This is a genomic window from Bartonella krasnovii, assembly GCF_003606345.3.
Taxonomy (GTDB): Bacteria; Pseudomonadota; Alphaproteobacteria; order Rhizobiales; family Rhizobiaceae; genus Bartonella; species Bartonella krasnovii.
Window position 1 is genome coordinate 1,825,685 of the sequence record NZ_CP031844.2, and the last position, 230,686, is coordinate 2,056,370.

Genomic DNA, 230,686 nt, shown 5'->3' on the forward strand with positions numbered 1-230,686 from the left:
CCTTAAATAAAGAAGCTTCTGATTTAAGAAGCCTCCGCCATGAGGCGTTTTCCTTTTTCAAGAGCTTCATCAATCGAACCAACCATATAAAAAGCAGCTTCTGGCAAATCATCATAATCGCCCGCACAAAGACCTTTAAAGCCTTTGATTGTATCTTCCAAAGGAACAAGTTTCCCCGGCGAACCCGTAAAGGCTTCTGCCACATGGAAAGGTTGAGAAAGAAAACGTTCAATTTTACGCGCCCGTCCCACCAGCAACTTATCATCTTCAGAAAGCTCATCCATTCCAAGAATAGCAATAATATCCTGAAGCGCTCTATAACGTTGTAAAATGGTTTGCACTTGACAAGCAACCGTATAATGCTCTTCTCCCACAATCAACGGATCCAACATACGCGAGAAGGAATCAAGCGGATCCACGGCCGGATAAATTCCTTTTTCCGCAATAGAGCGCGAAAGAACGGTTGTTGCATCCAAATGGGCAAAAGACGTTGCCGGCGCTGGATCTGTCAAGTCATCAGCCGGAACATAAATAGCCTGAACAGAAGTAATAGAGCCTGTTTTTGTACTGGTAATACGTTCTTGCAAAGCTCCCATATCCGTTGCCAAAGTAGGCTGATACCCCACAGCAGAAGGAATACGCCCTAAAAGAGCAGATACCTCAGCCCCTGCTTGTGTAAAACGGAAAATATTATCCACAAAGAAGAGAACATCTTGTCCTTCATCACGGAAGCTTTCTGCAATGGTCAACCCTGAAAGAGCCACACGCGCACGTGCTCCTGGTGGTTCATTCATTTGCCCGTAAACAAGCGCACATTTTGATCCTTCTGTTGAACCATTATTCTCTTTTGGATTCACATTCACGCGGCTTTCGATCATTTCGTAATAAAGATCATTTCCCTCACGTGTCCGTTCTCCCACACCAGCAAAGACGGAATAACCACCATGTGCCTTTGCAATATTGTTGATAAGCTCCATAATGAGAACGGTTTTTCCAACACCAGCACCACCAAACAAGCCAATTTTACCCCCTTTAGAATAAGGGGCTAACAAATCCACAACCTTAATACCCGTAACAAGAATCTCTGAAAAGGTTGATTGTTCAACATATTCAGGTGCCTCTTGATGAATAGAACGCGTTTTGGTTGAAGCGATTGGACCCACATTATCCACCGGTTCTCCAATCACATTCATAATACGCCCCAATGTTGCTTCTCCTACAGGAACACTAATTTGCGCTCCTGTATCCACGACCTTTTGGCCCCGCATCAGACCATCGGTCGTATCCATCGCGATGGTCCGCACAGTATTTTCACCTAAATGCTGTGCAACTTCTAACACCAAGCGATTGCCTAAATTCTCCGTTTCCAAAGCATTGAGAATATTTGGTAATGCCCCTTCAAATTGTACATCAACGACAGCACCAATAACCTGCTTGATTTCACCAACAGCGCCTTTTGCACTCTCTTCTTTTTTCATCGGCGCATCTTTAGCGGCACGACGTGCAGGCGCAGATGAAGTCTTGACATCCACTTGAGATTTCGAAGCGTCTTTTTTTACACCGGAACGAGCAGCTGGTTTCTTTTTTTCACCTTTTTCTGCTCCTTTGCTTGAGGTTACTGCTTTTGCCATCAATCCTTACCTTTTCCATTTAAAGCGCTTCAGCGCCCGCAATAATTTCGATCAATTCTGTCGTAATTTGTGCCTGACGTTGACGATTATAAGCCACCGTCAATTTATTAATCATTTCACCTGCATTACGCGATGCATTGTCCATAGCTGTCATCTTTGCGCCCATTTCACCAGCAACATTTTCGAGTAAAGCCCGAAAGATTTGCACTGAAAGATTGCGTGGCACAAGCGCCTCTAAAAGAGAAGCAGCATCAGGTTCATATTCATAAACAATTGCCTCAGAAACAATCCCTTGTGAACCTTTAGGCTCTGTTTGCTCCCCAATTTCTATTGCCTCAACAGCTGCTTTGGGAGCCCCCATTGGGATCAAGCCAAAAGCTGTTGGACGCTGATTAATTACGGAAACAAATTCAGAATAAAACAGTGTACAAACATCGAAAGCGCCTTCATTGAACAAATCAACAATGCGTTGACTAATCATCATCGCTTCTGCAAAACCAATTCGCTTTACAGCATGTAAATCGATGTGATCAATCATCAAACTTTTGTAATCACGCGATAAGATATCCGCACCTTTTTTTCCCACAGTGATAATTTTCACAATTTTACCAGTGGTCAACAGTGCTTTAATCTGCTCACGAGCACGACGAGCGATTTGCACATTAAAAGCACCACATAAACCGCGCTCAGCCGTACACACCACCAAGAGATGCACATCATCGCGCCCCGTACCCCGCATAAGAGCCGGAGCATCAACACCATCCACATCAGAAGCAACACTGGTTAAAATATCGGCCATCCTCTTCGCATAGGGACGTGCAGATTGCGCCGCCTCTTGCGCACGATGCAACCTTGCTGCCGCAACCATCTGCATAGCTTTGGTAATTTTCTGTGTTGCTTTAACCGAAGCGATACGGTCTCTAAGATCCTTTAATGAGGCCATTCAAGCATTCCATCAATTCATCACGAAAAATTTTTCGCATAAGTGTTAAGAACAGTTATCAACTTATCTTTTATCTCATCTGTTATCTGTTTTTGCTCAGCAATTGCTTTTAAGAGATCTTGATAATCACTCCGCAAAAGCACCAAAAGCCCTTGCTCAAACCGCGCTACATCAGAAACTGCTAGAGAATCAAGATAGCCATTCACCCCTGCGAAAATAACCACCACCTGTTCTTCTGTTTTGAGTGGAGAAAATTGTGGCTGTTTTAAGAGCTCTGTCAAACGCGCTCCCCGATTCAAAAGTCGCTGGGTTGATGCATCCAAATCAGAGCCAAACTGTGCAAAAGCTGCCATTTCACGATATTGCGCCAATTCACCTTTAATCGAGCCAGCAACCTGTTTCATTGCCTTAATTTGTGCAGCAGAACCAACACGCGATACGGAAAGACCAACATTTACAGCAGGACGGATACCCTGATAAAATAAGTTGGTTTCCAAGAAAATTTGCCCATCGGTAATTGAAATCACATTTGTTGGGATATAAGCTGAAACGTCATTTGCTTGCGTTTCAATCACCGGCAAGGCTGTCAATGATCCCGATCCATTTTCCGCATTCAATTTTGCCGCCCGTTCTAAAAGACGTGAATGAAGATAGAAAACATCACCAGGATAAGCTTCACGCCCCGGTGGACGACGAAGCAAAAGAGACATTTGACGATAAGCCACCGCCTGTTTTGACAGATCATCATAACCGATCAAAGCATGTTGCCCATTATCGCGGAAATATTCGCCCATCGCGCATCCCGCAAGAGGTGCAATAAATTGCAAGGGAGCAGGATCAGAAGCGGTTGCCGCAACGATAATAGAATACTCCAGTGCTCCACGTTCTTCTAAAACTTTAACGAATTGTGCAACCGTTGAACGTTTTTGACCGATAGCCACATAAATACAATAAACTTTGTCCTGCTCTCGTTCAGCCCCTTTTTCATGAAAAGGTTTCTGGTTTAAAAATGTATCGAGCAAAATCGCTGTTTTTCCTGTTTGGCGATCACCAATCACCAACTCACGCTGTCCCCTTCCAATAGGGATGAGCGCATCAATCGCTTTTAATCCGGTTGACATAGGCTCATGCACAGACTGACGCGGAATAATCCCCGGTGCCTTAACATCAACACGACGACGCTCTGTTTCCTTAATAGGTCCCTTACCATCTATAGGATTTCCAAGAGCATCGACCACACGGCCAAGCAAAGCGGGACCCACAGGAACATCCACAATAGCGCCCAATCGCTTGACACAATCCCCTTCACGAATATCGCGATCTGAGCCGAAAATGACCACACCAACATTGTCAACTTCCAAATTAAGCGCCATCCCGCGCACACCATTTGGAAAAGCGACCATTTCCCCAGCTTGAACATTATCCAAACCATAAACACGAGCAATACCATCCCCCACAGAGAGGACCCAACCAATTTCTGAAACCTCAGCCTTTTGGTCAAAGTTTTTGATTTGCTCTTTTAGAATTTTTGAAATTTCAGATGGTCTAATATCCATCAGCTGACCTCTTTTTTCAATGCAAGCTTAAGCGAAGACAATTTTGTTAGAAGAGACGTATCAATTTGAAACGCCCCGACACGAACGATTAACCCACCAAGAATTGTTGGATCCACAGTGATGTGTAGTAAAACTTTTCCCCCAACGACACCTTCTAAAGTCTCACACAACTCTTGTTTTTGTTGAGAACTTAAGGGGCGCGCAGAAATTATTTGCGCAGTAATTTGCCTACGAGCGCGTGCAACGCAACGCTGAAAGGCATGTAAAATACCAAATACGGCACCAAGCCTACGGTTTGCTGCAATAACGCGTAAGAAATTACCAACAATCTGCCCTGCTTCTTTATCAGCAAATTTAATGTTTTCACAAACAGATTGCATTATCTTAATTTGCTCTTTGACTGAAAAGAATGGACTGAGAACGAAGTGTTTTAAATCCTCATTCTGCTCTAAGACAAGCAAAAAATCCTCCACTGCCTTTTCAATCTTTTCAACGTTTCCTGCTTCTTGAACGCAATTAAAAAGCGCTTGCGCATAGCGTTGATCTACCAACGGCAGCGGTATGAGAGAAAATGAATCCGACACGAAATACCGCCTCTTTCCCTTGAGCGACTCTCTGATAGTTATCAGATGATAATGAAACAGACATTCCCAATCTTAAGAATCTTCTTCTTAAAACCTAGAACAAAAACCAGTTGGTTTCTAGCATAGACATAGCCGACTCGCAACACCACAAATCGCTGCTTTTTAAAAATTTTAAATAAAATATTCAAAATAGTTTTGAAAAGGATTTTTTTAGATCGCCAAGATGGCATCATGATTTTTTTATGCTTCTTTTTAACATACTGTAAAAAAGTTACGCTCTTTAATTTTGCTTCAAACAAAGCAAAATCAGAAAAAACGGCCCTTCCTTAAAGATCACCTCTCTTATCTTCACAAAAACTTTAACGAGAAGCTAGAAGCGACTGTAACTGCAAAAGTCTATTATTTCAAATGGATAAGCAAGATATAATAACGGACATCTCCCTTAAAATTAAGGAAAATTGATCATTTTTCTCTTAATATCCACTCTTTTTAAAACGTTCCACAAACTACTATATTACCCAAGTATATTGTTTTGTAAAAACACTTTCTATAAACACTCTCAAATATCAAGAGCTTTTAGAAGCTCAATAATGGTGTCAACTTATGGCTTTATGAAATAAAGATAGGGAAGCCTTTAAAGGCGTTTTCATTTATGCAAAGCGTTTACATTATTGACGTGCAACATCATAAAATGAATTCAAGCTTTCTTGGATAGTTTTACGCCACACGAGCGCCTCATCTTGTAACGTTCAAAAGGTAAAAAACTTAATAAATCAATGTCTTGTACGAATAAGGGCGATGCCTCTGTTCCTCCCATAACTTCCTCCCATAAGCAAGATATTTTTCTCCCGTAGTGCGGCTTGATGGAGTGCCCGCGCATAATATTGTAGCGACTTGACGCTGTTGTGCAGACACAATCAAAGAGGCAAGACGCCCATAGGAGGGAAAATAATAATGCTGACGTGCTGTAATCTCCCGTGTGTAAAAATCTTCTGGTTTGCATGAAAGTAAAGCTTTTATGAGCGGATAATCCGGTTAATAGGTTTGCAATACCTAAACTTTCCAATCCCACCCGCCCTGCTCTTCCAGCCACTTGAGAGAGAAATTTGATTTTTAAAAAAAGCTTTGCGGATCAATATCAATTTGGACCCGAACGGAACTGGGCATTTTGGGGCTATTGCTCAGCATTGCCCGAATGAACCCTTGTATATCAAAAGAGCGCTGACCTTGCAGTAAAAGCCGAAAACGATAACGCCCCCGAACCAGAGCTAAAGGCGCTTCTGCGGGTCCCATAACTGAGATATTTTTTTCCCGCGGTGCGGCTTGACGCAGGGCCCGCGCATAATGTTGTAGCGACATGACGCTGTTGTGCAGACACAATCAAAGAGGCAAGACGCCCATAAGGGGGCAAATGATACTGTTGACGTGCTGTAATCTCCCGTTTGTAAAAATCCTCTGGTTGGCATGAAAGTAAAGCTTTTATGACCGGTTGATCCGGTTGATCGGTTTGCAATAATCCTAAACTTTCCAATCCCACCCGCCCTGCTCTTCCAGCCACTTGAGAGAGAAATTTGATTTTTAAAAAAAGCTTTGCGGATCAATATCAATTTGGACCCGAACGGAACTGGGCATTTTGGGGCTATTGCTCAGCATTGCCCGAATGAACCCTTGTATATCAAAAGAGCGCTGACCTTGCAGTAAAAGCCGAAAACGATAACGCCCCCGAACCAAAGCTAAAGGTGCTTCTGCAGGTCCCATAACCGAGATATTTTTTTCCCGCGGTGCGGCTTGACGGAGTGCCCGCGCATAATGTTCCGCGGCTTGACGCTGTTGTGCAGACACAATCAAAGAGGCAAGACGCCCATAAGGGGGCAAATGATACTGTTGACGTGCTGTAATCTCCCGTGTGTAAAAATCCTCTGGTTGGCATGAAAGTAAAGCCTTTATCACCGGATGATCTGGTTGATAGGTTTGCAATAATCCTAAACTTTCCAATCCCACCCGCCCTGCTCTTCCAGTCACTTGGGAAAGCAGCTGGAAGGTACGTTCACTGGCGCGTAAATCGCCATTGGCAAGACCAAGATCAGCATCAATCACCCCCACCAGAGAGAGCTTGGGAAAATGATGTCCTTTAGCGACCAACTGTGTCCCAATAATAATATCCACATCGCCATTGGCAATGGCTTGCAATTCGCTTCGCAACTGCCCAATCCCCCCTTTGAGATCTGTTGAAAGAATCAATGAGCGCGCTTGAGGAAAAATCCCTTTTGTTTCTTCTGCAATTCTTTCCACACCTGGTCCACAAGCTACGAGATGATCTAATGTTCCACATTCAGGACAGGCTTCTGGAAGGGATTGATGATAGCCACAATGATGGCATTTCAGTTGCCCTTGCGCGCGATGTTCGACCAACCAACTTGAACAATCGCTACAATGAAAACGATGTCCACACACTCGACATAAAGTTAAAGGCGCATAACCACGGCGATTAAGAAAAAGCAGCGCCTGCTCACCTTTCTCAAGTGTTTGTTTTAAAGCCCTTTCAAGGGTAAAAGAAATAAAGCGTCCCTTTTGCACTCCTCCTTGACGCATATCAATGACCCGCAACTGTGGAAGGGAAACTTCTTTAAAACGGGAGGGTAAATGCACCTTTTGATAACGCCCTTTTAAAACATTGGCTTGGCTTTCAATCGACGGTGTTGCTGAGGATAAGATAACAGGAAAATGCTCAAAAGAGCCCCGCGCAACAGCCATATCACGCGCATGATAAAAAATGCGCTCTTCCTGTTTATAAGCGCTATCATGCTCTTCATCGACAACAATCAAGCCAAGCGCATGAAAGGGAAGGAAAAGTGCCGAACGAGCCCCCGCAACAACACGCACCCGCCCTTCTGCAACTTGCCGCCAGACACGTTCTCTACGACGTGGTGTCAAATCGGAATGCCATTCTGCTGCCGCAGCGCCAAAGCGTGCATAAAAACGATCTAAAAATTGCTGTGTTAAAGCAATTTCTGGCAATAAAATTAAAACTTGGCTACCCCCTTTGAAGGCTTGAGCAACCGCTTCAAAATAAACTTCTGTCTTTCCAGAGCCCGTCACACCATCGAGCAAAAAAACTTGAAACTGAGAAGATAAAACACCTTCCCGCAACAGTTTTGCTGCTTCACTTTGTGCCCCCTGCAACTGAGGAGGACAAAAGTCAGGATCGGGCATACCAACAAGATCAGGAGCAGGAACTTTAACATCTTCAAAAATTCCTAGTGCTTTTAAACCTTCAACAACAGAAACAGAAGTTCCAGCCGCATGTGCAAGACCAGAACGTGTCCATATCTTCTCACTGCGCACCAATTCCAAAACCCGTGACCGCGCTGGTGTGAGACGTTCCACATCCCCCCCACAATAGCGCAATCCCAGCATCTGCGCTTCCGGCTCTAAAGCAGCCGGTACAGACAAAACCAATCGTGCAACAAGACCAAAAGGCGTCATGGTATAACGGCTAACAAACCGCAAAAATGCAATCATTTCTGGCTTTAATGGGGGGCAATCAAAAACATGTAAAAGAAAGCGTAATTTTTCACGCGCTACCGAAGCAGTTCCTTGCCCATCCTTTGTTTTCTCTCCAACCTCCACAACAAAACCGCAAAGCTCACGCCCCATCACCGGAACCCGAACAAAAGAACCAATTTCCACTTTCATAGAAGACGGAACTTTATAACTATAAGCATGCGCAACAGGAAGAGGCACCAAGACAGATACGACCTTTTCCTCTATCATATTTGAATTCACCTTTTTAACCAATCTATGATCTCCCCCCTTATCTACAATCCTTTTGTCTAGATTGTCTTGTCTACGATTATCTTGAGCACCAACAGGTCCACAGCTTATCTTTAAACACTCTTATAAAATTCATTGTGAGCTTCAATCATTCTTCCCTTTCACAATAAGCTTCTCACAAGTATCCTTCTTAATACGCATTTCATCACAAAAACACCAATCTCATCCTCTTAGCAAACAAACAACGCTATTCTCCAGTGCAAATAAAACCCATCACGATTAAGCCTTCAACACAACATGATCACTGCATATCACTACACTCCTTAGCGATCCCATAATTGTAATTTCATGCCCAACATAAACACTTTTATTTTCTTTCTACCTCATATCTCAACTTATCATCAACATATTGATTTATAAAGATAAATCATTTTTACATATCGTAATAAAAACGCTCAATATGAGAATTTTTTTATTATAATAAATTCTTTAAACGTAGAAAAACTTCACGTGTAAAACGCATATCTTCTTTAATGGTACTTTACGACACAAAAATATCCATTCACTGACATGCGACAATTGAAATAAAATGTCCCATAAGATAAGGAAAGCATCTTATAAAATTCTCAAATATCAAGAGCAATCACCAATGGAAAATGAGCAAGGGGTGTGACAATGCTCGCTTATTTTCATAAATATAAAGCAATCACTATGCAAAGATGCCACTACACAAAAATGCTCATGCACAATTCCTACGTCTTATGACAAGCAACGCCATGAAATAGACATAGAAAAAACATTAAATCTTTCTTTACAGAAAGCAAATGCAGATGAACACTATGGCATCTTTTTTTATTAGCATCATGGCATTTCTATTTTTATAGAGATATTCATTCTTCCTCTTGCTTTTGCTGTCAACAATAGCGCATAACAAAAAAGCAAGGCAAGACAAGATAAAATGTGAAAAGCTAAAAGGAAGAGGTTAGAGATGAAATTTTTTGTGGACAGCGCCAATATTGAAGAAATCCGAGAATTACAGAATTTAAGCCTTGTTGATGGTGTGACCACCAATCCCTCTCTTATCCTAAAATCAGGACGCAATATTCTTGAAGTGACAAAAGAAATTTGTTCTCTCGTTAGTGGGCTTGTTTCTGTTGAAGTTGCCGCAACAGAATTTGAAAACATCATGAAAGAAGCGGCTGTTTTAGCAAAAATTGCTGATAATATTTGCATCAAACTTCCTTTAACTCTAGATGGATTAAAAGCTTGTAAAGCCCTTACAGCAGAAGGACTAAAAACAAATCTCACCCTTTGTTTTTCTGCCAATCAAGCCCTACTTGCTGCCAAAGCAGGTGCAACCTTTGTTTCGCCTTTTATTGGAAGACTCGATGATTGCGGACTCAATGGAGGTGAACTCCTTCATGAAATTCGCACAATTTATGATAACTATAACTATAAAACACAAATCTTAGCCGCTTCAATCCGTACCGTTAACCATGTCAAAGAAGCAGCCCTAAGCGGTGCTGACGTTGCAACAGTTCCACCCGCAATCTTAAAAGCCCTCGTCAAACATCCGCTTACAGATAAAGGGTTACAAATATTTCTCAACGATTGGCAAAAAACAGGACAAAATATTGCCTAAGGACGAGAAGTTTTATTGGAAAGATCTCTAGAAAGTAACAAAAAAATCTGTTCAGCCAGCTCTTCTGCCACACGCTTTTTGGCATCTTCTTCTGCTTGCATCGTTGCATATTCTTGACGAAGTCGCTCAAAAGATGCGTTCATTATTGCTGTTCCTTTTGCAACAGGCCTATTTTTCATATCCTGCAAGGTATAGGAAGCTTTGCTCATAACAGTTCCAACAGAAGGTCGCCCCTTTCTCTTTTTCTCAAAATCAACTTCTATCTGCATCGATTCTCTTGTCAAGAAGGATATCTGCAATGCCAATTGATAAGCCGGTTGAGAAGGTTTACCCCCCTTTCCATACAACAAAAACAGCAGATGATTGCGCACCATTTGTCCAAAACGATCCGAAGGCTCTTCCACAACGATAGAGCTAAGCTTTTGTGCAAGCCCCAAAGAAGCTTGTTCAGAAATAGAATTCTGATACGCATGAGACCCCTCATAAACAGCAGAATTCATTGCCCTTAAACTCTGCGACTCTTGACGATAGAGCGGTTCAATTTTGCACCCATACAACAGTGTGCAGACACCCGCTAAAACGACAAGAATAAAACTTTTAAAGAACGACATTCACAATCCTTTGTGGAACAATAATGATTTTTTTCACCGGTTTTTCGCTCAGCTGCATCTGTACGAAATCTAAAGCCAAAACCGCTTCTCTAATCATCGTCTCATTCGCAGTTGCAGAAACGGTCACCTCACCGCGTTTTTTACCATTAATTTGCACCGGCAAAGTATAGCTTTCTTCAACGATTAATGCGGGATCATAAACAGGCCAAGCAAGTTCAGACATTAAAGTTTTCTCCCCTAAAGCCGCATGGCATTCTTCCGCTAAATGGGGCATGATCGGTGCAATCATGACAAGGAAAAAATCCATAGCTTGACGTAAAGCGGCTTTCATTTCATCCTCAACATCTGCCACCTTATTTAACAAAGGGGCCATAATATTCAAGAATTCATAAAGACGTGCAATAGCCCGATTAAAGGCAAATTTTTCTAAATCATCTTCGACAGCGTGGAGCGTGCGATGTGCAACCTTTGACAGATCCAAAGCCGCTCCCTGATGCCCTGCACAAGGGGCCACATCCTTTAAAACAGAAGCACTCAACGCCACATGGCGCCAAACACGCTGGACAAAGCGATGCGCGCCTTCAACACCCGATTCTGTCCAGATGACATCTCTTTCCGGCGGTGAATCAGACAACACAAACCAGCGCACCGTATCAGCGCCATAGGAGGCAATAATATCATCAGGATCAACAACATTCTTTTTTGATTTTGACATTTTCTCAATTAAACCAATCGTCACTTCGCTTTGATCGGTCAATTTATAAGCACACCGTTTTCCATCTTTTTCAACAATCGAAATTTCTGCTGGAGAAACCCACCCTTGATCATCGCGATAGGTTTCATGCACCACCATCCCTTGCGTAAAGAGCCCCTTAAAAGGCTCATCCACACTCACATGACCAACCAATTTCATAGCACGCATAAAGAAGCGCGCATAAAGAAGATGGAGAATCGCATGCTCAATTCCACCAATATATTGTTGCACAGGTAGCCATTCAGTGGTTGCTTGTTTTTCAACAGGTTCTGCGGCAAAAGGAGCCGTAAAGCGTGCATAATACCAAGAAGAATCCACAAAAGTATCCATGGTATCGGTTTCACGTTTGGCAGGTTGACCACAGGAAGGACAAGCAACTTCCTGCCACCTTTCATGCCGCGCAAGAGGATTACCCGGTTGATCAAAAGTAACATCATCAGGCAATATAACCGGCAAATCAGCCCGTGGTACAGGCACAACCCCACACGTTTTACAATGGATCATCGGAATAGGGCATCCCCAATAACGTTGACGCGAGATTCCCCAATCACGCAATCGAAATTGCACTGTTTTTTCCCCTTGTGGTTGCCCATTGAGCACTTGCCCCTCAAGCCTTTTAGCCACTTCTTCAAAGGCTTGTTGAGGTGTCAAACCATCCAAAAAGCGAGAATTAATAATCACCCCATCACCAACATAAGGTGTTTCAGCAATGACAAAATTTTCTGCTTGCTCTCCTTTTGGCAAAACCACTGGTTTTATCGGAAGATCATATTTACGCGCAAAATCAAAATCTCTCTGATCATGGGCTGGACAGCCAAAAACAGCCCCCGTTCCATAGTCCATCAACACAAAATTAGCGATATAAACGGGAATATGCACCGCCACATCAAAAGGATGCACCGCCACAAGCGATGTGCAAAACCCTTGTTTTTCCGCTGTTTCAAGAGCTGCTGTTGTCATTCCTCCACTCCGACAACTTTCAATAAAAGCCGCCAGGGCTTTGTCTTTTTTTGCAAGAGATTGTGCAATAGGATGATCAACAGACAGAGCCAAAAAGGAAGCACCAAACAAGGTATCAGGACGCGTTGAATAACAAACAACCTCATCAAAGGACTGACAAACATCATGAGTATCTCTTACATCATCAGCTGTTGCCTTTAAAGCCCAACGAATCAGCAAACCTTGGGATTTTCCAATCCAGTTTTTTTGCATTGTGCGCACTTTTTCCGGCCATTGATCCAGTTCTTCAAGTCCTGCCAAGAGATCTTCACTAAAGTCACTAATTTTGAAAAACCACTGGGTCAATTCACGTTGTTCCACCAACGCCCCAGAACGCCATCCCCTTCCATCCACAACCTGTTCATTGGCCAAAACAGTATGGTCAACGGGATCCCAATTGACCTTAGCCACTTTACGCGCCACCAACCCCTTTTGATAAAAATCAAGGAATAGCATTTGTTGGCGGTGGTAATAGTCCACATCACACGTTGCAAATTCACGCGCCCAATCGAGTGAAAGACCTAATTGCTTTAATTGTCCACGCATGACGGCAATATTTTCATAAGTCCACGTTTTAGGATGCACTTTACTTTGCAAAGCAGCATTTTCAGCCGGCATCCCAAAAGCATCCCAGCCCATAGGATGAAGCACATTAAAACCCTTCGCGCGTTTATAGCGTGCCACCACATCTCCCATAGCATAATTGCGCACATGCCCCATATGAATACGGCCTGATGGATAAGGAAACATCTCTAAAACATAATATTTTTTACGGCAATCTTCCCCTACAGTCTGAAAAATTTTCCTTTCATCCCAAATTTCTTGCCATTTTTTTTCTCGCGCACGTGGATTATAGCGTTCACCTATCTTATAATGCTCAATTGTCATTCCCATGGTACTCTTTTAATAAAACTAAACCAAAAACTTGTTTTATTATGCTTGACCATGGATTAACCTCATCGTCAACATTTTCGTGCAATATTTCCCTAAGTATTTTATAAAAATAACCAACCTTTGAATAAAACTTGAATAAAAACGGTAAAGCACAAAAATATGGATACACAAACGCTCCCCCAAGCTTCCTCCACTAAAGCATTGCAAAACCTTCAAAAAGACATTGCGACACTATGCCAAGAGCTACAACGCCCCGTGGAAGAAGTTGAACTTATTGCTGTTTCAAAAACTGTTTCTACTGATGATATACGTCCCCTTTTGCAAGCCGGTCACTCTCAATTTGCAGAAAATCGTGTGCAAGAAGCAACACAAAAATGGCTGGAGTTACGTCAACAATTTAAAAATATTAAACTTCATCTCATCGGTCCTCTACAATCCAATAAAGCCGCTGAAGCTGTTAAAATTTTTGATGTCATTCAAACGGTTGATCGTGAAAAAATAGCCAAAATTTTGGCAGAAGAAATGCAAAAACAACAAAAACATCTTCCCTGCTATGTTCAGGTCAATATTGGCTTAGAACCGCAAAAGAGTGGTGTTGCCCCGCAAGAAGTAATCCCTTTTGTTTCTCAATGCAAAAACAACTATGGGCTTGATATCATTGGTTTGATGGCCATCCCCCCTGTCGAGGAAAATCCTGGACCCTATTTCGCCCTCCTAGCAAAACTCGCCAAACAAGCCGCTCTTCCAAAGCTTTCCATGGGCATGTCTAATGACTTTAAAACAGCCCTACAATTTGGCTCGAATGTCCTTCGCATTGGCTCTGCTTTATTTGGCAAGCGCCCTGTATGAAGCTATTTTTCTTCATATAAATTCCCCTTAAAAACTTTACAAACAAACAAAAAACAACAGACATGAAAAATATTTCTCTCAAGCTCACTAAAAGCGCAACTCTAGTAGAAAAGTTCCCGTTTCTATTTCTCCCTATAAGATGAGACAAAGGAGCAAAAAACTGCTCTTCCTAAACTTCTCATCAGCACATCCTTAACCCATAACATGACTTCCACACAGCTCTGCTTTTCTTTTATATTCCCACACCTTAGCTCTACTTCGCCCCCTTCTGATCCCACGCTACCAAAAGCATCTTTAAAAAAGAGCTCCTGAATATAAAAACAAAATAATAATAATAATAGGTGCGTTGCGCATAAATGAAAAAAACTGTCGTGGAATAAATAATCGCAAAAGAACATTCAAAACGATTATCGTAATGGTTTCCATTAAAAAACACGAATTCTCTTAATTCCCTCAACACGCGTAAACAATTTCTCCACATACCAATAACGTAAAGTAGGCCAAAAGAAGCTTAGGTCTATCAACATAGCACTTCAATTCTCTTACTAAGTCACTTGAGCACAATAAGCACCTCAAATGCCAAAGCGAACATAAAAAAACAGTGCTAAACAACATGATAGCAATCATAAAGACAACGCAATAGCGTAGAGATTTTCTCCACACTGCAAGAAGCAAGAGGCAAGGTGTGACCAACAATCGCTAAAAAAGGCATTAACCCCATTCATACAGACAAACAATAACAACGCAACGGAGTTCAATTATAAATATGTTTAAAAGAAAATACCAGGTGCATACTTTTTCTAAATTTAAACTTTAATTAAGAAAAAGTATTGATACTATTCTTTATATTTTTAAAGTATTATAAATGATATGTTTATCTATACATAATATACTTATTAATTATAAAGTATTTTTATTTTTAAAATTTAATTTTGTGATACTGTTTTTAATATAGATAATTCAAGTTGGTGCCCATTGCACAAATTTTGCATAACACCGTGGGCATCGAAAGGGGCTTTATAACAACAGTCCATTCTTATACGGAGGAGAGAATTAAAACAGGCAGTTCAAGTTTATCACATGCTTCACATGGCACAACAAGTTTCTGGGGAGAATATAATACTGGTGGTTATATCTAGAGTTCAAGCAAAGCTGCACTGTTTGGTACTGATGCAACAGCGGTAGGCGTTGGATTGGCAAAAGTTGTTTTTCCCGAAGTATCAATACCTATAAAAAGTAGCTGTAACAGCAGCCTATAGAGTTGCAGGTCTTTTCTCTACAGCCAAGAAGTGCCATAAGTAAACTCAAGAAATATTATTTTAATTTGTAGATAATAACAAAGCGAGATATCTCTGAAGTTAATAGAATGAGAAACATCTATTTAAGGAGTATAGCAAAATAAATGTCTGATAGCTATGGATAAAATAGTTTTCAGAGATATTTATTATGAATTGCATCTTATAGTTATGATTTTATTATAAAAAAACACTCTCATTCTCCCTTCTTTTTTATATGATATTTTTTTATGTCTTTAATATTTTTATAAAAAGCTCTCTACCACAATAGGCTCTGCCGCATTTGAGCATCCTAAAGAAGCATAAAATACGCTATTCAATATTATCACATCAGATTTTAAAATTGACTATTCCAATCTTTGTCATTTAATCTACCCTAAAAATGAAAAGTTTATGGGGAAGTTTTGCCTAAAGATACCATGGCTCATTTTCTCTACAATAAATAAATGAAAAGAGGGAACTTATGTCTGAAAAAATTTATCCAATATCAGATGATATAAAAAAAAATGCTCTCATCAACGAGAAAACCTATCAACAGTGGTATCAAGAAAGCATCAATGATCCAGAAAGCTTTTGGGCAAAACATGGACAATGTATTGAATGGTTTAAACCTTTTACAAAAGTAAAAAATACGTCTTTTAATGATGATGTATCAATTAAATGGTACGAGGATGGAATAACAAATGTTGCCTATAATTGCATTGATCGCCACTTAAAAGCCCATGGAGATAAAATCGCTCTGATTTGGGAAGGAGATAATCCCTATCATGATAAAAAAATAACCTATAATGAGCTTTATGAACATGTTTGTCGTTTTGCCAATCTCTTAAAGAGCCGTGGCATTAAGAAAGGCGATAAAGTAACCATTTATCTTCCCATGATTCCTGAAGCTGCCTATGCCATGCTCGCCTGTGCCCGCATTGGTGCTGTTCATTCGGTTATTTTTGCAGGCTTTTCTCCTGAGGCGATAGCAGGACGCCTTGTTGACTGTGAATCAACCTTCATTATTACCGCTGATCACGGCTTGCGTGGTGGCAAAAGGATTAACTTAAAAGACAATGTTGACCATGCCATTGAGATTGCTGCCCGTCAAAATGTGTATGTTGATCAAGTCATGGTTATACGGCGAACTTGTGGACCAATTGATTGGGTAGAAGGACGTGATTTTTGGTACCATGAAGAAATCGTTGATACCAAAACAGACTGTCCAGCAGAACCCATGAATGCTGAAGATCCGCTTTTTATTCTTTATACTTCAGGCTCCACCGGCAAGCCCAAAGGTGTTTTACATACCACAGCGGGCTATCTTATTTATGCCGCGATGACCCACAAATATGTTTTTGATTATCATCTGGGTGAAGTTTACTGGTGTACAGCCGATATTGGTTGGATTACGGGACATTCTTATTTGGTTTATGGCCCTTTATGTAATGGCGCTACCACTTTAATGTTTGAAGGCACACCAACCTTTCCTGATAAGGGAAGATTTTGGGAAATTGTCGACAAACACCAAGTTAATATATTCTACACCGCGCCAACCGCTATCCGCGCCTTAATGGGAGCAGGAAATTCGTTTGTTGAACGCTCGAAAAGAACATCTTTACGTCTCTTAGGAACCGTAGGTGAACCGATTAATCCAGAGGCATGGGAATGGTTTTATCACACAATTGGGAATGGCCGTTGTCCTATTCTTGATACATGGTGGCAAACAGAAACAGGGGGCCATATGATCACACCTTTGCCTGGTGCAATACCCCTCAAAGCAGGATCAGCCACACGTCCTTTTTTTGGTGTTCACCCCCAAATCGTTGATGCTGAAGGCAATGTTTTAGAAGGTGAAGCAGAAGGCAATCTTTGTATCAGCGATTCATGGCCTGGACAAATGCGCACGCTCTATAAGGATCACGAGCGCTTTATTCAAACGTATTTTTCTACCTATAAAGGAAAATATTTTACAGGCGATGGCTGTAGACGCGATAGCGATGGTTATTATTGGATTACAGGACGGGTTGATGACATTCTCAATGTCTCAGGGCACAGGTTAGGAACTGCGGAAATTGAATCCGCCCTTGTTTTGCACCCTGCTGTATCAGAAGCCGCTATTGTTGGTTACCCACATCCTATTAAAGGACAAGGAATTTATAGTTTTGTCACTCTCATGGAAGGCAAAACATCCAGTGACCAATTGCGGAAAGAGCTTATTCAACATGTCAGAAAGGAAATAGGCTCCATTGCCATCTTGGATAAAGTTCAGTTTGCTCCGCAACTTCCCAAAACGCGATCAGGAAAAATTATGAGACGTATTTTACGCAAAATTGCTGAAAATAATTTCGATAATTTAGGAGATACTTCAACCCTTGCCGAACCACAAGTTGTCGAAGATCTGATTGCCAATCGACAAGATTAAGGAAAGGCGACAAAATACAACATACGGTGTTTTTTGTTTTTTGCGCAAATATCTCGGCATTGTTATGAAAACCACTGATGAAAAGAAAAAATTCCAAATGGGAATATGCATTTGAATAAAAAAATGAGATAAAAAGAACAACTGAGCTTTTTAAATTGCCTTTTTAATGGCTTCATACCCACTCAATGCAAAAAAGTCTCTGGAGAAGAAGGAAAGATAGTTCTGATGTTTATACTAGAATCACTTTGAATTTCCTGCTAAAATCATAAATAAAGAGAGAAAGAGCAAGTATAAATAATAATATTTTTGAGCAAGAATATTTATCGATAACAAAAGCGCAGAAAAAACCATGAAATTTAAAATGAACAAGCTTACAGCAAAAGCCTAAGGCAATGAAAAGGAAAAAATTTTTAGAATAAATGCTACAAGATAAAATCAGGAGTAAGAACAAAAAGTGATTCATTTTGAAAATGTTGGTCTGCGCTATGGAATGGGCCCAGAGGTCCTTCGCGATATCAGCTTTCATATTCCTGCTGGCTCATTTCAATTTCTCACGGGGGCCTCTGGGGCGGGTAAAACATCATTGATGCGTTTGATGTTTTTGGCACTCAAACCAACGCGTGGTCATATTGATTTATTTGGAACAGACACAGCTTTACTCAAACGACAAGAGCTCCCAGCTCTGCGACAACGTATTGGTGTGGTTTTTCAAGATTTTCGTCTCCTTGACCATATGACCACTTATGAAAATGTCTCTTTGCCCTTACGCATTAAAGGGCAAGAAGAAGCAACCTACCGCAGTGAAGTAGAAGATCTTCTCTGTTGGGTAGGTCTTGGGGATCATATTCATGTTTTACCACCGGTTCTTTCCGGTGGGGAAAAACAAAGAGTCGCCATTGCGCGCGCGCTTATTGATCAACCTGAAATTCTTCTTGCGGATGAACCAACAGGAAATGTCGATCCGCCCTTAGCAAAACGTCTGCTACGTTTGTTTATTGAATTAAACCGTTTTGGAACGGCTGTCATCATTGCCACCCATGATATCGCCTTAATGGAACAAGTTGCAGCACGACGTATGCTTCTCCATAATGGACGGATGACGATTCATGAATAAATTGTTTTCTATTTTTACCGGCAATAAAAAAAACACAACGGCGATTATTCCCAGTAGCAACATTTCTGGGCAAGCGCTGGTTGCCGTGATTGCTATTATGACATTTCTCTCAAGCCTCACCTTAATTGGTGTTGATTTAATCCAGCGCTCTGCCAAAAATTGGAGCAATCAAATTAGCTATGAAGCCACAATACAAATACGCCCCATTGACAATGTTGATATCAACAAAGCACTTCATGATGCAGTAACATTGGTTAAAACCTTTTCTGGTGTACAAGATGCAAAAATTGTTGACCAAAACGCCACTGAAAAGTTACTCGAACCATGGCTTGGAACAGGTTTTAATTTGAACGAATTGCCCCTTCCCCGCCTTATCATTGTCACCTTAAAAGAAGATGAAACAATCAATTTTGCCGCTATTAATCATGCCATTAAAACTCAAATTCCAGGCGGTCAATTTGATGATCACCGTGTTTGGGTCCATCGTTTTGCAACCATGGCATACACCACTGTTTTCATTGGTTTTTTAATTTTAGCATTGGTTTTAGGCTCTCTTATCCTCACCATCATTTTTGCCACGCGCAATGCATTGGCAGAAAATGCCCATATTATTAATGTTTTATATTTCCTTGGTACTGAAACTCTTTTCATTGCGCGTCAATTTGACTGGCATTTTTTTAAAACTGCACTGCGCGGTGCTTTATATGGTGGTCTTACAAGTATATTTCTGTTTTCGTCCTTTTGTCTTTGGACAAATTATAACTTAGGAAGAGCAGAAGCCAGCCAAGTAACCGCTTTATTTGGACATATTTCCATAAATTCCATTCCTTATGGAAAAATTATTCTTCTTATTATTTTTGTTTCTTTTCTCACCACTTTGACAAACCGCATGACTATTTTAGCGCAGCTGAAAAAAATTGATCAATGTGAAAACGGTTTATTTTAATTTTATGACTCACAACAGCTCCAACTCATTGACTCAAAACAATTTAGAACGTCCTATTTCAAAACAGCCCCACCATAGCTGGTCTCTCCGCTACTTATTTCGCTATTTTCCACCCACAACTCTTATTCTTGCGGTCATTATTTTCATTTTTTGGGGTGGTTTTATTATTTTTTCTGAAAAAACTGAACAGCTTTTTCCCCCAACGCCTCTTCCCAAAGCCGATGCCATCATCGTGCTTACAGGCGGAGAACACCGAATAGAAACAGGACTTCATCTCTTACAAAAAGGGCTTGGTTCACGACTTCTCATCAGTGGTGTAAACACCTCAACCAATCTAAAGGGTTTTATGCATAATATGCATATTAGCCCACAGCTTATCTCCTGTTGTATTGATATTGGGCATCAAGCAATTAACACCAGAGGAAACGCCGAAGAAAGTGCCGCTTGGATTAAAAAGCACCACTATAAAACCCTTTATATCGTCACCCATGATTACCACATATGGCGCTCAATGCGTGAACTTAAATATCTCATGCCCGATATCCATTTCATTGCTTATCCTGTAAAGAGCAAAGCTGAAAATACAATACAACAGATCAAGCAAGCCCGCATTCTTATCGTCCAATATATTAAAACGCTCCAAGTCTATATCAGAACCGCCTTCTGATTTCCCTCTGATCCTTTATCCTGGAACCCTTAAACCTTACCACCTTCTAACCACTTCCTAGTGTCTTCTCCATACCCTTTCACACGGGATTCCTTCATAAAGGTTTGACAAACAAATCCTCATGCCAAGCAAACGCCCCAATACACTTATGCATTCATTACAACACATTGATTTATAATAATCATTTACCATAATTTATTTTAAATAAGAGTTTTAAATACCGTAAGATTCTCGCACTTGAAATTTATTCTCTGTTGAATCAATCAAAACTGTTTTGTTACACATCACAAGAAAAGAGAACCTGCATGGCATAAAACTGTCCCAAAACAGCATGCCTCTTATGAAAAATCTCAAGTGCCAAAGGCTTATCGCAAAATTGGGGACAGTGGATAATGGTGTCGGCTTGGATTACGCTCCCTTAAAGAAGAGTGTTTTACCACTGTCCCCTAAAGACTCTCATTTTACCGCACAATGGACAACTGAACCTTTTCAGTTTCTCGCACTTCCAATTTTGGAAGATTACGCACAATTTTCATGGTTTCTAAACTGACCGTAATAACCCGTTGAAACAATTCCAAAGGATAGGCTGGATTACCCACCGTCTCAACAGCATAACGATTAGCATCATTCACAATCCCACTCGCTTTATCCGTTTTGACAATCTGCCGCTCCATCACCCATTCAAGAGCAGGTTTACCACTCACCACATATTCATATGCTTCAAGAGGAATATTTTGCATGGTAATATTGCTATTATAAACCACGGTGCTTTTATCAATAGCACCGCGCTTACCCGCAAATTTCATCGCTTGAACACGATAAAAACTCTCCGCGTCAGAAATCACCCAAGTTTTTGGATCCCCTTGTTTATAGGTCACCGGATAGGGCTCAACCTCTTCGTAATTCATATGCAAATCACCAAGCTTTCGACCCGCTGTCACAAAAGCCCAAAAGTCTTCTACTTTTTTAACCGTTGGAATCCGTGGCAATTCTTTAGACAGATTATGCGCATAACGCTTGCGATAATCCTCAGAATGCAAAATCCCATAAACATAATAAAACAAATCATCTTTTGTAATCATTTCACCAGGATAGGCTTCTTTAAAATATGCCAACCCTTCATCGGTGAGTGCATCACGCCGCTTCCAACCAGCTTTTTTACCTTCCTCTGCAAGATTGGAAAACAAATGAGATTGGTTATCTTCTTTCTCTTTTGACATCACAGTATTTTTGTAAAAATACCGCGGAAAACATTGTCCATTATCTATTGCATAGTAATCCGGTAAACTTTTAGTCATCAAGACAGAAAAACCGCTTCTTGCTCCTACAGAAGAAATTTGTATGACTCTATTTTTAAAAACTTCTTCTATCGGAAACATATATGGTATTTGACAGACTGCCTCATTGAAAATGCGATTATAATAAAGCCATTGTCGCGTAAAGGGACGATACAAGCTTTGAGTAAGACATGTATCTTCAAACTCAAAAAAATTTCCCCTAACTAACTGTTGTTTAATTTTAAGGCTCCAACTAATTTTTTTTGCATCCGTGTTAACAAAATCGTCTACAGCACCTATACGTATTTTTCGATCAAAATGCTCATAAGTATTATTAAAACGCTCTACTTCACCGTCATAAAAAGCAATCATATTGCTCATATTGTTTGCTAAAGCTTTACGACTTGAATTATATGCCCAAGCATCACGATTAGTTTTAAGTCCACAAGAAAAGTTTTCAAAGAGCTTTTTAACAGAACCCTTCTTCTTACCTAAGGCTAGAAATTTTTCAAAATCACTGTTGCGCTGATCCAACCAATCGCCATACTCATCTGGCGAAATCATTTGCCAGCCTTGTTCGCACTTTATACCGCTAACACTGCCCAATCTCTGAATTTCATGCAGTTTCTCTTTTGTCGTGAGGTTATTGCCAATATCATGATAATAAATTTTACAAGGTCCTGTGGCATTGGGATTTTTGATAAACAGCGTCACCGCAATTCCTGTCATGCTTCCACTACCGAAAACATTTTGCCCTTCTTGAGCACGCCCTTTACTCAACATATTCTTGCGAATATCACCCCGCAAATTGAGAACATAAATGTTTGAGAATTCTTTGGCTAAAGACTTTCGTAAACCATCCATTGTTGGTTTTTCTATAAAACTCGAACCAGAAACAAAGCCAATAATACCGCAGTCTTTTATACGATCACTCGCCCAGCGAATAGCACGAATGTAACTATCATAAAGCGCTTGCATAAGACTCGCACTAGATTGAGCAGCATAAGTTTCACGGATACAAAAGTCCAATTTAGGATAGCCAATATTTTTCGCATTGTCATTTGCACTTTTTTGTCCAGAAGAATAAGGAGGGTTGCCCACGATAACACGAATATCCAGCTCCTTCTGGCGTGACCTGCGGGTGCTATTATCCTCTAGCAAATGACTGACCAGATCTTTATCTTGCTCATAAAGTTGGAATGTATCGGTCAGACAAATTCCTTCAAAGGGAACATAATCCCCCCCCATCAACCCATGATAAGTCGTCTCAATATTAATGGCTGTGATATAATAAGCCAGTAAAACAATCTCATTGGCATGAATTTCATGACAAAATTTGTGTTTCATTTCTTCTGGTTTGATCAAGCCTGATTGCAAAAGCCGTGTGATAAAAGTCCCCGTTCCGGTAAAGGGATCCATGATGTGCACCCCCGAAGAACCAAGCGTTTGGCCAAATTCTTGTTTTAACACATCATTGACAGAATGAAGGATAAAATCCACCACTTCAACGGGCGTATAAACAATGCCGAGTTTTTCGACCGTTCGTGGAAAAGCATAACGAAAAAATTTATCGTAAAGCTCTACAATTAACCTCTGCTTTGCTTGTGGATCGGTAATACCACTGGCGCGTAATTTTACACTGGCATAAAATTTCTCAAGATCTTTGGATTCCTTATCAAGATTGGCTTCATCAAGCACATCAAGCATCTGTTGCATAGCACGCGAGACAGGATTTTCACGCGTAAACTGATAGCCTTCAAACAACACCTGAAAAACAGGACGCGTAATGATATGTTGTGCCAACATCTCAATCGCATCAGCCTCTGTAATCGTATTGTTTAAATCATCACGCAGTTCTGCTAAAAACTGGTTAAAGGCTTGACGTGCCCTCGTGTCTGGTTCTGCCAGAATACCTGTTAAGCGCGTGATATGGTTTTTGGCAATCTCCGCAATATTGCTCGCCCAGTCCTCCCAATAATCACGCGTCCCACATTTTTTGACGATCTTCGCCATAATGGCACGCGAAAGCTCATCCACAGAGAAGGAAAGTTGCCCTTTGTTCTCATCTATAAAAAGCAAATCACGCTCAGGACTTCCAATGCCCGATCGTGCCGGTTGTGAGCGGACCGGAAGATTGTCGATAACAGCCGTCACAGCTTGTAACTCAGTACTCTGTGTCACCCCAATAATCTCAATCACATTGCTGATATCTTGCCCCAAGGATGCCTTATTAATCGTCGCATCAAAACGATCATCATGGGCGCGCAAAGCATTTAAAATTTGCCAAACAACCCGATATTTATCATTGTTGTTTAAAGCCTGTTCCACTGGAATATCAAAAGGAACACCAATAGGCAAAATGACATACCCCATCTTTTTGCCTTCACTGCGACGCATCACCCGCCCAACCGCTTGCACAACATCAATCTGACTCTTGCGTGGATTTAAAAACATAATCGCATCAAGAGCTGGAACATCCACCCCCTCCGACAAACAACGAGCATTGGTCAAAATACGACAAACCTCATCACCGCTCTCTTCTTTCAACCAATCAAGCAGTGCACCACGATCCTTGGCATTAAAAGTACCATCAACATGTTCAACTTCACATTGGAGAAATGGCTCAGTTTCCGCACTCCCTTGAAGACTTGTTTTTTACTCTATGGCTAAATGAAATACGAGAAGGAAAAATTAAGGGAAACGTACGTGGCAAGAATCTGGGCTGTTTATGGACCGAATTGAATAGAAGTCTTTGCTTTTTGTGAGGGAGGAAAGAAGCCAAAGGTTGTAAAAAGAAAAAGGGTATGAATTAAAGCGGAAAACCGTTTAGGAGACGGGGCGCATTTGGGGTAAGGCCAGCAGCTTCTTGAATGAAATATTTTTTTATTTTGGGCGCTTGATTGATAATTCCAAGACCGGTATCGCGAAGCATCCGTAAGAGAAGGTTATCGTTCGAAAAAAGTTTATTAAGCCAATCATTGCTTAAAGCCATACGGACAATTTCAAAACGTCTCCAGCTTTGATAGCGCTCTAAAGCGATGAGGGAGCCAATGTCAAGACCTAATCGTGCTGTTTCAATAATCACTTCAGCAAGAGCAGCGCTATCACGTAATCCTAAATTGAGTCCTTGTCCTGCGATGGGGTGGATGGTATGGGCAGCATCGCCAACGAGCGCAAAACGGGGCTTAATACATTGACGTGTTAAAGAAAGTTTTAAGGGGAAAGCTTGACGTTCGCCATTCCAAGAGAGTTTTCCTAATCGATGACCAATACGTCTTTCGAGCTCTGTTTCAAAAATAAGTGCATCAGCTTTGAGGTAATATTGTGCGGTTTTATGATCTTCATTCCATACAATGGCGGATCGGTTGCCTTTTAGAGGGAGAAGAGCGAAAGGGCCGGCCGGTAAAAAATGTTGAATTGCTTGACCATTATGTGGTTTTTCATGTTCAACTGTGCAGATGATTGCTGTTTGTTTATAGGGGTGAGCAAAGTTTTTAAGACCTGCTTTTTGGCGTAATGTCGAGTGGGCACCATTGGCTGCAATAAGCAATTTTGTTTGCCAAGCCTCTTCATTATCTAAAGTGACAGTTGTGTGTTGGTTATCTTGATGAAAATCAACGACACGTGTGTTTGTGATAACAGGAATATTGAGATCTTTGACACGTTTTTTTAAAGTATTGATCAGTTCTCGATGCTCTACCATCGTTGCAAAGGGTTCACCAGGGGTAATATCGCCTTCAAAGGTTAAAAGAGTGGGTTTAACCGGATCATTTGTGCTTGTATCTGTGATGATCATTGAGTGAATGGGTTGTGCATAGGGTTTGATAGAGTCCCAACATTGTAGTTGTTTTAACATGCGAACAGAAGCAGCAGCAAGGGCAATGGTTCGTATGTTAGAAGCAGGAATATCTCCTTGTGGAGCAGCATCAACGATTTTTATTTTCAGATCAGGAGCCGTTTGCTTGAGTGCTATTGCCAGTGTTGAACCGACAACCGCTCCCCCAGCAATGAGAAGATCACATTGTTTGATTTTATGAGATTTTATTTTCTTATGGGGTTTTATATCTTTATGGCGATTAGAATACACAATGCTTTTTCCATTATTTACGGGGCTTCTTCTATTGCTTAAAGCTTGCTTGCTGTTAAAAAGAATATTTTTCTTTTAACTTATCTACACTATTTTGATTTTTACTTTTTCCCCTATTTTACAAAGAAGAGACTTCTCTTTGAAAGAAGTATCTTTTTGGTGTCAACCTGATGATAAATCAGTGTTTTAGAGTGCTTTTGTTTTACTTGTGTGACTCACTTTACAGATTTACCGGATCAGTTTTTTTAATGTTTTCTCCAATTCCTTTTACACTTGATTGATAGAAAAGAAAACTAAAATTAGATAAAGATGAGAATGTATTTTTAAATTTGTATGAATGTCCTTTAAGAGGCTTGTTCTAAAAGGGTACATTGAGGATGATAGATAAAAATAGTGTTCATTTGTGATGGTTAAAACGGTATTAATGTTTTACTGTTAGCATGGTGTAACATAACCTTCTGTTGAAGAGGGTGGTAGAGATTGTTGTAAGCTCTATAACCCATGTAAAACTTTATACATGAGGTATTTTTGTTGTTTGTTTGATAATATTTTAGGATAGAACTGTTTTTATGCTTTATGTAAGGATTGGCCTTTCAGATGGTGGTTTATGAATGACATGAAGTGGGAAAAAGGCAGAATGCACGAGATTAAGAAGTTAGATTGTTGACAGATGATCGTTTACAGATCAGCGCTGCTGAGTGTAAGCTTCGTCCTTTTTTAGAGAAGGGGGAAGTTATAACGCTTTAAATATGACAGTTTTATATTTGGAATTGATGGATGCACCGAAGTTCTTCTCCTTATGATTCATTAGAGTCCCGAGATTCTCAAGGTTTTCGACTTGTTGAGATGTTTTTACGTCAGATTGGCGTATTTATTGGACTTGGGCTTTTGGGCTTTATTATTTTTTGTGTATTTTCTTTGGCAACGTGGAATGTTGCTGATCCCTCTTTAACCCATGCAAGTACAAATGAGGTTACAAACCTTATGGGGTGGCTGGGGGCGGTTCTTTCAGATTCTATTATGCAGTTTTTTGGCTTAGCAAGTGTTGCTATTTTGTTGCCGCCGTTATTTTGGTCTTTTCTCTTGTTGGCACAAAAAAATATCTATAATTTGACTTTGCGCTTTTTTTTATGGTTGGTATCAACAATTTGTTTTTTAATGGCTTTTTCCCTTATGACGTCTGTTGCTTCTTTTACCTATTGGCCATTGCCTATGGGCTTGGGAGGGGTTTTAGGAGATAAAGTTTTAAGTGTTGCTTCTTCAATTTTTCCTCTTTTTCTTTCTCCACTTTACAGGGGGCTCTTCAGCGTTGTTTTTATTTTTTTAGGTTTTTTCACTGCTGCTTTTGCTGGCAATGTGATATGGCGGCGTCAAGCAAAGAAAAGAAAAGAAAAAAACATTCCTAAAAACGAAATCGTTGATCCGGTTTTTGAGATGGAAGAAGATGTGGAATATAGCGCAGAGAATGATCGTGAGAAGCATGGTTTTTTTGCCACAACTTTTGGCGCTCTTTTACATCTTTTTTATTTTTTACAAGCGCGTTTTTTTCGTTTCTTCTGTTTCAAAAGGTGTTCTCAAAGTAAGAGACAAGGCAAATCATTTGATCGGATTGAACCAACTTTTTTGGGTGAAAAAGAAAAGTGTGAGGAAAATCAAAATAAAGCTCATGTTTCTTCTTCTGTTAAAAGCCGTGGTTTGAAATCTTTAACAGTTTCTTCAAAGGGTGGTTTTGTTCTTCCCCTTTTAGATTACTTATCGGTTCCACCACCGTCTGCTAGGGATGCAAAACTTTCTCCTGCTGCTTTAAAAGCAAATTCTCAAGAACTTGAAGGGGTTTTGTTAGATTTTGGGGTTAAAGGAAAAATTATAGATGCTTGTCCTGGACCCGTGGTCACTTTGTATGAATTTGAACCGGCTGCTGGCATTAAGTCTTCCCGTATCATTAGTTTAGCAGATGATATTGCGCGTTCAATGCGTGCGATTTCTGCCCGTGTTGCTGTGGTTCCTGGGCGCAATGTGATTGGAATAGAGTTACCCAATGCAAAGCGGGAGATGGTTTATTTAAGGGAGATTGTGCAAGCACAGGAATTTGTTGAAAGTAAAGCCAAATTAGGGCTTGCTTTGGGCAAGACTATCGGCGGAGAAGCTGTGATTGCGGATTTAGCAAAAATGCCGCATCTCTTGGTGGCTGGTACAACAGGATCGGGAAAGTCTGTTGCTATCAATACAATGATTTTATCATTGCTTTATCGTATGACGCCTGAACAATGCCGTCTCATTATGGTGGATCCGAAAATGCTTGAACTTTCGGTTTATGATGGCATTCCCCATTTATTAACACCGGTGGTGACAGATCCTAAAAAAGCTGTGACTGCACTTAAATGGGCTGTTCGTGAAATGGAAGAACGCTACAATAAAATGTCAAAACTTGGCGTTCGCAATATCGATGGGTTTAATGCACGTCTCAAGGAGTCAGAAGGTCAAGGAGAGACAATGGTGCGTACCATTCAAGTAGGCTTTGATCATGAGACTGGTGAGCCTCTTTATGAAACGGAAACTCTTGATTTTAGTCCTATGCCCTATATTGTTGTCATTATCGATGAAATGGCTGATTTGATGATGGTCGCTGGTAAAGATATTGAAGGCGCAGTTCAACGTTTAGCACAAATGGCACGTGCTGCCGGTATCCATGTTATTATGGCGACACAGCGTCCTTCCGTTGATGTTATTACGGGGACGATTAAAGCCAATTTTCCTACACGCATTTCTTTTTCTGTGAGTTCAAAAATCGATAGCCGAACAATTCTAGGTGAACAGGGGGCTGAGCAATTATTGGGACAAGGCGATATGCTTTTTATGATGGGAGGAGGACGTATTCAACGGGTGCATGGACCTTTTGTTGCCGATGATGAAGTGGAGCAGATTGTTGCGCATCTTAAAGCGCAAGCACGACCTGATTATTTGGAAACAATTACCCAAGAAGTTGAAGAAGATGGAGCTGATGTTTCTTCGTCTTCTCCTTCAGCAGATGATCCCTATAGTCAAGCTGTTGCTATTGTTCTTCGTGATCGTAAAGCTTCAACCTCTTATATTCAACGCCGTTTAGGTATTGGCTATAATCGTGCTGCAACATTGATTGAGAGGATGGAAGAAGAAGGTATCATTAGTCCAGCAAATCATGCAGGGAAACGAGAAATTTTAGTTCCTGCCGAAGAAGAACGCTTTTGAAAAACCTTTATAATCGTTGCTTATTGTATCGTAGAAAGCTCGCGTCATCGTACACACACAAGTTCTTAATTTACGATAACCCCTTGGTATTTAAGACTTTTCATAAGGGATATTCCTTATTTTATATCATTTTACTTGTACGTTAGATTTTCTTGTAATGTGCAAGTAAATTGAATTGATTTAATATATAGAGAGTATCTTGCAATCTTCAGCGTTATGATTTCAGTTAAAAAAATGATGATTTATCATTATAACAATATATTGATATAAAATAGTATCGTTTGAGGTGTGGTGGTATAAAGGCATTAATGGTTTGGTATTTAAGTATTTTTGCTGTTCTTGCCGTTCAATTTCACGGCAAAATTGGTTGTGTCATGTGATTTGCCTGTCTGCTTTTAGAAAAGGGCTCGTCTGTCGAGTTTTTGTTTAAGTGAATTGTATAGGGGAGAAAAGCCAAGAGGAACTTTCTAGAATCCAAAAAGCAGATTTCGATTTCGCAAAGTGTGCTTATAGGCAGGTTTTGAGCTTTTTGTGTTTCAAACTCCAAATTGTTTACACAGCGGATTGGTTGAGAATTTTTTATTCTTTATGGGTGTATGGTAAGTCAAAGGAGCATTTTTTCCATTGAGTCATTGAAATTTTTTTTCAGGCTCGCGAATAATATGTTTAGAATTTAATTTCATCCGCGTATTGACCATAATTCATGCAGCTTTAGGGATTAGGGGTGAAAAAGAAGAGATTATGCATTTAGCTAATCAGCAGAAAAGTTAAGAAATAGGGATAATTTCGAAAATTCAAAAGAAAACTTATTATTTATATAATGCATTGATTTATAATAATAATCGCATTACTCATTTTGAATAAAAGATTGCAATATCGTACGATTCTTTCACTTCAAACCTGTTTGCATTGAATCAACCAAAAACTATTCACTTGCAGGTTACGAGCGGGGAGTTCTGTGTGGATAAAAACGATTAAGAAAGAACTAAAAATGTTTGTTTTGAACCATTTCAATGGCTCAAGAACTTGTCGCAACATTTTAGGGTTGGTACACGTGTGTGATGTTCTAGCTTGGAAACGATACTGAAAGAGATTGCAAGAAATTAAAGAGGGATTTTTTGTTTTTTCTGCAATCAATAATTTCTGTTGTCGAACTGTTATTGTTGTGCTTCGTGGTGATAAAGTTTCAACTTCTTATAGTCAACGTCGTTTGGGTATTGGTTATAATTGAGCAGCGACATTGCTTGAAAAGAGGAAAGAAAGCGGCATCGTTCGTTCAGCAAATCACGAGAGAAAACGGAAAATTTTAGGCCTGTTGAGTAAGAATACTTTTAAAAATCTTTTGATAGTGTTTTCAAAAAGTATCTTTATCTTATAAAGCGGGGTATTTATTCATCATTGATGACTTAATTATAAATGATAAAGTCAATTCGATATTCTTTGGGAGCATTTTTTATGAAAACGTCTTTTGTACCGCAAAAAAAAAGGGGCTTTTGTTTTGTGGGAATTCTTGTCTTTTGGTGTTTAACTTTTCCTGCTCTTTCGCAAGCATCTAATAAGATAGCAAAAGCGCAAAATATTGCCAACCACTTTGCGGCAATCAAAACAATGACAGGTGACTTTGTTCAATTTAGTCCAAAGGGGAAAATGTCTCAAGGAACATTTTATCTTGAGCGGCCGGGGAAAATTCGCTTTATTTATAAGAAAATGCCTCTACAAATTATTGCGGATGGTCAATTTGTGGGCATTAACAATCGGGCTTTAAATACTTGGAACTTTTCACAACTTTCACAAACGCCAATGAAATTTTTGTTGGATGATAAAATTGACGTATCATCTGGTCGTTTGTTGGCATTTCGTGAAGATCCAGGGGCCGTGACGATTGTTCTGCGTGATAAAACGATTGGGGCTGGGCAAATAAGAATGGTGTTTGATTCCAAAAGCTTTGCTTTACGGCAATGGACAATTGTTGACCAACAAAACTTGGAAACGACTGTGCAGATTATGAATGTGCGGACAGGCGTTCGTTTTGTTCAGGGCATGTTTACACTTCCCTCAAAAAAATGAAACAATAGTGTTATGTCATTGGGATTAAAAACAGATGTTCTTTCGTATTGCGACTTGGAATATTAACTCTATTCGTTTGCGCCTTGCACAGGTTTTTCAATATTTGAAATTCTTTCCGGCCGATATTTTGTGTCTCCAGGAAACAAAATGTCCCGATGCTTTATTTCCAGTGGAGGCTTTTGAAGCAGCAGGATATAAGCATATCGCACTGAGCGGTCAAAAATCGTATAATGGGGTGGCGATTGTTTCTCGTTTGCCTTTTAAAAAGGTAGAAAAGCGTTTCTTTTGTCAAAATAAAGATTGTCGCTATATCTCAGTGATTGTGGAAACCCATGGTAAATTGATGCGGATTCATAATTTTTATGTCCCTGCTGGAGGCGATATCCCTGATGCTGAGGTGAATGAAAAATTTCGTTATAAGCTTGATTTTTTAGAAGAAATGTCTTTTATTCGTGCTGATCAAGAAGAAGAAATGTCTTCTCTTTTGCTGGGCGATTTGAATATTGCTCCTTTAGCAGAGGATGTTTGGTCTCATCAGCAATTGTTGAAGGTTGTAAGCCATACCCCCATTGAAACCGAGCGTTTACAAAATTTGTGTTGTCAGGGCGGATGGGTTGATCTCATGCGGTTGCATATCCCTGTTCCCACTAAACTTTATACATGGTGGAGTTATCGTGCTCGCAATTGGGCGTTGACCGATTATGGGCGCCGGCTTGATCATATTTGGTCGTCTCCAGATTTAGCGCCTTTTGTGGCGGACCTTTCGACTTTTCGTGATGCGCGCGGATGGGACCGTCCTTCCGATCATATTCCTGTGCAAACAGTATTTGATTTTTCACGTTAATTTTGAAATAACAAGGTAAATAAAGTATTAATATTACATAATGATTCTGAAAGAATGCGGGAGACTAGATGCATATCAAAAATCTCAAAAGGGGCGCTTCTCGTGGATTACTTTCTAGTATCTTACTTTGTTTTCTTTTATCAGGATGTATGGTTGGTCCGAATTATCATAAGACATTTTTCTCTGTTCCCTCTAAGTGGGGACAGCGGTCTGCGCAGATATCTCAGCATTCAATTTCCCTTGCTGGGTGGTGGCGACAGTTAAATGATCCGGTTTTAAATGCGTTAATGGATGAGGCAATTGCTGGAAATAATGATATTGCGATTGCCAAAGCTCGGGTTCGTGAAGCACGTGCGAGTTTAGGGCAAGCGGTGGGATCTTTGTTGCCAAGTGTGTCAAATACGATTTCAGGAACGCGTAGCGGCTCTGGACAATCTGATACGTTGAGCCAATATCGTAGTGGATTTGATGCAAGTTGGGAGCTCGATTTTTTTGGAGGGCATAAGCGAGGCGTTGAAGCGGCGCGTTATGGTCTTGAAGCTTCGGTAGAAGATATGCGTGCGACGATGGTCGTATTGTTAGGAGATGTAGCAACAAATTACGTTCAAATGCGTGGTTGGCAACAAAAATTATTGATTGTGCGGAAAATTGCTGCAACGCAGCGCAAAACATATGAATTGATGCAGGCAAAATTAACAGTGGGTGATGTTTCTGAGCTCGACGTTTCAAACGCAAAAGCCCAAATGTCCAATACAGAAGCCGATATCGCTCAGATGGAAGCAAGTCTGGAAATGAGTATGCATCGCCTTTCCGTCTTAACCGGTCATGTGCCTACGGCTTTGAATGACCTTTTACAAAAAAATGCCAAACACGTGAAAATTCCACAACCACAATGGCCAATACCAGCAGGAATTCCGGCTGATATTTTATTGTCACGTCCCGATTTACGGCGGGCAGAGCGCCAATATGCACAAGCAACAGCACGCATTGGTCAACGTGAGGCAGAACGTTATCCCTCACTTACATTAACGGGAAATATTTCAACAGCAGCAACAGCAATAGACCAATTATGGAAAAGTTCAACTATTGGTTGGTCTTTTGGACCTGGTCTTCGTTTTCCCTTCTTTAATGGAGGACAGATTGTTGCCTCTGTTGCGATGGCGCGGGCGCAGCGTGATCAGGCTTTTATTACTTATCGCTCTGCTGTATTAAGGGCTTTAGAAGATGTTGAAAATGCGCTCGTGAGATTAACAAAGGAACATCAGCGCCTTAACAAGCTTATCGTTGCAAATAAAGCTTTTCTGCATTCTTTACAACTGTCACAAAGTCTCTTTGAAAATGGCAACACCAGTTTTCTTGAATTATTAAATGCTGATCGTTCTTATTATTCTGCGCAAATGGCACTTAAAGATAGCCGCATTGCTTTAGCTACCCAATATATTGCTCTGATGAAAGCATTGGGGGGTGGATGGGATGGTGTCGTTGATGTGTCACGTCCGGAAATCGTTGATGGTGTTTCCCATTCATTTGCAAAGGTAGGCCAATGAAAAAAAGTTTCATCAAAAATTTCATTACAAAACGCAAAAAGCTCTCATTCTTTCTGATTTCTCTCTTCATTATTATCACTTTTTTATGGTTACGCTCTGCTTTTTTTGGAACATCTACACCAACCTATATGACAGCTGTGGTGAAGCGTGGTGATATTGAGGAAAGTGTTCTGGCTTCTGGAATTGTGCGTCCTTATCGATTGGTGGCGGTTGGGGCGCGTACTACGGGGCGGGTGGTATCTATGCGCGTTTTTCCGGGAAGTGTTGTGAAAGAGGGAGAGCTCTTGGCAGAAATTGATCCTACAGACCAAGAAAATGATCTGAAAAGAAAAAAAGCAGCCTTAGCGCATTATCATGCCAATTTAATGGAACAAGAAGCTTATCTTGCCCTTGCACAGAAAAATTTAGCGCGGCAGAAAAAAATGATCGAGTCGCGTGCAGTTTCAAAAGCTAATTTTGATGATGCCGTGACACAAGTGAAAATACGCGAAGCGCAAATTGCTCAGTTGCGTCAACAGATTGTGCAAGCTCAAATTGATGTGGAGAGTGCAGAGGTTAATCTTGGTTATACGCGAATAACTGCTCCTTCAGCGGGAACGGTTTTGGCAACAGTTGTTGAAGAAGGTCAAAATGTTAATGCTGTTCAGTCGGCACCCACAATTGTCATTTTAGGTGACTTGTCAAAGATGACAGTTAAAGCACAAATTTCGGAAGCCGATATTCTTAAAATTCGCGCCGGGCAACCTCTTTATTTTACGGTATTGGGTAATGCAGACCGTCGTTATGAGGGAACATTAGAAAGGGTTGAACCAGCTCCTGAATCCATTCGTGCTGATGTGAGTATTAACCCTGGTTTAGGCGGTAGCTCTTTCCCATCGTCGGCAATTTATTATAATGGGATTGTGCATGTTGATAATAAAGACAACTTTTTGCGAACTTATATGACTGCTCAAGTGCATATTATTTTAGGACGTGCTCAGAATGTTTTGCTGGTTCCAAGTGATGCTTTGCGTGATGAAACAAAAGAAGGAAAAGCATGGGTTTCAGTGTTGGTGAGGGAAAATAAAGTAGTGGCAAAACAGGTGACTGTAGGGCTTAATAACAAAGTGATGGCAGAGATTGCTTCAGGGCTTGATGAGGGGGATGTGGTTATTACTGGTTCGCGCGATGGTGTGATGCCAGAAATCCCAGATGAACACAGCGAAGATGAGAATTAAGTCATGAAAGCAGAAAAAGCAGAGGCTGTTTTCGTTTTAGAAAATATTGTGCGCACATTTCCTGCGGGTGAAACATCTGTTACTGTTTTAAAGGATATCAATTTGACCATTAAGCGTGGGGAAATGGTAGCAATTGTGGGGGCTTCTGGTTCTGGAAAGTCCACATTGATGAATATTTTGGGCTGTCTTGATCGACCAAGTTCTGGTCGTTATTGGATTTCAGGAAAAGAAACAGCTTCTCTTTCTGCTGATGAATTATCAGCCTTACGGCGTAATCATTTTGGATTTATTTTTCAGCGCTATCACTTATTGAATGAATTAACCGCCCTTGGCAATGTTGAAATTCCAGCGATTTATGCAGGTTGTGCACCGGATATGAGAAAAAAGCGTGCAGAAGAACTTTTAACACGCTTAGGTATGGGAGAGAGAATTAATCATCGTCCCAATCAACTTTCAGGGGGGCAACAACAACGAGTATCTATTGCGCGCGCATTGATGAATAATGCGGAGGTTATTCTTGCTGATGAACCAACCGGAGCACTGGACAAACACAGTGGGCAAGAAGTTTTGCGTATTTTGGATGAGCTTCATCAAGAAGGGCGCACCATTATTATTGTAACGCATGATATGCAGGTGGCTAAAAGAGCAGATCGTATTATTGAAATCAGTGATGGAGAAATTATTGCTGATAAGCTCTCAAAAGGTGTAAAAACAAGAGCTCAGTCCCTTCAGGAGCAAGAAAATCTAAAAGAGCAAAAAACACTGGGTTTTTTTCGTTCTTTTATTGAACGTTTTCGTGAAGCATTTGTCATGGCATTGTTGGCTATGAATGCACATCGTATGCGAACTTTTTTAACAATGCTTGGGGTGATTATCGGTATTGGGGCGATTATTGCCATGGTTGCTTTGGGAAATGGTACGCGGGAAAAAATTATGGAAAATTTTAAGAGTTTGGGCTCTAACACATTAACAATTTTGCCTGGAAAAAGCCTCTCTGATCCACAAGCAGAGAAAATAACCAGTCTGGTGGAGGCGGATGCAGAAGCTCTTTCTAAATTACCTTATATTGCTGGTGTAACACCTCAGATTTCAGCAAGTTCTATGGTTCGTTTTGGTGGGATTGAAGTTAATGCTATCATTGCTGGGGTAGGAGAACAATATTTTCAAACACAGGGACTTAAAGCTGTTCAAGGGCAGTTGTTTGATCAAAAAAGTGTGCATGAGCGGGCGGTTGATCTTGTTATCGAAAAGGAAGCACTTTCGGTGCTTTTCCCTCATAGTCATGGGAGTCCCATAGGGAAAATTGTTCATTTGGGTAATGTTCCTGCGCGCATTATTGGTGTGGTAGATCCACAACATATGGGAGGAGGGACCTCAAATACGTTGCAGGTTTATTTGCCTTATACAACCTTACAAACGCGTTTTCTTGGTACAACTCAAGTTCGGGCCATTACTGTGAAGATCGCCGATCATGTTGATTCAAATTTAGCCGAGAATATGGTGAAGCGTTTCCTTATTATGCGTCATGGTGGGGAAGATTTTTTCATTAGAAATTCTCAGCTCTTTCGTGATCGTATCACAGAAAGTACACAGATTTTAACGCTTTTGGTATCTTCTATTGCTGCTATTTCATTGATTGTAGGGGGGATTGGGGTGATGAATATCATGTTGGTCACTGTTTCGGAGAGGATCAATGAAATTGGGGTGCGTATGGCTGTTGGCGCACGTCAAAGTGATATCTTGCAGCAATTTCTCATTGAAGCAATTTTGGTTTGTGTCATTGGTGGTGGATTGGGAGTCCTCTTTGGGCTTTCTATCGGTGGTTTGTTTTTGCTCTTTAAAGCGCCTATTCACCTCGTCTATACGATGGATTCGATCATTATATCTCTTACTTTTTCCACCCTCATCGGGATATGTTTTGGCTTTTCTCCAGCGCGACAAGCTTCACGGCTTGATCCTGTTGTTGCTCTCTCACGAGATTAAGTCTTTATCAATTTAATATATGTTGATTGTTCTATCGGATGAAGTGTTTGTAAAGTAAAGCATGGATGGAAAACGTTAGTGATCTGCTATTTTTTCCTAAAAAACGCTTCATTCGTTAAAGGGAGCATGCTTTCCTTTACACTAGATATCGTTTAGCTCAAGGCATCATGAAGACTATAAAATTTATAGTACACGCCCCTTTTTAGGTTTGATCAGGAGCAAACAGGTATCATCGTACATACTTTCCTACCCCCAAATGTTGCAGCCTTTTACATGAGAAGAGTGTAGACTTGAAAATTTTCATAAGAGGCATTTTCTGTTCCTTCATGCGTGTAGCTTAGCTTTCTTTAGACTATTTGTTTAAGATATCGCTTTTTTTCTATCTCATCTCATTTCATTTTGGCGGCTGAGATAAAACAAGCTATTTGGGTTGTCTGCGATAAGGATGCTATCGGTGTTTTCTTAAGGGTGTGATTGTAAGACGCAACTTCATAAAATGCCGGTTTGATTTCATGATTTTGGTGAAGGGGATAAAAAAAGTTTGAGAGGTGAAAAGCCTCTCATTTTTTAAGCTCAATCCTAAAATTATCGCGTACTTTATTGTGTCTTTTTACAAAAGGCAAAAAAATTCAAAATCATCATACTTTTCTTTTGTTTTCATAAGGGAGGAGATATCAGTCAATTTATCATATCGTTTGGGGCATTATATCATTTGGGAGGGGAAAAGAGATTTGCTCATATTATGTCGTTAAAGATAGAAAGAACATCTTAAAATCAAGCAATTTTAAGTCTTTGGGGGAGACACAAGAGGCATTGACGAATTGGTCTAGATTCGATAATTGAGGGTATTTTTCATTGGGGAAAAAGCATGACGACGCTACAATCGCTTTTACAGACATATCGTGAGGAAGCGCGTACCGAACGGGATAAGGGCACGTATTTTGAGCGTTTTGCTCTTGCTTATCTGACCCATGACCCCCTCCAGTCTCAGTGTTATGAAAAGGTTCAAACTTTTAAAGATTGGGCACACGAAAATGGCTGGGATGGTCGTGATACCGGGATTGATCTGGTGGCAAAGCTTCGTCATGAAGATGGTTTTGCGGCAATTCAATGTAAATTTTATGATGAATCCTATCGGATTAAAAAAGCAGATATTGATAGTTTTATTTCAGCATCAGGGAAAGAACCGTTTAAGCGGCGTGTGATCATAGATAGTACACTCAATGCTTGGACTGACAATGCTGAAACAATGATACAGGGGCAAAAAATTCCTGTTACACGGATTAATCTTTCCGATTTGCAAAAAAGTCCAATCCGTTGGGAGACTTTTGCAGCCAAAGGCACCATTGCGTTGGAGGGTAAAAAGAAACTCCGTCCCCATCAGGGAGAGGCATTGCGTTTTGTGCGTGCGGGGCTTGCTCAGGCTGATCGAGGTAAGCTCATTATGGCTTGTGGAACCGGTAAGACATTTACCAGTCTTAAGATTGCTGAGGATTTAGCCGGTCAAGGCAAGTTTGTTTTGTTTCTTGTGCCCTCCTTGGCACTGATGTCACAGACGGTGCGTGAATGGACAACGGATGCTGAAATTGACTTACGTTCCTTTGCGGTTTGTTCTGATACACAAGTGGGAAAGCGTCGTAAAAATAGTGATGATGTTGCAGAAATTGATGTGTGTGACCTTGCTTTTCCAGCGACAACCGATGCAGCAAAACTGGCAGAACAGGCGGGCAAAACTGTTGCAGATGAGATGAGCGTGGTGTTTGCAACCTATCAATCCATTCAGGTGATTGCAGATGCTCAGAAAAATTATGATTTTCCCACTTTTGATCTGATCATTTGTGATGAGGCGCATCGTACAACAGGGGCAACGCTGGAGGGGGAGGATGAATCCAATTTTGTGAAGGTGCATTCCAATGATGTTATTCGGGCTAAAAAACGCCTTTATATGACAGCAACCCCCCGCATTTTTGGGAATAACGCAAAAAGTCGCGCACATGAGGCCAATGCTGTTCTCGCTTCGATGGATGATGAAAAACTTTTTGGTAAAACACTTTTTTATCGGGGGTTTTCATGGGCTGTACAGCATAACCTTTTAACAGACTATAAGGTTATTGTTTTAGCTGTAGATGAAAAACTCATCAGTTCCGCTGTTCAAAAGCGCCTTAGTGATAGCGAATCTGCGCTTATTCTTGATGATGCAACGAAAATTATTGGTTGTTATAAGGCACTGACCAAACAAGATATGCAAGCTGATGTTGGGGGTGATCGATATCCTATGCATCGTGCTTTAGCGTTTTGTAAAGATATTCGTAGTTCTAAACTGGTCCGTAAGGAATTTTCAGCAGTTGTTGAGGAATATCTTGAGAGTCATACTTTAAGAATATTAACCACACACTAAAAAACATCTCACGAAAGCGATCTTATCACTCTTCAAATGGCGCTCTTTCACAGAAAAACAAAATAAACAAAACTTTCTTTATCAGACAAAATATAACTTATAAGAAACACTTCATTGTTCTTATGTTGAATGAAAACAATGAAAATCGTAAAATGCTCTTATTTCCAATCCCTCTCCTGTTGAATCAATCAAAATCATTCTTTGCACATCACAAATAGAATTAGGATATGGATAACAAATGATTAAAGAAAGGAATCAAAGCCTCTCATGTCCCTCCCAAGTCTCAAGAGCTTTCGAAACATTGAAAGTTAGAAAAGCGTATGATGGTGCAGAATAGATAGAAACTTTTATATTCCGCGCCATAAAATAGACTTATGTCATTAGAAAATATTTTCTTGAAAAAAGCAGTAAATTAGCAACACAAGTGTATCCCCTTTGAGATATTCTGTTTCTAAAGGAAACTCTTTAATTTATATGAAAATGCCACGATTAAAAAAACTGATATATAACAAAGTGTTCCGCACTCTATACCAAGGAGTGCACAACATTGTGGCTAGCAAATACAACCATAGTGTTGGCGTACTGCTTACGCCATAAACTCTTCCGATTTAAACCCTTTTTGTAAAGAATCAATAAAACCATTTATTTGCATAGACTAAAAAAGAACAACATTAAATAAAACGATAAAAAAGAGATAAAACCCCCCTCCTCTCTCACATGCAAAAAGAAATTATAATATTTTAAGCTAGCAAGCATAATGATAATGCTAACTTATGACAAAAATATCTTTTTCATTTAGATGCATTTATCTATATTTTTTATCATTTTATTTTATATTTCAATAGATTAATATATCTATACAGTATTTTTATACAATCAAATAAGCAAAAAGCGCCTACTTCTCACATTCATATCTCTTGATATTCCCTTGCCTTATAAATATCACACATGTGTTATGCTACTTCTGTTGTTATGTTACTTCGAGTTCATCAAGTGTATACCCATTCTCCAACCACTCTTTAATCCACTTAGGTCTCCGTCCACGCCCATTCCATAATTCCCATTGGTTATTGGGATTCCTATAATGACGCTCTTTGCTCACAAGATCAGCAATATCAATTCCATGGGTATTAGCAATTTCAAGAATTTTTCGTCGTGCATTTTGCTTTTCTTTTGCTTGCCGTTTTTTCAGTTCCACATCAATTTGTGTACGCATCTCTTTTAATTCATCAAAATTCATATTTTTGAGATCATTCACCTTAATTACTCCCCTTGCAAAAAAGAATTGTCCTTTGCCATATTTTAAACACAATTATAGACAATTTTCGTCTATTTATTATCAAAATTAAAAATACGATACATATATCACTTTGACGGAGATGTGTTTTGTACCACAAAGAACTCTTTATTTGTGTCTCAACTTCCACCATTGTATCCTTTTTCAGTTTAGTTGCTGAAATTGGAAAATGCAGTGCGCAAACACCATCACACCTCCCTGACTCTCATGAATCAGTAGTCAAAAGTAAATATAAATCTCCACTCTATAAACTATGGCAATATGCAACAAAGAACAAGCCCTCTCTCTATAATGATGGTGTAGTTCATTATAACAATACGAGCTGCCCTCAAATACAAAAAGTTTTTACTTGGTATAAATGTTCTTTAAATCTCTTTTTGCAACAAAGAAATTATATAAAACAAGCAGCTTCTAGAGAGTTCCAAAAATCATTATTGATTAAAAGTCGTACTTTTTTCCTTCATTCAAATAATATCGATTGGCGTAGTCAGCTCTGTTTTATAGCATACATTGATCTTGCTTCTTGGATATTCATATATATTACGAATCTTCTTAGAAAAGAAAAAAGTCACCGCCACAAGGAATATTTTAGGCAAAATGATTTTGTTTTGCAAATTTATAAAACCAAAAGACAGCGGCAAAAAGCACTAAACAGCATTGGCATTTGTATCAATAAAACTCTTCATAATAAGGTGTATTGCTGATGATTATTCCAGATTTCGCAATGTTTGCTGCTTCATACATATCTGATACCCCTCATCCAGTATTTTCAGCTCTCATCGAACAGGAAGCGCGGGATAATGCTTATATAACAGGTAAGAATGATAAATTATTCCGTCAACTATCTCTGCTTAAAGCAAGAGTCGAAGAAACAGCAACAACTGAGCAGTTTAAACAAAATAAACATAATTTTGACGCAATTTTTGAGCAAATCGATGTTGAAAATATGAAATGGCTTTCTTTTTTTGGGGCATTTGACTTTTGCAGAAATCTTGCATCTGCGCAAAGCGCTTTGACTTACTATTATGAACAAACAACATCAAGGTGTATCTTTGAGAAAGAAGCATTGCGGTCTACTCTGAGTTTTTACAAAACAGAAAACTTAAACAGTGGTGCTGATACACAGATCGTTGCTTCATATAGCGAAGTGAAAGCTGCTGTACAAAGAAATGAAGATTTGCAAGAGCCTGTAAGGCTTAAAAAAGAAGAACCAGAACAGACAACTAAAGTAGATTCTCTTCCTCTTTCTTCAGAGGATTTAGAAGATGCGTTTTCGCATAAAGAAAGTAGCAGCCGTGATGCTTTTGCCACGGAAGATTCTTCTTCATCGGCAAAGCAGCTAGAGTGATAACTGGTATTTTTATAAATGAAAACTAGAATTTTGATAGGGTGGTATAATGAAAGCTAGATAAGAAAATATTAAAGCTCTAATTAGTAAGATTAGACAAAATCTCTTCTAATTGAGGGCAAAAAAATGAAAATGATAGAACAAAACAGCGTTGATATAGCATTTAGTCAGAGAGCAGCACGTGAAATTACAGTTGTGATGCGCTCAGAAAGGGAATGGTATTTTACGTTTGTTGCCGATGATCCAATCACCGGAAAACCTAATAAATATACATTACTTACACAAAGAGGAAAATTAAGAACTTGGGCTGACCCAAAATATCTCTTTAAGTTTCTTCATGAAAGAGGGGTCATTTGTGGGAGTTTTAATCTTAATCAGGATAAAGAACATGAAACAATTAAATATTCTTCAGAAAATAATTAGGAGTAAAACGACTAAAACATCTGCAGTTCTAACTGTATTTTTTATGACATATTCTACATGGGCCCAAGCGGCGTTAGATCCTGCAACAAAAGCCTTAACAGCTCTTCAGACAGACTTAAAGACGCTTATCCCTATTGCTGCTGCTGTTATACTTTTGTGCTTAGCAATTGGTTATGCAGGGCGCTACATCGGAAAAGATACATTTGTGCGGTGGAGTATCGGTGTTGTTATTGCAGGATCAGCAGCTGAGCTTGCTAATTTGTTGTTTAAAGTTAATTAATGAAAAAAACTTAGATTTCAGTATTTTATTTATATTCAAAAAACTATATTGAAAAAAAGAAAGTACTCATGTCAACTGTAGTATAAATTGAGATAAAAGATATGAAACAATCAAATATTTTTAAAACGATTAAGAGTAAAGTTAGTAAAGCGTCTGCAGTTTTTACTGTATTTTTTGTAACCAATCCTGTGTGTGCTCAGCCACAACATTTAACAACTGCAAATACAGCTTTAAATGCTCTCCAGACAGACTTAAAAACGATTATTCCTCTTGCTGCTGGCGTTATACTTTTGTGTTTAGCAATTGGTTATGCAGGACGCTATATCAGCAAAGATACATTTGTACGTTGGGGTATCGGTGTTGTTATCGCTGGTTCAGCTGCCGAACTTGCTAAGCTTTTATTCACGACTCCATAAATAATCATAAAATTATGTAATATGAAATATTATTTTTACTCAGAGAGAAATTTAAATTGCGAAGTCTTATGCATATCTAGAAAACTAGATCGAAAAAGAGGGATTATTATACAAATTTTAATCTAAATTAGGATAAATAATGTGAAAAAATTAAATATTCTTCAAATAATAATTCGTAATAAAACTGTTAAAATCCTTGCCGCTTTAGCTGTATTTTTTATAACATATCCTGTGTATGCTCAAGTGCAATTAAGCAATGCAAATAAAGCTTTAACGGAACTCAAGAGTGACTTAGATAAGATTATCCCTCTTGCCGCTGGCGTTGTACTTTTGTGTTTAGCAATCGGTTATGCGGGGCGCTACATCGGAAAAGATACATTCGTACGGTGGGCTATCGGTGTTGTCATTGCAGGATCAGCTGCCCAACTCGCTAATCTGTTATTCAAAGGTGCAGCTGGTTAAAATTCACTATAGCAATAATAAAAATGTCTAATAGGAAGTAAAAGATATCCATTAATTATAAATAAAGCCAATAATAGTTTCATTTATATTGAAAATATATGAAATGTTATTTAGAATTTTAAAGAGAGAAATATGAAAAAATTAATTAATTTCCAATCAAAAAATAATAACAAAATCATCATACTTTCTGCAGCATTAACTGTTTTTTCTATGTGCAGTCCTGTATATGCTAACCCGCAATTATCAAATGCAAAAAATGCTTTAGAAAGGCTCACAGAAGACTTAAAGGTAATTATCCCTCTTGCTGCTGGCGTTATACTTTTGTGTTTAGCAATTGGTTATGCAGGGCGCTACATCGGAAAAGATACATTCGTACGGTGGGCTATCGGTGTTGTCATCGCGGGATCAGCAGCCCAACTTGCTAACCTGTTATTCAAAGGTGCAGCATAAATCAGTATAATACAAAGTGTTTTTAAGGTAAAAAACTATCTAAATTATTAAAATATTATGGTAATATTTCGTTAAGGTATAATATGCAAGAATTAATTAATATTCAATCGAAAAAGGACAACAGAATTACTGTAATTTCTGTAGCTGCAGTTACGTTTTTTATGAACAGTTCTTATGCTAAAGCAGTGAATTTAACAAAGGCTCAAACGGCTTTAAATGCACTCAAGAGTGACTTAGATAAGATTATCCCTCTTGCCGCTGGCGTTATACTTTTGTGTTTAGCAATCGGTTATGCGGGGCGTTACATCGGAAAAGATACATTCGTACGGTGGGCAATAGGTGTTGTCATTGCAGGATCAGCTGCCCAACTTGCTAACCTGTTATTCAAAGGTGCAGCTAGTTAAAATTAATAACAATAGTATATAATACGAAGTAATTTATAATCTTAGTGGAGAAAATATGCAAAAATTAATTAATTTTCAGTCAAAAAGTAACAATAGAATTGTCGCATTTTCTGTAGCCGTAATTGCGTTTTTTATAACGCATCCTACGTATGCAAAATTAGATCCTGCTGAAAAAGCTTTAGGAGCTCTGAAAAAAGATCTTATTGATCACATTATCCCTCTTGCTGCTGGCGTTATACTTTTATGCTTAGCTATTGGTTATGCAGGAAGATACATTGGAAAAGATACGTTTGTACGGTGGGCTATCGGTGTTGTCATTGCAGGATCAGCTGCCCAACTTTCTAACTTGTTATTTAAAGGTACTGTATGAATCAGTATAATACAAAGTGTTTTTAAGGTAAAAAAACTATCTAAATTATTAAAATATTATGGTAATATTTCGTTAAGGTATAATATGCAAGAATTAATTAATATCCAATCGAAAAAGGACAACAGAATATTTGCATTTTCTGTTGTTGCAGCCGCCTTTTTTATAACATATCCTGCATATGCACAGGTGAAACTAGCGAATGCACAAACGGCTTTAAATGCACTCAAGGATGACTTAGAAAAGATTATCCCTCTTGCTGCTGGCGTTATACTTTTGTGTTTAGCAATTGGTTATGCAGGACGCTATATCAGCAAAGATACATTTGTACGGTGGGCAATAGGTGTTGTCATCGCTGGTTCAGCAACACAGCTTGCTACGCTGTTATTTACAGGTAAATAATGAGTTAAATATAAAATATATTTAAAGTAAAAATACTTTTGTTTACAAGTAATCCGTAAATTGGTATAATACATAATGTTTTAAATATTTATTGATTATAGGCGTGTATCAATAATAATGTCGTTTATAATGAAAAAAGGAATATTATTTATAGCAACTTTAATTAAAAGGGGATAAAAGATATGAAACAGTTAAATACACTTCGAGTAAAAATATACAATAAGATTAATGTTATTATTATCACTTCAATGATGTTACTAATAACTCGATTTGCATGTGCTCAAACGGAAACAAAAAGCTTAGATATTTTTATGAGTGTGCGGTATGGATTAAGTATACTTGTCCCTATTGCTGCTGCTATTATTCTTTTATTTCTTTTGCTTATTTATATATTTCGCATCATCGCAAGAGCTACATTTATGCGATGGGCATTTAGCGTCATTATTGCTGGTGCAGCCTTCTATATTAGCCACATATTATTTCACCTCCAATAACAAGAGCACCCCATGAAATCACAAGAAAAAAAAGAATTCCCTCTATTCAAAGGAGCAACACGTGTTCCGACAATATGGGGTGTCCCTATGATGCCATTTATTGTTATGCTTATGGGAGTTGCTGTTGTTGCTATGACAATAAGTATCTTTTTGTGGATAATGGCGCCGCCATTATGGTTCATTATGGTGCAAATTACTAAAAACGATGATAAAGCATTTCGTATCTGGTGGTTATGGATCGATACTAAATTTCGCAATCGCAACAAAGGTTTTTGGGGCGCATCAAGTTATAGTCCCTCTGATTATAGTAAAAGGAGATAAACATGATAGCTGTCGAAAGCAGCAAACGTCTCGCATCAGAGACACCTGTAAGCCTGTTCCTCCCCTATTCCCATCATATTACAGATACGATTATCTCTACTAAGAATGCAGAATATTTGTCAATTTGGAAAATTGACGGGCGTTCGCATCAAAGTGCTTCAGAAGAAGACATTTTTCAATGGACAAAAGAGCTTAACAATACTCTGCGGGGTATTGCATCAGCCAATTTATCATTTTGGACACATATCGTGCGCCGCCGTGTTTATGAATATCCAGATTCAACATTTGATCAAATGTTTTGCTATCAGCTTGATGAAAAGTATCGGCAAAGTTTTTCTGGTTATAACTTGATGGTCAATGATCTATATCTGACTGTCGTTTTCCAACCGATAGCGGATAGAATTATGTCGTTCTTTTCTAAACATGAACGCGAAACGCTAGATCAAAAAAAGATGCGACAGGATTCATGTATCAAAGAGCTTAATGACGTCAATCGTACTTTAGGACAATCTTTGAAGCGTTATGGCGCAGAACTTCTTGGTGCTTATGAAAAAAATGGGCATGTTTATTCTTCTGCACTTGAATTTCTTGGAATGCTTGTCAATGGCGAATATCGTCCTATGCCAATTTGCTATGATCGTTTTGCTGACTATATGTCCATCAATCGACCATTTTTCTCAAAATGGGGCTCTCTTGGTGAGCTGCGCACAACCAGTGGAACACGTCGATTTGGAATGTTAGAAATTAAAGAATATGACGCAACGACCAAACCAGGACAACTGAATGCTTTGCTGGAAAGTGACTTCGAGTTCATATTGACGCAGAGCTTTTCGGTGCTCTCTCGGCATGCTGCTAAAGACTATTTGCAGCGTCATCAGCGCAATCTTATTGATGCTCGTGATGTGGCAACAAGCCAAATTGCACAAATTGATGAAGCACTAAACCAGCTTATCAGTGGGCATTTTATCATGGGGGAACATCATTGTACATTAACCATCTATGGTGATACAATTCAACAAGTTCGTGACCATATGGCCAAAGCAAGTGCAGCATTATTAGACGCTGCGTTGTTACCCAAACCCGTAGATTTAGCGATAGAAGCTGGCTATTGGGCACAATTTCCTGGCAATTGGAAATGGAGACCTCGCCCTGCCCCAATTACGTCACTAAACTTTTTATCATTTTCGTCTTTTCATAATTTTATGTCAGGAAAACCCACTGGAAATCCATGGGGACCAGCTGTCACAATTCTCAAAACAACCAGTAAGACACCACTTTATTTTAATTTTCATGCCTCAAAACTTGAAGAGGATTCAACCGATAAGCGATTACTTGGTAATACCGCCCTTATCGGACAATCTGGATCTGGTAAAACTGTGTTGCTCGGCTTTTTGTTAGCACAAGCGCAAAAATTTAAGCCAACAACTGTTGTTTTTGATAAAGATCGTGGTATGGAAATTGCCATTCGAGCAATGGGAGGAAGATATCTAACATTTAAGCCAGGAAGATCAAGTGGTTTTAATCCATTTCAACTTCCCCCCACACAAGATAATCTGATTTTTTTAAAACAATTTATTAAAAAATTGGCAGAAGCTGGTGGTGAAATCACGCATCACGACGAGGAAGAAATTAATAAAGCTGTTATGTCTGTTATGAGCAGTAATATTAACCCATCGTTGCGTCGTTTGTCTTTTCTGGTTCAATTTTTACCAAATCCGCGTTTAAGTGATTATGATGCACACCCGTCTGTTCACGCTCGTTTACTCAAATGGTGCGAAGGTGGTGATTATGGATGGTTATTTGATAATCCTCATGATGCTCTTGATCTTTCAACACATCAAATTTACGGCTTTGATATCACAGAATTCTTAGATAATTTGGAAACGCGTACTCCAGTAATGATGTATCTGCTTTACCGTACAGAAGGTATGATTGGCGGACAAAGATTTATGTATATTTTTGATGAGTTTTGGAAGCCTTTGCAAGATCCTTACTTTGAAGATTTAGCGAAAAATAAGCAAAAAACTATCCGTAAACAAAATGGTATTTTTGTTTACGCAACACAAGAACCTAGTGATGCTTTGGAAAGTAATATTGCTAAAACACTCATTCAACAATGTGCGACTTACATCTTTCTAGCCAACCCCAAAGCAAATTATGAAGATTATACAAAAGGTTTTAAATTAACAGATACTGAATTTGAACTCGTTAAAGGACTTGGTGAGTTTAGTCGCCAATTCCTCATCAAGCAGGGTGATCAATCTGCACTTGCTGAACTCAATCTCGGTAAATTCCATGTAACAAGCGATGGAAAGAGCGTAGAACACGACTTTAGTGATGAGCTCTTAGTGTTATCAGGTACGCCAGATAACGCAGAGTTAGTCGAAAGAATTATCGCAGAAGTTGGTGATGATCCAGCAATATGGTTGCCAATTTTTTTACATCACGTAAAAAATGACAGGAGGGAAACATGAAAAAACAGGTCATAGCAATAGCAATAGTAATAGTGTTAGGGGCTTCAAATCCAGTAAAGGCTTTTATAGTTGGAGGAATCCCGGATCCGACCGTATTACCAAGTCTTTTTGGTTGGTCTTACCCCCCCAAAAAACCAGCTTCTCCCTCCCAAAATCCTTCACCTTCAGAACCGAAAACAAAGGCTACTAGTGGATTTATTATTGCCTTAAAAAGGCATTTTGAGCAAACAAGAAAGATACACGAATCCATAACGGGAAGTAAAAAATTCAACGCGCAAGATAAAAATATACAAACAAATAATGCTAGTTTTTTTCTCAAAAATCCAGAGAAACTCTACAATAGGAGTGCATCTTCTGCCCTATCTAGCTCCCTTGACAATATTTTAAAAGAAGAAGAAATTCCTGCCTCTCTCCCAGAAGCTCGTGATGCTATAGCTAAACGTGTTCAATATGCCTCCCTCGTTGATAAGGCTGTAAGTTTAAAGACTTTTCAAGAAGCAGACAATCGTTTTCGACAAATCGAAAAACTATTAAGCGAAATCGAAAACACACAAGATTTAAAAAGTATTACCGAATTACAAGCACATATAATTGGCATGCTCACTATGCTACAAAACGAAACGGCCAAATTACAAATGGTCGCATATTTACGCAACGCTGAGCAATCGCTGATCAAACAGCAGAAAGATAAATACAGCATAAAAATTTTGAATAGCAAAAATACAAAAATGCCTACTATAAGATTTATCCGATAAAGTTCTTTACAGCGTTTTTCCTTTTTTTATGCAAATAAAAGCTAATGTACAGAATTCAATGTTAATCCAAAAATTTAGAGAGACACAGGAATTTTGTCAAATCTACGACAATCGTAGTGAAGCTACCTAAGTAGATGTGTAGAAGTCTTTAGAATATATCTGTAATCTAAGGTGGTAAAAAATTGACTATTCGTTAAAGAGGAATGCCATGAAATTCACTATTTTCGCGCAACTTTTTACTAAAATTGATCAAGGAACAAAAACATATATCACAGATATTTCTTCAAAAACGATTGCTACAATTACACCCTTTGTGTCAATCGGGATAACAATCGCTTTTATCATCTATGGATGGCTCATCATTCGTGGCGCTATAGATATGCCTCTCTCCAGTTTTGTGAACCGTTTTGTGCGTATAAGCATTATCACTTCAATAGCTTTAACCACAGGGCTTTATCAAAGTGACATTGCAAATTTGATAACACAAATGCCCTCTGAATTATCAAAAGCACTCCTCAAAAATCCACTCACTGAACAACAATTAATGGACTTGCTTGATAAAACAGCAGGACATGGATTTAAATATGCAGGTCGCCTTTTCGAAGAAACCGTCTTCTTCGATGCCAATGGGACACTTTACGCTCTCTTAGGCATCATCATCTTGCTGGCAACAAGCCTCGTCGTAGCAATCGGGGGTGGGCTCGTGATACTAACAAAAGTCGCTATTGTACTGCTTGTGGGACTTGGGCCATTCTTCATTATTGCTCTACTCTGGCAACCAACCCATAAATTCTTCGAGCAATGGATAGCACAGATCTTGAGCTATACATTCCTCTTCATACTCTTAACAACCGTGTTTAAGCTAATGATGAATATCTTCTCAAACTATTTGAATGATATGCAGGTCGGTATCGCACAAAATATAGGCTATATGTTTGGTGGTGCTCTCATCCTGTCCATTATATCCATTATGCTGTTACTCAAACTGTCAAACATTGCCAATTCTTTAGCAAAAGGAATCACTTTCGCTCATCTATGGAGACATAGAGACTAGATAATATAAAAAGCAGTGATTCTCGTAACGGATACCCCTTAATATCCACAGGACAAAACAACCAGCTATCCAATCCTACAGTAAAAAACATTTACACTGAAATTAAGTTATTTTCATAAATTTAAAAATGAAATTAAGAAAAGCAAAATAACTACACATTATGTGCTTTACTTTATATTTAAAATGGCAATAATGACAAAAATGTTGGACTTTATTTAATTATCAAAAAGAGTAATATTAAAATGAAAAATATCATTCTTATGATTTTGATTGGAAATCTCTTATCGGCTTGTGCCTTAACACCAAAGCCAAAGTAGTCAAATGATAGAAACCGTATACCTATTAATAAAACACAATCCCTGCCGGAGTTAAGCGAGGAGACAGATGAAAAAACGGTTTGTTATAACAGGAATCATTGTCCTTTTGACAATGCTGAATCTAACCCCATCAAATGCAGAGGTGAAAGTAGAGTTCGGACCTTCACCAGCTCCATCATCTCCTTTCCCTCCCCAAATCTCATCATCTACTTTATCGCTAGACTATACAAAAATTACAGAAATTATTGACTTATTAAACAAACAAATTGAGGAAAATAAAAAACAGATCAAAAAAACGCAAGAAATCAATCAGTCTATAACAGGCAATAGAATACAAACACCAACAATAGGAGAAAAAACAAAACAGTCATTTTTCTTACATGATCCACATCTTATCTTTATCTATCCAGCACTAGAAGAACCCTCCCAGAAGATTTCTAATCCGCAATTAGTCCGTTTGTTTAGAAAGATTAATAGCGAAGAAAAGGATATTTTCCGTCGGGCAGCACACGATCTACGCGTAGAATTTAATCAGCGCCTTAAATATAATAGTATTATTGCTAAAGCCACAAGTTTGAAAACTCTTCAGGATGCAGAGAAGCGTTTTACATATATTGTCAATTTATTAAATAATATAAATAAAACAAAAGATCTGAGAGAAGCTTCCGAGCTGCAAGTACGCATCAAAAACATGTTAGCCATGCTTCAAAATGAATCTGCAAAGTTAGAAATGGTCAGAAGTCTAAACGATAATGAAATGATTTTTTCTGATATGCAAAAACAAGCAGTATATAAACGATTTTATAATTCTCAATACAACAAAATGCCTACAATATACTAACTACAAAAAAATGTTCAGAATAAAGGTTAGTCGAGGAAACTCTTTCCAACATTTGTTTTCTTTTCATGACAATCATGAAAATAAAGACGGACGTACAAGGTTCAGTACTAAGCCAATAATTGAAAGAGGCATAGAGATTTATCAAAACCATGATAATCGCGGTGAAAGTACGTAAGGAATGTATAAACGCCAATGAAGCCTTTAGCATGGTTCTATGTTTTAAGGTAATAAAAATTAACCATTCGCAAAGAGGAATGCCATGGACTTCAATATGTTCACGCAACTTTTTACTAAGATTGATCAAGGAACAAAAACATATATCATAGATATTTCTTCAAAAACGATTGCTACAATTACACCCTTTGTGTCAATCGGGGTAACAATCGCTTTTATCGTCTATGGATGGCTCATCATTCGTGGCGCTATAGATATGCCTCTCTCCAGTTTTGTGAACCGTTTCGTGCGTATAAGCATTATCACTTCAATAGCTTTAACCACAGGACTTTATCAAAGTGACATTGCAAATTTGATAACACAAATGCCCTCTGAATTATCAAAAGCACTCCTCAAAAATTCACTCACTGATCTAGAATTAATGGCCTTGCTTGATAAAACAGCAGGTATTGGACTTAAATATGCAAGCCGTCTTTTCGAAGAATCTGCTTTTTTTGACGACAACGGGACGCTTTATGCTCTTTTGGGCCTCCTTCTCTTATTAGCAACAAGCTTCGTAGTGGTAATCGGAGGTGGGCTCGTGATACTAACAAAAGTCGCTATTGTACTACTCGTGGGACTTGGGCCATTCTTCATTATTGCTCTACTCTGGCAACCAACCCATAAATTCTTCAAGCAATGGATAGCGCAGATCTTGAACTATATAATCCTCTTCATACTCTTAGCCAGCGTATTTGATCTGATGATGAATATTTTTTCAGTATACTTAGGTTATATGGGTATCGATTTCCAAGATAATGTAGCCTACACGTTTGGGGGAGTGTTCATCTTGTCTATTATAATCACTATTCTATTATTCAAAATGATAGGTATTGCCAATGCTTTAATAAAAGGCATTACATTTGATCATCTCTGGAGACATAGAAACTAAAGAAAGTATAGCAAAAAACAATTCCTTTAACAGCCACCCTTAATATTCGTATGATAAAATAATCAAAATATTTGCACTGCAATTTGATTCTTCCATAAATAAAAGAAAAAAAGCAAAATAATTATACGTTATGTGCTTTACTTTATATTTAAATGGCAATAATGAAAAATATCATTTTTATGATTTTGATTGCAAATCTCTTATCGGCTTGTGCAATAGTGCCAAAGCCAAAGTAGTCAAATGATAGAAACCCTATACCTATTAATAAAACAATCCCAGCCGAAATTAAGCGAGGAGACAGATGAAAAAGCAGTTTGTTATAACAGGAATCATTGTCCTTTGGGGAATGATGAATCTAACCCCATCAAATGCAGAGGATAGCTTACCAGCGTCTTCACCTGTAACAACTTCACCACCTCCTACACCCACGCAAACCCCATCATCTCCTTTATCACTAGACTATACAAAAATTACAGAAATTATTGACTTATTAAAAAAACAAATTGAAGAAAGTGAAAAACAGATCAAAAAAACGCAAGAGATCAATCAGTCTATAACAGGCAATAGAATACAAAAGCCAACAATAGGAGAAAAACCAGCACAAAATACGGCAGGCTCAAAAGAAGGTAAGAGTTTTTTCTTGGAAGACTCGTATTTTATCTACCCAACACCACAAAAGTACTATGCGCACATTAATCATGGGACGTTAGAAACTTCAATTCTTACTATTAATACAGAGGAGAAACGACTTGGACACTGGACAGCACCAATATTGCACAGAATAATTAGTAAGCGTCTTAAATATCATGCTATTGTCGCTAAAGCCGTGAGCTTGCAAGCTATTCAGGAGGCAGAGAAGCGCTTTACATATATTGTTGATTTAGTAAATAATATAAATAAAACAAAAGATCTGAGAGAAGTTTCCGAACTGCAAACACGCATCAGGAACATGTCAGCTATGCTTCAAAATGAATTTGCAAAATTAGAAATGGTTAAAAGTTTAAGCAATGATGAAATGGCTCTTATCGATATACAAAAACGTAAAAGGTATGGATTTATTGTTAATCATAAACATGAACGTATGGTCTCAATAAAATTTTAACAAAATTCTTTATAACACGTGCTTTCTCTTTTAATGCAAATAAAATCCAATATACAAGCTTCAGTGCTATTTAAATAATTCAACAGAGCATTATTGTAATTACACCCTTTGTGTCAATCGGGGTAACAATCGCTTTTATCGTCTATGGATGGCTCATCATTCGTGGCGCTATAGATATGCCTCTCTCCAGTTTTGTGAACCGTTTCGTGCGTATAAGCATTATCACTTCAATAGCTTTAACCACAGGACTTTATCAAAGTGACATTGCAAATTTGATAACACAAATGCCCTCTGAATTATCAAAAGCACTCCTCAAAAATTCACTCACTGATCTAGAATTAATGGCCTTGCTTGATAAAACAGCAGGTATTGGACTTAAATATGCAAGCCGTCTTTTCGAAGAATCTGCTTTTTTTGACGACAACGGGACGCTTTATGCTCTTTTGGGCCTCCTTCTCTTATTAGCAACAAGCTTCGTAGTGGTAATCGGAGGTGGGCTCGTGATACTAACAAAAGTCGCTATTGTACTGCTCGTGGGACTTGGGCCATTCTTCATTATTACTCTACTCTGGCAACCAACCCATAAATTCTTCAAGCAATGGATAGCGCAGATCTTGAACTATATAATCCTCTTCATACTCTTAGCCAGCGTATTTGATCTGATGATGAATATTTTTTCAGTATACTTAGGTTATATGGGTATCGATTTCCAAGATAATGTAGCCTACACGTTTGGGGGAGTGTTCATCTTGTCTATTATAATCACTATTCTATTATTCAAAATGATAGGTATTGCCAATGCTTTAATAAAAGGCATTACATTTGATCATCTCTGGAGACATAGAAACTAGACAAAAAAGTAATGATTCCCCTAACAGACGCCTTTAATATCCATAGGATAAAATAACCAGCTATCCAATCCTAGCGTAAAAACATTTACACTGGAATTGAGTTATTTTCATACATTTAAAAATGAAATTAAGAAAGTAAAACAATTACACATTATGTGCTTTACTTTATATTTAAAATGGCAATAATGACAAAATGTTGGAATATATCTAACAATAAGAAGAGTAATATTAAAAATGAAAAATATCATTCTTATGATTTTGATTGCAAATATCTTATCGGCTTGTGCCTTAATGCCAAAGCCAAGGTAGTCAAATGATAGAAACCGTATACCTATTAATAAAACAATCCCAGCCGAAATTAAGCGAGGAGACAGATGAAAAAGCGGTTTATTATAACAGGAATCATTGTCCTTTTGGAAATGATGAATTTGGCACATGCAGTAAATCATCGTGATATAGATGATCTAAATCCAAGATACCGGTTATTCAGATTACGTCCACAGAAAACACCTGCTCCACCTGCTGCTCCACCTGTTGTTCAACCTCCTTCTACACCTGCTGTTAAACCTACTGCTCCATCACCTTCTCTCTCTATCCCACCAGAGAAATATCTGAAAGCTATTGAGCTCTTAAAAAAGCGGCTTGCGTTAAAAAAAGAACAACTTTCAAAAACAGAAAAAGCGTATCAAACTATAACAAAGAGTCAGACAACAGGATCTACGCAAATCGATATGATTGATTTTTTTCTCGAAGAGCCAGAATCTCTCTATAAGAAAGATCAATTTTCAAGGGAATCATATAAAAAGGTGGAGGAAAGAGAAAAGATTTCTGGGAATTTTGACGCTATGGAAAAAATTCTTTTTGCACGCTCACAACTTACATCATATCAAGATAAAACTATGGCGTTGAAAAATTTTGAAAATGTAAAAAAGCGTTTTGACTACCTTAAAAATTTGTTAAATGAACTTCCAACAAAAAACAACTTGAAAGAGATTGCTGACCTTCGAACATATATCATTGGTGTGCTAGCTTTGATTCAAAATGAGTCTATAAAAATGCAAATGAGTACGCATTTAGGTAATGCTGAACATAAACTTATCAAATTCAAAAAACGTGAGATGAATTTGGAGTTTTTTAGCCATGAAAAAAAGGGAATGCCTACCATACGGTAAAAACAAAAGTCAATGTACAAGATTCAGCGCGAATCTGAAATTCAGAGAGATTAAAAAATTCTATCAAAACCATAACAATCATTCAAAGCCACAATAATCATGGTGAAACCAGCTAAGTGATATGTAAATGCAACTTTTCAATAAAATTGATCAGATAATAAAAACGTAGAAGCATAGACTAATTTTGGAGGTTAACAACAAACATGTGCCTCAAATAAAATTTTAACAAAATTCTTTATAACACGTGCTTTCTCTTTTAATGCAAATAAAATCCAATATACAAGCTTCAGTGCTATTTAAATAATTCAACAGAGCATTATTGTAATTACACCCTTTGTGTCAATCGGGGTAACAATCGCTTTTATCGTCTATGGATGGCTCATCATTCGTGGCGCTATAGATATGCCTCTCTCCAGTTTTGTGAACCATTTCGTGCGTATAAGCATTATCACTTCAATAGCTTTAACCACAGGGCTTTATCAAAGTGACATTGCAAATTTGATAACACAAATGCCCTCTGGATCATCAAAAGCACTCCTCACAAATCCACTCACTGAACAACAATTAATGGCCTTGCTTGATAAAACAGCAGGTAATAGATTTAAATATGCAGGTCGTCTTTTCGAAGAAACCGTCTTCTTCGATGCCAATGGGACACTTTACGCTCTCTTAGGCATCATCATCTTGCTGGCAACAAGCCTCGTCGTAGCAATCGGGGGTGGGCTCGTGATACTAACAAAAGTCGCTATTGTACTGCTCGTGGGACTTGGGCCATTCTTCATTATTGCTCTACTCTGGCAACCAACCCATAAATTCTTCAAGCAATGGATAGCGCAAATCTTGAACTATACATTCCTCTTCATACTCTCGAGCAACCCTTGTTGATCGCTGCGTATGCAATCAACACATTGATTAATTTATAGAATAATTTCAGAAGATTGGTAATAAGAATAGTTTTTTACTTACAAAACTTATTTTTAATGAGAGCCTACCGCCTCTCAAACTCTCCGTACACTCACCAAAATCATGACATCAGACCTGCGTTAATGAGAGGACTAACAAACCTTAGGTTTTATGGTCAAGGAAACCATGTTTAAGCTAATGATGAATATATTCTCAAACTATTTGAGTGATATGCAGGTCGATATCGCACAAAATATAGGCTATATGTTTGGTGGTGCTCTCATCCTCTCCATTATATCCATTATGCTGTTACTCAAACTGTCAAACATTGCCAATTCTTTAGCAAAAGGAATCACTTTCGCTCATCTATGGGGATTAGAAGATACAGCAAGAAGGACTTCCCGTAACAACCGCATTTAGATTCCCCCCTACGGGAAAGTGTGAGAATATCTCAATCTCACAATAAAAAATATGGGCACTGAAATTGAGTTATTTTCATACATTTAAAAATGAAATTAAGAAAATAAAACAATTATACATTATGTGCTTTACTTTATATTTAAAATGGCAATAATGACAGAAAATGTTAGAATATATCTAACAATAAGAAGAGTAATATTAAAAATGAAAAATATCATTCTTATGATTTTGATTGCAAATATCTTATCGGCTTGTGCCTTAATGCCAAAGCCAAGGTAGTCAAATGATAGAAACCGTATACCTATTAATAAAACAATCCCAGCCGAAATTAAGCGAGGAGACAGATGAAAAAGCGGTTTGTTATAACAGGAATCATTATCCTTTGGGGAATGGTGAATTTAGCATATGCAGTAAATCATCGTGATATAGATGATCTAAATCCAAGATACCGGTTATTCAGATTACGTCCACAGAAAACACCTGCTCCACCTGCTGCTCCACCTGTTGTTCAACCTCCTTCTACACCTGCTGTTAAACCTACTGCTCCATCACCTTCTCTCTCTATCCCACCAGAGAAATATCTGGAAATTATTGAGCTCTTAAAAAAGCGGCTTGCGTTAAAAAAAGAACAACTTTCAAAAACAGAAAAAGCGTATCAAACTATAACAAAGAGTCAGACAACAGGATCTACGCAAATCGATATGATTGATTTTTTTCTCGAAGAGCCAGAATCTCTCTATAAGAAAGATCAATTTTCAAGGGAATCATATAAAAAGGTGGAGGAAAGAGAAAAGATTTCTGGGAATTTTGACGCTATGGAAAAAATTCTTTTTGCACGCTCACAACTTACATCATATCAAGATAAAACTATGGCGTTGAAAAATTTTGAAAATGTAAAAAAGCGTTTTGACTACCTTAAAAATTTGTTAAATGAACTTCCAACAAAAAACAACTTGAAAGAGATTGCTGACCTTCGAACATATATCATTGGTGTGCTAGCTTTGATTCAAAATGAGTCTATAAAAATGCAAATGAGTACGCATTTAGGTAATGCTGAACATAAACTTATCAAATTCAAAAAACGTGAGATGAATTTGGAGTTTTTTAGCCATGAAAAAAAGGGAATGCCTACCATACGGTAAAAACAAAAGTCAATGTACAAGATTCAGCGCGAATCTGAAATTCAGAGAGATTAAAAAATTCTATCAAAACCATAACAATCATTCAAAGCCACAATAATCATGGTGAAACCAGCTAAGTGATATGTAAATGCAACTTTTCAATAAAATTGATCAGATAATAAAAACGTAGAAGCATAGACTAATTTTGGAGGTTAACAACAAACATGTGCCTCAAATAAAATTTTAACAAAATTCTTTATAACACGTGCTTTCTCTTTTAATGCAAATAAAATCCAATATACAAGCTTCAGTGCTATTTAAATAATTCAACAGAGCATTATTGTAATTACACCCTTTGTGTCAATCGGGGTAACAATCGCTTTTATCGTCTATGGATGGCTCATCATTCGTGGCGCTATAGATATGCCTCTCTCCAGTTTTGTGAACCATTTCGTGCGTATAAGCATTATCACTTCAATAGCTTTAACCACAGGGCTTTATCAAAGTGACATTGCAAATTTGATAACACAAATGCCCTCTGGATCATCAAAAGCACTCCTCACAAATCCACTCACTGAACAACAATTAATGGCCTTGCTTGATAAAACAGCAGGTAATAGATTTAAATATGCAGGTCGTCTTTTCGAAGAAACCGTCTTCTTCGATGCCAATGGGACACTTTACGCTCTCTTAGGCATCATCATCTTGCTGGCAACAAGCCTCGTCGTAGCAATCGGGGGTGGGCTCGTGATACTAACAAAAGTCGCTATTGTACTGCTCGTGGGACTTGGGCCATTCTTCATTATTGCTCTACTCTGGCAACCAACCCATAAATTCTTCAAGCAATGGATAGCGCAAATCTTGAACTATACATTCCTCTTCATACTCTCGAGCAACCCTTGTTGATCGCTGCGTATGCAATCAACACATTGATTAATTTATAGAATAATTTCAGAAGATTGGTAATAAGAATAGTTTTTTACTTACAAAACTTATTTTTAATGAGAGCCTACCGCCTCTCAAACTCTCCGTACACTCACCAAAATCATGACATCAGACCTGCGTTAATGAGAGGACTAACAAACCTTAGGTTTTATGGTCAAGGAAACCATGTTTAAGCTAATGATGAATATATTCTCAAACTATTTGAGTGATATGCAGGTCGATATCGCACAAAATATAGGCTATATGTTTGGTGGTGCTCTCATCCTCTCCATTATATCCATTATGCTGTTACTCAAACTGTCAAACATTGCCAATTCTTTAGCAAAAGGAATCACTTTCGCTCATCTATGGGGATTAGAAGATACAGCAAGAAGGACTTCCCGTAACAACCGCATTTAGATTCCCCCCTACGGGAAAGTGTGAGAATATCTCAATCTCACAATAAAAAATATGGGCACTGAAATTGAGTTATTTTCATACATTTAAAAATGAAATTAAGAAAATAAAACAATTATATATTATGCGCTTTACTTTATATTCAAAATGACAATAATAACAGAAAATGTTAGAATATATCTAACAATAAGAAGAGTAATATTAAAAATGAAAAATATCATTCTTATGATTTTGATTGCAAATATCTTATCGGCTTGTGCCTTAGCGCCAAAGCTCAAACAACCAAATGATAGAAACCGGGTGCCTATTAATAAAACAATCCCTGCCGAAATTAAGCGAGGAGACAGATGAAAAAGCGGTTTATTATAACAGGAATCATTGTCCTTTTGACAATGCTGAATCTAACCCCATCAAATGCAAGTGAAAATCAAACACCAAGTACACATAGCTCAGATGTACTACAAGCTCAAGCGGCAAAATATGCAGAAATTATTGAGCTATTAAAAAAACAAATTAAGTTGGAAGAAAACCAACTTTCAGAAATAGAAAAAGCTTATCAATCTATAACAAAGGATCCCAAAACAGGATCTACGCAAATGGATATGACTAGTTTTTTTCTCCAAAATCCAGAAACACTCTATAATGATAGTCAGCTTTCAAGGAGTTCATACCAGAAGGTTTTGGAGGACGAAGGAAAAGTTTCTGGAACTTTTGACTCTATGGGTAAAGCTGTTTTCGCGCGTTTGCAATATATGTCATCTATAGATAAAGCTATCACTTTGAAAAGTTTTGAAAATGTAAAAAATCGTTTTGACTACCTTAAAAATTTATTAGATGAACTTCCAACAAAAAACGACTTGAAAAGCATTGCTGATTTGCAAACACATATCGACGGTGCCTTAGCCTTGATCGAAAATGAATCTATAAAAATGCAAATGATTACACATCTGCGTAACGCTGAACGTAACCTTATCAAATTCAAAAGACGTGAAATAGATCTGAAGTTTTTTGACATTAAGGCGAAAAACATGCCTACCATACGATAAAAACAAAAGCCAATGCACAGGGTTCTGGGTTAACCTAGCAATTCAAGAGGCATAGAAATTTATCAAAACCATGATAATCGCGGTGAAAGTACTTAAGGAATGTATAAATGCCAATGAAGCCTTTAACATGGTTCTATGTTCTAAGGTGGTAAAAAATTGACTATTCATTAAAGAGGAATACCATGAACTTCGCTATGTTCACGCAACTTTTTACTAAAATTGATTACATAATAAGAACATCTATCGTGGATATTTCAAGAACGATTGCTACAATTACACCCTTTGTATCAATAGGGGTAACAATCGCTTTTATCATCTATGGATGGCTCATCATTCGTGGCGCTATAGATATGCCTCTCTCCGGTTTTGTGAACCGTTTCATGCGTATAAGCATTATCACTTCAATAGCTTTAACCACAGGGCTTTATGGAAGTCAAATTGCAAGTTTTATATTAGGAATGCCCTCTGAATTATCAAAAGCACTCCTCACAAATCCACTCACTGATCTAGAATTAATGGACTTGCTTGATAAAACAGCAGATAATGGATTTAAATATGCAGGTCGCCTTTTCGAAGAAACCGTCTTCTTCGATGCCAATGGGACACTTTACGCTCTCTTAGGCATCATCATCTTGCTGGCAACAGGCCTCGTCGTAGCAATCGGGGGTGGGCTCGTTATACTAACAAAATTCGCTATTGCACTACTCGTGGGACTTGGGCCATTCTTCATTATTGCGCTACTCTGGCAACCAACCCATAAATTCTTCGAGCAATGGATAGCGCAGATCTTGAGCTATACATTCCTCTTCATACTCTTAACAACCGTGTTTAAACTAATGATGAGTATCTTCTCAAACTATTTGAGTGATATGCAGGTCGATGCCACACAAAATATAGGCTATATGTTTGGTGGTGCTCTCATCCTCTCCATTATATCCATTATGCTGTTACTCAAACTGTCAAACATTGCCAATTCTTTAGCAAAAGGAATCACTTTCGCTCATCTATGGAGACATAGAGACTAGATAATATAAAAAGTAGTGATTCTCGTAACGGATACCCCTTAATATCCACAGGACAAAACAACCAGCTATCCAATCCTACAGTAAAAAAACATTTACACTGAAATTAAGTTATTTTCATAAATTTAAAAATGAAATTAAGAAAAGCAAAATAATTATACACTATGCACTTTACTTTATCATTAAAATTATAATAATGATAAAAAATGTTGGACTTTATTTAATTATCAAAAAGAGTAATATTAAAATGAAAAATATCATTCTTATGATTTTGATTGCAAATATCTTATCGGCTTGTGCCTTAGCGCCAAAGCTCAAACAACCAAATGATAGAAACCGGGTGCCTATTAATAAAACAATCCCTGCCGAAATTAAGCGAGGAGACAGATGAAAACAAAACAAGCAAAACCAGTGAAAGCCGAACAGCTTAGCAGTTATTATGAAGAAAGCCGCGGTCTAGAGCGGGATCTCATAAACGAATTTATAAGGTCGCGTAGAACGGCATGGCGTGTAGCAAGTGCTGTTGGTCTTTTGGGCTTATTCGGTATGATATGTGGTGTCATTGGGTTTTCTCAACCAGCGCCTACACCTTTAGTGTTACGCGTTGATAACACAACGGGTGCTGTTGATGTTATCTCAATTATGCGTGAAAACGAAGAAAGCTATGGTGAAGTTGTAGATAGATATTGGCTCAACCAATATGTACTTAACCGCGAATCTTATGACTACGATACCATTCAACTGAACTATGACACAACAGCACTTTTAAGTGCAGCAGCGGTTCAACAAGAATATTATAAAATCTATGATGGGGAGAATGCACGAGATAAAGTGCTTTCCAACAAAGCACGTATCACAGTTAAAGTACGATCAATCCAGCCTAATGGACTAGGTCAAGCAACTGTACGTTTTACAACTCAACAACATGACAGCAGCGGTGCCGCTACTGGACCAAAGCAGCACCAGATTGCAACAATTGGTTATACCTATGTTGGTGCGCCCATGAAGTCATCTGATCGATTGCTTAACCCCCTCGGTTTTCAAGTAACAAGTTACCGTTCTGACCCGGAAATACTGTTGAATGATTAAGGAATTGATTGTTATGAAAAAACTTGCATTCGTTGTTCTATTATCTTCATTTTCTTCTCTTTATACGGTACCTGTGCAGGCACTCAAAAGTCCATCAAATTCACAATATGATCACCGCATTCGCTACATAACATATAACGAAGCCGATGTGGTTCAAATTGAAACAGTTCTTGGTGTAGCAACACATATCATTCTTGAAGAAGGTGAACAGTATATCACTCATGCCTTTGGCGATTCAGAAGCCTATGCCTTTGCTCATAAAGGGCGGCATATCTTTATTAAACCAAAAGCAGAACTTGCTAATACCAATCTTATCGTTGTAACTGACAAACGCAGTTACAAATTCCGACTACAGTTTCGAAATGACCGTGCGGGCTCAACCTATGAATTGGCTTTTCATTATCCCGATTCAACCGATGAAAAATCAGAGGCAAACCTCAGACGTCTTGCAATTGAACGTGGTTTTCACCAAAGCGTAAATGGCTATAATCTCAGTTACACCATGAGCGGTCATCAAGATATTGCTCCCATCAATGCTTGGGACAATGGGCGTATTACTTACTTCAAGTTTCCTGCTAACATGGATATGCCATCGATTTATGTCGTAGATGCTGAAGGGAATGAAAGCTTAATACCACGCACCGTTATCGGTAGTTCTAATGATATTATCGCCGTCCATAAGGTTAATCCTAAATGGCTCATACGACTTGGTAAACGCGCTCTCGCTGTTTTTAATGAAGCCTATGACCCCAATGGTATACCAAACACGACAGGAACAGTATCTTCGGTGGTTTATCGCATCAATAAAGGAGGAAAATAATGTTTGACAATAAGAAAGGAGATGAAAAAGGTAGAAAACTGGATAATATAGAGCAAAAACATATTGAAGATGCCTATGGAAGTTCTGAACTAGGTTCAGAACAACGTCCGAAAGTTCCAGGTGCCCGTGCATTGTTAATCGTAGGACTTATTATCATAGTAACGATACCGATTGCTCTAACTTGGAAAGCTCTTAAAATGAGTAGTACCGTAGAAGTTGAGGAAGACAAATCTCAACAAACGGTGCAACAAGTTATACCAAGCTATACCCCGCGGATTATAGAAGAGCCAAAACCTGTAGAAGAAGTAGAAAGACCAATACAAACAGAAGAATCAAGCCTAGATATTTCACCAGCCTTGGCTAAACTTCTCCAAACGACTGTTCCCCCACATATGCTACAAGATTCTGAAGAATTAGCGCGCAAACGTATGCTCAGTTCTAGTCTTAACAGTGGTGGTAGCGAAGGATCTACAGAAACTAAAACATCTAATGATAACAGTAGTGCATTAAATCTCCAACCTGTACGTTTAGGGCAATCGCATGCGACGCAACTTCGTAACCGTGACCTCTTAATTACGCAAGGAACGCAAATAGATTGTACATTGGAAACAAAAATCATCACGTCACAGCCAGGAATGACGACATGTCATTTAACACGGGATATTTATTCTACAAGTGGTCGTGTTGTTTTGCTTGACCGTGGTTCTAAAGTCGTTGGTTTTTACCAAAGTGGCTTACAGCAAGGACAAACGCGTGTATTTGTGCAATGGTTACGCATTGAAACCCCTTCTGGAGTTATTGTCAATCTTGACTCACCCGGTACAGGTCCTCTTGGTGAAGCAGGTATCGGTGGCTGGGTTGATAGACACTTCTGGGAGCGATTTAGTGGCGCAATTATGGTGAGTATCATCGGTGATTTAGGAGAATGGGTAAGAGGTAAAATTAATAAAAGTAGCAAAGAGAATAAAGAGAACGCACAATCTCAAAGGGCTCATAATGCTGAATTAATAGTAAATGATGTTCTTCAAAATTCCATCAATATCACACCAACTCTTTATAAACACCAAGGCGAACGAGTGAATATTTTCGTTGCTCGTGATTTGGATTTCAGCGATGTCTACAGTCTCGTCACACGTTAACCCGATACAAAAAGATCAAGCAGTTTCTCAGCTTTTGCAACCGCTTGATCGTTTCTTAGAAGATCCGAAGATCACTGAATTATCGATCTGCCGCCCCTGTGAAATATGGACAAAAAGCTTCGACGGGTGGCAGGTCCATAGCGTACCTGAGCTAACAACAGGTTTTTTACAAACGCTTATTACAGCTATTATCGTGTATAACGGTATGGCTCCCAGAAGCATTAATTATGTGCTCTTGCCTGGTGGACAACGTGGTACAATTATCCAAACGCCAGCTGTCATTGATGGTGCTATTTCCTTTGTGATTCGTAAACATTCTCTTATCGTTAAGACGTTAGAAGAACTCAAAGAAGAAGGAACATTTGATGATTGTTCCGATGTAAGTTTTAACAAGCCTTCAGCAAAAGAAGCCAATAACTTGTTATCGAAGCAGGACTTCACGCGGTTAGAACCATTTGAAGTTCAGCTCTTACAACGCAAACGTGAAGGAAAAATTCTTGAATTTTTGGAAGAATGCGTTCTTCACAAACGCAACATCATCATTGCAGGCAAGACAGGATCTGGTAAAACAACATTTGCCCGCTCCCTCATTGAAAAAGTTCCTGTAGAAGAGCGTATCATCACGATTGAAGATGTTCATGAGCTTTTTCTACCCAATCATCCTAATCATGTAAATATGATTTATGGTAACAATGTGGGGCGTGTTTCAGCTGAAGAGTGCCTAGATGCTTGTATGCGTCAATCGCCTGATCGAATTTTTCTTGCTGAATTACGAGGCAATGAAGCATGGGAATATCTCAATTCACTCAACACAGGTCATCCTGGATCGATTACAACGACGCATGCCAACAGTGCTTTGCAGACATTTGAACGATGTGCCACCTTGATTAAAAGATCAGAAGTTGGCCGCCAACTCGAGATAGAAATGATAAAGATTGTTCTTTACACAACAGTTGACGTCATATTATTCTTTAAAGATAGAAAACTTTCTGAAATCTTTTACGACCCGATTTTTGCTAAATCAAAAATCGCTTAACAGAAACTACTCTTTTGATAATAGCATACAGACAAAAAAAGCCGTAACCAATTGTTACGGCTTTTTCATTGAGCACACCTTCTTCTTTTTGCCTCTTCAATGTATTTCTGCACTCTTCATGAACAACAAAAGAAAAAAGAGAACAGAAAACAAAATCGCATATGAGATTCTATCGACCATTTTCTTTATTTATCTTTTGAAAAGATATATTTGATGCAAAAAATTGATTTTCCTATTAATAAAAGCTTCGTAAAACAGATACCGATCATCACCAATAATTATCATTATCAAGACAAAAGCTTATTTTAAGTGATCAATAAATATGTTTTTACCCAAACAATCTTCAGAGACAGAGAACCCCATACAAATACACAATCATTCTGATTGAGCATTTATAAATAACGTTCTATTCAAGAATAAAACGTATAGTGGCCTATCAGTTTTCTTCCTTAAACAAAAAAGATTCTTCTTCTACATCAATTTGTAAACAATCAAATTTTTCTAAAGAAAGCTTTGTTAACCATATCAGATGGAGCTTCGTATTCCCACCCTCAAAAACAATATCCATAAACTATACATGATAAATCCTACTCAATGAATATTCCTACCCTTTTCTCAATATTTCAAAGAGCAAAAGTTCCGACAAGTAGAGATCAATAATTATACTTCTTAAAGCACCTCACATTGGATTTATAAAGAGTGTTCATCGTCTTGTAAGTTGGATAAAAGATCTTAACATTACAGGATTCTCTCATTCCAAATCTGTTTATATTGAATTAACCAAAACAGCTTGCGTACATGTTACAAGCGAAGAAGTCTGCGTGGATAAAACTATATAAGAAAGCACTAAAAATACCTATTATGAATCATCTCAAACGCTAAGGATTAACATTGGGAACAAACAAAATGTGTGAGAACACCTGCTAGCTCCTTCATAAGCACAAAGATGGTATTTTCCCATAGATTTTATTATTTTCATGGAAGCTTTATAATTATACCATTCATGGACGCCATTGCAAAACGGATGTGATGAACGTTGAGAAATATTTCTTTAAAACAAACCCGTGAATTGACAACACAAATATATACCTTTTTGGTCATTCTGTTTTGCATGAGGACCAGCCCCTCTTAAAGAACATAAGAAACAAGCAAACTTGATTTTTCATAATGATTTTTTTGCAACTGATCCTAGTCCTCTTCATATAAACTCTCTATTATAATATATAAAAGAAACGAAATTAAACGCCTGTCCCTATGGATTTCATTCTAGTTTACGGGATTGTCTAGCAGGCTTCACAAAACACTACCTCAAAGGAGAAAGCTTTTTAACCCACGCCGATCTGTAATCCATCTCCTTTCCTAGCAGACTTCACCTTTTAAACACTTTATAATCACATCTCAAATGAATGGTATTTTACAGAATAACAGCATAAACATCCAAGCAATGACGGATTATACCGTTAATACTTGGCAAACTTTCTTTCATGTTCATAAATATTTCTTATATTGAAAAATAAAAAAAGCGCTTTGATAGCTTAAACAAATCTATTTAACCATATATGCAAGCAGTAATGAAATTCAGTAACCTAAAAATAGAAGCTAAATTTAAAAATTTCTATATTTTTTATGGATAAAAACATATAAAATGAGCCCTATAAATTTCATCAAAATAAAACACCTTTTTTTGATGATTGAATTCTTTTGACTTTAAAGCAATCTACAAACATCACTTAGTTTTAAATACATGTTTCTAATATTTCAACCTTCGTTTTCTAAGCTTTTAGAAAAACTATAAATTTGATATTTTCTTAAAAGCCTTTTTAGGCTCTCTAATAAATCAAGAGCATTTGATATTATGATAGTTTTAAACTACAGCCTTCTTAATTATAGGATATCGCAATAAGAGAGTGATTTTACATTCTCTAATTTTGAGAACTATCAATTTTATTTTTAATGCGACTAACAATCGAATCTCTAAAATATAATATATTCTTTAAATACTTTTAAATATATGTGATGATGATACCAAAGGCCCAACCACTGAATATCAGCAGTGTTTTCAATATTATAATAAACGTATCGTAAGATTATAGACTATCGTCACTCATTATTACTTCATCTGAATGATTTATATACGTTATCATGTTTACATTATTCTTTTTTTTATGCTTTATTGATATAAGCTAGCCTTCTTTTATAAAAAACGATCAATAAAATCATGCATCAAAATGAGAATTTTGATACGAACTTAATGAAAACAAAAACACATGGTATAATGTTTTTACATAGAAGGCTATTTTAAGTGTTTATTTTACCCACAAAACTCATGCCTTTTTAAAACAATAATAAATAATAATTGTGTTAACCATTTTATGAAAACCCATAAAATTTTAGAAATTAAATCTCAAGAAGAACAAAAACCACTATTTGCTGTGTTTTACTTTACTTTTTATGTTTTATGAATGAATCAATTTATACAGGATAGTATTTAATCATGAGTTTTTTTCAGTCATTAGCAAGATTGCTTCTAAAAGAATAACTTAATTTTAAGATGATGACTTCGCTTTTAAAACGATTATCGTTACACAGCCTCCTCATAAGGAATTCATGCGCTTTTAGAAACTAAATCCCCAAAGGCTATACCATTCTAGCCTTAACCTTTATTTTCATGAATGAGCAATTCTTTAAAGGCGGCGTTCAACCATGAGTTTTTTAATTTCAGCAATAGCTTTTGCTGGATTTAATCCTTTTGGACAAGTTTGTGCACAATTCATAATCGTATGGCACCGATAAAGGCGAAAAGGATCTTCTAAATTATCAAGACGCTCACCACACATCTCATCGCGTGAATCAGCAATCCAACGATAAGCTTGGAGCAGGATGGCTGGCCCCAAATAACGATCACCGTTCCACCAATAACTCGGACATGATGTCTGACAACAGGCGCACAAAATACACTCATAAAGACCATCAATTTTTTGCCGGTCAGAGTGACTTTGTAACCATTCTTTAGCAGGTTCAGGTGAAACAGTTTGCAACCAAGGCTCAATCACACGATGTTGTGCATAAAAACGCTTCAGATCAGGAACTAAATCTTTCACCACCGGCATGGAAGGCAAAGGATAGACCTTAATGGGGTGTTTTACATCATCCATACCTTTGGTACAAGCCAACGTATTGAACCCATCAATATTCATGGCACAGGAACCACAGATGCCTTCACGACAAGATCGACGAAGTGTTAAAGTTGGATCAATATGGTTTTTAATAAACAAAAGTCCATCAAGAATCATAGGACCACAAGCAGAACGATCTACGTAATAGGTATCCAAATGTGGATTTTCCTCATCATCAGGCGACCAACGATAAACATGAAATTCTGTTAGTTTTGTCGCACCTTCAGGTTTAGGCCAAACCTTTCCTGGTTTTACTTGAGAATTTTTGGGAAGCTTAATTTGTACCATAATTTATTCTCCCCTTAGTAAACACGTTTTTTAGGTGCAATACGCTTTAAGTCGATACCACCATCTTCTTCAGCAGTTAATGGATCAACATGGACAGGTCGATAGGACAAAGTTACCTTACCACTTTTAGACAAATGAGAAAGCGTATGTTTTCGCCAATTTTTATCGTCTCTCTCTGGATAATCTTCACGTGCATGAGCACCCCGACTCTCTAAACGTGCTTCGGCAGAATAAACAGTGGTAATTGCATTGGCCATCAGATTTTCAAGCTCTAATGTTTCGACCAAATCAGAATTCCATATCAATGAGCGATCTGTGACCTTGAGATCCGCCAATTCATCCCAAATTTGACTTATCCGTCGACATCCTTGTTGCAAAGAATCTTCCGTACGGAAAACAGCAGCATCTTCTTGCATTGTGCGTTGCATTTTTTCGCGCAAGACAGCTGTTGGCATTGTTCCTTGAGCAAAACGCAATCGATCAAAACGCGCGATAATTTCATCACAAGCGGTCTCATTAAGAGGTGGAATTTCAGCATCTCGATCAATCACTTCACCAGCACGAATTGCAGCGGCACGACCGAACACGACAAGATCAATTAATGAATTTGATCCCAAACGATTAGCACCATGAACAGAGGCACATCCAGCCTCTCCTACCGCCATCAAACCTGGTTGAACACGATCAGGCAAATCAGCCGTTGGATTGAGAACTTCCCCATAGTAATTGGTAGGGATGCCGCCCATATTATAATGAACCGTAGGCAGGATAGGGATGGGTTCTTTTGTCACATCAACACCAGCAAAGATTCGAGCGGATTCGGAAATTCCTGGTAAACGTTCATGCAAGATAGCGGGATCAATATGATTGAGAACCAAATGGATATGATCTTTTCTTGGGCCAACGCCACGCCCTTCACGAATTTCAAGCGTGATACAACGCGAAACCAAATCGCGTGAAGCCAAATCCTTAAAGGAAGGCGCATAGCGCTCCATAAAGCGTTCACCTTCAGAGTTGATTAAATAGCCCCCTTCCCCACGAGCGCCTTCCGTAATGAGACAACCAGAACCATAAATCCCTGTAGGGTGGAATTGCACAAATTCCATATCCTGAAGGGGTAATCCAGCCCGTGAGATCATTCCACCCCCATCACCCGTACAGGTATGCGCCGATGTTGCTGAAAAATAAGCACGTCCATAACCACCGGTTGCAAGAACAACCATTTTAGCAGAAAAACGGTGTATTGTACCATCATCGAGATTCCATGCCACAACCCCCGTACAAACCCCATCGGTCATGATGAGATCGAGCGCAAAATATTCAATAAAAAATTGCGCATTATGCTTTAAGCTTTGTCCATAAAGCGTATGCAAAATGGCATGGCCTGTACGATCAGCAGCTGCACAAGTCCGTTGAACAGGTGGACCTTCACCAAATTGTGTTGTATGCCCACCAAAGGGACGTTGATAAATTTTTCCTTCTTGCGTTCGGGAAAAAGGAACACCATAATGCTCTAATTCATATACAGCAGCAGGGGCATTACGCACCAAATATTCCATTGCATCGGTATCGCCCAACCAATCAGAACCTTTCACAGTATCATATAAATGCCACTGCCAATTGTCAGGTCCCATATTTGAAAGAGATGCGGCAATTCCCCCTTGTGCTGCAACGGTGTGTGAGCGCGTTGGAAAAACTTTCGTAATACAAGCTGTCTTTAATCCTTGTTCTGCCATACCCAATGTTGCACGTAATCCTGCCCCACCTGCCCCAACAACAACAACATCAAATTTATGATCTACAGTTTGATAAGGAGCGTTACCTGCTTTAGCGCCCAAAGATGATCTTGTACCCGCCATATTTGCTTAACCCCCTAATGCAATTTTTAAAAGAGAAAAAATAATGACACCGCCCATGAAAAAACAAAATAAAATATTTAATATCAAAAAGAATAACCGAAAGCCTTCGCGTGGAATATAATCTTCAATCACCACCTGCATACCAAGTTTCATATGATAAAGGACTGAAAAAGTCATCAATCCCATCAAAATAGCAACAATAGGATGTGCAAACCTTGCACGTACAATACTATAATCCTTGCCCACAAGCGAAAGAATAAGAACAATAAAAAATATCAAAAGCGGTAGATTGATAAACCCTGTCAAACGTTCTCGCCAAAAGTGCTCTGTTCCCTCATGTGCACTCCCACGCCCCCGCACTTTTCCAAGTTCCGTTCGAAAATCTTTTTTCATGTCTCTTTTCACCCCCAGCTAAACAACGATATATCCAATAACCCAAATCATAAAAGTAATAATAAGAGAAATAAACACTGTCGCCCAAGCAGTGACTGTTGCCTTTTCTTTTACCAAAAGACAAGGCCTCAAATCCCAAACAATGTGGCGAACGCCACCAACCATGTGATGGACCCCTGCTAAAGTATAAAGAAACAAAACACACAGTCCAAACCAAGAACTATAAATTTCGTGAATTGTTCTAAATGCCTCTTCCCCACACGCAATAGCACTTAACCAAACGGCAAGAAAAATCGTTCCAACATAAAGGGCCATACCCGTAATACGGTGTGCAATGGACATGGCCATAGTAATTGTCCAACGATAAATACTTATATGAGGGGAACGAGGGCGCTCTTTTATCCTAGTTGTTTCTGTCATAAAATATCCTGACCTGGTTTTTGCAACCGCAACGAACGAGAAAGTTCACACAAAGTGACCAAATATATTCTCTCGTTTTTACTTGTTTGGCATCTCAAGATACCGATATACAGGTCGGTTGTCTCAAATAACGGATTAAAGGTCACGCATAAAAAAAACCGATTACTCCACGGATATGATCCGCAAAACTTGCCTTAATCTAATACACTTTTATCTTAACGTCAAAGGTCTAACATCTTTTATCAGACATAAACAGACATTTTTTTAACTACACTTAATTCCGTTTGAGTACCCACGACATGTGCAATGATACCTTGCACTTCATTCAATTTATTAAGAATAAAAAAGAAACAAAATTTGGATAGGTTAAACATTTTTATGTCCCCTCCCCGCCTTTTACAAGCCTTTTCAATAACAAAACGAATCACTAAAGACACAACTAAGCGGCATAAAAACCGCTTTTGCATAAAGTTCAACCGATATAATTTTTACTCAGTAACTTGTACTGCAACATCTGCGCTTACAGGGGTTGTCTCTATTTTCTCAACGCCCTTTTCGCCTTTTTTTCGATAATCTCTCTTTTCAGCAATACGGGCGGCTTTACCTCTCAAGCCACGAAGATAATAGAGTTTTGCCCGACGAACTTTACCACGACGCACCAGCTCAACAGCTTCAATCAAGGGAGAATAAACAGGAAATACACGTTCGACCCCTTCACCATAAGAAATCTTGCGGACTGTAAAGGTCTCATTCAACCCACCGCCTGAACGCGCAATACACACGCCTTCATAAGCCTGAACACGCGTCCGCGTACCTTCCGTCACACGCACCATGACACGGACAGTATCTCCCGGTTTAAAGGCTGGAAATTGGCGCTTTTCTTCAATTTTTGCACATTGTTCAGCTTCAAGCTGCGCGATAATATTCATTTCTTTATCCTTCATGTTCTTTATCGAACAGTCAGAGCGCTCAACTCTTACCCAAAAAGCCTTGTTCTATGAAAAGATGCTCTTTAGGTTATGCCTTAACACAGGAGCGAATACACCATTCCTTCATTTTACTTTTGGAACTATAGAAAACCTTTTATTCAAAATTCTCTCAAAAAGAAAGTCATGCCATACACCACCTTATCCTATGAATCAAGTTTTCTGACGATTTTTATCATAACGCGCATAAAGATCAGGACGACGTTGACGTGTTAACAATTCGGCTTGACTTTGACGCCAATCTGCAATCGCTTTGTGATGACCTGAGGTCAACACGGACGGAATACCTCGCCCTTCGAAAAGAGAAGGACGCGTATATTGGGGATGTTCCAACAAACAATTTTCAAAACTTTCACACTTTGCAGAAGCTTCATTTCCCATCACACCGGGGAGAAGACGGATAATAGCATCTAAGATAACCAATGCGGCAGTTTCACCCCCTGAAAGAATATAATCACCAATAGAGACTTCTTTTAATTCTCGTGCTTCTATGACTCGCTCATCAACGCCTTCAAAACGTCCACAAACCAATGTTATGCCCGAATCACTAGCCAAACTACGCGCATAAGCTTGGTCAAAAGGGCGCCCACGTGGACTCATCAGTAATCTTGGCGAATCCTTTGGACAATAATCCAGCGCAGCTGCTAAGACATCTGCCCGCATCACCATACCAGCCCCCCCACCAGCGGGTGTATCGTCAACGCTATGGTGTTTATCCAAAGCAAAATCTCTAATCTGCACTGTCTCCAGTGACCAAATTCCACGTTTTAAAGCTTGCCCTGCTAAAGAATATCCTAAAAAACCAGGGAACATTTCAGGATAAAGAGTTAAAACGCGCGCCTGAAACTTCATTGTTATTTTTTCATCCTCAATTTATTCAACAAACTCTTTTAAGTCAAAATGGCATAAACAATATTAATATAACGCTATAGCGTTAATTAGAATCTTCTTAACCTGCAACCTATTCAACACTGTACTTTTCGTACTTACACCTTCAAAAAAGACTCTAAAACTCAGGAATATTTTGAGATAAAATGCTACAATATCTGCTCAAAATGTTCTCTTAATCTTTTCATACTGTTCACTTTTTATTGACAAAATTCACCAGTTATTTTTACTTCCACCTTTATTTTCATAGATTAAAGTTGTTTTCTTACTGATCATTTTCTCTCCCATCGCTAAGGCCAGCGGCCATGGGATCAACAATAAGGAAACCAGAATCCATACAAATTTCTGGTACCGCCACCTTACTAAAGGGAATAAGCACTCTTTTACCTGTATTCAAACCTATTTCAAGTAAATCACCAGCCCCGAAATTATAAAAACCACATACTTCCCCTAAGATTTTTCCCCCATATTCTTGAACACGCAAGCCTATTAAATCAACTTGATAAAACTCATCCTCATCCAAATCATCAATCAATTGATTACGCATCACATAAAGGCGAATTCCTTTTAAAGACTCAGCATCATTACGATTATCGATCCCTTTAAAACGCACAATCGCGTTATTTTTTTGTGTGCGAAGAGTTACAATTTCATAAGAACGCCCCATATCATCATAAAGAGTCCTGTAAGACTTAAAACGTTGTGGCTCGGCACTCAAAATTTTAACAAAAACATCTCCTCTTATACCGTGAGGCACACCAATAATGGCAAGATAGACTTTATTTTTAAGCTTTTCTTTATTATACTTCATGCAAAAATGTTATCTCTCAAAAATGAACCCTCAATCTTAATCATTTCTATTCAATCTTGTTGCCATATAAGACAATCTTCCCAAAAGACCTTTCTTGGTAACAAAAACAAATTAATAAAGGAGAAAGTCTTATGGCAAATATTATGCTATTTTACAAAGATATCACGCCAATCAACAAAGTTTCACATAAAAATCTAAAATTTGCGCCACCAAGTGATATGTCTTTTGCCAAAGATACGCACTGGGTTCCCTTAGCAAGTACTGAATATTTTCAAGCAGCCCTAGACTATCCCATTTTGTTTATGTGCGCTGAAGATGAACAAAAAAAACGGCACTATACATCCGCTGCTCTTGTTGGTCTTTCTAACGACGAAAATGACTATATCGCTTCTGATAAAAGTTGGAAAACCAATACTTATGTTCCGGCTTTTGTTCGCCGCTATCCTTTTGTTTTAGCACAAATTAGCAATGAAAAAGAGCTTTCTGTTTGCTTTGATCAACAGTCAGGAATGTTTAATGAAGTTGCAGGAACAGAACTTTTTAACTCTGATGGCTCTATTTCTCCTTTTATGGAAGAACGTATTCGTTTTCTTGAAAGTTTTAAAGTCGCAATGGAGAAAACCTCTGAATTTATTGATGCTCTTGTGGAAATGGATCTTCTCAGTCAAAAATCAATCAATGTGAAAAACGATCAAGGTCTCTCGGCGCAATTAGAAAATTTTTGGGTTGTTGACGAAGAAAAATTGAATAAATTATCGGCAAGCCAACTTGCCAAACTTCATAAAAATGGCTTTTTAGGATTAATTTTTGCGCATTTAATGTCAACACATAATCTTTTAAAAATACTCTCTCTCAAAGGTGAAAAACAACTTATCAATCGTGAAGAGCAACCTGAAAAGAAGAATGGTCTCATCGACGATAAAAAATCTACAAAGAAAGAAACCCTCAACTAGATAATGCCAATAAAAAACGACAAGAGAAAAGATGAAAATAGTCCTCTCATTCCAGCCGACCATGCGGTTTTAACTGCAAGGAAAAACTGGTTAGAGCATCTCGTAAAAACCCGTCGTATGTCCGTACAAACAGCACAAGCCTATGAACGTGATACGCGGCAATTTTTATCTTTTCTCTGTCAACATTTAAACCAAGCACCAACTTTCACAGATCTAGCTCATTTACGCGTTAATGATTTGCGTGCTTATCTTGCTTATCGGCGTACAAACAATGTCAGTGCACGCTCTTTAAGCCGCGCGATAGCAGGCATCCGTTCCTTTTTCAAATACCTATCTCGCGAAGGAATCGTCAATATTCCCGCAGCTCAGCTTATCCGAAGCCCCAAACATCCAAAGTCGCTCCCCAAACCTTTAGCGATACAATCAGCTCTTCACGTTGTCAAACAAGAAAATCAGCTAGAAAACGAACCTTGGATTAACGCGCGTAACGCAGCTGTCCTTATGCTTCTCTATGGCTGTGGAATGCGAATATCAGAAGCCTTAAGCCTTACACCAGAACAATTTTCTGATCTTGAAAAAACAAGCTTATACATAACAGGAAAAGGGGGGAAAACACGCCTTGTCCCTCTCATCAAAATTGTTCACGAAGCTGTACAAAATTATCTCAAATGTTGCCCATATCCTTTAAAAGATAACCAACCCATGTTTCGCGGTGCGCGAGGTGGTCCCTTACAGCCAGCTATTATTCAAAAAACTGTACGCAACTTACGCACAAGTCTTGGTTTGCCAGAAACAGCCACCCCCCATACACTACGTCATTCTTTTGCCACCCATCTTTTATCACGAGGGGGAGATCTGCGAACGATTCAAGAACTTCTTGGGCACGCGAGTCTTTCCACCACACAAACCTATACCCATGTTGATACAGATCATTTGCTGGAAATTTATCAAAAGACCCATCCTCGTTCTTAAAAAAAGCCTCATCAAAAAAATTAAAGTGTTTCAACCTCAAGTGCCAAGGCATGGACACAAGTTGCTAACTCTTCTTGTAAAACTTTATAAATCGCTCGATGGATTTCTACGCGCGTCATCTTGGAAAAAGAAGAAGATAAAATTTTCACGCGAAAATGTGTTTCTCCTTTACCATCAAAAGCATGTTCATTATGAGGATGTCCCTCATGAAGATGACTTTCATTAATCACTTCAAGTTTCTGCGGATGAAAAGCATCCTGAAGCTTTCTCTTGATTATTGTTTCTATAGACATTTTTCATTCCTTAACAAAATGAAAGTGTAAGAATACACCTTTTCCATAATTAAATAAGTGTGAAAACAAATTTTTTAAAAGTCAATTCTTGTAAAATTAATCAATTTTGCATAAACCAATAATATGGCAATAACATCTAAATTATTCGATTCAATTCGCATAAGCTCAAATAAAAAACAAAAATCTGAGCCAGAAGCGCAGCAGTGTCAGTGGGAAGGGTGTGAAAAGACAGGAACCCATAGAGCACCGGCAGGTCGAAATCATGAAGGACAATATCTACATTTTTGTATTGAGCACGTGCGTGCCTATAATAAAAATTTTAATTACTTCTCGGGTCTTAGCAATCAAGATATTGCAAAATTCCAAAAGGACGCTCTTACAGGGCATCGTCCAACATGGCCTACAGATCTTAGCAATGGTACATCGAAAAAAACTGCTGCCAATTATGCAAAGATTCGCTCTGGAACAGCAGCCTATCAAAATCGTATGCGTGATCCCTTCACGCTTTTTACGGGACGGCATTCAAGCAATAAATTCTCAAGAAAATTAAAGCCCTTAGAAGCAAAAGCTTTTGATACATTGGGACTACAAGCAAACGCTTCAGCAGAAGATATCAAAATGAAATATAAAGAGCTGGTAAAAAAACACCATCCTGATTCCAATGGTGGTAATCGTGCTTCTGAAGAGCGCTTTCGCGATGTTTTGCATGCTTATAATTTGCTTAAAAAATCTGGTTTATGCTAAAAAATACGCATTGATTAACCCATTGTCATTGAGATCATCACTCTTTACATAAAACATTCTTGTCTTCACAAAACATGATAGAATAGATAAAAACGATCTTTCTTCATCTCATCTTTCTTCATCTCTAAGACTCTCGTTAGAGCATTGCATAAATGCTCTAACTCTTGTATCGTTTCCTCATGAAATAAATAGCGTTCTTTCCTAGCCAGAAACATCATGACAAATCTTAACCTTGAAAATACACCCGATATTACACTTTGCGCTCGTGACTTATTTCATATCGAAACAGATATGAAAGTTCCTGCCTTTAGTACAAAAAATTCACATGTTCCTGATATTGATCCCGATTATCTTTTTGATCCGCAAACAACTTTAGCGATTCTTGCAGGTTTTACTTTTAACCGTCGTGTCATGGTTTCCGGCTATCACGGTACAGGCAAATCAACGCATATTGAACAAGTTGCTGCCCGCCTCAATTGGCCTTGTCTTCGCATTAATCTCGACAGTCATGTAAGTCGTATCGATCTTGTAGGAAAAGACGCGATTGTTTTAAAAGATGGCTTACAAGTCACTGAATTTAAAGAAGGCATTTTACCATGGGCTTATCAAAATAATATTGCTCTTGTTTTCGACGAATATGATGCGGGACGTCCTGATGTTATGTTTGTTATCCAACGTATTCTTGAAACCTCTGGCAAACTCAGCTTACTTGATCAAAGCCGTGTTATCTCTCCTCACCCAGCATTTCGTCTTTTTGCAACGGCCAATACTATTGGGCTTGGTGATACAACAGGGCTTTATCATGGTACCCAACAAATCAATCAAGCCCAAATGGACCGCTGGTCTATTATTACGATACTTAATTATTTACCCCATGATAAAGAGGTTGATATTGTTTGTTCAAAGGTCAAATCTTTTCAAACGGCTGAGGGGAAAAAGACAATTTCACAAATGGTTCACGTTGCTGATATGGTCCGCCAAGCTTTTATCAATGGGGATCTTTCAACAGTCATGAGCCCGCGGACTGTCATTACTTGGGCAGAAAATACCACAATTTTTCAAGATATTGGCTTTGCCTTCCGATTAACCTTTCTCAATAAATGTGATGAACTCGAACGTGCCAGTGTCGCAGAATTTTACCAACGCGCCTTTGGACAAGAGCTTCCAGAATCACTTATGCAGGGTGTCTTGTCTTAAAGGAATATGTCAATTATGGCGACCACCCCTGACGACAACAGTAAAAATCAAATAAACAATCCTCCCCTCAATACACTTGATAGTGGAGCGTTTAAGAAAGCTCTTTCCACTTGTATGCGTGCCATTGCAGGTACATCCCACCTTGAAGTTTCCTTTAGTCATAACCGTCCATCTTTAAGCGAAAATTGTGCACGTTTACCAGAATTACCACAACGCGCTACAGATAAAGATATCACCATTACCCGCGGCTTAGGTGATTCCATGGCTCTGCGCAAAGCATGGCATGATAACCGCATTCACATGCAATTTTCTCCTCTAACATCAGAAGCACAAGCTATCTTTGATGCCCTTGAACAAACACGTATCGAAGCAATCGGTACTTTAGCCATGGAGGGGCTTGCAAAAAATCTTGATATCATGCTCGCCGATAAATACAAAAGAGCTCATTATGAAAAGATTAATAACCAAAGTGAAGCCCCTATCCAAGAAGCGATTGCTCTTTTATTGCGCGAAAAAATAACAAAGCGTACAGCCCCAAAAGAAGCAGGTCCTGTCTTAGAATTATGGCGCCAAGAACTTGAACAAAAAGCTGCAGCAGAGCTCAATGAGCTCACGCATCATATTTACAATCAACAAGCTTTTGCACAGATCGTTCGCCAAATGCTTGCTACCCTCCAAATGACGGTGCAACAAGATGAAACTTCTAACAGTGAAAATGATAAAAAATTAAAAAACGAATGTGAACCTCAAAATCAAACAGAAGAAGAAAGTAAAAACGAAAAACATACTCAAAGTGAAGAACAAACCAGCACTGAACAAGAAAGTGATGCACAAGACGAAGGAAAAACACAAGCGACACAAACAAATGACATTGATCAAACTGACGGTGAGCAAAAAAATAGCTCTTGGCAAGAAAAGCCAGACAAATTCAAACGTCTTTTTTCCGATTCAGAGCAAATGGAAAAACTTGGCAATTATAAAATCTTCACCCGTCAATTTGATGAAATTTTAGAAGCAACCGATTTTTGTTCTGAAAACGAGTTAGATCACTTACGCCGTTGTCTTGATAAGCAAATTAATCATCTTCAAAACATTGTTGGACGTTTAGCTAACCGCCTCCAGCGGCGCCTTATGGCACAACAAAATCGCAACTGGAATTTTGACCTTGAAGAAGGATATCTTGATACAGCAAGGCTTCCACGACTGATTATTGATCCCATGCAGCCCCTTTCTTTTAAAATGGAAAGTAACACCCAATTTCGAGATACGGTTGTTTCACTCCTCATTGATAATTCTGGTTCAATGCGCGGACGCCCCATTAGCGTTGCCGCAAGTTGTGCTGATATTTTAGCACAAACGCTTGAGCGTTGTGGTGTCAAAGTTGAAATTTTAGGTTTTACCACCAAAACTTGGAAAGGGGGAAAATCACGCGAAAAATGGCTCGAACAACATAAACCTCATCATCCTGGACGTCTGAATGATTTGTGCCATATCATCTATAAAAGTGCTGATACCCCATGGCGTCGCGCACGCCGCAATCTAGGTTTGATGATGCAAGAAGGATTACTCAAAGAAAATATCGACGGGGAAGCTTTAATTTGGGCGCATCAACGCCTTTTATCACGCCGTGAACAACGCCGTATTCTCATGGTCATTTCTGATGGTGCCCCTGTTGACGACTCAACACTATCGGTCAACGCCAGCAACTACCTAGAAAAACATTTACGCGCAGTGATTCAAGAAATCCAAACCCATTCCCCTATCGAACTCATTGCCATTGGAATTGGTCATGATGTCACCCGTTATTACCAACGTGCTGTAACAATTATGAATGCCGAAGAGCTTGCAGGTGCCATAACAAAACAATTAGAAGCACTTTTTAGTGATAAAACACCTAAAACTTTATGAGAAATAAACCCGCCTTAAATCAGCAACAGTTATATTTTAAAAAAACCATTTCTATCATTAAACCATAGGAATTTGATGACTAACAACCTGAGAAGATAATCCCACAAATTGAATATCAAACTTTAAGGACGCTTCTACTTTACTAGATGCATTATGAATTCTAAAAGAAATACTCCATCCATCTTCAAAAATCATAATAAGTTTGTTTTTACTTTCTTCCTTTATTGAAACTGATAAAATTTTGCTAGGAATTCTCCATTTACAACCATATCCTAGGGTACCATTCATATTAAAATACTGAATAATTACCCGTTTTTATTTAGATCTTGTATCTATCATAATTTTATAAAAATCATAAGAACCTATAACATACTGAAACAATAGTTTAACAAACTCATCTTGATAATCTAAACAAAGCCTTTGAAGTTCTTTCGAGAAAGATTCTAAAATTGCTAGATAAATTCTACTTTCTTTATCACCTATGTCTCTAAAAAACATTTTCTTAATTTCTAAGCTCTATTCAATAATCAAAAATAGGCCTAATTTCATTAAACTAAACACTGCTACAAGGATAACCTGTCCATTCTTTACCAAAATCTATTTTACTGGAAAAGCGAGGATGTTTGATAGCGCTATGATTATGTTTTGCAGAAATACCAATAGGATTTTCAGGAACTTTTAAAATAATATCACGGACATCTCCTTTGATCCCAACAGAATCTTCTTGAAGAACAATCGTTTTCGTATTTCTAATATTTTTATCATGTAACTGTAAGAAAACAGCTGCTTCAATAGAAGCAAGATTTAAAAGTCTTCTGTCAGTGTCATTAAATAAATTATAAAAAGATTCCGCTACTTGAAAGGATGAATTAAACTCTATAGGAGCCTTTGTTGCTTTTTTTAAAACCCCATGGCCAAAGCATATTCAAAGGCTTTTCCATTTTCTACTTAATTCATGTGATTTCCTAAAGATCCTTACTCAAAACTACAAGTTCATTTGACTTTTTACTGTTTCCCATACCGTAAGTCCATTCAGGATTAAGTATTTTATGTTCTTTATAAAGTTCTCTAACTTCCACACAATCATTATAAGATAAAACCCGACTTTAACGTTTTCTTAAAAATTCAGCAAGAGCTTGATGATCAAAAGAATGATGTTATCGCCTTTTTAACCGTAAAGTTTTTGATTAATAAGACATGGAGGATCACAATAAAGAAAATCATTAAAGTGTTTAGGAATACTTTCTGTAAAATCTCTGTGTTCCACTGTAAAATTTTCAATCTTAAAATCTTTAAGCCGTTCAATAGAACGATAATTGAAGCGAGGATATCCTAAAGACATACCGCCAGAAAGTGTTGTTCCAGAAAAAGAAGAACGATTAAGAGCAAAAAACGGCAGCAATCTCTAATTGATTTTTAATACTTCCAAAAGTTTTTTGGAGATTATAAAAGATTACAGGGGCCATATCTTCATATTCTCTCACTTTCTCTGCAAGAGCTGAAGCATCTTTCAAAAGCATCTGCCAAAAAATAACAAGCGGCTTAAAAGCATCATAAGCATAAACCTTTGTTCCTATTTTTGCTAAGGTTAATTCAATTGAACCGCCTTCCTTAGCTAGCCCCCTTTAAGTAAGATAATAAGGCCACCTGCTATACTGTTCTGATTGGGGGTGAGCTCAGCTTTATAATAAACATCAAGCTGAAATACCTATAATTCTTTCTCATCAACGATATTTAAGAAATCCAAATCTGGAATTTTTGAAGGAAATTTCAAACGCTGTTTTATTCCAAACAAATTATTCTTATCTATCCTATCAATAAAATAATTTCACTGCTCAAAATTAATACTTACATTGAAATCAATAATTTCACCTATTCCTATCGTTTTAATAGATTTTATTAATCCAGAATTAATAATTTTAGCCATTTCAACTTTTTAAAAAAATCTTCCAACCCAAAGAAATAGCTTAAAGAATTTGAAAAGTGTTTACTTTTATTTATTGATCTTTCATTTACAGATTTTATAAAATCGTCCGGCATTTCTCCGTGACTAGGTGAGAATGGCAACTCCATAGCAAAGAGCGAAATAACTTTATCCCGACCAGTAAATAAAATATCAGTGCTGTTTTTTTAACTAACACACCAGAAGAACTATGAAAAGAATCTGATAGTTTATATTTATTGGTGTAAACTCTGATGCGTATATCCATATTTTATCTCACAGCCAGAAAAAATCCCGTACCATATTTAACTGAAATGTATTCTCGTATTTTTTTTATTTTCAAAATTAACTAAAATGAACTCGGGAGGTGCGATACATATTAGAGCTAACACTTCTGCCAAATCGAATCTCTCCGATAAAGTAATCGTCACACTATATAGTACGCTATCTTTTTTCATACATTCTATGTTACGCACCCACTTTTGTTTATATTTTTTACTGTCTAGATTTCTTATCTCTGAAATAACATCTGTGCCTATTTGTATCCCTAAAAAGAACGGATTACTCTTTAATAGCTTAAAATATGGTTGAATATAGATGTGCCCCCCCTGTTGCAACCCGAAAATATTTTTTAAAAATGAGACACATACAAGTATATTTATGAAGTAAACCATAATCGAGCTCAAAAGGCTCTCCACCAGAAAGAATAATAAAATCAGATTTTATGTCATTTATTGTATATAAAGATTCAGGCAAGGCGTCATTTCTCACCATATTCCATCGAATACAGACAATGATTGCAGCCCGCACTGCAATTTTCATTACAAATTACAATATTATCGCTCATGAAATTTCCTATTCAAGTTCATATAATCCAATACTAATTGTTTCATGAAAATATTTTGGTATGGAGAAAGATCAGAAATTTTTTTAGCCACAAACGCTTTTATCATTGGTAAAGCTTCATCCTTTGATATAGACAGCAAATGAGAAATATAGTCTATCCGTTCTTCTAAATTGAGAGATAACCTTGGACTGGTGAAAAATGTTAAGATATCCAATTCCGGACTGGCTTCTTGACATAAATCCCAATCCACTACCATAAAAGAACCATCAGGAGTAACAATGATATTATCAGGATGTAAATCTCCATGTGATAAAGTTATATTCCTGCTTAATCGATCTTGAAAGATCTTATTGATTTGATCAATAATCGCCTTTTGATGTAGCAAATCCATTCGGCTCAATACAGTACCCCGGATAAACTCCCATTCGACGACTTCATCGCAAAGTGTTATCAAATTTGGTGCAGGATAGAGACTTTGTCGAAAAGAGCCATCCTTGATGTTTTCATTAATGCACGATGCTGCCGGATAAATTTGCCCATAGCAAAACTCTTGATGCTTGCGTTTCAAGAAATGTTGTTTTGACGATTGTGCATTTTCAGGCTGTAACCAAATGATTTCTTGTTTTCTGACAAAAATAATTAAAGCAGACACCCCAAAAATCACAGCCATAATCACTGCCAACCACAAATTAGCTTGCCAGAATGTTGAAAAAACATGACCGTATAAAAAACTGAATGCAAAGGATACAACAGCTGTAATAATGGCTGTAAATGATAAAACAGTCGCGATAGCTTTGGGATCAATCAGTGAATTTATAAGAAGAGACGACAGATAAGATCGATAAGCAGATTTAAAAACACATAGCAGTAAAAATCCTAATATAAGAGCCGCAATGATTTGAAATGACATAAGAAAAAAAGCAATGGTTACCATACAACCAATCATTAAAACGGGGAAAATAGGATTTTGAAACTTTGAAAAATACTTCTGAAACAATATATTGGAACTTGCTGAAAAAAAATTCCCAATGATAAAAATAATCGAAACCAAAATAGCAGGTTGAAATGGCAAAAAATCAGAAAATGCGATAGAAACAGTTCGATTATTAACCAAAATAGCAAAAGCTGAAACTGCACTTAAAAAAATAAGAGTGAAGCGATAAGGATTTCTGACTTCTTTACGGCTAGCGCACATAACTGTGAAAATACTCGGATGAGCCTTGATATGAAAACTATCTAATCCCTTCGTCAGTTTTGAAAACATAAAAATAGCAAAAATTAATGAAAGGACTTGAAAAATCACAGGCAATGCAGGATGCACATAATAAAGTATTCCCCCTAAAAAAATAAGTACCGTTGTCACACTATAGGTAACAGCAGCCACTTCGGACTTAACAGAAAACAGTGTGCGATGCTTTGGTACTACAGAAAAGAGTAAACTATCTTCCGCACCTGAGAAACAAGCGGCTGCTAATGTAATACACAACAAATAAGTGGCGTAAGCAAAATATGCATAATTCATAAAAAGAGCTAAAAAACCGCAAAGAAAGAAAAACAGCCCAGTATAAATAACACGCTTACTTCCATAAACATCTGATAACAAACCCAAGGGGACTTCTAAGACCAAAGGAAGCAATAAAAAATAACTACCGATTAAAACAATATCCGCTTGCGAGAGATGCAATTTTTCCGACAAAAAAAGTGGTAAAACAGCAACCACTAGAGCAGTAGACTTGCTAACACTATAAATCTTAAATTGCTTAACCTTATCCACAAAATACCTTCCCACGACATCCGCTACATGCGCCAGATTCTTTCAAAGATTTTAAAACGCTTTGAGCAGACCAATCTATTGCCTCATAATTTTGTAGATTCCTAAAAACTTCTGAATAAAAGCAATTTTTTAAATCTCCATTATAGTCCAATACCAAGGATGAAAATGGAAATAAACACATTAACGGCGACGAAACGTACGTAGAATTTTCGCCTAAGTAATAATTAATACAATTTACAAAATTTTGTGACGTCCATGAGATTTTTCTTTCTTGGAACTTTTTATCTATATAAATCTGGAGGGGGGATTTTTTTCTTGATAATTCATCTCTCAAATGAAAAAGTGAGGCGTTTGACGTAAGAGTTTTGTTTCTTAAAGCCTTAGATCTATCCTTTGTATTATTTTTTCTAGAAAAACTAAATGACGACGTATCGAGCGGGCTAAATCCGATATAATCAACATCTTTGCTTATACAAAAATCGAATCTGACGCACTAATCAAGGCTTCCTTCTTTAAAAGACGCCATTATAGAATATAATGTACAATTGTCTTTCCCTTAGGAAAACAAGAGAACAAAAATTATCACTTGTTACAAGCAAAAGAGGAATCATCCTTTGCATGGCTTTGATAAAGAGGGAGTTTCACAATGTTAAGAATTGTTCCATAAGGAATCAACATCAACAGGCTCATAATAATTTTTACGGAGAAATCGCCAAAAGCAAGCGAAAGCCAAACGGGCATGCCTATCCCTCCCAGAACAGTGCTCTCTACCAGTGAACTATCAGCATAGCCTGTCATCTTATCAAGAATGGCAAAAGAGCTCGAAAAAGCAAGAGCAAAAAACAACAATGTATCCAATGCCGAACCAACCAACGCCGCTGCTAAGGGTGCTTTCCACCATGTTTTCCGTCTCAAAGGCGTAAAAACAACGATATCAAGGAGTTGCCCAAATAAAAATGCTAAACTAGAAGCAAGTGCAAGCCGTGGTGTTGCCAATATCCAAGAAACAAAAACACCAGCAAAAAAACCAGCATAAACCACGCGCCGCGCAGCAGATGGACCATAAAAACGATTGGTCAAATCATTGATGAGAAAAGCAAATGGATAGGTAAAAGCCCCATAAGTCAAAAGCTCATTTAAATCAAACCAATAGACGGGATATTGAACCAAAATATTAGAAGCAGTGACCGCAAGGCACATTGCTAAAATAGAGAAAACAACATATCTTCTCTTTTGCTGTTCTAATAAAAGACCGCTTGAAAACATTTTTTTTAACCTGGGGTATGGAACCAATAAAATAATAGAGCGATCAGAGAGAGAAAAGCCTCAAAAGCAAACTTCTAGAACAAAGATCGGTGATTAAAATGTCAATCCGCTAAAGATAATGATACGAACAATCACGCTGCTTGTTCAGCCTTTTGCTCACTTTCTTGCTCAGCTTTTTTCTTAACGATTTGGCGTTTTAACAAACGCGCACGTTGTGACAACTCTTTATCGTCTGCCTTGACCAAAAAGCCATCAAGACCACCACGATGCTCAACAGAACGCAACGCACTCGCTGAAATACGCAAGCGATAACTTTGCTGCAACACTTCTGAAATCAATGTCACATTGCAAAGATTTGGCAAAAAACGACGCCGAGTCTTATTATTCGCATGGCTAACATTATTACCATACAGAACCGTTTTCCCTGTCAATTCACATGCACGAGACATAAACTTCACCCTTAAACTCTTAAGAAACTTTCAAATCCCTATACCCCAAAAACACAATGAACGCAAAACACGCACAATGCAACCTTGAATGGGCATCATTGGGAAGTTTCTTTCTAATAGGGGCTCGACAACAAAAGGTCAAGTCTTTTATAAAACCTTTTTCATTTCTTGGCTGACTCATCCTTCATCTTTTTCCAAAATCAAGGCGTGCAAATTTTGCTAAAAAGCGTACAAAATACTTTTTTCAAAGTCATACCGTGTTAGAATAAAAATCTATTGTCCTGAAAGGAAGCATACATCATGAGCAAAAAAGCCCCCCCCATGACAAAGCTTCAAGGAAATTCTTGCCGTTTTTCTTTTCTTTTATTTGGAACTTTATGTGTTTGTTTTTTTCTTCTCTTTAGTGCATTAGGCATATGGCAAGTACAACGGTTAAACTGGAAAACAAATCTTATCACCAGTGCCAATCAGCGCGTTCACTTAGCCCCCATAAAAGCCCCTAGGAAAGATCAATGGGCAGAGGTTACTTTTGAAAAAGATGAATATCGACCGGTTGTGATCACAGGAAATTTTTTAAAAAATAAAAATATTTTGGTCACGGCTGCTGCTCAAAACACTACGGGCTACTGGGTTTTGACTCCTTTAAAAACCGCAGACAACACACTGATCTTTATCAACCGTGGCTTTATCCCCATGGATGAGCGTAATAACTTTCAGCACTCAGATCCATCGCATACACATGCCTCATCTCAGCAAAATTCGACCACAAACACAGAACAAACGACAATTATCGGTTTATTACGCATGAGTGAAAAAAATGGATTTTTTCCACGCAAAAATAATCCTGACAAAAATGTATGGTACACGCGTGATCTTCCCGCCATGGCACAAAAACTTGGGTTATCCACTGTTGCCCCTTATTTTATTGATGCCAGAAAAACATCTCCACAAGCAAACCTTCCTGTTGCTGGTCTTACGATGATCCATTTTCGGAACAATCATCTTGTTTACGCAATCACATGGTTTATTTTAGCTGCTGGCATGTTAGGTGCTTTTTTCTTTCTGCTACGGCAAAAAGCTTAAAAAATAACAAGTAAAACATCCATTCCCAATATAGTTTTCATTAAACTATCTGGCCTTTTCATAATAAAAGAGATCTTAACATTGTTATATTGAACGTTTACACAACACAAAATTTGTTTTTTTAAGAAGCAATTATTTGATTTATAATTGTAATCTTATCATTTTCTAACTTTGAAAAAAATCTCAAATATCTGTAAAACGCTCTTTTTCTTCAAATCTTCTGATCAAAACCAGCAAAATCATTCTCGTACTTCCTCCCTCCTCTCAAATACCAAATATTATTAAAACAAACGTTATTGAAGTATAAAAAGAATGAGCGTCCCGACCTCGCACCTTTAATTACAGATCATAGATATAATGAATTTGTTATACTATTCACGAAGGATTTATACGACACTCTTCACAAGACAACTATAAGTTGATTCATTGAAAAATACTTACTTTAAAATAAACGCGCGTGAATGCACACTATAATAGTATTTTATTTTGCATGAAAAACATGATCTCATTAAAAAGGCAATCCCTAAAAATGTGGCGCAATACGTCATTTCCACTTTTACAAAAACATAAAAATTAAAAATGACAGAAACAATGATCACGCGTTTCGACTATTACAATTTTATATTTCTGCTGATTATTTCCCATCTCTCAAAGATAACTCAAACGGGTATGTGGAACATTCTTGCCTTTATCTCACAGACAAAAGTGAATACAATAAAAAATATATACAAATGCGTTTTGTATTTCAAACCTGCTATGAAGATAAAAGATTGAGTTAAATGAGACTTTTATACCTATCATAACACCTCCAATGACGGCATTTTACAGTATAAGAAAAAAGGAGAGACATCGTATATTTTAAAAAGATAATTTATCCTTTCAGTGTATTTTGCTAAAGGCTTGTGTTACAAATGTATAAACTTTTTTTCTGGAATTTTAACTCTTTCATTTTTTAAGGCTTCTGTTATGGGTGTCGTTGCCAAAAATTTTTCTATACCTGATCTTCATCAGGTTCGTCGTGTGCTTCTTTCTGTGTCTGATAAAACGGGTGTGGTTGCTTTTGCAAAAGCCCTTCATACAACTTACAATATTGAATTGATTTCAACAGGAGGAACAGCCAAAACTCTCATAGCTGCTGGTTTACCTGTAAAAGATGTTGCTGAAGTTACTGGATTTCCTGAAATAATGGATGGGCGTGTAAAAACACTCCATCCTTTGATTCATGGTGCGTTGTTAGGAGTAAGAGAAGATCCTAGCCATAGGGAAGCTATGGAAAAGAACAACATTCATGGAATTGATCTCTTGGTGGTAAATCTTTATCCTTTTGAAGAGACACTCCAATCGGGAGCTGATTCACAAACAATTCTTGAAAATATTGATATCGGTGGACCGGCGATGATTCGCGCTGCGGCAAAAAATTATGCTTATACCGGTGTTGTAACAGCGATAAATGATTACGATTCGATTCTAGAAGAATTAAAACAGCATAACGGATGTTTAAGCTTATCCATGCGCCATCAATTAGCAATGCGTGCGTATGCGCACACCGCTGCTTATGACACGGCAATAGCCGCATGGTTTGCACGGGATTTAAAAATTGAAACACCATCATGGCAGAGCTTTTCTGGTCGTCTTGAAAGTATTATGCGCTATGGAGAAAATCCACATCAACAGGCAGCATTTTATCGCAATAATGAAAAACGTTTTGGCGTTGCAACAGCAAAACTTTTACAAGGTAAAGCACTCTCTTATAACAATCTGAATGACACAGATGCAGCCTTTGAGCTTGTGGCAGAATTCGATCCGCAAAAAACCGCTGCTGTTGCTCTTATTAAGCATGCCAATCCTTGTGGTGTTGCAGAAGGAAAAAATTTGAAAGAAGCTTATTTGAAAGCTCTTATGTGTGATAATGTATCAGCATTTGGTGGAATTGTCGCTTTAAATCAAACCCTTGATGAGGAATGTGCAGAGGAGATTGTTAAAGTTTTCACGGAAGTGATTATTGCGCCTGATGCAACAATGGCGGCACGTGAAATTATTTCCAAGAAAAAAAATCTTCGTTTGCTTATTACAGGTGGCGTTCCTAATCCCCGTAGTGGAGGACTGCTTGCAAAAACACTTGCAGGAGGCATTTTAGTGCAATCACGTGATAATGTGGTGGTTGATGATCTTAAATTGCAAGTGGTGACAAAACGAGCACCAACTCAAGATGAAATGCGTGATCTTCAATTTGCTTTTCGTGTAGCAAAACACGTTAAATCAAATGCTATTGTATATGCAAAAAATAGTGCAACAGTTGGTATTGGCGCTGGACAAATGAGCCGCATCGATTCAGCAAAAATTGCTGCAAATAAAGCCGCAGAAAGTGCAAGGAGAGCAGGCTTAACAGAAACTCTCACAAAAGGATCAGTGGTTGCATCCGATGCATTTTTTCCTTTTGCAGATGGTTTATTAGCAGCAGCTGAAGCCGGTGCAACGGCAGTCATTCAACCAGGAGGTTCCATGCGAGATGAAGAAGTTATCACTGCTGCGGATGCTCAAGGGTTAGCGATGGTTTTTACAGGAATACGACATTTCCGTCATTAATATAATTGGAATGATCTCCTCTTCATATAAGACAAACGTTATATAAGACAAACATTTCAAGAAATTTTTCATAAGTCATATGTCGGCTGATAACTGTTAAAATAGGAGCAGTTATTCAATCGAGAGGATTTACGCATAATAGAGAAGTTATTACCACAGAAAATGCACATAATTTAGTCATTATTTTAGGAATAAGATATCATCCTTATTAATAGATTTAATACATTTTCCCTTTTACATTAAACCCATATTAAAGAGGTTTTATTTTTGTATGTAGATGCATACCTGTTATGACATTATAGCACGAACTATTTTTAGTAATATGCTCTATCTTAAACTGAAGATGTAACAAAGTTTGAGTAGAGGATATGAATATTTTACGTTCTTATAGTAATTGGCGCCGTTATCGCCGAACCGTTAATGCGTTGAGCCGTCTTTCAACATATGAACTTAATGATCTTGGCATTTGCCGAGGTGATATTGATTCCGTTGCGCGACGCTATTTGCGTAAATCTTTCTAAGAGTTGTTTGAAAAATATTTGAGAGGATACTTTACTATAAAGAAACGAACACTTTGAGGTTTGCTGTTATGACTTCGTTTTTAGTGTAATAAGGCTCTAGTGTAATCACACAAAGGTATAATAACATAAAGCAGAAGGGATTTTTCTCTGAGTGTTTTGCTGTAATGCCGTTTCTTAAATTCTCAATATTTCTATGACAGACGGTTTCCGATTTATCAAAAATGTTCATTATTTTGCGTGTTTGATGAAAGACTCTACTGTAGGAGTATCTTATTCCAAATCTATTGATATTGGATCAACTAAAGCCCTGTCTCTTGTACATGACAAGCAAGAAGAGTCTGCGTAGAATGAAATTGTAAAAAAGAAACTAAAATACCTATAATGAACCCTCTCAAGCGCCAAGGAGAGTATCGCAACATTAAAAGCAGACCTAGATGTATTATGATGCCAGCGTATTACGCTATAAGCGGCTATAATGTAATCAAAACCAAGAATATTGATCACGGTAGTCTCCTCCAGAACTTTTTGAAGATAAGAAACCGTTTTTAATTTTCTCTTAAGACCTTTAAAGAATGAAGATTCTTAAAACCAGTACGGATCTGTCAATAACGATCTGTTAACATCCCCATTTCCACTTGAGAATCCCCCTTCTTAGCACAACCACATGAGGACTTTATAAGCAAATTTTGCTTCAAAATATCTATCCCACACGCTTACAAAAAATACTTCCGTATAAAAATTTACACAGTTCTTAAATAGGATATACCCCCCAATAAACGATGATGTTTTAAGACATGAAAATAAAACGTTATAGACGATAAGAACAATGTTTTGATTTTTTATCAAACGGCTTTACGGATAAAACGCCAGCGAACCTTTTCCTGAAATGCAGGGCGAAAATATAAAACGATCTGCTGTGTCCGTTGTGGACCTGCTAATTCCGCAAAATCAACCGAATCTTCAAGACAAATATCCACATCAGGCGAAATAAAATACCATACTTGCTCGCCCCTCACGTGCCCATTCTTTACCGCTAAACACACACGTTCACCATCGTAGTTAACATCAACTTGTGGATGAAGATGAAACCGAACAGCAACATGATCTTGTTCACTTTGCGCTCTTTTATGTCTCTTTCCCTCTTTATTGGGCATAAAAAAACGATCAAAGCCTTCGATCATATCTCCATTTGTCGCCAAAATAAGACCACGCTCATGAATAAGATTAAAGGGGCGCACATAACCATTATGGCTCGCAATAAAACCTGTTTTTTCTGAATCCTCTATACGGTGCACTTTAACTTCCCTGGGACCCTCAAACAAAAGAGAGGCGCCATTTTTCTTTTTTTTGTAAAAAACGCCCACCGAACAATCATTAAGCGTCGCTGTTGAATGAGCTGCGGTAACACGCCCTAAATGTCGATAGTCTTCCCGTCCATTAGGGTTAACACCAGTATTGATAATAAAACGGTGTCCTTGTGAAGACATTTCAAAAGATAAACATCCTGAACAAGCCTGTTGCGCTACAAAGCGTGGTGGAAATTTCCCCGTATCGGCAATAATTGTTGTTTGATTGGCTTTTAAACGCTGAAACCCTGAATAACGCGCATAACTAAAAGGATGACCTCCTGTTTCATCAAGCTCCAAAAGTGTCGATAACCGTTCCGACACAAGGGGACCAACCCCATTAAAATGCGCCAATGTTTGATCCTCATGGATAAAGAATCGCAAAGCTGGTAACATACGCTCAACAGAATCAATCAAAATACGGGGTGCCGTTTCATTGCTTCGCATAAAAAAGTAACGTAAAGATAATAAATCTGATAATAAATTAAGCAAAATGATAGGGCTACGGGAAATATGCCCACCATCAATCAAAATCTGAAGCGAAAGTTCTTCTATAAGCGTGTTTTGTACCTTTTTTTTCACGGTTGCAGAAATAGGTAAAGCAAGAGATGCGAATGTCAAAGCTATTGCTGCTTGTAACCGTTGATCATTGTGCTCCATACTGCAAATTATTACGCGCAAATAACGAAACTGCAAACCAAGCGCACGTAAAAAGTGTTTTTCAAACCGCTCGCTTGCCCCTTCTAACAACATTTTTGAGTGACAAATCCACGAGATCAAACGCCGCGCTACAACAGGACCACTCCAAGCAAGCCCTTTTACCTTTTTGCCAGCGTGGTTTAGCCAATCTTCTAAAAGAGAACGTGCATGCGCTGTAGCTAAATCACTTTCTGCTGCTTCCATATGGCGCAACCAATGAAAATCGTGCAGAGCCGCCTCCCATTCCAACGTTGGCGAAACCAATGAAAAGGGTGAAACAGCACCAGAATGAACAGTATGACCCGCAAAAGCAAAACGACCGTGATAAAATTCATGCGCCATCACCGGATCAGCCACATGCAAATCAATGGGGTGGGCTAAAATTTTATGAGGACGAAACCCCGAAAACCGCCAACGAAACAATGGCCCAACCCATAAACGCCGCACAACATGCTGTAGCGTATCGATACAGGCCGCTATTTTTACCTGAGGAGCTTTTACCGCAACCGCCAAAATTCTATCTCCATCCATGCTGAATCAAATACAATTTCGACCATTTTTGTAAATGAAGCGTTAATTAAGCAATTTTTCGTAAGCGCGCAGCAAAAAAACCATCCATTCCTAAAAATGCAGTTTTCTCAGCATCAAAATTTTTATAACAAAAATCCGCCGGCGTCGTGCGCAACATCCCCTCACTAAGCAAATGCGTGAGCTCTCCCATTTCTTCTGGATCAATAGGGTCTAAAACAATATCATTGCGTGTTGATAAAATTTTCTCAATAAGATCTTCACCTTCTTCTCGAGCCAATGAACAATTGGAAAAAACAATCCGTCCCCCCTCCTTTACCAAGGCAATAGCGGCGATAAGCAAATCATATTGCAACGCCGCTAACTTGACCACATCATCCATCGATTTGGTCCATAAAATATCTGGATGACGACGGATTGTTCCTGTAGAAGAACAAGGAGCATCAAGAAGAACCGAATCAAAAAGCTGTGTGGGATGAAAATTTCTCACATCCCCCTGCCAAATATGAACGGAAAAATTGAGCCGTTCCATATTTTCTTTTAAACGCTTGACGCGGTTAGCAGAAAGCTCAATGGCGGTCACCTCTGCCCCCTGCAAAGCCAATTGTGCTGTTTTCCCCCCAGGGCTCGCACAAAGGTCAGCAACATTTTTACCCCGAATCTCTCCGAGTAAACAAGCAGGCAACGCTGAGGCAAAGTCTTGAACCCACCACGCCCCCTCACGATAACCTGGTAAATCAGAAACAGAACACGCCAAACGATTCAATCGAACAGAACCATTGGGCAACACCACACCGCCAAGCTTCTCAGCCCATCCAACACAATCAGATTTTACTGTCAAATCAAGCGGAGGTTCCACACTTTGAATTTCTATAATTTGACGCGCCTTTTCTATTCCATAAGTTGATACTAAAAGCTCTCCAAACCACGCTGGAACACCTTCAACGGTAGGAGTTTGTGGGCGTAAAAGTACCGCCTCACGCGCAACATTGCGCAAAAGAGCATTTACCACCCCTGAAAAACGGCGCATACGAGGATCAAATTTTGCCACACGCACAGCTAAATCAATAGCCGCATGATCAGGAATATCAAGATAAAGAATTTGCGCCACACTAATATGCAAAAGATGCTGAAGTGAAAGTGCTTGTGAGGGTAAAGAGCGCGCTAAAAAGCGTGAGAGAGCCGCCGCAATCGACCCTCGATGACGCAATGACGTTGTCAAAATAGCCCGACACAATAAACGATCTCGTTGTGAAAGTTTTAAATATTGTGGGTGTCCGTGTTCATTATCCGTCAAACCAGAAAGAGGCGTATTCTTATCAACGACCGCCCCTAAAAGACGTACACACACCTGTCGAACAGCCAATCCTGGAACATCTTTTTCAGACACATGCCCCACCTTTTTGTGTTTCAACATAACACCTTTATATCACTGCTTCCTCAAAAGATCCGTCTAAAAATCTCCTCAAAAACTCTATGAACGAGAACTTTTTGAATTTTCATAACGAAGCCAAGAAGGACGTTTTGTAACCCGCTGAAAAGTGCTATCTTCTTTCTTACCTGATGCATGAGCCTGACCACTGCGAAAATCTTCATAATTCATCCGGTTGCTTTTTTCACTTATAGCATCTTCTTTATTCCATACGCCACTTTCAGCAAGAGCCCCTTTCATCTCTTCTGCTTGCCTATAAAGAGCAGCAATACGATTTGCCGTTGCAGGATGTGTTGAAAAAAGACTATCCGCTCCCTTACCGCTCAAAGGATTGATAATAAATAGATGCGCGGTTGCTGGATTATGCTCTGCTTCTTCATTGTAAACCCCATGCCCCCCATCAGCAATTTTACGCAATGCCGAAGCCAACCATAAAGGATTACCACATATTTCAGCTCCCCTACGATCCGCAGCATATTCACGCGTACGGCTAATAGCCATTTGTACGAGCATTGCAGCAAAAGGTGCTATGATGAGTGCAATCAATCCTCCAATTGCCCCAACACCATGAGAATCTTCCGAAGAGCTACGCTGTCCTCCCATAAAGAAAGCAAAATTACCAAGCATTGAAATTGCCCCAGCAATCGTTGCTGTTAGAGTCATGGTTAAGGTATCACGATGCTCAATATGTGCAAGCTCATGCGCCATAACGCCAGCAACTTCTTCTGCACTTAACCGCTCTAACAAACCGCGGCTCGCAGCCACAGCGGCATTTTGAGGATTACGTCCTGTTGCAAAAGCATTCGGCTGCGCGCTATCTAGCACATACACCTTTGGTTGAGGAAGAGAAGCCTTTTTAGCTAAATCGCTTACGATTTTATAATAAACGGGTGCAGAATGCTGATCAACCTCACGCGCCCCGTACATACGCAAAACGATTTTATCTGAATTCCAATAAGAAAAAAAGTTTAAACCACTCGCCATTAAAAGAGCAATGATCATGCCACTGCCCCCTCCAACAAGATAACCAACCCCCATAAAGAGAGCTGTTAAAAAAGCCAAAAGCATGGCTGTACGCATTATGTTCATTACTCAAAAAACTCCATGATAAAAGTCTACCAATACTATATGATGGTGTTTTCTTTCTGCTTCTTCAATGGAATAGGTGTAAAATGAATAAAAAAGATGAAAAAACAAGCCCAAAAAATTCAACTGCCGTTCAACAGCAATCTCTTCCTTCCGCAGCGCAACGCGCCCTTAAAGAAGCTGAAGAAAGACGAAAAGACGAAGCAAAAAAAGAACAACCGTTGGAAAACGGTGGACGCGGCGGCAAAGATCCTTCACGCTATGGAGACTGGGAAATTAAAGGCCGCGCCATCGACTTTTAAAATTGAACTTTAAAAAACCAACACCGTTTTAAATAAACACCTTTTTAAAGAAGATCCGTTTTTGCTAATCAAAAACGGATAATATTTATTCTTTTAGAAGTTTTTTAAAAGGCATTGATTAAGCAATCATGCTTCTTATTCTGAAGCAGTTTCTGCCTCAGCAGCAGCTGCTGCTGCTTCTTCTGCTGCTTGCTTTGCTGCTGCTATACGTTCTTGTGCTTTTTTGCCTGGTTCACCTTTATGTGGATTATTGCGGGTTGGACGCTTTTTTAAGCCAGCCGCATCTAAGAACCGTAAAACGCGATCTGTTGGTTGAGCCCCTTGCCCAAGCCAATATTGGATACGTTCTTCATTAAGTTTCACCCTCGGTTTATCTTTAGGCAACATTGGATCCCATGCACCAACACGTTCAAGAAATCGCCCATCACGCGGACTACGCACATCCGCAACAACGATATGATAATAAGGACGTTTCTTTGAACCTCCACGGGACAAACGAATTTTCAATGCCATATTTTTCTCCTATTGTCAGCTCTGGCTTTCGTTTAAATTAACTTTTTTTGTTTTTTGCTCTTCAGCAATAACTTCATGATGACGCACAACTTCTTTAATAATAAACTTTAAAAATCTTTCAGCAAAATCAGGATCAAGATGACTTTCCATAGCCAATTGCCGCAAACGCGCGATCTGATGCTGCTCACGCAGAGGATCTACTTTAGGCAAATCATAACGGGCTTTTAAGTGCCCAACAGCTTTGGTACAACGAAAACGCTCTGCTAAAATATGAATCAAAGTTGCATCAAAATTATCAATAGATGCTCGTAAATGTGCCAATTCGTTTAATATTGTTTCCTGCATCACATTCCTTTCCCTCTTTGCATCTTATTTTTTCTTAAAATGCTGAGGAAGTTTTCCCCTATCGGCAATGCCATTGGAAAGACCAGGAAATGTAGGATCACGTCCGGGAAGTCCGGGCAAGATCTTCCCTCCATGCCCATTTTCAATCTGTTTTTGAAGCGTTGAAAGTTGCTTCAGATCCAATCCCGATAAATCAGGCACAGCGGAAGAATCTGCACCTCCCATCCCTCCAAAACCCATTTTGGACCCAAGTCCTCCTAACATTTTTCCCATCAAACCACTTTTTCCTTTACCACCCATAGCTTTCATCATATCAGCCATTTGGCGATACATCTTCAAAAGTTTATTAATATCAGCCGCCGTTGTCCCAGACCCCTTAGCAATTCGTTGTTTTCGGCTATGTTTTAAAAGCTCTGGATTCGCACGCTCTTGCGGTGTCATGGATGAAATAATAGCCAATTGACGATTAAATAAACGATCATCAAGACCCGCCGCCGCAATCTGCTCTTTGACCTTTCCCAATCCTGGCAACATGCCCATAATACCGCCCATTCCACCGAGTTTTTTCATTTTCTGCAACTGTTCTGCAAGATCATTCAAATCAAATTTTCCGGCCTGCATTTTTTTCGCAAAAGCAGCAGCTTTCTCATGATCCATTGTTTCAGCAGCTTTTTCAACCAAAGAAACAATATCCCCCATTCCGAGAATACGATCAGCAATACGACTGGGATGAAACTCTTCCAAAGCCTCTATTTTTTCACCAGTTCCAATTGCTTTAATTGGTTTGCCTGTCACAGCCCGCATAGAAAGAGCCGCACCCCCACGCCCATCACTATCCATCCGTGTTAAAACAATCCCTGTAATCCCTACACGCTCATCAAAAGAACGCGCAAGATGAACAGCATCTTGCCCCGTCAAACTATCAGCCACCAACATAATCTCGTGCGGAAGAGAACATGCTTTAATTTCAGCTAATTCAAGCATCAGAGCTTCATCGATATGATTACGTCCTGCAGTATCAAGAAGAAGCACATCATAACCACCCAATTTAGCAGCTTGCACAGCACGTGATGCAATATCAACGGGCAATTGTCCCGCAATAATAGGTAAAGTTGCAAGTTTTGCTTGTTCTCCCAATTGGCGCAATTGCTCCTGCGCAGCGGGACGACGTGTATCTAATGACGCCATGAGAACTTTTTTATTGTGCTTATCAGTGAAACGTTTTGCAAGCTTTGCTGTTGTGGTTGTTTTTCCGGAACCTTGTAAACCAATCATCATAATAACAACGGGCGCTGGTGCATTCAAATCACTCAGAACACTTTCACTTCCAAGAATACGAACCAATTCATCATGAACAATTTTAACTACCATTTGGCCTGGTTTGATTGATTTAACAATCTCAGCCCCAACAGCTTTTTCCCGCACCCTATCGGTAAAAGAACGAACAACATCAAGAGCAACATCAGCTTCCAATAAAGCGCGCCGAATTTCACGCAGCGCCTCTGCAACATCCTGCTCCGACAAAGCGCCACGCCCCGTCAAATGAGATAGGATAGAACCAAGTCGTTCTTGCAAGGATTCAAACATTATTTACCTCATCGTTGCCTAACAAAGTTGCCTAACAAACAAACCAAAAGAGCATCCGAGAACGCATCGCGCCGTCGAATGCTGACCTCTGAGATCTATTCATACCCTTAAACTGGGGTCTCAGTCGGTGGCTCCAAGTTAATTTTGTCACTGAAAGCTTGCTCCTTCAAACAATAAAACCCCAGCTTTGTCAAGTTTTATCATAAAATGTCTTTTTATACGAAGAAATAAAAACAGCAAATATTACACTTCAAAACTTTTAACTTCAACACACATAAAGCACCCTGTTTCCTGTTCCATATTCCATAATTTCCCGCTAGAGATATCAAACCAAACCCCATGCAATGTTAAAATGCCTTGATCTTTTCGGAACTTTATCCACGGAAACGTCTCTAAATTTCTCAAAGAATGTCGAATAGAAAGCTGCTCTAAAGCCATTTGTTTTTCTGGCCAAGACAGCGACTTATTATTCAAAACGATTTCTGCGGCTGGCGCTAAAAGACTAATCCATTGACCAATAAAATCATTTGACGATAAAGATTTACACGTCCCCCTAAGAGCCGTAAGAACGCCTCCACAATGGGCATGCCCAAAAACAACAATATGTTTTACCTCAAGCAATTGTACAGCATATTCAAGAGCCGCTGATGTTGCATGATATTGATTATCAGGAGAAAAAGGAGGAACCACATTTGCTACATTGCGCAGAGTAAAAATTTCCCCAGGTTTAGCATCAAAAATCATTTCTGGAACAGCACGCGAATCACAACAAGCAATAACCAAAACTTCGGGTTTCTGTCCCTCAATCGCCAATTGCTGATAATGTGCTGTTTTATATAAAAAATGATTATTTATAAAATTTTGGTAACCACTTAAAAGTCTTTCTGGTAAACGGGTCATACTCTCTTTACTTCTAATTCTTTCTTTACTTTCATTTCGTATATTTAGAAAAATAAACTATTACCATACAAAAATACTAAAAAGTCCCTTTTGGTGATGCAAAATATTTCTTTAAAATGCAAATTATTACTAAAAAAGAGCAAAAACAAAGTCATTCTTTTCAAATAAAGAGCTATTTTCTTTAGGAAGAAAGTGTTACAGTACAGAAAATTATAGTGGTCTTCTTTTAATGTGAAGACGAGAAAAGGCCTCTAAGAACAAAAGGGAGAATAAATGTGTTACAACAAAAAACAATAGAAACAAAAAACACACCAGACAAAATAGAAGAAATCCTTTTTGCTCAAACTGATAAAGAAGATATTGCTTATTACGAAAATAAAGAACTTCAAAAAGCCGCAGCCATCGCAGTAAACGCTTTTAATCTCCATCAGGCAGGAAAAAATACTATCTGCTTTGAACAGAACTTGACCCGCAATAACAGACCTATAACTGTTATCACTCTTGTCAATGATAACAAACCCTTTCTTCTCGATTCTATTTTAAATCTCGTCAATCAACACAAAAACCATATTTATTTGATTGCACACCCTATTCTTGATAGTGCTTCTGGAAGACGCATCAGTCTGATGCAAATTCATATTGAGTCTTTAAACAAACAGCAGATACAAAAACTTGAAAATGAACTTACCTTAGTTCTTAAGCAAGTTAATGCTGCTGTACAAGACTGGAAACCTATGCTTGAAGAAGTTGAAAAGCATATTCATGCCTATCAAACAAGCCTTCCCTCACGTTACAAACAAGAAGGCGAAAGGGCTATTGAATTTCTTCACTGGCTCACAGATGATAATTTCATCTTCCTTGGCATGCGCACTTACAATTTCATTAAAGATCAGAAACCTATAAAATCCTTCACAGCAAGTAACGTTGAACTTGGTATACTCGCAGATTCTTCCATTCATATTGTTGACGATGAAAGTATGAAAGAACCACCCCAGGAAGTCTTATCTTTTATGGAAAGTGATAACCTGTTTATTGTAACAAAAGCGAACAGCCGCTCCAAAATTCACCGTTCTGTTTGGCTCGATTATATTGGTCTTAAAATCTTTGATAAAGAAGACCAGCTCTGTGGAGAATTACGCATTGTAGGACTTTTTACCTCTTCAGCTTATACGCGCTCTATTTTGCAAATTCCTTTCTTAAAAGAAAAAGCCCAAACCATCATTCAACGCCTTGGACATAATCACGCTGATTATTCAGGAAAAGCCCTTATCAGTGTTTTAGAAACCTATCCAAGAGATGAAATGTTTCGTGTTGATGTTGATACACTAACAGAAAATGCCAAACTTATCCTGCAACTCGACGAACGTCCACGTTTGCGGGTACTTGTCCACACTGATTCTTTTGGACGCTTTGTTTCTATCCTTGTCTATGTACCACGTGACCATTACAGTAGCAGCCTCCGTGAAAAAGTTGGCGAACATTTTGTTGAACTTTACAAAGGCGACTTTTTTGAATCCTATCCGCTATTTTTGGAAAGTACTCTCATCCGTGTCTATTACATTATCCATCGCAAAGTAAGCGAAACTGTTCCACTTCACGAGCGCGCCACACTTGAACAACATGTCCGTTCAATTGCACGAAGTTGGGAAGATAGCGTTCAGGCCATCGCTCTTACCCATAAAACAACAGAACCACAAACCCGCCTCGCCAGTAAATTTCCCAACAGCTATCGTGATTTATTCTCAGCGGAAGATGCCATTAAAGATGCCGGACATATTCTCAGTCTTCATGATAATAACCCCCTTTTCGTAACCTTTTATCACGCGCAAAACAAAGAAAAACAGAACATTTCTCTTCGTCTTTTTCACCGCCATGAAGCACTTGCTCTTTCCAAACGCGTCCCACTGCTTGAAAATATGGGGTTTCGTGTTATTGCTGAACAAACCCTTGAATTACCAGATGGCAACGGGCAATCTGTATATCTTCATGATATGCAACTAGAGAGTACTTTCCAAATCTGTCTGGATTTTGAAAAAGACGGCCAAAAGCTTGCTGAAACTTTTGAAGCCATTTGGGCACAAGATGCTGATAATGACGCCTTTAATGCGCTCACCCAAACGGCTGAGCTTGATTGGCATGAAATTGTTATTCTGCGCCATTACGGACGCTATCTTCAACAAGCTGGAATTCCTTACTCGCAAGACCGCGTCGCCCAAACTTTAAATGCTTATCCTGACATTACCAAAGAGCTTTATGCTTTATTTCATTTAAAATTTCATCAAAGCCATACAGAAAAGGAACGGGGGAAAAACCAACAGATTATTCAAAAGCGCATTGAAGAAAAATTACGGAAAGTAACTGGCTTAGATGATGATCTTATCTTGCGCCGGTATTGTAACCTTATCGATGCGAGTTTAAGAACAAATGCCTTTACACCTCTTAGCGATGGCAGTCCAAGGCGTATTTTAGCTACCAAATTAAATCCGCGCCAAATTGAAGGTTTGCCTGAACCACGCCCTTATCGAGAAATTTTTGTTTATGGACCGGAAGTTGAAGGAGTCCATTTGCGTTTTGGACCTATCGCTCGTGGCGGAATTCGGTGGTCTGACCGCGCACTCGATTATCGCACTGAAGTTCTTAGCTTAGTCAAAGCCCAACAAGTTAAAAATGCAGTTATCGTTCCCGCAGGGGCAAAGGGGGGATTTTATCCTCATCGCCTTCCTCAAACAAGTGATCGTGCTGTTATCATAGAAGCAGCACGACAAGCTTATACGGACTTTATAACAGCTTTACTCTCCATCACAGACAATCTAGTTAACGGCAAAGTAAGTGCGCCCCACAATGTCATTTGTCATGATGACCCTGACCCCTATTTTGTTGTCGCAGCCGACAAAGGAACAGCAACCTTTTCTGACACAGCCAACGCCATCAGCCAAGCAAACCATTTTTGGCTCGATGATGCTTTTGCCTCTGGTGGCTCAGCAGGTTATGACCACAAAGAAATTGGAATTACAGCAAAAGGTGCATGGGAAGCCGTCAAGAGACATTTCCGAGAATCATTTAATCAGGATATTCAAACAACGCCCTTTACCTGTGTCGGTGTTGGCGACATGTCTGGTGATGTCTTTGGCAATGGAATGCTCCTTTCCAAACAAACAAAATTGGTTGCCGCTTTTGATCACCGCGATATCTTTATTGATCCAGATCCGAACATAGAGGAAAGCTATGCAGAGCGTGCACGTCTTTTCAAATTACCTCGCTCAAGCTGGCAGGATTACGACCAAAGCAAATTATCAAAGGGTGGCGGTATTTTCTCACGAAAAGAAAAAACCATTACGCTCTCCCCTGAAGCAGCAGAGGCCATTGGTTTCGAAAAACAAACAGGAACCCCCTTTGAAATTATCTCTGCTCTTCTCAAAGCCCCTGTTGATCTTTTATGGTTTGGTGGCATTGGGACTTACATCCGCGCCACAACAGAAAGTGATACCCAAGTAGGTGATCGTGCAAATGACGCAATACGTATTACCGGAGAACAAGTACGTGCAAAAATTATTGGCGAAGGAGCTAATCTTGGTGTTACGCAGCGTGGACGGATTGAATATATCTCAAATGGTGGTCGCTGCAATACGGATGCGATTGACAATTCTGCCGGTGTGAATTGTTCTGATATTGAGGTGAATCTCAAAATTGTTCTTGCATCAGCACTTCGTGCTAAAACACTCACCCGCGAAGAACGCAATAAACTCTTGAAAAAAATGACTCCTCAAGTCGAACAACTCGTCTTACGCAACAATTATCTACAACCCCTTGCTCTTTCTTTAGCAGAAAGCCAAAGCACAACTGATTTACCCTATCAAATACGCTTTATGCACGATTTGGAACAAAAAAAGCTTTTAGATCGCAGAGTTGAAATGCTCCCTGATGAGCAAATTTTACGGCAAAGAATAACCCAAGGCAAAGGTCTTATCCGTCCAGAGCTTGCCGTTATTTTTGCCTATGCTAAATTAACGCTCAAAGAAGAAATTGCTCATAGCCCCATTGTTGATGATCACTATTTCAACGCAGCCTTACTGAATTATTTTCCAACCCAAATTCAAGAAAATTTTGAAAAGGAAGTCATTAACCACCAATTGCGTCGTAATATTATTGCAACACTAATTGCCAACGATATTGTCAATCGTGGAGGTCCCACTTTTGTTAAGCAACTCCACGATGCAACAGAACAAAAGACTGAAAATATTATTCGCGTTTTTATTGCTATCCGTGATGGTTTTGAAATTCCTCACCTGTCTGATCAAATTGATAAGCTTGATAATAAAATACCTGGTCTTGTCCAAAACAAACTCTACGCAGCAATGACCCCAATGCTCTTTGAAACAACAAATTGGGGGTTACACAATATGGACATCTCGCGTCCATTAGAAGAAATTGTAAAAACAATAAAACAAGCCCGTAATGTTATTGAAAAAGAGCTTATGCATTCTCACGATAACGATGTTAAGCAAAAGATTGAAGAAAAAGCACGACACTACGGTGAAGAAGGAGCTCCAAAAACATTAGCAAAACAATTAGCTCTCTTGGAAGCTGCTCCAATCATCTGTGACATTTCTTTAATTGCAAAACAAAGTAACAGCGATCTTATTAAAACCGCAGGGATCTATTTCTCACTTGCGCAAATCATTCGTATAAATCGAATTAACGAAGCAAGTCGTATCATTCCTGTAGTAGATTATTATGACAGTATGGCTTTAAACCAAGCCAAAGAAAGTATTTCCGAAAGCTTACGGAAAATCGTCATTAAGATTCTTAAAAATTATGGAAAAAAAGAGGATCCTTTTACCACTTGGAAAAAAACAGAAGAAGATCATATTCACGATGTCACAAACCGTATTAGCGCCCTTATTGAAAATGATCTCAATATTTCTCGTTTTACTTTTGCAGCAGGGTTGATTTCTCAACTGCAAAATACTGGCTTTCAAACTTAAAATGAATATAAAACGACCAGTTTAAAAATTTCCGTTCCATCCCACCAGAGCAAATCAGTAAAGATGGAGCGGAAGTATTCGTTTTGAGATACAGCACCCAAAATAAAAATACTGCTCCTTATCACAACAGAATTACTTGTAACAATTTCAAAACGATAACATGAATAGACTTAAACAATTAATTTCTCAACGTAAAAACATCAACATTCAGATTTAAAAGCAAGACAAAACGACTAAGATTTTATCCCTGTTCTCTCCATCCATGACCAATGTCGTTTGACAGTAGATTTTATACCACGTAAAATTAGATAGGAATACGTAATAACTTATTGTTTTTTTACTGTTTCTTACCATTAAATACGCGTTTCGAAAAAATGATAAAAATGGCAAAAATCGAAATTTAATAGCAAAAAGGGTGATAGGCTTTGAAAGCTCTTTCAAGCCCCTTGGAGAGCCCCTAAAAAATCATTTAAAAATAAAATGAATTAGTACAAAGTTAAGTCAAAATACATAAAGTTTTCTGGCAGGCTACAATCAGCAAAGAGAAAACGGAGGCACTCTCCCGCATTTTTAGATAAAGCATCCCCTAAAATAACGCTTAAAGATTATTAAGCTTGCGCACGCAATAAACGCTACAGAATGTCAAGAATCCCTATGGATTGAACCAAAAACAAATTCAAATTCTGCTATTAAATATCCTTCATCATAAAAATATAATACCTTGATTTACAATCATAACTTTATCATTTGACCTATTAAAAGAGAACTGCAGTATCTCAAGTTTCTCTCATTTCAAATCTGTTTATATTAAAACAATCAAAATCCTCTCCCCCTTGTATGTTGCGCATGGGGAAAACCATATAGATTACTGATAAAGAAGGAGCTAAAATGCTTCTTATGAACCGTCTCAATGGCTTAAGAGCTTGTCACAACCACACACGAGCTGACAAATAGTAATCGTATGATGCTGCTGACTTGTGTCTCCATAAGTATAAAGATGCTAGTGCTTAATAGCCTTATCATTATACCATTTCCGGGGCATTATAAAATAGGAAGCACTAGAAATATTTTTTTAACAATGCAGGAATATGTGATCAAATACATTTTACGTAGAAAACATGATTCCATTAAAGAGCAAGAAAATAAGAGAGCACGCATCATCCATTATTTAAAAGACATGGCTGTAAATAGTTTTGGAAAGCGTATAATCAAATTAAAAAATAACCGTAAAATGAACGTCGATTTTCACCTTTATGACTTCATATCCCCCTCCAGCTAGACTTTTTACCTGTTTTAGAGATTACCCAAAAAGATATACGCAATATGCTTTTTTTCTCATAAAAAAAGTCCACTAATACGCATCCTACCACCTATGTAAAAAACAATTCACCTTGTTTTAAAAGTCTACTTTTTCCTAAGAGAGTGCGTTCTTTTTCTATTGCGTGCAAACCAACATTCAATCCTAATGCAGTAGCATGTTTTAAACAAATATTAAAAGATTCAGTGCTTTACGAGCTGTATCAGCTTTTATATGCTAAACTGGAGCAGAGAAAATGCGTATCTCTATTTGCGTAACCTCTAAAACAGGTAGACAAGCTAATTGAGGGAAAATATGAAGTTTCAAAGGTATAAATCTGTTCCCATCCTTAGCATCATTTTTTTTAATTCAGCTTTACAGATTTCAAAAATATCTAGAGCAATATTTTTTTATAATGGAGACTTTTGATTGCCTCACGCTTTTGTTTATCACGTTCTTTAAGAGAAACATGACTTTCATGTAAAACAAAGCGCCCCAAACAAAATCCATTGCATAGCATGTTTATAAGCTTGTTTTAAAGAGACATCTCTCAAAGCTCACCAAGCACATTTCACGGTGTTGACCATGAATAGTATAATGATAAAGCCCCTATGGAATAATATAAAATCTATAGAGCACCACCACTTTTACACTTGTGAAGAAGTAAAGTAGCATCCATCACACACTTTCCCAGCCTCTATGTGTGCAATACCTTTAAACTATTAAAACGGCTCATAAGAAGCATCTTATGCCCTTTCTTGATCAGAGATCTATATGGCTTTCCCCATTTGTGATGTGCAAAGGAAGATTTTGTTTGATTCAAATATAAATAGGATCGAAATGGGAGAATCTTACGATATTCAAGATCTCATTCAACATGTAAAACAATGAACACTTTTTATAAAACAATACCTCACCATTACAGATGCTCTTACTAATTTCTTCTCAAACCTAAAGTGGATCAAGACGACCAAGCTTTAAAAATCCTAAGCTTACCCAGCCATGGCTAATCGTTAAGGGAAGAACGGGAGAGCCATCTGCATTTTTAGGGAGTGTACTCAAAATAAAAAATAACGCTTGAAAATTATCCGCTTCTTCAGGAAACAGATGTTGCAAAACCTCAAGAAACTTCACGTGCTGTATACAAACAAGTTCAAATGTTGCTGACAAATATCCTTCATCATCAAAAGAAAAAGGTCCACTAATATGTACCCCACCACCTGTATGAAAAGTCAATTTACCATGCTTTAAAATACCACTTTTCCCATACAGACGCTGTTTCCAATTTTTTCCTTCATTTTCAGAAAGAAGAGAAGCATCATTTAAAATCCATTCCAAATTGCCATCAATTTTCGGAATTTCAACAGAAGAGGATATAAAAATTTGAGAAACATCAAAACCATCAAAAGTCATATTTCCTGAGAAATGATTCTTTTCTCGTTTAAAATCAAGACGCAAAAATTCTGCCGTTATTTTTTGAGAGACATCTTTTGGCTCCAATGGCTGTGAAACCCCATCAGGAGTATCTTGCAACAATGCTGGGTCTTCAACATTTTGTTGTGTTTCCTTTTTGTCTGTCGCTTTTGATCCCAATGCTTCTTGAAGTTTTTTATCCTCAAGAGGAGAGAATTCAAGCCCTTCAGCGATCAACTTCAATGTCTGACTTTTTTTCGAATAAGGCTCTGTTTCAATCACCAACTTACGCCAATGGGATACTATGGAAGTTTCACCAGAGAAAATAATTGATGCAGGAGAATCAACATTAAACTCGACCAAATGAGGAGCATAAATTGGTGCACCAGCCGTCAAACGCCCCGTCGATAAAGAAACCTCGTATAAAGGCCAAGAAAATTGAAATTTGTCACAAATAACACCGATACGCAAAGGATAACCATTCTTGCGCACATTCTCACACACCACGGTCATATTACCGGAAGATGCTTTTGTGGATATATCAGAAACATAATTTTCTATTTTATGTGAAAAAAAAACCAGAAAGCGCTATAAATGAGGATCAGAGCAAGACAAAACAGTCCACATAATAAATAGCGCAAAGAAAAACTTTTTTGTGATGATGGTATTTGAGAGGACGTAGACAACTTTAAAACTTTCTTTATCTTTTGATTTTCACCCCACCCTAAAAAGGATAAAGTTTCTTAAACATTCACCAAGTTCACAAACAACCCCGCTTCTTAATCTCACTGGCTTTATCTGCTGATCACATTATGGAGGTCATAATTCACCGTCCTAAAGTACAGCATTCCATACACTCAAGAAGCAAAAAATTCTTAAGAAAACCCTTTACACCTTTTAACAAAAAATACCTTATATGTAAAGCTTTACATGCACTGTCCATCTTTAGCCTTAAACAACATTACTTTACAGTACAATAAGAATGACAATAGCAAGGTATTGATTTACAATGATAACTCACTGTTTTTTTTATATTGAATTGAGAGTTCCGAATATCGTAAGATTTTCTCATTTCAAACCTATTTCAGGTTGAATTAATCAGAAACCATTTTCTTACACGCCAAAAGCGGAGCTGACGTAGAGGTAAAACGGTACAAGAAAGAACAAAAATACCTTTTCATCAATTGTCGAGAAAGACCAAGAGCTGTCGCAATATTAAAAGCTGGAAAAGTACGTGATCGCTACCTTACTCCTTCACAAGTATAAAGATTGCAGTGCTCTATAGATTTTATATTATTCCATGGGAGCTTTATTATTATACTATTCATGGTCGGCACTGTAAAATTTTCTTGAATACGCTTTGAGAGATATCTCTTTAAACCAAGCCTTTAACTCTGAAATCAAATGACGCTTTATTTTACATGAAGATCATGAGCCCACTAAAAATAAGCACACCCTTACACAAGTGCTGGCGATGTACAAAAGATCTGCCGTAATGCACCTTCAAACCATTGGCTTAAAGCTCGATCATAGATTAAACGCCCTTTTAAATGAGCACAAGCAGGCTGAGCACCTTTTTCAGTCAATTTATGCGCTGAACGTGCAACCAAACGCCGCATCATAGCGCGCGTAAATTCAGCATGAAATTGCAAACCCCATGCATTATTCCCATAGCGGAAAGCTTGTGTAGGATATGTATGCCCTGTTGCCAAAAGCATCGCCTCTTTTGGTAAATCATAAATCCCTTCATCATGAAAATGATAGACCATTTCTGGCCAATTCATCAATTCCTTTCCTTGTGGGGTTACTTCAAGTGGATACCAGCCCACTTCAACAGTACCATCACTTCTTGTACCAACGCGCGCCCCTAAATTTCGCGCTAACATTTGTGCTCCAAGACAAATACCCAAAAAAGGCTTATTTTCCTTTAGCGATAATGAAATCCAATCAATTTCCTCACTAATATAGGCTTCACCATCATTCACACTCATTGGTCCCCCTAAAATAACAACACCGGCATAATGCTCTAGTGTATCAGGGAGTTTTTGTCCAAAAATAGGACGATAAACATCAAGAACAAAACCATTTTGTTGTAAAAATTTTCCTAAACGACCAGTATAGGGAGAGCGCCGATGAATAACGACAGCAATCCTTGGTTTGCTATTTTTTTGCTTTTTATCAAGACATCTCTGATTTAAAAACATTTTTCAACTAACCACCTCTGTAACCGAGCAAAACCTCATTTTTTAAGCATAAGAGAATAATTTTATTGGACAAAATTAACGATAAATTTTTTCTTCTACATTCATTGTTTCTTCTGAGAAGACATTCCAATCCCCCCTATTGAGGCGATTTAAAATAAACGAAATTTTTTCCCCGATAAAGACGTGCCTTCTTCTTCTGTTTTAACCCCTGGATCATCAACGTTTAAACGAATTTGGCTGAATGTTTTTGCATCTTTTTCTTTTATATCTTGTTTCTCCACCTGCATATTATGCAAAAAAGAATCGTCTATAGGTGTTGATTCTTCAAGCTTCTTATCCTCAATCTCTTCAGTTTTTTCCTCAACATCCTTTTTATCTTGCTTTTTTGGCACAATATTGACCGCCTCTAATGTAAGAGAAGGTACACGGGGAGGCGCTTTCCATTCAAAACAACCCAAACGTCCACTGATTGGAGAAACAGCTGACCAAGAAGAAAAAATGGACCCCTCACACATCCATACTGGATCACGTTCAGCACGAAGAGCTAAAGAAAGCCAGTGACGCACAGCACCTTGATTGTTTCCCTGTGCTTCTTCAATATCTGCCAATAATAAATAAACGCTTTCCCGTGGATGATACTGCAATGCTTTTTGTGCCTGCTCTCTTGCTAATGTCGTTTCACCAGCATCTAAAGCAGCTTTGGCAATAAGGAAAGCCGACTCAAATGTATCTTTATTATAAGAAGCAAGTGTTTTAGCCCTTTTCAATCGTCCAATGGCTCCTTCTTCTTTTTCAAGATAAAGGATTCCCAAATCAGGATGAGGTTCTTTCTGCCAAGCGGCTATAATCATTTTATCCGCTTTACGCGTTTCATTTAATTTATAGAGAATATCAGCAGCTATAATTGTTATTGGAACAAAATCAGGCGCTAATTTATGAGCTTTCAAAATAGCTTCACGTGCTTGTACTGGATGTGTATCAAATAGATGAAGAGCCTGCCCACTTAACAGTAAAACCTGTATATGCTGGCGCTCTGGAGTAGCGCGAACAGAACGCGGGAGAGCTTTTTGGGCTCTTTCAAAAACAGCAAGTGCCCGATCCCATTTACCCTCAGCACCCAACCGATCAAGCACCGCTTGATGTGCCCACAAAAGTGCTGGCGATAAAGTCAGTGCCTCTTCTGCATATTGTTGCGCTGCCTCATAAGCTTTACTCTTCATCGCCTCACGAAACAAACCGTAAAGTCCAACCAGTTTTGTCGAATCTTCCTTTCTCATCTCCTCAAAAAGACCGATAGCCCGAACAGAGTTATTTTGTAAAGACAAGGTTTGTGCTTGTAAAAGCTTTACCAATGGCTCTTTTTTTCCTGCAAGATATTTAGCAACCTGTGCTTCCATTTTTTGCGCAATCATACCATCACCCGCAAAAGTTGCAAGAATCCCCTTTGAGAGAGCTTCATAACCGCGCTTTCTATGGCGTTTATAAAAATAATTGGAAAGAGCACTCGGTATGGAAAAAAAGAAAGAGAATAACCACCACAAAAGCGTCAGCATTACAAAAAGCAAAGTCAGCACACTTAACACTGTAAGCAATGAAGCAGAAAATCTGAAATTCAAAAATGTGAGGACAAAAATACCATTGTGATTAGCAACCCACCCAAAAGCTAATCCAAGGACACAAACCACAAAAATATAAATAAAAACACGTATCATCTGGAGCCTATTTACATCTTTGTTGCCTTAAAAGACCCTTGTTGCACAGACAACAGCAACTGCTGCAGCAACTGTTGAACAGCAATATGTCTTTCAAGCTGCTGAACAAAATCCTTTGAAACATCTTTTGCATTTTGAGGTAATGATTGCCATTCGCTCAAAGCTTTTTCATAATCACCCGCTTGAATGGCAACTTCCATGCGTGCTGTAATAGCCCCTAGCGTCATCCCTTCAACATTTCCAATTGGTCGCGAAACAACAAGCCCTTTTATCCACGCTAAAATTCGGTCAAAAAAACCAGCATCTGACGTAACAATATTTTGTGTACCAACAATTGCATCAGCAACACGCGCAAAATCAACAGAGAGTTGTGCTGAACTTGGAAGACCTATAGTAGCTGTCTTTTGCAACACATCAAGTCCATCAATCGAAGGTGATAATTGCTCTAACAGCTTTAATTCATTATTATAAGATCCACCCCGTTCTACAGCATTTTTTAACGAACTGATTGCTGTAAAAAGAGCTGTATTTATTTCTTTTTTTTCATTATTTTTAACAATAATTTCTTGTTGTAGTGCTTCCAACTGTTTTTTTAATAAAGCAAGATCACTCGCATTGCTCTGCCCGACAGACAAAGCCATTTCTATTTTTTTTAACTCTCCAACAAAAGCTTGTACAGCCTCTTCAAGAGCTTTTACTTTTTCTTCTAAATTCGCAAAAGCTTTTTTGCTTTCTTTTTGCAAGAGTTCATCGTTTTTCATCGTTTGAAACTGTTGTGATGAAAAAGAAGAAAACGCTGTTTTTAACGCATCGATCTCCTGAAATACCTGCTCCAATTGTTCTCTTGTTTCTTCACCTTGGCTTTTTGCAGCTTCAGCAATCTGCAAAACTTTTTCCCCTACAACAGAATTTTCTTCAGAAGAAAACGCTGTTTTTAACGCATCAATCTCTTGAAGCACCCGCTCCAATTGTTCTCTTGTTTCTTCACTTTGGCCTTTTGCAGCTTCAGCAATCTGTAAAATTCTTTTCTCTTCAACAAAATTGTTCACAAAAGGAGATGAAAACAACCCCACCCATTGAAGCCCCAGAAAAATTCCCAAAGCAATGAGTCCCCCTAAAATCCCTGAAAGAGACAACCAAAGCCAACCTGTACGAGAATTAGTTTGATCCTGATTTTGCATATTCTGTTTTTCTTGGACATGAGATTCTACAGAATTTTGTATTTTTTCTTCTGAATCATGGGCAACAGCTTCATGTTCAATAACTGGCTTCTTACGGCGCGTACCAGCATAATGTGATTTAACTTTTTGTTTTGAAGAATCGACCATTTTTGTCACTTTTTGTGCACACTTTTCTCTAATGATAAAATAATAAAATGAAAAAAGTTTTAAAAATGAAGCTATTCTCAAATATCTCTGTTTTTTACATGCTGTTCATAAAGTGTATAACTTTATAAAAAAATTTTCAAAACGCCTTTTTCTCAAGAATATTTACAATGATAAACTTTAATAGACAAGTTTTTAAAAACATATCTTCATTTTATACTCAAAAATACAGCTTCAGTTTTTAATCAACAATGCCATAAAATTCAAAAAAGTGCCAAGCAAAATCATTCTCTCATAGAAAAATCAATTCTTAAGAGAAATACTTTGCATCTTTTTCTGTTCATGATACGCACGCAGGAAAGATGGTTCAAATAAGGTTTTGTTTAAAATGCGTCTGTTGGGAATAGAAACAAGTTGTGATGAAACGGCAGCAGCTGTCATTGAATACAACAATAAATCAAATAGCAAAATTCTTTCCAATATTGTTTGGAGTCAAGTTGATCATCATGCGCCTTACGGCGGTGTTGTTCCTGAAATTGCCGCTCGTGCCCATGTTGAAGTTCTTGATCATTTAATTCTGCAAGCCCTCACAGAAGCAAACACAAAACTAAAAGATATTGATGGCATTGCAGCCACCAGTGGACCTGGTTTGATAGGAGGGTTATTGGTAGGTGTTATGAGCGCAAAAGCACTCTCTCTTGCCACTGGAAAACCATTTATTGCTGTAAATCACTTAGAGGGACATGCTTTAACAGCTGTATTAACGCACAATATCAAGTTTCCTTATTTATTACTTTTAGTTTCAGGGGGACATACACAAACAATCCTTGTTCATGGAGTAGGAAACTATCAGCGTTTGGGAACCACCATTGATGATGCATTAGGAGAAGCTTTTGATAAAACCGCAAAACTTTTAGGTCTTCCTTATCCTGGTGGACCAGCACTTGAAAAAGCAGCTTTATTGGGCGATAAAAATCGCATCCCTCTTCCACGACCTTTAAAAGGTGAAAAACGGTTAGATTTTTCTTTTTCAGGCCTCAAAACAGCTGTTCGACAAGCCGCAACAGCGATAGCTCCTCTTACAGAAATGGATGTTGCTGACATTGCAGCAAGTTTTCAAGCCGCTGTAACTGATACGGTGCGTGATCGCGTTCAGTTGGCTTTACAACACTTTACAAACCAATACCCTCTCTCTCATGATCAAGAAAAGCATCCTCCTGCTTTAGTTGTTGCGGGCGGGGTTGCTGCAAACCAAGCACTTCGCTTAACATTGCAAAAACTTGCTCATCAACATGGTTTTGAATTTATCGCACCTCCTCTTTCCTTGTGTACGGATAATGCAGCAATGATTGCTTTTGCCGGTGCACAAAAGCTCGCACGTGGAGAAACAAGCCCGCTCGATATCGCCCCTCGCTCACGTTGGCCCTTAGATGAAAAAGCCTCCCCCTTAATCGGGACGGGACGCCGTGGAACAAAAGCATAAGAAAATTGCTTTCCCTCACCTTTTTAAAGAACAAAGCTTTTCACTCAATCCGGTCTGTAAACAATCCAGATAGTTGTTGAATCAATTTCCCACCCGCGAATGATTCCATCTGTTTCTCATTTCACACGATTCACTTAACCAAAAGCTTGATACACAAACTTAAATATTCATCACATATCCTAAAAACACTTGATATTTCAAAGAAAACTGCCTTATATCACCCTACCTTAAACAAAAGTATTTTACGATATAAACATAATAAGAACACCATAAACCACCGAAGTATATAATATGAAACCATCCTTTGATATCTTTGCCTTTGACCATCTATTTGTTTCACGACCATTATCATTACTTTTCAAAATCAATTTTCTTACCCAATTTTTTTCTAATACAATGCTTCCACAGTGAGCGCATTTCAAACCATAGCCGAAAAGATGATTGAACATCCCCATGGTTGAGTAGTTTTCAGTCTATTTCTCGATACATTACTGTATTTTTCCGCTAAAAAATAAACAAAGGATAAAGTATCTTTATACTTTATTATCAATGAAGCGTATTTCTCTACGAGACGTTATTTCGGAATAAAAAACAGATAATGCTCATTCTTTACGCCATTTTAAAAATCATCATTGATGATATTAGTAAAATGCTTATAAAAATGTATAACAGTCTATGAAAAAGGTACACACATGGCTTATTGGCTTTTTAAATCTGAACCTCATAAATGGTCATGGGAGATGCAAAAGAAAAAAGGTGCTGATGGAGAACAATGGGATGGTGTCCGTAATTATCAAGCCCGTAATAATATGCGTGCTATGAAATATGGCGATAAAGGCTTTTTTTATCACTCAAATAAAGGCTTAGAAATTGTAGGAATCGTAGAAATATGTGCTGAAGCACACCCTGATTCTACAACCTCTGATGCCCGCTGGGAATGTGTGGATATCCGCGCACTTTGCGACATGCCAACACCTGTTTCACTAAAACAAATTAAAGCCAATCCCAAATTAGCAAATATGGTGCTGGTCAATGCCAGCCGCTTATCAGTACAACCCGTGACAGAAGAGGAATGGAAAGAAGTGTGTTTGATGGGCAACCTTAAGAAGGAAATGCTTTTATCTTAAAATACTATTTTTTATTCATCAACTCATATGGAAAAGTGCTTGATCACACAGAAGGACAAGCGCAACACATCCCTTACGGGTTTTCACGCTAATCTCCCTCGTTATTTTTTTATTCTGCGCCCTTTCTCAAGACGGTCTCCCCAATTACACAAACACTCTCTTCATGAGGCATCCTTTCAGAATACTCAACAATTATAGTGGACAACACCACAAGCACTAAACCGACCACTTCGCATACAAATACGCCGAAAAAACAACAAAAATGACCGTGAAAGCCTCCTAGACAGTGCATCTGTACTTTTAGAATGTTGTGTAGTTCTCTTCAGACTTAAAAACGCATCACATGTTAGATGAAAGCCCCTCATACCATAGAATTCTCTCCTTCCAAACCTATTTTAGGTTGAATCAATCAAAATCATATCTTTCATATTGGTAAAAACAGAAAAGACTACGTAGATAAAAACACACTTCTGATGAAGAATCTCAAATACCAAGGATAAGCAATATTGGGAGTAAACTCAAATATAATGGCACCAGCTTTTTGCTCTATGAACGTAACGATGATGATCTCCCATGGAAAAAACACCCTAAAGTATAAAATAACGCTTCCAATCAATGTATAAGTATTCTGTACACGAAAGATATATCTTCTTTTTAGCAAGCAACCATAGAAATTATAAAAGTTTATTTTTTCAAGACTTTCTTTTTTAACTTTCCTCTTTTAATTTTTCTTGCATGAAATCTCATTTTTCATGAAAATGTCTTTTACCAATAAGTGCATCAACATGCCTATAAGGAAAAATATGAACTACCATACTCTTTTAATCGTTGAAGATGATGATCTACGCCCCATTTTGGTAAAACAATTGCAGATGCATCAAGAGTTCGAAATTTTTCAAGCAAAAACAGCTGAAGCAGGAATGAAAATAATTCAAGCAGAAAATATTGATCTCACCATTTTTGGACTTGAACTTCCTGATCTTGAAGGTCGAAAAGCCATTAAACAATTACGCACCCAAGGATTTCGTGCCCCCATTATTATGATAACGAATGATGATACAGACTGCGATAGTATCCTAGATCTTGAAACAGGTGCCAATGATTATGTGACAAAACCCTTTCGCTTTGCGGTGTTATTAGCGCGAATTCGAGCACAGTTGCGCCAATATGAACAAAATGAAGATGCAACCCTTCATATTGGCCCCTATACTTTTAAAATAAGACAAAAACTTCTTCTTGATCAATGCAACAATAAAATCTACCTCACAGAAAAAGAAGCAGCGATTATCAAATGCCTCTATTATGCTAACGATAAAATTGTCAGCCGAGAAACATTGTTAGAACAAGTTTGGGGTTATAATGAAAATGTTATCACCCATACTTTAGAAACCCATATCTATCGTCTACGACAGAAAATCGAAAATGATCCCTCCAATGCACAAATTCTCATGACCGATCAAAATGGTTATCGTTTAAACCTCTAATTTGATATGGATTGTTTTAAAAATAATTTTAATATCTTCAGCCTTTTTTGCATTAAAACAACAACGATATGAAAAAACGCTTACATGCAATTTGGGTGGTACCGTATAGAGTTTTCCCCTATCAGCACTCTTATGACAAAATACAAAAAACTATTCTGAAAATATCCCAACATGAAAATCCACAATAGAAATGCTTTCCACCCTCACGATATATTGAGCAACTTCTGCTTCATATGCTTTTACTCTCTTTAAAATTTTAATATGTTTCAAATATAAACAATCATACTATCTTTTAGCAACATTCTTTATCATAACCATCTTCTTTAGAAGGTTGATATTTATAATTACTTTTAAAGATACCACTCCCCTTCACTGCTTTACCATATATTTTTGAGCCTAAATTGAGAGGTATTTTTCCTCCATCCCTTACTTATCTCTTCTTAAAAGAGAGGATAATGAATTATAAAATGCTAAATATTTATCCTAACGATAAAGAAAACCATTAAACACCACTCTTTTTACGCTTAATAAAAGAGAAAGCCAGCACCACCATCATACCCTTGAACCTACTCTAAAATGTTGTAATAACCCTACAATCCTTGAGGCAAGTCCATATGAAGCATGTCCTTTCTTATCTAACTTTAATCTACATGAACCACTCGCTTATGACGTACAAGCAAATGATTTTATTTGATACAATATGAAGGAAATTTGAAATGAAAGAAGCCCATATATTTGCAGTTCTTATGTCAGTGACAAAATGATTAATGATCTTTATAAATTAAAATATTTCTTGTCTGTGGGGATAAAGCAGGAATAAAAACACGTCGTGACTGACGACGCTGTACGAGTAATCCCTGATAGATACGCTTTTGCGCCTGACAGATTAAGAGACCACCAAAATAAGGAAAAAGATGGCGTGCAAATGGCTCATAAAAAAATGAGAACAATCGCGAAACATAACCTGTAGAGGGCATATAATGGACAATTTCTTGTATTGGCCCAGAGACAAAATTTGTTTTTTCAAACAAACGCGTAATCTGTTGTCGAGTATAAGGTTCACCGTAACCAAAAGGTGTGGTCGTATTACGTGCCCAAAAGCCAGAGCGATTAGGAACAATGACAATCAAATGACCATTGGGAGCTAAAACACGCCATATTTCATTCAACGTTTCAAATGAATTCTCTGTATATTCCAAGGCATGGACCAATAAAATACAATCAACCGATGCATCAGAAAGCGGCAAATCTTCTTCAAAAACAAGCGCTGTAGCAACTTTCTCAACACAAGGCCAAGACGAAGCACCTTGTCTTGCTGGCATAAAAGCAAAACATTGTTGAGTACGTTCACACAATGCAGAAAGATAAGGAGGTGCATAACCCAACCCCATAACCCGTTTATCCGAAAGATCGGGCCACCATAAATTCAATTGGTCACACAGCGTCTTTTGCACACGCAATCCAAGTACAGAAGCATAAAAATCTTTCAGTGTAACGATATCCAACTCAACATACCATGTAGAAATAAATTTCAAAATATTACAGTTTCTATCTATTCAACCTATATGGACTTCTACGCTTTCTCCACAATAGTGAACATTTTAATATTTCACATTTTAAACTTAAATGACCCTAAAAAAAACCGTACAATAGGTGATTATCGTACTACAAACGCTTTAATTAAGAAAAAAGCCAACAATTCTGTTAATTAAAATGCAGCAACCTTTCAAGATAGTTTTTTTCTACTTCTGGAAGATGTTCTTTACCCAAACGTTTGCGAATTTCATCCAAGATTTGCCGCGTACGCATTTGATCACTTTCTTGTGGGAGTGCCTCACCTTCTTGTCCTTTATCTGTTTGTGAAGAAAGTGGACGCCCTAACGGATCTTTTGGACCAGAATCAGCGTTTTGAGCATTTCCTGTTTCTTTAAGTGTTTCACGCATTTTTTTCAAAACACTTTGGGCACCTTGTCGCAAAGATTCCAAAGCATCAGACTGATTTTGTATAGATGCCTGATGATTTTCATGATCAAGAGCATCTTCTGCAGAATTCATTTTTTCTTCTGCTTTTTTCAATGCACCGCCTGTTTCAAATCCCTGTTCTGACAATTCTTTTTCTAATGTTGATAATTCAGACTGCAATTCAGCCTGACGTTTTTTTAAAGATTTTTTTTGTTTTTCCAGTACATTTTCCCCGCGTTTTTGTTTCATCTCTAACTGATGTGTTTCATTGAGAATTTCTTGCTGACGACGCATTAAATCACCAAGTTTGTCCATCTTTTCTTTCATTTGCGCAGATTGACTTTTTTCTCCCTCATTTTTATTGCCTTTTTGCACATGCAAGTGGTCAAGCGTCTGTTCAATTTCCGCCAAGAGCTGTTCCGCTGCTAAGGAAGAGCCCATTTTAGCCATTTCTTCAATGAGATTCAATTTTTCTTGTAATGTATCTTCAGAAAGATTAGGGCGTTTTGAACTTTTAGAGTTTTTAGAATTTTTAGAAACTTGACTATCTGGCTCTTTTTCAGCCAAAGCTTGAATATATGCATCCATAGCTTGACGTAAATCTGCCATAAGCCGTTCAATTTCTGCTGGTGGAGCACCATATCGCAGTGCATCGCGTAAAGCAGCTTGTGCTTGTTTTAAATTTTTTTGCGCAGATTCAAGCTGATTGCCTTCAAGGCCTAAAGCAATCTGCCATAAATAATCCACCACACCACGCAAATCCTCTTCTGTTTGTGCCAAAGAAAGCCTTGTCCACGCACTCTGTAAAACAAGGAAATGCGTTACATTTTGAAGCCCCTTTTCTGGACGCACCAGCAAAGCAGAAAGCATATCCAATACACGTTCTCTCGCAGCAGTATCAAGAGCAAGTAAACGGCGCAATTCACTAACCGCACGCGCAACAGGATTTGAGAAAACACGCTGCGGTAATATCATAACAAAAGTTTTACTACGCCCTTTCTGCCCCGCACCATCTTCTGCCACCAAAGTAATTTTGACTTGCGAACCCGCCCATGGATGCGCTGAGACATCATGCACTGTTCGCATTTTGCCTTTTCCACCCCGTGGAAGAAGAAGCTTTATTTCTGGTGCTTGATAAAGAGAAGGAGCATTTTTATGCTGAAAAAGAGGTTCTATTTCAACAAAAGCCTTTGTCACACCATAATCATCATCCAACACATACTGCAACTCTAACGATCCCGTTAAAATCCGCCCTGGTTTTTCCAACCAATCAATTGTTGGTTGCTTATCTTTCATCACCTGCAGATGCCACTGCTGTTTTTTACGACGTGATGAGATAAACAAATCCATTGAATGCTCTAAATGGGTTTCAAAATGAACGATTGGATCATTGAAAGCTGTTTGTTCCATTTTTTCTGAAAACAAAACTTTCTGCCCATTTTCTACATTTTTTGCTTTAACTTTAACACCAGCCCCATTGACAACACGCACAACCACATCACTCCCTTCAGGAATTTCTAGTTGTGTCTTCTCATCTTTTGTTAAATAAATTGGTGCCACGCCGGTATAAGCAGGTGGTGTTATCCATGCATCAATCCGCATAAATTTTTCATCAATCACAGGACGAAAATCAAAAGCATCAGCCAAACGTCCTCCACGTGAACCAAAAGAAAAGCTAAAGGCACACACAAAAAGGAGAACACACAAAGCCCTTAAAGCCAAAGGATCATAAGCTGCACTATTAAGAGAAATAAATCCCGTTTTTAAATGGTATAATTGTTTTGCCATTCGGCGTTGATGCTCACGCCAAATAACAGTACTAAAACCTTCTTCAATTTCAGAACATATGTGATCTTTTTGAACATTCAAAGGCTTGTGTTTAAGATTATTAACACGTTCAAGACGGTGATCCACTTCCCGCATTGTAGGAAACCGAAAACCAATAAGAAAAAATAAACTCGCCCCAGTACAAACAAGTAAAACCCCAAGTAAGAGCCAATGGGACCAATAGCCTAAAACACCAAAAAGCCCCAACCAGCTAAACGAACAAAAGAGACTGAGAACAAGGAAAAATGGCAACAACCGTACCCATACCCGTTCAAATGAAAGAATCCCCCACATCAAAATGCGCACACACAAAAGCTTTATTTCAAAGCTCCTGATGTTTTTATTTTTCATAAACAAGCATTTTTCCCCTTTTACCGTGATGTATTAAGATCATAAAACCCATATAAGACAATTTCCAGAAAATAAATTGTTTCATCAAAGTTTAGTAAAAATAAGACCAAAAACATTTAAGAATTTTCGATCCAACTAGGAATATGATCACATTCCATCAATTGTGCATAATCAAGACGCGGACGAATAACCGCATAACGCGTATCTTGAACGAGAATTTCAGGAATCAAAAGTCGACTATTATAAGTACTTGCCATCACAGCACCGTAAGCCCCAGCCTGCGTAATTGCCAAAAGATCACCGGACTCCAAAATCGGCAAATGGCGATCTAATGCTAAATAATCACCAGTCTCACAAACGGAACCCACAATATCTGCACGAATAAGAGGAGCGTCTTTTACTGCTTGCTTCACAAGGACGACATTCTGCCAAGCATCATAAAGCGTTGGACGCATCAGGTCATTCATCGCCGCATCCACAATAACAAAATTTCGCCCTTGTCCCTTTTTTAAATAGAGAACAGAGGTTACCAACACACCAGCTTGACCCACAATACTGCGCCCAGGCTCCATAACAATATTAATCCCTAAAGGAGCAATATGCTTCTTTACCAGCGCAGCATAATCAAAAGGAGAGGGTACACTATGTTGTTCACAACCATAGGCAATACCAAGCCCACCACCAATATCTATATGCGTTATTGCATAACCATCGCTCCACAATTGACGCACACAATCTGCAATAAGAAGGAATGCCTCCTCAAACGGCTTTAAATCACAAATTTGACTGCCAATATGCATATCGATACCGCAAACATGCAATCCAGGTAAAGAGACAGCCTTTTTGTAAGCCTCTCTCGCCAACACCAATGGAATACCAAACTTATTTTCAGATTTTCCTGTTGTAATTTTCTTATGAGTCTTTGCATCAATATCTGGATTAATGCGCAATGAAACACGCGCTGTCTTTGATAATGCAACAGCACGTTGTGACAACTGTTCAAGCTCTGGTTCTGATTCAACATTAAAACAATAAATATTCTGAGCAAGGGCAAAATCTATCTCTCTCACGGTTTTACCAACACCAGAATAAACAATACGATGTGCCGGAATACCAACAGCAAGGGCGCGCCGTAATTCACCTTCTGAGACCACATCAGCGCCCGCCTCATTTGCCGCTAAAAGCCGTAAAATTGCTTGATTAGAATTGGCTTTAACCGCATAAGCAATCAGATTGGGCATCCCTTGAAATGCCTTTTGATAGTCCTTAAAACGTGTAACCAATGCATTAGCCGAGTAACAATAAAAAGGGGTTTCCACCTCCTGCGCAAGAGCAGCAATCGAGCACCCTTCAGCATGAAGCATACCTTGATGGTAGGGGAAAAAATTCATATTTTCCTCCTACTTTATCAAACGATCAAGAATAAACGGTTTATCATCTTCACTTTTAGCAGCAGATGTCCCCTGCACAGACTTTTCCACACTTGCAGGAGGTGCCTCTAATGATCCTTTACGCCCACACCCAACAACACCAACGCCCCCCAAAAGGACAATCATCAACCCCTTTATTATAATTTTCATCTGTCCTCTTTCCTTATCTTCATCTCTTTTTTTTACCTTTAAAATACAATCACTCAAGCGTTCACAAGGCGTTTTTTCCAATAGGCAATTTGCCGAAGAATCTCTAAAGGCGCTGTTCCTCCAAAGCTTTTGCGACTTTCAACAGATTTTTCAACAGTCAAAACATCAAAAAGTGTCGCATTGATATCAGGACATATTGTTTGAAGCTCATCCAATGATAAATCCTGAAGACGACACTGTTTTTTTTCTGCCAATGCCACAGCTTGCCCTGTCACGTGATGTGCTTCACGAAAAGGAATTCCTAATTCGCGAACAAGCCAATCAGCAAAATCTGTCGCTGTTGCATATCCCAAATCTGCAGCTTGTTTCATAGCTTCTTTATTCACATTCAAATCAGCAATCATTCCTGTCATTGCCGCCAGTGATAATTCTAAACTCAAAGCCCCATCAAACACATATTGTTTATCTTCTTGCATATCCTTTGAATAAGCAAGCGGTAATCCTTTCATTACCGTTAACAGTCCCATAAGCGCACCATTTAATCGACCTGCTTTTGCTCGTACTAACTCGGCCGCATCAGGATTTCTCTTTTGTGGCATAATAGACGAACCTGTTGAAAAAGCATCTGACAAACGAATAAAACAAAATTGTTGACTTGACCAAAGAATGATTTCTTCTGCTAAACGCGAAAGATGCATGGCACAAAGAGCACCAGCACTTAAAAATTCCAATGCAAAGTCACGATCAGAAACACTATCTATTGAATTACGTGTAGGTTCTCGAAAACCTAGCGCTTGTGCTGTCATAAAGCGATCAATCGGAAAACTTGTTCCTGCCAAAGCCGCAGCGCCCAAAGGTGATTCATTCATTCGCTCAATAGCATCACGCATCCGCGATAAATCGCGACCAAACATTTCAACATAAGCCATCATATAATGACCAAATGTAACAGGCTGTGCCGATTGTAAATGTGTAAATCCAGGCATAAAGGTATTGACATGTTTTTCTGCAAGAGCAAGTAATTGCTTTATCAACTCTTTTAAAGCTTGTGCTATTTTCTGTAACGCCTCACGAACCCACAATCGAAAATCAACAGCCACTTGATCATTGCGTGAACGCGCCGTATGCAAACGCCCAGCAACAGGACCAATCAACGCACTCAGCCGCGCTTCAATATTCATATGAATATCTTCAAGCTTTCGTGAAAAAACAAATGTACCTTCTTCAATTTCTTGAAGAATAATTTTTAAACCATGAGAAATTTTTTCATAATCAGACTGTAAAATAATCTTTGTTTGCGCTAACATCTCAGCATGAGAGAGCGAACCTTGAATATCTTGCCGATAGAGTTTTTGATCAACATCAATTAAGGTGTTAATTTCTTCCATAACTGTAGCAGGTCCTGCGATAAACCGTCCCCCCCACATTGGATTCTTTAAATTCTCATCTGTCATATTCTAAAAACACCCATAAAAAGGACAAAAACCATGATTCTTCAAAATTGTAATAGTCCAAAAAAGAAAAACAAAAAGAGGCAAATTTTCATAGCATCCTTTTTTGTTGCCATTATCTTAGTTGGTATCAGTTTATACGCAATAAAAAATCATCATGACAAGACAGTCTCCTCTTTTGCCAACGCCATTTCAAAAGAAAAGACAGAAAAAATACAAGACAAAAAAATGATGACAATCCAAAAAGCTGCAACAGGCTTTTTTGCTCACATGCGATTTATGGACACACCCTTAGATATGAATACCCTCTCTTTTAAGGATATTCAAGGAAAAGACCACACTCTCGCTGAATTTAACGGAAAACCGATACTCATCAATCTATGGGCTATCTGGTGCGTGCCCTGTCGCACAGAAATGCCTGAACTCGCAGCATTAAAACGCGAATTGGGTGGAGAAAACTTTGATGTTATAGCGATTAATATCGATAAAGCCGCTTCTGTGGAAAAAATTCAGCAATTTTTGCAAGATATTCATGCAGATAATTTAGTCTACTATCGCGATGAAACCATGAATATCTTCAACGATATGAGAAAACAAGGACTTGCTTTAGGACTTCCCATCACATTTCTCATTGATAAAAAGGGGTATCTCATTGCTTCCTATAATGGAGCAGCGCCATGGGCCAATGATGAAGCCAAAACACTCATAAAAGCTGTCATGAAAGAAGCACAATAATCTAATAACCACGTCTTTTTAAACGTTGGATTTGACAATCCAACGCTGACAAAAAAGCAGAGCGATCTTTTCCACAAAAAGGACGAGGTCCTCCTGTGATATGCCCCTGCTCTCGCAAATCTTCCATCAAAGTGCGCATGACGAGAGCTTGACCAATTGAATTGGTATCAAAAATACGCCCCGTTGGCGAAAGACAAAGCCCACCAGACCGTACAACGCGTTCTGCTAAAAGGATATCACTGGTAATAACGATACTCGCCTCATGTACATGTTCTACAATCCAATCATCAGCCCTATCAAGCCCATCAGAAACAACGATTCTTTCAATGAGTTCTTCTTGGGGAAGAGAAAGAAAACGGTTTGCGACAATAAATGTTTTAAGCTGATAACGATTCATAACACGATAAATTTCAGCTTTTACAGGACAGGAATCTGCATCAACCAATAAAGTAATAGCTGGTCTTATTCCTTGCCCCATCTTTTAGCTTTCATATGATCTACAATTTTTTCATTCATTGAGGCGATTGCCAACAATTGCGATAAAACATTATTGCAGCATTTATTTCACCCCCGAAAATAAAAATTGCGCTTAATATGTAAAGAAAAATAATGGCAACCATAATAGATGCTAACCCCGCATAGGTTGAAATATAATCAAACATCGTTAAATATTGCGCAAAAGTAAGAGAAGCCATAAACCATACAAACATTGTCACCACGATTCCTGGTAAAATATCTATAAATTTCCGCTCTCCTGCTGGAAGCCATTTATGAACAATCAAAAGACTGATAAACAAAATAACGACAGCAATTGTATAACGCCATACACGAATAACCCCAATATATTCAGTCATAAAAAAAGAATGATTTTGCATAATTTTGATCAGCAAAGGCGCTAAAATCAATAAAAAACTCATTACAACAAGACCAAAAGCTCCAAGGATTACAAAAAACAAACTTTGAAAACGACAAAACAACAAACTCCGTCGATCAGTCACACGGTACGCTTTATTCAAAGCTGTACGCAAAGCCTCTATTCCATTAGAAGCAAAATAAGCCGCTCCAATGACAGAAAGCGTCAACACGCCTCCTTGATGAAGGGTTAAAACATTGACAATTTCCTGAGATAAAGGCTCAGCAATGACATCAGGCAATAGCTGTACGAGCGCTTTAATTTTTTGCGGTGTATAGGTAAAAGCCCCAAGAAAACGAGCAAAAGATGTTCCAAAAATAAAAAAAGGAAAAAATGCTAAAAGACCTGACAGCGCAACATGGCTTGCAAAAGCACTTCCATTATCACGCCAATAATGACTTATTGCGTCACCAAAAATACGATAGCCATACCAAAAGATACTTCTTAACAAACCTCAATACTTTCTGGTAACATATTTTTTTTCAGTTATCTCATACTGTATAAAAACACCAAGACTTTAAAAATAAACGCTTTTGAGTATAAAGGGCAATAATGCATGTGGTCAAGCCTCATCCTATCCAAAAACTAGAAAAGCCAACAAATTTTACTAAACAAATTGTCTCCTGTTTGAGGCTTTTTATTTTATATTGAAAACTACTCTCCATTAAAGAACGCAAAAAATAAAATCTGAGGCAAAGATATTTCCATGAGTGCTTCTTCACGTTTTAACGCTTAAATTAAAAGAGGATAGGTAGAAATGAGTTTTTATATTTATGCCTATATTGATATATTGTTCTCAAATAAAGTTTTTTCCCGATTTAAAAGACCAATAATCAATCAAATAGAATACTCCCGCTCTAAACGAGCACATAAAAGCTAAAAAACGAATATACTGAATCATAAGAATATTTTTTTTAAAACATGTTGCTCCATGAGAATTGAAGAACGCGCCTCTGTTTTTTTATAAAACATTTTACGAGACAACACCCATAATACAACCTAGCTTTGCATTGATTTACAAGCATTCATACAAAATCCCTCTCCCTGAAAAATCCTTCACAAATCTCTTGGTTATATTCGTAAAAGTCAAATTTATAGGGCTATAATTCTTGGCTCGATAATGTGAAGAATAACACCATAAAAGCATTTTATAGGTCTTTACCATCAGCAATACAAAAAATTATTGAACAAAGCTTTTATCTTTTAAAAAACGATTTCTTTCCTTTTACAGATGTGACTAATACGAATTATATGTCCGTTGATATGAAATAAATTGCATTTGAAGCATATCCCTTTTCTCTCTCATTTATGCGAATTGACTAACCAAAACAACAAGCCCCCTCTGAGAGTGCAAAAACCTTTTTGGAGCACAGGGTTAGAGATATAAAGGTAAGCACCGCCGCTTATCGTCACACAAACGACTGAAAACAGTACCGTATCCTCATTACAACAAACAATTGAACAGAACAGATACCTAAAAGCATGATAAGAATAAGCAAAACAATAGCACAAAATTCAAAAATCTTTTACTCTACATTCCCTCTTTAGAAACGCTATGACGCCCAAAATCAGGGGCATCAATTTCCTGACCCGCGGCAATGATATTACGGCGCACAGCACGCGTACGCGTAAAAAAATTAAACAGTGTTTCACTATCACCTATACGAATTGCCTGTTCTAAAAAAGCAAGCCCTTCACTAAAACGACCCAACATCTCTAAAATAGCCTCTTTATTATGCAAACAAATGTCCCGCCACATAACGGGATCAGAAGATGCCAAACGCGTAAAATCACGAAAACCGGAAGCAGAATAAGCAATCACTTCCGAATTTGTTACTTTTTCTAAGTCACTCGCTGTCCCAACAGTATTATAGGCAATCAAATGTGGCAAATGTGAAACAATCGCCAACACAAGATCATGATGCTTCGGCTCCATCCTTTCAACACGCGCCCCACAAGCTTCCCAAAACGCTGTCAACCGTGCGACTGCCGCCGCATCACTCTCCGCAAAAGGCGTTAAAATACACCAGCGATTCATAAATAAATCAGCAAAACCAGCATCTGGACCCGAATATTCTGTTCCAGCAATAGGGTGTCCCGGAATAAAATGAACCGTTTTTGGCAATAAAGGCGCCATTTCTGTGATAACCAATTCTTTTGTAGAACCAACATCACTCACAATCGCCCCTGGCTTTAAATGATTATGAATGTCTTTTGCCACCTCTGCACTCGCTCCAACAGGAACAGAAATAATAACGAGATCAGCACCTTCGACAGCCTTTGCATTATCCGTTGTATAAAAATCTCCAAGTTCTAATTCACGCGCTCTTTCCAGTGTTTCTTGTCGACGCGTTGCAATAAAAATCTGAGCTGAAAGATTTTTCTTTTTAATCACTCTTGCTAAAGAAGATCCAATTAGACCAATCCCAATGAGTGCTATTTTTTCAAATTGAATAGGGGGCATCTTTCACCTTTAAAGATTCTTTGCAAATGGCAACAAAGATAGTTGTAAAAAATCATAACTTTTCTGTTTGTTCGTTCAAGAGTTATGCACAAAATATTAAAAAACTACAACGAGAGAATAACACTATTTACTCGGCGTAAATAAACAACAGATCATTTTATCTAGAAAATGCAAAAAATACGTAACGAAAAATTTAAAACCAAACTTCTAAATTCTTATTTCATTGCTTAAGAGAATGCACTTGAAAAATCACCGTAAAAGGCGATTTACCTTCAACCTCTACCTAATAACACAAGAGCTGTAATTGCTAAAAATGCGCTTGCACTATACGCAAAATAAAAAAAATTAACATATTTTAAAACATGTTAAGCCGCCATTTGGCGTCGTGCAATAATTGTAAGCCCCAACAAAGCTTGGCGGATGATAGCTTCACTCAAAAGCGGGTTTTTACGGCTTTCTAAAACAGCAGTTTGAATTTTTTCCATAGCATAGGCAATATGTTCTAACTTCCAATATTTTAAAGCTTGTTCAACATTTTTTTTCCGTTGAAAAAAAATAGGAGGACGCGCTTGAGAAACCACTGTAAAAGGCGTTTTTCCTTCAACCTCTACCTGATAACGCAAAAGCTGTAATTGCTGAAAATGCCTTTGTGCTGTACTTAAAATAAAAAAAAGCGCCCCTTGCAATGCTATATGTCGATTAAAATGCGCTTCAAAACCTGATATATCGCCCAATAAAAGAGCATCAATGATTTCATCTTGAGAAAGAGCACTTACATCGCTTACAACAGCTTTCACATCTTCAAGAGTAATATGAACATTTGAAGCATAAAGACAAAGCTTTTCTAATTCACCTCGTGATACAAGACGATCTACCCCTAAACTTTCATGCAACCATCTACGTGCATCTAAGGAAAGAGTCTTCTTAAACTGTTCTAAAACCTTATCAATCAAACCGTCAAGAGAACGCATATCATCAGCAAAACAAGGCAAAGCCATTGCATTTTCTGCTGTTTCAATAGCATTGCGCAATCCTGTTCCTTTTTTTAAATCCCCTGCCTCAATAAGGATAAAACTTTTCTCTGGTGGTTTTTCAATTAAAAGTTTCAAGGCCGCAAGAAAACCCTTTTGATTAGCAGCATTAGAAATCCATATCAAACGGTCTCCCCCAAAAAGCGAGAAAGTACGCGCTTCATTTTCCAAACGTGCGGGATCTTTATCAATTTCAGCAGCATCCAAACGGATTGTCGAAAATGGATCTTCTATTGCGACCTTTGTAAGCCTAGCAAAACGTTGGGCACGTTCACAAATAAGACCACGATCTGGTCCATAAATGAGAACAATAGGAAAAGCACGTGAGAAGCGCGTTAGAAATTGATCAACCTCATGTGCTTTTTTCTGAGCCACACTATTAATCCATTAACAGTTCATCATTATCAAGAACTTCCCCGCGAACTTTCTGAAACATATGAATTAAATCATTAACATTCAAGCCCTTACGTTCTTCATGACAGACATCCAAAATCACTTTTCCACCATGCAACATCAGTGTGCGATCACCATAATCAAGAGCTTGACGCATAGAATGGGTTACCATAATAGTTGTTAATTTTTTCTCTTCAACGATTTTTTCAGTCAACCGCATCACAAAATCAGCCATTCCAGGATCAAGTGCTGAGGTATGTTCATCAAGTAATAAAACATCTGCATGGGCTAACGTTGCCATCACAAGACAAACGGCTTGGCGTTGTCCACCAGATAAACTGTCCATAGGATTTTGAATATATGTTTCAAGACCAATACCTAATTGAGCAATTTTCTCTCGAAAAAATTGTCTTTTGTCATGGTTTAAAGCTGAACGCAAACCACGACGATTTCCTCGAAGAGCGGCAAGAGCCAAATTTTCTTCAATTGTTAAAGAACCACAACTTCCCTTTAAAGAATCTTGAAAAACACAGGCGACCTTCCCAGCGCGTTCGCTGACTGATTGCCTAGAAACATTTTGTCCATTGATAACCACTTTTCCTGTCGAGGGAAGTGTTGCTCCCGCCAAAACACTGAGCAACGTTGATTTACCTGCACCATTTGAACCGATAACCGTAACAAAGCTACCCTGATCAATTTTGAGGTTAATATCAATGAGAGCCTGTTTTTCCAAAGGTGTTTGCGGTTTAAATGTGACCCCAACATGAAAAAGCTCAATCACGTTTACGCCTCCTCCAATAGCGTGGCACAATAAGGGTTAACACAACCAACAGTGACGTAATCAACTGAAGATCTGTCGACGTATCAATACCAATTCCATTAGCCTCAAATGCAAATTGCACGGCCACACGATAAAGCACAGACCCCACAATACAGCTGATGATAATCCAAAAAATATTGCGCGTACGAAAGAGCGTTTCCCCAATAATCACAGCAGCCAACCCAAAAACAATTGTACCAATTCCACCGGTAATATCTGTTGCAATTGCAGTTTGAATATAAAGAGAACCACCAAGCGCAACACAAGCATTAGAAAGCCCCATACCAAAATAAATCAATGCTGAAGTATGAACGCCTTGCGCCGTCGCCATCTGTGGATTAGCGCCCATTGCACGCATAGCAAGACCTATTTCACTTTCCAAAAAGCGCCAGATCAAGAATGCCACCACCAGCAATACAGCACCAATGAAAAGAGGACGCACAAAGATATCAGGTAACCCAAAAAAATTATAAAAGGGTGTTAAAGCCGTATCAGAAAGCGCCAAATTAATATTAGAGCCTCCCATAATCCCCATAATACGGAGATTCACTGTATAAAGTGCTGACATTGTCAAGATAGAAGCCAAAAGATTCAAAATGCCAAAACGCAAATTCAACAGAGCTGTAACCAAACCTGCTACCATACCCGCACAAAAAGCACATGCCATAGCTATCCATGCATTAAAACCTAAAAGAATCAAGACGCCACAGACACAGGATCCAAGAAGAAACGAGCCATCAACTGTCAAATCCGGAAAATCCAAAACACGAAATGAGAGATAAACTCCTATAGCCACAAACGCATAAATAAGACCTAATTCCACAGCGCCAGAAAAGGCAAATATATTCATGTAAAGACAGTCCTCATGAAAACGTAACGTACTTTATGTATTAAATTGTATTAACACCCTATCAACAAAAGTTACTGAATCACTTTTGTTGCACGGTCAATAACGGCCTGCGGGATAACAATCCCTGCCTTTTTTGCTGCTTTCAGATCAATTCGAATGTCATTATTAGCTGCCTGCACAATATCAATATCACCAGGCTTTTCACCCTTTAGAATACGCACAACCAACTTCCCAGCATCAACCCCAACATCATAGAAATTCACACCTTGCGTCATAAAAGGCCCACGTCCTATCGTATTCGCATCAACAGTAAATACAGGCATATTGGCTTCCTGGGCGACCTTTATGGCTCCCTCTAAAACAGACAGAATCGTATTATCAGCAGGAACAAAAATAACATCGACCTTCCCGATTAAAGCGCGTGTTGCTGCTTGAACATCTGAAGGTTTTGGTGCCGATGAAGGAATGATTTCAATTCCAGTTTTTTTTGCGACATCCTTTAACGTCTTAAGGGTTGAAACAGAATTTGCTTCAGAAGCATTATAAAGATAACCAATTTTTTTCAAGTCTGGTTTTACTTCCTGCAAAAGTTTAACACTTTCAGCAACATCAATACGATCAGAACTCCCTGTCATATTGCCGCCAGGCTTGGTCAGCGAAGAAACGATTTTAGCTCCGATAGGATCAGAAATCGCTGCAAAGACGATAGGTATTGTTTTTGTTGCTGCAAGCATTGTTTGTGCTGAGGGCGTGGTAATCGCTACAATAACATCGGGTTTATCACCAACAAATTTACGTGCAATTTGCGTTGCTGTTGAAATATTTCCCTGCGCTGATAAAAAGGTCAGTTGAAAATTTTCACCTTGCTTATAACCATTTTCTGCAAGAACATCTTCCACACCTTTACGAACAGCATCCGCCGCAGGATGGATCATAATTTGTGTTAAAGCAACTTTAACATGTTTAACTTGGTCATCTGCTTTTACAGCACTGTTCATCATAAAAACAGCTGCAACGACAACCCCTAATATACTTATTCTCTTCAACATTATATTCCACCCCTCTCCATGCAAAAATTAAAAAGGGAATAGTTTATTACTAAAAAATCTTCTAAAATCAATCTTTATTTTATTATATAGACAAAATAAATCAAACTGAGATGATATTTTTTTGTTGCAATTCATAGAAGCCTAAGCCATACAAGCAAAGTATGTATCGAATCGGTGAGCGGGTGTAGCTCAGGGGTAGAGCACAACCTTGCCAAGGTTGGGGTCGTGGGTTCGAATCCCATCGCCCGCTCCATTGAATTTTGATTTATTCGTTCTTGTTGCATGTAACTTGCCAGCAGGTTTTGTATATTTTGACACTGGCTTTTGTAGCAGTTTATTTTCTTTCACATGATTTTTAAGGGGTTCTCAAAGGATCTTCAAAGACCTTCCAAAGATCATTTTTTAGATTCGTACTTTTTTCTGAAAAGCTATAGAGCGTTGTTCTTCAATCATCGGATAATAATTTTTTAGCCCCAAAACAATGGTCATTATTTATATGAAAGTGATTTAAGCGATTTTCTGAGAGATGAGTATGATCGGCTAAGTCACTAAAGCGTGTAAAGTCGGATCGGAAAGCCAGAGAGACGATTCCTGTTGGTCCGTGACGTTATTTGGCAACGATAACTTGTAACTTTGCTAGGATTATTTTCCCAAAGGCATTTTCCCAACAGTATTTTGTATTGCCTCTTACCATCCTGAAGATAGTTTTTTAGTATTGGCGGCAGATCTTTTGCTGTCTTGTATGTTATAGAGGCTTATGCAAAAGAATTTGCGATTGCCTTTAAGCCAACGGACTTTTTACAGCCCCGGTATTAACAGATCAATGTACAACGACAAAGGAAACAAATGTTAAACAAATCAAAAATTGACTTATCATTAGAGAATAATTTTTATTCAAAGGTACGTTTTTACCAAAATTGTACCCTAAAATGACAGTTATTGATTTTTCAAATGGCGTATCTTCTGTCAATTCAACATTTGCTTCAGACACATTCAATATTGTCTCTGCTAAAAAATTACAAGAAACTGTACCTGTAGGCCAAGCAAAATCTATAATAGATTCCTTGTAATGCACAAAAGCTACCTTTAGCTTGGTGGGTTGGACCTCATTCGTCTCATTATAAAGTCGATAAAGTTCTCTTATCTATTGGTTTAGAGCATATTGAAACAGAGGTAGGAATAGCGGCTTTAGCGCAAGATATAGACTCACATGTTACTTCTATGCCGGATAACTTAAAAATCAAGGAAGTTGAATCACTTCAAGATTTCAGAGATTACGGAAATATTATGGCATCCGTCTTCGAGCCTTTTGATGAAGAGGCAGTAAGATTTTATGAAACCATAGGTCATTTTTATAAAAAAGATCCCGATGTAGAGATGTTTGTTGGGTATATAAATAACAATCCTGTAGCCATATGTTTTTGTATGAAAGCGGATGGCATTGGTGGTGTGTATGATATTGTCACCAATCCAGATTTTCAAAAAAGAGGCATTGGGACATTCATGACAAAAATTGCTATTAAGCATTTAAAAAGAAAAAAATGTCATGTTATTGGTCTGCAAGCCTCTCACGAGGGAATTAGCATTTATAAAAAATGAGGTTTTATAAACTTTGGTGAATTTAAAGTTTATTCCAATAAACACATGGTCATTTAACGGAAAACTCTTTTTTACTCATCACTTAAGAAAATTTATTACTTTCAGCAGAAACCAAATATAACCAACCAATCGATCAATAGCAAATATGATAGGATGAACGAGCTCTCTTTTTTTCACTTAAGATTGCCTTTTACACACGATATATTAATCGTAAAAATATGTATAAAAGCAATAAATTATAACTTTTCTCTCTCTTCTCTCATTTTTCTTAAATATAAAACAACTGTTAAGCTACAATGCGTTAACACTTATCAATCATCAATCCCAAACAGTATATAATAACGAAATAAATCTAAAGAGTGAAAATTTTCATAATAAACTGTTGTATCAATCTTTCCACAATGCATAAAAATGGTGAAGTGGACCTCGTCCTTTCCCTACTTTTAAAGCATTTGAGGCCGTTAAAGCGCCATGTAAATAGTTCTTTGCTTGTTTCACAGCGCAGTCTAAAGGCTGTGTAGGCAATAAAGCTGCAATGGCAGCAGAAATGGTACACCCTGTCCCATGATCATGGGTGGTTGAAAGACGAGAAGCTTCAAGCATAACAAGATTTTCACGATCACAATAAAGATCTGGACTAGAATAATCATAATTTTCTGTCCTATTTCTGGCAAGCGTATTCAAATGTCCACCTTTTAACAAAACTGCATGACACCCTAGCGCCAAGAGTCGTGGAGCATATTGATACATAGCCTCTAAAGACCATTGCACGTCACATCCCAATAACAGTGCAGCTTCAGGCAAATTTGGCGTGATCAAAGTTGACATCGGCACAAGAATATCACGCATAATTTCAATGGCATCAGAGTTTAAAAGAACATCACCACTTTTTGCAACCATAACCGGATCAAAAACAATAAAACGCGCTTTATGATAAGCAAGACGTTCTGCAATAACCTTTGCAATTTGGGCATTTGCAACCATACCAACTTTAACGGCATCAACGTGGATATCTTCAAAAACAGAATCAATTTGATCTGCAACAAAAGAAGCATCTAATGCCTGAAAAGAACGCACACCCTGAGTATTTTGTGCAACAACAGCTGTAACCACACTCATACCATAAGTTTTCATGGCTGAAAAAACCTTCAAATCCGCCTGCATTCCAGCGCCACCAGAAGGATCTGTTCCCGCAATAGATAAAATCCGTGGAATGAAAAGTTCACCTTTTTGTAATTCCATCAACCTCTTTCCTTCTGTTTTTAAATATCAGAAAATGAATTACTGAAAAAATAGATGCTCGAAAAAAACATAAAGAAGATGTTTTCTTCTGTAAATTATATTATATACGAAGTCTTCTTATAGATATAAAATGGAAAATATAGTGCTTATCCTTCGTTCTATTCTTTTTACATTCGCTTTTTATACCACAACTTTCATACAAATGATTCTTTACGCTCCCGTTTATTTTCTCATGCCCCGAAAAAAGGCATGGATTGTTCCTAAAACATGGGCGCGCGTTACACTCTTTTTGCAAAAATACATCGCGGGTACACGTTATGAAATCGAAGGATTAGAAAATCTTCCCCAAGGGGCCTATATCATTGCTCCAAAGCATCAATCTGCATGGGAAACTTTCAGCCTTGTTCCCTATTTTGATGATCCCACTCTTATTTTAAAACGTGAATTGATGTGGATTCCATTGTTTGGCTGGTATATGGCAAAAACACAAATTATTCCCATTAACCGCACAACGCCCATCAAAGCCTTAAAAACAGTTATACAAAAAGCAAAAGAAAAAGTAAAACAAGGGCGTCAAATCCTCATTTTTCCCGAAGGGACACGCCGACAACCCGGTCAGGAACCAGATTATAAGTCAGGAATTGTCGCACTCTATAATGAATTAGAACTTCAAGTGGTTCCGATTGCGCATAATGCCGGCCTATATTGGCCCCGCAATAATTTCCGCCGCTATCCTGGAACAATTCGTGTTCGTATTCTTCCTCCAATAGAAGCTGGTTTAAGTAAACGTGACTTTCTAAATCAACTGATCCAAAAAACTGAAGAAGCGTGTGATGAACTGCTTCTCTTAGCAGCTCAAGATTCTAATCCTCCACCGTTACCCGCTTGTGCTATTAAAAGGCTTCAAGCACTAAAATATCACGATCAAAATATTGATTGATAAAATAATAGTCTCTTTTTAGATGAAACTCAAAGTAACAAATACAGGAGCATCTTTCCATCTTACTTAACCTCTAAGGAAACACCAAAAGTTTGCTTGCAGCTTATTCCAGAAAAAGAAAGTAATGTGTGAAACACAAAATTTTGTTAAATATACTGATTATAAACCGTATCAAGAGAAGAGCAGTTGCAATATTAGAAGTTAATCAGTAGAATACGGTGGTTGTCTATACATCTATAAGCATAAATATAAGCACAAAAATTGTAATACCTAATGGACTATAGATGATATATTACAAACTGTGCAAAGATATGGGGTGGGAGATAAAATAAGGAAATCTCTTTAAAAGAAATGCGTAGATAAACAGCACAATAGCATGCTCTTTTTCAATGAAGAACATGATCAACGAATAAGGCATAGCGCAATATCCATGATTGAAAAGATATTGCATGAGGGGCTTTTGCAAGCCACGAAGTTGAACACAAAGGGGAAAATTAAAGAATGATAGTCTTTTTATCTCAGCAAAAAACGCATACGGCATTAACCATTTCCCCTCTTCTATCATAGACTTAAAAGCTTTTTGTACTAAATTAAAACAGTTCTAAATCACTGATAAGAAGATATTGGATTTAAACTTAATGCAACGACTCTTTATTAATCTTTTTTTGTCTCTTATTTTGATCTTGACAAGCACTTTTGCTCTGTCTCAGCCTTTTATTTCTGTTGATGTTACAACTGGAAATATCTTAAAACATCATCAAGCTTTTGAGCGTTGGTATCCTGCTTCCTTAACAAAGTTAATGACCGCTTATGTTATTTTTCGTGCCATGAGCCACGGAGAAATTTCACCCAACAAACCTATTACCATCAGCGAATATGCCGCAAAAGCACCAGCATATCGTTCAGGCTATAAAGCTGGTTCTGTTCTCACACTTGATACAGCCTTAAGTATCACCATGGTTAAATCGACCAATGATTTGGCCATTGCCATGAGTGAAGCCGTTGCTGGTTCACAGAAAGCTTTTGTGCGCAAAATGAATAGCGAAGCTAAACGTTTAGGCATGTTTGGCACCCATTTTGCGAACGCAAGTGGTTTACCAGATCCTCAAAACTACTCCACCGCACGTGATATTGCTCTTTTAGCCGTCCAAATACGTCGGGAATTTCCACAATATGCTCATTATTTTTCTATTCCAGCCATTGATTTTGGTAATAACCGAAAAATCCAGCATAATTCAAACAACCTCATTGGTCGTTTTTATGGAATAGACGGTATGAAAACAGGCTTTATTTGCGCCTCTGGTTTTAATCTTGTTGCCTCAGCCACCCGCAATAAACGTACAATTATTGCTGTCATTCTAGGGGCAAACAACATAAGTGAAAGGGAAGAAAAAGCGGCACAACTTCTTGAAATAGGATTTTTACATCAAGGAAGCCCCCAACTAACACTCGCAACATTAAAACCTTATGGAAACAACATAACACAAGCCAACAATATGAGACAACAAACATGCACGCCTGAAGCCATAAAAATGCATGCCAATTCATATGATGATCAAGGAAATATTATTCTCACCTCACCTTTTATCACTGCTCCCTCTTCTTTTTCTCATCCTTTAGTGGTACATCTCATTCGTAGCCCACAGACACCTAAAATAACAGTAAAACCACTAAGAAAACCCCATAATCCGTATAAAAGACGCACAAACTATCCTATAAAAAAGCCGTAAGCCACACTTCACAATTTATGATTAATCATTTTGCCCCGTTTCTCCAAAACCACAAATATCGTAAAATTCTCTCATTTCAAATCCATATCTATTGATATCAATTAAAATCAATCTCTTTCACGTCACAAGGTGGATGAGAATATAGATAAAATAATCAAAGTAAGGAATTAAAACTCTTTCTATAAGGCCTTTCAAGTGCGAAGAATTATCATAAACATGAATACTAAAAAGTAACATGATTGCACCCGCACTTATCTTTATAAACTTAAAAGTAGCAATAAAATGGATTTCGTAGGCAATTATCCATCACATCTTCCTCATGGGCCCCCATTGTGAATGGGGTTGACGTCATAAGATATGTTTCTTTAAAATACAACCACGGTTGATGATTAAAATGAAAATAAAGCGCATTCCTCTCACGCTTATTACTGGTTTTTTAGGCTCTGGCAAAACAACTTTGCTCAACCGTATGCTACAAGATCCTCTCTTAACGGAATGTGCTGTTATCATCAATGAATTCGGCGAAATCAGTATTGACCACCTTCTGGTTGAAAAGACGACAGAAGGAATTATTGAGCTTGCCAATGGTTGCTTATGCTGCAATTTACGCAGTGATCTCGTTGATACATTAACGGATTTAATCAATCGCATCCAGACAGGACAGATCAAACAACTCAATCACATTATCATTGAAACAACAGGGATGGCTGATCCCGCCCCTATTTTACAAATACTTTTAAGCCACCCGTTGTTTATTCAAACACTGTCCATAAATGCTGTTCTTGCAACATTTGATACATTAAGCACACTTTCCATATGTGAGCGCTATCCTGAAATATATAAACAATTAATCCTTGCTGATAAAATTATTCTCACCAAAACAGATCTTATGGGCCCACAATCCCTTTCAAATACGCTCCTTAACACACTCAAAAGAATGAATCCCACAGCACAAATCATTGATGCCTATTCTGAAGATTTCTGCTCAAATCTATTAATAAATCACACATTATGGAATGAAAAAGGAGAAAATACACATCTTAAGAAAAATCTTACGACGGCTTTACATGATCATCCCTCTCATAAAACCATTCGCACCTTTTCACTAGACTGTGAGGATCTTGTTGATTATGCTACAATTGAAGCTTTTTTAGATCTCTTACAAGACCGTTATGGTGCAAAATTACTCCGTATTAAAGCAATAATCGCATTACGTGATGATCCTTATCGCCCCCTTGTATTACACGGCGTACAAACATTTTTTCACCCCCCCATAAGACTGCCATCATGGCCAAAAGGAGTAAAACAAACACGTTTTGTCATCATTGCTGATGGTGTTGAAAAAGAAGCGATACAAAAACTTCTCAATGCTTTTTTTAATAAACCAGCCATAGATACTGCAGACAAAACAGCTCTCTTAGAAAACCCTCTCATCATTCCAGGAATAAAATTTTAATTCACCCCTATAACGTTAAATCCGTTGATCCATAACTTCTTTACGCTTAAAAAAAACAAAAAAGCTTCACCATAGATTTTCTAGCCCCCAATGTTTAGTAGCTCTTGGTACGTGAGACAATTTCACTAGAAACATTTTTATTGTACAGTTTTATCTATGCAGCATTTTCTGCTTGTAATGTACAAGCGAATAATTTTGATTGATTCAAGATAAACAGATTTTCAGATAAAAGACCTCATGAATTTAAGCTCTTATTCAAATGGAAAAAAGTTATAAATTACCATTATAAATTAAATTATTATGATAAAATTTTTTAATACTTACTAATCTGTAATTAGGTTATTTTCTCTCAATATACGCTTCATCTGCAAATAACTTCATGTGATTCATTTCACAATCCTATTGGACACATTTTTGGTTTTAAATATTCCGCTCAACTCTATATTTCCCGAACTGATTGAAATAAAATCTGCTTAAGTTTAGGCAAAAAACTAATATCAGACAGAAGCAATATCGTCTTTTTAGATGTATGCATATATCTTATCACCCAAGCAGGATAAGATAATATTTTACAGCATGAAACAATAAAATCCTAAAATATTATCTTATTGAAAATAAAAAGAGAGGTGCATTTTATATTAACCTAATCTCCACTAAAAAACCAAAATTGCCACACTTATTGGTCTGCAAAGAACCCAACTTCTCTGAGCCAATTGCTCTTAGTCTTCCTACACTTTATTTAATGTACTGACATAAAGCTCTATGAAAAAACTCAACGCTTTAAAATATGGACGCACCCTTAAACATCCCATATTAAAGTTTTTGCATATCCTGTCCCGCCATCATCATAAGCAATGGCATTTCACGATGTAGCAGAATAAAATAATACTACTTCATTAAAGAAACTGAAGTTTTATCAATATCGCGATTAAAAATGTAACGTTTTTCATACACTTCAACGACTGGAGGTTGACGATTTTCTTCAAAAAAATCATAACCTTTCTTAAGCATAACCCAAAATGAGTAATGAGGATCATTGCTATGACGTAACATGTTATCCTTGGTCATGCGGAAAGGAAAAGCCTGCAACTGGAATGCTCTTTGTCCTCCTTTAAAAGCATCCCGCGCAAAAGCATAAATTTGAGCCATATTCTTATCACTCATAGAATAACAACCGGCAGAAAAGCAAGAGCCATGCACCATAAGATTGCTCCCTGTACGACCATTTTCCTGATCATAAAGGTTAGGAAACCCTATATTAAAAGAAAGATAATATTTTGAATAAGGATTCATTTGCTTTGCTGTAATCGTATAAAAACCTTCCGGTGTCTGAAGATCCCCTTCTTTATATTTAGGTCCAAGCTTACCAGACCATTTACAAATACCATAGCGTGCAACCAAGATAAAAGGACCGGAACGAGATTGCTTCCAAACTTCAGCAAGATTTTCTTCCTTGAAAAAGCGCATCACAATTGGTGCATAAGGATCAATATCATACAAAGCCATTCTATTCTGGATTTCTTGCGGAAGAGGCTGCTCAACTTTAGCGCGAATAGAAGCTGGTAATCTCCCTTTACAGGCTGTCAATATTCCCATTACACACAACACACACAAAGCAAGGAATCTGTTAAATGTCATCGAAAAAACTCCAATCCAACAACCCTCATAAAAAACAACTTATGTTAATGACCGACCAATTTGAAGATATTTTTCCCTTCGTTCCTGTTTAAGAACTTCACCATCTTTTCCAGCCATAGCTTTTAAAGCCTCTGAAATAATTTCACCCGTTGCATCAATGGCAATCTCTTTATCACGATGTGCTCCTCCTAAAGGCTCTGAAATAATGCCATCAATAATCTTTAAGCGAAGCAAATCTTGAGCGGTAATACGCATATTCATTGCAGCATCTTTTGCACGCGCTGGATCACGCCATAAAATAGAAGCAGCTCCTTCTGGAGAAATAACCGAGTAAATGGCATGTTCCAACATATAAACTTTATTGGCAGCCGCAATTGCTATTGCCCCCCCAGAACCACCTTCTCCAATAACAACAGATACAACAGGAACCTTTAGGCGCAAAGTTGCGGCTGTTGATTGAGCAATGGCTTCTGCTTGCCCACGTTCTTCAGCGCTTACCCCAGGATAAGCACCCGCCGTATCGACAAAAGTAAGGAGTGGCAAACCAAATCGGTCAGCCATTTCCATAATACGAACAGCTTTACGATATCCTTCTGGACGTGCAGAACCAAAATTATAGCGCAAACGTGTTTGCGTATCGTGACCTTTCTCTTGACCAATGTAAGCTACTGCTTCCCCCTTAAAGCGCGCGAACCCAGCTTGAACAGCCTCATCTTCAGCAAACTTTCGATCGCCTGCCAAAGGTGTAACATCACTCAATAGGCGTTTAGAATAGTCCATAAAATGCGGACGGTCAGGATGACGAGCAACTTGTGTTTTTTGCCACGGAGATAATTTTTTATAGAGATCGCGCAATGCCGTTTTGGAACGTGTTTCAAGACGTGCAATCTCGTCACTCATATCAAGACTGTCTTTTTCCTGAGAAATTTTTTTTAATTCAAGAATTTTTCCATCAAGATCAGCAACTGGTTTTTCAAAATCAAGATAATTATGCATTCTGTACCAACTCATTCAGTGTCACTTATACACTTATAATTTTCTTTATAAAGTCTTTTCTAAAACATCACCTTTTCTTTAGCGAGCCTTTTGCTCATCGGCAAGTGGATGATGCTCATTAACGAGACGATAAAGTCCTTCTTCCAACACATGGGTATAAATCTGAGTGGTAGAAATATCAGAATGGCCTAACAAATGTTGAACGGCACGCAAATCAGCACCATTTTGCAAAAGATGGCTAGCAAAAGCATGACGCAATACATGGGGAGAAAAGCTTTCACTTTTTATTCCAGCCCTTTTAGCAAGATTTTTTAATTCCCGCGCAACAACTTGACGTGCAATATAGCCTGTTTCTGAATGGGCCGGAAAAAGATAAAGGCTTTTCGCATCTTCTCCCTGATCACGTAAATCCAACCACTGCAAAAGAACTTGATAGGCTTTTTTTGATAACAGCACCATTCGTTCTTTTTTTCCCTTACCGCGAACCAAAATACTGTATGCTTTCCCTCGAACAGCCTGCACAGGCAGACTCACCAACTCACTAATGCGTAATCCTGTTGCATAAAGCATTTCGCTCAACAGCTGAAGACGCAATGCGCGCAGATAATCCTTAGATCCATAATCTGCTTGATTAACCTCCACCTGCGCCAAATCAAGAAATTTTATCACCGCATCTTCACTGATAATTTTGGGCAAAGGACGCCCTTGGCGAGGGGCATCAATATCATTGGAAGGATCATCTACTCTTAATCCCTCTGCATAAAGAAACTGATAAAATTGACGCAATGTTGATAAACGGCGCGCTTGTGACGTTGCTGCAAAACCAAATGTATGCATGAGCGACAAAAGACCAATGAGGTCCCCTTTTTGTGCTGAAAGGAGCGAAACCGAATGCGAAGACAATTCCTCTTGCGCCCACTGTAAATCATGCTGATAAGCCGCAAGTGTATGAGCAGAAGCGCCTCGCTCAGCACTCATCATTTCAAGAAAACGCTCTATCACAATATTACTTTTCATTGATTCATTCTCAAAGAAAGAGCCTGCGAATCTAAAGGGACATCAACAGACATATCCACAGTTACAGGTTCAACAAAAACGACAAGAATGATCATTATACTAAAAAGAATAGCAAACAAAATGAAAAGAATCATCAAAAGTCTGGTTAATGTTGGCATAAAATAATAAACTTCCCCAAATACTCTATCTCTTATTTTATCTTATAAAGATTAACAGGAATTGACTTTAAAACAGATAAATGCCGAAATAAGCTATGAAAAGTAACCGACCCCAACATCCGTCTCTCTTACAAATAAAAAGACAAATCTTATCATCTCTTGATAAACGCGCTCTTGTGTTTGTTGGTCTTATGGGAGCAGGAAAATCAGTCATCGGAAAACGCGTTGCCACCATGCTTGATTTACCCTTTTATGATTCTGATCAAGAAATTGAAAAAGCTTCAAAAATGACCATCACCGAACTCTTTAAAATTTATGGTGAATCAGAATTCCGCGCTCTTGAACAGCGTGTTATTCTCAATCTTATAAAAAAAAGTCCTCTCATTTTAGCAACGGGTGGCGGTGCTTACATAAATCAATATACACGAAAAGCCATTCATCAAAATGCTATATCGATCTGGCTCAAAGCCGACCTTGATATCCTCATGCAACGTGTCTCAAAGCGCAAAACGCGCCCCCTTCTCCAAACAGAAAACCCTAAAGAAACCATGCAAAAGCTCATGGACCAGCGTTATCCTATTTATGCAAAGGCAAACTTAACAATTCACACGCATAAAGAAAGCTGTCTTACCGTGGCAAAAAATGTCATACGGTCTATACATCACTACCTCGATACAGAAAAATAACCACAGGAACAACAAGCATGCAAACCAAAACCGTTACTGTTAAACTGGACAAGCGCTGTTACGATATCATCATTGGACCCAATCTCATTGAGCAAGCAGCTTTACAAATTAAGCATTCTCTTCAGAAAACGGATTTTCATCAAACACGTTTGGCAATTGTTACAGATAGCAATGTTGCACCTCTCCATTTGGATCCATTACAAGCAGAATTAACCAAAAATAAAATCCATACTGTCCCTATTATTGTAGAAGCAGGGGAACAATCAAAGTCATTTTCAACCTTGCAAACTGTCATCGATCAAATTCTTGCCGCACGCTTAGAAAGAGGTGACTGTGTGATTGCTTTTGGTGGCGGTGTCATTGGAGATCTAGCAGGATTTGCCGCAAGTATGATACGCCGCGGCATGAATTTCATTCAGATGCCCACAACGCTTCTTGCACAAATTGATTCTTCTGTTGGTGGCAAAACAGGCATCAACAGCCGATATGGTAAAAATCTTATTGGTGCTTTTTATCAACCGCAATGCGTTATTGCTGACACATCTGTTCTTGATACACTCCCACCACGCCAATTTCGCGCAGGTTATGCAGAAATGGTCAAATATGGTCTTATTAACCAACCTGAATTCTTTGCATGGCTTGAAAAAAACGGACAAAAAATTTTCTCCAATGGCCCCATGCGAACAGAAGCCATTGTTCGCTCATGCCAATTTAAAGCAGCCATAGTCGCCCGCGATGAATACGAAACAGGAGAGCGCGCACTCTTAAATCTCGGTCATACCTTTGGACATATGCTTGAAACAGCAACCTCTTATGATTCTAAGCGTTTAATTCACGGTGAAGCTGTAGCAATTGGAATGATTCTGGCACATCAATTCTCTTCACAACTGAATCTATGTGACCCCACACTCATAGATCGTATCGAAACACACCTTAAAGCTGTAGGTTTACCTACACGGTTAAAGGATATCCCAGGAGATCTACCAAATGTTGAAACATTGATGACTCTCATTGCTCAAGATAAAAAAGTTTCACAAAACAATTTGACCTTTATTTTAACACGAGGACTTGGCCAATCATTTATTGCAAAAAATATTCCATCAGATGCAGTTTTATCCTTTTTGGAACAAAAATTAACAGAAATTCGTTAATTCATATTGAATATAATTGATTCGTTTTTATACTTCTATTAAAGGAATAGTTATGATGATGTCTGCGTAGCTCAGTAGGATAGAGCACAGGATTCCTAAAGTAATTGGGCGCCTTGAGGAGAAATCCTCAAAGCGGATCTGCTCAAATTCGGGGAAAGCTTCATGGGCAAAGCTATATGCCAATCCCGAGCCAAGCCTCTCCTCACATGAGAGGAAGGTGTAGAGACTGAACGGGCAGCACCTAAAAGGCGCAAGCTTTATGGTGAAGAGACAGTCCAGACCACAAACAGCTTTTAACGCTGGCGGTGAAAACCGAAGTGGTATGAATCCTGGGGTCGCAGGTTCGAATCCTGCCGTAGACACCATCTTATTAAGACAAATCACTTTTCATATAGGGAAGCGTTATGAAAAAAACTCTACAAATTTTAGGATTTTTTTCCTCTTTATTATTTTTCAATGTTAGCAGCACCTTCGCTGCTGCTTTAGTCATTGAAGTGTCAGGTAATCCAGAAAAACAAACCATAACCTATCAATGTGAGATGGGTACAAATAAAGAACGCGTTGAAGCAACCTATTACAACGCTGACGATATTTCATTGGTTGATTTTAAATGGCAAGGCGATCGTATTATCGCTGCGAATGTTATTGCTGCTTCTGGGGCAAAATATGTAGGGGAGCAGTATATCTGGTGGGAGAAAAATAAAGAAGTAACACTTTATGATCTTACCCAAGATCCAGAAGAAAAAAAGCCCATCCTCTGTAAGGATGAATCACTGTTGTTATTTTAAATAACTGAGGAAATATCATGAAAAAAATTGCTTTTATTGTAGGATTTTTTATTTCTTTCAGCCTACCGCTATTCAATTCACTTAATGCTTTTGCTGGCTCTTTAGTTATTGAGGTGCCAGATGATCCAGAGCCAACAACAGAAGTTACGACCTATCAATGCGGAACAGGTACAAGTAAAGAGCATGTTGAAGTAACCTATCTCAATGCGGGTAGTATTTCACTTGTTGATTTCAAATGGCAAGAAAAGCGCATCATCGCTTCCCGCAGCATAAGTGCTTCTGGAGCAAAATATATGGGAGGACCCTATATATGGTGGACAAAAGGAAACGAAGCTACGCTTTCTGATCTCATTAATGATCCAGAAGAAAAAAATCTTATTCAATGTGTAGAAGAACAAAAAACAGAATAAAAAAAGCTTATGGGTTTTAAGAATCGCTCTGGCTCGTGTCACATGACGTTTCGTCGGAAGCGGAGGTTTGTTTTTCCATCTGACGTGATAAAAGGGCCAGCGGTTTTTCTAATTTATTTTCTGAATAGTGTCGATAAGCCGCTGCTTGTGATACCAACATAGAAGCGGCCGGTATTGTTACAAGTAAAAAAATCATCAACAAAAATTCGTGAAAAACAAAATGATGATCTACAAAAGTTGAATAAAGAAACGACGCAACAAGAATACTACCAGCGCCCCAACTTGTACTGAGTGAAAGCATATGTAAACGCTTATAAAATGTGGGAAGGCGCACCAATCCTATCGTTCCAATCAACGTGAGTCCCGATCCTAAGATCAAAAAAACCGTAACGGCAATAGCAACAATAAGCGATACATCATCCTTCATTCAATAATCTCCCCTCGCATGAGGAATTTTGCCAACGCAATACTTGATACAGGACCTAATAAGCCGACAATAAGAGCTGCCACAAAATAAATGGTTGTCCCTGACCGGATATCGAATGTCAGAAATAAAAGAATAGTGATTATATAAAGGGCATCCAACCCCACAATCCGATCTTGCGCTCGTGGACCACGAATCAACCGAAACAGTGCGAGAATCATTGCCAAACTTAAAAAAAATTGTGAAAGATAAAGCCCCCAATAAAGGATCACCATACTCATTAAAAAATCTCCAAAAGTAATTGCTCATAGCGTTTTTTGATCAATTTTTGGTAATTATATCCATTTTCAAAATTTAAGACATGAAGCAAAAGTTCACTATTCTTTCTATTATAGGCAATCCAAATAGTCCCTGGAGTTGCTGAAAGAATACATGCCAAAACAGCTAAAGCTGTGCGACTTTCAAGCGAAATGGGCACCACAATAAAACCAGACTGCTGTGTTCGAGATCTTTTGGTTAAAACGAAGTAAGCCACAGCAATATTTGAAATAATAGAATCAATAAATACACGAAAAAACAGTTTAAAAACGGCACGCCAACTTTTAATCGTTATTTTTTCCGGCTCAAGAAGCCGCATCATCCAGCCCCCAAATAAAGCAATGATAATGCCTAAAAGCAGTTGACCAAAACTAAAACCATTTAAGATCAGCCACATAAAAATAATTGCCAAGCTAGAAAAAGAGAAAAAATAACGGTATTTCACTGATAAATCCCTCTATTTTCAAGAGAAAAATCATCTAAAACGCTGCCAATATAATTTTGAGGCTCATGCAAAGTTTTAGCTGTTTCAAACATATAACGACTAACAGGACCAGCAACAATTGTAATAAGAAAACACAAAGCAAGCAGAACGGCAATAGGGGCAAATTCAATCACTTGCACCCGTGGAATCCTCCCTTCAAGAGAGATCCAGAAAGTTCGAATGCCCGTTCGTGTCATCGCAATAAACGCCGCAAAACCAGAGAGAGTGACAAAAATCATAAAAAGCCAATCATAATAAGCGGGTAGAGAGGGAGAAATATTTTCTTTACTATGGTTTAAGAGTGCCACAAACATCATAAATTTAGAAACAAAACCAGAAAAAGGAGGCAGACCAATAATCAAAAGTGCACAAAAGCCAAAACAAGCTCCAAGAATTGCCAAAGTTACGGGTAAATAAGTTCCTACTTCATCTTCTTCCTCTTCTTCATCGTCCCCATAAACTTCCATTGTCACCGTCAAAACATTAGCTGCAACATCTTGACAGCGTTCAACCAACTCCACCAAAAGAAAAAAAGCACCCAGTGCCAAAGTTGAGGAAACAATATAAAAGAGTGCTCCTGCGATCAGCGCTGTATTACCGATCCCAATTGCGCTCAACAATGTCCCAGAAGAGACCAAAACACTATAAGCTACCAAACGTACCAAGATTTGGCTTGCCAACACCCCAATAAAACCAAAAGCCATAGTGGCAAGCCCACCGTAAAACAAAACCGTTTGACCAAAATGGTTAAAATGTCCACTTTCTGGTCCAAACCATAACAATGTTAAGCGTAAAATAATATAAATACCGACTTTGCTTAAAAGTGCAAAAGAAGCCCCAACAGGTGCTACCGCTGCACTATAAGTTGGCATCAACCAAAAATTCAATGGCCACACCCCTGCTTTAATTAAGAAAGCAATTCCCAAAAAGGCCGCCCCTATTTCAAATAAAGTCATATCGCTAGAAGCTATATATTGCATTTTTACAGCCAAATCAGCCATATTGAGGGTACCTACAATTCCATAAATAAGTGCCGTACCAACGAGAAAAAACAACGAAGCAACCAGATTAATCACGATATAATGCAACCCAGCACGCACACGTAACGGGCCAGAACCATGCAACGCAAGCCCATAAGAGGCTGTTAACATCACTTCAAAAAATACAAATAAATTAAATAAATCACCTGTTAAAAAAGCACCATTTATTCCAACCATGAAAAATTGCATCAATGACTGAAAATGAGGACCCGCTTTATACCAATGAGCCCGCGCAAAAACCAACGAGGCGCTGATCAACAAGCTAGAAAGCAAAAGCATCATAGCACTTAAGCGATCAAGCACCAAAACAATACCAAAAGGAGAAGGCCAATTACCAAGCCGATAAACATCCACAGCTGGCGCAACTTCAAGAGCACGCATCACCAATAAAACAGCAATAACAACCAACAATACGGCAGAAAAAATACTTATGAGTGATTTCAGTTTTGAACGACGTTCATCATAGAAAAGAAGAAGGGCTCCAGTACTTAACGGCAAAAGAATCGGCACGATAAGAAGGTGATGCACACAAGCTTCCATCACTGTACCTCACGTCCATCAACGTGATCTGAGCCTGTTAAACCGCGTGAAACCAACAAGATAACCAAAAAGAGGGCTGTCGTTGCAAAACCGATCACAATTGAAGTTAAAACCAAAGCCTGAGGAAGAGGATCAACATAATTCGCCGGATTGATAGCCATCGTAGGATCAACAATTGGCGCTGCATTACTGCGTGGTCTACTCATTGCAAAGATGAAAAGATTAACACCATAGGATATCAAGGATAAACCAAGAATGACTTGAAAAGTTCGGGGGCGCAAAATGAGCCAAATTCCAGATCCGACAAGAACGCCAATGGCCAAAGAAAGAATAATTTCCATTAATTTTCCTTCTCTTTTAAAGTAGGTTTTTTACCGATTCGGTAACTACGAATGGATTGATGTGCAAGGGCAATTAAAATGAGAATTGTTGCTCCCAACACAAGGGAAAACACACCAAAATCAAACAAAAAAGCAGATGCTATAGGAATCTTTCCAATCAATGGCATATGAATATATTGGAAAAATGATGTTAAAAAAGGGTACCCAACAAACAAAGCCCCTGCTCCCGTGACAACCGATAGCAATAAGCCAAAGCCCATCCAGCGTAAAGGCAAAACTCTTAAATGATTTTCCACCCAACGAATATCACGCGCAAGATACTGCAAAATAAAGCCTATAGCTAAAGTTACCCCTCCGACAAATCCCCCTCCAGGAAGATCATGTCCTCGCACAAATAAATAAAAGGAAAAAGCAATAATAACGGAAAAGAGCCACCCCATAATAACAGAAGGAATAGCCAGATAGTTTAAGATTGTATCCCCCACGTTTCGATCCGGTTGTGCTTTATCAAAAGCTTCCTGAACACGTTGTTGAAACGGCGGCTCAATACTTTCAGGAGCAGGACGGAATCGACGCAAAAGAGCAAAGACAGTTAAAGAAACACCCACCAAAACCACAACTTCTCCCATCGTATCAAAACCACGAAAATCCACTAACAATACGTTCACAACATTGCGACCACCAGCACCAGAGTAAGCATTTTTCAGAAAAAAATTAGAAACCGTTGTCCCTTGAGGACGTGTCATCATCGCAAAAGAGAGCCATGCAACACCAGCACCTCCTATAATTGCTAAGATGAAATCACGGGCGCGACGTAAACGCACTCCAAAATGAACAGACGTTGGAGAAGAGTTATACACACGCTTAGGCAACCAACGCAAACCAAGCAATAATAAAACAGCTGTCACCACTTCAACAACCAATTGTGTTATAGCCAAATCGGGCGCAGAAAGCCATAAAAAGGTTGCACACATCATTAACCCTGCTCCCCCCAAAAGCATGAGAGATGCAAGACGATGAAACTTTGCTTGCCAAGCGACTAAAAGCGCGCACAATCCACCGACCAGCCAAATAACAAGGAAAGGAATGTCAAGTGGAAAAAGCGGTAGCCCTCCTAGTACAATTAAACCATCATGCCAAAGCAAAAGACCAACAAAAATAAAACATACAGTAAAAATCCAGTGTAACTGAATTTGCAAACGACGTGTTGACAAAAGAGCTTCCACCGCACGTGCCCATTTCCAAGAAATAATCACAAGAATGCGTTCAAAAATACGCGGTCCTTTCAAATGACGAAAAAAGGGAGCACCATCATCACAAGATAAAAAATAACGCCGCCCGACAACATAGAGCAAGCCCCCTCCTAATAAAGCCACCAAGCTCATCATTAATGGCGTATTAAACCCATGCCAAACAGCCAAGCTATAAGAGATCGTCATCGGTCCCAAAACAGATACAACAGCATTATCTAAGATAGGCCCGATTGTAAAATTAGGAAAAATACCAACGGCCAAACAAATAAACACCAAAAGTTCCATGGGTAAACGCATAAAGTGTGGTGGTTCATGCGGTATTTTAGGTAATTCGTCCGATTTTGGTCCCCAAAAGACCCCATGAATAAAACGTATAGAATAGGTTACACTAAACAGGCTAGCAAGTGTTGCTACATAGGGAGAAATCCAGTCAAGCCATGATTCCATGTGCGTTTCAACAGCTTCAGCAAAAAACATTTCTTTTGATAAAAAACCATTGAGCAAAGGAACACCAGCCATTGCCGCACTTGCTACTAAAGCAAGCGTTGCTGTAATCGGCATAGAGCGATAAAGACCTGTTAGCTTACGCATATCACGTGTTCCCGTTTCGTGATCAATAATGCCGGCCGCCATAAATAAAGACGCTTTAAAAGTAGCATGATTGGCCATATGAAAGATTGCTGCAACACACGCAAGGGGACTCCCAAGACTTAAAAGCGTGGTAATCAATCCAAGATGACTAATCGTTGAGTAAGCAAGCAGTCCCTTTAAATCTTGCTGAAACATAGAAAAATAGGCGCCAAGCAACAATGTTGAAAGTCCTGAAAAGCCAACCATCCAAAACCAAGATTCTGTCCCAGAAAGCACGGGCCATAAACGAACTAACAAAAACAACCCTGCTTTCACCATCGTTGCCGAATGCAAATAAGCCGATACGGGTGTTGGAGCTGCCATCGCATTAGGCAACCAAAAATGAAAAGGAAACTGTGCGCTTTTTGTTAATCCACCCAATAAAATACAAATAAGGGCAGGGATATAAAGCGAACTTGATCGGATTACATCTCCAGACTGTAAAATTTTATCCAGATCAAAACTACCAACAATATACCCAATCAATAAAATCCCAATAAAAAGGGCAAAACCACCAAAACCTGTAATCGTTAAAGCCATACGCGCCCCTTCACGCGCACTGGCATTATGATACCAATAACCAATCAACAAAAAAGAAAAAATACTGGTGAGTTCCCAGAAAACAACCAAAAAGATGAGATTACCTGATAAAACAACCCCTGTCATTGAGCCCATAAAGGCTAGAAAAAAAGAAAAAAAACGTGGTACAGAATCCGCAGGATCCATATAATAACGGGCATAAACAACGACAAGCAGCCCAATTCCTGTAATGAGCAAGCAAAAAAGCCACGACAGACCATCCATCCGGAGGATCAAATCACCTCCCCATTCTGGAAGCCAAGGAATATTTAAACGAATAATATGATTGCCGCGAATTGCTGGATAAAGCATGATTGTAAAAAGAAGGCTAAAAAGAGCAATGCCTCCAGCAAACCACGCTTCATTATTTTTTGCTGTCGAACGAAAAAAGCCAATAATAGCACTTCCACCAAAGGGAAGCAAAATGAGCAATATCAACATTGCTTCCCGTATTGTCATTCTTTCAGCTCCATCCTATCTTTAATATTTTGTCATTGACAAAACAAAAGTTTATATCTTCCCCCCCCATTTTACACTTAACGATAATAAGATTTAATAAAACTTAAAAGTATTTAAATTTTTCAAAAAAACAATGCTTGCATGAAAATGCTGCATACCAAACAAGCTTTCTTTTTATTGTAAGAACAATAACACTCACGACAAGAAGCAATTAAAATTTTATTTAATTATTTCTATCCTTTAAAAAAGTGCGATAAGCACTGTTTACGAGGACCATGAAAAGGCTGAAAACTATTATCATTTTTATTATAAGAGCGATAACGGGAACGACAAGATTCGATATGCTTTTTAAGCATCCATGGCTCTTCTTTTTCTAATTTTTCTGAAGAAGACGTTAAAAAGATTCTTTTCGCACCTGATACAACTTTTAATGACGCACCTTTTGTGCTTAAGTGCGGTGATATAACAAAAGCCGCTTCAGGATACCACCAGTTATCTTTATACTTAACATAACCACGCCGATAATGATGATAACCCTTAAAACCATTAAGTTCTCTACGCCCCGTAAAAATCAAAGGCTCCGAACTCTCTTGGACAGAGGTCTGAGAAACCAGTTTGGCTTTAGCATCACCTTTATTTTGCCCCAAATGAACAAGAGCAGTTGTTATAATGAAAATACTGCTCATAAATAAAAAAGCTAAAGCATAATATAATTTTTTTTTCATACGCAAAACTCAAACTAATAAATGACAGCCGTTACAGAAAGTTTTTCTATTACTAGACAGAAACAGTTTCTTTTCTTAAGATTCTTTTTTCTTGAGACATTCTGTTTGTACTAAACGCTGATCTCAAGAATAAGATCCTTAAAAAAAGAATGAATAAATGATGATAAAAACCCCCTACTATCTTATAGACAAATCAAAACTCATCAAAAATATGCAAATAATTTCTCGTTTACGAGAAATGTCCGGAGCAAAAGTTTTGCTTGCTTTGAAATGTTTTGCCACATGGAGTGTTTTTGATGTCATGTCTGAATTTATGGATGGAACCACCTCATCATCTCTTTATGAACTGCGTTTAGGAAGAGAAAAATTTGGCAAAGAAACCCATGCCTATTCGGTTGCTTGGGCTGATCACGAAATTGATGAAGCCTGTGGTTATGCAGATAAAATTATCTTTAACTCAATCCAGCAACTTCAACGCTTTTCTAATGCAACAAAAACCATTCAACGAGGTTTAAGATTAAATCCAGGCATCAGTGCATCCAATTTTGATCTTGCTAATCCCGCCCGCCCTTTTAGTCGCTTAGGAGAAACAAACCAAAGCGCTATTAAAGAAGTCCTACCTCTCATCAACGGCTTGATGATCCATAACAATTGTGAAAATGCTGACTTTAATCTTTTTAACCAAATGCTTGGAGTTATGGAAGAAAAGTTTTCAGAACTTTTTTCTGACGTAGATTGGATAAGCCTTGGTGGTGGAATTCATTTTACAGCTGAAAATTATCCTCTAGAAGCTTTCGCAGAACGCTTAAAACAATTTTCAGAAACTCATGGTGTCACTATTTTTCTAGAACCAGGAGAAGCCGCTATCACCAAAAGCACCACTTTAGAAGTCAGTGTTCTTGATACATTGTATAATGAAAAGAATCTTGCCATCGTTGATAGCTCAATCGAAGCACATATGCTTGATCTTCTCATTTACCGCGAAAATGCGAAATTAGAACCCAATCAAGGTCCGTATGAAATTATGGTCTGCGGCAAATCTTGCCTTGCTGGCGATATTTTTGGAACGTTTCAGTTTCAAAAACCTCTTAAAATAGGGGATAGACTGTCTTTTCAAGATGCAGCAGGTTATACAATGGTCAAGAAAAACTGGTTTAATGGCGTTGCAATGCCTGCCATTGTCATAAAAGAATTTGATGGTACACTAACGCTTCAACGTCAATTTAACTATCATGATTATCAGATAAGTCTTTCATGAAAGAATAACCGTAAAAAACGATTATACAACAAACAGTATTGAAAAGGAGATGATCCCACGATGAAGAAAAATATTCTCATTATTGGTGCTGGAGGTGTTGCACAAGTTGTTGCCCACAAATGTGCTCAAAACAACGATATTCTTGGTGAAATTCATATTGCTTCACGAACTCTCAAAAAGTGTGAAGCCATTATTGCTTCCATTAAAGAAAAAAACACAATGAAAGAACAAGGTGTTCTTCAGAGTCACAAACTTGATGCAATGAATATAGAAGAAACTGTAAAACTTATCCAAAAAATCAAATGTGAAATTGTCATCAATGTTGGTTCAGCCTTTCTTAATATGTCTGTTCTTTCAGCTTGTATCGAAACCAAATGTGCTTATATCGATACTGCCATTCATGAAGATCCTCTTAAAATTTGTGAAACACCACCTTGGTATGGCAATTATGAATGGCCTCGGCGTCAAGAATGTGAACAAGCTGGTATCACGGCTATTTTAGGCGCTGGTTTTGATCCAGGCGTTGTAAATTCTTATGCAGCGTTAGCGCATAAATCTTATTTTGATAAGATCACTGATATCGATATCATTGACATTAATGCTGGAAGTCACGGACGTTGGTTTGCCACGAATTTTGATCCAGAAATTAACTTTCGTGAATTTACAGGACAAGTATGGTCATGGCAAAATAAAAAGTGGGTTTCCAATAAAATGTTTGAAATCAGCCATGAATGGGATCTTCCTGTTGTTGGAAAACAAAAAGCCTATATGACAGGACATGATGAAATTCATTCACTTTCCAAAAATCTTGATGTCCAAAATGTCCGCTTCTGGATGGGTTTTAGTGATCGTTACATCACTGTTTTTACCGTTTTGAAAAATCTTGGTCTCTTATCCGAACAGCCTGTTACAACAGCAGAGGGTCAAGAAGTCATTCCTTTAAAAGTTGTAAAAGCTGTCTTACCCGATCCTTCTTCTCTCGCTCCTGAATACACAGGAAAAACCTGTATCGGGGATCTTATCAAAGGTGAAAAAGATGGAAAACCAAAAGAAATTTTTATCTATAACATAGCCGATCACAAACAAGCTTTTCATGAAACCGGAGCACAAGGTATTTCCTATACAGCTGGTGTACCAGCAGCTGCAACAGCCCTTCTCATTGCCACAGGCGAATGGGATGTTAAAACAATGGTCAATGTAGAAGAATTACCTCCCCACCCTTTCCTCAAATATCTTGATCATATGGGGCTTCCCACCTTTATAAGAGAACAAGAAGAGAATAAAAAATTACAATTTTAAATTTATCTCTATAGAAAACATAGGTCTGTTTTTTTAATTATTACAAAACTGCCTCATGAAAAAAACTTCATATTCTTATGAAATTATGTTTTTTTCAAAAGTTTTAACTATGGGGCATGTTTTGGCAATATTGGGATTTCTTAAAAACTTTAAAGAAGATCCAGATCATCTTTTTAAGACAGAGCAAGCAACGATTAAAAAGAGAGTATTTCAATAAAAGATATAAAAATACCACCTTAAAAGGTGGTATTTTTCAAAATATTTAGAACCCTCTTGATCTTAAAAAGCAAAGATTCTTAACCCACACCAATCATTAAACAATCAGATTTCTTTTAAGAAAACGCCACTTTCCTTCACGCTTCATGTGTCTCGCATCATCTATAACTCATTAATTTATAACAATAAAACATCGTTTCTCTAAACAACGGTTTATAAATAATCCAGCTTCTTATCGAATACCTTTCGCTTGGCTTTCCACTGCATGAACTCTATAAGCAAACTTTTCTCTTAATATAAATTATAAGTATAATTTATTGTTGCGCACATTGAATGAGAGCTCCATACCCGTAGGATTTTCTCATAACAAATCTATTTATATTGAATTAATCAAAACCATTTTTTCTACATGTCAAAGCGGGAGGAATTCATATGAATAAAAGGATCGGCAAGAAAAAATACCTCTTATAAATGCTTTCAAATAGCCGAAAATTGTATAATTTTGAAGGCCCATAATTATAACTTATGGCGCCGATTTATACCTTTTATGAAGTATAAAGATGATAGCGCATAATAGGTTTTATATATTTCACGAAGAGCTTTACAGTTATACCATTCACGAGCATACTATCGCGAATAGATTTGAGAGATGTTTCCTTAAAACAAAGCACGCAAATGGGCTGAAAATCCTATCCCCAAATTTATAACAGGATAAAAATACCTCATATGTCAAATTTGATATAGACTAAATACAACTTCTTTAAACGAATGTGCACAACAGGGCAATTAATCAAAACAGCACAACAGAGATTTAAAACAAAAATTATTGAAAAGCACACAACAAATTAAGGAGAACACCTCGTACGATTGTTTTTATTCTCTCTCAAAACTTGTTGCATGCTTCACAAATATTTACTGTCCTCTTTGATCTTTTAAAATGTACGTTTTAAAAGCTTTTTAAATATGAAGCGGTTTAGCAAATGTTGCCAAGGCTGCTTCACGAACTGCTTCTGATAAGGTAGGATGAGCATGACAACAGCGCCCTAGATCCTCTGATGAACCACCAAATTCCATTAAAACCGCAATTTCGTGAATCATTTCACCGGCACCAAACCCAAGAATATGCCCCCCCAAAACCCGATCTGTTTTCTTATCAGCAAGGATTTTAACAAACCCATCACTCTTTTGCATTGCACGTGCACGACCATTGGCCATAAAAGGAAATTTGCCAACATTATATTCAATACCAGCTTCTTTCAGTTCTTCTTCTGTCTTTCCTACACTCGCAATTTCCGGCTGTGTATAAACAACACTAGGAATAACATCAAAATTAACATGCCCTTTTTGACCTGCCAAAATTTCTGCCACAGCAACGCCTTCTTCCTCTGCTTTATGCGCTAACATTGGTCCTTTTACGACATCACCAATCGCATAAATTCCAGGAACATTTGTCTGCCAATGAGCATCAATTGCAATAAAGCCGCGTTCATCTACCTGAACACCAGCCTCACTTAAGCCAAGCCCCTCCGTATACGGAGAACGCCCAGTCGCAATAAGCACAACATCAGCCTCTACGGTTTCAGATTCACCACCTTTAACAGATTCAAAGCTCACCTGAGCCGTTGAGCCCGATTGTGTAATGGCTGTTACCTTTGCACCCGTTTTATATTCAATCCCCTGTTTTTCCATTAACTTTTGAAACTGCCGTGAAACTTCACCATCCATTGAGCCCAAAACCTTATTCAGATATTCAATAATGGTCACCTTAGCCCCTAAACGGCTCCAAACTGAACCAAGTTCTGAACCAATGACGCCAGCACCCACGACAATCATACGCGATGGTACTTTTTCAAGAGAAAGAGCTCCGGTAGAAGAAACAATAGTCTTTTCATCAATTTCAACATTCACCCCTGGAATGCTTGAACTCTCTGAACCTGTAGCAATAATAATATTTTTTGTTTCAATTGTTTGTTTGTTACCATCTCTAGCAACAACTTCCACATGACCCGCACTCAAAATTTTGGCTGTTCCAAAAAAAGTATCAACTTTATTTTTTTTCATCAAAAAAGATACGCCACTTGTATTGGCTGTCACTACAGCTTTCTTATGAACCATCATTTGTTCAAGATTAAGCTTAGATTTGCCAATAGAAATCCCAAGCGTTTCAAAACCATGCTGGGTTTCAGCAAACACTTCTGAAGCGTGTAACAATGCTTTAGAAGGTATACAACCAACATTGAGACATGTTCCCCCTAATGTTGTACGTTTTTCAATAATCGCTACTTTAAGCCCTAGTTGTGCCGCCTTTATTGCCGCGACATAACCACCTGGCCCCGCTCCGATCACAGCCACATCATAAGACATCCGTTTCTCCTTTCATCCTGAAAACTGTATTTTACAAGTCAAGAACAAGGCGTTCCGGATCTTCTAAGCTTTCCTTAACACGCACAAGGAAAGTTACAGCTTCTTGCCCATCCACAATACGGTGATCATAAGAAAGCGCTAAATACATCATGGGGCGGATTACAACTTGGCCCTCGATAACCATTGCTCGCTCTTTAATCGCATGCATTCCCAAAATACCAGATTGTGGTGCATTCAAAATCGGTGTTGACATCAACGATCCATACACACCACCATTGGTAATGGTAAAAGTTCCGCCTTGCATATCAGAAACGGCTAATTTCCCATCACGCGCAAGACGTCCCAAACGACCAATCTCCTTTTCAATCTCTGCCAATGACATTTGATCTGCATCACGCACCACTGGAACGACAAGACCTTTATCCGTTCCAACAGCAATTCCAACATTGACATAGTTTTTGTAAACAATATCTGTTCCATCAATTTCGGCATTAACAGCAGGAAGTTCTTTTAATGCATGACAAACAGCTTTGGTAAAAAATCCCATAAAACCAAGTTTAACGCCATGCTTCTTTTCAAAAAGATCCTTATAACGCTTGCGCAAATCCATTATCGCCGACATATCAACCTCATTAAATGTGGTTAACATTGCAGCTACATTTTGCGCATCTTTAAGACGACGAGCAATTGTTTGACGCAATTTCGTCATACGAACCCGCTCTTCACGTGTTTCTGGGACAGAAACCATTGAAGAACCAGTTTCAGAGGAAGAAGGAGTAGGCGTTTTTGTTCCTTGTTCTAATCCACCAATAACATCTTCTTTAAGAATTTGTCCACGTTTTCCAGAACCTGAAATATCACTTTTTGCTACATTATTTTCAGCCATCAACTTTGCTGCTGAGGGTGAAGGAGGCATAGCACTACTCGAAGCAAGCTTCTCTGATTCAGATGAAACCTCTGGAACAGGTGTGACAGAAGGTGAAAATGATTGGCTAACACCGGCTTGGCCAGCTTCTACCGTTCCTAAAAGAGCTTTCACTTCAACCGTATCGCCTTCTTTTGCGATAATTTCAGATAATTTTCCAGCAACAGGAGAAGGAACTTCAACAGTTACCTTATCAGTTTCTAATTCAACCAAAGGCTCATCCATAGCGACAGCTTCACCCAGTTTTTTAAACCATTTGCCAACCGTTGCTTCGGTAACCGATTCGCCCAAAGTAGGAACACGGATTTCAGTAGTCATAATATTTTTCCATACATCAGAGTAGTAACAAATTAAGAACCTAACGCGTCTTTAAGAAACGCAGCCAGTTGTTCAAGGTGTTTCACCATTAACCCAGAGGCCGGTGATGCGCTCGCCGGACGTCCTGCATAACGAGCACGTGAATATTGCGCATTAATATGCGTCAAAACCCATTCCAAATAAGGCTCAATAAATGACCAAGCCCCCATGTTTTTTGGTTCCTCTTGACACCAAAAAACTTCTGCCTGCAAAAAGCGCGATAACACATTCACTAAAACTTTTGCAGGGAAAGGATACAACTGTTCAATACGAAGAAGATAAACATCATCAATACCCTTTTTTTCACGTTCTTCATAAAGGTCGTAATAAACCTTTCCTGTACAAAGAACGACACGGCGAATTTTATTATCTTTCTGCAACTTCACGACAGAATCTTTAAGACATTCTGCATCATCAAGCAATACACGAGAGAAGCTCGTTTCTGGCCCCATTTCATTGAGAAGAGAAACAGCTCGTTTATGACGCAAAAGTGATTTAGGTGTCATTAAAATCAATGGCTTACGAAAATCACGCTTAATTTGTCGACGCAAAATATGAAAATAATTTGCAGGTGTTGTACAATTAGCAACCTGCATATTATCTTCCGCACAAAGCTGAAGAAACCGCTCCAAACGCGCAGAAGAATGCTCTGGTCCTTGTCCTTCAAAACCATGAGGCAATAAGCACACAAGACCAGACATACGAAGCCATTTACGCTCTGCAGATGAAATAAATTGATCAAAAATGACCTGTGCACCATTAGAAAAGTCACCAAATTGTGCTTCCCAAAGTATTAATCCTCGTGGTTCAGCAAGAGAATATCCATATTCAAAACCAAGAACAGCTTCTTCAGAAAGCATGGAATTAACAACTTCATAAAGCGCTTGCCCCTTTTGTAAATGATTCAAGGGAATATAACGCGCTTCATTTTCTTGGTCATAAAGAACTGAATGACGTTGTGAAAAAGTTCCCCGTTCAACATCTTCACCCGAAAGACGAACCGGTGCTCCTTCTAAACAAAGTGAGCCAAAAGCGAGAGCCTCAGCGGTGGCCCAGTCAACACCCTCACCGGTTTCGAAAATTTTAGCACGATTGTTTAAAAAACGCTGTATCGTTTTATGAACATGAAAATTCTCTGGAATTTCGACAAGTTTCTGACCAATTTCCTTTAAAGTTTTTAATTCAACACCCGTTGTTCTAGAATGTTGCTCATCAGCATTATTAAAAGCTTTGAGCCCCGTCCAGCTTCCATCAAGCCAATCAGCCTTATTAGGTTTATAAGAAGCACTTGCTTCAAGCTCACTTTCAAGTTTATCGCGCCATGACTTTTTTTGTTGCTCAATCTCTTCTGAAGAAATCAGTCCTTCTGCGATCAATTGATCACTATAAAGCTGAAGAGTTGTTTTATGATTACGAATTGCTTTATACATAAGTGGCTGCGTAAAGGAAGGTTCATCGCCCTCATTATGTCCATAACGGCGATAACAAAACATATCAATGACCACCGGTTTATGGAAAATTTGACGAAACTCCATTGCTATTTTTGCAACAAAAACAACAGCTTCAGGATCATCACCATTCACATGGAAAATGGGAGCATCAATCATTTTTGCAACATCAGATGGATAAGGCGAAGAACGTGAAAAACGTGGCGCTGTTGTAAAACCAATCTGATTATTGATAATAACATGAAGTGAACCTGCAACACGATAGCCTTTAAGACCTGAAAGACCAAAAGTTTCTTGGATAACGCCTTGTCCTGCAAAAGCAGCATCACCATGAATAAGCAATGGCAACACTTTTGAGCGCTCACTCAATGGGAGTGAATCAGTGTGTGTGGGTCCAACAAGTTGATCTTGTTTAGCACGTGCTTTTCCCATAACAACCGGATCAACAATTTCAAGATGAGAGGGGTTAGCTAAAAGTGATAAATGCACTTTATTACCATCAAAATCCAAATCTGCCGTCGTTCCTAAATGATATTTAACATCACCTGATCCCTCTACATCATCAGGCTTATAAGATCCCCCTTTGAATTCATGAAAGATAGCTCTATGTGGCTTAGCGAGAACTTGTGAAAGAACATTTAAACGACCACGATGAGCCATTCCTAAGATAACTTCTTGCACCCCTAAAGCACTACCGCATTTAATAATCTGTTCAAGAGCAGGAATCAGCGCTTCACCACCATCAAGTCCAAAACGTTTTGTTCCTTTATATTTCGTATCTAAAAACTGTTCGAATCCTTCTGCTTCAATCAGTTTATTCAGGATAGCCTTCTTGTCTTGCTGTGTGAAAGCAATTTTTTTATCTCGCCCTTCAATACGTTCTTGAAGCCATGCTTTCTGGACAGGATCAGAAACATGCATATATTCTACACCGATTGTTGAACAATAGGTACGATTGAGAATTTCAAGCATTTGCGGAATAGTTGCATATTCCAATCCTAAAACATTATCAATAAAAATGGGACGCTCATAATCAGCAGGAGTAAAACCATAAGCTTCCGGAGAAAGCTCTTTATAATCTTCCAGCTTTTCTGCCAATTGAAGAGGATCAAGCTTTGCTCGAAGATGCCCCCGTGCTCGAAACGCCCGAATCATCATAATGGCATGAACAGAATCACGCGTTGCACGAATAATATCTTGCTCACTGAAAGTTTTTCCCTTTTGAGCGCCCCCTTTTGCTGCTTTTTCTTTTAATTTATCACCAAGATATTTTTCAAGAGAAGACCAATCACCATCAAGAGCAGAAACCAATTCACCATCTGGCTTTAATGGCCAATGATCACGCTGCCACGTTGCTCCTTCAGCATTTTTGAGAACATCTTCTTTGTTATCATGAAGGCCTTCAAAAAAAGCACGCCACTGTGAATCAACACTGGTAGGATCTTTTTCATACTGAGCATAAAGTTGATCTATATAATCCGCATTCCCACCATAAAGAAATGACGTTTGCGCAAAAAGACTATTTATCTCGTCCTGCCTTGCCATATACCTCTCCGGAACATCTATTCCGTCTCCTTATATCTTTCTTCGACCTTTAAATGCTTACAAAGCAGATAAGGAGTCGAACATTTAAAAAGTTTTACCTTTTTTATACTCAAGTTTTTTCACCTGAATTTAAGAAAATATTTCTTATTCAGGTGAAATTTTCTTTTAGCCTTTCAAAACTGACATCAAAGTCTTACCTATCTGTGATGGTGAAGGAGACACACGAATCCCTGCTGATTCCATTGCCGCAATTTTATCTTCTGCTCCACCTTTACCACCAGAAATAACAGCACCAGCATGCCCCATTGTGCGTCCTGGAGGAGCCGTACGACCAGCAATAAAGCCAACAACTGGCTTTTTACGACCTTTTCTTGCTTCATCTTGGAGAAACTGTGCAGCTTCTTCTTCAGCAGAACCACCAATTTCACCAATCATAACAATAGATTGAGTTTCATCATCCGCTAGAAACATTTCCAACACATCAATAAATTCAGTCCCCTTAACAGGATCACCCCCAATTCCTATAGCAGTTGTTTGTCCAAGACCTTCCTGACTCGTTTGAAAAACAGCTTCATAAGTTAAAGTTCCCGACCTTGAAACAACACCAACTGAGCCTTTTCTAAAAATAGAACCAGGCATAATACCAATTTTACATTCGTTTGGTGTAAGAATACCAGGACAATTAGGGCCAATAAGACGAGATTTTGAATTTTCTAATCGCGCCTTTACCTTGACCATATCCATAACGGGAATACCTTCCGTAATACAGATAATTAAACGAACTTCAGCTTCAATAGCTTCTATAATAGCTGCCGCAGCCCCTGCAGGAGGAACATAAATAACGGAAGCATCAGCACCTGTTTTTTCTTTTGCTTCTGCAACACTAGCAAAGATAGGAAGAGTTTCACCTTTTGACCCCTCCCATGTTTCTCCACCCTTTTTAGGATTAACACCACCAACCATTTGCGTACCATGATAAGCAAGCGCCTGTTCTGTATGAAATGTTCCTGTTTTTCCTGTAAGCCCTTGAACGAGAACTTTCGTCTCTTTATTCACAAGAATCGACATAACTTAAGCTCCCTTCACGGCTGCAACAATTTTTTGAGCAGCATCATCTAAATCATCAGCGGAAATAACATTCAAACCACTATCCTTGATAATTGCTTTACCCTGCTCAACATTTGTTCCTTCAAGACGAACAACTAAGGGAACCTTTAAACCAACTTCACGCACAGCAGCAACCACACCTTCAGCAATGACATCACAACGCATAATACCACCAAAAATGTTAACCAAAATGCCTTTAACATTTGGATCAGCTGTAATAATCTTAAAAGCAGCTGTCACCTTTTCTTTTGATGCGCCACCCCCAACATCCAAAAAATTTGCTGGTTCAGCTCCGTAAAGCTTAATGATATCCATGGTTGCCATTGCAAGACCCGCACCATTGACCATACAACCAATTGTACCCTCAAGAGCAACATAAGCAAGATCATGCTTTGAGGCTTCAATTTCTTTTGGATCTTCTTCTGAAAGATCGCGTAATTCTAAAATATCTGGATGACGAAACAATGAATTATTATCAAAAGAAACTTTTGCATCCAGGACGCGCAAGTGACCATCTTTCATCACAATAAGCGGATTAATTTCTAAAAGACTCATATCTTTTTCACAGAATGCCTTATAAAGAATTGGAAAAAGCTTTTCACCATCTTCTCGTGCACACCCTTGCAATCCCAATGCATCACAAAGTCTTCCACAATCAGCTGAGGTAACACCTTCGACAACCTCAATAGGAAGAGTGAAGATTTTTTCTGGTGTCTCTTCAGCAACCGCTTCAATATCCATTCCACCTTCTGTTGAAACAACAAAAGCAATCCGACCAACACTCCGATCAACCAAAAGTGAAAGATAAAGCTCGCGTTCAATATCGGCACCATCTTCAATATAAAGACGATTGACCTGTTTACCTTCTGGACCAGTTTGTTTGGTTACCAAAGTTTTACCCAACATTTCTTGAACATTTGCAACAACTTCTTCAACAGAATGTGCAAGCCGAACACCACCCTTTGCATCAGAACCAAGTTCTTTAAACTTACCCTTACCACGACCACCAGCGTGTATCTGACTTTTAACCACATAGAGAGGTCCGGGCAATTTTTTTGCCCATTTTTCAGCTTGCTCTACAGAATAAACAGCAACACCATTTGCAATGGGCGCTCCATATTCATGAAGAAGACGTTTAGCCTGATACTCATGGATATTCATGCATTTGTCCTTTTCTTTTATAGATTATCATTAATCCTAAAATTCTAATATTCTCAATATTTTACTTTAGTGAACGAAAACTTGTTTTTTTTACTTGAGACTAGGCACAAGAGCAATACAAGCTTCACAAAGCTTTTTAACCGCATTTACGGAATAATCAAAAGCCTCTCTTTCCTCTTTATCAAGCTCAATTTCAATGACCCTTTCAACACCACCTGCACCAAGTACAACGGGAACACCAACGTAGGTATCATTAACTCCATATTCCCCTGAAAGGTAGGCTGCAACAGGCACAACACGCTTAGTGTCCTTTAAATAGGCTTCAGCCATAGAAACAGCAGAAGCAGCTGGAGCATAATAAGCAGAACCTGCTTTTAACAAACTAATAACTTCTGCACCACCATCACGGGTACGTTGAATAATTTGATCTATCTTTTCCTGTGTTGTCCAACCCATTTTAACAAGATCAGGTAAAGAAATACCACCAACTGTTGAATAGCGCACCAAAGGTACCATTGAATCACCATGCCCGCCTAAAACAAACGCCGTTACATCTTTAACAGAGACTTTAAATTCTTCAGATAAAAAATAACGAAAACGCGCTGAATCCAGAATACCAGCCATACCAACGACTTTATGGACGGGAAGACCTGAAAATTTCTGTAATGCCCATACCATTGCGTCAAGGGGATTAGTAATACAAATAACAAAAGCTGAAGGTGCATATTTTTTAATCCCAGCACCAACTTGTTCCATGACTTTTAAATTAATGCCTAAAAGATCATCACGGCTCATACCAGGTTTGCGTGCAACCCCTGCTGTTACAATAACAACATCAGATCCTTCAATTGCTTCATAAGCATTTGCACCTTTTAAATTGATATCAAAGCCATCAACGGGAGAAGATTCAGCAATATCAAGAGCTTTTCCCTGTGGCATACCTTCTGCAATATCAAATAAAACCACATCACCAAGCTCTTTAAACCCAATAATATGTGCTAAAGTACCCCCAATCATACCTGAACCAATGAGAGCTATCTTTTTTCGTGCCATTTTGTCTTTTCCTAACCTTTAAATAATTCAGCGCACACTCATCAGCGCTCATATACTGAAATTTTTTGACTTAAACCACATTTAAACAATATCATAAAAAGCAGTAAAGAAATGAATTTTACAAATTTCTCTTCTTACAGAAACAACAACCCTCCGTAGAAACAACTATTAGAAAATTATCATGATGTATCGATAAAGTGAATTAAAAAAAAATACAACAGAATTATTACATTTCTTTAATTTCAAAGAGTTATTGTTTTTACAGTTTACGTAAAGGTAAAAGTATAATCAAAGCTTCTTCTTTAAAAGAAAACGTTCTTTCCAAAGTTTCAAATAATCGTAGCTTTGCATTTCAAAAAGACGTGACTGTGTTCTTTGAAATTCAAATGTTTCAGCAGTCTGAGCATGCCCCTTATACAAATCCTCCACCCTTTCTGCTGCCGACATAAATAATCGGATGTGACGTTCATAAAGAATATCAATAAGTAAAATAAACCGTTTTGTTTCATTGCGACATGTGTCATCCATGATTGGTACATTATCGATAAAAATCGTATGATAATGCTCTCCTAACACCAAATACTCAGATGCAGCCAAAGGCTTTGCACACAAGTCTCGATAATCAAAGCGTGCACAACCCGCAGCAAAACGTGGAATAGGAATAAGGCGACCTCTTATAGAAAGCTCATCAGATCTTTCTTTATGTCCTTGCAACACAAGTGCCCATGCTTGGTCCATAGATTCATCTGCTTTTTTCCCTAATGGCGTTACATACACAGACTGTAGATTCGATTTTTCAAGACGATAATCTGTTTTTGCATCAAGATTAACAACACGAACATATGCTTTTAAAGTTTGAATAAAAGGCAAAAAGAGCTCACGATTTAAACCGTTATAATAAAGGTTATTCGGCGCCACATTTGAAGTCGCAATAAAGAAAATTTCTTTATCAAACAAAGCAGAAATAAGCCGCCCCAACACCATAGCATCAGCAATATCTGTTACACTAAATTCATCAAAACAAAGCACCTTTGCTTCTCGTGAAAGATCTTCAGCAACAGCTAAAATAGGATTATCTTGTTTAAACTTTGCATGCCCAGATGCTTGACGATAAAAATTAATACGTTCATGCACATCAGCCATAAAATCATTAAAATGAGCGCGTTTTTTATTACTCTCAGGCAAACAAGAAAAGAACAAATCCATCAACATGGTTTTGCCTCGTCCTACTTCACCATAAATATATAATCCCTGAAAAGAGCTACTTTCATCCTCTTGTTTTGTAATACGAGTAAAATTTTGTCTTTTCCTTTTAAATATCCTTTTTAAAAAAGACCAAAATATCCAAGACCAAGAACGAGAAGTATTTTGTTCCGAAATTTTCTTTAATAAATGATCAAAGTGCTCTGTTACGGCCAATTGAGCTGGATCAAAGCGGACTTTTCCTTTAGAAACCAGCTCCTTATAGCGCGTTGAAACGAGAATCATCCAAACAACCTTTTTCCAACCGTTTTCAATAAAGAATACAAATTCTTTTCACGAATTTGTTCATATAGCTTATTTTTTTATAAACGGTCAAAAATGATCTAACGGCTTAAAACAACAGGATGATCATCAAGTGTACGTCCCTCAAAATGATCAACATTTGAAGAATAAAGAGCAACGATAACACGTCCAGAACTATTATAAAAATATAATCTTTTTCCTTTAACAGCCCACGACCTCACCTGGGAAACAATTCCTGAGCAGTGTAAAGGACCAGCTCGGTACCCTTGTCCAAACTTTGTTTGTGGCGTTGCAATCCGACAAACCTTCCCCCCCATAGAAAGATTCCATACCCCAGCAATACTTGCAGGAAACAAATCATTAGCATTGCTTGGTAATTCAAGACTAGCCATTCGCCCATCGCTCTGAGAATCCCCTTTCTCATACATTGAAGCGTTTGCAGCTTCAGATGCCGACGAAGAAGTAGACGATAAATCAGATACTTCCAAGGTTGTCACTGGTTGAGATGGATAAAAAACTTCTAATGCGTTACTATTATAATTACTGTCAAACCGCGTTGTTGAACATCCTCCTAAAAGCATTACAGTTGACATTGCAACGAAAAACGAATTTTTTGAAAACGACATATCTGTACTCTCTCCCATGACAATAAATAAACTCACAAAAAGTTAAGTGAATATTTTTATAATTACAAAGATAAATTAACAAATTAAAAAAACAGGATTTAAATTCCTTATTTTAAACGAAATAATTTATGTACCTAGGTTTATATTTATTAAACACTAGAAATTTATAATATTTTTAGTCATATATCCTTTGATAAGTAATCTTTAGAATAGAGAAATTTCATGAAAACGCCATTTAGCAAAATGGATGGTCTTGGAAATCAAATTATTGTTGCCGATATGCGCGAAAGCACACAGGATTTTACACCACAAGCAATTCTTGCTTTATCGGCAGATCCTGAAATGCATTTTGATCAAATCATGGCTATCCACACACCAACTGAGAATGAAGCCGACTTCCGCATCAAAATATGGAATGCTGATGGTTCAGAGGCTAAAGCTTGTGGCAATGGCACCCGCTGCGTCATTGCATGGCTTAAAGATCACAATTTTGGTGAAGTTTTTCGTTTAGAAACCCCCGTTGGAGTGATCGAAGGAAAATACCAAACCGACAATCTCATTTCTGTTGATATGGGATGCCCAAATTTCAACGCAAAAGAGATGCCTGTTTCACGTGAAATAGTTGATACCAATCACGTAGAAATTACAGCTGGTCCCCTAAAAGATGCTTGTCTTGTCTCTATTGGCAATCTCCACGCTATCTTTTTTGTTGAAAGTGATCTTCAACATATTCCATTAGAAAAATACGGACCAATACTTGAACATGATTCCCTTTTTCCAGAACGGTGCAATATTTCCATTGCTTGCATAACGTCAAAGAAAAGTCTAAATTTACGTACATGGGAGCGTGGAGCAGGATTAACACAAGCATGTGGGAGTGCTGCATGTGCCAGTGCAGTGGCCGCTTACCGACGTGGTCTGGCACAGCGCCATATTGATGTAAACTTACCAAGGGGAACACTTAATATTTTTTACCGAGAAGATAATCACATTATTATGACAGGACCCATAAAATATCAATTTAGTGGTTTTTTAAACCCTTTAACAGGGTGTTACAAAAAGGATCACTTTTGATGGCGATAGAAATTGTAACTTTCGGTTGTCGACTCAATAGCTACGAATCGGAAATTATTCGTAAAGAAAGTGCTTCTTCAGGTCTAGGCCAGCTCAAAGATGGTGCTATTATTTTTAATACCTGTGCTGTCACAGCTGAAGCTGTGCGACAAGCAAAACAAGCTATCCGCAAAGCAAAACGGGAAAATCCTCATGCCCGCATTATTGTCACAGGATGTGCAGCTCAAACAGAAGGACAAAATTTTGCCTCCATGACAGAAGTCGATCTCGTTTTAGGGAACGAAGATAAACTTCACGCCCATTCTTATCGTCAACTTCCTGATTTTGGCATAAACCATTCCGAAAAGGTGCGTATCAATGACATCATGGAAGTGCAAAAAATTGCTCCCCATATGGTCAGTGCAATGCAAGAACGCACCCGCGCTTTTGTACAGGTACAAAATGGATGCGATCATCGCTGTACATTTTGCATTATCCCTTATGGACGCGGACCATCACGTTCAGTCCCTATGGGAGCTGTCATTGAACAAATTAAAAAGCTGACGGGCGAGGGGATTCAAGAAGTGGTCCTTACAGGTGTTGACCTTACAAGTTATGGTCACGATCTTCCTGGAAAAGCAACTCTAGGAAAATTAACATCAGCCATTTTACATCATGTCCCTGATTTGGCCCGATTACGCCTCTCATCTATTGACTCCATTGAAGCAGACGAAGAACTTATCAACCTTTTAGCCTATGAGAAAAGGATCATGCCCCATTTGCATTTATCCTTACAAGCAGGCGATAATATGATTTTAAAACGGATGAAACGTCGTCATTTGCGTGAACATGCTATTCAATTTTGCCAAGAATTGCGTTCCAAACGTCCTACAATGGTTTATGGTGCCGACTTAATAGCTGGTTTTCCTACGGAAACAGAAGAGATGTTTCAAAACAGTCTTGCTTTAATCAAAGATTGTAATTTGACCCACCTTCATGTTTTCCCCTTTAGTCCAAGAGAAGGAACACCTGCCGCACGAATGCCACAAGTTAACCGTAAAATAGTTAAGGTGCGTGCTGAAAGATTGCGTAAAGCAGGTGAAGAGGCCTATCAAAAACATCTTTCTCGTCTACAAAATAGTCAGCAAACAATTCTCGTTGAAAAAGATGAAATTGGACGAACAGAAGATTATACTCTGACACAAATTAAAGGTGCAAAAGCAGGAACAATTGTTCAAGCTCTTATCATTGACCATGATAGCAATAAATTGATTGCTGTCCTTCCAAAATTAAACGCTGCTTGAACAGGAAAACTCTTATGACGAAATCTTTCATAAAAAAAATATTTTCTTTTAAAAAATCTGAAGATCAGGAAATAGAACAAATTTCCACTCCTGATAAAAGCAATATGATAGAAAAAAATGAAAGGACAAAAAATAGCCAAACCTCTATAGAGGTAGAAAAAGAAGAAAAACCAAAAAATCAAAAATCAACACTAATAAAACGCGATGCTCCTCCCTCATCTTTAGAACTCCATTTTGATAAAGCTCCTCTTTCTGGTAAAGTTCCCCCTTATGGCAAAGTTATTGTCACAAATACTATTCATGAAAAAAAGAGTGAAGAAACTTTACCTGAATCCTCTGTTGAACAAAAAAAGACAGCATGGTTTGGACGCCTTAAAAAAGGTTTAGCCCTTTCTTCACAACGCCTAAGCGGATCAATTAGCGACCTCTTTGTTAAAAGAAAACTTGATGAAGAGACATTGCAAGAGCTCGAAGATATTCTTATTCAAGCTGATCTTGGTGTAGAAACGGCAACACACATCACAAATACTTTAGCTTCCAGTCGTTATGAAAAAGATCTTTCCCCAGGTGATATTCATACGATTGTTGCTGATGAAATTAAAAAGGTTTTGGAGCCTGTAGCAATACCATTAGAGCTTGATCTCAGTCATAAGCCTCATGTTATTTTGCTGGTCGGTGTAAATGGTACTGGAAAAACGACAACTATTGGAAAACTTGCGGCAAAATTAACGGAGGGAGGACTAAAAGTTATGCTTGCTGCTGGTGATACTTTCCGAGCCGCAGCGATTGAACAATTACATATTTGGGGTGAACGCACAACTTCTCCTGTTATTTCCACCAAACTAGGAGCAGACGCGGCTAGTTTAGCGTTTGATGCTTTTGAGAAAGCAAAAACGGTAAACAGTGATGTATTAATTATTGATACAGCAGGACGTTTACAAAATAAAACTGAATTGATGGATGAGTTGGCAAAAATTATTCGTGTTTTAAGAAAACACTCTCCCCAAGCGCCGCATACAATCCTTCAAACGCTTGATGCAACCACCGGGCAAAATGCACTCAGCCAAGTAGATATTTTCCGCGATATTGCAGGTGTAAATGGTTTAGTCATGACAAAACTAGATGGGACTGCACGCGGAGGAATTCTTGTCGCAATCGCAGCAAAATATAAATTACCCATTTATTTTATCGGTGTAGGAGAGAATATTGAAGACCTTCAACCTTTTTCTGCTTCTGACTTTGCCGAAACTATTGTAGGAAAACATGTATGAAACAACCTTTAACGAACCCTAATTCACACAATAATTCTGAGAAAAATATGAACAACAATAAAAAAACGCATCTCACACCAACATTTAAGTTTCTCTTAGAAATGGGACCATTAGTCGCCTTCTTTTTTGCCAATTATAAGGGAGAATGGTTAATAAGAAACATTGAATTTTTTCAAAATTTTAGCAAACCCATTTTCCCAGCAACAGCTATTTTTATGGTAGCGATTATTATTTCTCTAAGCTTATCATGGATCCTTGCAAGACAAATTCCTATTATGCCTCTTATTTCGGGAATATTTGTTCTCGTTTTTGGCTTTTTAACGCTCTGGCTTCATAATGAAACTTTTATAAAGATGAAGCCAACAATCATTAATAGTTTATTTGCTGTTATTCTTTTTGGTGGGATGTTTTTTAAAAAGCCACTATTGCGTTATGCGCTTGATTCTACTTTAACACTCGATGATTTAGGATGGCAAAAACTGACCTATCGTTGGGCATTTTTTTTCGTTTTTCTTGCTCTTTTGAATGAGATCATTTGGCGCAATTTTAGCGATAATTTTTGGACGAGTTTTAAGGTATTTGGTGTGATGCCTATAACGGTTATTTTCATGCTTACCCAAATGCCTCTTATATTAAAACATTCACAGGGACTTTTTCCAGAAAAGGACAAATCTGATTCTTAAACAAAATGCATCTATCATTATAAATCATGTTTTAAATTTATCGCTGTACACTGTTCATGGAGAAAAGACATGTTAATTGAACAGTTCATTTGTCGAGAAGATAATTTCGGTATACTCATTCATGATGAAAAAAGCGGCTATACAGCCGCTATTGATGCTCCTGAAAGTAAAGCTATCCATAATGCTTTAAAACGCCGTAATTGGACACTTCAGACTATTTTTATAACACACCATCATCATGACCATGTGGAAGCACTAGCTGAGTTAAAACAAGTCTATAAGACTATTGTTATTGGACCAGAGGCAGAAAAAGAAAAAATTTGTCACCTTGATAAAACACTTCAGCCTGACGAAAGATTTTTCTTTGGTAACCAAACAATTTTAGCACTTTCAACACCTGGTCATACACTAGGCGCCTTATCTTATTATTTTCCTGAAAAAAAACTACTCTTTGCTGGAGATACGCTTTTTTCACTTGGCTGCGGACGTCTTTTTGAAGGAACACCAGCACAAATGCTGGATTCTTTAAAAAAACTTCGTCAACTTCCTGATGAAACACTTCTTTATTGTGGTCATGAATACACCAAAAACAATGCTCTTTTCGCATTGATGCTTGATCCACATAATCAAAAACTTCAACAAAGAGCAGAAGAAGTTTTTTTGTTACGCAAAAAAAACGCCATGACTCTTCCTGTTACTTTAGGTCAAGAAAAAGCAACAAATCCTTTTCTTCGTTGGGATAATCATATAATCAGAAAAAATCTTGCCATGGAGGATGCAACAGATGAAGAAGTCTTTGCTGAAATTCGGAAAAAAAAGGATAATTTTTAATCATATTTAGATTTTCATTATGCTTTCTATTCCTTTTCTTCTTTGCGTTATATACTCAAGAAATAAAAAAAAACAGATAATCATTCTTCTCTATCACCCCTCGTTGCCAATTATCCTCTAACAGAGGATTTTATTTTAAAGTTGGAAAAAATAGGAAAAGAATTTCAAAATTTATTTCCAAAACCAGAAACAGCTAAGATCAAAAATGATCCACCCACTCATAAGAAGTGTATTGAAGGATATATTACTTATATTTCTCGTAAACCAAAACTTGTAAATATTTTAAGAAAAAATAATCTCACACTTAAAGATTTTGTTGTTGGTCACTTAGCACTTCAAATAACACTAAATATCCTTACAAACGAAGAAATTTCCCTTCAGAAGCAAAACATTATACCTTTAAGAAATATTGAATTTGCTAAAAAACATATGTATAGAATAATTAAAATATTAAGAGACAATTGTTAAAAGAACTTTTTTATTTCAAACAATTGATTAGCTTTGTAAACGCCGACAAATATCATCTAATTGTTCTAATGAAGAGTAGTGTATTTTTAAATCACCACCTTTTTTCCCATGCCTAATAATAACTTTCATTCCAATTACATTTGCAAGCAACTTTTCTAAAGATTTAGTTTCCGCATCTTTTTCTACAGAGGTTCGTTTTTTGACCTTCGGATTAGCCTGTTCATAGGCAAGTACTTCAGTTTGACGCACAGAAAGACCTTCACGAATAATTTTTTCGGCCAAGTCTTGTGGATTATCGACAGTTATAAGACAACGTGCATGACCAGCAGAGAGTTGGCCATCAGTTAAAAATTGTTGCACTTTTTCTGGCAATTTTAACAAACGAAGCGTATTTGCAACATGACTTCGACTTTTTCCAATGACCTGGGCTAAATCTACTTGCGTATAACCATGTTCATTCAGCAAAAGTTCATATCCCATTGCTTCTTCAATAGGATTAAGATCGGCACGCTGAACATTTTCAATTATTGCCAATTCTAAAGCCGTTTTATCATCCACATCGCGAATAATTACTGGCAATTGACTTAAATGAGCACGCTGTGCAGCACGCCATCGCCGTTCACCAGCAATTAATTCAAATCGCTGAGGATTTTCGCGTAAAGGTCTTACAATAACAGGTTGAACAATACCGTGTTGACGAATTGATTGTGCTAAATTATCAAGTTCTGCTTCAGTAAAATGGCGCCGTGGATTATGGGGATTACATGAAATAGCTTCAAGTGGAATAAACCGCTCAAAATTTGGAGAAACTGAACCAAACTCTGCTAATTTTTCAACACCTGGCGAACGTGTAAGACTGTTGTTTAAACTCATATCACCAATCAATGCTGCTAATCCACGTCCCAGTCTTTTTTTTGATTGATCATCATTCATAATTTCACTCTTTGAGTTTTCTTTACAAAAATTATTTTTTCACATTTTTAAGCAGCAGCATGTGCTTGTTTTTCACGTTGTATGACCTCTGATGCTAGACGTAAATAAGCCTGACTTCCTGCACATTTGAGATCATAAAGCAATACGGGTTTACCAAAAGAAGGTGCTTCTGATACCCGCACATTTCTTGGAATAACGGTACGATAAACTTTATCTCCCATAAAAGAACGTACATCTTCAACAACTTGATTTGAAAGATTATTCCGTCCATCATACATGGTAAGAACAATACCTTGAATTTCCAGAGATGGATTGAGCACGGATCGTACTTGTTTGACCGTTTCAAGCAATTGACTTAATCCCTCAAGTGCTAAAAATTCACATTGCATAGGCACCAAAACAGAATCTGCAGCTCCCATAGCATTCAATGTCAGAAGATTAAGAGATGGGGGACAATCAATCAAAATATAACTGAATTTTTTCTCCATTCTTGGATCATCGTAGAGAGCTTTACGTAACCGTTGAATACGATCTTTTGATGAAGAAATTTCCATTTCAACACCTAACAAATCAAGTGTAGAAGGAACTATATGAAGATTGGGAACTGCTGTTTTTAAAGCGGCTTTTGTCACTGAAACCCCTGAAACCAAAACATCATAAGAAGATAAAGGACGGTTATTACGATCTATTCCCAATCCTGTACTTGCATTTCCTTGTGGATCAACATCCATAATAAGAACATTTTCCCCAATGGCTGCTAAAGCTGTTGCAAGATTAATTGCTGTGGTTGTTTTTCCTACCCCACCTTTTTGGTTTGCAATAGCGATAATTCGTGTTTCGCTCATTTTGCTTTACCCTCTACATGATCGAAGATGAGAAATTTCCAAAATAACAGAATTTTCATCAATTTTGCTTTTATGTTTTAGCAGATCAAATTGCCAATTGGCAGAGGCATTTTCTATTTCTGTAGAATAATCCCGTCCTTTTTGCAAAAGAGCGATTGTTTTTTGTGTGAATAAAGGAAAAATAAGTCTTAAAAGTTCATCAAGTGAAGCTAATCCCCGTGCAGTTATCACCTCTGGTTTTACTATTTTTTTGTATACATCCTCGATTCTGTGATGATAAACTGTCGCTGGAAGATCAAACTCAGCAATAACTGTGCGTAAAAAAGAAACTTTTTTTCCATTACTTTCAATAAGATCAATATGTCCTGTTTTTTTTTCTTTCATAAAGAGAGCAATAACAATTGCAGGAAAACCACCACCTGATCCAAGATCACACCAATGTAGTAAATCACTATATAAAGGATAGATTTGTGCTGAATCCAAAATATGACGTGTCCACAGTAGAGGTATTGTTGAAGAAGATATTAAATTAATATGCTTATTCCACTGCATTATTAAAGTCTCAAATTGCATTAATTTTTCCATCGTTTCACGTGAAACAGAAGGAACAATATCTGAGAGTAGTTGATATTTTTGTTCTATAGAAAGATTCATTAAGCTATTTTAGCCTTTTCACGCCGTTGACGTTGAATATATGTAATAATAAGCGACAATGCTGCGGGTGTCATACCATCAATTTTTTGTGCATCAGCAATTGAACGCGGTGAAATTTCCTGAATTTTTGTTTTAAGTTCATTTGAAAGACCAGAAATTGACTGAATATCAAGAGAAGAAGGAATTTCTAAACGCTCATCACGTTGAAGAGACGCAATATCTTGTGCTTGTTTTTCTAAATAAACTGCATATTGTGCTTCAATTTCTAAATCTTCAACAGTTTTAGAATCAATTGACTGTAATTGTGGCCAAAAATGTGAAAGACGCTCTAAAGTCATATGAGGATAAGCAAGAAAATCATACGCCGAACGCCGAATTCCATCATGATTCACATGTAATCCATGAGCAGAAGCTTCATTCGGTGTTAAAAAGAGATTTTGGCATATTGATCGTGCTTGATCAAGACGTTGTTGTTTTTTCTGATAACAATCCCAACGTATTTTACTAACAATCCCCCATTCTTGTGCCAAAGGTGTCAAACGCGTATCAGCATTATCAGATCGTAAAGATAAACGAAACTCAGCACGCGATGTAAACATCCGATAAGGCTCACACACACCACGTGAAACCAAATCATCGACCATAACACCAATATAAGCTGTAGAACGACTTATAAGTATTTCATCTAAACCACCCACCTTGCGTGCTGCATTTAACCCTGCCAAAAGCCCCTGTGCTGCTGCTTCCTCATACCCTGTTGTACCATTAATTTGCCCCGCTAAAAAGAGTCCTGGCAAACAGCGTAATTCTAAATTTCTCGTCAACTGCTGTGGATTAACAAAATCATATTCAATAGCATAACCAGATTGTAAAATTTTCACATTTTCCAACCCTTCAATAGTTCTCAATAAAGAAATTTGTACATCCTCAGGAAGAGAAGTAGAAAGCCCATTTGGATAAATAGTATCATCATTTAATCCCTCTGGTTCCAGAAAAATCTGATGTCCATCACGTTCACCAAATTTAACAATTTTATCTTCAATAGAAGGACAATAACGCGGACCTAATCCTTCAATATTTCCAGAATACAAAGCAGAACGATGAATATTTTCACGAATAACTTGATGTGTTTGTGTATTTGTGCGTGTTATTGCACATTCAATTTGCGGTTGCTGAATTTTTTCTGTCAAAAAAGAAAAGGGAACTGGATCTTCATCTGCTTGTTGTTTTGCAAGAGATTCCCAACGAATTGTTTTTTTACTAAGACGGGCAGGCGTTCCTGTTTTTAATCTTCCAAGCTTTATATCATAACTTTTCAAACGCTCAGCAAGTTGAACACTTGACTGATCTCCCATACGTCCAGCAGCCCATGTTTTATCACCAATATGAATAAAACCATTTAAAAATGTCCCCGTTGTTAAAACAACAGCCCCAGAAAAAACTTCTCCTTGATTTTTTAAAACAACACCTGAAACACTCTTATCTTTAACAATCAAATCAACAGCCTCATCTTCAATGAGAATAAGATTATCTTGTTCTTTCAAAAGTTTTTGAATTGCTTCTTTATAAAGCTGTCTATCAGCTTGTGTACGTGGTCCTCTTACTGCTGGACCTTTTCGTCTATTAAGAAGTCTAAATTGAATTCCAGCAGCATCTGCTGCACGTCCCATAATACCATCCAAGGCATCTATTTCACGAACCAGATGCCCTTTTCCAAGCCCACCAATAGCAGGATTACACGACATTGTTCCCAATGCTGCTATTTTATGTGTAACAAGAGCTGTCTTTGCCCCAACACGCGCCGAAGCACAAGCTGCTTCACAGCCAGCATGGCCACCCCCAACAATGATAACATCATACGAGTGCATTTGAATTTATCCTATAGAGAATCTATTTTCAAGTTTCACGTGAAACAGAACTTATAAAATACATAATCTTTTGAATCTGTCTATGAAATAATCAATGTTTCACGTGAATCATTATTTACCAATACAAAATTCCGAAAAAATAATATCAAGTAAATCTTCAACATCTATATCACCCGTAATTTTTCCAAGAAAATCACTGGCACGACGAAGATGTTCTGCACGTAAACTGAGATCAAGAGAAGTGTAATTCACAGAAGCCTCAATTTCTTTAACAGCCTCTTTTAAGAGTTGAAGTTGCCTTTTGCGCGCCGGAACAAGATTTCCAATTTCAGAAGCACGACGTGAACAAAATGTCTCAAGTTCCTTAATAAAATAGTCAAAATTCAAACCTGTTGATGCAGAAAACTGTATAAAAAAATCAAATTCACTTTTTTCACAAAGATCAAGTTTATTACCAATATGCCATATTTCAGCTGAAGTTTCTGGTAGTTCAATTTCCTTTGGCTTTGTCATATCATAAACAAAAATAACCAAATCAGCTTCTCTAACATGCTGCCTTGCAACTTCTATTCCTAATTGCTCAATTTTATTTTCTGTCTCTCTAAAACCAGCAGTATCTGTCAAAAAAACTGGTAAACCACCAAAAACAAGCCTCATCTCTAAAGCATCACGCGTCGTTCCTGCCTCATCTGTCACAATAGCAACAGATCTTCCGGCCAAACGATTCATGATACTTGATTTTCCAGAATTTGGAGCACCAGCAATAACAATTTTTAACCCATCACGTAAGATACTTGCACGTTCTCCCTCATCAATATGTTTTTGAAGAGAACGACAAAGATCTTCTACATCTTTCCAAACTTTATCAGATAGTGAATTTGGAACATCAGCTTCATCAGAAAAGTCAAGTTCTGCTTCAATAAAAGCACGTGCTTTCATAAGTTTATGCCGCCAATCGCGATAAAGTTCTGTTAAATGCCCACTAGCACCCATAACTGCCAAACGCCGCTGACTTTCCGTTTCTGCTTCTATTAAATCAGCAAGACCTTCTGCTTGAACAAGATCTAATTTTCCTTCCATAAAAGCACGACGAGAAAACTCACCTGCTTCAGCCATACGACATCCAGAAAATGTAGACAATTCATCAAGAAAACGATTTACAACCGCTTTTCCTCCATGCAAATGAAACTCTGCACAATCTTCTCCTGTAAAACTATGAGGAGCAGGAAAAAAAACCGTCAAAGCAGCATCCAAAAAGCTACCATCACGAGCCGTAAGGTTCCCATAATGCATAAAACGCGGCTTAGGCAAACAACCACAAAGCGTTTTAACAACATTTACAACGTGAGAACCAGAAACTCGAATGACTGCAACCCCTGAAGGCAACAATCCACTCGAAACGGCAAAGATTGTATCCACAGGATGTATCCTAACCAAAAAACTTAGTGTTTCTATGTATTCATTGAATCAAAGAATTCACTATTGTTTTTCGTTTGTTTTAATTTATCAATTAAAAATTCAATTGCATCCGTTACATTCATAGGTGCTAAAATACGACGAAGCACGAAAATTTTATGTAAATCTTGCCGTGCTACTAAAAGTTCTTCCTTACGTGTCCCTGACTTCAAAATATCCATAGCAGGAAAAATACGCTTATCAGCAACCTTACGATCAAGAACGATTTCCGAATTACCAGTTCCTTTAAATTCTTCGAAAATAACCTCATCCATACGACTACCGGTATCAATCAAAGCTGTAGCAATAATGGTTAAAGACCCACCTTCTTCAATATTGCGCGCTGCACCAAAAAAACGTTTAGGACGCTGTAGAGCATTCGCATCCACACCACCTGTTAAAACCTTACCAGAGGAAGGAACAACCGTATTATAGGCACGCCCCAAACGTGTAATAGAATCAAGAAGAATAACAACATCACGCCCATATTCAACGAGGCGTTTGGCTTTTTCTATAACCATTTCAGCCACCTGTACATGACGTATTGCTGGTTCATCAAAAGTAGAAGAAACAACTTCTCCTTTTACAGAACGCTGCATATCGGTAACTTCTTCTGGCCGTTCATCAATTAAAAGAACGATAAGATAACATTCAGGATGATTAGTAGTAATAGAATGAGCAATATTTTGAAGGAGAACTGTTTTTCCCGTCCGAGGTGGTGCAACAATTAATCCTCTTTGTCCTTTTCCCAATGGAGATATCAAATCAATTACGCGCGATGACATATCCTTCTCTGTAGGATCTTGTATTTCCATTTGGAAGCGCTCATTTGAATAAAGAGGTGTAAGATTATCAAAGTGAATTTTATAACGAATTTTTTCAGGTTTCTCAAAATTAATAGTATTAATTTTAAGAAGAGCAAAATAACGTTCCCCTTCTTTTGGACTCCGTATAGGACCTTCAATGGTATCGCCAGTTTTTAAAGAAAATGACTGAATTTGCGCAGGTGAAAGATAAATATCATCAGGTCCAGGAAGATAATTAGCATCAGCAGATCTCAAAAATCCAAATCCATCTTGTAAAACTTCAACAACGCCTTCTCCTATAATTTCTACATCTTGTAGAGCTAGTTTTTTCAAGATAGCAAACATTAATTCTTGTTTGCGCATCAGGGAAGCATTTTCAACCTCTAATGTTTCAGCAAAAGAAACAAGTTCAACAGGATTTTTGCTTTTAAGTTCTTGTAGTTTCATTTTTTGCATGAAATATGCTCTTTAAATTAAGGAGAGAATTACCTTGAACAATTTATGGAGATTTTATAGAACGAAATATTCTCAAGAAAAGAACATCTTACACTCAATCTTTAAAATCTGCAAGTACCATTTATATGAAATTTATTTGTATAATATTATATAAAAAATATGATTTTAACTTATAGCATTCATGAAGTACCATTCAAGAGTATTTTTTATTAATAAATTTATATTATAGAAAGGATTCTTTTTATTTAAGACTGTGTTTAGTGTGAATTATTATTTACACTTTATTTATTCTCAATTTTATCCACAAAAGAGAAGAAAAAAAAGATAAAAATAACACTATCTTAAAGATGTTATCCCCCTTTTTCTCTTACAAGAGGTTTTAGATTATCACAAGGGATTTATCTGTGTATAATAATGGAAGATTTTTTCTAAATTTTAGTTTTATAAAAAAGCCTAAGGATATATACACATGTCTTAACAAGGAGTTAAATTTTTTGTGACAAAAGAAAAAAAGTTCTTTCATTTACACATGCTTTCTGATGCAACGGGGGAAACATTAATTTCTGTTGGAAGAGCTGTAGCATCGCAGTATACAACGAGTCAGGCAACAGAGCATATCTATCCTATGATTCGTAATAAAATACAGTTACAAAAGGCTCTTGATGAAATACAACAAGAGCCTGGTATTGTTCTTTACACAATAATTGATGAAAAACTTAAACTTCTTCTTCAAAAAAGATGCGAAAAAATAAAAGTTCCTTATATTGATATATTACATCCTGTTTTAAATGCTTTTCAGTCTTACCTTGGGATGCCAACCCACTTACGTGCAAGTGCACAACATGATCTTAATGCAGATTATTTTCGCCGTATTGAGGCATTGGATTTTACAATAGAGCATGATGACGGACAATCTTTCAGTAGCTTATCTGAAGCGGATGTAATTCTTGTAGGAATTTCAAGGACATCTAAAACGCCAACAAGTATCTACTTAGCAAATCGTGGAATAAAAACGGCCAATGTCCCTCTTATTCCTAATATTGATTTACCAGAATCCCTTTTAGAGGCAAAAAATTCTTTAATTATTGGTTTAATTGCTTCAGCTGAAAGAATCTCACATATTCGCCAAAATCGTGATTTGGGACAAGGTTTTGCTCTTGATAGTTATACAAATCGTATTAACATAGCTGAAGAATTAATCTATGCAAAACGCATTTGCGAACGTTTTAATTGGCCTATTATTGATGTCACAAGGCGCTCTATTGAAGAAACTGCAGCGGCAATATTTGAACTTTTGTCACGATTTCGTGAAGGAAAGTGAAAGAATCCCATGGTAATAAATAGGTTAATATTAGCATCTCTTAGTTTTTATCGTGCACAATTATTTAAAAAAGCGGGTTTAAATTTTTTGATTGAAGGAGCTTCTTTTGATGAAAGAGAAGTAGAAAAAGAAGCAAAAGAAAAAACACCTAAAGAACTCAGCTGTTTTCTTGCGAGTGCAAAAGCAAAAAATGTTTCTGATCGTTTTCCTGGTGCTTTTGTTATTGGTTGCGATCAAGTGCTTGATTTGGAAGGTCAAGTTCTTCATAAAGTTATAAATAGTAAGGAAGCACATCAACGTTTATGTGAGTTATCAGGAAAAAAACATTCTCTTCATAGTGCAGTAGCTTTATTTCATAATGGCCGAGAAATTTGGGTAGAATCTTTTAGTGCACATATGTCAGTACGTCCTCTTTCATCAGAGTTTATTGAATGTTATTTAGCGCGCGTGGGAACAGATGTTTTAAATAGTGTGGGGGTCTATCAAATTGAAGGGGAAGGGATCCAACTATTTGAAAAAATTGATGGAGATTTTTTTACCATTGTTGGTTTACCTTTATTGCCCTTACTCATAAAATTGCGTCATTTAGGGGTTATTGATGGCTAATTTAACAAGAAAGCACAAAACAACAAAAGTTCCATGTGCTTTTGTTGTTGGTACTCCTATTAATCACTCAAAATCGCCAAAAATTCATAATTTTTGGCTTAAACAATATAATCTACAAGGCGAATATATTGCGCAAGAAGTAAGCTCTGAAGAATTTAAAGATTTTTTCACATCTATAAAAAAAAGGGGGTTTTGTGGGGGGAATATTACACTACCCCATAAACAGGAAGCTTTTCATTTAGCAAATTATAAAGATGATGTAGCAACAATGATTGGTGCTGTTAATACGCTTTGGTATGAAGGAAATAAACTTTGTGCCACCAATAGTGATTCTTATGGTTTTAGTGCTAATCTTGATGATTTTGCTCCTGATTGGGTGGGAGAAACAGCAATTATTTTTGGGGCAGGTGGTGCAGCACGTGCTATTCTGTACGCCTTAAAAAAACGTGGATTTGAACGCATCTGCTTAGTTAATCGTACAAAGAGACGAGCAGAGGATTTAGCACAGCATTTCGGAAAACCTGTGGAAGTTCACGATTGGCAGAATATAGATAAAATACTTTACCAAGCTGATTTAATTGTCAATACGACCTCTATAGGTATAACAACTTCATCTGAGGAAAAAGAAAGTTCTTTTTTTTGTGATTTTCATAAAGCAAAAACAACGGCATTAGTAACAGATATTGTTTACACACCATTGTTAACACCTTTTCTACAACAAGCAAAAGCACATGGTTTAAGGACTGTTGATGGGCTTGGCATGCTTTTACATCAGGCTGTTTTCGGGTTTGAACGGTGGTTTGGAATAAGACCACAGGTTACAAAAGCATTACGAGCAGAAATTTTACAGGATATGGGTGAAAAGACAGAATGAAAGTCATAGGATTGACCGGATCAATTGCTATGGGAAAATCGACAGTTGCTGATTTTTTCAAACAAGCGGGTGTTCCTGTTTTTAGTGCTGATGAAGCAGTACATCAACTTTATAAGAGTGAACCGGTTGTATCACTTATAACACATATGTTTCCCAATGTTATTGAGGATGGGAAGATTAACCGACTAAAGCTTTCTAAAGTTTTGATTGGTGATAAGGAAAAATTACAAACATTAGAAAAAATAATACATCCTTTAGTGCAAAAAAAAGAAGAAGAATTTATTGAGACAGCACGCCGACAGGAAAAAGAATTAGTTGTTCTTGAGATTCCACTTCTTTTTGAAACAAATGGTGAAAAACGTGTAGACAGTGTTGTTGTTGTCTCTGCGACACGAGCAATACAAAAAGCACGTGTAATGATTCGCCAAGATATGAATGAAGAAAAATTTTCTTTTATTGATGCCAGGCAAATGTCTGATGAAGAAAAACGTAAACGTGCTGATTTTATTATTGATACAGGAAAAGATTTAGAGAATACACGTAAACAAGTTTTGTACGTGATAAAAAATTTACTAAAGAATTGAAGTCATGCGTGAAGTTATTTTTGATACAGAAACAACAGGTTTAGATAAAGAAAAAGATCGCATAATCGAAATCGGTTGTGTTGAGATGGTTGATCGTTATCTTACAGAACGCCGATTCCACGTTTATTTAAATCCACAAGGTGTTATTATTCCTGATGAAGTTGTAGCAATTCATGGATTGACCAATGAACGCCTAAAAAATGAAAAAAGCTTTAGCGATATTGCTGATGAATTTTTGGAGTTTATCAATGGTGCAACAATGATTGCCCATAATGCAAGTTTTGATATAGGTTTTATTAATGCAGAATTAAAACGCGTCAATAAGCCGCTTATCAGTGTTGATAATATTCTTGATACATTGGCTATGGCGCGGCGTAAATTTCCTATGGGTCCTAATTCTCTTGATATTTTATGTAAACGTTTTGGAATTGATAATAGTCATCGTGTTCTTCATGGCGCTTTGCTTGATGCGGAGATTTTAGCCGATGTTTATATTGAACTGATTGGTGGAAAGCAGGGTGTATTGGGTTTTGAGAACAAAAGAAATGTTAATGAACATATCAAAAATGATAAAGATACGCCTTATACAGTTAAATCTCGTCTACAAGCTTTACCTTCAAGATTGAGTGCACAGGAAATAAAATTGCATGCTGATTTTATCAATAAAATGGGTGAAAAAGCTCTGTGGAATAATTTCAAAATTCATGAATAATATCCCTACCTTTTTTCTAAAAAGGTTATTTAAGATTAAAAACATAAAACACGGATATCAAAAAAAACGGTCGTTGTGGGGAGGGGAACACCACAACGACCTTGTCGCTACATCGTACCCCAGCTATCATAGGAGGAGCAAAATGAAAGCTATTAATCCTGTAACAGCAAAGAAAAGCTCTAGGTACGTAATATAAAATGTAACGACTTCATGTCTTATGAAAAGAAAAAATGGCTTTTTAGAGGCAAAATGAAAAAAATAAAATAAAAGTGAAAAAAATATATAAGGGGAATGTATTTTTTTAGCTGAAATGGAGAAATAAAATTGTCATGAAAGCAACAGATCATCTTTTGTTGGTTGATGGGTCAGGCTATGTTTTTCGTGCTTACTATGCTTTACCGCCTTTAAAACGTAAAAAGGACGGACTTCCTATAGGAGCAGTAGCTGGTTTTTGTAATATGTTATGGAAATTACTCTGTGATGCTCGTAACACAAAGACAGGTATTATTCCAACACATTTTGCTGTTATTTTTGATTATTCATCTGATACTTTTCGAAAACAAATCTACCCTCAGTATAAAGCGAATCGCTCTGAACCTCCCGAAGATTTAATTCCTCAATTCGCGTTAATACGCCAAGCAACAAAAGCTTTTAATTTGCCTTGTATTGAAAAGGAAGGTTTTGAAGCGGATGATTTAATAGCGACCTATGCAACATTAGCAACAAAGGTTGGTGCAAAAACAACGATTATTTCTTCTGATAAGGATCTTATGCAACTCGTCAATAAGCATGTATCCTTGTATGATGGAATGAAAGACAAGCATATAGGTGTCTCAGAAGTTATAGAAAAATGGGGTGTTTTTCCTGAAAAGATGATCGATTTACAAGCATTAATTGGAGATGCAACAGATAATGTACCAGGTATTCCAGGCATTGGTCCCAAAATTGCTGCCCAATTATTGAATCAATTTGATTCTCTTGATCTTTTGTTACAACGTGTGACTGAAGTTAAACAAACAAAAAGACGTGAAAACATACAAGCTTATAGTGAACAGGTTAAGATTTCTCGTGAACTTGTTAGACTTAAAACAGATGTTCCTATAGACAGTGATTTAGATGATTTTATTTTAGAACCCCAAGATGGACCACGCTTAATTTCTTTTTTGAAAGCGATGGAATTTTCAACACTCACGCGTCGCGTGGCAGAAGCAACGTCATGTGATGCAACAGCTATTGATGCCCTTGATATAGCTGTTGACTGGGAAAAATCTAAAAAGGAGCACGATTCTAATGTAAAGGAAGAAGATAGCACACTTCCCCATAATTTTTCAGAGAATTCTCCACAACAGCTAGCAGAAAAACGAAAAGATCAAGCACTAACTCAAAAAATTACAAGAGATGCTTATACAACGATTCTCGATGAAGGCGTTTTGCAAGAGTGGTTATGGCAAGCAGAAGAGCAAGGCTTTTTTGCATTTGATACTGAAACAACATCCCTTGATCCCATGCAAGCAAAGCTTGTTGGCTTTTCATTAGCATTACAACCGGAAAAAGCGGCTTATATACCTCTTGAACATGTTGAAGGGGAAGATGATCTTTTGGGAGGGGCACGCATTGCAGAACAGATTAAAACCGAGAAGGCTTTAGCACTTTTAAAGCCAATATTGGAAGATTCTGCGGTGTTAAAAATAGGTCAGAATATAAAATATGATTGGTTGGTGATGAAACAATATGGCATCGTGATGCGTTGTTTTGATGACACTATGTTGTTTTCCTATGCTTTAGATGCTGGAACATTAACACATAATATGGATGATTTATCTAAGCGTTGGCTTGGACATACACCAATTGCCTATAAGGATTTAACACATAACGGAAAAAAGATCACTTCTTTTGCACAAGTAGATTTGAAACAAGCGACGCTTTACGCGGCTGAAGATGCTGATGTAACACTCCGTTTGTGGCAAGTTTTAAAACCACAACTTGTCTCTCAAGGAATGACTAAAATCTATGAACGTCTTGATAAACCACTCATAGATGTTCTTGCAAGAATGGAAGAACGTGGAATTCTTATTGATAAGAAGATTTTATTGCGTCTTTCAGGAGAATTAGCGCAGGCTGCTGCTCTTTTAGAAGAGGAAATTTATCAACTCGCGGATGAGAAATTCAATCTTGCTTCACCAAAGCAATTAGGTGATATTCTTTTTGGTAAAATGGGATTGCCTGGAGGCGCTAAAACCAAGGGGGGGCAGTGGTCAACTTCTGCACAGACCTTAGAAGAATTGGCAGCTGAAGGTCATATTTTGCCACGTAAAATTATTGATTGGCGCCAGCTTACAAAACTAAAGTCGACTTATACAGATGCTTTACCCTCTTATATTTTACCAAAAACAGGACGTGTTCATACGAATTATTCTTTGGCAACAACATCAACGGGACGGTTATCATCATCAGAACCAAATTTGCAAAATATTCCGGTACGGACCGTGGAGGGACGTAAAATCCGCACAGCTTTTATTGCTCCCAAAGGACATGTGTTGCTTTCGGCAGATTATAGTCAGATTGAATTGCGTATTCTTGCCCATATTGCGGATATAAAAGCATTAAAAGAAGCTTTTGCTAAAGGACATGATATTCACGCTATAACGGCGTCAGAAATGTTTGGCGTTGCGATAGAGGGAATGCCTTCAGATACACGACGGCGTGCAAAAGCGATTAATTTTGGTATTATTTATGGTATTTCAGCTTTTGGATTAGCCAATCAATTAGGAATTTCACGTCAAGAAGCAGGTCGTTATATTCAACTTTATTTTGAAAGATTTCCAGGAATTAAAGATTATATGGAAAAGACTAAAAGTTTTGCGCGTGAGAATGGTTATGTAGAAACAATTTTTGGACGTCGTATCCATTATCCAGAAATAAAAGCAAAGAATGTAAAAATTCGTTCTCTTAATGAGAGAGCGGCTATCAATGCTCCTATTCAAGGTTCTGCGGCCGATATTATTCGCCGGGCTATGATACAGATGGAAGATGCTTTAAAAGAAAAAAATCTATCAGCAAAAATGTTGCTGCAAGTGCATGATGAACTGATTTTTGAAGTACCAGAAGAGGAGAGTAAAAAAACCATGGATGTTGTTAAAAATGTTATGGAAAATGCTACAATGCCTGTTCTCTCTTTGTCTGTACCCCTTGAAGTGAAAGTCATGACGGCTCAAAATTGGGATGAGGCACATTAACTTTTTTCATTTATTTTTAAGGATATTTATTGCATTAGCAAGATTAAGATAAGCTTTGATTGGCAAATGATCTGAGGCAATGCGCGCAAGTGGTGAATGGTGATTTTCAAGATTTGTTACCAATTGGTGAGGAAAGGCAAAAATTCTATCAAGAGCAAGAAAAGGAAAGCGAGAGGGAAAGCTTGGTACAACTTTAAATGTGCTATCAAAATAGGGATAAAAATGGTTTAAAGATGAGCCTTTTCCCATCCGCCATTCGTTAAAATCTCCAATAAGGAGTGTAGGCATAAGGGAGCGTTTTTGCAAAATTGCAAGGAGCATTTTTGTTTGTTGTTTACGAGAATAACGTAATAAGCCAAAATGAGCTGCGATAATACGAATAGGTCCTGCTGCCATTTCCAGCTCGACAATGATAGCTCCACGTGGTTCAATACCAGGAAGAGAGACTTGTAAAGTATCACGTACATATCCCTTTCGCAAAAAGAGAGCGTTCCCATGCCAACCGTGACCATGGGGTGACATAGTATTGAGAGGTACAGGGATCAAACTGGTTTCAGCTTTTAACAGCTGAAGATCAATCAAACCAATACGTTCTCCAAAACGTTTATCTGCTTCTTGAAGAGCAAGGATATCAACTTGTAATTCAGTAATAACACGGACAATTCGTGTAGGATTAAAAATTTTATCAACACCTACACATTTATGCACATTATAAGAGGCAATGGTTAGATCATAATGATTATTGGGGTTGAGGATATTTGATGGATGGTGAGAGCGGCTATGGATTGCTTTTAAAAGGCTATTATGGAGCTTTTGTTGAATAAAATCGCTAAACCAAGGGAGTTTTTGCTTGTAAAGTACTTTTGCCATTTTACGAAAAGAATAATCCCTAAAAGGTAAAGGATAAAAACTTACACTAAAAACAAAAGAACCTTGTTTCTAAATGAAACAAGGTTCTTTCATTAAGCGATGATTTCTGCAATCAATCACGGTTTGAACCGAGAAATTGTAACAAGAAAACAAACATATTGATGAAATCAAGATAAAGACTCAACGCGCCCATAATAACTTTACGACCTCTGGTGTCGCCTTGATCTCCTTCATAATACATCAATTTAATGTTTTGTGTGTCGTAAGCTGTTAAACCAGCAAAGATAAAAACACCAATAACGGAGATAGCAAATTGCAAAGCGCTTGATCCAAGAAAAATATTCACAACCATGGAAAGCATCAAACCGATCAAACCTATGAAAAAGAATGAACCCATCGCTGTAAGATCACGCTTTGTTGTGTATCCATAAAGTGAAAGAGCTCCAAAAGTTGCAGCGGAAATGACGAAGGTTTGTACAATGCTTTCCGTCGTATAACGTAAAACGATTGAAGATAATGAAAGCCCAACCAGAGCAGCATAACCAAAAAAGAGGCTACGAGCAGCATTTGTACTCAGTGTATTAATTTTAAAACTAAGGAATAAAACTGCAATAAGGGGTGCAAACATCACAATATAAGAGAATGGCGATGTATAAAATGTTACTCCAAATGATGTTAAATAAACACTGCTATTGATCTGAGCGGCTGCTTGGCTCATATCTGTTGTCGTTGCTAATGATACAATTGCATAGGCAGCAGCAGCTGTAATAAGCAAACCAATGGCCATTGTATTATAAACACCCAACATATAGTCACGCAATCCCTGATCAATCGATGCATCAGCATGAGAAGCAGGCGCTGAACGTAAATTTTTAAAATTAGCCATAATATAAAATCCTTTAGCATATGTCCCGTCAGGTATTGGGTTTTTAAATGTCTCTCTCTTTGAAGAGACAAGCTCTGTATAAGCCTTAATTTGGCGAATACAAAAAACCTTCAGAATCACTGGCGGAATTCCAGCATATCTCCTCTTATTATGGAGATTTATTTAAAAATTACAAGAGATTTATCAAAGCAATGAACCTTACAAATTGGTAAGGAAAAAATTCATTTCCATGAAAAATACTTCTGTCTTCATCGTATTTTACAAAAGAAAAAGATGAAATTAAGAAGTTTTTTATTATTCACAGGAATCCTATAATTTCCACTTATAAAATATCTATCTTTAAGGTGATAAGAAAAGTGACACGTAACATCACGCTATTTTTCAATTTTCAAGATTGCATCTGCTCTACCCAGCCAGAAAATCTAATTGGGTTGAGTTTTTATATAACCTATTAATATATAAAGATATATTAATTCTAAATACCCTTAAAAAATATCGTAAGGTTTTCTGATGACAAATCTGTTTATATTAAAGCAATCAAGATCATTTTCCTGTACGATACGATTAGGATTGGTATGCGGATAAAAAGCTCTAAAAAGGAGTAAAAATATCGCTCATAAATTCTCTAAAATGCAAGGAGCTATAAGACAACACTGAGAGCTGTAAAATAATACGATGATGCTAAATTGTTTTTTCATAGCCATAAAAATGGTGCGCACAGTGGTTTTTACATTATGAAACAAAAAAACATATGACTGTAGGTCTATCACTTTGATTTGTTAGATTTTTTTGCATTAAAAATAAAAAGATTTGAAACAATGAAAAAAAACAATTTAAAGCAGCTTAAATTCAATATAAAGTTATAATTTATAATCAATATATTAACTTCATAGTTTATTAAGAAAAGAAGAAGAGCATAGAAATTAAAATCAAAAAAAACGGATAACAAGTATTTTTTTACTCAATTGTAATCATTTAATAAACACTTTTAATATTTCAAATTCTATTTATCGATGGTGATAAGGGTGTAGCATCATATACATCTCAGCTTGACTTAACAAAGGTGCAAACTGCTACCTACCATTGTATTCTTTTTTGTCTCTGATGTTGCGGCAAACTTTGTATATGAAAGTTTTCGTAAGGGGTATTTTTATTTATCCGCTCATCATACCTTTTATGAGAAAAAGAGTATCATTGGATACTCAATTTATTTACTTATTTTAGAGATATTTTCAATGCTTTCCAAGCTCATTTTACGACGGTGTCAGTAGAAATAGTATAGTGTAAAAGCCATCTGAAGCCAGTTCTTTTGTATTGAGCAAAGATGGACATGTAAAGTTGAAGAAAAAATAAAACTCTCATAAAGAAAAAATATGTAAAATAATCAGTCGAAAGAATTATCTAAGAGAGTTTTTAATCAGGCTTATGATGGTTAAAAATCTCTGTTTTTTAAGGCGATGAGAACATTAATGGGAAGATGTATGGTTGAAGTGACGTTTTGCTTTCATCCAAGTGCGCAGTTCCTCAATAAGAATAACAATAACACCAAGCGTGATAAAACTATCTGCAAGATTGAAAATAGCAAAATAAAAAATATCATCAATGTAAAAAAGTATATAATCAGTGACATGATGAAAGCGAATACGATCAATAAGGTTGCCAATTGCTCCCCCAATAATAAGGACAAGACCGAAGCGCGTTAAAAATTTATTATATTCAGTATTTTTCCATAACCATAGAAGAAAGATAATTACAATAATCGTTATGGCAATGATTCCCCAGTGAGAAAAGGAAGAAAAAAACGAAAATGCAATACCAGAATTACGCACATGATAAAGGGAAAGGAAAGGAATAAGCGGGATTTCTGTTCCTAAAGGCATATTGTGCATAACCCAGTACTTAACAGCTTGGTCAAGCCCGACTGTAAGGGCTAAGCCAAGGAGAAGAAAAGGGAGTGATTTGCGGATCATATTTTTTCCTCGCATGGTTCCAGTGTTAAATAAGGGCGACGGATTTCATAAAGCATGACAGCTGTTGCTACTGCCAGATTAAGCGAGTCAGCACGTCCACTTTGTGGAATACGTGCAAGTTTATCACATCGATGTGTAAGAGTATCTGATAGTCCCTGTTTTTCATTTCCCATTAAAAGGATTATCGGACCATTTTTGAAATCAAGTGTCCGATAATCCAGAGATCCTTTGAGATGCGTGCCAACAATCATACCTTTAAAGTGAGCCGACCAGTTTAAAAAGGCGCTTTCATCAAAACGATAAAGGGGTATAGAGAAAATAGATCCCATGGTTGCACGAACTGTCTCAGGTGAGAAAGGATCTGTTGTTTCGCCAATTAAAAGAACACCTTTGGCACCTACAGCATCAGCAGTGCGAATAATGGTCCCAAGATTTCCAGGATCACGCACACGATCAAGCGCGATGTAAACATCTTTAGTTTGCCCTTGTATTGTTTCCAGAGGTTGCCATTTTTGTTTAAAAATACCAATAACTGTTTGTGGGTTATCACGTCGAGTAAGTGATTCCATAACCTTTAGTGAGGCTTTGATAACAAAAGCACCATTGGCTACAGCGCGTGCAGCAGTATTTTCGATAATGGTATTACCAATTTCGCTTTTAGAAAAAATAAGTGTCTGTATTGTCCAACCGAGATTGAGAGCATCAATGACCAATTTCAATCCCTCTGCCATAAAAAGACCTTCGCGATTACGGTTTTTCTTTTGGTTAAGTGCTTTAAGATCTTTTATGATAGGATTGCTAAGGGAGGTAATTTCTTTCACTTTACCAGTTTTGGTTCTACACATATTCAAGCAATCCAACGGCTAAAAAGAGAAGTAGAAAGGGCGCGTCCTGCAACTTCTTCACGCAAAATGAGTTCTCCCGATTCGACTGTGCCACCAAGATTTACAAATGTATCGCGCATTAAAGTATGAAGTGCAAAGAAGGAAGCACGAATGGAATAAGCTGTAAGGACAACAGAGAGAGGTTTATCAGAGAGGAGTTTACGACAATTTGTTATCATGGCTGGTAAATGATCAAACAGTTGCCAAATTTCGCCATGGGTTCCACGTCCATAAGCAGGGGGATCAAGCAGGATCATATCATAGCTCTTTTTGCGACGGAGTTCTCGCTCGACAAATTTGACAGCATCATCACAAATCCAGCGAATAGAATGATCTGGTAATCCTGCTCTTTTCTGATTAGCTTTTGCCCACGCAATGGCCTTTTTAGAAGCATCAACATGAGTAACGTTTGCACCCGCTCGTGCTCCAATCAAAGAGGCAACACCTGTATAGCCAAAAAGATTCAATAGTTTTATAGGGCGTGCGGCTTTTATGATTTGTTCTTCCATAGAGCGCCAATGGGCATCTTGTTCAGGAAAAACACCTACATGACGAAAGGAAGTAAAACGCCCCAGAAAAGACAATCCATTCCAAGAAAGGGGCCATGTTTCATCAAGTAGCTTTTTAGGAAAATGCCAACGACCAATACCCTCTTCATCACGGTTTCCTGTAAAAATAGCATCAACATCAGCCCATTGTTTTTGTGATAAAGCAGGTTTCCATAGTGCTTGGCCTTCTGGACGAATAATTCGATAATCTCCATAACGCTCTAATTTTTGTCCATTTCCAGAATCAATGAGAGCATAGTTCTCACTCACACCCGTTTCCAAAATAAGAGGCAACTTTTCCTGCGGATATCTATTCTTGTAGGAGGATTGAAAACATTGTGCAGGCATGTTCTGTATCATGGTATATGAGGTATAAAAAAATACATTATAAAGCTCTTAAATGTTTCGTAAAAGAGAAAAAGAACTAAAATCAATTAAAACACGTATAGAAAAAAACTCTGTATTGACTACAAAATATTAAAGGGAAAACGATTTCATTAAAAGACCATTACACCAGATTTGTGATAGACGTTTTCAATTTTTCAATCTCGGCTTTACTTTTTTTGAGAGCTTTTTTGCATTTGCGATAGGAAAACCAACGGATCAGACTTCCTAATAAAATACCAAAACCAAAAAAAATAAAAAGCCATATAAAGAGAGGAGCGCGATAAGTAAAACTTTCAGAGTTTTCTCGAAAAGGATCAAGGGTTAACGGAACCATTTGACGATTAGCTACGATAAAAACAATTAAAAGCGCTGTAATAATCACACCGATACTTGTTAGAAGAATACGTTTAATAATCATAAGTTTCTCACTGATTAAGACGGTCGCGTAAATCTTTGCCAGTTTTAAAAAAAGGAATCCACTTTTCTTCAACAGTAACGGCTTCTCCAGTTCGTGGGTTACGTCCATTCCGAGCTGAACGGCTTTTTACAGAAAAAGCTCCAAATCCACGAAGTTCAACACGATCGCCATTGGCAAGAGCTGTTGAAATTTCTTCAAAAATAGCGTTTACAATATTTTCCACATCTCGTTGAAAAAGATGCGGGTTATGGCGAGCAATAATTTGCACAAGTTCTGATTTAACCACAATAGCCTCACTTTCACACAAAAAACTTTTTTATAATTGTGCACTTCATGCATATTACAATATATAAATGGATAAAAGCAAAATAAAACAAAGAAAAAACAAATTTCAAGAAACAAAATTTGAAAATACCTCTTATAAAGGTTATACAGATTAAAAATGCGGAATATTTAAGAGATTAGGAGAGTATGTCCGTCCACAATCATTATGAAGTCTTTTCAACGCAATCATCAGTTGGAGATGTTTTTAAAAAGGCATCTCGTCATTCGCGTCGCATTAGCCTATTAAAAATTTTTTTACCGCTCTTAGCGTTAGTTTTATCGCTGGTTTTTTGCTGGTTTACGTTTTTCTTAGTTCCCGTTACTTCTGATCCTATGCCTTTAAATAATGAAGAGAATGGAGTGAGAAACTTGACAATGCTCAATCCAAAATTAGAAGGTTATACGCGTGCTCATGAACCTTATTGGCTTAAAGCAGAAAAAGCATTTCAAGATCAAACGCGCTCTGGAATAATTGGATTACAAAACATCACAGCAAAAGCATCTATGGGCCAGAAAAGACAATTTTTTCTTGCTGCACAAAGGGGTATTTACGATAACATTCATGGTTTTTTACAGTTGGATAAGCCATTCACCATTACGACAAATGATGGGATGATGGCGCAATTTATGTCGGCTAATATTAATTTATCTGAGGGACAGTTAAAAACGGATCAACGCGTTAAGATTCAGCGAGCCGGTTTTCATCTTGCTGCCAATGCCTTACAAATTCGAGAAAAAGGAAAAAACATGTATTTCCATGGTGGTGTGCATTTAGTGTTTCAAAAGTAATGATGCAATATCAACACGAATTTTTAAGGGATTTTAAAAAGAGAATTCATACGTATATACAAACAGAAGAATTGAAAGAATGAGATCATACAAAAGATGGATAGGTATGACGTTGGCTTTTAGCATGGGAATGTTAGGAGGAGGAGCGTTTTTAGTATATGCTGAAGGGACCCATTTGGGAATAAGTCTATCAAACGACAAAGAACCGGTAGAACTTCATGCAGATTCTTTAGAAATACGTGATAAAGAAGGGATAGCACTTTTTAAGGGTGATGTTTCAGTGGTGCAAGGTGAACGTCTTTTACGGACGGCAAAATTAATTGTTTATTACGATAAAGCCCATAAAGAAGCAGATAGAAACAAAGAAGATATGAAGACATCATCTTTTACTTTGTTTGATTCGTCGGGTATACAAAAAATGGAAGCCTTAGGAAAAGTTTATATAAAAATAGCGACGCAAATTGCTACGGGGGATAAAGGCGTTTTTGATGGAAAAACAAAAATGATGAGCTTGACAGGGAATCATGTTGTATTAACGGATGGTGATAATGTGGCAACAGGATGTAAATTAACGGCAAATATGGAAAGCGGAAAGGCTTTTTTAGAAGGTTGTGAGACGACTAAGAAAAAAGGTCGCGTTTCTATTATTTTTAAACAAAATAAACAAAATGGCCATTAAGGTTTTATGTTTGGAATCAAAAGAAAAAAACAGGCTGATCAGCATGATCTTGTAAGTGAAGCTTCAAAAAAGCGTTTAAAAGGGACTTTGATTGCTAGTCATTTGATTAAAGTTTATCGAGGAAGACCGACAGTTAATGGCGTTTCTTTTGGTATTCGTACGGGAGAAGCGGTGGGTATTTTAGGTCCTAATGGAGCTGGTAAAACAACTTGTTTTTATATGGTTACAGGGCTCATAAAGTCTGATGGAGGATCCATTAAAATTGATGGATTTGATGTTACGCATCTTCCGATGTATCGACGGGCGCGTTTAGGTATTGGGTATCTTCCCCAAGAAGCATCTATTTTTCGTGGTCTTTCAGTGGAAAATAACATTAAAGCTGTTTTAGAAGTCGTTGAAAAAGATCATCTTAAACAACGTGAAGAGCTTGATAGCCTTTTACATGAATTTAAAATTGATCATTTACGTAAAATGTCTGCGCTTTCGTTATCTGGGGGTGAGCGTCGACGACTTGAAATTGCGCGTGCTTTAGCTTCTCGTCCTCATTTTATGTTACTTGATGAACCATTTGCGGGGATTGATCCTATCGCTATTTTTGATATTCAACAACTTATTCGTCATTTAACGAGGCGTGGCATCGGTGTTTTAATAACAGATCATAATGTACGCGAGACATTGGGGCTTGTCGACCGCGCTTATATTATTCACACCGGCAAAGTGTTAGTTCATGGTCGTCCTAATGATATTATCAATAACGTTGATGTCCGCAGAATTTATTTGGGGCATCAGTTTTCTCTATGATTTTACAGCTTTCATACGGTTCTATTTAAGTTTAATAAAAACAGCATAGTCGTCACAAACACATTTCAAAGGATGTCGATAAGGTTTTGTTGTAATTATTAGTAAAGCATATTATTAATATATATTTCCATTACAGAAACAAATGAAATTGTTACCTTATTGTAGAAACGATGATAATTTTATCAAAGTTTTGTAAATCAATAAAAGAATACGATTTTAGGATAAAGTTTTTTAATTAAAGGTGTGCAATAGAATTTTCTCTGGTAGCTGTATTCATTACGTTATTATTGAAAATCTCCTTATTTATGCCAAAACTTTTTTTATGAATATAATCTAATAAATTTTTATTGAGTGGAGCAAAAGGCTTCATCACTATAAAGTGAATTTGTTGTTTTATTGGTTGAGCTTACTCATGATTGTGTCATAGAAAAGATATCATTAGATGAACTTGATAATAAGTGATAAATGAGGCTGTAAATAAAAATGCATGTGTTATTGAAAGGTGAGAGATATTCATCATATTTTTCTTTGTCAAATTAAATAACATGTTGATGATGCTGTTTTTGGTATTTTGATTGGAGCGTCCATCCGTTATATATTGCATATTATATATCGCGTTTATTTAATAGGGATTGTCGTGTTTTATTGGTTTGTATGGCGTATTTAAAAGAGGAGCAAAACGCCTTTAGGTTCTTGTTATAAGGCTTTGTTTAAGCTATACAGTAATTTTCAAACTAAAGGTCCATTTTGCTCAATATGCTTCTCATTCTATTAAGGGCTTATTTTAAAAGAAAGAAAAAAATCTAATGGGGAGTTATACATTAACTCTTGTGACAAGTTTAATAAATTTATAAATAATGCCCTTTTCTAGGGTTTTAAGGAAATTAATTTCATGAACAACTTCATTTCTTTTTTTCTTTTCTCATGCTGTTAATGAGGAGCTAAACACTATTTATTGTTCTGTTAAAAGTGATATGAGACATATTAAGCCTTCACTCATTATAAATTAAAAAATAAAAGCACATGCGATGTTGTGAAAAGTGAAAGAACTTTAAGGTTGAATATCGTTTATAGGGTTTATTAGTGAGCATTTGAGCGTGTAAGAGGAAAATTAAAGGATGAATTTGAGTGAGTTAATAGCACCGGAAGCAATTATTCCGGCTCTTAAGGCTAATTCGAAAAAACAAGTTCTGCAAATTTTAGCCGAAAAAGCGTCTCAGCTAACAGGTCTTAGTGAGCATGTAATTTTTGATATTGTTTTGCAACGCGAGAAACTTGGTTCAACGGGGCTGGGTGGTGGTATTGCGATTCCTCATGGAAAATTACCTGATATTAATCGGATTATTGGTATATTTGCACGTCTTGAAAGTCCTGTTGATTTTGAAGCTCTCGATGATGAGCCTATAGACCTTGTTTTTCTTCTTTTGGCACCTGAAAATGCGGGTGCAGATCACTTAAAAGCTTTATCACAGATTGCACGTGTTTTGCGTCATGCTGATGTTGTGCAAAAATTACGCAATACGCATAATGCCAATGCGCTTTACACTTTATTGATTCAAACTTCAGAATCAAACGCAGCTTAAAAAGGATTATAAGTGCATAAATTGTGAAGGGTACATCATAGAGTTTAGAAATAATATAATTTGTATCTTAAAGGGCTGATAGTAAAAGATTACGTTATACAATTTGCCATTGAGACAGAGTTTAAGGCTTCTCTGTTTTATAATCTAATATATTGATAATATTTGGTTATTTTTGCGAGATCTTTTTAAGATTATAACAATAAGATATCAGGACGATATTGAATACGACGTATGAATACACTATAATAGTTGAAAGGTGGAGTATCTTATGGATATGCGTGTATTGAATGTGTAGAGTTGAGAAATGATATTCTCAAGGCTATGAGATGCTGTGAAATTTTTTGGGGGAGTATAGGGTGCCTTTTCAAGTTTTTGCATTAGATTGCTTGTGATGTAAAGAGTATGGTTTATTTCTCAGCAGAGTAGTGGTATATTTTCACTTTGTTTTAAAATCCTATTGCTTAAAGAAATCCTTTTTTATGAAAAAACGAAAGGAGTAGTGTGAAATCAGAAATATTGTTTTTTAATGTGATTATTGAATAAAAAGTTCATATTTTGGTAACGACTAAAAGGTCACAATGGAACATAAAATCTATTCTGATTACTGTGAAGATATTTCTCTTATTGAAGGAATTAGGATGATTACACATGAGTATCGAGGAGTTTTTGTTTGAACTTTTCCAATGAAGAGAATCTTGTTAGAGACTAAAGAAGTGAGCTAAATGAAGATGTTTGAAAAGACTGTTATTGCTGCATCTGTAATAGTTCTTGTTACAGGTGGGATCGCATGCGCACAAACGCCAAGCCGTTTAAACCAATTTGAAGCGTGGGGAACCTATTCTTATAAATCGTCCCAAAATACGATTTGCTATGTGTTATCTGTTCCTTTGAATGCTCTTCCAACAACGGTTAATCATGGCGATAATTTTTTCTTAGTTACTAAGCGTTCTCAATCACCTGTTTCATTTGAACCGCAGTTTATGGCTGGTTATACGCTTAAAGAAGGGTCAAAAGTGACAGTAACCATTGGAGGTAAGGACTTTGATTTTTTCACGAAGGATTCCTCAGCTTGGTTGGCGTCATCAGAGCAGGAAAAACAGCTTGTTTCTGCTATGCGTGCTGGAAACAATATGACAGTGAAAGCGATATCAAAACGGGGAACGCATACGACCTATACTTATTCCTTAAAAGGGGTCACTGCTGCATTAAATACGGCTCAAAAGTGCCATTAAAGTTTTTATAATTTCTACAAGAATGATGTAAATTGGAAAGCAATGGCTATTTCCTATGATCTTAGACCTGTTGGTTCATGTTTAGCACAAAAAACAGATAATGTGGTGGTAAAGGAGAGCTCTAAGCTCTCTTTAATTGGATTATCGCAAGATGAAATAGTGCAAACTTTAAAGACACTTGGTATACCAGAGCGTCAAACGCGTATGCGTGCTCGTCAGCTTTGGCATTGGCTTTATGTCCGTGGCGTTTCAAATTTTGATGAAATGCTAAATATTTCAAAAGCAATGCAGGAAACACTTAAACGTCATTTTTCCATTGCACGTCCGGAAATTGTTGGAGAACAAGTATCAAAGGATGGTACACGTAAATGGCTCTTACGTTTTCCAGCCCGTGGGGCAGGAAGGCCTGTTGAAATTGAAACGGTTTATATTCCTGAAGAAGGACGTGGTACTTTATGTCTTTCATCGCAAGTTGGGTGTACGTTAACCTGCTCTTTTTGTCATACAGGAACGCAGATGCTTGTTCGCAATCTGACGGCAGAAGAAATTTTGGCACAATTATTAGTCGCACGTGATTGTTTGGGTGATTTTCCTGATAAGGATACGCCTGATGGGGCAATTGTTCCTGTTGAAGGGCGCAAAATTACCAATATTGTTATGATGGGAATGGGAGAACCTCTTTATAACTTTGAAGCTGTAAAAAAAGCTTTATTGATTGCTTCTGATGGCGATGGACTTTCTTTATCAAAACGTCGGATTACGCTTTCAACCAGTGGGGTTGTTCCTGGAATTATTCGGACTGGGGAAGAAATAGGTGTGATGTTAGCAATTTCATTGCACGCCGTACACGATCCACTAAGAGATATGCTTGTTCCTATCAATAAAAAATATCCGCTTGCTCTGCTCATGGATGCTTGCCGTAATTATCCTGGTCTGTCTAATGCAAAACGAATTACATTTGAATATGTTATGCTGAAAGATATCAATGATAGTTTAGATGATGCTAAGCGATTAATACAGTTGCTAAAAGGTATTCCAGCGAAGATCAATTTAATCCCTTTTAATCCGTGGCCAGGGAGTAATTATCAATGTTCTGATTGGGAGCAAATCGAACGTTTTGCTGATATTGTTAATCAAGCAGGTTATGCTTCTCCTATTCGGATACCGCGTGGACGCGATATTTTAGCTGCATGTGGACAGCTTAAATCGGCTTCAGAGCGCTTACGAAAATCTGAACGTTTAAAACTTGAAAATGCCATTGGTCATTAGTTAATATAATTTTCAGTGCTATAAAGTCTGAATTTTTTCTGTAAATCAACAACCTCATATAGAGGCATGTGTGAAACAGGGATTAAGATGGATCAATGCTAGATGAATAGTCTTTGCTTTATAGGTTCTCAATAGGGGGAAATATATTGTATAAAGTCTGTTTGCATAATCTCTGAAATGAGGAAGCAGCCTAATTTAGAGGAAAGTCTCAAGAGACTATACATTGCCACCTCACTTCACATTCTTTATTTCGGTTTTATGACTTTTAAAAACGTCGACGGTAATAAATTTTAAAGAGTGGAGATATATTTCTTGATGCTTTTGTTTATTACGTTCTTTAGCAAGACTACGCTTTACATATAAACGGCGTGTCTAAAATATAAATACTCCTCACCATAAATACCATTGTTATCCATTGACATGTTTTTAAAAAAGCATTTCTTAATATACTCTCCATCTCACGACAACGCCTGTGAAAACTATAGCAAAAAAGCTTCTGTGAAATATATGATACCATCCATATTTTCAGGTTTCATATAAGGTGTGTAAGTTGGTACGAGCATTTAATTTTTTGTAACGATAAGAAGATGGAGAGCAAAGCTGGTAAAAGTACCAGCAATAAGCCAGTCGAGAAAGCGAATATAAAGAGGATTTTTTTTAAGGATTTTGGTAAGTTTATGCGCTGTAAAAACAACAGAAATCGTAATAGGGAAAGAAATAGGAATGTAAGAGAGTCCTAAAAAAAGTAACTTTTGTGTTGCCATAGGATCATTCTCATTGATAAATTGTGGTAAGAATGTTGCGTTAAAGAGTATAACTTTAGGATTGAGAAGATTAATTCCAATACCAGCAAGATAGTTACGTTTAGAGCTTTGAGATTTAGAAGATGTTTGTTCAAAGGAAAATGTCGGTTTTCTCCGTAAAGCTTGGAAGGAAAACCATAAAAGATAAAAGGCACCAACAATTTTCAGAAGAACAAAGGCGTGTGGCGCAGCAAAAATAAGTGCTGACAAGCCAAGTGCTACGGCAATCACTTGAATAGCAAATCCTGTTGCACTTCCTAAGGCACACATAATTCCAGCTTTTTTGCTTTGTGTGATGGTTCTTCCTACAGAAAGCATCATATCTGGTCCTGGGATAAGCGCTAAAATCAACGATGCTAAAGCAAATTGTACAATAATAGACCACTCCGGTAGAAATGACACCTAAATCTCCTCTTATTTTTAAGTAGTGTTCACGCTATTTATAGCCCGAGGCGCCTTTATTTACGCTTTTTGAGTCTTTTTAATGTTTCTTAAAAAGAATTTATTTTTATATTTCTTGCATTGTTTAAATTTTTAGGAAAAGATGAAAGAAGCAGCTCACATGGAACTTTAAAATGAAAAAATGGCAAAATATCAGAAAAGTTGTTTTGGCTTATTCAGGGGGATTGGATACGTCAATTATTCTCAAATGGTTGCAAAGTAGATTAGGCGTTGAAGTTGTAACTTTTACAGCAGATTTAGGGCAGGGGGAAGAGCTAGAGTTTGCTCGTCATAAAGCTGAAACGTTAGGTGTTAAAGAAATCTACATTGAAGATTTGCGTGAAGAATTTGTGCGTGATTTTGTCTTTCCGATGTTTCGAGCCAATACGGTTTATGAGGGGAGTTATCTTTTAGGAACATCAATTGCACGTCCACTTATTTCAAAACGTTTAATTGAAATTGCTGAGGAAACAGGAGCAGATGCAATTGCTCATGGGGCGACAGGAAAAGGCAATGATCAGGTACGCTTTGAGCTTTCTGCTTATGCACTTAATCCTGATATCAAAATTATTGCCCCATGGCGTGATTGGGATTTTAAGAGTCGAACAGATTTGCTTAACTTTGCACATACCCATCAAATTCCGGTAGAGCGGGATAAACAAGGTGAAGCACCTTTTTCGGTTGATGCAAATTTGTTACATTCATCATCAGAAGGAAAAATTTTGGAAGATCCAGCGACACCTGCTCCCGAATATGTGCACATGCGGACTCTTTCGCCGGAAGCTGCTCCAGATCAAGCAACTATCATCACTATTGGTTTTAAAAAAGGTGATGCGGTTTCGATCAACGGAAAAAGTCTCTCTCCTGCGAGTTTACTTTCTGAATTGAATGGTTATGGACGCGATAATGGTATCGGCCGGTTAGATTTGGTAGAAAATCGTTTTGTTGGTATGAAATCGCGTGGCATTTATGAAACCCCAGGAGGAACCATTCTTTTGACAGCTCATCGAGCAATGGAATCTTTGACATTGGATCGTGGTGCAGCGCATTTGAAAGATGAGTTAATGCCCCGTTATGCAGAACTTATTTATTATGGCTTTTGGTTTTCACCTGAACGTAAAATGTTGCAAGCTGCTATTGATTTATCTCAAGAAAATGTTGAAGGCGAAGTGACACTCAAACTTTATAAGGGTAATGTGATTGTTGAAGGACGCCAGAGCCAAAAATCACTTTACTCTAGTCAATTGGTTACCTTTGAGGATGATGAAGGAGCTTATGACCAAAAAGATGCTGCCGGCTTTATTAAATTAAATGCTCTGCGTTTGCGTACATTAGCCATGCGACATAAAGGTGATAAAGAAAAGAAATAAAGATTTTTTTGAAAGTATCATGTGGGGCAGTACTTTTGTATAAAACGATTTATTAAAGTATTTTTATCTATTAATGTTTTGCAGTTCTTTCGTTCGCTATTAGAGATTTCATTTTTATGATTTATCACATTGTTTTATAATGATAATTTATCTTTTTTCTATTGAGTTAGAGTCTTGAAGATTCTAAAATTTTCTCATTTCAAATGTCTCGCATATCGAATCAATCAAAATCATTTTTTGCACATTACAAGCTGATGAGCCATGTGGGAAAAATTGTACAAGAAAGGCATATCTTTAATGAATCATCTCAAGCGCTAAGAATTGTATCAACATTAGGGAGAAAAATTTGTGATGATATTGGTTTGCTCATCAATATAATAAGCGTGCCTTATGATTAAGGGCAAAGCAGGCTTTGATAATCAAAACAAGATACTTTTGCTTTATAATATTGAATGTTTTTTATTTTTATCAAAATAAAATATGTTTACAGCACGGTTTGTTTTTATATTGTGAGTATAAAGAAATTTCCAAATTTTTGCTTGCTATTATTGACGAATAAATTCAAGAACCATACACCCTAATTTGAAAAGAATATAATTTTTAGGATAAAGATAATGATGCGTGATCAGTGTGATGCCCTTAGCCTTACGCCAGAATTAAAAGATGCAGCTGCTCAATCAAGAGCTTGGCCCTTTGAAGAAGCACGTAAGATTATCAAACGCTATGAAAAAACAGGTTATCCAGAGAGTGTAATATTTGAAACGGGCTATGGGCCTTCTGGTTTGCCGCATATTGGCACTTTTGGGGAGGTAGCACGTACTACTATGGTGCGTCATGCTTTTCATATTCTCACAGAGAATAAAGTGAAAACAAAATTACTTTGTTTTTCTGATGATATGGATGGTTTGCGTAAGGTTCCAGATAATGTACCTGATCGTGAGAAGATGGAAAGCTATCTTGGTCAACCGTTGAGTCGTGTCCCTGATCCTTTTGGAGATGACTATCCTTCTTTTGGAGCGGCAAATAATGCACGTTTACGGGCTTTTCTTGATCGTTTTGGTTTTGATTATGAATTTGCAAGTGCTACGGATTATTACAGTTCCGGTCGTTTTGATGAAACACTTTTAAAAATCCTTGCTTGTTATGACAAGGTGATGGCAATTGTTTTACCAACCTTGGGTGAAGAACGACAGGCGACTTATTCTCTCTTTTTACCGATTTCTCCCTTTTCTGGAAAAGTATTACAAGTACCGATGATTGCGCGTAATGTTGAAAAAGGAACGGTTACTTATATCGAACCTGAAACAGGAGAAACTATAGAAACGGAGGTTACAGGGGGAAAGATCAAGTGTCAGTGGAAGGTGGATTGGGCAATGCGTTGGACAGCGCTTGGCATTGATTATGAAATGGCAGGAAAAGATCTTATCGATTCCACAAATCTTTCTTCTAAAATTTGTAAAGTATTGGGTGGGAAGCCTCCAGAAGGATTTAACTATGAGCTCTTTTTGGATGAGAAGGGTCAGAAAATTTCTAAATCCAAGGGAAATGGTTTAACCATTGATGAATGGCTTACTTACGCTCCAACGGAGAGCTTAGGGCTTTATATGTTTTCAAAGCCCAAAACAGCCAAAAGGCTTTATTTTGATGTGATTCCAAAAGTTGTGGATGAGTATTATGCGCATCTTTCTGCCTATGGTCGTCAAAGTTGGCAAGAACGGCTTAATAATCCAGTATGGCATATCCATAACGGTTGTCCTCCACAGGTTGATTTACCGGTACCCTTTGCCCTTCTGTTGAATTTAGTAAGTGCTTCAAATGCAGAAAATAAAGAGGTTCTCTGGGGGTTTATTTCTCGCTATGCTCAAGGAGCCAATGCGCAAACTTATCCAGAACTTGATCAATTAGTGCAATTTGCTCTGAAATATTTTGATGTTTTTGTTAAACCTAACAAAAAATTTCGAATGGCAGATGATAATGAACGGACAACATTAGCACAAATTGATGCAAAATTAGCCAGTTTACCTGAAACTGCTGATAGCAATATGATTCAAAATGCACTTCTTGATGTTGCACGTTTAATAGAACGCTATCAAGATCATAATAAAAAAAGCCCTGAAGGGGGTCCTGGTGTTTCAAATGTCTTTTTTCAAATGATCTATGAAGTCCTTTTAGGGCAAGAAAGAGGACCACGATTGGGATCATTTATTGCTTTGTATGGGATTAATGAAATGCGTGCATTGATTGCTGAAGCGCTTGCGCGACCTGTGGGGAAATAATGGAAAAGCGCGTGCAAGAAGTAAAACGGCGTCGCACATTTGCAATTATCGCCCATCCAGATGCGGGAAAAACAACACTAACAGAAAAGCTGTTATTATTTGGTGGAGCTATTCAGCTTGCTGGTGAGGTAAAAGCAAAAAAAGACCGTATTCAAACCCGTTCTGATTGGATGCATATTGAACGTGATCGGGGTATTTCAGTTGTAACATCGGTGATGACATTTGAATATGCAGACCATATTTTTAATCTGTTAGACACGCCAGGCCACGAGGATTTTGCTGACGATACTTATCGTACTCTTACAGCCGTTGATAGTGCTATTATGGTGCTGGATGGTGCACGCGGAATTGAGCCTAGAACACTGAAATTATTTGAAGTGTGTCGCATGCGGGATATTCCTATAGTGACTTTTATCAACAAGATGGACCGTGAGGCACGTGATCCTATAGAGCTGTTAGATGAGATTGAAGAAAAGCTTGCCCTCGATACTGCACCAATAACTTGGCCGATTGGTACGGGAAAAGATTTTGTAGGAACATTTGATCTTCATCATAATAGGTTTCGTCAAAAAGATGATGAAGTAACACAACAGACAGTTTCTAAGCTTGATGAGGTTGCAAATCTGCTTCCTGAGTATCAGCGTTCACATTTTATCGAAGGTGTAGAACTTGCACGAAGTGCTTGCAAAAATTTTGATCTTCAATCTTTCCGTGAAGGGCATATGACACCGGTTTATTTTGGTTCGGCTTTACGAAACTTTGGTGTTCGTGATTTGATTAATGCGCTTGTTGATTTTGGTCAAAGTCCTCGTGATCAGGATGCAGATCAACGCAATATTGTTGCAACGGAAGCTAAAATGACAGGGTTTGTTTTTAAAATTCAAGCGAATATGGACCCTAATCACCGTGATCGTATTGCATTTTTTCGGGTCTGTTCTGGAACACTTGAACGTGGCATGAAGACAAAGTTAGTCCGAACAGGAAAACCAATGACACTTTCAGCACCACAATTTTTCTTTGCGCGTTCACGGCAAATTGCTGATCAAGCCTATGCTGGTGATATTGTAGGAATTCCTAATCATGGCACATTGCGTATAGGTGATACCTTGACGGAAGGAGAAGATATCCTCTTTAAGGGAGTGCCCAATTTTGCACCGGAAATTTTGCGTCGTGTTAGTTTGGGCGATCCAATGAAAGCAAAAAAGCTTAAAGAGGCTTTGCAACAAATGGCTGAAGAAGGGGTTGTGCAATTATTTATTCCGGATGATGGGTCACCCTCGTTGATTGGTGTGATTGGTGCTTTACAGATTGATGTTCTCAAGGAACGGCTTAAAATAGAATATGGTTTACCCGTCAATTTTGAACCAGCACGTTTTAATATATGCCGTTGGATTTCGGCAGAAAATAAAGATGAGTTGCAAAAGTTTCTGACCAATCACCGCTCTGCCATTGCTCATGATCTAGAGGGTGCTCCAGTTTTCTTAGCAGAGAACCATTTTTCATTAAATTATGAAGCAGAACGAGCACCAAAAATAAAATTTTCTGCTGTTAAGGATTATCAAATACGCGCTTAATGAAAAGAAGAATCTATTATATAACAATTTGGTTGGTGATAATTTGTCACGTTGAGTTGGAGTATTTTTTCTGAAAGCGATAGAGTATGTAAAGAACATTTTCAGATTGTCTTATATAAGAAGAGCAATAAATTTATTTTACAATATAATTATACATTTATACCTTTTAAAAATTTAATATTTTTTTATAGTAGTTATGTGATTTAGAAAACAAGCTGTCGGTAATTCTTCGTTGAAATATATCAAAAAACTTTGATATGTTTTTTCACGAGAGCTTAAGACATGAAATGTCTTTCAATCTTTTTTTAATTTAAGCTAAAAATCTCCTGTATAAATATAGTTTTTCCTTGTATGAGAATTGTATACAGTCAAAATAATACAAATAATCAATAAGATGGAATTTGTTATCCCAAATATGATATTATATGACCTATAAACCACATGTTTTTTCTATTTCTTCTGGAACAGCTTTTTTGCCTCACTTTGTTGATGCATTGCTCTCTGGTACCCTTATTGATAATTTTGCTCTCAATGGAGATATTCAAACAGCTCTTGCCGATAGCCTTATTTATGTTCCGACACGTCGTGCGGCTCGCGCTTTGCGCTTAGCCTTTGTTGAAAGAAGCGATACACAATCAACTTTCTTGCCAACCATTCGTGCTCTAGGAGATGTCGATGAAGACAGTTTTCTTTTTGTTGAAAATCATACCAGCGCTCTCGATCCACCCATTGGAGAAAGTGAACGCCTGTTATTTTTAGCGCGTCTTATTCGTCCATGGCGTGAAAATTTGCCTGCACATCTGCGTGCCATGTTTGGTACGGAAGATGTGCTTATTCCGGCTCATAGTGCCGATGCACTTTGGCTTGCTCAAGATTTAGCACATTTGATGGATGAAATTGAAACAGAAGGAGCAGACTGGTCAAAACTTAAAGATATTGCTCCTGATATGGTCGCTGAATGGTGGCAAATAACGCTCGATTTTTTAACGATTGTGACACAAAATTGGCCACAAATCTTAAAAGAAAGAAAACGAAGTAATCCCGCTGAATGGCGTAATCAAGCACTTACAATGCATGCAGAGATTTTACGACGCGCACAATCTGATAAGCCTATCATTGCGGCTGGTGTATCAGGTTCTATCCCTGCAGTTTCTCATCTTTTAAAAGTTATAGCCTCTCTACCCAAAGGGGCAGTTGTTCTTCCGGGTCTTGATTTTCATATGGATGAAGAACAATGGAATGCACTTGGCACAAGCAATAAAGAAAAAACAGCGTGTGTTTCTTTTGATCATGCAGAAAATGTTTTTAGCCATCCTCAATATCATTTAAAAAAACTTCTAACTCTCATGGAGTGTCAACGTAGCCATGTTTGTGAAATTGGCCAACAGAGCACAACAAAGAAAAGGCGAATGGCGCTTTTATCAGAAGCACTCCGGCCAGCTTCTACGACGGACAAATGGATACAAATTGTCCGTGATGATTATGAAGAACTTTGTGCAGATTGGTCATTTATTGAAGCGATAAATGAACGTGAGGAAGCTTTGGCTATCGCTGTCGCTTTACGAAAAGCTATTGAAAACCCCAAAAAAACCGCAGCCCTTATTACAAATGACCGTAATTTAGCCCGCCGTGTTGCTGCGGAGTTACAGCGGTTTGGCATTGAAGCAAATGATTCAGGGGGAATACCACTTGCACAAACATTGCCTGTAATGCTTTTGCGACTGATCTTAGAAAATATTTTGCAACCCGATGACCCCATTGTTTTTCTTTCTCTTCTTAAACATCCACTGACAACACTCCAACAAAACCGTCATCGCTTACGCGAAATGGCAGAAAATTTTGAACTTTTTGTACTTCGAGGAAATACAGGGCGCATCAATCTTTTTGAATGTGATCAATTCCTTGAAAAATGGATTGAAACATATTCCCATGATCATTTTGAAATGAACGCCCTTGAGCAGCAGAAGTTTGAAGAAGCACGTTTTCTGTGTCATCTTTTAAAGAAAGCTGTTGAACCTTTAACCTCTCTCATGAGACAAGAGAAAGAATGCACCGTCAATGAAGCTGTCATAGCAACTGTCGAAGTTTTTGAGAATTTTGGTCGCAATGAGGATAATTCTCTTGCTCATCTTTATCAACACGAAGAAGGACAAGCCCTATCAAATTTTTTGCGTGAATTGGTCAGTGATCAATCAGGATTAACATTTCATCTGAGCGAATGGCCTGCTATGTTTTCTGCATTGATTGCAACGCGTTCTGTCACACCTTCACCTGGAGGACATCCACGTTTATTCATCTGGGGTACTTTGGAATCACGTTTGCAAACGGTTGATACAGTGGTCATCGGTGGTCTTAATGAAGGTTCATGGCCGATATCAACCCGAAATGATGCTTTTTTATCGCGACCGATGAAAATGATGTTAACTCTGGAACCACCAGAGCAGCGTATTGGCCTTTCTGCGCATGATTTTCAATGGGCTATGGGAATGGATAAAGTGGTTATGAGTCGCGCGTTGCGGGTTAATCATACTCCTTCTATTCCCTCACGTTGGCTACAACGTATAGAAACAGTTGTAGGAAAAAAGGTTTGGAAACAAATTCGTGCACGAGGTGAAATACTCCTCTATTGGACCAAGATGCTTGATCATACAAGTGTAAATTCTGAAGTGAAACGTCCTTGCCCTGTACCACCTCTTGATATGCGTCCGCGTCATTTTTCAGTCACTGAAATAGAAACATTGCGGTATGATCCTTATGCTATTTATGCCAAAAAAATCTTACGGCTCAAACCCCTTAAAGCATTGATTCATGACCCGAGCGCTATTGAGCGTGGAATACTTTATCACGCTATTCTTGCTGCTTTTTGCACACAAATAAAAAATCCAAATGCTGAAAATGCACTCAATGTTCTGCTTTCTATTGGACGTAAAGAATTTGATAAATTCAATTTTCCACCTGATATTGAAACAGTCTGGTGGAATAATTTTGAAAATCTTGCTCCATTTCTAATTCAATGGGAACAAAGTTTAGGACAACGAAAGCGGTATGCTGAAGTGGTCTCACAAAAAATACCTATAGGGACAACAGGAGTAACTCTTTCAGGACGGGCTGATCGCCTTGATGTCTTGCCAGACAAAACGGTTGAAATTCTAGATTTTAAAACTGGAACTCCTCCTTCATCAAAACAAGTTCGTGAATTATTATTTCCACAATTGGCTTTAGAGGCAGCTTTGCTGATGGAAGGAGCATTTCCAGATTTTCAAGATCTTACCCCCTCAAATTTATTTTACGTTCCCCTGAACGGAAAAGGTGAAATTAAATCTCAATCTATTCTTTTAAAGGAAAAAGAAGAAAAAACTTATCTCAGTGCAGTTAATCTTGGTGAAATTGCATGGAGAAATCTTATTGCCCTTATAACGTATTATCAAAATCCTCAACAAGGCTATCTCTCACATGCTGTTCCCATTGAAAAACGATATGAAGGTGACTACGACCATTTAGCACGGTTGTGGGAATGGTCAATTGGTTTTTATAAAGAAGAGTAATCATGAGTTTTTTTTCTATTCCTGAAGCCGCTCTTGATGCACAAGCAACGGCAACACATCCCCAAAAAAACGTGTGGGTTTCTGCAAATGCTGGATCTGGAAAAACCCACGTTTTAAGTGAACGTGTTATTCGGTTGCTTTTAAACGGCACGCCTCCAGCACGTATTTTATGCCTTACTTATACAAGAGCTGCTGCGGCTGTTATGCAATCACGAATTTTTCGCACGTTGTCCAGTTGGAATGAACTGGATGATGCAAAGTTGCAAGAAACCTTAACACGCTTTGAAAATAGACCCGTCAATACGCAAAAATTAATTTATGCACGACAACTCTTCGCGCGCGCTCTTGAAACACCTGGTGGCTTAAAAATTCAAACGATTCATGCTTTTTGTGAATCTCTTTTGCATCAATTTATGTTAGAAGCCAATATCGCAGGGCATTTTGAGCTCCCTGATGATATCAGTCGCAAAAAATTACAACAAGAATCCCGTCGCCAACTTTTAGCGCGTCGTGATGTACAACCTGCTTTGCAACAGTTACTTCAAGTTATTAGCGAACATACTTTTAATCAATTGCTCTATGAAGCCGTTGAAAAGCAACATAAACTCTCTAGTTTTTTATCGTCTCTTCTGTCTGAAAATGGAGAAGAAAAATTACGCGCGCTTTTTAACTTAGCGCCCAGTGAAACAAACCAATGCCTATTAGAACAAATTCAACAAACCGCACGTCTTCCTCTTTATGCTCTTAAGCATTGTGAAACCAATGGTAGTCAACGTCTGAAAGAGATGGTGGAAAAGTTTTCCCAATTGGGAGAGATGCATGATGAGACCAATATTCTCAAGATTGTCTCTGATATTTATTTTAAAACAAAAGGTGAGCCGCGTAATTTTTCACATTTATTTCGTAAAAAATCAGATGAAATTTGGCCTTTTATTCAACAAATGCTTGAAGATAAACAAAACAAGCTTTCTGTTCTTTTAGAAAAATATCAATGCGCAAAAGTTGCCACCCTCAATATGGCTGCTTTTCAGCTGTGTGCTGTTTATCTCGAAATCTATACCAATCTAAAAAAGGCCAATGGTTTGTTAGACTTTGACGACCTTATTGAGCGTACGCTTCATTTGTTACAGCGCAAAGGTGCAAGCCAATGGGTGCACTATAAACTTGATCAGGGGCTTGATCATATTCTACTTGATGAAGCACAAGACACCAACCCTGAGCAATGGCAAATTATTCAACTGTTGGCGCAAGAATTTTTCTCAGGGTATAGCCAACGAACAAATATACGGACTCTTTTTGCTGTTGGAGATGAAAAGCAATCTATTTATTCTTTTCAAGGTGCTGCTCCAGAAAATTTTGCTGTAAATGGGCGAATCATTCAAAAAAAAGTACAGCAAACAAATCAGCAATTTGAAAAAATACAACTGCATTATTCTTTTCGCTCGACAGCAGATGTTCTTAAAAGCGTTGATCTTGTTTTTGAAACACCAGAAAACTATAAAGGACTTTCGGCAGAAAATACAAAGACGGTGCATGAAGCTATTCGTGTTCATAGTCCCGGTGAGGTTGTTATATGGGATGCTATTTCCAAAGAAACAAGCGAATTTCCGCATGATTGGTATTTAAGCGTTGATCATTTAGATACCCCTGAAGTTCGTTTAGCAGAAAAAATTGCTGAAACGATTGCTGGCTGGTTGCAAAAAGGTGAAATGCTTCCAGCAAAGGGACGTTTAATACGGGCAAGTGATATTATGATCTTGGTCCGTAAACGTGATAAATTTGTCTCAGCTCTTTCCCGGGCTCTTAAACAGCTTAATATTCCAGTAGCAGGGGCTGATCGTTTACAACTTACCAAACATATTAGTATCCGCGATTTAATGGCGCTTGCACGTTTTGTTTTGCAGCCACAAGATGATCTTTCTCTTGCTTGCGTATTAAAAAGTCCCCTTTTTGCTTTTTGTGAAGAGGAACTCTATCAGCTTGCCGCACACCGCACCGGTTCTCTTTGGCAAAGCTTATCTACGCACGCATCATTGAAAGCGTCTTTTAAAGATGCTTTTGAAAAGCTGAATCATTATCGCTCTTTAGTGGATAAAATACCGGTTTTCGAGTTTTATAGCCATATTTTGAATAATGATAAGGGAAGACAAAAAATTCTATCTCGTTTAGGCTCTGAAGCCAATGATGTACTCGATGCTTTTATGGATTATACGCTTAACATTCAAAAAACAGGATTACCAGGATTACAAGCTTTTTTAGAAACATTAAGTGCAAGCGAACCAGAAATTAAACGTGAATTTGAACAAAACAATGAAGAAATTCGCATCATGACTGTTCATGCCGCAAAAGGACTAGAAGCTGCTGTTGTATTTTTGGTTGATCCTGGTAGTGCGATTTGGCACCCTCAGCATGCGCCTCATTTACTTAAAGTGTCTTTAGACAATGCACAAGAGAACGGACAACAAGCTTTTGTTTGGCGCCCCAATGAAAAGTTTGATACCAAACTCTCTAAAAAAGCAATTTCACATTTAAAAGAGCGTGCAGAAGAAGAGTATAGGCGCCTTCTTTATGTAGGAATGACACGCGCTGAAGATCGTTTATTTATTTGTGGATATAAAGGTAAAAAAACGCCCTCTGATACATGGCTACAACTGGTAAAAAACGCCCTTGAACCCCATGCGGTTGCTATAAAAGGCCCTACAGAAGATATTTCTGCTTGGCGTTATTGCATTACATCTTCTTCTGCGGCTCCTATAAACCAAGAAGTCGCTTTTGCTGAGAGTCAAGACTTACCACCTTTGCCTACTTTTTTCTCTCATAAAGTATCAGCAGAACCAGTGCTCCCAAAACCATTAAAACCCTCTCTCGCAAGCCTTTCCATTGAAGCTGATAGAGATCTTTCTTCAAACCCAAAACAACTTTTCACTTCACCTGTTTTAGGAGAAATAAACACCAACAGAGCTTTTTCCATTGAATATGGTCATCTCATTCACCGATTATTACAATATCTACCTGACTGCCCCCCACAAAAACGTCAAGATTATGCTCGAGACTATCTCAATATCAAAGCCTCTCATTGGGAGGAAAGCCAAAGAGAAGATGCTCTTCGCCATGTTTGGAAAATGTTAGATCATGTTTATCTCAAACCCCTCTTCTCTGAGCATTCACGTGCTGAGGTTCCTTTAATGGGTATTGTAAAAATTCGAGGAAAAGAACAAGTAGTTTCTGGTCAAATTGACCGTCTCTACATCACGCAAGACAGCATTATCTTTGCTGATTTTAAAACGGGATACCCACCAGAAAATGAAGCTGCTATTGCTCCTCATTATTGGTTGCAAATGGCTCTTTATCGAAAATTATTACAAGCTATTCATCCTGATAAAGATGTCCAAGCTCTGCTTGTCTACAGTAAAGAAGCTAAAATTTTTAAACTTCCTCCAGAAAAGCTTGAGGCATTTCTTAATGAAATTGCCTTATAAGTTATTTCTTCTCTTCAAAGTATCTTTACGCTTTTTACTTTCATAAAATTGCTCAAATAAAAACGCTCCACAATTTTTGGTGCAGAAACCCCCTTTAATAATTTATCTTTGCAATAACTTGATATGAATTGTTATCATACCAATCTATAAAAAATGAGTATAAAGGATAAATCAATGACGTGTATAAAAGTTGATAAAGACAATTTTGAAAGTGAGGTTCTAACCTCTTCTATCCCTGTTGTGGTTGATTTTTGGGCAGAATGGTGCGGTCCCTGCAAAATGATTGCTCCAATTTTAGATGAAGTTTCAACGGAAATGCAAAATCAAGTTAAAATTGCTAAAGTAAATATTGATGAAAATCCGGAATTGGCGACCCAATATGGAGTACGCTCTATCCCTACATTATTGATGTTTAAAAACGGAAATGTCTCATCAAATATGGTTGGCGCTACCTCTAAAGGACGTCTTTCTGAGTGGATAAAAGATGGGCTTAGTTAATGCTATAATACATAGGCAACGATAAAGGAGAGAAATTTTATCTCTCCTTTTGAGTTTTTTTCAAACATTTTTTCTAAAATATATTAGTAGTAATTAAATCAAAAAGTTAGATGCATTTATTTTAATACTTTTAAGAATCCACACTGTTATGCACGATTATGTCGATGTTTTTTATGTGGGAATTGCAAAAGATTGTTGCAAACGTTCAATGGAATGTTGTGCCGATCTCAATGTCACATGACGTCCTTGTGCTTTATAGTGTAAGGCGAGTGCAAAAGTGGCACTCTCTAAAAGGTCTGCACTTCTCTCTGGCCATTCAACGAGTAAAATATTTTTCTCACGTTCTTCATGAAGTCCTAATTCGTCAATTTCCTCTACCATAGAAAGGCGATAAAGATCAGCATGAATAATTTCAAACTGTGGAAGTTGATAGCTTTGCACAAGAGTAAAAGTAGGGCTTGGAACCTCCATAGTGTCATTGTTTGCAAGCGTTTGGATGATTGTGCGTGCAATGGTTGATTTTCCAGTTCCAAGATCCCCTTGCAGCGTTACAAGATCCCCCGGCTTTAAAGAAAGGGCTAAATTTTTTGCAAAAATTTTTGTTGCCTCTTCATTTTCAAGAAAAAAATCAAAGTTCATTAAGACTTCCATTAAAAAATCTTATCTCCTTTTGGGAGAGGAAAAAAACATTTAACGGTTGTTCCTTTTCCAAAACCGGTAAGAATTTCAACATGTCCACCATGTAGTTCAACGAAACTTTTCACAAGCGAAAGACCAAGTCCCGCTCCCGCACGCCCGCCATGGTGTGAATGAGAAGAAAAACGTTTAAAAATACGATCAAGAATGTCTTCAGGGATGTCAGAGCCCTCATTGTGAACGCTAAAGACGATGTTATCATTTTGTTCATCGACACAAAATTCAATAGTGCTCGCCTCCGTTGCAAAATTAAGTGCATTACTTAGAACATTCACAAAAATTTGATGTAAGCGTTTTTCGTCAGCAGAAATAGTGTTTAAGGAAGGAGAAATTTGTTGTAAAAGCGTAATATGGCGTCCATTAAGGCGATCTTCTACACGTGCTACTGCTTGTATCATCGCATCGGCAATGTTAACTGGTTTTATGTCTAACTCCATAATGCCTGCATCAAGAGTGGCAAGATCAAGAATATCATTAACAATATTTAGAAGAGTTCCTGATTCTGAATGAATATGCCCAAGATATTCTTGTTGACGTTCATTGATAGAGCCGAAAATTTGATCCCGTAAAATATCGGAAAATCCAATAATATTGGTGAGAGGTGTGCGCAATTCATAGGAAACATGTTGAACAAATTCATTACGTAAACGATCTGCACTTTCTAAGGCTTCATTTCTTTCTTGAAGAGCACGTGCAACATGGACAGTATCTGTAACATTTACAAAAGTAAGCATCGTTTGTCCATCGGGAAGAGGGACCAAAGTATAGTCAATAATCATATCATTTTTAAGATCTATACGACCCGAAAATGTTTCGCGTTTTTCAGCAAAACCAGTAATGAATTTAGTAAATTGATCCCACTCTTGCCCCAAGGTTAAGGCTGAGCAATGGCTTTTTAACTGCGTAATATGGGTTCCTTCTACCATTAAATTATAAGGAAGCGACCACAATTTCGACAGGGAAGGATTCGATAAACGAAGGCGTCCATCAGCACCAAAAACGACCACACCTTCGGAAAGTTTATCAAGTGTTTCACCTTGTATTTTAATAAGTGTATTATAACGGCGCTCAAGATCAATTTTTTCTGTAAGATTTTCATAAAGCCACGTGACACCTCCTTGTGGATGAGGATTCGAGACAACACGTACCGTACGACCATCTGGAAGATTCCAAATTTGTTGGTTCGATTCTGTTTGCCGATAGGCTTTAAAAAGTTCTTCTTTCCACGTGCGCCAATCAGGATGTTCAGCAATGAGCCCTTTTTCACGTAAACGTTCAAGAAATAATGTATGGCTTGGTTCACTTTCTAAAAAGGAACTTTCTAATGGCCATAAAACTTTAAAAGCGTGATTGCAAAATTTTAATTTTTGGTTTGTATCAAAAATAGCTACAGCTGTTGAAATTTGGTCAAGGGTTTCACAATGGCTTTGAAGAACATATCTTAATTCATGAGCAAGATTTTCATAGGCGCTGTCATCACGTGCGAAAGCAGCCATCCCTTCAGCTGTTGTGAGACGTGTGAGGTGAAAACGGTGCCGTTCACCATCAATAACGGTATGAACATGTTCTTGAAAAATTGTTTCTGTTTCATCTGTTGTGCGTTGTGTGTTTTCATTGAAAAGATCGCCCACTTCATCACTATCTTCACGAAAGTCTGTCATTTCTCTAAAGGCGCGATTGATAAAACAAACTTTTCCTTCGCAATCTTTTATCCATACAGGCTCTTGAATGAGATCAAGAAGATTACGCTGCATTCTCAGTTCAGTAAGAAGGCGGGCAATATCTTTCTGTAAACGAGTATTTTCGCTCTGCTGTTTAGAGATATCTTGAAAACGAGCAATAGCGACTGTCCCTGCGATAACCCCTGTAACTTGTAGCAGCACATTATTTGTAGTGGTTATAGAAAGCTCAAAAGGATGACATTTACAACGCAGTTGAGTCAACGCATAATCAAGTTCTCGTAAAGAGTTTTCTTCAACCCAGAGTTCAAAACGTTGAAAATCTTTCTGATCAATGCCTATTCTTTGCAATGTGGAAAGGCCACCAACGACACGAGGCAAAGATGTTGGATTTTTCCAAATAAGAAGGAATTGTTCGGTTTCTTCCAGAAGCCATTCATAATATTTAAGTTTCTCAGAAAAATCTGTCTGAATTATCTTCAAAGGTTTCTGGGCTGTTTTTTTTACGTGCATAATAACAGCCATGCACGTAAAAAACGAAGCACAAGAAATTCCTCCACACAGCGCTAAAAGCAGCCATGGACCATTGGGCAAAGTGAAGGAAAACGGTAAATAACTCTCCAACGACTGAGCAACAGCGCGTGTTGGAGAAAAAAAGAAAAAAAGGCAAAATATATATGTACAGATTCGAATCATTTTCTGAGCTTTTTCTTTGGGGGTATGGTCACCAAAGCTGAGCACGACATTTTTCCCTTTTTTAACCCAAGGAAGCATTTTAGTAACGGTAATGGTTCGGTTTATAAGGTCCTTGCGGTGTAACTCCAATATAAGCGGCTTGTTCTTCTGATAAAACAGTTAGTTTTATTCCTAATCGATCAAGATGGAGACGTGCAACTTTTTCATCAAGATGTTTAGGCAAAACAGTGACTTCATTTTTATAGCGTTCAGCGCGAGTAAAAAGTTCAATTTGCGCTAAAACTTGATTGGTAAATGAGGCTGACATGACAAAAGAAGGATGCCCCGTCGCATTACCGAGGTTTAATAAACGCCCTTCAGAAAGCAAAATGATGCGCTTTCCATCGGGAAAGGTAATCATGTCAACTTGAGGTTTAATATTGATCCATGGCAAATTTCTAAGGGCTGCGACTTGGATTTCATTATCAAAATGACCAATATTGCCAAGAATACACATATCTTTTACTTGTCGCATATGATCTAAACGGACAACATCTTTATTGCCTGTTGTTGTGATGATAATATCAGCACTGGAGGCTGCATCATCCAAATTAACAACTTCATAGCCATCCATAGCCGCTTGAAGCGCGCAAATAGGATCAATTTCTGTTATTTTAACACGAGCCCCAGCACCTGAAAGAGATGCCGCTGAACCTTTTCCTACGTCACCATAACCACAGACAATGGCTGTTTTACCAGCAATCATCACGTCTGTTCCACGGCGAATACCATCAACCAATGATTCTTTACATCCATATTTATTATCAAACTTTGATTTCGTGACGCTATCATTGACATTAATAGCAGGAAAAGGCAGAAGCCCTTCTTTTTGTAATTGATAAAGACGATTAACACCTGTTGTTGTTTCTTCGCTTACACCTTTAATTGCTGCACGTTGTCGTGTAAAAAATCCTGGCGTTGTATCCATACGCTTTTGAATTTGTTTGAAAAAAATTTTTTCTTCTTCGGTTTGGGGGTGCGAAAGGATATCTTTATTTTGTTCTGCACGACTTCCCATTAAAATATAGTTTGTAGCATCTGCTCCATCATCTAAAATCATATTGGAAGGATTACCATCAGGCCATTGAAAAATGGCATCTATATAAGTCCAATATTCTTCCAATGTTTCACCCTTAACAGCAAATACAGGAATATCCGTTGCGGCGATAGCTGCTGCTGCATGATCTTGCGTAGAAAAAATATTGCTAGAGCTCCACCGTATATCGGCACCAATCGCTTTTAATGTTTCAATTAAAACAGCTGTTTGAATTGTCATATGCAATGAGCCAGAAATGCGTGCACCACGCAAAGGTTGACTGGAGGAAAATTCCTTGCGACAAGCCATCAAGCCAGGCATTTCAGTTTCAGCAATATCAATTTCTTTACGACCATAAGCGGCAAGGGCAATATCTTTGACAACAAAATCTTGAGCTGTCATTCTTCATTCCTTTAAAATCAGTTTTTTAAAAGACGGTAGGAGAAATTAAAAAAAAATGCAAGATAAGAAGAAAACTTCTTTATGCGAAAAAGCTCTTTTAAAATCTCTATAAATTTGTGCAACAAACATGCATTTATGGATTTGAGTAACGATTTACGAAGAGGACAAGAGATCTCATGATAAAGTCTTATTATAAAAACAAAATTTTATCCTTTTTACATAACTTTAAAGCTTTTAAAAATCTTCAGAGGGATACCTTTTAAAGAATAAAAATGATGCATTGCTTCACAGTTTTTAATCGACTTTTAAAGGGATAATCAAAGAAAGTATATTCTTATTCCCCTCACGCATACGGTTGTTTAGAAAAGGTATCATGACCTCGTTTCATGATTAAGCTTTTAAGCAAAATAATATAATGCAAAGCCATATATTGTTGTCTTTATATTTATGAATAGATAATCTCAGCGTAACTCTTTTGGATTCCTATGATGTACATCTGCTCTTACATGAAGATAGTTTGTAAAAGATGTTTTTTCCTGTTTTCAATAATTTCTATCAAAAGACTGTAAATATGCGAGAAAACATTTTTTATGATACCGAATAGAGTATTTAAAATGAAAAAACATCAATCTAAAACATCAATCTATTGAGTGCACGTTGATTTTAAAATAGCGAACAACAAACTCTGAATTATAAATCAAATAATTAATTCAGTTTTGGGAGAATTTATTTTAGACGAATAAGTTTTGGGAAAATTGACCATGTGGACGAAATCTCCAGAGATAACTTGGCAAGGATGCAGCTATTGCTTTAGGAGTAATTCCCACACCTTCTAAGGTATATCCATTTTCAATAGCTTCTTGAGAAACAATGTTATCCATTTGCAAAAAGCGTATCTGATTAGTTGTTACAAGTGTTGGTATAAAAGGCAATTTACCGATTATTCCCAAAACTCCTCCAATCAATAGACCCGCAGAAAGAGGCATGGACAGGATTATTTTTTTACGGTGAATAATTTTGAGTATATGTTCAAGAGCATTTTGGAAGGTGATAATCTGGGGACCACCAAGATCATAATTTTTTCCCCAAGCAACCTGTCCATCTAAAGCGCGCGCAATAAACTCGGCAACGTCACCAACATACACAGGTTGCAATTTACTTTGTCCACCTCCAAAAAGAGGCATAAAGGGTAAAAAACGTGACAAATCTGCCAAGGTGTTAAAGAAACAGTCCTCTGGTCCAAAGATAACAGAAGGACGGATAACAATTGCTTGAGAATGCTTGTTATGAATGATTTGCTCACCCATAAATTTAACACGCGCATAAAGACATGAAGCGTTCTCGTTAGCTACAAGTGTTGACATATATATGAGTGGAATACCAGCTTCTGCTGTTAGTTCAGCAACATTGTAAGTACCATCAATTTGTGTACTTTTAAAATTGGATTGATTTGCTTGTTTTAAACTACCAGGCAAAAACACTGCAGCATCAGCTCCAAGCAATGCGCGTGCAACAGAGGCACGATGCTTTATATCCGTTTTAAGCATTTGTGTTTGCCCTACTTCTCCTATTTGGAGCATGTAATAAGCTTTTTGTGGACAACGAACAGCGATACGAACGCGATATCCTCGTTTCGTCAAAGTTTCAACGACATGACGTCCTACAAAACCAGATCCGCCAAAAACAGTAATAAGTTTAGGGTGTTGATAAAGTGCACAATCAAGTTGCATGGTTAAAAAGTCTATCTTTCAAAGCTTTAAAAATAGCCAATCTCTAACACGGTGGTGTTTTATTGTCACGCAAAATATCGCCAGCAAGATAAAGGGAACCTCCAATAAGGACAATAGCCTCTTGATATTCTTCCTTAATCTTATGCAAAGCATCTTGTAGGTGCGCTTGGGGGGATGCAAAGATTCCTGCTTTTTGAGCTGATTTAGCTAAATTTATTGGACAGATACTGGCGTTATTATTAATAAGCGGTATCGTATATACTTTTTCGACAAGGCTGGCTAAAGGACGAAAATAACCGACAGCATCTTTTGTGTTGATCATGCCAGCAATCATAATAATGGGACGACTTGTTTTTTTTCTCCATTGTGTAAGTTCCGCCGCAATAACTTTTCCAGCAGCAGGATTGTGACCGCCATCGAGCCATAAATTAAACTTAGGAGACATTTGATTAACCAGATATCCGTAGGTGAGATGTTGCATCCGTGCGGGCCAATAAATATTTTTTAAAGCGTCACTTATGACTTGTTCTGAAAGGTGAAAACCTGCTTGATAGACTGCTTCAATAGAAGCACCAGCATTGGCAATTTGGTAGTCTCCAATAAGGTTAGGAAAGGGAAGATCCATAAGACCTTGATTGTTTTGAAAAACCATACGTCCATGCTCTTTATAGCTTTGATAATCTTGATCAAATAAAGAATAAGGTACTTTATTTTTATCGGCGAGGGATATTAAAGTAGCAAGAGCTTCTTCATAATTTTGCTTACCGATAACCACAGGAACCTTTGGTTTGATAATCCCTCCTTTTTGAAAAGCGATTTGAGAAATTGTGTTTCCAAGAAAGTTCTCATGATCATAATCAATGGGCATAATAAGCGATACAGCTGGTTTGTTAATGACATTGGTAGCATCAAAACGTCCTCCCAACCCAACTTCTAAAATAACAACATCAGCTGGATGTACACTAAATAGTATAAAGGCAGCGGCTGTAAAAATTTCAAAAATAGTAATCGGCTCTTGATGATTGACTTTTACAATTTCATGGATTGTTTCAGCCAATAGGCTCTCTGTAACAAGTTGACCACCTCCTTTTTGGCCTAACCGGCAGCGTTCATTCCAGTTGACGAGATGAGGTGAGCTGTACATATGAACGTGATAGCCTGCACTTTCTAAAAGAGCACGGCAAATTGCTGAGGCAGATCCTTTGCCATTTGTTCCAGCAATATGAATAACAGGGCCAAGTTTTAAATGTGGATTGCCAAGACGTTCTAAAAGGCGGACAATACGCCCTAAAGAAAGATCAAATTTTTTCGGATAATTTTTGAGTAAATCATCCACCACCCTTTGTACTTGACTTTGTTGCATAAATTTAAGCTGCTTTCGTTATAGAAAGCGACGTTTGAGGATCTGTTGGGGATGGGTTGGAAGGGTTAAGAACAGCAGGATGTTTCATCATTAAGCGTAAAAGACGTGCAATGGTTGTTTTCATTTCTAAACGTGATACAACCATATCAATCATACCATGTTCGAGCAGATATTCACTACTTTGAAAGCCTTCTGGTAAGGTTTCACGTATAGTTTGTTGAATCACACGTGGGCCAGCAAAACCAATCATAGCCCCAGGTTCAGCAATGTGAATATCACCAAGCATGGCGTAAGAAGCAGTAACACCACCGGTAGTTGGATTGGTCAGAACAACAATATAGGGAAGCTTTGCTTCTTTCAGCATTTCAATTGCTACTGTTGTACGGGGCATTTGCATCAATGAGAGTGTTCCTTCTTGCATGCGCGCACCACCAGAAGCAGCAAAAAGAACCAACGGGCGTCTTTCCGCGATGGCAGTATCAAAAGCTTTGATAATAGCTTCTCCTGAAGCCATACCGAGAGACCCACCCATAAAGGCGAAATCTTGAACGGTTGCAATGATGGGCAAGCCTTCAATCGTACCGCGTGCACTTAAAATATTGTCATCAACACCAAGTTTAGAACGATAATCTTTTAACCGGTCGATATAGCGTTTTTCATCGCGAAACTTTAAAGGATCTGTTACAACTTTTGGATTTTCAAGAGTTGTATAGACACCATCATCAAAAAAATGCATAAGACGATTTTTGGCACTGATACGCATATGATAGCCAGAATTGGGAGCCACGAATTGATTGTCTTCCAGATCTTTATGGAAGATCATTTCACCACTTGTAGGATCTTTTATCCATAGATTTTCTGGAACTTCACGGCGTCCTAATATAGAGTTAATTTTAGGACGAACATAATTTGTAATCCAGTTCATCTTTATAGCCTTCCTTTAAATATTATACATCTTTTGCATGATTTGAAAGAATATAGAACTTAAGCACTCACATTTGCTTTTTCGGCTGAACAATAACGAATCCATTTAATACTTTTATCCATGCACGTATAGCTCTAACTCCATTGTTTTTTTATTTTTAATATTTCCAATGTCATAACAATCATATGCACGAAGAGTATTCCCTATAACAAATTTCTCATAAGTTTTAAGAACTTATATGTTTTTATTCTTTGACTTTGATATTAAAAATCACCTCTTGCGCTGGTTAACAAACGGCTTATTTACTTTTAATAAAAATGACTCTTCAATTAATCACTAATATCGACAGTCCTGAAGCAAAGAAACCTTATAATAATAAAACCTTAAAAGACTAGACGTACCCATTTAAAATTACGGATATGATAACGTTATGTTAGCGAAACGCTAATACCAGAGCAAGGTTTTTTTCAAATGGTTTTCTTAAAGCGCGTGCGTTTCACATAAAATAAAGCACCCAAAAAATATCATTTTTATTGTATATCCACACATTGCTAGATCTGACCGTCTCACATATTTCAGAAATTTTCTCATGAGTACCTATGAAGCGTATAACTCCCTTCTATGAAAGGCATAAAATTCATTATGCTTCCCCATTTTTACTGAAATAGAAGGTATAAACCGGATATCTTCATACACTTGGCTAGCTTCCAATGTTACAATAATTCTTGTCTTGAGAGAAGGAATTGAGAGGTCTTTTATGCCTTTTACAACATACACTGCCCCCGTTTATGACATCTCAACAAACGATTATAATTGATTCAATATGAATAGGGTTAAAATGAGAAAGCTTTATAGTATGCTTTCTTTAGCTGGCGAGTTTTGTGAAGTTTAAAGAACATTATTTTTGAGTGATGCGTGCCATAGTTTTTTGGGAAAGCATTTTGTGTAAATGTGTCATAAAGGCAGCTGCAAAAAGTGGTGCGGCTAAATTAAGAATGGGAATTGAAACAAAAAACGCGATCAATAATCCAGCGCCAAAAACCGTTGTATAATGAGTATGTAAAAAAGCACGCGCATCTTCCTCTGTTCGAAAACGATAAGCAGCAAACAAGAAATATTCGTGTCCAAGCAAATAACCATTAATAACATAAAAAGCAATGAAATTAACACCTGGTATGAAGAATAAAATAAAAGCAATCCCATTACCAAGAAGGCTTAAAATAACAAATTTAAAGGAGAGGACGAGAGAACGTCCAAATGGCATCGCTTGTCCAATAGGCTCATTCGGATAATCTTCCTTTTCGATAATTTCAGCAGCAGAGTCAATGAAAAAACTACCAATCATAGCGGTGATAGGAGCAATCAAAAAAGCTAACAAAAGAGCCAAACCAAGATTGAAGATGATAAGCATGCTAAATCCCAACCATCCCGCCCAACTTGGGAGCCCAGGAAGAAACTGAGAAGCCCAAGGCCAAAAGTAAGACACAAAAAGTTGGTGCACACATAACCATAAAATGGCAAGCACAAAAAAAGTAATCCCCAATGCTTTCAGGATCATAATGCTATATTGTGAGGTTAGTAAACGTTGTAAAGCACGATAGGCAGCAGTAAAAATCATAGATTAATAAACTAAGGAAAGAAGCAAAAAAAACAAGAAATATATTTAAAAAAGGTGTTGTGTAATTTTTTATTGCTTGAATTACAAGCTCTATTTTCAATGATTTAAAGAAATATATTGATATTGTTCTGTAAAAGGAGGGTTTTCACCTTTATATATTATTAAAATCAGTCTAAATTTTCTTATAGAATGGATAAAATAAGTAATCAAAATAAAAAAATAACTCAGACTCCTTCATTTAAAATAAAAATAGATAGTTTGGTTTTAAAAAACGAGAAGAATTTAAGAAATAGATATTATAGAAGGATGTTTAAATATTTTTGTACAGAGTTTAGCTAATTGCGTTTACATAATATATATATTAAATTAGGACGGTAAGAAATATTGAGTAGGCGTTTTTTTACTAACATTTTTTATCCAGTATAGCTTCCGAATTTTGTTTATCGATACCCTTATTTGTTTTGAACAATCCCTAATATTTTGAATTTTAAGAGCTATAAGTGCAATAAAGTAAGAATTCATAGAAGCATTTTTCATAAAAATGGTGCATTGGAGCGAATAATTTTGAGCTAATAATACCATTTATTTATGAAGAGAATTGATCATCTTCAATTTTAATAAGTATCCCAAATAAAGAGATACTCTCTCAAATCTTTCATCATCAAAATCAAAAAATCATTTATTTTCACATTATAAATAGGACTAATATGGGGATAAAAACACTTAAGAAGAAAATGCTTTTTATAAATTTTTCCCCTAAAGCAAGGCTTTCGTAAAGTTGAAGGGTGGCAAATGATGATTCTAACTTGTCTTTTTAGAATTGGAAAGACAGTGATATAAAAAATTCTATTCTTTACAAAGGCTAGGGTAAGGTGGGATTTTTTTTAAGAAATATCTCTCAACGCTCGTCATATCCCTTTTGCAACAGTCCCCATGAATGGATAAGGATAAAACTGCTATGAATACTATAAAACTTATAAGGCGCACCACTACCTTTATACTTAGCGAAGAAACACGCCGGTAGCATCATACACTTTGCCAATTCTCTCAATGTTGCGACAAGCGCTTAACTCTTGAAACGATTCATTATAAGTTTTTTAGTCTTTTCTTAAATATTTTATATTTATGCAGCTATCCTCGCTAACGTGTAAGTAAATAGTTGTGCTTGATTTAATATACATGGATTTAAAATAAGAGAATCTTACGATAACTAGGGATCTAATTGTAAGTTGAATAACGCTAGATTATCATGATAAATTAATATGTTATCTAATCTAGTCTGGATGGATAGATAGCTTTTGTGTCTTCAGAAATTCAGTTCTTATTTTATGAGATGCTTTAATAAGGTTTTTGAAGAGTTATTATTTGAAATGAGGTGTTTTTTTCTCATGAGGCATAGACGTTTGGGGAGTAAAAAGTGATACGATCATGTTTGCTAATTTTTGCGCTACGTGTTGTTTACGCATAGGGGGCCATTGTTCAACTTTTTCTTTACTTACGAGATAAACTTGATTTGTATCAGCGCCCATGACGCTTGTACCATCTTGTTGAAGAGAAATATCATTTGCAAGAATGAAATCAGCGCCTTTTTCGATGCATTTTTTTTGCGCATTGGCAATGATATCACATGTTTCAGCAGCAAAACCAATGACCAATGAGGGGCGATTTGGAGCATGTCCAATTGTTGCTAAAATATCGGGATTTTCTACCATATGGAGGGATGGTGGTGTTTTATGACCATCCTTTTTAATTTTATGTAAAGATTGCGTTTGACTGCGCCAGTCACAAACAGCGGCAACAAAAATAGCCCCATCAGCAGGCAATGATTCTTGAACGGCTTGTAACATCTGTTGTGCTGTTTCAACGTGAACAGTTTTTACTTCTTGTGGGTCTACAAGATTAACAGGTCCACAAATAAGTGTTACTTTTGCTCCCAAATGCGCAAGAGCGGTTGCAATGGCATGACCCTGTTTACCCGAAGACCGATTAGCAAGATAACGTACTGGATCAATGGGTTCGTGGGTAGGGCCAGAGGTAACGATGAAATGGCGGCCAGAGAGAGGTTTTTCATGTACATTCAATAGAGCCTCTATGGCAGCGACGATGGTTAAGGGTTCACTCATGCGCCCATAGCCTGTCTCGTCACGTTCAGCCATATTTCCCATTTCTGGTCCGATAATATGGACGCCATCTGTGCGCAATTGTGCAACATTGCGAACAGTGGCTGGATGCGCCCACATAGCTGGATTCATAGCAGGCGCAATTAAAAGTGGACAGCGTGCTGCTAAAAGGACGCAATCGGCGAGATCATCTCCTATACCATGGGCTATTTTTGCAATGCGATTGGCTGTAGCAGGGGCTAAAATAATAAGGTCAGCATCACGAGCTAGTCGGATATGTCCGATATCATGTTCTTCTTCGCGTGAAAATAAATCAGTGTATACAGTACGACCGCTTAAAGCTTCAGCGGCTAAAGGCGTAATAAATTTTTGCGCTGCTTTTGTCATTACGACATTTAAGTGTGCTCCACGTTCCTTTAAACGACGAATGAGATCAAGTGCTTTATAGGCCGCAATACTTCCACCAATAATAAGGAGGAGAGATTTTGATTTCAATGATTGCACTTCAACAGTACTTGCATGAGAGAGGTGCGTGGTGAGAGTGGTGGGATTACTTAAAAGACGGCGCGCTTCTTCTTCCATAGAAATGCCATTTTGCGCGGCACGTATGCGCAAAGCTTCTTTGGTTTTAGGAGAGAGGTTACGAATAGTAATACTGGCCATAAAATACCTCCAAGAAACAAAATGATGTCAATGATTTCATCTTTGGTATTTTTTAGCACATTGAGCAGATTAGAAAAGATGAAAAAGATAAAAAGTGAGACAAACACAACAAAGTGCGATAATGAACAGACTATAACGTCCATAACGATTTCTACGACTTTGTTCAACAGCAAGTTGTTTGAGGGTAGAGGCAGAAAGATTAAATCCCGTTTCTCTGATTTTGTTAAGGTCTTCTTCCATACGTTGGAAATTTTGTATCAATTGTGGAGTTTTGCGAGCCAGCGAAAGGAGAGCTTGTGCTCCTTCACTAAAGTCTTTTGCCACTCCTATAGGTCCTAAATTTTTACTAATCCATTCTCTGACAACGGGTTCAGAAGCTTTCCACATGTTAAAACTGGGGTCTAATGTGCGAGCAACACCCTCCACGACAACCATTGTTTTTTGCAGTAAGAGAAGTTCGGGTCTCGTTTGCATGTCAAATAGTTCAGTGACTTCAAACAACAATGTGAGCAACTTAGCCATGGAAATGCTTTGTGCTGATTGTCCGTGAATTGGTTCACCAATCGCGCGGTTGGCTTGCGCAAAGCTTTCAATATTATGGTGTGAAGGAACATAGCCTGCTTCAAAGTGAGCACGGGCTACCCGATGGTAATCGCGGGTAATAAAGCCATAAAGAATTTCAGCAAGGAAATGTTTTTCTTTTTTGCCAAGCCTTCCTGTAATCCCTAGATCAACAGCAACAATACATCCATTTGAGTCTACAAATAAATTACCAGGATGCATATCAGCATGAAAAAAACCATCACGCAATGTGTGGCGTAGAAAAGATTGAATAAGCGTAATGGCAAGCGCCTTTAGATCAAAACCAGCTTCTTTGAGCTTGGAAATTTCGGATATTCTTATACCATCAATCCACTCCATGGTGAGAACATTACGCCCTGTTCGTTCCCAATCAATCTTTGGCACTCGAAACCCCGTATCCTGTTGAATATTTTCAGCCATTTCAGATATGGCTGCTGCTTCTAAGCGTAAATCCATTTCAAGTCGTGTTGTTTGTGCTAAAGTATCTACCACACGAACAGGACGCAGCCTTCGAGAGGCAGGGATATAACGCTCTTGTAAATGCGCAATGAGATAGAAACCTCTAAGATCTTTAGAAAAACGCGCGCGGATATTAGGACGGATAACTTTTACGGCACATTTATTCGTATGACCGGTTTCATCACGATATTCAGCAGGATGAACCTGAGCGATAGAAGCAGCGGCAATGGGGGGATAAAAATTGATGAATAAATCATCAATAGAACGACCAAGAGAATTTTCAATTTGAGTAATAGCGGCAGTGCAAGAAAATGTTTCAACACGATCTTGGAGTTGTGACAAATCGTCTGCAACATTCCGTCCGACAATATCAGGTCTTGTGGCAAGAAATTGACCAAGTTTTATGTAAGAGGGTCCAAGCTTATTAATGGCATACGAAATATTTTCAGATCGCTGTTTCTTTTTTGTTTTGCGCCGTGCTAATCCACGCGCTATACGATGACATAATGCTGGAAACCCTTGAAGATCATCGTGAGGTAGAGCACTCAAAACACCTTCACGTGCTAAAACCCATCCTGCACGCATCAATTGAAAGTAAGGAGAAATTTGCACCATTTTTAAATTTTCCAACCTGAATGCAGTGCTGCAATCGCACCGGTGAGATTGCGGTACGATACACGCGAAAATCCCGCTTGCTTGATCATATAGGCAAAATCATCTTGTTTAGGAAACTTGCGGATAGATTCAACCAAATAACGATAAGCATCACCATCATTTGCAATAAATTGCCCCAGCTTAGGGATAGCATGGAAAGACCAAAGATCATAAATTTTATCGAGCCAAGGCATCTCGACATTTGAAAATTCTAAACATAAGAAACGTCCACCGGGCTTTAGAACACGAAAAGCTTCTCTAAGAGCTTTGTCAATATGAGGTACATTGCGAATTCCAAAGGCAATAGTATAGGCATCAAAGCTTTGATTTTCAAAGGGCAAATGTTCTGCATTGGCTTCAACAAAATCCATCAGAGGAGCAAGACCATTTTTTTGTGCGCGTTGTTTTCCAACATTAAGCATTGAGCCATTAATATCAAGAACCGTAGCATGGGCTTTTTGGCGTGAAGCATTAAGAATGCGAAAAGCAATATCACCTGTACCACCAGCCACATCAAGAACTCTCCAATGAGAAAGTGCCGGTGGAGAAAGCCATGCAACCATAGAGTTTTTCCAAAAACGGTGTAGTCCTAACGATAAGATATCATTCATCTTATCATAATTTTCAGCAACAGAATGAAACACACCATCCACCATGGACTGTTTTTGTGCTTCATCAACTCTTGTGAAACCAAAAGAGTGTTCCATACCACCCTTAGCTCCGACGCGTTCTGTTTCAGCTGCCATATCATGACCTTCCTTATTTTTCTTTTATCGTAAATGAAAGAGAGAGGGAATGTTCAAATACGAAAAAACAATGTATAAAACCACGACGTTTATACAGCCAAAAACAGAAGAGTACCTTTAGATATCAAGATTAGCAACGCTTAAGGCATTATCTTGAATAAAAATACGTCTAGGCTCAACTTCATCACCCATGAGACGAGAAAAGAGTGAATCTGCATCGGTTGCATCATTAATTTTTACTTGTAAAAGAGAACGCGCATTGGGATCAAGTGTTGTTTCCCAAAGCTGTTCAGCATTCATTTCCCCAAGACCTTTATAGCGTTGAAGCGTAATACCCTTTTTACCATTTGTAAAAATGCTTTCTAAGAGGCTCATAGGTCCAAAAATACGCTCTGTTTTATCTTTGCGGCGTAAAAGAAGAGGCGGATGATATAGGTCGCTAAAACTTTGGGAAATACGATCAATTTGACGTGCATCCGCTGAGTTTATAAGTGCTGCATCAAGCGTGATAACATCTTTAACGCCACGTAAAACACGTTCAAAACATAAACCCCTATCTTCTGTATATTGTCCACACCAACCTTGTTCCATATCATCAGCAATCAGATTAAGACGTTGTGCGATAGCATCTGCTATTTTTTGTGCTTTTTCTTGTGCTGCAAAGGCTTCAGAGTTAAAAGCACCAACAATGGCTGCTTGCTCAACAATATTGCGATCATAACGGGTATGAAGGCCATTTAAAAGTTGACGGAAGGTACGGGCATCTTTAGCGAGTTGATATAGATCAGCTCCTGCACGAACTTCTCCCGTTGAAAGCTCAAGTGTTGTTTCTTCTAGTCCCGTATCGATCAAGAATTCTTCAAAGGCTGCTTCATTTTTAATATATTGAGAAGATTTTCCACGCGATACTTTATAAAGAGGAGGTTGAGCAATATAAAGATGTCCCCGTTCAATCAACTCGGGCATTTGTCTAAAAAAGAAAGTGAGCAGCAGAGTGCGGATATGGGCTCCATCAACGTCTGCATCTGTCATGATAATAATCTTATGATATCGTAATTTATCGGGTGAAAATTCATCTTTACCAATA

181 protein-coding genes, 1 tRNA gene and 13 pseudogenes (1 of these 195 only partly in view) are annotated in these 230,686 nt (G+C 37.9%); 100 read left to right on the forward strand and 95 right to left on the reverse strand.

The genetic code is table 11. The features are described from left to right. Positions 1-23: 23 nt before the first annotated feature. From atpD to D1092_RS07905, 6 genes and pseudogenes are all read right to left on the reverse strand, one after another. Positions 24-1,631 (reverse strand): F0F1 ATP synthase subunit beta, encoded by a 1,608-nt coding sequence (atpD, locus tag D1092_RS07875; protein WP_120121304.1) that lies wholly within the window; start codon positions 1,629-1,631, stop codon positions 24-26. A 19-nt stretch (positions 1,632-1,650) separates the two neighbouring features. Continuing rightward, on the reverse strand, positions 1,651-2,574 hold the full coding sequence (locus D1092_RS07880) for a F0F1 ATP synthase subunit gamma (protein ID WP_120121307.1): 924 nt from the start codon (positions 2,572-2,574) through the stop codon (positions 1,651-1,653). Between the two features lie 20 nt (positions 2,575-2,594). Further along, positions 2,595-4,130 carry a F0F1 ATP synthase subunit alpha gene (gene atpA / locus D1092_RS07885; RefSeq protein ID WP_120121308.1) on the reverse strand — a complete coding sequence of 512 codons (1,536 nt, stop codon included), beginning with the start codon at positions 4,128-4,130 and terminating at the stop codon, positions 2,595-2,597. Then, positions 4,130-4,714, reverse strand: coding sequence for an ATP synthase F1 subunit delta (gene atpH, locus D1092_RS07890; protein ID WP_120121310.1), 585 nt, complete (start codon positions 4,712-4,714; stop codon positions 4,130-4,132). Before atpH ends, atpA begins: the two co-directional genes overlap by 1 nt. A gap of 1,113 nt (positions 4,715-5,827) precedes the next feature. Further along, a pseudogene (locus tag D1092_RS07900) lies at positions 5,828-6,287 on the reverse strand (primosomal protein N'); the annotation flags it as partial. 5 nt (positions 6,288-6,292) lie between these two features. Beyond that, a complete protein-coding gene (locus D1092_RS07905; protein WP_277623149.1) occupies positions 6,293-8,500 on the reverse strand; it encodes a primosomal protein N' in 2,208 nt (735 codons plus the stop codon). Between the two features lie 976 nt (positions 8,501-9,476). Between D1092_RS07905 and fsa the strand changes: the two genes are divergently transcribed. Continuing rightward, complete coding sequence (fsa, locus tag D1092_RS07910; RefSeq protein WP_120121314.1) at positions 9,477-10,130, forward strand: fructose-6-phosphate aldolase; 654 nt, start codon at positions 9,477-9,479, stop codon at positions 10,128-10,130. Here fsa and D1092_RS07915 read toward each other — a convergent pair. Both D1092_RS07915 and leuS read right to left on the reverse strand, forming a co-directional pair. Beyond that, on the reverse strand, positions 10,127-10,741 hold the full coding sequence (locus D1092_RS07915; protein WP_120121315.1) for an LPS assembly lipoprotein LptE: 615 nt from the start codon (positions 10,739-10,741) through the stop codon (positions 10,127-10,129). The genes fsa and D1092_RS07915 overlap by 4 nt on opposite strands. Continuing rightward, on the reverse strand, positions 10,728-13,382 hold the full coding sequence (leuS, locus tag D1092_RS07920; RefSeq protein WP_120121317.1) for a leucine--tRNA ligase: 2,655 nt from the start codon (positions 13,380-13,382) through the stop codon (positions 10,728-10,730). Before leuS ends, D1092_RS07915 begins: the two co-directional genes overlap by 14 nt. A 165-nt stretch (positions 13,383-13,547) precedes the next feature. Here leuS and D1092_RS07925 point away from each other — a divergent pair, with 165 nt between their 5' ends. The 6 genes and pseudogenes from D1092_RS07925 (at position 13,548) to D1092_RS07950 (ending at position 20,666) form a co-directional block, all read left to right on the forward strand. Next, complete coding sequence (locus tag D1092_RS07925; protein ID WP_120121320.1) at positions 13,548-14,237, forward strand: YggS family pyridoxal phosphate-dependent enzyme; 690 nt, start codon at positions 13,548-13,550, stop codon at positions 14,235-14,237. A gap of 965 nt (positions 14,238-15,202) precedes the next feature. Further along, positions 15,203-15,289 (forward strand): annotated as a pseudogene (locus tag D1092_RS09955) (hypothetical protein); the annotation flags it as partial. Positions 15,290-15,995: 706 nt separating this feature from the next. Beyond that, positions 15,996-17,939 (forward strand): acetate--CoA ligase, encoded by a 1,944-nt coding sequence (gene acs / locus D1092_RS07935; protein WP_120121324.1) that lies wholly within the window; start codon positions 15,996-15,998, stop codon positions 17,937-17,939. 454 nt (positions 17,940-18,393) lie between these two features. Beyond that, a complete protein-coding gene (gene ftsE, locus D1092_RS07940; protein ID WP_012232498.1) occupies positions 18,394-19,053 on the forward strand; it encodes a cell division ATP-binding protein FtsE in 660 nt (219 codons plus the stop codon). Continuing rightward, positions 19,046-19,999: a cell division protein FtsX gene (locus D1092_RS07945; protein ID WP_120121326.1), complete on the forward strand. Its 954-nt coding sequence runs from the start codon at positions 19,046-19,048 to the stop codon at positions 19,997-19,999. Before ftsE ends, D1092_RS07945 begins: the two co-directional genes overlap by 8 nt. Positions 20,000-20,003: 4 nt before the next feature. After that, positions 20,004-20,666 carry a YdcF family protein gene (locus D1092_RS07950; protein ID WP_120122713.1) on the forward strand — a complete coding sequence of 221 codons (663 nt, stop codon included), beginning with the start codon at positions 20,004-20,006 and terminating at the stop codon, positions 20,664-20,666. 461 nt (positions 20,667-21,127) lie between these two features. Here D1092_RS07950 and D1092_RS07955 read toward each other — a convergent pair. Then, positions 21,128-24,580, reverse strand: a pseudogene (locus D1092_RS07955) (type ISP restriction/modification enzyme); the annotation flags it as partial. 172 nt (positions 24,581-24,752) lie between these two features. Beyond that, complete coding sequence (locus D1092_RS07960) at positions 24,753-26,030, reverse strand: ubiquinone biosynthesis hydroxylase (RefSeq protein WP_120121328.1); 1,278 nt, start codon at positions 26,028-26,030, stop codon at positions 24,753-24,755. 777 nt (positions 26,031-26,807) lie between these two features. Here D1092_RS07960 and D1092_RS07965 point away from each other — a divergent pair. From D1092_RS07965 to D1092_RS07995, 8 genes and pseudogenes are all read left to right on the forward strand, one after another. Continuing rightward, positions 26,808-29,258 carry an FtsK/SpoIIIE family DNA translocase gene (locus D1092_RS07965; protein WP_120121329.1) on the forward strand — a complete coding sequence of 817 codons (2,451 nt, stop codon included), beginning with the start codon at positions 26,808-26,810 and terminating at the stop codon, positions 29,256-29,258. A gap of 1,093 nt (positions 29,259-30,351) precedes the next feature. Continuing rightward, positions 30,352-30,489 carry a hypothetical protein gene (locus tag D1092_RS10165; protein ID WP_167309323.1) on the forward strand — a complete coding sequence of 46 codons (138 nt, stop codon included), beginning with the start codon at positions 30,352-30,354 and terminating at the stop codon, positions 30,487-30,489. 224 nt (positions 30,490-30,713) lie between these two features. Next, a complete protein-coding gene (locus D1092_RS07970) occupies positions 30,714-31,325 on the forward strand; it encodes a LolA family protein (RefSeq protein WP_120121333.1) in 612 nt (203 codons plus the stop codon). Positions 31,326-31,359: 34 nt separating this feature from the next. Next, positions 31,360-32,169 (forward strand): exodeoxyribonuclease III, encoded by an 810-nt coding sequence (locus tag D1092_RS07975; RefSeq protein ID WP_120121334.1) that lies wholly within the window; start codon positions 31,360-31,362, stop codon positions 32,167-32,169. Positions 32,170-32,237: 68 nt separating this feature from the next. Then, entirely contained in the window at positions 32,238-33,716 is a 1,479-nt protein-coding gene (locus D1092_RS07980; RefSeq protein ID WP_120121337.1) for an efflux transporter outer membrane subunit, read from the forward strand. Next, positions 33,713-34,933, forward strand: a complete 1,221-nt coding sequence (locus D1092_RS07985) for an efflux RND transporter periplasmic adaptor subunit (RefSeq protein ID WP_120121339.1) — start codon at positions 33,713-33,715, stop codon at positions 34,931-34,933. The genes D1092_RS07980 and D1092_RS07985 overlap by 4 nt, the downstream gene beginning before the upstream one ends. 3 nt (positions 34,934-34,936) lie before the next feature. Further along, a complete protein-coding gene (locus D1092_RS07990) occupies positions 34,937-36,916 on the forward strand; it encodes a MacB family efflux pump subunit (protein WP_120121341.1) in 1,980 nt (659 codons plus the stop codon). A gap of 868 nt (positions 36,917-37,784) precedes the next feature. Further along, positions 37,785-39,281: pseudogene (locus D1092_RS07995) on the forward strand (restriction endonuclease); the annotation flags it as partial. Positions 39,282-40,284: 1,003 nt separating this feature from the next. Here the strand turns inward: D1092_RS07995 and D1092_RS08000 are convergent. Further along, on the reverse strand, positions 40,285-40,572 hold the full coding sequence (locus D1092_RS08000) for an H-NS histone family protein (protein WP_120121343.1): 288 nt from the start codon (positions 40,570-40,572) through the stop codon (positions 40,285-40,287). 128 nt (positions 40,573-40,700) lie between these two features. Here D1092_RS08000 and D1092_RS08005 point away from each other — a divergent pair, with 128 nt between their 5' ends. The 36 genes and pseudogenes from D1092_RS08005 to virB11 all read left to right on the forward strand — a co-directional run bounded on the left by D1092_RS08005 (position 40,701) and on the right by virB11 (position 65,586). Next, a complete protein-coding gene (locus tag D1092_RS08005; RefSeq protein ID WP_120121345.1) occupies positions 40,701-41,315 on the forward strand; it encodes a hypothetical protein in 615 nt (204 codons plus the stop codon). Beyond that, positions 41,315-41,959: a lysozyme family protein gene (locus D1092_RS08010; RefSeq protein ID WP_120121347.1), complete on the forward strand. Its 645-nt coding sequence runs from the start codon at positions 41,315-41,317 to the stop codon at positions 41,957-41,959. Before D1092_RS08005 ends, D1092_RS08010 begins: the two co-directional genes overlap by 1 nt. 126 nt (positions 41,960-42,085) lie before the next feature. After that, positions 42,086-42,382 carry a KorA family transcriptional regulator gene (gene korA, locus D1092_RS08015; RefSeq protein ID WP_120121348.1) on the forward strand — a complete coding sequence of 99 codons (297 nt, stop codon included), beginning with the start codon at positions 42,086-42,088 and terminating at the stop codon, positions 42,380-42,382. Then, positions 42,348-42,662 (forward strand): VirB2 family type IV secretion system major pilin TrwL, encoded by a 315-nt coding sequence (gene trwL / locus D1092_RS08020; RefSeq protein WP_120121350.1) that lies wholly within the window; start codon positions 42,348-42,350, stop codon positions 42,660-42,662. Before korA ends, trwL (D1092_RS08020) begins: the two co-directional genes overlap by 35 nt. Positions 42,663-42,763: 101 nt before the next feature. Beyond that, positions 42,764-43,078: a VirB2 family type IV secretion system major pilin TrwL gene (gene trwL / locus D1092_RS08025; protein ID WP_120121352.1), complete on the forward strand. Its 315-nt coding sequence runs from the start codon at positions 42,764-42,766 to the stop codon at positions 43,076-43,078. Between the two features lie 141 nt (positions 43,079-43,219). Continuing rightward, positions 43,220-43,540: a VirB2 family type IV secretion system major pilin TrwL gene (gene trwL, locus D1092_RS08030; protein ID WP_120121353.1), complete on the forward strand. Its 321-nt coding sequence runs from the start codon at positions 43,220-43,222 to the stop codon at positions 43,538-43,540. A 132-nt stretch (positions 43,541-43,672) separates the two neighbouring features. Next, positions 43,673-43,990, forward strand: a complete 318-nt coding sequence (gene trwL / locus D1092_RS08035; protein WP_120121355.1) for a VirB2 family type IV secretion system major pilin TrwL — start codon at positions 43,673-43,675, stop codon at positions 43,988-43,990. Positions 43,991-44,073: 83 nt separating this feature from the next. Next, the gene (gene trwL, locus D1092_RS08040) at positions 44,074-44,394 is read left to right on the forward strand and encodes a VirB2 family type IV secretion system major pilin TrwL (protein ID WP_120121357.1); all 321 of its coding nucleotides are present in this window, start codon (positions 44,074-44,076) and stop codon (positions 44,392-44,394) included. A gap of 55 nt (positions 44,395-44,449) precedes the next feature. Then, complete coding sequence (trwL, locus tag D1092_RS08045) at positions 44,450-44,764, forward strand: VirB2 family type IV secretion system major pilin TrwL (protein ID WP_120121358.1); 315 nt, start codon at positions 44,450-44,452, stop codon at positions 44,762-44,764. An 84-nt stretch (positions 44,765-44,848) separates the two neighbouring features. Further along, entirely contained in the window at positions 44,849-45,163 is a 315-nt protein-coding gene (trwL, locus tag D1092_RS08050; RefSeq protein ID WP_120121360.1) for a VirB2 family type IV secretion system major pilin TrwL, read from the forward strand. Between the two features lie 182 nt (positions 45,164-45,345). After that, positions 45,346-45,657, forward strand: coding sequence for a conjugal transfer protein (locus D1092_RS08055; protein ID WP_120121362.1), 312 nt, complete (start codon positions 45,346-45,348; stop codon positions 45,655-45,657). Between the two features lie 12 nt (positions 45,658-45,669). Beyond that, entirely contained in the window at positions 45,670-45,978 is a 309-nt protein-coding gene (locus D1092_RS08060) for a VirB3 family type IV secretion system protein (RefSeq protein ID WP_120121364.1), read from the forward strand. Positions 45,979-45,980: 2 nt separating this feature from the next. After that, complete coding sequence (locus D1092_RS08065; protein ID WP_120121365.1) at positions 45,981-48,452, forward strand: VirB4 family type IV secretion/conjugal transfer ATPase; 2,472 nt, start codon at positions 45,981-45,983, stop codon at positions 48,450-48,452. Next, positions 48,449-49,207: a TrbJ/VirB5 family protein gene (locus tag D1092_RS08070; RefSeq protein WP_120121367.1), complete on the forward strand. Its 759-nt coding sequence runs from the start codon at positions 48,449-48,451 to the stop codon at positions 49,205-49,207. Before D1092_RS08065 ends, D1092_RS08070 begins: the two co-directional genes overlap by 4 nt. Positions 49,208-49,415: 208 nt before the next feature. Then, positions 49,416-50,261, forward strand: coding sequence for a TrbL/VirB6 family protein (locus D1092_RS08075; RefSeq protein ID WP_120121369.1), 846 nt, complete (start codon positions 49,416-49,418; stop codon positions 50,259-50,261). 384 nt (positions 50,262-50,645) lie between these two features. After that, positions 50,646-51,419 carry a TrbJ/VirB5 family protein gene (locus D1092_RS08085; protein WP_120121370.1) on the forward strand — a complete coding sequence of 258 codons (774 nt, stop codon included), beginning with the start codon at positions 50,646-50,648 and terminating at the stop codon, positions 51,417-51,419. Between the two features lie 259 nt (positions 51,420-51,678). Further along, a complete protein-coding gene (locus tag D1092_RS08090) occupies positions 51,679-52,524 on the forward strand; it encodes a TrbL/VirB6 family protein (protein ID WP_120121372.1) in 846 nt (281 codons plus the stop codon). 161 nt (positions 52,525-52,685) lie between these two features. Next, positions 52,686-52,829 (forward strand): annotated as a pseudogene (locus tag D1092_RS09670) (TrwH protein). Continuing rightward, positions 52,826-53,626 carry a TrbJ/VirB5 family protein gene (locus tag D1092_RS08100; protein ID WP_120121373.1) on the forward strand — a complete coding sequence of 267 codons (801 nt, stop codon included), beginning with the start codon at positions 52,826-52,828 and terminating at the stop codon, positions 53,624-53,626. The pseudogene D1092_RS09670 and the gene D1092_RS08100 overlap by 4 nt, the downstream one beginning before the upstream one ends. A gap of 89 nt (positions 53,627-53,715) precedes the next feature. Further along, positions 53,716-54,477 (forward strand): annotated as a pseudogene (locus D1092_RS08105) (TrbL/VirB6 family protein); the annotation flags it as partial. A gap of 234 nt (positions 54,478-54,711) precedes the next feature. Then, a pseudogene (locus tag D1092_RS09675) lies at positions 54,712-54,855 on the forward strand (TrwH protein). After that, on the forward strand, positions 54,852-55,649 hold the full coding sequence (locus D1092_RS08115) for a TrbJ/VirB5 family protein (RefSeq protein WP_148255701.1): 798 nt from the start codon (positions 54,852-54,854) through the stop codon (positions 55,647-55,649). The pseudogene D1092_RS09675 and the gene D1092_RS08115 overlap by 4 nt, the downstream one beginning before the upstream one ends. A gap of 315 nt (positions 55,650-55,964) precedes the next feature. Next, a pseudogene (locus D1092_RS08120) lies at positions 55,965-56,516 on the forward strand (TrbL/VirB6 family protein); the annotation flags it as partial. Between the two features lie 222 nt (positions 56,517-56,738). Then, complete coding sequence (locus D1092_RS08125) at positions 56,739-56,972, forward strand: hypothetical protein (RefSeq protein WP_148255702.1); 234 nt, start codon at positions 56,739-56,741, stop codon at positions 56,970-56,972. Between the two features lie 204 nt (positions 56,973-57,176). Then, positions 57,177-57,320: pseudogene (locus tag D1092_RS09680) on the forward strand (TrwH protein). Beyond that, the gene (locus D1092_RS08135) at positions 57,317-58,114 is read left to right on the forward strand and encodes a TrbJ/VirB5 family protein (protein WP_120121382.1); all 798 of its coding nucleotides are present in this window, start codon (positions 57,317-57,319) and stop codon (positions 58,112-58,114) included. Before D1092_RS09680 ends, D1092_RS08135 begins: the two are co-directional and overlap by 4 nt. Before the next feature lie 315 nt (positions 58,115-58,429). Further along, positions 58,430-58,981, forward strand: a pseudogene (locus D1092_RS08140) (TrbL/VirB6 family protein); the annotation flags it as partial. A gap of 222 nt (positions 58,982-59,203) precedes the next feature. After that, positions 59,204-59,437 carry a hypothetical protein gene (locus D1092_RS08145; protein WP_148255702.1) on the forward strand — a complete coding sequence of 78 codons (234 nt, stop codon included), beginning with the start codon at positions 59,204-59,206 and terminating at the stop codon, positions 59,435-59,437. A 204-nt stretch (positions 59,438-59,641) separates the two neighbouring features. After that, a complete protein-coding gene (locus D1092_RS09685) occupies positions 59,642-59,785 on the forward strand; it encodes a TrwH protein (protein WP_120121385.1) in 144 nt (47 codons plus the stop codon). Continuing rightward, entirely contained in the window at positions 59,782-60,480 is a 699-nt protein-coding gene (locus D1092_RS08155; protein ID WP_120121387.1) for a TrbJ/VirB5 family protein, read from the forward strand. Before D1092_RS09685 ends, D1092_RS08155 begins: the two co-directional genes overlap by 4 nt. Positions 60,481-60,662: 182 nt before the next feature. Then, positions 60,663-61,505 (forward strand): TrbL/VirB6 family protein, encoded by an 843-nt coding sequence (locus D1092_RS08160; protein ID WP_120121389.1) that lies wholly within the window; start codon positions 60,663-60,665, stop codon positions 61,503-61,505. 244 nt (positions 61,506-61,749) lie between these two features. Continuing rightward, positions 61,750-61,893: a TrwH protein gene (locus D1092_RS09690; RefSeq protein WP_120121385.1), complete on the forward strand. Its 144-nt coding sequence runs from the start codon at positions 61,750-61,752 to the stop codon at positions 61,891-61,893. Continuing rightward, positions 61,890-62,591: a VirB8 family type IV secretion system protein gene (locus D1092_RS08170; RefSeq protein WP_120121391.1), complete on the forward strand. Its 702-nt coding sequence runs from the start codon at positions 61,890-61,892 to the stop codon at positions 62,589-62,591. Before D1092_RS09690 ends, D1092_RS08170 begins: the two co-directional genes overlap by 4 nt. 13 nt (positions 62,592-62,604) lie before the next feature. After that, on the forward strand, positions 62,605-63,411 hold the full coding sequence (gene virB9, locus D1092_RS08175) for a P-type conjugative transfer protein VirB9 (protein WP_120121393.1): 807 nt from the start codon (positions 62,605-62,607) through the stop codon (positions 63,409-63,411). Beyond that, positions 63,411-64,550 (forward strand): type IV secretion system protein VirB10, encoded by a 1,140-nt coding sequence (virB10, locus tag D1092_RS08180; protein WP_120121394.1) that lies wholly within the window; start codon positions 63,411-63,413, stop codon positions 64,548-64,550. Before virB9 ends, virB10 begins: the two co-directional genes overlap by 1 nt. Further along, a complete protein-coding gene (gene virB11 / locus D1092_RS08185; protein WP_120121396.1) occupies positions 64,525-65,586 on the forward strand; it encodes a P-type DNA transfer ATPase VirB11 in 1,062 nt (353 codons plus the stop codon). The genes virB10 and virB11 overlap by 26 nt, the downstream gene beginning before the upstream one ends. Positions 65,587-68,270: 2,684 nt before the next feature. On the opposite strand, the gene D1092_RS08190 is transcribed toward virB11, so the two are convergent. The 7 genes from D1092_RS08190 to rimM all read right to left on the reverse strand — a co-directional run bounded on the left by D1092_RS08190 (position 68,271) and on the right by rimM (position 74,407). Further along, the gene (locus tag D1092_RS08190) at positions 68,271-69,050 is read right to left on the reverse strand and encodes a succinate dehydrogenase iron-sulfur subunit (RefSeq protein WP_120121398.1); all 780 of its coding nucleotides are present in this window, start codon (positions 69,048-69,050) and stop codon (positions 68,271-68,273) included. 14 nt (positions 69,051-69,064) lie between these two features. Beyond that, a complete protein-coding gene (sdhA, locus tag D1092_RS08195) occupies positions 69,065-70,909 on the reverse strand; it encodes a succinate dehydrogenase flavoprotein subunit (RefSeq protein WP_120121400.1) in 1,845 nt (614 codons plus the stop codon). A 6-nt stretch (positions 70,910-70,915) separates the two neighbouring features. Further along, the gene (sdhD, locus tag D1092_RS08200; protein ID WP_120121401.1) at positions 70,916-71,302 is read right to left on the reverse strand and encodes a succinate dehydrogenase, hydrophobic membrane anchor protein; all 387 of its coding nucleotides are present in this window, start codon (positions 71,300-71,302) and stop codon (positions 70,916-70,918) included. Between the two features lie 18 nt (positions 71,303-71,320). Then, on the reverse strand, positions 71,321-71,722 hold the full coding sequence (gene sdhC, locus D1092_RS08205; RefSeq protein WP_120121403.1) for a succinate dehydrogenase, cytochrome b556 subunit: 402 nt from the start codon (positions 71,720-71,722) through the stop codon (positions 71,321-71,323). A gap of 488 nt (positions 71,723-72,210) precedes the next feature. Further along, entirely contained in the window at positions 72,211-72,651 is a 441-nt protein-coding gene (rplS, locus tag D1092_RS08210; RefSeq protein WP_120122714.1) for a 50S ribosomal protein L19, read from the reverse strand. Between the two features lie 210 nt (positions 72,652-72,861). Continuing rightward, positions 72,862-73,560, reverse strand: coding sequence for a tRNA (guanosine(37)-N1)-methyltransferase TrmD (trmD, locus tag D1092_RS08215; protein ID WP_120121404.1), 699 nt, complete (start codon positions 73,558-73,560; stop codon positions 72,862-72,864). A gap of 301 nt (positions 73,561-73,861) precedes the next feature. Beyond that, positions 73,862-74,407 (reverse strand): ribosome maturation factor RimM, encoded by a 546-nt coding sequence (rimM, locus tag D1092_RS08220; RefSeq protein ID WP_120121406.1) that lies wholly within the window; start codon positions 74,405-74,407, stop codon positions 73,862-73,864. 131 nt (positions 74,408-74,538) lie between these two features. On the opposite strand from rimM, the gene D1092_RS08225 reads away from it, so the two are divergent. After that, the gene (locus tag D1092_RS08225; RefSeq protein ID WP_120121407.1) at positions 74,539-75,360 is read left to right on the forward strand and encodes a SapC family protein; all 822 of its coding nucleotides are present in this window, start codon (positions 74,539-74,541) and stop codon (positions 75,358-75,360) included. A gap of 3 nt (positions 75,361-75,363) precedes the next feature. Next, positions 75,364-76,332: a tyrosine recombinase XerC gene (locus tag D1092_RS08230; RefSeq protein WP_120121409.1), complete on the forward strand. Its 969-nt coding sequence runs from the start codon at positions 75,364-75,366 to the stop codon at positions 76,330-76,332. 20 nt (positions 76,333-76,352) lie between these two features. On the opposite strand, the gene D1092_RS08235 is transcribed toward D1092_RS08230, so the two are convergent. Further along, the gene (locus D1092_RS08235; protein WP_120121411.1) at positions 76,353-76,625 is read right to left on the reverse strand and encodes a BolA family protein; all 273 of its coding nucleotides are present in this window, start codon (positions 76,623-76,625) and stop codon (positions 76,353-76,355) included. Positions 76,626-76,748: 123 nt separating this feature from the next. Between D1092_RS08235 and D1092_RS08240 the strand changes: the two genes are divergently transcribed. The 3 genes from D1092_RS08240 (at position 76,749) to cobT (ending at position 80,474) form a co-directional block, all read left to right on the forward strand. Beyond that, positions 76,749-77,369, forward strand: a complete 621-nt coding sequence (locus D1092_RS08240) for a J domain-containing protein (protein ID WP_120121413.1) — start codon at positions 76,749-76,751, stop codon at positions 77,367-77,369. A 216-nt stretch (positions 77,370-77,585) separates the two neighbouring features. Next, complete coding sequence (gene cobS / locus D1092_RS08245; protein WP_120121415.1) at positions 77,586-78,566, forward strand: cobaltochelatase subunit CobS; 981 nt, start codon at positions 77,586-77,588, stop codon at positions 78,564-78,566. A 15-nt stretch (positions 78,567-78,581) separates the two neighbouring features. Then, positions 78,582-80,474 carry a cobaltochelatase subunit CobT gene (gene cobT, locus D1092_RS08250; RefSeq protein WP_120121417.1) on the forward strand — a complete coding sequence of 631 codons (1,893 nt, stop codon included), beginning with the start codon at positions 78,582-78,584 and terminating at the stop codon, positions 80,472-80,474. Between the two features lie 57 nt (positions 80,475-80,531). Here cobT and D1092_RS10065 read toward each other — a convergent pair. The 6 genes and pseudogenes from D1092_RS10065 to rpmB all read right to left on the reverse strand — a co-directional run bounded on the left by D1092_RS10065 (position 80,532) and on the right by rpmB (position 86,752). Continuing rightward, positions 80,532-80,972 (reverse strand): annotated as a pseudogene (locus tag D1092_RS10065) (HaeIII family restriction endonuclease). A gap of 55 nt (positions 80,973-81,027) precedes the next feature. Next, the gene (locus D1092_RS10170; protein ID WP_120122715.1) at positions 81,028-81,399 is read right to left on the reverse strand and encodes a HaeIII family restriction endonuclease; all 372 of its coding nucleotides are present in this window, start codon (positions 81,397-81,399) and stop codon (positions 81,028-81,030) included. Between the two features lie 243 nt (positions 81,400-81,642). Beyond that, positions 81,643-81,876, reverse strand: a complete 234-nt coding sequence (locus tag D1092_RS08270) for a DNA adenine methylase (protein WP_120121422.1) — start codon at positions 81,874-81,876, stop codon at positions 81,643-81,645. Between the two features lie 1,376 nt (positions 81,877-83,252). After that, a complete protein-coding gene (locus tag D1092_RS08285; protein ID WP_120121424.1) occupies positions 83,253-85,037 on the reverse strand; it encodes an MFS transporter in 1,785 nt (594 codons plus the stop codon). Between the two features lie 582 nt (positions 85,038-85,619). Beyond that, on the reverse strand, positions 85,620-86,303 hold the full coding sequence (locus D1092_RS08295) for a VUT family protein (RefSeq protein WP_120121426.1): 684 nt from the start codon (positions 86,301-86,303) through the stop codon (positions 85,620-85,622). A 131-nt stretch (positions 86,304-86,434) separates the two neighbouring features. After that, positions 86,435-86,752, reverse strand: coding sequence for a 50S ribosomal protein L28 (gene rpmB / locus D1092_RS08300; RefSeq protein WP_120121428.1), 318 nt, complete (start codon positions 86,750-86,752; stop codon positions 86,435-86,437). A gap of 300 nt (positions 86,753-87,052) precedes the next feature. On the opposite strand from rpmB, the gene D1092_RS08305 reads away from it, so the two are divergent. From D1092_RS08305 to D1092_RS08315, 3 genes are all read left to right on the forward strand, one after another. Further along, a complete protein-coding gene (locus D1092_RS08305) occupies positions 87,053-87,835 on the forward strand; it encodes an SURF1 family protein (protein WP_120121430.1) in 783 nt (260 codons plus the stop codon). A gap of 966 nt (positions 87,836-88,801) precedes the next feature. Continuing rightward, the gene (gene purH / locus D1092_RS08310; RefSeq protein ID WP_120122716.1) at positions 88,802-90,421 is read left to right on the forward strand and encodes a bifunctional phosphoribosylaminoimidazolecarboxamide formyltransferase/IMP cyclohydrolase; all 1,620 of its coding nucleotides are present in this window, start codon (positions 88,802-88,804) and stop codon (positions 90,419-90,421) included. Positions 90,422-90,789: 368 nt separating this feature from the next. After that, complete coding sequence (locus tag D1092_RS08315; RefSeq protein WP_120121431.1) at positions 90,790-90,942, forward strand: DUF1127 domain-containing protein; 153 nt, start codon at positions 90,790-90,792, stop codon at positions 90,940-90,942. 842 nt (positions 90,943-91,784) lie between these two features. Here the strand turns inward: D1092_RS08315 and D1092_RS08320 are convergent. The 3 genes from D1092_RS08320 to htpX form a co-directional block, all read right to left on the reverse strand. Next, entirely contained in the window at positions 91,785-93,500 is a 1,716-nt protein-coding gene (locus D1092_RS08320; RefSeq protein WP_120121433.1) for a heparinase II/III family protein, read from the reverse strand. A 64-nt stretch (positions 93,501-93,564) separates the two neighbouring features. After that, positions 93,565-94,929 carry an RsmB/NOP family class I SAM-dependent RNA methyltransferase gene (locus tag D1092_RS08325; protein WP_120122717.1) on the reverse strand — a complete coding sequence of 455 codons (1,365 nt, stop codon included), beginning with the start codon at positions 94,927-94,929 and terminating at the stop codon, positions 93,565-93,567. Between the two features lie 60 nt (positions 94,930-94,989). Continuing rightward, the gene (htpX, locus tag D1092_RS08330) at positions 94,990-96,036 is read right to left on the reverse strand and encodes a zinc metalloprotease HtpX (protein WP_120121435.1); all 1,047 of its coding nucleotides are present in this window, start codon (positions 96,034-96,036) and stop codon (positions 94,990-94,992) included. A gap of 83 nt (positions 96,037-96,119) precedes the next feature. Between htpX and D1092_RS08335 the strand changes: the two genes are divergently transcribed. After that, the gene (locus D1092_RS08335; RefSeq protein WP_120121436.1) at positions 96,120-96,335 is read left to right on the forward strand and encodes a DUF1674 domain-containing protein; all 216 of its coding nucleotides are present in this window, start codon (positions 96,120-96,122) and stop codon (positions 96,333-96,335) included. A gap of 135 nt (positions 96,336-96,470) precedes the next feature. On the opposite strand, the gene rpsP is transcribed toward D1092_RS08335, so the two are convergent. The 4 genes from rpsP to D1092_RS08355 form a co-directional block, all read right to left on the reverse strand. Continuing rightward, entirely contained in the window at positions 96,471-96,848 is a 378-nt protein-coding gene (rpsP, locus tag D1092_RS08340; RefSeq protein WP_120121438.1) for a 30S ribosomal protein S16, read from the reverse strand. Positions 96,849-96,863: 15 nt separating this feature from the next. Next, entirely contained in the window at positions 96,864-97,193 is a 330-nt protein-coding gene (locus D1092_RS08345) for a chorismate mutase (RefSeq protein WP_120121440.1), read from the reverse strand. A 24-nt stretch (positions 97,194-97,217) separates the two neighbouring features. Beyond that, positions 97,218-98,780, reverse strand: a complete 1,563-nt coding sequence (gene ffh, locus D1092_RS08350) for a signal recognition particle protein (protein WP_120121442.1) — start codon at positions 98,778-98,780, stop codon at positions 97,218-97,220. A gap of 243 nt (positions 98,781-99,023) precedes the next feature. Continuing rightward, the gene (locus tag D1092_RS08355; RefSeq protein ID WP_120121443.1) at positions 99,024-99,680 is read right to left on the reverse strand and encodes a carbonic anhydrase; all 657 of its coding nucleotides are present in this window, start codon (positions 99,678-99,680) and stop codon (positions 99,024-99,026) included. A gap of 275 nt (positions 99,681-99,955) precedes the next feature. Here D1092_RS08355 and D1092_RS08360 point away from each other — a divergent pair, with 275 nt between their 5' ends. Beyond that, complete coding sequence (locus tag D1092_RS08360; RefSeq protein ID WP_120121445.1) at positions 99,956-104,665, forward strand: NAD-glutamate dehydrogenase; 4,710 nt, start codon at positions 99,956-99,958, stop codon at positions 104,663-104,665. A gap of 1,403 nt (positions 104,666-106,068) precedes the next feature. Here D1092_RS08360 and D1092_RS09970 read toward each other — a convergent pair. From D1092_RS09970 to D1092_RS08385, 5 genes and pseudogenes are all read right to left on the reverse strand, one after another. After that, positions 106,069-106,532: pseudogene (locus D1092_RS09970) on the reverse strand (integrase); the annotation flags it as partial. 381 nt (positions 106,533-106,913) lie between these two features. Further along, positions 106,914-107,888 carry a DUF2125 domain-containing protein gene (locus D1092_RS08370; RefSeq protein WP_174767373.1) on the reverse strand — a complete coding sequence of 325 codons (975 nt, stop codon included), beginning with the start codon at positions 107,886-107,888 and terminating at the stop codon, positions 106,914-106,916. A 944-nt stretch (positions 107,889-108,832) separates the two neighbouring features. Beyond that, positions 108,833-109,579, reverse strand: a complete 747-nt coding sequence (locus D1092_RS08375) for a glutamine amidotransferase (RefSeq protein ID WP_120121446.1) — start codon at positions 109,577-109,579, stop codon at positions 108,833-108,835. A gap of 149 nt (positions 109,580-109,728) precedes the next feature. Continuing rightward, entirely contained in the window at positions 109,729-111,291 is a 1,563-nt protein-coding gene (locus tag D1092_RS08380; RefSeq protein ID WP_120121448.1) for a heme biosynthesis protein HemY, read from the reverse strand. Between the two features lie 11 nt (positions 111,292-111,302). Beyond that, a complete protein-coding gene (locus D1092_RS08385) occupies positions 111,303-112,619 on the reverse strand; it encodes a COG4223 family protein (RefSeq protein WP_120121449.1) in 1,317 nt (438 codons plus the stop codon). Positions 112,620-113,004: 385 nt separating this feature from the next. Between D1092_RS08385 and tsaD the strand changes: the two genes are divergently transcribed. From tsaD to D1092_RS08400, 3 genes are all read left to right on the forward strand, one after another. Beyond that, entirely contained in the window at positions 113,005-114,099 is a 1,095-nt protein-coding gene (gene tsaD, locus D1092_RS08390) for a tRNA (adenosine(37)-N6)-threonylcarbamoyltransferase complex transferase subunit TsaD (protein WP_120121451.1), read from the forward strand. A 692-nt stretch (positions 114,100-114,791) separates the two neighbouring features. Then, positions 114,792-115,226, forward strand: coding sequence for an EVE domain-containing protein (locus D1092_RS08395; RefSeq protein WP_120121455.1), 435 nt, complete (start codon positions 114,792-114,794; stop codon positions 115,224-115,226). An 803-nt stretch (positions 115,227-116,029) separates the two neighbouring features. Further along, positions 116,030-116,710 carry a response regulator transcription factor gene (locus D1092_RS08400; RefSeq protein WP_120121456.1) on the forward strand — a complete coding sequence of 227 codons (681 nt, stop codon included), beginning with the start codon at positions 116,030-116,032 and terminating at the stop codon, positions 116,708-116,710. 764 nt (positions 116,711-117,474) lie between these two features. Here the strand turns inward: D1092_RS08400 and D1092_RS08405 are convergent. The 5 genes from D1092_RS08405 to argH all read right to left on the reverse strand — a co-directional run bounded on the left by D1092_RS08405 (position 117,475) and on the right by argH (position 123,884). Continuing rightward, the gene (locus tag D1092_RS08405) at positions 117,475-118,245 is read right to left on the reverse strand and encodes a class I SAM-dependent methyltransferase (RefSeq protein WP_120121458.1); all 771 of its coding nucleotides are present in this window, start codon (positions 118,243-118,245) and stop codon (positions 117,475-117,477) included. Positions 118,246-118,414: 169 nt separating this feature from the next. After that, positions 118,415-120,850 (reverse strand): TIGR02302 family protein, encoded by a 2,436-nt coding sequence (locus D1092_RS08410; RefSeq protein ID WP_120121460.1) that lies wholly within the window; start codon positions 120,848-120,850, stop codon positions 118,415-118,417. A gap of 116 nt (positions 120,851-120,966) precedes the next feature. After that, positions 120,967-122,241, reverse strand: a complete 1,275-nt coding sequence (gene lysA, locus D1092_RS08415; RefSeq protein ID WP_120121461.1) for a diaminopimelate decarboxylase — start codon at positions 122,239-122,241, stop codon at positions 120,967-120,969. Between the two features lie 9 nt (positions 122,242-122,250). Then, a complete protein-coding gene (gene lptM / locus D1092_RS08420) occupies positions 122,251-122,430 on the reverse strand; it encodes an LPS translocon maturation chaperone LptM (protein ID WP_120122719.1) in 180 nt (59 codons plus the stop codon). Positions 122,431-122,483: 53 nt separating this feature from the next. After that, on the reverse strand, positions 122,484-123,884 hold the full coding sequence (gene argH / locus D1092_RS08425; protein ID WP_120121463.1) for an argininosuccinate lyase: 1,401 nt from the start codon (positions 123,882-123,884) through the stop codon (positions 122,484-122,486). Positions 123,885-123,917: 33 nt separating this feature from the next. Between argH and D1092_RS08430 the strand changes: the two genes are divergently transcribed. Further along, entirely contained in the window at positions 123,918-124,616 is a 699-nt protein-coding gene (locus D1092_RS08430) for a TlpA disulfide reductase family protein (RefSeq protein ID WP_120121464.1), read from the forward strand. Position 124,617: 1 nt separating this feature from the next. On the opposite strand, the gene D1092_RS08435 is transcribed toward D1092_RS08430, so the two are convergent. From D1092_RS08435 to D1092_RS08465, 7 genes are all read right to left on the reverse strand, one after another. Further along, positions 124,618-125,094, reverse strand: a complete 477-nt coding sequence (locus D1092_RS08435) for a YaiI/YqxD family protein (RefSeq protein WP_120121466.1) — start codon at positions 125,092-125,094, stop codon at positions 124,618-124,620. Between the two features lie 34 nt (positions 125,095-125,128). Further along, positions 125,129-125,980 carry a YihY/virulence factor BrkB family protein gene (locus D1092_RS08440; RefSeq protein ID WP_120121468.1) on the reverse strand — a complete coding sequence of 284 codons (852 nt, stop codon included), beginning with the start codon at positions 125,978-125,980 and terminating at the stop codon, positions 125,129-125,131. A gap of 1,080 nt (positions 125,981-127,060) precedes the next feature. Then, complete coding sequence (locus D1092_RS08445; protein WP_120121470.1) at positions 127,061-127,993, reverse strand: prephenate/arogenate dehydrogenase family protein; 933 nt, start codon at positions 127,991-127,993, stop codon at positions 127,061-127,063. Between the two features lie 365 nt (positions 127,994-128,358). Further along, a complete protein-coding gene (gene holA, locus D1092_RS08450; RefSeq protein WP_120121471.1) occupies positions 128,359-129,399 on the reverse strand; it encodes a DNA polymerase III subunit delta in 1,041 nt (346 codons plus the stop codon). A 4-nt stretch (positions 129,400-129,403) separates the two neighbouring features. Then, positions 129,404-130,198 (reverse strand): ABC transporter ATP-binding protein, encoded by a 795-nt coding sequence (locus D1092_RS08455; protein ID WP_120121473.1) that lies wholly within the window; start codon positions 130,196-130,198, stop codon positions 129,404-129,406. After that, on the reverse strand, positions 130,191-131,087 hold the full coding sequence (locus D1092_RS08460) for an ABC transporter permease (RefSeq protein WP_120121475.1): 897 nt from the start codon (positions 131,085-131,087) through the stop codon (positions 130,191-130,193). The genes D1092_RS08455 and D1092_RS08460 overlap by 8 nt, the downstream gene beginning before the upstream one ends. Positions 131,088-131,158: 71 nt before the next feature. Continuing rightward, the gene (locus tag D1092_RS08465) at positions 131,159-132,136 is read right to left on the reverse strand and encodes an ABC transporter substrate-binding protein (protein ID WP_120121476.1); all 978 of its coding nucleotides are present in this window, start codon (positions 132,134-132,136) and stop codon (positions 131,159-131,161) included. A gap of 178 nt (positions 132,137-132,314) precedes the next feature. Between D1092_RS08465 and D1092_RS08470 the strand changes: the two genes are divergently transcribed. Further along, positions 132,315-132,389 (forward strand) — tRNA-Gly (locus tag D1092_RS08470). A gap of 567 nt (positions 132,390-132,956) precedes the next feature. Here D1092_RS08470 and D1092_RS09975 read toward each other — a convergent pair. Continuing rightward, positions 132,957-133,211 (reverse strand): hypothetical protein, encoded by a 255-nt coding sequence (locus D1092_RS09975; RefSeq protein WP_241436093.1) that lies wholly within the window; start codon positions 133,209-133,211, stop codon positions 132,957-132,959. Between the two features lie 146 nt (positions 133,212-133,357). Between D1092_RS09975 and D1092_RS09980 the strand changes: the two genes are divergently transcribed. Beyond that, on the forward strand, positions 133,358-133,735 hold the full coding sequence (locus D1092_RS09980; protein WP_241436094.1) for a GNAT family N-acetyltransferase: 378 nt from the start codon (positions 133,358-133,360) through the stop codon (positions 133,733-133,735). 387 nt (positions 133,736-134,122) lie between these two features. Here the strand turns inward: D1092_RS09980 and thiD are convergent, their stop codons facing one another. Beyond that, positions 134,123-134,977, reverse strand: coding sequence for a bifunctional hydroxymethylpyrimidine kinase/phosphomethylpyrimidine kinase (gene thiD, locus D1092_RS08485; protein WP_120121478.1), 855 nt, complete (start codon positions 134,975-134,977; stop codon positions 134,123-134,125). Positions 134,978-135,107: 130 nt separating this feature from the next. On the opposite strand from thiD, the gene D1092_RS08490 reads away from it, so the two are divergent. The 3 genes from D1092_RS08490 (at position 135,108) to D1092_RS08500 (ending at position 139,103) form a co-directional block, all read left to right on the forward strand. Beyond that, the gene (locus tag D1092_RS08490) at positions 135,108-135,917 is read left to right on the forward strand and encodes a lysophospholipid acyltransferase family protein (RefSeq protein ID WP_120121480.1); all 810 of its coding nucleotides are present in this window, start codon (positions 135,108-135,110) and stop codon (positions 135,915-135,917) included. 638 nt (positions 135,918-136,555) lie between these two features. Then, positions 136,556-137,647, forward strand: coding sequence for a D-alanyl-D-alanine carboxypeptidase family protein (locus tag D1092_RS08495; RefSeq protein WP_120121482.1), 1,092 nt, complete (start codon positions 136,556-136,558; stop codon positions 137,645-137,647). Positions 137,648-138,041: 394 nt separating this feature from the next. Then, the gene (locus D1092_RS08500) at positions 138,042-139,103 is read left to right on the forward strand and encodes a CobW family GTP-binding protein (RefSeq protein WP_174767374.1); all 1,062 of its coding nucleotides are present in this window, start codon (positions 138,042-138,044) and stop codon (positions 139,101-139,103) included. An 888-nt stretch (positions 139,104-139,991) separates the two neighbouring features. Here the strand turns inward: D1092_RS08500 and D1092_RS08505 are convergent. From D1092_RS08505 to D1092_RS09585, 4 genes are all read right to left on the reverse strand, one after another. Further along, a complete protein-coding gene (locus D1092_RS08505; RefSeq protein WP_120121485.1) occupies positions 139,992-140,741 on the reverse strand; it encodes a L,D-transpeptidase family protein in 750 nt (249 codons plus the stop codon). A 39-nt stretch (positions 140,742-140,780) separates the two neighbouring features. Further along, positions 140,781-141,737 (reverse strand): acetyl-CoA carboxylase carboxyltransferase subunit alpha, encoded by a 957-nt coding sequence (locus D1092_RS08510; protein WP_120121486.1) that lies wholly within the window; start codon positions 141,735-141,737, stop codon positions 140,781-140,783. Between the two features lie 78 nt (positions 141,738-141,815). After that, positions 141,816-142,754, reverse strand: coding sequence for a tyrosine recombinase (locus D1092_RS08515; protein WP_120121488.1), 939 nt, complete (start codon positions 142,752-142,754; stop codon positions 141,816-141,818). Beyond that, positions 142,751-142,912, reverse strand: coding sequence for a hypothetical protein (locus tag D1092_RS09585; protein WP_167309324.1), 162 nt, complete (start codon positions 142,910-142,912; stop codon positions 142,751-142,753). Before D1092_RS09585 ends, D1092_RS08515 begins: the two co-directional genes overlap by 4 nt. A 95-nt stretch (positions 142,913-143,007) precedes the next feature. Between D1092_RS09585 and D1092_RS08520 the strand changes: the two are divergent. The 4 genes and pseudogenes from D1092_RS08520 (at position 143,008) to D1092_RS08535 (ending at position 145,947) form a co-directional block, all read left to right on the forward strand. After that, positions 143,008-143,641, forward strand: a pseudogene (locus D1092_RS08520) (shikimate kinase). Beyond that, positions 143,616-144,749: a 3-dehydroquinate synthase gene (gene aroB / locus D1092_RS08525; protein WP_120121491.1), complete on the forward strand. Its 1,134-nt coding sequence runs from the start codon at positions 143,616-143,618 to the stop codon at positions 144,747-144,749. The pseudogene D1092_RS08520 and the gene aroB overlap by 26 nt, the downstream one beginning before the upstream one ends. Before the next feature lie 404 nt (positions 144,750-145,153). Next, positions 145,154-145,537: an MliC family protein gene (locus tag D1092_RS08530; RefSeq protein WP_120121493.1), complete on the forward strand. Its 384-nt coding sequence runs from the start codon at positions 145,154-145,156 to the stop codon at positions 145,535-145,537. 17 nt (positions 145,538-145,554) lie between these two features. Beyond that, complete coding sequence (locus D1092_RS08535; protein WP_120121495.1) at positions 145,555-145,947, forward strand: MliC family protein; 393 nt, start codon at positions 145,555-145,557, stop codon at positions 145,945-145,947. Between the two features lie 16 nt (positions 145,948-145,963). On the opposite strand, the gene mnhG is transcribed toward D1092_RS08535, so the two are convergent. From mnhG to D1092_RS08570, 7 genes are all read right to left on the reverse strand, one after another. Beyond that, positions 145,964-146,374 (reverse strand): monovalent cation/H(+) antiporter subunit G, encoded by a 411-nt coding sequence (gene mnhG / locus D1092_RS08540; protein WP_120121496.1) that lies wholly within the window; start codon positions 146,372-146,374, stop codon positions 145,964-145,966. Beyond that, on the reverse strand, positions 146,371-146,652 hold the full coding sequence (locus D1092_RS08545; protein WP_120121498.1) for a K+/H+ antiporter subunit F: 282 nt from the start codon (positions 146,650-146,652) through the stop codon (positions 146,371-146,373). Before D1092_RS08545 ends, mnhG begins: the two co-directional genes overlap by 4 nt. Next, the gene (locus tag D1092_RS08550) at positions 146,652-147,134 is read right to left on the reverse strand and encodes a Na+/H+ antiporter subunit E (RefSeq protein ID WP_120121500.1); all 483 of its coding nucleotides are present in this window, start codon (positions 147,132-147,134) and stop codon (positions 146,652-146,654) included. The genes D1092_RS08545 and D1092_RS08550 overlap by 1 nt, the downstream gene beginning before the upstream one ends. Then, on the reverse strand, positions 147,131-148,753 hold the full coding sequence (locus D1092_RS08555) for a monovalent cation/H+ antiporter subunit D (protein ID WP_120121501.1): 1,623 nt from the start codon (positions 148,751-148,753) through the stop codon (positions 147,131-147,133). Before D1092_RS08555 ends, D1092_RS08550 begins: the two co-directional genes overlap by 4 nt. Then, positions 148,753-149,094 (reverse strand): Na+/H+ antiporter subunit C, encoded by a 342-nt coding sequence (locus D1092_RS08560; protein WP_005774297.1) that lies wholly within the window; start codon positions 149,092-149,094, stop codon positions 148,753-148,755. Before D1092_RS08560 ends, D1092_RS08555 begins: the two co-directional genes overlap by 1 nt. Further along, complete coding sequence (locus tag D1092_RS08565; RefSeq protein ID WP_120121503.1) at positions 149,094-152,015, reverse strand: monovalent cation/H+ antiporter subunit A; 2,922 nt, start codon at positions 152,013-152,015, stop codon at positions 149,094-149,096. Before D1092_RS08565 ends, D1092_RS08560 begins: the two co-directional genes overlap by 1 nt. Positions 152,016-152,248: 233 nt before the next feature. Next, positions 152,249-152,746 (reverse strand): BA14K family protein, encoded by a 498-nt coding sequence (locus D1092_RS08570; protein ID WP_120121505.1) that lies wholly within the window; start codon positions 152,744-152,746, stop codon positions 152,249-152,251. A 154-nt stretch (positions 152,747-152,900) separates the two neighbouring features. On the opposite strand from D1092_RS08570, the gene D1092_RS08575 reads away from it, so the two are divergent. Both D1092_RS08575 and D1092_RS08580 read left to right on the forward strand, forming a co-directional pair. After that, positions 152,901-153,998: a carboxynorspermidine decarboxylase gene (locus D1092_RS08575; protein ID WP_120122720.1), complete on the forward strand. Its 1,098-nt coding sequence runs from the start codon at positions 152,901-152,903 to the stop codon at positions 153,996-153,998. 60 nt (positions 153,999-154,058) lie between these two features. Further along, the gene (locus D1092_RS08580; RefSeq protein ID WP_120121507.1) at positions 154,059-155,297 is read left to right on the forward strand and encodes a saccharopine dehydrogenase family protein; all 1,239 of its coding nucleotides are present in this window, start codon (positions 154,059-154,061) and stop codon (positions 155,295-155,297) included. Between the two features lie 1,173 nt (positions 155,298-156,470). Here D1092_RS08580 and lpdA read toward each other — a convergent pair. The 8 genes from lpdA to D1092_RS08620 form a co-directional block, all read right to left on the reverse strand. Further along, the gene (gene lpdA / locus D1092_RS08585; protein WP_120121508.1) at positions 156,471-157,877 is read right to left on the reverse strand and encodes a dihydrolipoyl dehydrogenase; all 1,407 of its coding nucleotides are present in this window, start codon (positions 157,875-157,877) and stop codon (positions 156,471-156,473) included. A 31-nt stretch (positions 157,878-157,908) separates the two neighbouring features. After that, positions 157,909-159,120 (reverse strand): 2-oxoglutarate dehydrogenase complex dihydrolipoyllysine-residue succinyltransferase, encoded by a 1,212-nt coding sequence (odhB, locus tag D1092_RS08590; protein ID WP_120121510.1) that lies wholly within the window; start codon positions 159,118-159,120, stop codon positions 157,909-157,911. Positions 159,121-159,152: 32 nt separating this feature from the next. Next, positions 159,153-162,152 (reverse strand): 2-oxoglutarate dehydrogenase E1 component, encoded by a 3,000-nt coding sequence (locus D1092_RS08595; RefSeq protein WP_120121512.1) that lies wholly within the window; start codon positions 162,150-162,152, stop codon positions 159,153-159,155. 165 nt (positions 162,153-162,317) lie between these two features. Beyond that, on the reverse strand, positions 162,318-163,220 hold the full coding sequence (gene sucD, locus D1092_RS08600) for a succinate--CoA ligase subunit alpha (protein ID WP_120121513.1): 903 nt from the start codon (positions 163,218-163,220) through the stop codon (positions 162,318-162,320). Positions 163,221-163,223: 3 nt separating this feature from the next. Then, complete coding sequence (sucC, locus tag D1092_RS08605; RefSeq protein ID WP_120121515.1) at positions 163,224-164,420, reverse strand: ADP-forming succinate--CoA ligase subunit beta; 1,197 nt, start codon at positions 164,418-164,420, stop codon at positions 163,224-163,226. A gap of 90 nt (positions 164,421-164,510) precedes the next feature. Continuing rightward, positions 164,511-165,473 (reverse strand): malate dehydrogenase, encoded by a 963-nt coding sequence (mdh, locus tag D1092_RS08610; protein WP_120121516.1) that lies wholly within the window; start codon positions 165,471-165,473, stop codon positions 164,511-164,513. Positions 165,474-165,761: 288 nt separating this feature from the next. After that, positions 165,762-166,961, reverse strand: a complete 1,200-nt coding sequence (zapE, locus tag D1092_RS08615) for a cell division protein ZapE (protein WP_120121517.1) — start codon at positions 166,959-166,961, stop codon at positions 165,762-165,764. Between the two features lie 98 nt (positions 166,962-167,059). Then, positions 167,060-167,605, reverse strand: a complete 546-nt coding sequence (locus tag D1092_RS08620; RefSeq protein ID WP_120121518.1) for an AprI/Inh family metalloprotease inhibitor — start codon at positions 167,603-167,605, stop codon at positions 167,060-167,062. Positions 167,606-167,827: 222 nt separating this feature from the next. Between D1092_RS08620 and dapF the strand changes: the two genes are divergently transcribed. The 6 genes from dapF (at position 167,828) to D1092_RS08650 (ending at position 173,215) form a co-directional block, all read left to right on the forward strand. Further along, on the forward strand, positions 167,828-168,679 hold the full coding sequence (gene dapF, locus D1092_RS08625; RefSeq protein WP_120121519.1) for a diaminopimelate epimerase: 852 nt from the start codon (positions 167,828-167,830) through the stop codon (positions 168,677-168,679). After that, complete coding sequence (gene mtaB, locus D1092_RS08630) at positions 168,679-169,962, forward strand: tRNA (N(6)-L-threonylcarbamoyladenosine(37)-C(2))-methylthiotransferase MtaB (protein ID WP_120121520.1); 1,284 nt, start codon at positions 168,679-168,681, stop codon at positions 169,960-169,962. The genes dapF and mtaB overlap by 1 nt, the downstream gene beginning before the upstream one ends. A 14-nt stretch (positions 169,963-169,976) precedes the next feature. Further along, positions 169,977-171,233: a signal recognition particle-docking protein FtsY gene (gene ftsY, locus D1092_RS08635; RefSeq protein WP_120121521.1), complete on the forward strand. Its 1,257-nt coding sequence runs from the start codon at positions 169,977-169,979 to the stop codon at positions 171,231-171,233. Continuing rightward, positions 171,230-171,916, forward strand: coding sequence for a septation protein A (locus tag D1092_RS08640; RefSeq protein ID WP_120121522.1), 687 nt, complete (start codon positions 171,230-171,232; stop codon positions 171,914-171,916). The genes ftsY and D1092_RS08640 overlap by 4 nt, the downstream gene beginning before the upstream one ends. A gap of 69 nt (positions 171,917-171,985) precedes the next feature. Continuing rightward, a complete protein-coding gene (gene gloB / locus D1092_RS08645) occupies positions 171,986-172,747 on the forward strand; it encodes a hydroxyacylglutathione hydrolase (RefSeq protein WP_120121523.1) in 762 nt (253 codons plus the stop codon). Between the two features lie 141 nt (positions 172,748-172,888). Next, the gene (locus tag D1092_RS08650; RefSeq protein WP_241436103.1) at positions 172,889-173,215 is read left to right on the forward strand and encodes a hypothetical protein; all 327 of its coding nucleotides are present in this window, start codon (positions 172,889-172,891) and stop codon (positions 173,213-173,215) included. Positions 173,216-173,242: 27 nt separating this feature from the next. On the opposite strand, the gene D1092_RS08655 is transcribed toward D1092_RS08650, so the two are convergent. The 6 genes from D1092_RS08655 to rho all read right to left on the reverse strand — a co-directional run bounded on the left by D1092_RS08655 (position 173,243) and on the right by rho (position 180,232). Further along, entirely contained in the window at positions 173,243-174,148 is a 906-nt protein-coding gene (locus D1092_RS08655) for a ParB/RepB/Spo0J family partition protein (protein WP_120121524.1), read from the reverse strand. Between the two features lie 47 nt (positions 174,149-174,195). Further along, complete coding sequence (locus tag D1092_RS08660) at positions 174,196-174,993, reverse strand: ParA family protein (protein WP_120121525.1); 798 nt, start codon at positions 174,991-174,993, stop codon at positions 174,196-174,198. Between the two features lie 6 nt (positions 174,994-174,999). Beyond that, positions 175,000-175,647 (reverse strand): 16S rRNA (guanine(527)-N(7))-methyltransferase RsmG, encoded by a 648-nt coding sequence (rsmG, locus tag D1092_RS08665; RefSeq protein ID WP_148255703.1) that lies wholly within the window; start codon positions 175,645-175,647, stop codon positions 175,000-175,002. Then, a complete protein-coding gene (mnmG, locus tag D1092_RS08670) occupies positions 175,647-177,515 on the reverse strand; it encodes a tRNA uridine-5-carboxymethylaminomethyl(34) synthesis enzyme MnmG (protein WP_120121526.1) in 1,869 nt (622 codons plus the stop codon). The genes rsmG and mnmG overlap by 1 nt, the downstream gene beginning before the upstream one ends. A 111-nt stretch (positions 177,516-177,626) precedes the next feature. Next, a complete protein-coding gene (mnmE, locus tag D1092_RS08675) occupies positions 177,627-178,934 on the reverse strand; it encodes a tRNA uridine-5-carboxymethylaminomethyl(34) synthesis GTPase MnmE (protein WP_120121527.1) in 1,308 nt (435 codons plus the stop codon). 32 nt (positions 178,935-178,966) lie between these two features. Beyond that, on the reverse strand, positions 178,967-180,232 hold the full coding sequence (gene rho, locus D1092_RS08680) for a transcription termination factor Rho (RefSeq protein ID WP_012232634.1): 1,266 nt from the start codon (positions 180,230-180,232) through the stop codon (positions 178,967-178,969). 496 nt (positions 180,233-180,728) lie between these two features. Here rho and D1092_RS08685 point away from each other — a divergent pair, with 496 nt between their 5' ends. From D1092_RS08685 to polA, 6 genes are all read left to right on the forward strand, one after another. Continuing rightward, positions 180,729-181,553, forward strand: a complete 825-nt coding sequence (locus tag D1092_RS08685; protein ID WP_120121528.1) for a pyruvate, water dikinase regulatory protein — start codon at positions 180,729-180,731, stop codon at positions 181,551-181,553. A gap of 9 nt (positions 181,554-181,562) precedes the next feature. Continuing rightward, positions 181,563-182,159 carry a Maf family nucleotide pyrophosphatase gene (locus tag D1092_RS08690; RefSeq protein WP_120121529.1) on the forward strand — a complete coding sequence of 199 codons (597 nt, stop codon included), beginning with the start codon at positions 181,563-181,565 and terminating at the stop codon, positions 182,157-182,159. Continuing rightward, positions 182,152-183,033 (forward strand): shikimate dehydrogenase, encoded by an 882-nt coding sequence (locus D1092_RS08695; protein WP_120121530.1) that lies wholly within the window; start codon positions 182,152-182,154, stop codon positions 183,031-183,033. Before D1092_RS08690 ends, D1092_RS08695 begins: the two co-directional genes overlap by 8 nt. Further along, entirely contained in the window at positions 183,030-183,617 is a 588-nt protein-coding gene (coaE, locus tag D1092_RS08700) for a dephospho-CoA kinase (RefSeq protein ID WP_120121531.1), read from the forward strand. The genes D1092_RS08695 and coaE overlap by 4 nt, the downstream gene beginning before the upstream one ends. A gap of 4 nt (positions 183,618-183,621) precedes the next feature. Continuing rightward, on the forward strand, positions 183,622-184,329 hold the full coding sequence (gene dnaQ, locus D1092_RS08705) for a DNA polymerase III subunit epsilon (RefSeq protein ID WP_120121532.1): 708 nt from the start codon (positions 183,622-183,624) through the stop codon (positions 184,327-184,329). A gap of 329 nt (positions 184,330-184,658) precedes the next feature. Beyond that, on the forward strand, positions 184,659-187,565 hold the full coding sequence (polA, locus tag D1092_RS08710) for a DNA polymerase I (protein WP_120121533.1): 2,907 nt from the start codon (positions 184,659-184,661) through the stop codon (positions 187,563-187,565). A gap of 6 nt (positions 187,566-187,571) precedes the next feature. On the opposite strand, the gene D1092_RS08715 is transcribed toward polA, so the two are convergent. The 7 genes from D1092_RS08715 to ihfB form a co-directional block, all read right to left on the reverse strand. Next, positions 187,572-188,435: an endonuclease/exonuclease/phosphatase family protein gene (locus tag D1092_RS08715; protein WP_120121534.1), complete on the reverse strand. Its 864-nt coding sequence runs from the start codon at positions 188,433-188,435 to the stop codon at positions 187,572-187,574. A gap of 112 nt (positions 188,436-188,547) precedes the next feature. After that, complete coding sequence (locus D1092_RS08720) at positions 188,548-189,321, reverse strand: Bax inhibitor-1/YccA family protein (protein WP_120122721.1); 774 nt, start codon at positions 189,319-189,321, stop codon at positions 188,548-188,550. A 1,466-nt stretch (positions 189,322-190,787) separates the two neighbouring features. Next, positions 190,788-191,291 carry a signal peptidase II gene (gene lspA / locus D1092_RS08725; protein WP_120121535.1) on the reverse strand — a complete coding sequence of 168 codons (504 nt, stop codon included), beginning with the start codon at positions 191,289-191,291 and terminating at the stop codon, positions 190,788-190,790. Next, complete coding sequence (locus D1092_RS08730; RefSeq protein ID WP_120121536.1) at positions 191,288-192,136, reverse strand: TrmH family RNA methyltransferase; 849 nt, start codon at positions 192,134-192,136, stop codon at positions 191,288-191,290. The genes lspA and D1092_RS08730 overlap by 4 nt, the downstream gene beginning before the upstream one ends. Before the next feature lie 2 nt (positions 192,137-192,138). Next, positions 192,139-193,071 (reverse strand): class I SAM-dependent methyltransferase, encoded by a 933-nt coding sequence (locus D1092_RS08735; protein WP_120122722.1) that lies wholly within the window; start codon positions 193,069-193,071, stop codon positions 192,139-192,141. 160 nt (positions 193,072-193,231) lie between these two features. Next, positions 193,232-193,528, reverse strand: a complete 297-nt coding sequence (locus tag D1092_RS08740; protein ID WP_120121537.1) for a lipopolysaccharide assembly protein LapA domain-containing protein — start codon at positions 193,526-193,528, stop codon at positions 193,232-193,234. A 7-nt stretch (positions 193,529-193,535) separates the two neighbouring features. Continuing rightward, entirely contained in the window at positions 193,536-193,814 is a 279-nt protein-coding gene (ihfB, locus tag D1092_RS08745) for an integration host factor subunit beta (RefSeq protein WP_120122723.1), read from the reverse strand. 185 nt (positions 193,815-193,999) lie between these two features. On the opposite strand from ihfB, the gene lptC reads away from it, so the two are divergent. The 6 genes from lptC (at position 194,000) to rlmN (ending at position 200,205) form a co-directional block, all read left to right on the forward strand. Continuing rightward, positions 194,000-194,641, forward strand: coding sequence for an LPS export ABC transporter periplasmic protein LptC (lptC, locus tag D1092_RS08750; protein ID WP_120121538.1), 642 nt, complete (start codon positions 194,000-194,002; stop codon positions 194,639-194,641). Positions 194,642-194,747: 106 nt separating this feature from the next. After that, positions 194,748-195,320, forward strand: coding sequence for an LptA/OstA family protein (locus D1092_RS08755; protein WP_120121539.1), 573 nt, complete (start codon positions 194,748-194,750; stop codon positions 195,318-195,320). A gap of 6 nt (positions 195,321-195,326) precedes the next feature. Next, complete coding sequence (lptB, locus tag D1092_RS08760; protein ID WP_120121540.1) at positions 195,327-196,121, forward strand: LPS export ABC transporter ATP-binding protein; 795 nt, start codon at positions 195,327-195,329, stop codon at positions 196,119-196,121. Positions 196,122-197,239: 1,118 nt separating this feature from the next. Continuing rightward, positions 197,240-197,704, forward strand: coding sequence for a PTS IIA-like nitrogen regulatory protein PtsN (gene ptsN, locus D1092_RS08765; protein ID WP_120121541.1), 465 nt, complete (start codon positions 197,240-197,242; stop codon positions 197,702-197,704). Positions 197,705-198,432: 728 nt separating this feature from the next. Further along, on the forward strand, positions 198,433-198,936 hold the full coding sequence (locus D1092_RS08770) for an invasion associated locus B family protein (RefSeq protein ID WP_120122724.1): 504 nt from the start codon (positions 198,433-198,435) through the stop codon (positions 198,934-198,936). A gap of 42 nt (positions 198,937-198,978) precedes the next feature. After that, entirely contained in the window at positions 198,979-200,205 is a 1,227-nt protein-coding gene (gene rlmN, locus D1092_RS08775; RefSeq protein WP_120121542.1) for a dual-specificity RNA methyltransferase RlmN, read from the forward strand. 563 nt (positions 200,206-200,768) lie between these two features. On the opposite strand, the gene D1092_RS08780 is transcribed toward rlmN, so the two are convergent. Continuing rightward, entirely contained in the window at positions 200,769-201,410 is a 642-nt protein-coding gene (locus D1092_RS08780) for a LysE family translocator (RefSeq protein ID WP_120121543.1), read from the reverse strand. A 173-nt stretch (positions 201,411-201,583) separates the two neighbouring features. Here D1092_RS08780 and D1092_RS08785 point away from each other — a divergent pair, with 173 nt between their 5' ends. The 6 genes from D1092_RS08785 to trxA all read left to right on the forward strand — a co-directional run bounded on the left by D1092_RS08785 (position 201,584) and on the right by trxA (position 214,191). After that, positions 201,584-202,819: an argininosuccinate synthase gene (locus D1092_RS08785; protein ID WP_120121544.1), complete on the forward strand. Its 1,236-nt coding sequence runs from the start codon at positions 201,584-201,586 to the stop codon at positions 202,817-202,819. A 614-nt stretch (positions 202,820-203,433) separates the two neighbouring features. Then, a complete protein-coding gene (locus tag D1092_RS08790) occupies positions 203,434-205,095 on the forward strand; it encodes a lysine--tRNA ligase (protein WP_120121546.1) in 1,662 nt (553 codons plus the stop codon). Then, positions 205,095-206,669 carry a peptide chain release factor 3 gene (locus D1092_RS08795; protein WP_120121547.1) on the forward strand — a complete coding sequence of 525 codons (1,575 nt, stop codon included), beginning with the start codon at positions 205,095-205,097 and terminating at the stop codon, positions 206,667-206,669. The genes D1092_RS08790 and D1092_RS08795 overlap by 1 nt, the downstream gene beginning before the upstream one ends. Before the next feature lie 425 nt (positions 206,670-207,094). Next, positions 207,095-210,214: a double-strand break repair protein AddB gene (gene addB / locus D1092_RS08800; protein ID WP_120121548.1), complete on the forward strand. Its 3,120-nt coding sequence runs from the start codon at positions 207,095-207,097 to the stop codon at positions 210,212-210,214. Between the two features lie 2 nt (positions 210,215-210,216). Next, entirely contained in the window at positions 210,217-213,693 is a 3,477-nt protein-coding gene (gene addA / locus D1092_RS08805) for a double-strand break repair helicase AddA (RefSeq protein ID WP_120121549.1), read from the forward strand. Positions 213,694-213,867: 174 nt separating this feature from the next. Further along, the gene (trxA, locus tag D1092_RS08810; RefSeq protein WP_120121550.1) at positions 213,868-214,191 is read left to right on the forward strand and encodes a thioredoxin; all 324 of its coding nucleotides are present in this window, start codon (positions 213,868-213,870) and stop codon (positions 214,189-214,191) included. A 171-nt stretch (positions 214,192-214,362) separates the two neighbouring features. Here the strand turns inward: trxA and tsaE are convergent, their stop codons facing one another. The 11 genes from tsaE to gyrB all read right to left on the reverse strand — a co-directional run. Beyond that, positions 214,363-214,830 (reverse strand): tRNA (adenosine(37)-N6)-threonylcarbamoyltransferase complex ATPase subunit type 1 TsaE, encoded by a 468-nt coding sequence (tsaE, locus tag D1092_RS08815; RefSeq protein WP_120122725.1) that lies wholly within the window; start codon positions 214,828-214,830, stop codon positions 214,363-214,365. An 11-nt stretch (positions 214,831-214,841) separates the two neighbouring features. Next, positions 214,842-217,307, reverse strand: a complete 2,466-nt coding sequence (locus D1092_RS08820) for a PAS domain-containing sensor histidine kinase (RefSeq protein WP_120122726.1) — start codon at positions 217,305-217,307, stop codon at positions 214,842-214,844. Between the two features lie 34 nt (positions 217,308-217,341). Further along, complete coding sequence (gene ahcY / locus D1092_RS08825; RefSeq protein WP_120121551.1) at positions 217,342-218,739, reverse strand: adenosylhomocysteinase; 1,398 nt, start codon at positions 218,737-218,739, stop codon at positions 217,342-217,344. A gap of 731 nt (positions 218,740-219,470) precedes the next feature. Next, positions 219,471-220,469 (reverse strand): complex I NDUFA9 subunit family protein, encoded by a 999-nt coding sequence (locus D1092_RS08830; protein ID WP_120121552.1) that lies wholly within the window; start codon positions 220,467-220,469, stop codon positions 219,471-219,473. Between the two features lie 43 nt (positions 220,470-220,512). Then, positions 220,513-221,832 carry a bifunctional folylpolyglutamate synthase/dihydrofolate synthase gene (locus D1092_RS08835; RefSeq protein ID WP_120121553.1) on the reverse strand — a complete coding sequence of 440 codons (1,320 nt, stop codon included), beginning with the start codon at positions 221,830-221,832 and terminating at the stop codon, positions 220,513-220,515. 4 nt (positions 221,833-221,836) lie between these two features. After that, positions 221,837-222,757, reverse strand: a complete 921-nt coding sequence (accD, locus tag D1092_RS08840) for an acetyl-CoA carboxylase, carboxyltransferase subunit beta (protein ID WP_120121554.1) — start codon at positions 222,755-222,757, stop codon at positions 221,837-221,839. Between the two features lie 898 nt (positions 222,758-223,655). Further along, the gene (locus tag D1092_RS08845) at positions 223,656-224,375 is read right to left on the reverse strand and encodes a sulfate transporter family protein (RefSeq protein ID WP_120121555.1); all 720 of its coding nucleotides are present in this window, start codon (positions 224,373-224,375) and stop codon (positions 223,656-223,658) included. A 1,361-nt stretch (positions 224,376-225,736) separates the two neighbouring features. Then, a complete protein-coding gene (gene coaBC / locus D1092_RS08850) occupies positions 225,737-227,158 on the reverse strand; it encodes a bifunctional phosphopantothenoylcysteine decarboxylase/phosphopantothenate--cysteine ligase CoaBC (protein WP_120121556.1) in 1,422 nt (473 codons plus the stop codon). Between the two features lie 69 nt (positions 227,159-227,227). Next, positions 227,228-228,814 (reverse strand): 2-polyprenylphenol 6-hydroxylase, encoded by a 1,587-nt coding sequence (ubiB, locus tag D1092_RS08855; RefSeq protein ID WP_120121557.1) that lies wholly within the window; start codon positions 228,812-228,814, stop codon positions 227,228-227,230. A gap of 2 nt (positions 228,815-228,816) precedes the next feature. Next, positions 228,817-229,599 carry a bifunctional demethylmenaquinone methyltransferase/2-methoxy-6-polyprenyl-1,4-benzoquinol methylase UbiE gene (gene ubiE / locus D1092_RS08860; RefSeq protein WP_120121558.1) on the reverse strand — a complete coding sequence of 261 codons (783 nt, stop codon included), beginning with the start codon at positions 229,597-229,599 and terminating at the stop codon, positions 228,817-228,819. A gap of 117 nt (positions 229,600-229,716) precedes the next feature. Beyond that, positions 229,717-230,686 carry the 3' end of a DNA topoisomerase (ATP-hydrolyzing) subunit B gene (gene gyrB / locus D1092_RS08865; RefSeq protein WP_120121559.1) on the reverse strand. Its footprint extends 1,481 nt past the window's final position, so the window shows 970 of its 2,451 coding nt (coding positions 1,482-2,451); the start codon falls outside the window, past its right edge — the gene reads right to left on this strand; its stop codon occupies positions 229,717-229,719.

Coding starts and splice junctions, on each gene's coding strand:
- atpD (WP_120121304.1), bottom strand. CDS start 1,631: ATGGCAAAAGCAGTAACCTCAAGCAAAGGAGCAGAAAAAGGTGAAAAA.
- D1092_RS07880 (WP_120121307.1), bottom strand. CDS start 2,574: ATGGCCTCATTAAAGGATCTTAGAGACCGTATCGCTTCGGTTAAAGCA.
- atpA (WP_120121308.1), bottom strand. CDS start 4,130: ATGGATATTAGACCATCTGAAATTTCAAAAATTCTAAAAGAGCAAATC.
- fsa (WP_120121314.1), top strand. CDS start 9,477: ATGAAATTTTTTGTGGACAGCGCCAATATTGAAGAAATCCGAGAATTA.
- D1092_RS07915 (WP_120121315.1), bottom strand. CDS start 10,741: ATGTCGTTCTTTAAAAGTTTTATTCTTGTCGTTTTAGCGGGTGTCTGC.
- leuS (WP_120121317.1), bottom strand. CDS start 13,382: ATGACAATTGAGCATTATAAGATAGGTGAACGCTATAATCCACGTGCG.
- D1092_RS07925 (WP_120121320.1), top strand. CDS start 13,548: ATGGATACACAAACGCTCCCCCAAGCTTCCTCCACTAAAGCATTGCAA.
- acs (WP_120121324.1), top strand. CDS start 15,996: ATGTCTGAAAAAATTTATCCAATATCAGATGATATAAAAAAAAATGCT.
- D1092_RS07945 (WP_120121326.1), top strand. CDS start 19,046: ATGAATAAATTGTTTTCTATTTTTACCGGCAATAAAAAAAACACAACG.
- D1092_RS07950 (WP_120122713.1), top strand. CDS start 20,004: ATGACTCACAACAGCTCCAACTCATTGACTCAAAACAATTTAGAACGT.
- D1092_RS07965 (WP_120121329.1), top strand. CDS start 26,808: ATGCACCGAAGTTCTTCTCCTTATGATTCATTAGAGTCCCGAGATTCT.
- D1092_RS07970 (WP_120121333.1), top strand. CDS start 30,714: ATGAAAACGTCTTTTGTACCGCAAAAAAAAAGGGGCTTTTGTTTTGTG.
- D1092_RS07975 (WP_120121334.1), top strand. CDS start 31,360: ATGTTCTTTCGTATTGCGACTTGGAATATTAACTCTATTCGTTTGCGC.
- D1092_RS07980 (WP_120121337.1), top strand. CDS start 32,238: ATGCATATCAAAAATCTCAAAAGGGGCGCTTCTCGTGGATTACTTTCT.
- D1092_RS07985 (WP_120121339.1), top strand. CDS start 33,713: ATGAAAAAAAGTTTCATCAAAAATTTCATTACAAAACGCAAAAAGCTC.
- D1092_RS07990 (WP_120121341.1), top strand. CDS start 34,937: ATGAAAGCAGAAAAAGCAGAGGCTGTTTTCGTTTTAGAAAATATTGTG.
- D1092_RS08010 (WP_120121347.1), top strand. CDS start 41,315: ATGATTATTCCAGATTTCGCAATGTTTGCTGCTTCATACATATCTGAT.
- korA (WP_120121348.1), top strand. CDS start 42,086: ATGAAAATGATAGAACAAAACAGCGTTGATATAGCATTTAGTCAGAGA.
- trwL (WP_120121350.1), top strand. CDS start 42,348: ATGAAACAATTAAATATTCTTCAGAAAATAATTAGGAGTAAAACGACT.
- trwL (WP_120121352.1), top strand. CDS start 42,764: ATGAAACAATCAAATATTTTTAAAACGATTAAGAGTAAAGTTAGTAAA.
- trwL (WP_120121355.1), top strand. CDS start 43,673: ATGAAAAAATTAATTAATTTCCAATCAAAAAATAATAACAAAATCATC.
- trwL (WP_120121357.1), top strand. CDS start 44,074: ATGCAAGAATTAATTAATATTCAATCGAAAAAGGACAACAGAATTACT.
- trwL (WP_120121358.1), top strand. CDS start 44,450: ATGCAAAAATTAATTAATTTTCAGTCAAAAAGTAACAATAGAATTGTC.
- trwL (WP_120121360.1), top strand. CDS start 44,849: ATGCAAGAATTAATTAATATCCAATCGAAAAAGGACAACAGAATATTT.
- D1092_RS08055 (WP_120121362.1), top strand. CDS start 45,346: ATGAAACAGTTAAATACACTTCGAGTAAAAATATACAATAAGATTAAT.
- D1092_RS08060 (WP_120121364.1), top strand. CDS start 45,670: ATGAAATCACAAGAAAAAAAAGAATTCCCTCTATTCAAAGGAGCAACA.
- D1092_RS08065 (WP_120121365.1), top strand. CDS start 45,981: ATGATAGCTGTCGAAAGCAGCAAACGTCTCGCATCAGAGACACCTGTA.
- D1092_RS08070 (WP_120121367.1), top strand. CDS start 48,449: ATGAAAAAACAGGTCATAGCAATAGCAATAGTAATAGTGTTAGGGGCT.
- D1092_RS08075 (WP_120121369.1), top strand. CDS start 49,416: ATGAAATTCACTATTTTCGCGCAACTTTTTACTAAAATTGATCAAGGA.
- D1092_RS08085 (WP_120121370.1), top strand. CDS start 50,646: ATGAAAAAACGGTTTGTTATAACAGGAATCATTGTCCTTTTGACAATG.
- D1092_RS08090 (WP_120121372.1), top strand. CDS start 51,679: ATGGACTTCAATATGTTCACGCAACTTTTTACTAAGATTGATCAAGGA.
- D1092_RS08100 (WP_120121373.1), top strand. CDS start 52,826: ATGAAAAAGCAGTTTGTTATAACAGGAATCATTGTCCTTTGGGGAATG.
- D1092_RS08115 (WP_148255701.1), top strand. CDS start 54,852: ATGAAAAAGCGGTTTATTATAACAGGAATCATTGTCCTTTTGGAAATG.
- D1092_RS08125 (WP_148255702.1), top strand. CDS start 56,739: ATGTTTAAGCTAATGATGAATATATTCTCAAACTATTTGAGTGATATG.
- D1092_RS08135 (WP_120121382.1), top strand. CDS start 57,317: ATGAAAAAGCGGTTTGTTATAACAGGAATCATTATCCTTTGGGGAATG.
- D1092_RS08145 (WP_148255702.1), top strand. CDS start 59,204: ATGTTTAAGCTAATGATGAATATATTCTCAAACTATTTGAGTGATATG.
- D1092_RS09685 (WP_120121385.1), top strand. CDS start 59,642: ATGAAAAATATCATTCTTATGATTTTGATTGCAAATATCTTATCGGCT.
- D1092_RS08155 (WP_120121387.1), top strand. CDS start 59,782: ATGAAAAAGCGGTTTATTATAACAGGAATCATTGTCCTTTTGACAATG.
- D1092_RS08160 (WP_120121389.1), top strand. CDS start 60,663: ATGAACTTCGCTATGTTCACGCAACTTTTTACTAAAATTGATTACATA.
- D1092_RS09690 (WP_120121385.1), top strand. CDS start 61,750: ATGAAAAATATCATTCTTATGATTTTGATTGCAAATATCTTATCGGCT.
- D1092_RS08170 (WP_120121391.1), top strand. CDS start 61,890: ATGAAAACAAAACAAGCAAAACCAGTGAAAGCCGAACAGCTTAGCAGT.
- virB9 (WP_120121393.1), top strand. CDS start 62,605: ATGAAAAAACTTGCATTCGTTGTTCTATTATCTTCATTTTCTTCTCTT.
- virB10 (WP_120121394.1), top strand. CDS start 63,411: ATGTTTGACAATAAGAAAGGAGATGAAAAAGGTAGAAAACTGGATAAT.
- virB11 (WP_120121396.1), top strand. CDS start 64,525: ATGTCTACAGTCTCGTCACACGTTAACCCGATACAAAAAGATCAAGCA.
- D1092_RS08190 (WP_120121398.1), bottom strand. CDS start 69,050: ATGGTACAAATTAAGCTTCCCAAAAATTCTCAAGTAAAACCAGGAAAG.
- sdhA (WP_120121400.1), bottom strand. CDS start 70,909: ATGGCGGGTACAAGATCATCTTTGGGCGCTAAAGCAGGTAACGCTCCT.
- sdhD (WP_120121401.1), bottom strand. CDS start 71,302: ATGAAAAAAGATTTTCGAACGGAACTTGGAAAAGTGCGGGGGCGTGGG.
- sdhC (WP_120121403.1), bottom strand. CDS start 71,722: ATGACAGAAACAACTAGGATAAAAGAGCGCCCTCGTTCCCCTCATATA.
- rplS (WP_120122714.1), bottom strand. CDS start 72,651: ATGAATATTATCGCGCAGCTTGAAGCTGAACAATGTGCAAAAATTGAA.
- trmD (WP_120121404.1), bottom strand. CDS start 73,560: ATGAAGTTTCAGGCGCGCGTTTTAACTCTTTATCCTGAAATGTTCCCT.
- rimM (WP_120121406.1), bottom strand. CDS start 74,407: ATGAAGTATAATAAAGAAAAGCTTAAAAATAAAGTCTATCTTGCCATT.
- D1092_RS08225 (WP_120121407.1), top strand. CDS start 74,539: ATGGCAAATATTATGCTATTTTACAAAGATATCACGCCAATCAACAAA.
- D1092_RS08230 (WP_120121409.1), top strand. CDS start 75,364: ATGCCAATAAAAAACGACAAGAGAAAAGATGAAAATAGTCCTCTCATT.
- D1092_RS08235 (WP_120121411.1), bottom strand. CDS start 76,625: ATGTCTATAGAAACAATAATCAAGAGAAAGCTTCAGGATGCTTTTCAT.
- D1092_RS08240 (WP_120121413.1), top strand. CDS start 76,749: ATGGCAATAACATCTAAATTATTCGATTCAATTCGCATAAGCTCAAAT.
- cobS (WP_120121415.1), top strand. CDS start 77,586: ATGACAAATCTTAACCTTGAAAATACACCCGATATTACACTTTGCGCT.
- cobT (WP_120121417.1), top strand. CDS start 78,582: ATGGCGACCACCCCTGACGACAACAGTAAAAATCAAATAAACAATCCT.
- D1092_RS08295 (WP_120121426.1), bottom strand. CDS start 86,303: ATGTTTTCAAGCGGTCTTTTATTAGAACAGCAAAAGAGAAGATATGTT.
- rpmB (WP_120121428.1), bottom strand. CDS start 86,752: ATGTCTCGTGCATGTGAATTGACAGGGAAAACGGTTCTGTATGGTAAT.
- D1092_RS08305 (WP_120121430.1), top strand. CDS start 87,053: ATGAGCAAAAAAGCCCCCCCCATGACAAAGCTTCAAGGAAATTCTTGC.
- purH (WP_120122716.1), top strand. CDS start 88,802: ATGGGTGTCGTTGCCAAAAATTTTTCTATACCTGATCTTCATCAGGTT.
- D1092_RS08315 (WP_120121431.1), top strand. CDS start 90,790: ATGAATATTTTACGTTCTTATAGTAATTGGCGCCGTTATCGCCGAACC.
- htpX (WP_120121435.1), bottom strand. CDS start 96,036: ATGAACATAATGCGTACAGCCATGCTTTTGGCTTTTTTAACAGCTCTC.
- D1092_RS08335 (WP_120121436.1), top strand. CDS start 96,120: ATGAATAAAAAAGATGAAAAAACAAGCCCAAAAAATTCAACTGCCGTT.
- rpsP (WP_120121438.1), bottom strand. CDS start 96,848: ATGGCATTGAAAATTCGTTTGTCCCGTGGAGGTTCAAAGAAACGTCCT.
- D1092_RS08345 (WP_120121440.1), bottom strand. CDS start 97,193: ATGCAGGAAACAATATTAAACGAATTGGCACATTTACGAGCATCTATT.
- ffh (WP_120121442.1), bottom strand. CDS start 98,780: ATGTTTGAATCCTTGCAAGAACGACTTGGTTCTATCCTATCTCATTTG.
- D1092_RS08355 (WP_120121443.1), bottom strand. CDS start 99,680: ATGACCCGTTTACCAGAAAGACTTTTAAGTGGTTACCAAAATTTTATA.
- D1092_RS08370 (WP_174767373.1), bottom strand. CDS start 107,888: ATGACCGTGGTGTGTGAGAATGTGCGCAAGAATGGTTATCCTTTGCGT.
- D1092_RS08375 (WP_120121446.1), bottom strand. CDS start 109,579: ATGTTTTTAAATCAGAGATGTCTTGATAAAAAGCAAAAAAATAGCAAA.
- D1092_RS08380 (WP_120121448.1), bottom strand. CDS start 111,291: ATGATACGTGTTTTTATTTATATTTTTGTGGTTTGTGTCCTTGGATTA.
- D1092_RS08385 (WP_120121449.1), bottom strand. CDS start 112,619: ATGGTCGATTCTTCAAAACAAAAAGTTAAATCACATTATGCTGGTACG.
- tsaD (WP_120121451.1), top strand. CDS start 113,005: ATGCGTCTGTTGGGAATAGAAACAAGTTGTGATGAAACGGCAGCAGCT.
- D1092_RS08395 (WP_120121455.1), top strand. CDS start 114,792: ATGGCTTATTGGCTTTTTAAATCTGAACCTCATAAATGGTCATGGGAG.
- D1092_RS08400 (WP_120121456.1), top strand. CDS start 116,030: ATGAACTACCATACTCTTTTAATCGTTGAAGATGATGATCTACGCCCC.
- D1092_RS08410 (WP_120121460.1), bottom strand. CDS start 120,850: ATGAAAAATAAAAACATCAGGAGCTTTGAAATAAAGCTTTTGTGTGTG.
- lysA (WP_120121461.1), bottom strand. CDS start 122,241: ATGAATTTTTTCCCCTACCATCAAGGTATGCTTCATGCTGAAGGGTGC.
- lptM (WP_120122719.1), bottom strand. CDS start 122,430: ATGAAAATTATAATAAAGGGGTTGATGATTGTCCTTTTGGGGGGCGTT.
- argH (WP_120121463.1), bottom strand. CDS start 123,884: ATGACAGATGAGAATTTAAAGAATCCAATGTGGGGGGGACGGTTTATC.
- D1092_RS08430 (WP_120121464.1), top strand. CDS start 123,918: ATGATTCTTCAAAATTGTAATAGTCCAAAAAAGAAAAACAAAAAGAGG.
- D1092_RS08435 (WP_120121466.1), bottom strand. CDS start 125,094: ATGGGGCAAGGAATAAGACCAGCTATTACTTTATTGGTTGATGCAGAT.
- D1092_RS08445 (WP_120121470.1), bottom strand. CDS start 127,993: ATGCCCCCTATTCAATTTGAAAAAATAGCACTCATTGGGATTGGTCTA.
- D1092_RS08460 (WP_120121475.1), bottom strand. CDS start 131,087: ATGAATATATTTGCCTTTTCTGGCGCTGTGGAATTAGGTCTTATTTAT.
- D1092_RS08465 (WP_120121476.1), bottom strand. CDS start 132,136: ATGTTGAAGAGAATAAGTATATTAGGGGTTGTCGTTGCAGCTGTTTTT.
- D1092_RS09980 (WP_241436094.1), top strand. CDS start 133,358: ATGCCGGATAACTTAAAAATCAAGGAAGTTGAATCACTTCAAGATTTC.
- thiD (WP_120121478.1), bottom strand. CDS start 134,977: ATGGAATTACAAAAAGGTGAACTTTTCATTCCACGGATTTTATCTATT.
- D1092_RS08490 (WP_120121480.1), top strand. CDS start 135,108: ATGGAAAATATAGTGCTTATCCTTCGTTCTATTCTTTTTACATTCGCT.
- D1092_RS08495 (WP_120121482.1), top strand. CDS start 136,556: ATGCAACGACTCTTTATTAATCTTTTTTTGTCTCTTATTTTGATCTTG.
- D1092_RS08500 (WP_174767374.1), top strand. CDS start 138,042: ATGAAAATAAAGCGCATTCCTCTCACGCTTATTACTGGTTTTTTAGGC.
- D1092_RS08505 (WP_120121485.1), bottom strand. CDS start 140,741: ATGACATTTAACAGATTCCTTGCTTTGTGTGTGTTGTGTGTAATGGGA.
- D1092_RS08510 (WP_120121486.1), bottom strand. CDS start 141,737: ATGCATAATTATCTTGATTTTGAAAAACCAGTTGCTGATCTTGATGGA.
- D1092_RS08515 (WP_120121488.1), bottom strand. CDS start 142,754: ATGAAAAGTAATATTGTGATAGAGCGTTTTCTTGAAATGATGAGTGCT.
- D1092_RS09585 (WP_167309324.1), bottom strand. CDS start 142,912: ATGCCAACATTAACCAGACTTTTGATGATTCTTTTCATTTTGTTTGCT.
- aroB (WP_120121491.1), top strand. CDS start 143,616: ATGCAAACCAAAACCGTTACTGTTAAACTGGACAAGCGCTGTTACGAT.
- D1092_RS08530 (WP_120121493.1), top strand. CDS start 145,154: ATGAAAAAAACTCTACAAATTTTAGGATTTTTTTCCTCTTTATTATTT.
- D1092_RS08535 (WP_120121495.1), top strand. CDS start 145,555: ATGAAAAAAATTGCTTTTATTGTAGGATTTTTTATTTCTTTCAGCCTA.
- mnhG (WP_120121496.1), bottom strand. CDS start 146,374: ATGAAGGATGATGTATCGCTTATTGTTGCTATTGCCGTTACGGTTTTT.
- D1092_RS08545 (WP_120121498.1), bottom strand. CDS start 146,652: ATGAGTATGGTGATCCTTTATTGGGGGCTTTATCTTTCACAATTTTTT.
- D1092_RS08555 (WP_120121501.1), bottom strand. CDS start 148,753: ATGGAAGCTTGTGTGCATCACCTTCTTATCGTGCCGATTCTTTTGCCG.
- D1092_RS08560 (WP_005774297.1), bottom strand. CDS start 149,094: ATGGAAATTATTCTTTCTTTGGCCATTGGCGTTCTTGTCGGATCTGGA.
- D1092_RS08565 (WP_120121503.1), bottom strand. CDS start 152,015: ATGACAATACGGGAAGCAATGTTGATATTGCTCATTTTGCTTCCCTTT.
- D1092_RS08575 (WP_120122720.1), top strand. CDS start 152,901: ATGATAAAAACCCCCTACTATCTTATAGACAAATCAAAACTCATCAAA.
- D1092_RS08580 (WP_120121507.1), top strand. CDS start 154,059: ATGAAGAAAAATATTCTCATTATTGGTGCTGGAGGTGTTGCACAAGTT.
- lpdA (WP_120121508.1), bottom strand. CDS start 157,877: ATGTCTTATGATGTGGCTGTGATCGGAGCGGGGCCAGGTGGTTATGTC.
- odhB (WP_120121510.1), bottom strand. CDS start 159,120: ATGACTACTGAAATCCGTGTTCCTACTTTGGGCGAATCGGTTACCGAA.
- D1092_RS08595 (WP_120121512.1), bottom strand. CDS start 162,152: ATGGCAAGGCAGGACGAGATAAATAGTCTTTTTGCGCAAACGTCATTT.
- sucD (WP_120121513.1), bottom strand. CDS start 163,220: ATGTCGATTCTTGTGAATAAAGAGACGAAAGTTCTCGTTCAAGGGCTT.
- sucC (WP_120121515.1), bottom strand. CDS start 164,420: ATGAATATCCATGAGTATCAGGCTAAACGTCTTCTTCATGAATATGGA.
- mdh (WP_120121516.1), bottom strand. CDS start 165,473: ATGGCACGAAAAAAGATAGCTCTCATTGGTTCAGGTATGATTGGGGGT.
- zapE (WP_120121517.1), bottom strand. CDS start 166,961: ATGATTCTCGTTTCAACGCGCTATAAGGAGCTGGTTTCTAAAGGAAAA.
- D1092_RS08620 (WP_120121518.1), bottom strand. CDS start 167,605: ATGTCGTTTTCAAAAAATTCGTTTTTCGTTGCAATGTCAACTGTAATG.
- dapF (WP_120121519.1), top strand. CDS start 167,828: ATGAAAACGCCATTTAGCAAAATGGATGGTCTTGGAAATCAAATTATT.
- mtaB (WP_120121520.1), top strand. CDS start 168,679: ATGGCGATAGAAATTGTAACTTTCGGTTGTCGACTCAATAGCTACGAA.
- ftsY (WP_120121521.1), top strand. CDS start 169,977: ATGACGAAATCTTTCATAAAAAAAATATTTTCTTTTAAAAAATCTGAA.
- D1092_RS08640 (WP_120121522.1), top strand. CDS start 171,230: ATGAAACAACCTTTAACGAACCCTAATTCACACAATAATTCTGAGAAA.
- gloB (WP_120121523.1), top strand. CDS start 171,986: ATGTTAATTGAACAGTTCATTTGTCGAGAAGATAATTTCGGTATACTC.
- D1092_RS08655 (WP_120121524.1), bottom strand. CDS start 174,148: ATGAATGATGATCAATCAAAAAAAAGACTGGGACGTGGATTAGCAGCA.
- D1092_RS08660 (WP_120121525.1), bottom strand. CDS start 174,993: ATGAGCGAAACACGAATTATCGCTATTGCAAACCAAAAAGGTGGGGTA.
- rsmG (WP_148255703.1), bottom strand. CDS start 175,647: ATGAATCTTTCTATAGAACAAAAATATCAACTACTCTCAGATATTGTT.
- mnmG (WP_120121526.1), bottom strand. CDS start 177,515: ATGCACTCGTATGATGTTATCATTGTTGGGGGTGGCCATGCTGGCTGT.
- rho (WP_012232634.1), bottom strand. CDS start 180,232: ATGCAAAAAATGAAACTACAAGAACTTAAAAGCAAAAATCCTGTTGAA.
- D1092_RS08690 (WP_120121529.1), top strand. CDS start 181,563: ATGGTAATAAATAGGTTAATATTAGCATCTCTTAGTTTTTATCGTGCA.
- D1092_RS08695 (WP_120121530.1), top strand. CDS start 182,152: ATGGCTAATTTAACAAGAAAGCACAAAACAACAAAAGTTCCATGTGCT.
- coaE (WP_120121531.1), top strand. CDS start 183,030: ATGAAAGTCATAGGATTGACCGGATCAATTGCTATGGGAAAATCGACA.
- dnaQ (WP_120121532.1), top strand. CDS start 183,622: ATGCGTGAAGTTATTTTTGATACAGAAACAACAGGTTTAGATAAAGAA.
- polA (WP_120121533.1), top strand. CDS start 184,659: ATGAAAGCAACAGATCATCTTTTGTTGGTTGATGGGTCAGGCTATGTT.
- D1092_RS08715 (WP_120121534.1), bottom strand. CDS start 188,435: ATGGCAAAAGTACTTTACAAGCAAAAACTCCCTTGGTTTAGCGATTTT.
- D1092_RS08720 (WP_120122721.1), bottom strand. CDS start 189,321: ATGGCTAATTTTAAAAATTTACGTTCAGCGCCTGCTTCTCATGCTGAT.
- lspA (WP_120121535.1), bottom strand. CDS start 191,291: ATGATCCGCAAATCACTCCCTTTTCTTCTCCTTGGCTTAGCCCTTACA.
- D1092_RS08730 (WP_120121536.1), bottom strand. CDS start 192,136: ATGTGTAGAACCAAAACTGGTAAAGTGAAAGAAATTACCTCCCTTAGC.
- D1092_RS08735 (WP_120122722.1), bottom strand. CDS start 193,071: ATGCCTGCACAATGTTTTCAATCCTCCTACAAGAATAGATATCCGCAG.
- D1092_RS08740 (WP_120121537.1), bottom strand. CDS start 193,528: ATGATTATTAAACGTATTCTTCTAACAAGTATCGGTGTGATTATTACA.
- lptC (WP_120121538.1), top strand. CDS start 194,000: ATGTCCGTCCACAATCATTATGAAGTCTTTTCAACGCAATCATCAGTT.
- D1092_RS08755 (WP_120121539.1), top strand. CDS start 194,748: ATGACGTTGGCTTTTAGCATGGGAATGTTAGGAGGAGGAGCGTTTTTA.
- lptB (WP_120121540.1), top strand. CDS start 195,327: ATGTTTGGAATCAAAAGAAAAAAACAGGCTGATCAGCATGATCTTGTA.
- ptsN (WP_120121541.1), top strand. CDS start 197,240: ATGAATTTGAGTGAGTTAATAGCACCGGAAGCAATTATTCCGGCTCTT.
- D1092_RS08770 (WP_120122724.1), top strand. CDS start 198,433: ATGTTTGAAAAGACTGTTATTGCTGCATCTGTAATAGTTCTTGTTACA.
- rlmN (WP_120121542.1), top strand. CDS start 198,979: ATGGCTATTTCCTATGATCTTAGACCTGTTGGTTCATGTTTAGCACAA.
- D1092_RS08785 (WP_120121544.1), top strand. CDS start 201,584: ATGAAAAAATGGCAAAATATCAGAAAAGTTGTTTTGGCTTATTCAGGG.
- D1092_RS08790 (WP_120121546.1), top strand. CDS start 203,434: ATGATGCGTGATCAGTGTGATGCCCTTAGCCTTACGCCAGAATTAAAA.
- D1092_RS08795 (WP_120121547.1), top strand. CDS start 205,095: ATGGAAAAGCGCGTGCAAGAAGTAAAACGGCGTCGCACATTTGCAATT.
- addB (WP_120121548.1), top strand. CDS start 207,095: ATGACCTATAAACCACATGTTTTTTCTATTTCTTCTGGAACAGCTTTT.
- addA (WP_120121549.1), top strand. CDS start 210,217: ATGAGTTTTTTTTCTATTCCTGAAGCCGCTCTTGATGCACAAGCAACG.
- trxA (WP_120121550.1), top strand. CDS start 213,868: ATGACGTGTATAAAAGTTGATAAAGACAATTTTGAAAGTGAGGTTCTA.
- tsaE (WP_120122725.1), bottom strand. CDS start 214,830: ATGAACTTTGATTTTTTTCTTGAAAATGAAGAGGCAACAAAAATTTTT.
- ahcY (WP_120121551.1), bottom strand. CDS start 218,739: ATGACAGCTCAAGATTTTGTTGTCAAAGATATTGCCCTTGCCGCTTAT.
- D1092_RS08830 (WP_120121552.1), bottom strand. CDS start 220,469: ATGCAACTTGATTGTGCACTTTATCAACACCCTAAACTTATTACTGTT.
- D1092_RS08835 (WP_120121553.1), bottom strand. CDS start 221,832: ATGCAACAAAGTCAAGTACAAAGGGTGGTGGATGATTTACTCAAAAAT.
- accD (WP_120121554.1), bottom strand. CDS start 222,757: ATGAACTGGATTACAAATTATGTTCGTCCTAAAATTAACTCTATATTA.
- D1092_RS08845 (WP_120121555.1), bottom strand. CDS start 224,375: ATGATTTTTACTGCTGCCTATCGTGCTTTACAACGTTTACTAACCTCA.
- coaBC (WP_120121556.1), bottom strand. CDS start 227,158: ATGGCCAGTATTACTATTCGTAACCTCTCTCCTAAAACCAAAGAAGCT.
- ubiB (WP_120121557.1), bottom strand. CDS start 228,814: ATGGTGCAAATTTCTCCTTACTTTCAATTGATGCGTGCAGGATGGGTT.
- ubiE (WP_120121558.1), bottom strand. CDS start 229,599: ATGGCAGCTGAAACAGAACGCGTCGGAGCTAAGGGTGGTATGGAACAC.